225 protein-coding genes, 2 tRNA genes, 1 other RNA gene, 5 pseudogenes, 9 riboswitches and 1 other annotated feature (2 of these 243 running past the window's edge) are annotated in these 230,686 nt (G+C 39.9%); of the genes and pseudogenes, 36 read left to right on the top strand and 197 right to left on the bottom strand.

Annotation, left to right across the window (positions count from 1 at the left end; all coding sequences use genetic code 11):
• From LJD61_RS01710 to LJD61_RS01770, 13 genes and pseudogenes are all read right to left on the bottom strand, one after another.
• Positions 1-329: the 5' end (the start) of a polysaccharide deacetylase family protein gene (locus tag LJD61_RS01710; RefSeq protein ID WP_255225759.1), read on the bottom strand. Its footprint begins 694 nt before the window's first position; 329 of the gene's 1,023 nt are visible here — the first part of the coding sequence; it begins with the start codon at positions 327-329; its stop codon lies beyond the left edge, outside the window.
• An 8-nt stretch (positions 330-337) separates the two neighbouring features.
• Entirely contained in the window at positions 338-1,504 is a 1,167-nt protein-coding gene (locus LJD61_RS01715; protein WP_255225760.1) for a glycosyltransferase family 4 protein, read from the bottom strand.
• Between the two features lie 26 nt (positions 1,505-1,530).
• Positions 1,531-2,838: a nucleotide sugar dehydrogenase gene (locus LJD61_RS01720; protein ID WP_255225761.1), complete on the bottom strand. Its 1,308-nt coding sequence runs from the start codon at positions 2,836-2,838 to the stop codon at positions 1,531-1,533.
• A 192-nt stretch (positions 2,839-3,030) separates the two neighbouring features.
• The gene (locus LJD61_RS01725; RefSeq protein ID WP_255225762.1) at positions 3,031-4,869 is read right to left on the bottom strand and encodes an extracellular solute-binding protein; all 1,839 of its coding nucleotides are present in this window, start codon (positions 4,867-4,869) and stop codon (positions 3,031-3,033) included.
• A gap of 2 nt (positions 4,870-4,871) precedes the next feature.
• Positions 4,872-5,762 carry an ABC transporter permease gene (locus LJD61_RS01730; protein WP_333783039.1) on the bottom strand — a complete coding sequence of 297 codons (891 nt, stop codon included), beginning with the start codon at positions 5,760-5,762 and terminating at the stop codon, positions 4,872-4,874.
• Positions 5,763-5,774: 12 nt separating this feature from the next.
• Positions 5,775-6,857 carry an ABC transporter ATP-binding protein gene (locus tag LJD61_RS01735; RefSeq protein WP_255225763.1) on the bottom strand — a complete coding sequence of 361 codons (1,083 nt, stop codon included), beginning with the start codon at positions 6,855-6,857 and terminating at the stop codon, positions 5,775-5,777.
• A gap of 212 nt (positions 6,858-7,069) precedes the next feature.
• The gene (locus tag LJD61_RS20440; protein ID WP_255226024.1) at positions 7,070-7,195 is read right to left on the bottom strand and encodes a hypothetical protein; all 126 of its coding nucleotides are present in this window, start codon (positions 7,193-7,195) and stop codon (positions 7,070-7,072) included.
• Positions 7,196-7,220: 25 nt separating this feature from the next.
• Positions 7,221-7,286 (bottom strand): annotated as a pseudogene (locus LJD61_RS20645) (hypothetical protein); the annotation flags it as partial.
• A 16-nt stretch (positions 7,287-7,302) separates the two neighbouring features.
• Positions 7,303-9,072, bottom strand: a complete 1,770-nt coding sequence (gene feoB, locus LJD61_RS01750; RefSeq protein WP_255225764.1) for a ferrous iron transport protein B — start codon at positions 9,070-9,072, stop codon at positions 7,303-7,305.
• A 1-nt stretch (position 9,073) separates the two neighbouring features.
• The gene (locus tag LJD61_RS01755) at positions 9,074-9,298 is read right to left on the bottom strand and encodes a FeoA family protein (RefSeq protein WP_255225765.1); all 225 of its coding nucleotides are present in this window, start codon (positions 9,296-9,298) and stop codon (positions 9,074-9,076) included.
• 179 nt (positions 9,299-9,477) lie between these two features.
• The gene (locus LJD61_RS01760; protein ID WP_255225766.1) at positions 9,478-10,443 is read right to left on the bottom strand and encodes an AEC family transporter; all 966 of its coding nucleotides are present in this window, start codon (positions 10,441-10,443) and stop codon (positions 9,478-9,480) included.
• A 46-nt stretch (positions 10,444-10,489) separates the two neighbouring features.
• The gene (locus LJD61_RS01765; protein ID WP_255225767.1) at positions 10,490-10,903 is read right to left on the bottom strand and encodes a bacteriohemerythrin; all 414 of its coding nucleotides are present in this window, start codon (positions 10,901-10,903) and stop codon (positions 10,490-10,492) included.
• A gap of 172 nt (positions 10,904-11,075) precedes the next feature.
• Positions 11,076-12,017, bottom strand: coding sequence for a phosphoglycerate dehydrogenase (locus LJD61_RS01770; protein WP_255225768.1), 942 nt, complete (start codon positions 12,015-12,017; stop codon positions 11,076-11,078).
• Positions 12,018-12,281: 264 nt separating this feature from the next.
• On the opposite strand from LJD61_RS01770, the gene LJD61_RS01775 reads away from it, so the two are divergent.
• Positions 12,282-12,632 carry a hypothetical protein gene (locus tag LJD61_RS01775; RefSeq protein WP_333783040.1) on the top strand — a complete coding sequence of 117 codons (351 nt, stop codon included), beginning with the start codon at positions 12,282-12,284 and terminating at the stop codon, positions 12,630-12,632.
• Positions 12,633-12,830: 198 nt separating this feature from the next.
• On the opposite strand, the gene LJD61_RS01780 is transcribed toward LJD61_RS01775, so the two are convergent.
• Positions 12,831-14,141, bottom strand: coding sequence for a C69 family dipeptidase (locus LJD61_RS01780; RefSeq protein WP_255225769.1), 1,311 nt, complete (start codon positions 14,139-14,141; stop codon positions 12,831-12,833).
• 106 nt (positions 14,142-14,247) lie between these two features.
• A complete protein-coding gene (locus LJD61_RS01785) occupies positions 14,248-15,123 on the bottom strand; it encodes a cation diffusion facilitator family transporter (RefSeq protein ID WP_255225770.1) in 876 nt (291 codons plus the stop codon).
• A 116-nt stretch (positions 15,124-15,239) separates the two neighbouring features.
• Positions 15,240-15,335, bottom strand: a riboswitch (NiCo riboswitch).
• 229 nt (positions 15,336-15,564) lie between these two features.
• Between LJD61_RS01785 and LJD61_RS01790 the strand changes: the two genes are divergently transcribed.
• Complete coding sequence (locus tag LJD61_RS01790) at positions 15,565-16,050, top strand: cupin domain-containing protein (RefSeq protein ID WP_255226012.1); 486 nt, start codon at positions 15,565-15,567, stop codon at positions 16,048-16,050.
• Between the two features lie 113 nt (positions 16,051-16,163).
• Here the strand turns inward: LJD61_RS01790 and LJD61_RS01795 are convergent, their stop codons facing one another.
• The 11 genes and pseudogenes from LJD61_RS01795 to LJD61_RS01845 all read right to left on the bottom strand — a co-directional run bounded on the left by LJD61_RS01795 (position 16,164) and on the right by LJD61_RS01845 (position 28,099).
• Positions 16,164-17,771, bottom strand: a complete 1,608-nt coding sequence (locus LJD61_RS01795; protein WP_255225771.1) for a DUF4153 domain-containing protein — start codon at positions 17,769-17,771, stop codon at positions 16,164-16,166.
• Between the two features lie 20 nt (positions 17,772-17,791).
• The gene (locus tag LJD61_RS01800) at positions 17,792-18,001 is read right to left on the bottom strand and encodes a helix-turn-helix domain-containing protein (RefSeq protein WP_255225772.1); all 210 of its coding nucleotides are present in this window, start codon (positions 17,999-18,001) and stop codon (positions 17,792-17,794) included.
• Between the two features lie 16 nt (positions 18,002-18,017).
• Positions 18,018-18,467, bottom strand: coding sequence for a DUF2975 domain-containing protein (locus LJD61_RS01805; protein ID WP_255225773.1), 450 nt, complete (start codon positions 18,465-18,467; stop codon positions 18,018-18,020).
• Between the two features lie 303 nt (positions 18,468-18,770).
• Positions 18,771-20,189, bottom strand: coding sequence for a [FeFe] hydrogenase H-cluster radical SAM maturase HydG (gene hydG, locus LJD61_RS01810; RefSeq protein ID WP_255225774.1), 1,419 nt, complete (start codon positions 20,187-20,189; stop codon positions 18,771-18,773).
• Between the two features lie 58 nt (positions 20,190-20,247).
• The gene (hydE, locus tag LJD61_RS01815; RefSeq protein ID WP_255225775.1) at positions 20,248-21,291 is read right to left on the bottom strand and encodes a [FeFe] hydrogenase H-cluster radical SAM maturase HydE; all 1,044 of its coding nucleotides are present in this window, start codon (positions 21,289-21,291) and stop codon (positions 20,248-20,250) included.
• Positions 21,284-21,562 (bottom strand): TM1266 family iron-only hydrogenase system putative regulator, encoded by a 279-nt coding sequence (locus tag LJD61_RS01820; protein ID WP_255225776.1) that lies wholly within the window; start codon positions 21,560-21,562, stop codon positions 21,284-21,286. Before LJD61_RS01820 ends, hydE begins: the two co-directional genes overlap by 8 nt.
• Positions 21,563-22,015: 453 nt before the next feature.
• Complete coding sequence (helD, locus tag LJD61_RS01825; protein WP_255225777.1) at positions 22,016-24,247, bottom strand: RNA polymerase recycling motor HelD; 2,232 nt, start codon at positions 24,245-24,247, stop codon at positions 22,016-22,018.
• Between the two features lie 298 nt (positions 24,248-24,545).
• A pseudogene (locus tag LJD61_RS01830) lies at positions 24,546-25,560 on the bottom strand (transposase).
• A 137-nt stretch (positions 25,561-25,697) separates the two neighbouring features.
• The gene (locus LJD61_RS01835; RefSeq protein ID WP_255225778.1) at positions 25,698-26,432 is read right to left on the bottom strand and encodes an ABC transporter permease; all 735 of its coding nucleotides are present in this window, start codon (positions 26,430-26,432) and stop codon (positions 25,698-25,700) included.
• A 3-nt stretch (positions 26,433-26,435) separates the two neighbouring features.
• Positions 26,436-27,188, bottom strand: a complete 753-nt coding sequence (locus LJD61_RS01840) for an ABC transporter permease (RefSeq protein WP_255225779.1) — start codon at positions 27,186-27,188, stop codon at positions 26,436-26,438.
• Positions 27,185-28,099, bottom strand: coding sequence for an ABC transporter ATP-binding protein (locus LJD61_RS01845; RefSeq protein ID WP_255225780.1), 915 nt, complete (start codon positions 28,097-28,099; stop codon positions 27,185-27,187). The genes LJD61_RS01840 and LJD61_RS01845 overlap by 4 nt, the downstream gene beginning before the upstream one ends.
• 146 nt (positions 28,100-28,245) lie before the next feature.
• Between LJD61_RS01845 and LJD61_RS01850 the strand changes: the two genes are divergently transcribed.
• Together LJD61_RS01850 and LJD61_RS01855 are read left to right on the top strand one after the other, a co-directional pair.
• On the top strand, positions 28,246-28,965 hold the full coding sequence (locus tag LJD61_RS01850) for a response regulator transcription factor (protein ID WP_255225781.1): 720 nt from the start codon (positions 28,246-28,248) through the stop codon (positions 28,963-28,965).
• Positions 28,962-30,332, top strand: coding sequence for a sensor histidine kinase (locus LJD61_RS01855; RefSeq protein ID WP_255225782.1), 1,371 nt, complete (start codon positions 28,962-28,964; stop codon positions 30,330-30,332). The genes LJD61_RS01850 and LJD61_RS01855 overlap by 4 nt, the downstream gene beginning before the upstream one ends.
• Before the next feature lie 36 nt (positions 30,333-30,368).
• Here the strand turns inward: LJD61_RS01855 and LJD61_RS01860 are convergent, their stop codons facing one another.
• From LJD61_RS01860 to LJD61_RS01920, 14 genes and pseudogenes are all read right to left on the bottom strand, one after another.
• Positions 30,369-30,587 carry a hypothetical protein gene (locus tag LJD61_RS01860; protein ID WP_255225783.1) on the bottom strand — a complete coding sequence of 73 codons (219 nt, stop codon included), beginning with the start codon at positions 30,585-30,587 and terminating at the stop codon, positions 30,369-30,371.
• Positions 30,584-31,690, bottom strand: a complete 1,107-nt coding sequence (locus LJD61_RS01865; protein ID WP_255225784.1) for a GerAB/ArcD/ProY family transporter — start codon at positions 31,688-31,690, stop codon at positions 30,584-30,586. The genes LJD61_RS01860 and LJD61_RS01865 overlap by 4 nt, the downstream gene beginning before the upstream one ends.
• A 14-nt stretch (positions 31,691-31,704) precedes the next feature.
• Entirely contained in the window at positions 31,705-32,877 is a 1,173-nt protein-coding gene (locus LJD61_RS01870) for a Ger(x)C family spore germination protein (RefSeq protein WP_255225785.1), read from the bottom strand.
• Positions 32,878-32,915: 38 nt separating this feature from the next.
• Complete coding sequence (locus LJD61_RS01875) at positions 32,916-34,514, bottom strand: spore germination protein (RefSeq protein ID WP_255225786.1); 1,599 nt, start codon at positions 34,512-34,514, stop codon at positions 32,916-32,918.
• A gap of 42 nt (positions 34,515-34,556) precedes the next feature.
• The gene (locus LJD61_RS01880; RefSeq protein ID WP_255225787.1) at positions 34,557-34,910 is read right to left on the bottom strand and encodes an FMN-binding protein; all 354 of its coding nucleotides are present in this window, start codon (positions 34,908-34,910) and stop codon (positions 34,557-34,559) included.
• A gap of 607 nt (positions 34,911-35,517) precedes the next feature.
• On the bottom strand, positions 35,518-37,224 hold the full coding sequence (locus LJD61_RS01885) for a hypothetical protein (protein WP_255225788.1): 1,707 nt from the start codon (positions 37,222-37,224) through the stop codon (positions 35,518-35,520).
• 358 nt (positions 37,225-37,582) lie between these two features.
• Positions 37,583-37,987 carry a hypothetical protein gene (locus LJD61_RS01890; protein WP_255225789.1) on the bottom strand — a complete coding sequence of 135 codons (405 nt, stop codon included), beginning with the start codon at positions 37,985-37,987 and terminating at the stop codon, positions 37,583-37,585.
• A 75-nt stretch (positions 37,988-38,062) separates the two neighbouring features.
• Positions 38,063-38,335, bottom strand: a pseudogene (locus tag LJD61_RS20855) (YfjL-like protein); the annotation flags it as partial.
• A gap of 138 nt (positions 38,336-38,473) precedes the next feature.
• Positions 38,474-38,944 carry a UPF0158 family protein gene (locus LJD61_RS01895; protein ID WP_255225790.1) on the bottom strand — a complete coding sequence of 157 codons (471 nt, stop codon included), beginning with the start codon at positions 38,942-38,944 and terminating at the stop codon, positions 38,474-38,476.
• Between the two features lie 385 nt (positions 38,945-39,329).
• Positions 39,330-39,881 carry a hypothetical protein gene (locus LJD61_RS01900; RefSeq protein ID WP_255225791.1) on the bottom strand — a complete coding sequence of 184 codons (552 nt, stop codon included), beginning with the start codon at positions 39,879-39,881 and terminating at the stop codon, positions 39,330-39,332.
• A gap of 5 nt (positions 39,882-39,886) precedes the next feature.
• The gene (locus LJD61_RS01905) at positions 39,887-40,396 is read right to left on the bottom strand and encodes a YkgJ family cysteine cluster protein (protein WP_255225792.1); all 510 of its coding nucleotides are present in this window, start codon (positions 40,394-40,396) and stop codon (positions 39,887-39,889) included.
• A gap of 163 nt (positions 40,397-40,559) precedes the next feature.
• Positions 40,560-40,715, bottom strand: a pseudogene (locus LJD61_RS01910) (KilA-N domain-containing protein); the annotation flags it as partial.
• A gap of 211 nt (positions 40,716-40,926) precedes the next feature.
• The gene (locus LJD61_RS01915) at positions 40,927-41,286 is read right to left on the bottom strand and encodes a plasmid pRiA4b ORF-3 family protein (protein ID WP_255225794.1); all 360 of its coding nucleotides are present in this window, start codon (positions 41,284-41,286) and stop codon (positions 40,927-40,929) included.
• Between the two features lie 296 nt (positions 41,287-41,582).
• On the bottom strand, positions 41,583-42,011 hold the full coding sequence (locus LJD61_RS01920; protein ID WP_255225795.1) for a hypothetical protein: 429 nt from the start codon (positions 42,009-42,011) through the stop codon (positions 41,583-41,585).
• 155 nt (positions 42,012-42,166) lie between these two features.
• On the opposite strand from LJD61_RS01920, the gene LJD61_RS01925 reads away from it, so the two are divergent.
• A complete protein-coding gene (locus tag LJD61_RS01925) occupies positions 42,167-42,463 on the top strand; it encodes a hypothetical protein (protein WP_333783042.1) in 297 nt (98 codons plus the stop codon).
• A gap of 61 nt (positions 42,464-42,524) precedes the next feature.
• On the top strand, positions 42,525-43,475 hold the full coding sequence (locus tag LJD61_RS01930) for a hypothetical protein (protein WP_255225796.1): 951 nt from the start codon (positions 42,525-42,527) through the stop codon (positions 43,473-43,475).
• A gap of 236 nt (positions 43,476-43,711) precedes the next feature.
• Here the strand turns inward: LJD61_RS01930 and LJD61_RS01935 are convergent, their stop codons facing one another.
• The 4 genes from LJD61_RS01935 to LJD61_RS01950 all read right to left on the bottom strand — a co-directional run bounded on the left by LJD61_RS01935 (position 43,712) and on the right by LJD61_RS01950 (position 46,813).
• Positions 43,712-44,350: an AbiU2 domain-containing protein gene (locus LJD61_RS01935; protein ID WP_255225797.1), complete on the bottom strand. Its 639-nt coding sequence runs from the start codon at positions 44,348-44,350 to the stop codon at positions 43,712-43,714.
• A 58-nt stretch (positions 44,351-44,408) separates the two neighbouring features.
• Complete coding sequence (locus LJD61_RS01940) at positions 44,409-45,221, bottom strand: KilA-N domain-containing protein (protein ID WP_255225798.1); 813 nt, start codon at positions 45,219-45,221, stop codon at positions 44,409-44,411.
• Positions 45,222-45,424: 203 nt separating this feature from the next.
• The gene (locus tag LJD61_RS01945) at positions 45,425-45,751 is read right to left on the bottom strand and encodes a hypothetical protein (RefSeq protein ID WP_255225799.1); all 327 of its coding nucleotides are present in this window, start codon (positions 45,749-45,751) and stop codon (positions 45,425-45,427) included.
• A 489-nt stretch (positions 45,752-46,240) separates the two neighbouring features.
• Entirely contained in the window at positions 46,241-46,813 is a 573-nt protein-coding gene (locus tag LJD61_RS01950) for a hypothetical protein (protein WP_255225800.1), read from the bottom strand.
• 165 nt (positions 46,814-46,978) lie between these two features.
• On the opposite strand from LJD61_RS01950, the gene LJD61_RS01955 reads away from it, so the two are divergent.
• Positions 46,979-47,419 carry a hypothetical protein gene (locus LJD61_RS01955; RefSeq protein ID WP_255225801.1) on the top strand — a complete coding sequence of 147 codons (441 nt, stop codon included), beginning with the start codon at positions 46,979-46,981 and terminating at the stop codon, positions 47,417-47,419.
• Positions 47,420-47,581: 162 nt separating this feature from the next.
• Here LJD61_RS01955 and tnpA read toward each other — a convergent pair.
• From tnpA to LJD61_RS01975, 4 genes and pseudogenes are all read right to left on the bottom strand, one after another.
• A pseudogene (gene tnpA, locus LJD61_RS01960) lies at positions 47,582-48,028 on the bottom strand (IS200/IS605 family transposase); the annotation flags it as partial.
• Positions 48,029-48,288: 260 nt separating this feature from the next.
• Positions 48,289-48,585, bottom strand: coding sequence for a hypothetical protein (locus tag LJD61_RS01965; protein WP_255225802.1), 297 nt, complete (start codon positions 48,583-48,585; stop codon positions 48,289-48,291).
• Complete coding sequence (locus LJD61_RS01970) at positions 48,582-48,704, bottom strand: hypothetical protein (protein WP_255225803.1); 123 nt, start codon at positions 48,702-48,704, stop codon at positions 48,582-48,584. Before LJD61_RS01970 ends, LJD61_RS01965 begins: the two co-directional genes overlap by 4 nt.
• Positions 48,705-48,843: 139 nt before the next feature.
• Positions 48,844-49,026, bottom strand: a complete 183-nt coding sequence (locus LJD61_RS01975; protein WP_255225804.1) for a hypothetical protein — start codon at positions 49,024-49,026, stop codon at positions 48,844-48,846.
• 255 nt (positions 49,027-49,281) lie between these two features.
• Between LJD61_RS01975 and LJD61_RS01980 the strand changes: the two genes are divergently transcribed.
• Positions 49,282-49,758 carry a hypothetical protein gene (locus LJD61_RS01980; protein ID WP_255225805.1) on the top strand — a complete coding sequence of 159 codons (477 nt, stop codon included), beginning with the start codon at positions 49,282-49,284 and terminating at the stop codon, positions 49,756-49,758.
• Complete coding sequence (locus LJD61_RS01985; protein ID WP_255225806.1) at positions 49,719-49,964, top strand: hypothetical protein; 246 nt, start codon at positions 49,719-49,721, stop codon at positions 49,962-49,964. The genes LJD61_RS01980 and LJD61_RS01985 overlap by 40 nt, the downstream gene beginning before the upstream one ends.
• Positions 49,965-50,017: 53 nt before the next feature.
• Here the strand turns inward: LJD61_RS01985 and LJD61_RS01990 are convergent, their stop codons facing one another.
• Both LJD61_RS01990 and LJD61_RS01995 read right to left on the bottom strand, forming a co-directional pair.
• Positions 50,018-50,719, bottom strand: coding sequence for a pentapeptide repeat-containing protein (locus LJD61_RS01990; RefSeq protein ID WP_255225807.1), 702 nt, complete (start codon positions 50,717-50,719; stop codon positions 50,018-50,020).
• A gap of 49 nt (positions 50,720-50,768) precedes the next feature.
• A complete protein-coding gene (locus tag LJD61_RS01995) occupies positions 50,769-50,987 on the bottom strand; it encodes a hypothetical protein (protein ID WP_255225808.1) in 219 nt (72 codons plus the stop codon).
• 198 nt (positions 50,988-51,185) lie between these two features.
• On the opposite strand from LJD61_RS01995, the gene LJD61_RS02000 reads away from it, so the two are divergent.
• From LJD61_RS02000 to LJD61_RS02015, 5 genes are all read left to right on the top strand, one after another.
• Positions 51,186-51,323, top strand: coding sequence for a hypothetical protein (locus LJD61_RS02000; RefSeq protein ID WP_255225809.1), 138 nt, complete (start codon positions 51,186-51,188; stop codon positions 51,321-51,323).
• 161 nt (positions 51,324-51,484) lie between these two features.
• Positions 51,485-51,775: an RNA polymerase sigma factor gene (locus LJD61_RS02005; protein WP_255225810.1), complete on the top strand. Its 291-nt coding sequence runs from the start codon at positions 51,485-51,487 to the stop codon at positions 51,773-51,775.
• A 24-nt stretch (positions 51,776-51,799) separates the two neighbouring features.
• On the top strand, positions 51,800-51,943 hold the full coding sequence (locus LJD61_RS20650) for a sigma factor-like helix-turn-helix DNA-binding protein (RefSeq protein ID WP_408614586.1): 144 nt from the start codon (positions 51,800-51,802) through the stop codon (positions 51,941-51,943).
• An 8-nt stretch (positions 51,944-51,951) separates the two neighbouring features.
• Entirely contained in the window at positions 51,952-52,725 is a 774-nt protein-coding gene (locus tag LJD61_RS02010; protein WP_255225811.1) for a hypothetical protein, read from the top strand.
• Between the two features lie 799 nt (positions 52,726-53,524).
• Complete coding sequence (locus LJD61_RS02015) at positions 53,525-53,932, top strand: hypothetical protein (protein ID WP_255225812.1); 408 nt, start codon at positions 53,525-53,527, stop codon at positions 53,930-53,932.
• 316 nt (positions 53,933-54,248) lie between these two features.
• On the opposite strand, the gene ssrA is transcribed toward LJD61_RS02015, so the two are convergent.
• The 58 genes from ssrA to LJD61_RS02305 all read right to left on the bottom strand — a co-directional run bounded on the left by ssrA (position 54,249) and on the right by LJD61_RS02305 (position 120,455).
• Positions 54,249-54,575, bottom strand: a transfer-messenger RNA (tmRNA) gene (ssrA, locus tag LJD61_RS02020).
• 13 nt (positions 54,576-54,588) lie between these two features.
• On the bottom strand, positions 54,589-55,053 hold the full coding sequence (smpB, locus tag LJD61_RS02025) for an SsrA-binding protein SmpB (RefSeq protein ID WP_255225813.1): 465 nt from the start codon (positions 55,051-55,053) through the stop codon (positions 54,589-54,591).
• A 107-nt stretch (positions 55,054-55,160) separates the two neighbouring features.
• Positions 55,161-57,278 carry a ribonuclease R gene (gene rnr, locus LJD61_RS02030; RefSeq protein WP_255225814.1) on the bottom strand — a complete coding sequence of 706 codons (2,118 nt, stop codon included), beginning with the start codon at positions 57,276-57,278 and terminating at the stop codon, positions 55,161-55,163.
• A 131-nt stretch (positions 57,279-57,409) separates the two neighbouring features.
• On the bottom strand, positions 57,410-58,915 hold the full coding sequence (locus LJD61_RS02035) for a methyl-accepting chemotaxis protein (RefSeq protein ID WP_255225815.1): 1,506 nt from the start codon (positions 58,913-58,915) through the stop codon (positions 57,410-57,412).
• Between the two features lie 168 nt (positions 58,916-59,083).
• Complete coding sequence (locus tag LJD61_RS02040; RefSeq protein ID WP_255225816.1) at positions 59,084-59,359, bottom strand: DUF1294 domain-containing protein; 276 nt, start codon at positions 59,357-59,359, stop codon at positions 59,084-59,086.
• A gap of 64 nt (positions 59,360-59,423) precedes the next feature.
• The gene (locus tag LJD61_RS02045) at positions 59,424-61,388 is read right to left on the bottom strand and encodes a sodium-translocating pyrophosphatase (RefSeq protein ID WP_255225817.1); all 1,965 of its coding nucleotides are present in this window, start codon (positions 61,386-61,388) and stop codon (positions 59,424-59,426) included.
• A gap of 130 nt (positions 61,389-61,518) precedes the next feature.
• On the bottom strand, positions 61,519-61,749 hold the full coding sequence (gene secG / locus LJD61_RS02050; RefSeq protein ID WP_255225818.1) for a preprotein translocase subunit SecG: 231 nt from the start codon (positions 61,747-61,749) through the stop codon (positions 61,519-61,521).
• A 121-nt stretch (positions 61,750-61,870) separates the two neighbouring features.
• Complete coding sequence (eno, locus tag LJD61_RS02055) at positions 61,871-63,154, bottom strand: phosphopyruvate hydratase (protein ID WP_255225819.1); 1,284 nt, start codon at positions 63,152-63,154, stop codon at positions 61,871-61,873.
• A 224-nt stretch (positions 63,155-63,378) separates the two neighbouring features.
• Positions 63,379-64,140 carry a triose-phosphate isomerase gene (tpiA, locus tag LJD61_RS02060; RefSeq protein ID WP_255226013.1) on the bottom strand — a complete coding sequence of 254 codons (762 nt, stop codon included), beginning with the start codon at positions 64,138-64,140 and terminating at the stop codon, positions 63,379-63,381.
• Between the two features lie 176 nt (positions 64,141-64,316).
• Entirely contained in the window at positions 64,317-65,555 is a 1,239-nt protein-coding gene (locus tag LJD61_RS02065; protein ID WP_255225820.1) for an amidohydrolase family protein, read from the bottom strand.
• Between the two features lie 225 nt (positions 65,556-65,780).
• The gene (locus tag LJD61_RS02070; protein WP_255225821.1) at positions 65,781-66,968 is read right to left on the bottom strand and encodes a phosphoglycerate kinase; all 1,188 of its coding nucleotides are present in this window, start codon (positions 66,966-66,968) and stop codon (positions 65,781-65,783) included.
• Between the two features lie 45 nt (positions 66,969-67,013).
• Entirely contained in the window at positions 67,014-68,027 is a 1,014-nt protein-coding gene (gap, locus tag LJD61_RS02075) for a type I glyceraldehyde-3-phosphate dehydrogenase (RefSeq protein WP_255225822.1), read from the bottom strand.
• 3 nt (positions 68,028-68,030) lie between these two features.
• On the bottom strand, positions 68,031-69,059 hold the full coding sequence (locus LJD61_RS02080; RefSeq protein ID WP_255225823.1) for a sugar-binding transcriptional regulator: 1,029 nt from the start codon (positions 69,057-69,059) through the stop codon (positions 68,031-68,033).
• A 132-nt stretch (positions 69,060-69,191) separates the two neighbouring features.
• Positions 69,192-70,595, bottom strand: a complete 1,404-nt coding sequence (gene rpoN / locus LJD61_RS02085; RefSeq protein WP_255225824.1) for an RNA polymerase factor sigma-54 — start codon at positions 70,593-70,595, stop codon at positions 69,192-69,194.
• A 165-nt stretch (positions 70,596-70,760) separates the two neighbouring features.
• Complete coding sequence (locus tag LJD61_RS02090) at positions 70,761-71,609, bottom strand: GHMP family kinase ATP-binding protein (protein ID WP_255225825.1); 849 nt, start codon at positions 71,607-71,609, stop codon at positions 70,761-70,763.
• 41 nt (positions 71,610-71,650) lie between these two features.
• Positions 71,651-72,532, bottom strand: a complete 882-nt coding sequence (locus LJD61_RS02095) for an ABC transporter permease (RefSeq protein WP_255225826.1) — start codon at positions 72,530-72,532, stop codon at positions 71,651-71,653.
• 1 nt (position 72,533) lies between these two features.
• Entirely contained in the window at positions 72,534-73,646 is a 1,113-nt protein-coding gene (locus tag LJD61_RS02100; RefSeq protein WP_255225827.1) for an ABC transporter permease, read from the bottom strand.
• A 12-nt stretch (positions 73,647-73,658) separates the two neighbouring features.
• Positions 73,659-75,179: an ABC transporter ATP-binding protein gene (locus LJD61_RS02105; protein WP_255225828.1), complete on the bottom strand. Its 1,521-nt coding sequence runs from the start codon at positions 75,177-75,179 to the stop codon at positions 73,659-73,661.
• A 155-nt stretch (positions 75,180-75,334) separates the two neighbouring features.
• Entirely contained in the window at positions 75,335-76,387 is a 1,053-nt protein-coding gene (locus tag LJD61_RS02110; protein ID WP_255225829.1) for a BMP family lipoprotein, read from the bottom strand.
• Positions 76,388-76,505: 118 nt separating this feature from the next.
• On the bottom strand, positions 76,506-77,315 hold the full coding sequence (locus LJD61_RS02115; protein ID WP_255226014.1) for a ZIP family metal transporter: 810 nt from the start codon (positions 77,313-77,315) through the stop codon (positions 76,506-76,508).
• A 97-nt stretch (positions 77,316-77,412) separates the two neighbouring features.
• Complete coding sequence (gene cobK / locus LJD61_RS02120; RefSeq protein ID WP_255225830.1) at positions 77,413-78,141, bottom strand: precorrin-6A reductase; 729 nt, start codon at positions 78,139-78,141, stop codon at positions 77,413-77,415.
• Positions 78,141-78,860 carry a precorrin-3B C(17)-methyltransferase gene (gene cobJ, locus LJD61_RS02125; protein ID WP_255225831.1) on the bottom strand — a complete coding sequence of 240 codons (720 nt, stop codon included), beginning with the start codon at positions 78,858-78,860 and terminating at the stop codon, positions 78,141-78,143. Before cobJ ends, cobK begins: the two co-directional genes overlap by 1 nt.
• Positions 78,853-79,878: a cobalt-precorrin 5A hydrolase gene (gene cbiG, locus LJD61_RS02130; RefSeq protein ID WP_255225832.1), complete on the bottom strand. Its 1,026-nt coding sequence runs from the start codon at positions 79,876-79,878 to the stop codon at positions 78,853-78,855. The genes cobJ and cbiG overlap by 8 nt, the downstream gene beginning before the upstream one ends.
• Complete coding sequence (gene cobM, locus LJD61_RS02135; RefSeq protein WP_255225833.1) at positions 79,875-80,630, bottom strand: precorrin-4 C(11)-methyltransferase; 756 nt, start codon at positions 80,628-80,630, stop codon at positions 79,875-79,877. Before cobM ends, cbiG begins: the two co-directional genes overlap by 4 nt.
• Positions 80,623-81,288, bottom strand: coding sequence for a precorrin-2 C(20)-methyltransferase (locus LJD61_RS02140; RefSeq protein ID WP_255225834.1), 666 nt, complete (start codon positions 81,286-81,288; stop codon positions 80,623-80,625). Before LJD61_RS02140 ends, cobM begins: the two co-directional genes overlap by 8 nt.
• Complete coding sequence (cbiT, locus tag LJD61_RS02145) at positions 81,285-81,833, bottom strand: precorrin-6Y C5,15-methyltransferase (decarboxylating) subunit CbiT (RefSeq protein WP_255225835.1); 549 nt, start codon at positions 81,831-81,833, stop codon at positions 81,285-81,287. The genes LJD61_RS02140 and cbiT overlap by 4 nt, the downstream gene beginning before the upstream one ends.
• Positions 81,820-82,422, bottom strand: a complete 603-nt coding sequence (gene cbiE / locus LJD61_RS02150; protein WP_255226015.1) for a precorrin-6y C5,15-methyltransferase (decarboxylating) subunit CbiE — start codon at positions 82,420-82,422, stop codon at positions 81,820-81,822. Before cbiE ends, cbiT begins: the two co-directional genes overlap by 14 nt.
• Positions 82,410-83,486, bottom strand: coding sequence for a cobalt-precorrin-5B (C(1))-methyltransferase CbiD (gene cbiD, locus LJD61_RS02155; protein WP_408614596.1), 1,077 nt, complete (start codon positions 83,484-83,486; stop codon positions 82,410-82,412). The genes cbiE and cbiD overlap by 13 nt, the downstream gene beginning before the upstream one ends.
• Positions 83,483-84,103 carry a precorrin-8X methylmutase gene (locus tag LJD61_RS02160; RefSeq protein ID WP_408614598.1) on the bottom strand — a complete coding sequence of 207 codons (621 nt, stop codon included), beginning with the start codon at positions 84,101-84,103 and terminating at the stop codon, positions 83,483-83,485. Before LJD61_RS02160 ends, cbiD begins: the two co-directional genes overlap by 4 nt.
• A 330-nt stretch (positions 84,104-84,433) precedes the next feature.
• A complete protein-coding gene (locus tag LJD61_RS02165; protein ID WP_255225837.1) occupies positions 84,434-85,747 on the bottom strand; it encodes a cobyrinate a,c-diamide synthase in 1,314 nt (437 codons plus the stop codon).
• A 6-nt stretch (positions 85,748-85,753) separates the two neighbouring features.
• Positions 85,754-86,533: an ABC transporter ATP-binding protein gene (locus tag LJD61_RS02170; RefSeq protein WP_255225838.1), complete on the bottom strand. Its 780-nt coding sequence runs from the start codon at positions 86,531-86,533 to the stop codon at positions 85,754-85,756.
• Entirely contained in the window at positions 86,534-87,532 is a 999-nt protein-coding gene (locus LJD61_RS02175) for a FecCD family ABC transporter permease (RefSeq protein WP_255225839.1), read from the bottom strand. It lies immediately after the preceding gene.
• Positions 87,533-87,575: 43 nt separating this feature from the next.
• Complete coding sequence (locus tag LJD61_RS02180) at positions 87,576-88,586, bottom strand: ABC transporter substrate-binding protein (RefSeq protein ID WP_255225840.1); 1,011 nt, start codon at positions 88,584-88,586, stop codon at positions 87,576-87,578.
• Positions 88,587-88,601: 15 nt separating this feature from the next.
• A complete protein-coding gene (locus LJD61_RS02185; RefSeq protein ID WP_255225841.1) occupies positions 88,602-89,387 on the bottom strand; it encodes a sirohydrochlorin cobaltochelatase in 786 nt (261 codons plus the stop codon).
• A 124-nt stretch (positions 89,388-89,511) separates the two neighbouring features.
• Positions 89,512-89,688, bottom strand: a riboswitch (cobalamin riboswitch).
• 56 nt (positions 89,689-89,744) lie between these two features.
• Positions 89,745-91,565, bottom strand: a complete 1,821-nt coding sequence (gene recQ, locus LJD61_RS02190; protein ID WP_255225842.1) for a DNA helicase RecQ — start codon at positions 91,563-91,565, stop codon at positions 89,745-89,747.
• A gap of 68 nt (positions 91,566-91,633) precedes the next feature.
• A complete protein-coding gene (locus LJD61_RS02195; RefSeq protein ID WP_255225843.1) occupies positions 91,634-93,544 on the bottom strand; it encodes a magnesium chelatase subunit D family protein in 1,911 nt (636 codons plus the stop codon).
• A gap of 21 nt (positions 93,545-93,565) precedes the next feature.
• Positions 93,566-94,606 carry an ATP-binding protein gene (locus tag LJD61_RS02200; protein WP_255225844.1) on the bottom strand — a complete coding sequence of 347 codons (1,041 nt, stop codon included), beginning with the start codon at positions 94,604-94,606 and terminating at the stop codon, positions 93,566-93,568.
• A gap of 168 nt (positions 94,607-94,774) precedes the next feature.
• Positions 94,775-95,293, bottom strand: coding sequence for a hypothetical protein (locus tag LJD61_RS02205; RefSeq protein WP_255225845.1), 519 nt, complete (start codon positions 95,291-95,293; stop codon positions 94,775-94,777).
• A gap of 55 nt (positions 95,294-95,348) precedes the next feature.
• The gene (locus tag LJD61_RS02210) at positions 95,349-96,176 is read right to left on the bottom strand and encodes an ABC transporter ATP-binding protein (RefSeq protein ID WP_408614675.1); all 828 of its coding nucleotides are present in this window, start codon (positions 96,174-96,176) and stop codon (positions 95,349-95,351) included.
• Positions 96,177-96,184: 8 nt separating this feature from the next.
• On the bottom strand, positions 96,185-97,180 hold the full coding sequence (locus LJD61_RS02215; RefSeq protein ID WP_255225847.1) for a FecCD family ABC transporter permease: 996 nt from the start codon (positions 97,178-97,180) through the stop codon (positions 96,185-96,187).
• Positions 97,170-98,216, bottom strand: coding sequence for an ABC transporter substrate-binding protein (locus tag LJD61_RS02220; RefSeq protein WP_333783044.1), 1,047 nt, complete (start codon positions 98,214-98,216; stop codon positions 97,170-97,172). Before LJD61_RS02220 ends, LJD61_RS02215 begins: the two co-directional genes overlap by 11 nt.
• 276 nt (positions 98,217-98,492) lie before the next feature.
• A complete protein-coding gene (gene bchH, locus LJD61_RS02225) occupies positions 98,493-102,227 on the bottom strand; it encodes a magnesium chelatase subunit H (RefSeq protein WP_255225849.1) in 3,735 nt (1,244 codons plus the stop codon).
• Between the two features lie 245 nt (positions 102,228-102,472).
• Positions 102,473-102,663, bottom strand: a riboswitch (cobalamin riboswitch).
• 13 nt (positions 102,664-102,676) lie between these two features.
• The gene (gene cobO / locus LJD61_RS02230; RefSeq protein ID WP_255225850.1) at positions 102,677-103,192 is read right to left on the bottom strand and encodes a cob(I)yrinic acid a,c-diamide adenosyltransferase; all 516 of its coding nucleotides are present in this window, start codon (positions 103,190-103,192) and stop codon (positions 102,677-102,679) included.
• Between the two features lie 131 nt (positions 103,193-103,323).
• A riboswitch (cobalamin riboswitch) is annotated at positions 103,324-103,500 on the bottom strand.
• A gap of 121 nt (positions 103,501-103,621) precedes the next feature.
• The gene (gene grdD, locus LJD61_RS02235) at positions 103,622-104,800 is read right to left on the bottom strand and encodes a glycine/sarcosine/betaine reductase complex component C subunit alpha (protein WP_255225851.1); all 1,179 of its coding nucleotides are present in this window, start codon (positions 104,798-104,800) and stop codon (positions 103,622-103,624) included.
• An 11-nt stretch (positions 104,801-104,811) separates the two neighbouring features.
• Positions 104,812-106,350 carry a glycine/sarcosine/betaine reductase complex component C subunit beta gene (grdC, locus tag LJD61_RS02240; RefSeq protein WP_255225852.1) on the bottom strand — a complete coding sequence of 513 codons (1,539 nt, stop codon included), beginning with the start codon at positions 106,348-106,350 and terminating at the stop codon, positions 104,812-104,814.
• A 187-nt stretch (positions 106,351-106,537) separates the two neighbouring features.
• Positions 106,538-107,842, bottom strand: a complete 1,305-nt coding sequence (grdB, locus tag LJD61_RS02245; protein WP_303740624.1) for a glycine reductase complex selenoprotein B — start codon at positions 107,840-107,842, stop codon at positions 106,538-106,540.
• A 51-nt stretch (positions 107,843-107,893) separates the two neighbouring features.
• Positions 107,894-108,355, bottom strand: a complete 462-nt coding sequence (grdA, locus tag LJD61_RS02250; RefSeq protein WP_255225853.1) for a glycine/sarcosine/betaine reductase complex selenoprotein A — start codon at positions 108,353-108,355, stop codon at positions 107,894-107,896.
• 47 nt (positions 108,356-108,402) lie between these two features.
• Positions 108,403-109,689 carry a glycine/sarcosine/betaine reductase component B subunit gene (locus tag LJD61_RS02255; protein WP_255225854.1) on the bottom strand — a complete coding sequence of 429 codons (1,287 nt, stop codon included), beginning with the start codon at positions 109,687-109,689 and terminating at the stop codon, positions 108,403-108,405.
• A gap of 53 nt (positions 109,690-109,742) precedes the next feature.
• Positions 109,743-110,063, bottom strand: a complete 321-nt coding sequence (gene trxA, locus LJD61_RS02260) for a thioredoxin TrxA (protein WP_255225855.1) — start codon at positions 110,061-110,063, stop codon at positions 109,743-109,745.
• Between the two features lie 41 nt (positions 110,064-110,104).
• The gene (trxB, locus tag LJD61_RS02265; protein WP_255225856.1) at positions 110,105-111,034 is read right to left on the bottom strand and encodes a thioredoxin-disulfide reductase; all 930 of its coding nucleotides are present in this window, start codon (positions 111,032-111,034) and stop codon (positions 110,105-110,107) included.
• Between the two features lie 78 nt (positions 111,035-111,112).
• Positions 111,113-111,514: a GrdX family protein gene (locus tag LJD61_RS02270; protein WP_255225857.1), complete on the bottom strand. Its 402-nt coding sequence runs from the start codon at positions 111,512-111,514 to the stop codon at positions 111,113-111,115.
• A gap of 130 nt (positions 111,515-111,644) precedes the next feature.
• Positions 111,645-111,722: riboswitch (glycine riboswitch) on the bottom strand.
• Positions 111,723-111,824, bottom strand: a riboswitch (glycine riboswitch).
• A gap of 122 nt (positions 111,825-111,946) precedes the next feature.
• Positions 111,947-112,786 (bottom strand): DegV family protein, encoded by an 840-nt coding sequence (locus LJD61_RS02275; RefSeq protein WP_255225858.1) that lies wholly within the window; start codon positions 112,784-112,786, stop codon positions 111,947-111,949.
• A 14-nt stretch (positions 112,787-112,800) separates the two neighbouring features.
• Positions 112,801-113,640, bottom strand: a complete 840-nt coding sequence (locus tag LJD61_RS02280) for a DegV family protein (RefSeq protein ID WP_255225859.1) — start codon at positions 113,638-113,640, stop codon at positions 112,801-112,803.
• A 24-nt stretch (positions 113,641-113,664) separates the two neighbouring features.
• On the bottom strand, positions 113,665-114,129 hold the full coding sequence (gene trmL / locus LJD61_RS02285; RefSeq protein WP_255225860.1) for a tRNA (uridine(34)/cytosine(34)/5-carboxymethylaminomethyluridine(34)-2'-O)-methyltransferase TrmL: 465 nt from the start codon (positions 114,127-114,129) through the stop codon (positions 113,665-113,667).
• A 129-nt stretch (positions 114,130-114,258) separates the two neighbouring features.
• On the bottom strand, positions 114,259-117,576 hold the full coding sequence (locus LJD61_RS02290) for a 5'-nucleotidase C-terminal domain-containing protein (protein WP_255225861.1): 3,318 nt from the start codon (positions 117,574-117,576) through the stop codon (positions 114,259-114,261).
• Positions 117,577-117,699: 123 nt separating this feature from the next.
• A complete protein-coding gene (locus tag LJD61_RS02295) occupies positions 117,700-118,836 on the bottom strand; it encodes a DUF362 domain-containing protein (protein ID WP_255226018.1) in 1,137 nt (378 codons plus the stop codon).
• 24 nt (positions 118,837-118,860) lie between these two features.
• On the bottom strand, positions 118,861-119,697 hold the full coding sequence (locus tag LJD61_RS02300) for a Cof-type HAD-IIB family hydrolase (protein ID WP_255225862.1): 837 nt from the start codon (positions 119,695-119,697) through the stop codon (positions 118,861-118,863).
• Between the two features lie 98 nt (positions 119,698-119,795).
• Positions 119,796-120,455 (bottom strand): HAD family hydrolase, encoded by a 660-nt coding sequence (locus tag LJD61_RS02305; RefSeq protein WP_255225863.1) that lies wholly within the window; start codon positions 120,453-120,455, stop codon positions 119,796-119,798.
• A gap of 307 nt (positions 120,456-120,762) precedes the next feature.
• On the opposite strand from LJD61_RS02305, the gene LJD61_RS02310 reads away from it, so the two are divergent.
• The 5 genes from LJD61_RS02310 to LJD61_RS02330 all read left to right on the top strand — a co-directional run bounded on the left by LJD61_RS02310 (position 120,763) and on the right by LJD61_RS02330 (position 125,410).
• Positions 120,763-120,966: a helix-turn-helix transcriptional regulator gene (locus tag LJD61_RS02310; RefSeq protein WP_255225864.1), complete on the top strand. Its 204-nt coding sequence runs from the start codon at positions 120,763-120,765 to the stop codon at positions 120,964-120,966.
• On the top strand, positions 120,963-121,391 hold the full coding sequence (locus LJD61_RS02315) for a hypothetical protein (RefSeq protein ID WP_255225865.1): 429 nt from the start codon (positions 120,963-120,965) through the stop codon (positions 121,389-121,391). Before LJD61_RS02310 ends, LJD61_RS02315 begins: the two co-directional genes overlap by 4 nt.
• Positions 121,392-121,403: 12 nt before the next feature.
• A complete protein-coding gene (locus tag LJD61_RS02320; protein ID WP_255225866.1) occupies positions 121,404-122,132 on the top strand; it encodes a hybrid sensor histidine kinase/response regulator in 729 nt (242 codons plus the stop codon).
• A gap of 108 nt (positions 122,133-122,240) precedes the next feature.
• A complete protein-coding gene (locus tag LJD61_RS02325; protein ID WP_255225867.1) occupies positions 122,241-122,918 on the top strand; it encodes an ABC transporter ATP-binding protein in 678 nt (225 codons plus the stop codon).
• Positions 122,915-125,410, top strand: a complete 2,496-nt coding sequence (locus LJD61_RS02330; protein ID WP_255225868.1) for an FtsX-like permease family protein — start codon at positions 122,915-122,917, stop codon at positions 125,408-125,410. The genes LJD61_RS02325 and LJD61_RS02330 overlap by 4 nt, the downstream gene beginning before the upstream one ends.
• 179 nt (positions 125,411-125,589) lie before the next feature.
• On the opposite strand, the gene LJD61_RS02335 is transcribed toward LJD61_RS02330, so the two are convergent.
• From LJD61_RS02335 to LJD61_RS02365, 7 genes are all read right to left on the bottom strand, one after another.
• Positions 125,590-125,666, bottom strand: a tRNA-Leu gene (locus LJD61_RS02335).
• Positions 125,667-125,713: 47 nt separating this feature from the next.
• Positions 125,714-127,948: a transglutaminase family protein gene (locus tag LJD61_RS02340; protein ID WP_255225869.1), complete on the bottom strand. Its 2,235-nt coding sequence runs from the start codon at positions 127,946-127,948 to the stop codon at positions 125,714-125,716.
• Positions 127,941-129,128, bottom strand: a complete 1,188-nt coding sequence (locus LJD61_RS02345; protein ID WP_255225870.1) for a DUF58 domain-containing protein — start codon at positions 129,126-129,128, stop codon at positions 127,941-127,943. Before LJD61_RS02345 ends, LJD61_RS02340 begins: the two co-directional genes overlap by 8 nt.
• Entirely contained in the window at positions 129,121-130,056 is a 936-nt protein-coding gene (locus LJD61_RS02350; RefSeq protein WP_255226019.1) for an AAA family ATPase, read from the bottom strand. Before LJD61_RS02350 ends, LJD61_RS02345 begins: the two co-directional genes overlap by 8 nt.
• Positions 130,057-130,146: 90 nt before the next feature.
• Positions 130,147-130,821 carry a DUF2225 domain-containing protein gene (locus tag LJD61_RS02355; RefSeq protein ID WP_255225871.1) on the bottom strand — a complete coding sequence of 225 codons (675 nt, stop codon included), beginning with the start codon at positions 130,819-130,821 and terminating at the stop codon, positions 130,147-130,149.
• Positions 130,822-130,848: 27 nt separating this feature from the next.
• Entirely contained in the window at positions 130,849-132,231 is a 1,383-nt protein-coding gene (locus tag LJD61_RS02360; protein WP_255225872.1) for a VanW family protein, read from the bottom strand.
• 67 nt (positions 132,232-132,298) lie between these two features.
• Positions 132,299-134,038 carry a cell division FtsA domain-containing protein gene (locus tag LJD61_RS02365; protein ID WP_255225873.1) on the bottom strand — a complete coding sequence of 580 codons (1,740 nt, stop codon included), beginning with the start codon at positions 134,036-134,038 and terminating at the stop codon, positions 132,299-132,301.
• A 220-nt stretch (positions 134,039-134,258) separates the two neighbouring features.
• Here LJD61_RS02365 and LJD61_RS02370 point away from each other — a divergent pair, with 220 nt between their 5' ends.
• Positions 134,259-134,432, top strand: a complete 174-nt coding sequence (locus LJD61_RS02370) for a hypothetical protein (RefSeq protein ID WP_255225874.1) — start codon at positions 134,259-134,261, stop codon at positions 134,430-134,432.
• 28 nt (positions 134,433-134,460) lie between these two features.
• Here LJD61_RS02370 and LJD61_RS02375 read toward each other — a convergent pair whose 3' ends face one another.
• From LJD61_RS02375 to LJD61_RS02475, 21 genes are all read right to left on the bottom strand, one after another.
• A complete protein-coding gene (locus LJD61_RS02375; protein WP_255226020.1) occupies positions 134,461-135,387 on the bottom strand; it encodes a GNAT family N-acetyltransferase in 927 nt (308 codons plus the stop codon).
• 69 nt (positions 135,388-135,456) lie between these two features.
• Positions 135,457-136,644: a glycine C-acetyltransferase gene (locus LJD61_RS02380; RefSeq protein WP_255225875.1), complete on the bottom strand. Its 1,188-nt coding sequence runs from the start codon at positions 136,642-136,644 to the stop codon at positions 135,457-135,459.
• Positions 136,645-136,777: 133 nt separating this feature from the next.
• Complete coding sequence (locus LJD61_RS02385) at positions 136,778-137,530, bottom strand: fumarylacetoacetate hydrolase family protein (RefSeq protein WP_255225876.1); 753 nt, start codon at positions 137,528-137,530, stop codon at positions 136,778-136,780.
• A gap of 12 nt (positions 137,531-137,542) precedes the next feature.
• Complete coding sequence (locus LJD61_RS02390) at positions 137,543-138,313, bottom strand: phosphorylase family protein (RefSeq protein ID WP_255225877.1); 771 nt, start codon at positions 138,311-138,313, stop codon at positions 137,543-137,545.
• Positions 138,314-138,584: 271 nt separating this feature from the next.
• Positions 138,585-139,823 (bottom strand): MFS transporter, encoded by a 1,239-nt coding sequence (locus LJD61_RS02395; RefSeq protein WP_255225878.1) that lies wholly within the window; start codon positions 139,821-139,823, stop codon positions 138,585-138,587.
• 21 nt (positions 139,824-139,844) lie between these two features.
• The gene (locus LJD61_RS02400; protein ID WP_255225879.1) at positions 139,845-140,378 is read right to left on the bottom strand and encodes a helix-turn-helix domain-containing protein; all 534 of its coding nucleotides are present in this window, start codon (positions 140,376-140,378) and stop codon (positions 139,845-139,847) included.
• A 128-nt stretch (positions 140,379-140,506) separates the two neighbouring features.
• The gene (locus tag LJD61_RS02405) at positions 140,507-140,794 is read right to left on the bottom strand and encodes a TlpA family protein disulfide reductase (protein ID WP_255225880.1); all 288 of its coding nucleotides are present in this window, start codon (positions 140,792-140,794) and stop codon (positions 140,507-140,509) included.
• Positions 140,795-140,821: 27 nt separating this feature from the next.
• Complete coding sequence (locus LJD61_RS02410; protein ID WP_255225881.1) at positions 140,822-141,139, bottom strand: LptM family lipoprotein; 318 nt, start codon at positions 141,137-141,139, stop codon at positions 140,822-140,824.
• Positions 141,093-141,980 (bottom strand): 4Fe-4S binding protein, encoded by an 888-nt coding sequence (locus LJD61_RS02415; RefSeq protein WP_255225882.1) that lies wholly within the window; start codon positions 141,978-141,980, stop codon positions 141,093-141,095. The genes LJD61_RS02410 and LJD61_RS02415 overlap by 47 nt, the downstream gene beginning before the upstream one ends.
• A complete protein-coding gene (locus LJD61_RS02420) occupies positions 141,973-142,107 on the bottom strand; it encodes a CD1871A family CXXC motif-containing protein (protein WP_333783045.1) in 135 nt (44 codons plus the stop codon). The genes LJD61_RS02415 and LJD61_RS02420 overlap by 8 nt, the downstream gene beginning before the upstream one ends.
• 375 nt (positions 142,108-142,482) lie before the next feature.
• Positions 142,483-143,121: an energy-coupled thiamine transporter ThiT gene (thiT, locus tag LJD61_RS02425; RefSeq protein WP_255225883.1), complete on the bottom strand. Its 639-nt coding sequence runs from the start codon at positions 143,119-143,121 to the stop codon at positions 142,483-142,485.
• A gap of 83 nt (positions 143,122-143,204) precedes the next feature.
• Positions 143,205-143,305, bottom strand: a riboswitch (TPP riboswitch).
• 45 nt (positions 143,306-143,350) lie between these two features.
• The gene (locus LJD61_RS02430; RefSeq protein ID WP_255225884.1) at positions 143,351-144,370 is read right to left on the bottom strand and encodes an ABC transporter permease; all 1,020 of its coding nucleotides are present in this window, start codon (positions 144,368-144,370) and stop codon (positions 143,351-143,353) included.
• Positions 144,361-145,656: an efflux RND transporter periplasmic adaptor subunit gene (locus tag LJD61_RS02435; RefSeq protein ID WP_255225885.1), complete on the bottom strand. Its 1,296-nt coding sequence runs from the start codon at positions 145,654-145,656 to the stop codon at positions 144,361-144,363. The genes LJD61_RS02430 and LJD61_RS02435 overlap by 10 nt, the downstream gene beginning before the upstream one ends.
• Positions 145,646-146,470: a carbohydrate ABC transporter permease gene (locus LJD61_RS02440; RefSeq protein ID WP_255225886.1), complete on the bottom strand. Its 825-nt coding sequence runs from the start codon at positions 146,468-146,470 to the stop codon at positions 145,646-145,648. Before LJD61_RS02440 ends, LJD61_RS02435 begins: the two co-directional genes overlap by 11 nt.
• A gap of 1 nt (position 146,471) precedes the next feature.
• Positions 146,472-147,269 (bottom strand): carbohydrate ABC transporter permease, encoded by a 798-nt coding sequence (locus tag LJD61_RS02445; protein ID WP_255225887.1) that lies wholly within the window; start codon positions 147,267-147,269, stop codon positions 146,472-146,474.
• 21 nt (positions 147,270-147,290) lie between these two features.
• Positions 147,291-148,664 carry a sensor histidine kinase gene (locus LJD61_RS02450; protein WP_255225888.1) on the bottom strand — a complete coding sequence of 458 codons (1,374 nt, stop codon included), beginning with the start codon at positions 148,662-148,664 and terminating at the stop codon, positions 147,291-147,293.
• A complete protein-coding gene (locus LJD61_RS02455) occupies positions 148,664-149,344 on the bottom strand; it encodes a response regulator transcription factor (protein ID WP_255225889.1) in 681 nt (226 codons plus the stop codon). The genes LJD61_RS02450 and LJD61_RS02455 overlap by 1 nt, the downstream gene beginning before the upstream one ends.
• Before the next feature lie 72 nt (positions 149,345-149,416).
• Complete coding sequence (locus LJD61_RS02460) at positions 149,417-150,814, bottom strand: extracellular solute-binding protein (protein ID WP_255225890.1); 1,398 nt, start codon at positions 150,812-150,814, stop codon at positions 149,417-149,419.
• 86 nt (positions 150,815-150,900) lie between these two features.
• Positions 150,901-152,019 carry an ABC transporter ATP-binding protein gene (locus tag LJD61_RS02465; protein ID WP_255225891.1) on the bottom strand — a complete coding sequence of 373 codons (1,119 nt, stop codon included), beginning with the start codon at positions 152,017-152,019 and terminating at the stop codon, positions 150,901-150,903.
• Positions 152,020-152,262: 243 nt separating this feature from the next.
• Positions 152,263-153,957, bottom strand: a complete 1,695-nt coding sequence (locus tag LJD61_RS02470; protein ID WP_255225892.1) for an ABC transporter ATP-binding protein — start codon at positions 153,955-153,957, stop codon at positions 152,263-152,265.
• 328 nt (positions 153,958-154,285) lie between these two features.
• A complete protein-coding gene (locus LJD61_RS02475; RefSeq protein WP_255225893.1) occupies positions 154,286-154,408 on the bottom strand; it encodes a hypothetical protein in 123 nt (40 codons plus the stop codon).
• Positions 154,409-154,610: 202 nt separating this feature from the next.
• Between LJD61_RS02475 and LJD61_RS02480 the strand changes: the two genes are divergently transcribed.
• Positions 154,611-155,909: a helix-turn-helix transcriptional regulator gene (locus tag LJD61_RS02480; protein ID WP_255225894.1), complete on the top strand. Its 1,299-nt coding sequence runs from the start codon at positions 154,611-154,613 to the stop codon at positions 155,907-155,909.
• Between the two features lie 82 nt (positions 155,910-155,991).
• Here the strand turns inward: LJD61_RS02480 and LJD61_RS02485 are convergent, their stop codons facing one another.
• The 4 genes from LJD61_RS02485 to LJD61_RS02500 all read right to left on the bottom strand — a co-directional run bounded on the left by LJD61_RS02485 (position 155,992) and on the right by LJD61_RS02500 (position 162,427).
• Complete coding sequence (locus LJD61_RS02485) at positions 155,992-159,225, bottom strand: NAD(P)-binding protein (RefSeq protein WP_255225895.1); 3,234 nt, start codon at positions 159,223-159,225, stop codon at positions 155,992-155,994.
• 26 nt (positions 159,226-159,251) lie between these two features.
• The gene (gene nuoF / locus LJD61_RS02490; RefSeq protein WP_255225896.1) at positions 159,252-161,045 is read right to left on the bottom strand and encodes an NADH-quinone oxidoreductase subunit NuoF; all 1,794 of its coding nucleotides are present in this window, start codon (positions 161,043-161,045) and stop codon (positions 159,252-159,254) included.
• Between the two features lie 36 nt (positions 161,046-161,081).
• Positions 161,082-161,570, bottom strand: a complete 489-nt coding sequence (gene nuoE / locus LJD61_RS02495; protein WP_255225897.1) for an NADH-quinone oxidoreductase subunit NuoE — start codon at positions 161,568-161,570, stop codon at positions 161,082-161,084.
• A 200-nt stretch (positions 161,571-161,770) separates the two neighbouring features.
• Positions 161,771-162,427 (bottom strand): hypothetical protein, encoded by a 657-nt coding sequence (locus LJD61_RS02500; RefSeq protein ID WP_255225898.1) that lies wholly within the window; start codon positions 162,425-162,427, stop codon positions 161,771-161,773.
• A 535-nt stretch (positions 162,428-162,962) separates the two neighbouring features.
• Between LJD61_RS02500 and LJD61_RS02505 the strand changes: the two genes are divergently transcribed.
• The gene (locus LJD61_RS02505; RefSeq protein WP_255225899.1) at positions 162,963-164,108 is read left to right on the top strand and encodes a THUMP domain-containing class I SAM-dependent RNA methyltransferase; all 1,146 of its coding nucleotides are present in this window, start codon (positions 162,963-162,965) and stop codon (positions 164,106-164,108) included.
• A gap of 256 nt (positions 164,109-164,364) precedes the next feature.
• Here LJD61_RS02505 and LJD61_RS02510 read toward each other — a convergent pair whose 3' ends face one another.
• Positions 164,365-164,598, bottom strand: a complete 234-nt coding sequence (locus tag LJD61_RS02510; RefSeq protein WP_255225900.1) for a DUF3006 domain-containing protein — start codon at positions 164,596-164,598, stop codon at positions 164,365-164,367.
• A 24-nt stretch (positions 164,599-164,622) separates the two neighbouring features.
• Complete coding sequence (locus tag LJD61_RS02515) at positions 164,623-165,492, bottom strand: ComEC/Rec2 family competence protein (protein ID WP_255225901.1); 870 nt, start codon at positions 165,490-165,492, stop codon at positions 164,623-164,625.
• 262 nt (positions 165,493-165,754) lie between these two features.
• On the opposite strand from LJD61_RS02515, the gene LJD61_RS02520 reads away from it, so the two are divergent.
• Positions 165,755-165,830: transfer RNA gene (locus LJD61_RS02520), tRNA-Thr, on the top strand.
• A 142-nt stretch (positions 165,831-165,972) separates the two neighbouring features.
• Here LJD61_RS02520 and gltA read toward each other — a convergent pair.
• The 5 genes from gltA to LJD61_RS02545 all read right to left on the bottom strand — a co-directional run bounded on the left by gltA (position 165,973) and on the right by LJD61_RS02545 (position 173,183).
• Positions 165,973-167,352 carry an NADPH-dependent glutamate synthase gene (gene gltA, locus LJD61_RS02525; RefSeq protein ID WP_255225902.1) on the bottom strand — a complete coding sequence of 460 codons (1,380 nt, stop codon included), beginning with the start codon at positions 167,350-167,352 and terminating at the stop codon, positions 165,973-165,975.
• Positions 167,352-168,221, bottom strand: coding sequence for a sulfide/dihydroorotate dehydrogenase-like FAD/NAD-binding protein (locus LJD61_RS02530; protein WP_255225903.1), 870 nt, complete (start codon positions 168,219-168,221; stop codon positions 167,352-167,354). Before LJD61_RS02530 ends, gltA begins: the two co-directional genes overlap by 1 nt.
• 84 nt (positions 168,222-168,305) lie before the next feature.
• Positions 168,306-168,384, bottom strand: a riboswitch (glycine riboswitch).
• Positions 168,385-168,485, bottom strand: a riboswitch (glycine riboswitch).
• A gap of 227 nt (positions 168,486-168,712) precedes the next feature.
• A complete protein-coding gene (gene metG, locus LJD61_RS02535; protein WP_255225904.1) occupies positions 168,713-170,332 on the bottom strand; it encodes a methionine--tRNA ligase in 1,620 nt (539 codons plus the stop codon).
• A gap of 81 nt (positions 170,333-170,413) precedes the next feature.
• Positions 170,414-170,677 (bottom strand) — a binding site (T-box leader).
• 73 nt (positions 170,678-170,750) lie between these two features.
• Positions 170,751-172,079 (bottom strand): serpin family protein, encoded by a 1,329-nt coding sequence (locus tag LJD61_RS02540; RefSeq protein WP_255225905.1) that lies wholly within the window; start codon positions 172,077-172,079, stop codon positions 170,751-170,753.
• A 138-nt stretch (positions 172,080-172,217) separates the two neighbouring features.
• On the bottom strand, positions 172,218-173,183 hold the full coding sequence (locus LJD61_RS02545) for a copper amine oxidase N-terminal domain-containing protein (RefSeq protein WP_255225906.1): 966 nt from the start codon (positions 173,181-173,183) through the stop codon (positions 172,218-172,220).
• Positions 173,184-173,461: 278 nt separating this feature from the next.
• Here LJD61_RS02545 and LJD61_RS02550 point away from each other — a divergent pair, with 278 nt between their 5' ends.
• Positions 173,462-174,772, top strand: a complete 1,311-nt coding sequence (locus tag LJD61_RS02550; protein ID WP_255225907.1) for a putative DNA modification/repair radical SAM protein — start codon at positions 173,462-173,464, stop codon at positions 174,770-174,772.
• Positions 174,772-175,509, top strand: a complete 738-nt coding sequence (locus tag LJD61_RS02555) for a TIGR03915 family putative DNA repair protein (protein ID WP_255225908.1) — start codon at positions 174,772-174,774, stop codon at positions 175,507-175,509. Before LJD61_RS02550 ends, LJD61_RS02555 begins: the two co-directional genes overlap by 1 nt.
• Positions 175,510-175,519: 10 nt before the next feature.
• Here LJD61_RS02555 and LJD61_RS02560 read toward each other — a convergent pair whose 3' ends face one another.
• The 8 genes from LJD61_RS02560 to LJD61_RS02595 form a co-directional block, all read right to left on the bottom strand.
• Positions 175,520-175,882, bottom strand: coding sequence for a YccF domain-containing protein (locus LJD61_RS02560; RefSeq protein ID WP_255225909.1), 363 nt, complete (start codon positions 175,880-175,882; stop codon positions 175,520-175,522).
• A gap of 100 nt (positions 175,883-175,982) precedes the next feature.
• The gene (locus LJD61_RS02565) at positions 175,983-176,513 is read right to left on the bottom strand and encodes a GNAT family N-acetyltransferase (RefSeq protein ID WP_255225910.1); all 531 of its coding nucleotides are present in this window, start codon (positions 176,511-176,513) and stop codon (positions 175,983-175,985) included.
• Positions 176,514-176,561: 48 nt separating this feature from the next.
• Positions 176,562-177,290 (bottom strand): DUF4367 domain-containing protein, encoded by a 729-nt coding sequence (locus LJD61_RS02570; RefSeq protein WP_255225911.1) that lies wholly within the window; start codon positions 177,288-177,290, stop codon positions 176,562-176,564.
• The gene (locus LJD61_RS02575; protein WP_255225912.1) at positions 177,268-177,837 is read right to left on the bottom strand and encodes an RNA polymerase sigma factor; all 570 of its coding nucleotides are present in this window, start codon (positions 177,835-177,837) and stop codon (positions 177,268-177,270) included. Before LJD61_RS02575 ends, LJD61_RS02570 begins: the two co-directional genes overlap by 23 nt.
• A 280-nt stretch (positions 177,838-178,117) precedes the next feature.
• On the bottom strand, positions 178,118-178,828 hold the full coding sequence (locus LJD61_RS02580; protein WP_255225913.1) for a hypothetical protein: 711 nt from the start codon (positions 178,826-178,828) through the stop codon (positions 178,118-178,120).
• Between the two features lie 132 nt (positions 178,829-178,960).
• Entirely contained in the window at positions 178,961-179,554 is a 594-nt protein-coding gene (locus LJD61_RS02585; protein WP_255225914.1) for a hypothetical protein, read from the bottom strand.
• A 550-nt stretch (positions 179,555-180,104) separates the two neighbouring features.
• Entirely contained in the window at positions 180,105-180,230 is a 126-nt protein-coding gene (locus LJD61_RS02590) for a hypothetical protein (protein WP_255225915.1), read from the bottom strand.
• A gap of 62 nt (positions 180,231-180,292) precedes the next feature.
• Complete coding sequence (locus LJD61_RS02595; protein ID WP_255225916.1) at positions 180,293-180,550, bottom strand: hypothetical protein; 258 nt, start codon at positions 180,548-180,550, stop codon at positions 180,293-180,295.
• A 185-nt stretch (positions 180,551-180,735) separates the two neighbouring features.
• Between LJD61_RS02595 and LJD61_RS02600 the strand changes: the two genes are divergently transcribed.
• The 3 genes from LJD61_RS02600 to LJD61_RS02610 all read left to right on the top strand — a co-directional run bounded on the left by LJD61_RS02600 (position 180,736) and on the right by LJD61_RS02610 (position 182,484).
• On the top strand, positions 180,736-181,497 hold the full coding sequence (locus tag LJD61_RS02600; protein WP_255225917.1) for a threonine/serine exporter family protein: 762 nt from the start codon (positions 180,736-180,738) through the stop codon (positions 181,495-181,497).
• Positions 181,498-181,501: 4 nt separating this feature from the next.
• Positions 181,502-181,936 (top strand): threonine/serine exporter family protein, encoded by a 435-nt coding sequence (locus LJD61_RS02605; protein ID WP_255225918.1) that lies wholly within the window; start codon positions 181,502-181,504, stop codon positions 181,934-181,936.
• A 77-nt stretch (positions 181,937-182,013) separates the two neighbouring features.
• Positions 182,014-182,484: a GNAT family N-acetyltransferase gene (locus LJD61_RS02610; RefSeq protein WP_255225919.1), complete on the top strand. Its 471-nt coding sequence runs from the start codon at positions 182,014-182,016 to the stop codon at positions 182,482-182,484.
• Here LJD61_RS02610 and LJD61_RS02615 read toward each other — a convergent pair.
• The 3 genes from LJD61_RS02615 to LJD61_RS02625 form a co-directional block, all read right to left on the bottom strand.
• Entirely contained in the window at positions 182,479-183,348 is an 870-nt protein-coding gene (locus tag LJD61_RS02615; protein WP_255225920.1) for a radical SAM protein, read from the bottom strand. The two genes, LJD61_RS02610 and LJD61_RS02615, sit on opposite strands and share 6 nt — an antisense overlap.
• A 247-nt stretch (positions 183,349-183,595) precedes the next feature.
• The gene (locus LJD61_RS02620; RefSeq protein ID WP_255225921.1) at positions 183,596-184,225 is read right to left on the bottom strand and encodes a glycerol-3-phosphate acyltransferase; all 630 of its coding nucleotides are present in this window, start codon (positions 184,223-184,225) and stop codon (positions 183,596-183,598) included.
• A gap of 186 nt (positions 184,226-184,411) precedes the next feature.
• Positions 184,412-185,008: a PsbP-related protein gene (locus tag LJD61_RS02625; protein WP_255225922.1), complete on the bottom strand. Its 597-nt coding sequence runs from the start codon at positions 185,006-185,008 to the stop codon at positions 184,412-184,414.
• Between the two features lie 102 nt (positions 185,009-185,110).
• Between LJD61_RS02625 and ltaE the strand changes: the two genes are divergently transcribed.
• The gene (ltaE, locus tag LJD61_RS02630; protein ID WP_255225923.1) at positions 185,111-186,136 is read left to right on the top strand and encodes a low-specificity L-threonine aldolase; all 1,026 of its coding nucleotides are present in this window, start codon (positions 185,111-185,113) and stop codon (positions 186,134-186,136) included.
• Positions 186,137-186,280: 144 nt separating this feature from the next.
• The gene (locus LJD61_RS02635; RefSeq protein ID WP_255225924.1) at positions 186,281-188,086 is read left to right on the top strand and encodes a heme NO-binding domain-containing protein; all 1,806 of its coding nucleotides are present in this window, start codon (positions 186,281-186,283) and stop codon (positions 188,084-188,086) included.
• A 6-nt stretch (positions 188,087-188,092) separates the two neighbouring features.
• On the opposite strand, the gene LJD61_RS02640 is transcribed toward LJD61_RS02635, so the two are convergent.
• Genes LJD61_RS02640 through LJD61_RS02650 form a run of 3 tightly spaced genes read right to left on the bottom strand, consistent with a single transcriptional unit; the run spans position 188,093 to position 191,307 of the window.
• Positions 188,093-189,100: a FecCD family ABC transporter permease gene (locus LJD61_RS02640; RefSeq protein ID WP_255225925.1), complete on the bottom strand. Its 1,008-nt coding sequence runs from the start codon at positions 189,098-189,100 to the stop codon at positions 188,093-188,095.
• A complete protein-coding gene (locus LJD61_RS02645) occupies positions 189,093-190,358 on the bottom strand; it encodes a heme ABC transporter ATP-binding protein (RefSeq protein WP_255225926.1) in 1,266 nt (421 codons plus the stop codon). Before LJD61_RS02645 ends, LJD61_RS02640 begins: the two co-directional genes overlap by 8 nt.
• 19 nt (positions 190,359-190,377) lie before the next feature.
• Positions 190,378-191,307 carry an ABC transporter substrate-binding protein gene (locus LJD61_RS02650; RefSeq protein ID WP_255225928.1) on the bottom strand — a complete coding sequence of 310 codons (930 nt, stop codon included), beginning with the start codon at positions 191,305-191,307 and terminating at the stop codon, positions 190,378-190,380.
• A gap of 180 nt (positions 191,308-191,487) precedes the next feature.
• On the opposite strand from LJD61_RS02650, the gene LJD61_RS02655 reads away from it, so the two are divergent.
• Complete coding sequence (locus tag LJD61_RS02655; RefSeq protein ID WP_255225929.1) at positions 191,488-192,525, top strand: HD-GYP domain-containing protein; 1,038 nt, start codon at positions 191,488-191,490, stop codon at positions 192,523-192,525.
• An 81-nt stretch (positions 192,526-192,606) separates the two neighbouring features.
• Positions 192,607-193,536, top strand: a complete 930-nt coding sequence (gene fba, locus LJD61_RS02660) for a class II fructose-1,6-bisphosphate aldolase (RefSeq protein WP_255225930.1) — start codon at positions 192,607-192,609, stop codon at positions 193,534-193,536.
• 424 nt (positions 193,537-193,960) lie between these two features.
• Here the strand turns inward: fba and LJD61_RS02665 are convergent, their stop codons facing one another.
• From LJD61_RS02665 to LJD61_RS02685, 5 genes are all read right to left on the bottom strand, one after another.
• Positions 193,961-194,683, bottom strand: coding sequence for an HAD family hydrolase (locus tag LJD61_RS02665; RefSeq protein WP_255225931.1), 723 nt, complete (start codon positions 194,681-194,683; stop codon positions 193,961-193,963).
• Complete coding sequence (locus LJD61_RS02670; RefSeq protein ID WP_255225932.1) at positions 194,680-195,192, bottom strand: hypothetical protein; 513 nt, start codon at positions 195,190-195,192, stop codon at positions 194,680-194,682. The genes LJD61_RS02665 and LJD61_RS02670 overlap by 4 nt, the downstream gene beginning before the upstream one ends.
• Positions 195,193-195,207: 15 nt before the next feature.
• Positions 195,208-195,843, bottom strand: coding sequence for a J domain-containing protein (locus LJD61_RS02675; protein ID WP_255225933.1), 636 nt, complete (start codon positions 195,841-195,843; stop codon positions 195,208-195,210).
• Positions 195,827-196,711 carry a DUF5685 family protein gene (locus LJD61_RS02680; RefSeq protein WP_255225934.1) on the bottom strand — a complete coding sequence of 295 codons (885 nt, stop codon included), beginning with the start codon at positions 196,709-196,711 and terminating at the stop codon, positions 195,827-195,829. The genes LJD61_RS02675 and LJD61_RS02680 overlap by 17 nt, the downstream gene beginning before the upstream one ends.
• Positions 196,712-196,863: 152 nt before the next feature.
• Positions 196,864-197,271, bottom strand: a complete 408-nt coding sequence (locus LJD61_RS02685; RefSeq protein WP_255225935.1) for an ATP-binding protein — start codon at positions 197,269-197,271, stop codon at positions 196,864-196,866.
• Between the two features lie 287 nt (positions 197,272-197,558).
• Between LJD61_RS02685 and nhaC the strand changes: the two genes are divergently transcribed.
• Together nhaC and LJD61_RS02695 are read left to right on the top strand one after the other, a co-directional pair.
• Positions 197,559-198,998, top strand: coding sequence for a Na+/H+ antiporter NhaC (gene nhaC, locus LJD61_RS02690; RefSeq protein ID WP_255225936.1), 1,440 nt, complete (start codon positions 197,559-197,561; stop codon positions 198,996-198,998).
• Between the two features lie 130 nt (positions 198,999-199,128).
• Positions 199,129-199,623, top strand: coding sequence for a putative ABC transporter permease (locus tag LJD61_RS02695; RefSeq protein ID WP_255225937.1), 495 nt, complete (start codon positions 199,129-199,131; stop codon positions 199,621-199,623).
• Positions 199,624-199,845: 222 nt separating this feature from the next.
• Here LJD61_RS02695 and yhbY read toward each other — a convergent pair whose 3' ends face one another.
• The 15 genes from yhbY to LJD61_RS02770 all read right to left on the bottom strand — a co-directional run bounded on the left by yhbY (position 199,846) and on the right by LJD61_RS02770 (position 213,685).
• Positions 199,846-200,139 carry a ribosome assembly RNA-binding protein YhbY gene (gene yhbY / locus LJD61_RS02700; RefSeq protein WP_255225938.1) on the bottom strand — a complete coding sequence of 98 codons (294 nt, stop codon included), beginning with the start codon at positions 200,137-200,139 and terminating at the stop codon, positions 199,846-199,848.
• 272 nt (positions 200,140-200,411) lie between these two features.
• Positions 200,412-201,689: a GTPase ObgE gene (gene obgE / locus LJD61_RS02705; RefSeq protein ID WP_255226022.1), complete on the bottom strand. Its 1,278-nt coding sequence runs from the start codon at positions 201,687-201,689 to the stop codon at positions 200,412-200,414.
• Positions 201,690-201,827: 138 nt separating this feature from the next.
• Positions 201,828-202,109: a 50S ribosomal protein L27 gene (rpmA, locus tag LJD61_RS02710; RefSeq protein ID WP_255225939.1), complete on the bottom strand. Its 282-nt coding sequence runs from the start codon at positions 202,107-202,109 to the stop codon at positions 201,828-201,830.
• A 3-nt stretch (positions 202,110-202,112) separates the two neighbouring features.
• The gene (locus LJD61_RS02715) at positions 202,113-202,448 is read right to left on the bottom strand and encodes a ribosomal-processing cysteine protease Prp (RefSeq protein ID WP_255225940.1); all 336 of its coding nucleotides are present in this window, start codon (positions 202,446-202,448) and stop codon (positions 202,113-202,115) included.
• Positions 202,449-202,454: 6 nt separating this feature from the next.
• Positions 202,455-202,766 (bottom strand): 50S ribosomal protein L21, encoded by a 312-nt coding sequence (gene rplU / locus LJD61_RS02720; RefSeq protein ID WP_255225941.1) that lies wholly within the window; start codon positions 202,764-202,766, stop codon positions 202,455-202,457.
• Between the two features lie 130 nt (positions 202,767-202,896).
• On the bottom strand, positions 202,897-204,381 hold the full coding sequence (locus LJD61_RS02725) for an Rne/Rng family ribonuclease (protein ID WP_255225942.1): 1,485 nt from the start codon (positions 204,379-204,381) through the stop codon (positions 202,897-202,899).
• A 32-nt stretch (positions 204,382-204,413) separates the two neighbouring features.
• Positions 204,414-205,115 (bottom strand): TIGR03936 family radical SAM-associated protein, encoded by a 702-nt coding sequence (locus LJD61_RS02730; protein WP_255225943.1) that lies wholly within the window; start codon positions 205,113-205,115, stop codon positions 204,414-204,416.
• Complete coding sequence (locus LJD61_RS02735) at positions 205,112-206,965, bottom strand: TIGR03960 family B12-binding radical SAM protein (RefSeq protein ID WP_255225944.1); 1,854 nt, start codon at positions 206,963-206,965, stop codon at positions 205,112-205,114. Before LJD61_RS02735 ends, LJD61_RS02730 begins: the two co-directional genes overlap by 4 nt.
• A gap of 11 nt (positions 206,966-206,976) precedes the next feature.
• Entirely contained in the window at positions 206,977-207,816 is an 840-nt protein-coding gene (locus tag LJD61_RS02740; RefSeq protein WP_255225945.1) for a M50 family metallopeptidase, read from the bottom strand.
• A 27-nt stretch (positions 207,817-207,843) separates the two neighbouring features.
• On the bottom strand, positions 207,844-208,575 hold the full coding sequence (locus LJD61_RS02745) for a M23 family metallopeptidase (RefSeq protein WP_255225946.1): 732 nt from the start codon (positions 208,573-208,575) through the stop codon (positions 207,844-207,846).
• A gap of 61 nt (positions 208,576-208,636) precedes the next feature.
• Entirely contained in the window at positions 208,637-208,921 is a 285-nt protein-coding gene (minE, locus tag LJD61_RS02750; RefSeq protein WP_255225948.1) for a cell division topological specificity factor MinE, read from the bottom strand.
• A 15-nt stretch (positions 208,922-208,936) separates the two neighbouring features.
• Positions 208,937-209,737, bottom strand: coding sequence for a septum site-determining protein MinD (gene minD / locus LJD61_RS02755; RefSeq protein WP_255225949.1), 801 nt, complete (start codon positions 209,735-209,737; stop codon positions 208,937-208,939).
• A 28-nt stretch (positions 209,738-209,765) separates the two neighbouring features.
• A complete protein-coding gene (gene minC / locus LJD61_RS02760) occupies positions 209,766-210,434 on the bottom strand; it encodes a septum site-determining protein MinC (RefSeq protein ID WP_255225950.1) in 669 nt (222 codons plus the stop codon).
• A gap of 152 nt (positions 210,435-210,586) precedes the next feature.
• A complete protein-coding gene (locus LJD61_RS02765) occupies positions 210,587-212,584 on the bottom strand; it encodes a methyl-accepting chemotaxis protein (RefSeq protein ID WP_255225951.1) in 1,998 nt (665 codons plus the stop codon).
• A gap of 30 nt (positions 212,585-212,614) precedes the next feature.
• Entirely contained in the window at positions 212,615-213,685 is a 1,071-nt protein-coding gene (locus LJD61_RS02770; RefSeq protein ID WP_255225952.1) for an HD-GYP domain-containing protein, read from the bottom strand.
• 357 nt (positions 213,686-214,042) lie between these two features.
• Between LJD61_RS02770 and LJD61_RS02775 the strand changes: the two genes are divergently transcribed.
• Positions 214,043-215,725, top strand: a complete 1,683-nt coding sequence (locus tag LJD61_RS02775) for a helix-turn-helix domain-containing protein (protein WP_255225953.1) — start codon at positions 214,043-214,045, stop codon at positions 215,723-215,725.
• Positions 215,726-215,774: 49 nt separating this feature from the next.
• Here LJD61_RS02775 and mrdA read toward each other — a convergent pair whose 3' ends face one another.
• The 13 genes from mrdA to rsxC all read right to left on the bottom strand — a co-directional run bounded on the left by mrdA (position 215,775) and on the right by rsxC (position 227,546).
• Complete coding sequence (mrdA, locus tag LJD61_RS02780) at positions 215,775-218,255, bottom strand: penicillin-binding protein 2 (RefSeq protein ID WP_255225954.1); 2,481 nt, start codon at positions 218,253-218,255, stop codon at positions 215,775-215,777.
• 15 nt (positions 218,256-218,270) lie between these two features.
• On the bottom strand, positions 218,271-218,771 hold the full coding sequence (mreD, locus tag LJD61_RS02785; RefSeq protein ID WP_255225956.1) for a rod shape-determining protein MreD: 501 nt from the start codon (positions 218,769-218,771) through the stop codon (positions 218,271-218,273).
• 32 nt (positions 218,772-218,803) lie between these two features.
• Positions 218,804-219,622: a rod shape-determining protein MreC gene (gene mreC, locus LJD61_RS02790; RefSeq protein WP_255225957.1), complete on the bottom strand. Its 819-nt coding sequence runs from the start codon at positions 219,620-219,622 to the stop codon at positions 218,804-218,806.
• 18 nt (positions 219,623-219,640) lie between these two features.
• Positions 219,641-220,672 carry a rod shape-determining protein gene (locus tag LJD61_RS02795; RefSeq protein ID WP_255225958.1) on the bottom strand — a complete coding sequence of 344 codons (1,032 nt, stop codon included), beginning with the start codon at positions 220,670-220,672 and terminating at the stop codon, positions 219,641-219,643.
• 20 nt (positions 220,673-220,692) lie between these two features.
• A complete protein-coding gene (gene radC / locus LJD61_RS02800) occupies positions 220,693-221,388 on the bottom strand; it encodes a RadC family protein (RefSeq protein ID WP_255225959.1) in 696 nt (231 codons plus the stop codon).
• Positions 221,389-221,407: 19 nt separating this feature from the next.
• Positions 221,408-221,983 carry a Maf family protein gene (locus tag LJD61_RS02805; RefSeq protein WP_255225960.1) on the bottom strand — a complete coding sequence of 192 codons (576 nt, stop codon included), beginning with the start codon at positions 221,981-221,983 and terminating at the stop codon, positions 221,408-221,410.
• A gap of 10 nt (positions 221,984-221,993) precedes the next feature.
• Positions 221,994-222,245: a DUF4321 domain-containing protein gene (locus LJD61_RS02810; RefSeq protein ID WP_255225961.1), complete on the bottom strand. Its 252-nt coding sequence runs from the start codon at positions 222,243-222,245 to the stop codon at positions 221,994-221,996.
• A gap of 164 nt (positions 222,246-222,409) precedes the next feature.
• On the bottom strand, positions 222,410-223,384 hold the full coding sequence (locus LJD61_RS02815) for an RnfABCDGE type electron transport complex subunit B (protein ID WP_255225962.1): 975 nt from the start codon (positions 223,382-223,384) through the stop codon (positions 222,410-222,412).
• A 32-nt stretch (positions 223,385-223,416) separates the two neighbouring features.
• A complete protein-coding gene (gene rsxA / locus LJD61_RS02820; protein ID WP_255225963.1) occupies positions 223,417-223,989 on the bottom strand; it encodes an electron transport complex subunit RsxA in 573 nt (190 codons plus the stop codon).
• 15 nt (positions 223,990-224,004) lie between these two features.
• Positions 224,005-224,598: an electron transport complex subunit RsxE gene (gene rsxE, locus LJD61_RS02825; RefSeq protein WP_255225964.1), complete on the bottom strand. Its 594-nt coding sequence runs from the start codon at positions 224,596-224,598 to the stop codon at positions 224,005-224,007.
• A 20-nt stretch (positions 224,599-224,618) separates the two neighbouring features.
• Positions 224,619-225,203, bottom strand: a complete 585-nt coding sequence (locus LJD61_RS02830) for an RnfABCDGE type electron transport complex subunit G (protein ID WP_255225965.1) — start codon at positions 225,201-225,203, stop codon at positions 224,619-224,621.
• Positions 225,196-226,194: an RnfABCDGE type electron transport complex subunit D gene (locus tag LJD61_RS02835; RefSeq protein WP_255225966.1), complete on the bottom strand. Its 999-nt coding sequence runs from the start codon at positions 226,192-226,194 to the stop codon at positions 225,196-225,198. Before LJD61_RS02835 ends, LJD61_RS02830 begins: the two co-directional genes overlap by 8 nt.
• A gap of 14 nt (positions 226,195-226,208) precedes the next feature.
• Positions 226,209-227,546: an electron transport complex subunit RsxC gene (rsxC, locus tag LJD61_RS02840; RefSeq protein ID WP_303740626.1), complete on the bottom strand. Its 1,338-nt coding sequence runs from the start codon at positions 227,544-227,546 to the stop codon at positions 226,209-226,211.
• A gap of 347 nt (positions 227,547-227,893) precedes the next feature.
• Here rsxC and LJD61_RS02845 point away from each other — a divergent pair, with 347 nt between their 5' ends.
• Complete coding sequence (locus LJD61_RS02845) at positions 227,894-228,430, top strand: DUF3189 family protein (protein WP_255225967.1); 537 nt, start codon at positions 227,894-227,896, stop codon at positions 228,428-228,430.
• A gap of 20 nt (positions 228,431-228,450) precedes the next feature.
• On the opposite strand, the gene nuoF (LJD61_RS02850) is transcribed toward LJD61_RS02845, so the two are convergent.
• The 3 genes in view from nuoF (LJD61_RS02850) to LJD61_RS02860 are tightly spaced (at most 39 nt apart) and all read right to left on the bottom strand, a layout consistent with a single transcriptional unit that may run on beyond the window.
• Entirely contained in the window at positions 228,451-230,244 is a 1,794-nt protein-coding gene (nuoF, locus tag LJD61_RS02850) for an NADH-quinone oxidoreductase subunit NuoF (protein ID WP_255225968.1), read from the bottom strand.
• Between the two features lie 39 nt (positions 230,245-230,283).
• Positions 230,284-230,652 (bottom strand): (2Fe-2S) ferredoxin domain-containing protein, encoded by a 369-nt coding sequence (locus LJD61_RS02855; protein WP_255225969.1) that lies wholly within the window; start codon positions 230,650-230,652, stop codon positions 230,284-230,286.
• A protein-coding gene (locus LJD61_RS02860) for an ATP-binding protein (RefSeq protein WP_255225970.1) crosses the window boundary here: on the bottom strand, positions 230,649-230,686 show its final stretch. The gene runs 517 nt beyond the window's last position; the window shows 38 of its 555 coding nt (coding positions 518-555); its start codon lies off the right edge, out of view — the gene reads right to left on this strand; it ends in the stop codon at positions 230,649-230,651. The genes LJD61_RS02855 and LJD61_RS02860 overlap by 4 nt, the downstream gene beginning before the upstream one ends.

Consider the following 230,686-nt stretch of genomic DNA (forward strand, 5'->3'; position numbering starts at 1 on the left):
AGAGGATCTTTCTTATGGTTAGTACAGGGAGATTCTTCAAACCAATCTTTTGAATACCAAGGGTATGTACTTCTTGGTATATTTGAATGCTTTTGCCCGTTGATTGAATCGCACTCTTCAAGAAATAAATGCCCAACTACAGCCCATGTAGCAGATATGTTATATTCTTTAAGCAACATTAAAATCTTTTCTATACAATCTCTAGCTTGTTCATAGTATCTTTTATTCTTTTTTAGTTCATCAGGTTTATCAACTGTTCCCCAGCATAATTCAACATCTAAGCTCAATACAAAAATACCTTTTTGGAATATTGCTTCGCTAATACTCATATATCCCCCTAAATTGTTTCTTTGTTTTTATAACCCTCATATAATCTATTAATGATATTTATCTGCTTATCCACTATTTGCTTTTCATCATAATGTTTTTCTGCTTTCTTTCTCCCCTCAACTTTCATGTTATTTAGTAGATCCTTGTTTTGAATCAATATTTCTAACTTATTCTGAATGTGATATACTGACTGGAGCTTTACTAAAAAGCCCGTCTCCCCGTCCGTTATTTCTTCTCTGCAGCCTCTTATATTCGTGGCTACAACTGCACATTCCATAGACATAGCTTCTATGATAGTCCTGGGCATACCTTCACGATAAGAGGGTAAACAGAATATGTCAGTGATATAAAGGAGGTTGTTTATATCCTCTCTGAACCCTGTAAATATGATGTTTTGATTATCCTTGTATTTACTAGCTATCAGGTTTTTAGTTTTTTCATCTCTGCAGCCTTGATCAATATCCCCTACTACAAGCAGCTTAATATTTTCATTATCAATGCTGCAGAAAGCCTCAAGCAGCTCCATAATCCCCTTTTCTTTCACTAAGCGCCCTATAAAGGTGATGATGATATTTTCTTTAGTAAGATTAAATTTCTCATATAAACTTCTGATGCTTTCATGATCTATATTTTCAGGATTGAATTTACCAAACACATCTATACCATTTCCGATGCACTCAATTTTTCTTCCATCTATAAAACCATTTTTTATTGCTGTTAATCTGTCCTCTTCACTCTGAGTAAAAATATAATCAGTAAAATACTTAGCCATATATTTTTCAATATTTAAAAATAATTTGTATTTTATCGGTGCCATATTGTCATGAAAATAAAAGCCGTGAGCTGTATAAATAATAATAGGTACTTTTGCAAATTTGGCTGCTATCCTTCCAAGGACTGATGCAATAGGTGTGTGCACATGCAATATATCTGGTCTCTCACTTTTAAATAATTTATATAGCCTAAAGACAGATCTTATGCTTGAGTACAGTTTTATATTTCTTTCAATCGGTATGTTGATAACGTTGAAGCCTTTTCTTATTAATTCTTCTGTATATGGACCTTTGGAACAAGTGCAGATTAAATCAAAGCCTTGATCAACCAGCCCCTGGTTTAAAGAGCTAAGGAAAATTTTCATGGTTTGATCTATAGCGCATAATTCAATAATCTTCATAGAAACCCTCATATAAATGATTTATATTATAACCCCCAATAAATAAAGCCCATATCTTCAGCATTTTTTTTATTAAATATCCTCTTTACATCTATAATCACTGGTTTATTAATAAAAATATTTCTTAAATGTTCCAGTTTTATATTTTCGTATGCTCCATGCTTTACAGCAAATATGACAGCATCCATTAGATTTATATCCTCCAATTTCTTTAGCTGGATATTATACTCATTTAGAACTTCATACTCATTTGCTATAGGGTCTGAAACTTCCACTTCTACATCATATTCATGCAATTCTCTAATGATATCTATTACTTTAGAATTTCTTACATCCGGGCAATTTTCTTTAAATGTAATTCCCATAATAGCTACCCTAGCACCTTTTATCTGCTTATCAGCTTTAATAAGATGCTTTACTGTGTTCTCTGCAATATATTTACCCATATAGTCATTAATGCGTCTCCCTGAAAGAATGATTTGTGAGTGATATCCAATAATCTCCGCCTTATATGTCAGATAATAGGGATCTACTCCAATACAGTGTCCTCCAACTAGTCCGGGTACAAAATCTATATAATTCCATTTTGTCCTGGCTGCTCTTAATACTGATTGATTATCTATATTAAGCTTGTCAAAAATAATGGACAATTCATTCATGAAGGCGATATTAATATCTCGTTGAGCATTTTCTATCACTTTAGCCGCTTCAGCAACTTTAATGCTTTCTGCCCTGTATACTCCTGCTTCTATGACCAGTTCATAGACCTCTGCAATATCTTCTAGAGCTTCATCATCTATTCCGGAAACAATCTTTACAATATTTTCTACCCTATGAAGCTTATCTCCAGGATTTATTCTTTCGGGAGAATAGCCAACCTTGAAATCTATACCACATTTAAGTGCCGAATCCTTTTCCAGCAAAGGTATGCATAACTCTTCCGTAACTCCGGGATATACCGTAGACTCATATACAACGATGGAACCCCTGGTTAAGTTTCGACCTACCAATTTGCTTGCATCTTCAATTAGCTTAAGGTTTGGCGTCTTGTCTTTATTAATCGGTGTAGGTACGGCAATGATATGAAATTTGGATTTTTGCAGCATTCTTTCATCTGATGTAAAGTATATATTAGATTCGGTTATTGCCTGATTGCCTACTTCTCGAGTAGCATCTATCCCTTGCTTATATAACTGTATTTTATTGCGGTCAATATCAAAGCCTATTACCTCTGTTTTTTTAGCAAAGGCTACTGCCAGAGGAATACCTACATATCCCAGGCCTATCACAGATAGAGGAAAATGTCTGTTCTTGATTTGTTCATATAACTGCACTGTATCACTCCTTATTCTCTAATCAAAAAACATAAGAATTTGAATGATTCGCCCTTACTTCTCTTTATAAATGATATATATTCTTATAAAAAAAGATTATGATGTGCTTAACAAACAAATACAGACCTGACAAAAATACAATGCTGCCCTCGTATATTACGAGGGCAGCATTGTATTTTTACAGCAGGTTGACTACTGCTTGACTTCAGACCATATCTTATCAAAAATTATCACTGCATCTCCGATATCTTTCAGATATTCTCCTTTTTTAAGCTCCTCTTCAGGAGGATATACCGAGATATCTTCCATTATATCCTTATCTATATACGGATAAGCTTCAATATTCGGATTGCCATAGGGGAAGTGCAGGGATATCTCCGCACTTATCTCAGGCTCCATTATAAAATTCATAAACAGCTCTGCCGCTTTTATATTCTTTGCATCCTTAGGAATCACAAAATTATCCTGCTGGAGGAATAATCCCTCTTTAGGGATCACATATCTTACATTGGGATTCTCTCTTCGGGCAAGGCTGCCTTCGGCACCCCAGGCAAAAATCACCTTAGATTCCCCGTTTATCAAGCTGGTTTTAGGGCTGTCACTGTCATAGGCTTTTATATTCTTTTGAAGCTTCTTCAACTCTTCCTTCGCCTTTGCCAATGCGGCAGGGTTCGTCTCATTCAATGGGTATCCAAGCTTTTTAAGGGTGATGCCTATTATTGCTCTTTGATCATCCAATACTGTGAGGGAGTTTTTCAGCTCCGGCCTCCAAAGATCAGCATAGCTGGTTATCATTCCCTCAGGTATCTTGGAACTGTCATAGGCAATTATTCCTGCCAGCCACATATATGGTATACTGTACTCATTATCCCTGTCAAATGGAAGACCTAAAAACTGCGGACCAATATTTTTAAAATTGGGCAGATTATCTTTATTTACCTTAAGGATCAGGCTTTGCTTCTTCAGAATTTCAACCATAAAGTCACTGGCAACTGCAAGATCATATTTCCCTCCGCCTGCCATAAGCTTGGCAAGCATTTCTTCGTTTGAGGAGAAGGTGCTGTAGTTAACCTTGATATTGTATGTTTGCTCAAATTTATCAATTACTGATTGGGGTAAATACTCAGACCAGTTGAATATATTTATGACCTGCTGAGGCTTCTCACTATCCTTAGCAAAGGCCCATATACCGTATCCAGTGCTGCTCACCGCCAATGCTATCACGGTCAATATTACTCCTATCCTTTTCATATTCAGGTTGACATTTCTGAGGGCTAGAGACAATCCCAATATTACCAATGTCAGTACCATTATAATGGTTGAAAGAGCATTTATTTCTGGAGTTACACCAAATTTCACCATTGAAAATACCTTCAAGGGAAGGGTTACACTCCCCGGCCCTGCAACAAAGAAGCTTATTATCACATCGTCCAAAGATAACGTAAAAGCAAGGAACCCTCCGGCTATAACACCCGGCATAATAATCGGCAATGTAACATTGAAAAACACTTTCAGTGGAGTAGCTCCTAAATCCGATGCCGCTTCTTCCACAGACTTATCATAGCCCTCCAGCCTGGTTTTTACCACTGCTACTACATAGGCTATGCTGAAGGTCACATGGGCAATTATCAGAGAAACCTTGCCCAAGGGCAGCTTTACGATCGAGAAGAACGCCAAAAGTGATATACCCATGACTATCTCCGGAATGATCAACGGAATATTCAATATGGCGTCCAGAACATTCTTTCCCTTAAATTTATACTTGTATAAACCAATCGCGGTCAAAGTGCCGATTACCACGGATATCACGGTACTGATTATTGCTACAACAAAGGAATTTTTAACTGCTTCCAATATTCCTTCGTTGTGCAGCAGGCTTTCATACCATTTGAAAGTAAAACCGGTCCACACCACGTTAAGCTTTGACTCATTGAAGGAAAATGCTATAAGCACCATAATGGGAATATAAAGAAACATAAAAACTAAAAAAATATAAAGCGGTTTTATAATATTTCCTTTTTTTATTTTCATAACTATAACACCGCCTTTTTATCTATTTTTCCACCCTGCCTGATATAGAGGTCAATCATAACAATCATCACTATTATCAAGATTACGGATATAGCCGAACCAAATGGCCAATCCCTGGCCGTCAGGAATTGATTTTTGATCAAGTTGCTCATGAGGACAACCTTGCTTCCTCCCATCAGATCTGTTATAAAAAACAGTCCTAATGTAGGGACAAATACCAGAAGAGAGCCTGACAATATCCCTCCCTTTGTAAGGGGAAGCGTTACCTGCAGGAACTTGTTCAGCGGTTTGGCCCCAAGGTCGTCTGCAGCCTCAAGCAGCCTCATGTCCAGCTTCTCGATGGAAGCATACAGAGGAAGCACCATAAAGGGAAACATCATATAAAGCATGCCTATCATAACAGCCGTATTGTTATACATGAGCTGGAGAGGCTCATTTATCAAGCTGAAATATCTGAGCATTGTATTAATAATTCCCTCGGTGCGCAGCAATACAATCATCGCATAGGTCCTGACCAATGAATTTGTCCAAAAAGGCAGCATAATCAATACTAAAAGCAAAGGCTTTATCTTCTTATTGGCCTTGGCAACTATAAATGCAAACGGATAGCCGAATACCAAGCAAAGCATGGTAGTAAACAGAGCGATTGCCATAGATTTAATAAATATGCTTATATACAGAGGATTGATCAGCTTCGCATAGTTTTTCAATGTAAAGCTGTATACTATATCTCCCACTTCTCCCCTTGTACAAAAGCTTACTGCAACTATCAAAATAAGGGGCATCACAAAGAATCCAAGCATCCAGAGAGCTGCAGGCAGTATTGTGGCTGTAATGCCCAGCGTGCCCTTCAGCGAGCGCAGCAAATTCTTTAAAACAAATTTCTTTTTCATAGCCCTTCCCTCCTATGCCTTGATAACAATGGAGTGTTCAGGCTTCCATGTAACAAATATATCTTCTTTTGCACCAAAGCTGCTTCTTTGCTCAATAGGCTCATTTACGACAATCTCTTTTCCATTCCTAGTCGTTGCAATAGTCTTTATTACAAAACCTGAATATACCTTTTCTTTTATCCTGCACTGGAGCCAAACGTCTCCTTCTTCCGGGGCGGATTTTATCTTGATCCTTTCCGGTCTGACAGAAACGGTAAATTTATCTCCAAAATCGTAATTCAGATTGGGAATTCTTATTATATCCTGTTCTTGCTCAAGGTTTAGGAGCACCTCTGTCTCCTTAATTTTTACTACTTCTCCTTCAAGAATATTGGTCTCTCCTAAAAAGTCAGCTACGAACTTAGTCTTTGGCCTTTCATAGAGCTCTTCAGGTGTGCCTGCTTGCTCAATTACCCCCTTATTCATAACCACTATGCTGTCCGACATAGTCAGCGCTTCCTCCTGATCATGGGTTACAAATATAAAGGTAATGCCAAGCTTCCTTTGAAGACGCTTCAGTTCAAGCTGCATCTGCTTGCGAAGTTTTAGATCAAGTGCTCCAAGAGGTTCATCAAGAAGCAAAACCTTTGGGTTATTTATCACAGCTCTTGCAATAGCAACACGCTGCATCTGCCCGCCGCTCAATTGAGACGGCATCCTATTTTCATAACCCTCCAGTTGAACCATTTTCAACATCTCAAATACCCTATCTTTGATTTCCATCTTCGGCAGCTTTTTCATCTTTAAGCCGAATGCAATGTTGTCAAAAATATTCATGTGCGGAAATAACGCATAATTTTGAAATACAGTATTCACACATCTCTCATGAGGTGAGCTTTGCGTTACATTATCATTATCAATAATTATTTCACCGCTGGTCGGAGTTTCAAAGCCAGCGATCGATCTTAGTGTTGTGGTCTTTCCGCAACCACTAGGTCCTAATAAGGTTAAGAATTGTCCCTTTTTTATCTCAAGGTTCAGGTTCTTTAATACTGCTTCCTCTCGATCAAAACTTTTACATACATTTATCAGCTGAACAAAAACCTCTCCTGTCACACCTTAACAGCTCCTTCTTTATATACTTTTTCAAAAAAGAAAAACCCCCACCGGTTTTTAAAAACCGGTCAAGAAGTTTTATAAATTACTGTCATACTTATACACGTAATCGCTATAATTATAACTTTTAAAATATAACATAATTTTTAAGGATTCACAATATATTTTTTGAAATTTTTCTTGGTATTTTTTGATTTTTATTTGCCTCTTTTTTAGCTGTTTACATATCCTAAAATGCCTATAAAGGCTAAATGCTCCTTATAGGCATTTTCTTCATGATTTCTTTTGATTTGTCTTCTTATCTTCGTAAAGCGGGCAATGAGAAGTACAGCTTCCACAGTCGCAATCTCCCGATGTTTTTTTCTTTGCGCTTCTATAAAATATGAAGATTGCTGCTATAACTATACTTACGGCAATTGCTATTTCCAATATTAGCTCCTCTCCTTTAAATCAAAATTAAGCTTCCCAGATTATAAACAATAAACGATATAACCCAAGCAAGAATCAATTGATAGCCTACGGATAATGCCATCATGCCTCTGCCAAACTCCTTGCGCATAACAGCTATTACAGATACACAGGGTGTATATAAAAGTATAAATACCAGATAGCTATAGGCAGCAATCGGTGTAAAGTGCTGAAGCAGCATATTATGCAAGTCTGCTCCGTATACCACACTCATAGTGCTGACAACCACTTCCTTAGCCATAAGCCCGGTCAGCAAGGCTACAGCATTTTGCCATGTGCCGAAACCCATAGGTCTGAATATCGGCGCTATAACACCTCCTATATAAGCTAAAAAGCTATTCCCCATATCCGTCATGCCCGAGAAGTTAAAGTTAGATAAAAACCATATGATTACAGACATTGAAAATATTATAGTGCCAGCCTTTTTTAGAAAGCCCTTGCCCTTTTCCCATGTATTCCTCATAAGGCTTTTAAATTCAGGAAGCTTATATTCAGGAAGCTCGATGATAAAAGGCTCTTCATCCTTTTTAAATATTGTGCTCTTAAAGATGATTCCAATTAAAATTGCTATAAATATCCCTAGTAAATAAAGTGAAAAGGTTATAGCCGTCTCATTGCCCGGGAAAAAAGCACTGGCAAATAGAGCGTAAACTGGCAATCTGGCATTGCAGGACATAAGAGGTACCAATAAAGCTGTGAGTTTCCTATCCTTCTCACTTTCTAATGTCCTGGCAGACATGATGCCGGGTACGGAGCAGCCAAAGCCTATTATAAAGGGTATAAAGGCCTTTCCTGACAAACCCATCTTACGCATTATTCTGTCCATTATAAATGCTGCTCTGGCCATGTATCCGCTATCTTCAAGGAAGGAGATTCCAAGGAACAAAGTCATCACTATAGGAAGGAATACGATGACAGAGCCGACTCCCGCGATTATTCCGTCTATTATCAAAGATCTGAACCAAGAGCTGCTGTTTTGCAGCAACAGCTCCGAAAAAACTACTATCCTGCTTATGATAACGCTATCCATAGCATCGGATAAAGGCTGGCCTACCCAGGTGAATGTAAATTTAAAAATAATGAAAAGTATAAAAACAAATAAAGGATATGCTAAGTATTTGTTCAAAACAATCGAATCGATTCTTTCACTTATACCAATGCTGCCGCTTGCTTCCTCAGTAATTGTTTCAGCCAAAACCTCTTCAATATATCTATAATTTTCTTTTTCATCTTCTTCATAATGATAATCATTCTCATTAATGGGGCCAAAAAAATTACCGCCTTTAAGCAGCTTTCTAACCTCTTCTATACCTCTCCTCTTGGAAGCAGATATAGGGATTACCGTAACTCCAAGCCTTTTGGAAAGTTTCTGGTAGTCAATTTTTATTCCCTTGGCTTCCGCCACATCTATCATATTGAGAACAAGAATTATGGGCTTTCCAAATTGCTTCAATTGCAGCGTTAAGTACAAATTTCTATTTAAGGACGAAGCATCAACAATATTTATAATTACATCGACTTTACCTTTTTCTAAAAACTCCTTGGAAATTTTTTCTTCATTTGAGTAGGTATCCATGGCATATATGCCTGGTAAATCTACTATCCTAACACTGTTTCCTATATAGCCCTCCTTTTTCTCGACAGTAACTCCAGCCCAGTTCCCCACATACTGATTGGAACCGGTAAGATAATTAAATAATGTCGTTTTACCCACATTGGGGTTGCCTAACAGAGCCGCAGTTATCATTTTATGCCTCCTTTAAGTGTATATTCTTAGCATCCTTCTTCCTTATAGCAAGGTTAAAGCCGCGCAGATTGATGATGATTGGATCTCCTAAAGGCGCAACTAATTTTACCTGCACAGGCGTTCCTTCGATGCAGCCTAATGCAAGAAGCCTTTTGGCCAGTTTATCATCTCCACTTATCGAATCAATATAACCTTGTTGTCCGGGCTTTAAATCAAATAAGCACATAATTTGTCCTCCATTGATAACAATTCTCATTTATATAGTATTATAAATGAGAATGTTTGTCAATAAGATTTTTAAATAATTAAACTATGAATTTGTAAAGAAATATGGTATGCAAGCATAAAAAATAGCCCAGTCGATCGAAAATTTCGACTGGGAAAAGACAGATAAAATTTTATCCTCTATACCACAGGAAATAAAACCCTGGCCATATAGATTACAAAAGCAAGACTGACAGCGCTCAACAATGTAGAAGCCACAACGGCCTGGGATGCAAAATCCGGATGGTTATCATATTCTACTGCGATAAGGGCACTGTTTACCGAAGAAGGCACAGCCGAAGATATGACAAGAGTGTGAGCTATAATACCATCAACTCTTAGCATATAAATGAATATCACTGCCAAAACCGGGCCAACTAACAATCTGATAAAGCATGATAAATACACATCTATATTTCTAAGCTCAATAGGGGTTCGCATAAGCTGTATTCCCAAAGTAATAAGCGAAACCGGCACCAATGCATCGCCGGCATAGTTCAATGAAGACCAGACAGGAAGCCTTGTAAGGTCATAAGGCAAAGCTTTGCAGACAAAGGCCAGCAGTATTGCATAAATTATAGGCATTTTCATGGCCTTGACAAAAGAATCTTTCCACTGAGTATCAGCCTTTCCTGCATTGATAAGACCGATGGTATGAGTAGAAATATTCTGAACTACCAATACCATAATCTGAACTGTAAGGGCTATGCTCAGATAGGGCATTTCCCCGTTTACAATAAAGGGCTCGCTGCTAAACACCAGGGTTATCAGCGGTATGCCTATGTTTGCAGAATTATAAAACATTATGGAATTGGCAAAAGCATTTTTCAACCCTTCACTATATCCGCGAAGCTTCGAAAGCAAAGCTGCTATCAGCATATTAGCTCCCAGGATCATTACGGCTATCGCCATCACCTTCATCATCTCAAGAGGAACGCTTGTTTTATAAAGATTTACAAAAATAAAGCAGGGTGAAAAAATATAGAAAATTAATTTGGATAAAGTGTTTATATTCAGATCAAATTTTCTGCTTATAAGGAAACCCAATGCAATAAGTGCAAAAATAGGTATTATGTTGTTAGTCAGTATAAATAAAAACACTTTCATATCTAGTCTTTCCCTTTCTGATAAAACATGTGCAGATCTTGAATATCTAATAAAGTCCGCTTTTATTAAAGAAGTCTTTGTATTTCATATCTGTTTTTAAAATATGACCGGATATCCAGTCAGAAACAAAAGTAATAAGCTCAATAATGGAGTCCTTTCGTTCCATATCAGCATCATCTTTCTCAAATTTCTGAAGCTTTTTTATTAGAAAAAGATGCTCGATTTTGTGAGAATCCGTTTCCCGATAGCCGTACTTCTCCATAAGCTTTTCTTCATGTTGAAAATGATACAGCGTATATTCTTTTAGCTTCTGCAAAATAGCCATTACCTCATCGAAATGATCATAGTCATCATCAGTATGTACGAGATCATATATCTTTCCCGCAATTCTAAACAATTCTTTGTGCTGCTCATCGATTTCATTCACATTTACGCTATATGCATCCTTCCATCCAAACATGGCAATCCTCCTCAAATTTTTATAGAATCATTACTAACATTCTACAGCATATGCTAAAATATGACAATGATATACCCAGCCGATATCAAAATATTTATGCTCAGCTCCTACGCTTTGATTCTTTACCCCAAAACGTTATACGCATCCACGAATAGCAGCAAGACCTGGTTTATTAGTAACCTTTTTCAATATCTACTATATTCATAAGCCTTTCTCCGGATATAAACCTTTTCATATTTTCATAAATGATATTATATCTTCTTTCGCTTCTCATCTCAGAAACCCAGGAATTGTGAGGAGTTATGATCACGTTATTCATATTCCAAAGCGGGCTGTCCTCGGGCAAAGGTTCCTCCTCAAACACATCCAGTGCCGCACCTCGAATTTCACCTTTCTCCAGCGCTTCTATAAGCACCGGCTCCTTTATGATGCTCCCTCTGGCAATATTTATTAAGCAGGCGCCCTTTTTTATAAAGCCAATACTCTTTTCATCGATTAAGTGGTGCGTTTCTTTGGTATATGGCACTGAAAGCACTACTATATCAGCCTGTGACAAAGCATATTCAAGCTCCTTTATAGGATAGCATATATCAAAATTCCCGGTTTTTTTACCCGATGTATTTATTCCGATTATTTTTACTTCAAAGCCCCGAAGTCTTTTTGCTGCTTCGCCGGCTATACTCCCTGTACCTACAAAGCAAACGGTTTTATTATAAAGTTCTAAAACTGTAGGATCAATTTTCCACTTTTTTTCACTTTGCTTACTGTAAAAGCTACTGCTGTTCTTCAGAAGCTCAAGAGTTTTTAAAACAATCCATTCTCCGATTGGAATTGAGTAGCCTGATTTGTTATTTGTGACAATTATCCTCTTCTCTATAGCCTTATGCTTGGGCAATTGGTCTATCCCTATGCTGGAAAGCTGAATCCACTTCAATTGCTTAAGATCTGAAATATCCAATTTGTCGAATGGATTATAGCACACTAATGCATCTATATCGGAAATTTCATCTCTATATACAATCTCTTTTTCATCAGCATATATCACTTCATACCCCAGCTCGGCAATCGCCTTCATTTTTTCCTCGCCATAATTATAAGTAAATAAAACCTTCATATCCGCACCTCGTAATCTTTTTAAATGTTTTTTTGTCTTTCATGGCTCAACGCCTTTATCTGCCTCACCTTATCGCTCTTTTATATAATCATTTACCAATTATACCATATGAAGCTTAATATAGCATCAGCAGCTTATAAAGTTGAAACGGGATTCACCGGCGATTATATACGGGGCACATATTCTTCTTTCAAATGAAAATACTAAAATAAATATGATTCAACCAGCACAATAGATCGAATTAAGGAGTGAACAATTAATATTATGAGCAATAACAATAAGGATCATGAAATCTCCGATATGCCTTTATGGTTTTTAAAGACCAGACATGCGATATATTATATTCTCAGTGTCATCGAAGTTTTGCTCGCTTTCCGCTTTATCTTCAAGCTTCTTGGAGCTAATCCCCGAAATGGTTTCGTATCATTCATATACTCCATAGCAGGTATATTCATGGCGCCTTTCTCCGGCATATTCTATTCTTCTACCACCAATGGGCTTGCCGCAAAATCTGTGTTTGAACCTGCTACTTTGATTGGGATGGCAGTTTACGCTGTGCTGGCCTGGGGCCTGGTAGGCCTGATCAGGCTGAAAGCCAGTGAAAAGGGATATTGATGCTGATGAAATTGATAAGCGCATGCCTTCTAAAGCTCCATAGCTGCAGTATGATATAAGCAGCCTATATAGGACAAAAATAGCTTGTATTATGAAATAACAAGCTATTTTCCCTAAAATTATACTTTCAAGCAAGTCCGTATGTACTGTTGAACGAGACTTTACTTCATGCTTTCTTATTCTTGCCTGCATTAATAATTAGCTGCCAAGCGTATTATTCTGCCTTTTCCAATACCAGCCGTAATATAGATTACTATTGAACCTTTTGCTTTTTTTGCTGATTACAGATAAATTATCTATCAGCTCTCTATAAAACTTCTCTTCTGCTTTTTGGGCATAGCTCATAGCTTCTATTTTATCTTCTTCCGTTCTAACCTGCGCTGCCAATTTAAAAAACTCCGATTCTATCTTATCCCTCTCATCTATTAAGGATGCAAGCTCTGTCACTTCACCGCTTAATATAGATCTATGAAGCTTTTCGATTTTTTTCCAATTCTCTACAGCTTTATGCTGCTCTTCTTCTGAGAAAAACATTTCTCTGCTTTTTGTAAACCAATATGGTTTATAAAGTGAAATGCATGGCAATGATGTTCCTGTCGTCCATAATGTAATGTCACCGTCTTTTAGCTGGACTACCATGCTTCCGGTAGTTTGGCTGGAAACAATTCCACCGCCATGCATGCATACGCTCTTCATACTCCCGGCTTTAAAGTTTTTCACTTTATCATTATCACAATGGCTTCTCAAAATGCTCATCATGCAATTCACATCTATCTTTCCGGCATTATTTCTTAAGCTGCTCTCGGTATAGCTTTGTCTATAATCTCCTTTTGCTGCAAATGAATACAACTGATCTTCATAGCAAGACTTGAAACTAAAGTCCTCTTTTGATTTGCACCATCTTTTTCTTATGGCATTTTCTATCAATCCGCTGCTGCATCCGTCAAAATCATTTCTTATGGAAAGAGAATTTGAGATGGTATATATATCGTTTATGTGTTTGACAGCCCAATTCTTTGCTGCTGTTTCCAATACATACGCATCTTTGCTGTCTGCTATGATAAAAGAATTATGATAACGAAGGTTCTCCGTATACCCTGCTTTGCCGCCCTGTCCGTAACGCTCCAATAGATGAACTATATAGTGTACGGCATCGATAGCCCTTTCACATGATTCCAGCGCTAACCTCAGCATATCCATACCTAATAAAGCCTCCGGCTCCAGCTTCTCTTTTGTAAATACTGCTTCATTGCCGATAACCAGGCCTTTATCGTTAATGCCCATTTCAGCGCCCCACATCCAATGAGGCTTTATCAATATCACCTCGTTAGTAAGCTCTCTTTGCTCAACTTCCACATATGTGCATTTCACTTTCTTACCCTTCTCATTCATCCTGCCGGGTATTCTAAGCATGATCTGAGGTTCATTAGGCTCCCTGTCACTGTTCTTAGCAAATATCACTGAATTATCTTTTGTAGCATTTGATAAAGCAACAAGTGTATCGCACATAATTTACCCTCCTTCTGTATTAAAAAATTCAAAGCGCCTGAAGTTTATAATTAATTCTACCATTTCAAAGCCCATATAAAAATATGAAGCTCAGTCAAACTTAAGCTTAATTTTCCCCATTAAAAGGTTCAAGATGAGCCAGGACATGCACATTCTCGCTGATCGCCTCACGCAATTTTTCTTCAATATTATGGATCAATTTATGGGATTCTTCAACGCTCATATTTGGATCGGTCATAATGTGCATATCGATATGCAAGTCATTATCACTTCCCCGGCTGCGTATATTATAGGTATCCTTAACCTGTTCAAAGCCAAGGGCAATATTTTTGATTTTTTCTGTATCAACAGCGGCTCTATCGACCAGCACCTCGCTATTGTCCTTAAATATCTCATAAGCTGCAAAAATTATAAAGCCGGCTACAATGAGAGATGCAATAGGGTCAATGATTGACGGCAGCCCCATTTTGATGCATATCAGCGTTGCTAATACACCTATTGAGACATATATATCACTTCTTGTATGCATGGAGTCGGATATCAGAATCTGACTGCCCAGCTTTTTACCACTCTTGTATTCATATGAACATACAAAAATATTGATGCAAAGTGTTATAAGAAGTACGATCAGACTTTCCATCGTAATGTTTGGTATTACCGGGTTCATAAACCTGCTCATTGCACTTAGAATTATTTTCATGCCAATAAAGAAAAGCATTCCCGCTATAAAGAGGCCTGCAAGCGTTTCAAACTTTCTGTGCCCGTATGGATGATCCTCATCAACCGGCTTGGATGCCAGTCGTATCCCTATCAGGCCTACAACATTAGAAGAACCATCGGTCAATGAGTGAAATCCATCTGCGGTCATACTGGAACTATTTATAATTGAGCCTATTATTATCTTCAATATCGCAACCCCCAGATTTGCAAAAAGAATAATCCAAAGCACCTGCTTCACTTTTTTATAAATATCTGCTGACATGATCATCTACCCCTTTAACTGATTTTCTTTATCAAAAATACCTAAGCCTTCAGAATAACGATAAGCAATAATAGCCGGTAGAAAAAAATACCCGTGGCACCATAATTTCTTTGAATTATAGTCCCACAGGTATTCACCCCTGCTGCCGGCTTTTCTGCCAGCCCAGCCCCACACGCCTCTAAAAAGCGTATCGCCTGCTCTATTTGCAAATATTTACTTATCTGTAATTACAGTCTATGTTAAAGAGGGTTAATTTGTCAATCATAAATGCTTTTATTATGCAATTTGTTTTTGTAGGGCCTCTTTTTACAGTCAGAATTTTCATTTCTGAAAATCAAACACATCATCGCAACATAAAACATATGATAATATTATAAGCCTGTGGGAGGATTGATAGTTGTGAATAAAAAGCACCAATGTCCTTACTTAGCTAATGCTCCAATGTATAATCCGGATTTCTGGACCCAGTTTTCTGATCAGCATACTCCTTTTTATGATAAAGAAGAGCACGGTACTTTTATTGAGTTAAAGGACTATGGAGCAAAACCTTTTGTGGTTAATATTTCGGATGCCACCGAACAAAACAATACATTCCGTACCGCCCTATGGACAGGAAATCATTTGCAGCTTACCTTGATGAGCATCAAAGTTGGTGAAGAAATAGGCTTAGAGAACCATCCCAATCTTGATCAATTTTTACGTATCGAAGAAGGTCAGGGAATTGTTAAAATGGGTGATAGAAAAGATAGGTTGGATTTTCAAAGAAGAGTCTATGATGACTTTGCCATCATCATACCCGCCGGGAAATGGCACAATGTTATCAATACAGGCAATAAGCCGCTTAAGCTGTACTCTATTTATGCGCCGCCTCAGCATCCAAAGGGCACAGTTCATGAAACTAAAGCAGATGCAGAAGCTGCTGAGTAGAGCTGCAGCAAAATATCAATAAGGTTTTATAAAAATTTCTGTAAGAACAGCCTTCTATGAAAGAAAAGAATTATCATAGAAGGCTGTTTCTCATTTCACCTGATGTATTGTATCTAATTATCATTAAGCTCCGCAAACTCTCCAGCCTTTTGCCGTACAAGCAGGTCCTGCAAGCTGTCCCGTGATTTTCCCAACAGCTTTTCGCTCTCCCGTCGTTGATGATATATATAGGCTCTAAGCTCGGCCTTTAGCTTATCATCTCCTGTCTGTGCATAAATTTTTAATGCAGGATCAATCCCTGCCGGACCTGATAAATATAATATTTCTACATCAAAGCTTTCGAGTGTTCCCGAAAGAAAACGATCGGCATTGTATCGGGCAACAAAACCGTCCGGGTTAAGAAAGCATAGCGAGCAAATCATCAGGGTACCTATAAAAAGTGAAAGCCGTACAATTGAAAACTGCCATTTTTGCAATGCAATTACACCGGCAAACACAAAAGAAAGAAAGACCATAAACAAGCATGGCAGCAGCCGGCGTATGGAAAGCCCGTATGCCCCGATATACAACGCCATTTTGCTGAATGCGGTGGCGATGAGTATCATGGTCAACAAAGAGAGCAAACAATTAAATATTTTTAATGCATAGCCTCTTTGTTGAGGTTTTTTGCAAAAAATATTGGCCAATGCCAGTATGGATAGATTGATAGCTGCAATTTGACACAGCTCAAAAAATCCGCTGCGTGCATACTCCGAATAAATCTGCCATCCTTCCGGTCTCTGCCCTGCGAAAGCGGAGAAAAAGTAAGGCAGCTGGCTGCCTATGAATACTAGATACAGAGCGCATATTAAACCAAGGGCAGTATAAACAGTGGCCAATGAGAGTACCTTTGCGGATTCAATAGCATATTGAATCCTCTCCCTTTTAAATGTATTGCAGCCCCTGTTGTGTGCGCAGCCCGCCACAAGCCCGAATAGATAAGCTGCTATCGGTATTGCAAGAAAACCGTTAAATATAAAATCCATAAATTGATTTTTCATCCATCGGTAATATTCATAGATTGTATTTGCTATTTTGGAGAAACCGCCGCTGTCTGCCCTCATAAGCAATGGCAGAACCATACCTGCAACTAATAATGCAAGCAGCAGACCGAGCACAATGGACAAAATCTGCCTTCCCAGCTTGCCTTTTATATATTTGGGCGAAGAAAGGCTTTTGTACTGACAAGCAAAATTTTTAAACGGAATAACAAACAGGCCATTGATACCATCCAATAAAAGCCAATTGCCGGTATTGCATAATATCAGACGTCCTGAAGCATGGAGGACATAGTAAATGGCTGCGCAAAACAAAAATAAGCTGCGCCAGGGCTCTAAGCCATTATTTTCATAAAGGGAATAGCTCATCCCGATCAATGCAACCGCTGCAAGCCAAAAGAATCCGGAACGAGGAATGCTTACCCCCTTTCTCATAAGATACATGGTAACAGCAAGGCAATAGCCAATGGTAAAGGCTGCAACTCCCCAACCCTGCCATGAAAACAATACCCATCGGGCGAAGAAGAACCCCAGGACAAAGGCGAAGAATGCAAAAATAACATCCCTCCTGTCCGCTATAAAAGGCTCCTCAGGCTTATAACCCCGGAGCGCTCCCTCTCCATTCAACCGCTGTGCCGTATCAGCAAGTAATGCTCCGCTATCGCTTGAAAAATTTCCTTTCATATATTCCACCTCATTATTTTTTAGTCTTGCTCTTTAAACTCCAGAATGTCACCGGGTTGGCAATTGAGCGCTTTACAGATCGCCTCCAATGTGGAGAAGCGAATTGCTTTAGCTTTACCGGTTTTAAGAATGGAGAGATTCGCCTGGCTTATACCTATTTTTTCAGCCAGTTCGCCAGATGACATCTTTCGCTTTGCCATCATCACATCCAAATTCACTATAATAGGCATGCCCTTCCTGCCCCCTTTATATCGTGAGTTCCGATTCGTTTTTTAGTTCTACCGCCTGCGCAATGACATTCTTGATGACCCGCACGATGAGACCCATAAATGCAGCAGCCACAGCCACAAAAGTCCATGGGAAATAATACGGTATCGAAGCAAAGCAGATAATAGCTCCCGCAAAACAGCTCCACGAAATCCGTCTCAGATATTCCACATTGGCTGCAATGAATACCTGTTCAAGCTCAATGTGGTGGAGCAGACGGTAAAGGCAAAAAAGCAGTATCGCTGCCGGAATACTTCCAGAATAAATGGTTAATAGGAAGAAAATTTCCTTTCCCATCAGATCAGCCCGTGAAAAATCCAGAAACCTCCGTACAAGCCATGGTGCAGATAGAGCAGTGCCGATCAACATAAACGTGAAAACCAGAACGCATAATTTACTTAGACTGATTGATTTCTTGCCGTTCCACATAAAATCATCCTCCAAAACATTGTGAGAAATTCCTTTTCATTGGTTGTAGTATAGCATAGGAATTATTGATATGCAATAATATTTTATCGTTATTCGATATATTTTTAATGTTTTTTTATAATCGAAATGATCAATGATCAATTGAGGAATGATGAATTACAGAGCTAGCAGCCGCTTTGTAAAATGAAAAGCCATCTTTGTAAACCAAATGCAATTTGATTTTCAATTGAGGGGCATAGAGCTAAAAAGAGGATAAATTTGAGCCTCTCAAAATTGCTTTTGAGAGGCTCATAATCCGCCTACTTATAATCTGAAATCGCGGCTGCCATTGCTTATTTTTATGAGATTTTGCCTTACAATTTCCTTGACCTTTTCTTTTGGAATATCTTCAATTCCCTTTCTAATCAGAGCTTCGCCCAATTCCTTGGTTTCGGGCGAAGCATAATCCTCCAGATATTCCTTCAATGTCATAAGCGCGTTGGGATGGCAGCAGTTCTGTATCTGCCTGCTCTTGCAAAGGCTCATGAACCTGTCACCTGTCCTGCCTTCCCTGTAGCAGGCGGTGCAAAAGCTTGGAATGTATCCCATCTCCATCAGCCATCTGACGATTTCATCGAGGGTTCTTCGATCGCTTACATCAAATTGAGAAGAATTTTCGTCTTCAGGCTCGGGCTCGTCATATCCGCCAACGCTTGTTTTTGAACCGCCGCTGATTTGAGAAATACCCAGGTGAAGGACGCGTTCCCTGCACTCTTTGCTTTCCCTTGTCGATACGATCATCCCTGTGTATGGTACTGAGATACGGATACATGCTACGATTTTGGCAAATATATCGTCGCTTATTCCATTGCTGAAGGTCGACGGGTCTATGTCATCTGCAGGGCGTATCCTCGGTACACTGATTGTATGGGGGCCCACGCCAAATACCGCTTCAAGGTGCTCGGCATGCATCAGTAAGGCCGCGAATTCATACCTGTACAGCTCAAGCCCGAACAACACACCCAATCCCACATCATCAATACCGCCTAGCATGGCTCTGTCCATTGCTTCAGTGTGCCAGGCATAATTGTGCTTTGGTCCTGTAGGATGCAGCTGTTCATAGCTTTCCTTATGATAGGTTTCCTGGAATAGGATATACGTACCGATTCCTGCATTTTTTAATTTGGTATAGTTCTCCACAGTCGTCGCAGCAATATTGACGTTTACCCTGCGGATAGCTCCGTTTTTATGCTTTACGTTGTAAATCGTATTGATGGATTCAAGGATATACTCGATCGGATTGTTTACCGGATCTTCGCCGGTTTCCAATGCAAGCCGCTTATGTCCCATATCCTGCAGCGCTATAACCTCGCGCCTGATTTCGTCCTGTGTCATTTTCTTTCTTGTGATGTGTTCGTTTTTCTTATGATAGGGACAATATACACAGCCGTTTACACAGTAATTGGACAGGTATAGCGGCGCGAACATTACAATTCGATTTCCATAAAAATCCTTTTTGATCTGTTCGGCGAGTCTATAGATTTCATTGTTTTTTTCTTCGATTTCACAATCCAGCAAAACTGCAGCTTCCCTATGTGAAAGACCTTTGCGGAGTTTTGCCTTTTCAATGATGCTATCGATAAGTGCGGAATTGTTTTTGTTGTTTTCCGCATACTCCAGCGTATCAAGAACCTCCTGATGCGATATGAATTCTTCTGATTTGGATGATTTTGGATCGTACATGATATTACTCCCTTCTTATATGGGTCAGAAAATCTTCCCCTTCAGTAATGGAATCCTCTTAAAGAACTGATTTATGGTCTCCACGAGTTACCGATATCTGATAGCCGATGCTTTCCATGCGTTTTTGCAGGCAGTACCGGCATTCAGCTGCTTCATCCCCCATACAGATCTTGTTGTCGTAGAGCATATATTTTTTTCTTACATTAGTAGGTGACAGGTTAGGCATAACTACGTTTGCTCCCGCCAGGATGCCAAGCTCCCTCCCTTTAGGATGGATTGTTCCCAGAGCAGTTGTAGCAGGCAGCAGAACGGTTGGAAGAATTAAGCGGATCATGCCGAGTAAAAACAAGGTCAGCTCCAGCGTTCCCGCTTTCATGTCCGCAAAGGGCGTTTCATGGTGTGGTATGAACGGACCGATGCCTACCATGTGGGGGCTAAGCTCCTTTATAAATTGCAAATCCTCAACCAGGCAATCGGTGGTCTGGAACGGGGAACCGACCATGAATCCGCATCCAACCTGATAGCCTATTTGTTTCAGGTTATAAAGACACTGCTTCCTGGTTTCAAGCGACATCGTCACGGGATGAAGCTTGCCATAATGTCCGGCGTCTGCAGTCTCATGCCTGAGCAGGTAGCGGTCTGCCCCGGCGTCATAGAACGCTTTATAGGTTTCATAGCTTTTTTCCCCCATAGAAAGCGTAACCGCACAATCGGGATAATTTTTCTTTATGGTACGGATGATATCGATCATTTTCTCATCAGTATAATATCCATCCTCACCGCCCTGCAGTACAAAGGTGCGAAAACCCAGGTCATATCCGGCGGCACAGCAATCAAGTATCTGCTCCTTTGACAAGCGGTACCGCTCTGCGTTTAAGTTGCTTCTGCGTATACCGCAGTAGAGGCAGTCGTTTCTGCAGTAGTTTGTGAATTCTATCAGCCCTCGTATATACACGTCCTTCCCGTAATTATCGATCCGAACCTTCCTGGCTTTTTCGAAGAGATATTCCGAAAGCTCAGGGCTCCGGCTGTCTATAAGCATCTTGTATTCTTCCGGTGAAAGCGTGCATGTTTCATAAAGCTTGTCAATAAGCTTATTCATCGCCTGCCTCACCTTCAGCCCTTCCGGTTATCTTCGAAAATGCCGCTTTCGTGCTGACCCCTGGCAATCTGCCAAGCTTCCCTGAAAGAGCGCTGATTATATCCTGCGGAGCATCCACTGCAATGCTTATTATGCTTACGCCTTTTTCGCGATACGGCAGTCCCATTCTGCCAATAATATACTTCCCATAATCATGCAAAATGCAATTCAGTTTTTCTGCCGAATCGGTATCCTCAATAATGATCCCGATAATCGCAACCCTCGTTTCCATAAAAGACCTCCAATCAAAAAAAATACGCCCGGGAAGGCGCAATATCATCGTTAATAACTTAACAATCATGGATATAGCTGTGCCTTCCGCCTTATACTGTGTATTTGGCGTCAGTAACAATTATGCTTTACTGCTTTGCCATAAGAAACCTCTTGTGGCTTAGCAATTTTACTATATTATATTTCCATACAATTGTCAATGCTTTCCGCATCATCAGTTTTGACGGAGAACATAAGCAGAAATGAAATATGCATTTCCACCCGCTTTAAATGTCCGACATCAATACAACAACTTCTCGGGCTCTAAAATGATTGTTATATTTTATATCATACCGCTTTGTCCTGTCAGAAGCTTTGTGTTTAAGTTGCAGGTATGCTGGCAAATATATCCTTGCATTCATTATACCAATGGACGTAAGGTCAATGTCAATATGCATTTTGAGACTGATCTTGGTCACAGCTGCAATAAGGGTGTGCGCTTTCCGGAATAATATACACATAACACATGAAGAGCCCTGGTGCAGGCAGTATAAAAAAGCAGCCTTTCTTCCTCACAACAATAATTTTCATTTCCTGCATTATATATAAGCACCACATCAAATTCCAGACCTTTAGCAAGATAGGCAGGTATTATTACAGCGCCGTTCAAATATCCCTCATCATCGCTGATTATGACTTTCACTTGAACCTTATCCTTTAAGAATCTGTACACTTCATTTGCTTCCTTTTTAGTCCTTGTTATGATTCCAATAGATTTATAACCTTTCCCTTTATATATTTTTATATCCTCTAAAATTTTTTCTTTTATAGCCTCTTCCCGTGGAAAACCAAGGACTATAGGTTTATCTCCGTATCTTTCTACTGATTCATCAGTGCTTTCTTTATTTAGCAGCATTCTTGAGAATTTTGTAATCTCCATTGTGGATCTGTAGCTTTTCGTCAAGTTCATGAGGCAGGTATTATCCTGCGGGAATATATGTGATATATTCTGATAATCACCTACATTCATGAATGGGTTTATCGATTGATTGAGATCACCCAGCATGGTTATGCTGGCATGATTAAAAAGCTGGTAAAAAATTTCATATTGCAGCGGCGTATAGTCTTGAGCCTCATCAATGATAACATATTTGATCTCTGAAGTTTTCGGAAGATCTCCCAGAGCGCCCATGAGATACAGAAGGGGAGGCTGATCCTCATAATAAAGTTGCTGGGCCTTTAAATTTTCTAGGGTATAGCTTTTGATTTCATCTATTTCCTTCTCAGCGTCTGAGCTTTCGCAAAAAAGCTCAAGATTCTCAATCAGCTTTTTATAGATATCCACTAAATCAAACTTTGTTATTCTGTCGATTTCAGAGTATATATCCTTCATTTCACCCTTTACAATAACTCTGCTTTTTTTGACAATTTCTGCTTTATTTATATAAGACTCTGAATCATCAAGCTCGTCCATCACTTCCTTTATCCTTTCTTTTTCGTAAGGCTCCAATAAGAATAAGACTCTTTCTCTCAGCTTTTGAAGTCTCCTTTTCAGAGGAAGCTGAAAATAATCTTTATAGTACAGCTCGTGCAAATCCATATATGAAATTATCAACTTATCTCTGAAAGTTATATCATTAAAATTTCTGTCTACTTTTCCAACATAGCTTACATATTTCTTTAATACATCTGTAAATTCCATGGAAGACTTATATTTTATATTCCTGATCCTCTTCTGATAGGCCGGTTTATCCTTGGACGCCAAAATATATTCCATCATATCGCAATAATCTTCTTTCTTTAATTCACCGCCCAATGTATTATGCATATATTCCTTAAAGGTTGTCTGGAGCATATTATCTTCTCCCAGCAGAGGCAGCACATCAGATATATAATCATTAAAAATTTGATTGGGTGAGAATATTATTATATTCTGAGGCCCAATATTCTCACGGTGCTTATAAAGCAGATAGGCTATTCTGTGAAGAGCAATAGATGTTTTCCCGCTGCCGGCAGGTCCTTGTACAATTAAATTCTTATATTCTTCATTGCGTATTACCTTATTCTGTTCTCTTTGAATAGTCGTTATTATGGTTTTCATCTTATTATCGACACTTTTACTCAAGATTTCCTGAAGTATTTCATCATCTATCTTCAGATTGCTGTCAAACATGTATTCTATCTTACCGTTATTTATTTTGTACTGCCGCTTCAGCGTAACTTTACCACGAATAATTCCTTCAGGGCATTTATAACTGGCTTCCCCAATTTCATAATCATAAAACATACTGGAAACCGGCGCTCGCCAGTCATATACCAGAATATCATATCTGTCGTTTATCAGATTTGCTATCCCAATATAATACTTTTCAGCATTCTCATCTCCATTTTCAATAAAATCTATTCTTCCAAAGTAGGGTGATAAAATCATTTTTTTGTATTTTTCCTGAAGCTTTTTAGTAAATTCGTGACTCCTCTTTTGCATTTTCAGCACATCGATGAATGCCAAAAAGTCTACAATCTGGTCCAGTTCATTTGCAATGGAAACAGAACCCATTTCTTGCCATAGCTCCCTTTGAGTATCTATGGCTTCCTTTTTAAGCTTTTTATTGAAGTCTCGCTTTTCACTAAGCTGTTTGCGGGCTTCTTTCAGCACATTTTCCAACCACTCGTTTTCCTGTTTCCATTCAAAATCGCTAATGCTCATGACATATCCTCCTATAATATTTAGCTAAAAATTTTTTCTAACTATATTGACATTGCCTTTACGTTGTTGTATACTTAAAATAGGGGTATTGTAAATTGTGTTTCAATAATTAGAAATCAGATTTAGTTTACCACCCTTTGATTTATTATGTCAATAGTGAAGAGAGTCATAATTTTATATTTTACTTGTAACAAAGCCTGTGATGCTTCTATCACAGGCCTTTGCTATTGATAACCTTATTTAATTCTGTTAGTTCTTTTTGCTATATAATTAGTCCTGTGCAGTAAAAAGGAAAATTTTAAGCAACAAGCCCTAACTTGGTAATCATTGAGCTTAGACTTAGCCCTTTAGCTGCACAAGAATATGAAGCTTTAACAATTTCAACCATGTATTGTTGACGGAAATACCCTATTGTATCTCCTATGGTCTTTAAACCTAAGACTTTACTTTTGGATGTTCTAAAAAGTTCCAAGAATGTATAGGTCATAAACACCATGCTCCAGTACCTTTTAATAAATGTTAAGGACTGAACTTGATATTGGTCAAAGCCAAGTGAGTTCTTATGATATCTGTAACTAACCTCTATATCCCAGCGGTTTTGATAGTATTTTAAGATAACTGGGCAGGTTTCATTCTTACGTATATAGGTTGAAAACTCTTTGACACTTGGTTTAAGGCCGAAAGGATAAATTACACGATTGGATTTAATTCTTCCAATTGTATGATATCCTCTTTTGAGCGCATGAAGCATCAGCTTTCCTGAGGTATACCAAGCATCTACCAGCAAATAATTTGTTTTGGTAGCTGGAGTGAACTCGTCAACTAATTGCATGGCAAGCTCATGTTTGTTTTTAAAATGTCTTTTGGCTTTTGAGCCATAAAACTGCTTCCTGAGATAAAGCTTGAAATTAAGTGGCAGCGAATAATCAGCGTTTTCCCATCGCTGTGAGAATGATGATAAGCAAGGCCTTCAATCTTTTTTGTAGAATTATCCTTTTTACTCAAAGAGTCATCTACAATTAGGAAACCAATGTTGTATTCATCAACATTCTCGCGGACAGTATGGATATCCTTTTGTAGTCTACATACTCATTATTCCATTTGTATTCGCTCAAAAATCTTGAACCTGTGCTTCTATCTCTATTAGAAGTAAGTCTTCTGTAGATGGCAGAGATAGTTTTATTACCCTCTGCAGTGATTATGCCTGAGACCATATTTATGATATGGTTATTCAAAGCAGCAGAATAAGGCAATTGTAGCACATTTATATAGTTCCTGATGTTCTGATTTTGTTCTATTATTATCTCAGGCATAAGTTTCGACCTCCGTGATTTGTTTATTGTTTTGGACAACTCTAAACTACCACAAATGGTCAACTTATGCCTTTGTTTTACCATAGTTTTGGTAATACAATATTTGACTTTTTAATGCACAACACTAATTTATTAAATTAACCCGCAACCACACCCCGTTTTTTCAGCCATACGGCTGCAAGCATAATACAGACAGCCAGATAGAAGAGGCTGTTCAGGACAAACTGTTCCGTACTGCACTGCATGGGACCTCCAGGATGATTGGCGCGCATGCCCAGGCATAAAAGAGAATAGGGAAACCATACACCATAACCCTTGGCCATCGCCGCCAGACCTGCTACCCCGCCAATCAGCGCAATTCCAACCGGTACGGCGAAACTCCGTATCACAAACGATATGCAAAGCTGGAGAGCGCAGATTACAATCCCGCCGGCAGCGCCGCACAAAAGCCATTCGGGAAGCTCCGGCGGAATAGGAGAGATAAGCCCGCAAAGCTTACCGGAAATCACAAACAGTACGCCAATCCAAATCTGTGTCAGAAGCACCATAACGGAAGCCATAATAAGCTTCGAAAAATAGAAATACGAAACCGGTACGGGCGCCGTCATAACAACGTTCCAGTTGTGGTTCATATGTTCCAGTCGGCACATATAGGAACAGTAAACACCTATAATAGCCGGTAGAAAAAAATAACAGGTGAAGATGGTGTGCTGTGTCCACAGGCTGTACCATTCATCTTGGAGGATACCGGCATTCTGCAGATAATTAAAGGTACCCATAACGGCGGGCAAAATGGGAAGAATTAAAAAAGCAAGCCAGACCGGGCTGTGGTGAAGCTTCATTTTTTCGGCCTGAAGCGTTCTGAAAAACATATTTCACATCTCCTTTCGAATAAAAAGTGTGCGGCCAATGATATAGATTATAAAGAACATAACGGATAGGGTAATAAAACCGGTCCAGTCAACCGGCACATAGTAAAAATCCGTGATGCGTGTCGTCCTGTCCCAGTCCATGCCTACAAACATCAGCACGCCGTAATATCCCCAAAGTAGAAGCCTTTCAAGGCTTTGCGGAAAATACATAATAAAGAGTCCGGCAAAGCTCCCGATAATGCCAACTGTAAGAGGAACCATCTGGTTCTTAAACAGAAGCGACAGAACCTGCTGCAGCAAAAGAATGGTCAGATTTACGACTGTTGTAAAGAGCAGGTAATATAATAATTTATCGGACGGCGGGTTTCCATCAAATCCGGTTGCATAGCCCACAGCAACAATGACAACAAGCTGTAAAATAACCGCAGCAAGCATATACAAAGCACCGCAAAAAAATTTTGCGGCAAACAAACGCTGGGCGGGCATCACGGTATTTATAATCTTAAACATCTGCCCCTTATGCTCAATATCGCAGAGACGCGATGCCACCACTGCCGCAATGATCGGCATCATAATGGAATTAAGCAGTGGAAACTGGTATAGAAAATACATCCAACCCTGGGAAAGGTCATGCGCGTCCATTCTTTGAACACCCCATAAAGACCACAGTATCTGCACGAAAACCAGGGCGGCAACAATTGCCCATACCCTTCTGCGGCGGATTTTCCGGAATTCCATAGCAATCGCCTTTATCATAAGCTCACCCCCGTTCCGGTCAGCTCAAGGAAGATATCCTCAAGGCTCTTGTGCCGTTCCTCTATGCGCACCACACCTATGTTTCTTTCAAAAAGCCGGTAAATATAGCCGGCAAGCTCGTTATCGGGAAGCCTATGCAGCAAAAGGTAATCCTCCTGTACCCGGCAGGAAATGCCCTGCCCGCCGAGTATTCTGGCCGCCGCCTCGTTATTCAGAGTCCGGACAGCAATGCTGTGCCTGCTCCTTTCATGAAGCGTTGGCAAAGTATCTTGAAAAACAAGCCCGCCGTTGCTGATGATTCCGACATTGTCGGCTATCTGGTCAATCTCGCTTAACAGATGGCTTGACACCATCACCGTTATACCGAATTGTTTCGGCAGTGAGCAAATCAGCTCGCGCATCTCCTGGATACCCGCCGGATCAAGGCCGTTTGTCGGCTCGTCGAGAATTAAAAGCTTCGGATTGCCCAGCAGCGCACAGGCCAGCCCAAGGCGCTGCTTCATGCCCATCGAATACTGCCCTACCTTTTTCTCCTTCTGATTTTCAAGCCGGACAATTTGAAGTACCCTGTCAATATCCTTTTCCGACACACCTTTGAGCGCACAGAGAATCTGCAGATTTTCCACACCAGTCAGGTGGCCGTAATAGCTGGGCGATTCAATCAGGGATCCGACATTCTTCAGGATAGCGAGCCTGTTTTTGCTGTTAACCGGCTTGCCGAACACGGTGATGGTTCCGGCTGTGGGCCTTGCAAGGCTCAATATCATTTTCATTGTGGTAGTCTTGCCCGCGCCGTTGGGCCCGAGAAAGCCGTAGACAACACCTTCCGGCACCTTAAGATCCAGATCCTTCACTCGTAAAACCTTCCCGTACTGCTTGCATAGACCGGTTGTTGTGATAATATCAGACATTCTGATGCCCCCCTTTATGTTAGACTGGAAATATCATAACAGAGCCTCCTTACATGAGCCTGTACTTAACCTTACATTTACCTTAAACTTGAGGGAAAGCATTCAACTTGTCCCATATTTGCGCTATAATGATCGTGGTGATAACAATGAACGATATTTTTGACTGCAAACTGCTGATGGTGGATGACGAGCCGGAGCTGCGCAGGATGGTAAGTGAAATACTGAGGCGGGAAGGCTTTATGAAAGTTATTTCCGCCGCAGGCTGCAAAGAGGCACGGCAGCTCTTTGCGTCGGAGAAGCCGGATGGCGTGATTCTGGATGTCTCCCTGCCGGACGGGGACGGTTTTTCACTGATGCGCGAATTCCGCACCATGTCAGCTGTTCCGGTATTGTTTCTTTCCGCACGCGACGAGGATGAAAACCGCCTGCTCGGCCTGGGACTTGGCGCGGACGATTATATTACAAAACCGTTTTTACCCCGCGAACTGACTCTGAGACTCCGCGCGGTACTGAGCCGCGCCTATTTCCCGGTCATTCTCAGGCGAACGGAAAAGCCGGTCTTCCACCTAGGTGAAACGGAAATAGATTTAAACAGCGGAATGGTATCAGCAAAAGCTGGCCTGTTTACACTTACCGCGAAGGAATTTACTTTGCTTGAGAAGCTATATGAGAACCGGGGAAAAATTGTAACCGGTGACAGCTTATGCCGCGCAGCGTGGGGAGATGACCTCTATGGTTATGAAAATACATTGATGGTGCATATCCGCCGCCTGCGGGAGAAAATCGAACCTGAGCCCTCGGCTCCGCATTATCTAATCACTGTGCGCGGCCTCGGCTATAAGCTGACGGGGGTAGAAGACAAATGAAAAGCATGATGAAAATCCTGACCCGCTATGTCCTTTCCGCAACCGGGGTCACACTTATTTTGCTTGTCATCAATTTTGCTGCGCTGGCAGCATGGACGGTTCAGGCGGGTAAAATAGCACAGAAGGACTACAGCGTTTCACAGCTTGCTGATAGCCTGACCAAGTCTGACAGCGTTTACACACTTTCCGAATCCCTAAAAAATAAGATTAAAAAGCAAAATCAATGGGCGATGCTGCTAAGCGATGACGGCAATGTGAGCTGGAGCGAGAATCTGCCAAGCGATGTACCGCTGAAGTACTCTGTTTCGGATGTGGCCGGTTTTACCCGCTGGTATCTGAATGGCTATCCGGTCTATGTATGGCGGCATCCGGACGGTCTTTTTGTACTTGGCAACAAAAAGGGCAGTGTATGGAAGCATGATATTGAAATGCCGCAAAAGGTAATGGATAATACACTCGTGTGGGTTCCCGCCGTTCTGATATTAAACGGCGCTGCAGCAATACTGCTTGCGCTGCTTTTCGGCATGCGATTGTTTCGCTCTTTGAAGCCTCTGGCAAGGGGTATTGAGGACATGGCCGAAAAGCGTACTGTGGAACTCTCCACCAATGGCCTTCTTGGAGACCTTGCAGCCGGGATCAATAAAACTTCCGCTCAGCTGGCAAAACAGGAAGCCGCTCTGAATAAGCGGGACAACGCACGCACAACATGGATTGCCGGTGTGTCCCACGATATCCGTACCCCGCTTTCTCTAATTATGGGTTATGCAAGCCAGCTTGAGAACGACCCCGAGCTGCCACAGTCCAAACGGGAGCAGGCCGGTATCATCCGCAGGCAGAGCCAACGTATCAAAACGCTGATAAACGACTTAAACCTGGCTTCCAAACTTGAATACGACATGCAGCCGCTCCGGCAGGATTCCGTTGCACTGGCTCCGCTTTTGCGCATCATCGCAGCCGATTTTTTAAACAGCGGACTTTCCGGCAGTTATTCCATCAATGTGGCGATGGACGAAAGTGTTCAAAATGTTTTAGTCACTGGCGATGAGGAACTACTAAGGCGGGCAGTCTCAAATTTGATTACCAACAGCATTCGGCACAACCCAAAGGGCTGCGATATTAAAGTCACTCCGGAAAAAGGCTTCGGCAATTGTTCTCTTTCCGTTTCCGACAACGGCGTTGGTTTCACGCATGAGATGCTTAACAATCTGAATTATCCGAAAAGCTCTGTTGAGCTGAAAAACCACGGTCTCGGCCTTACCATAGTCCGGCAGATCATCAAGGCACACGGGGGAACCACAGAATTTCGCAATCTGCCGGAAGGCGGCTGCACAATTGTGCTTTGCCTGCCTGTAAGCAATAAAGATTAATTACATCATAAGCGAGGCTTTTGGCAATTGCCGGCACTATTTATAACTCAAATGCAATATATCCCTGAGTAAATAGGCTAAACCTCTGGATATAGTCGGAAGCTTGACACCCAGCGTTTGGAGCAGGCTCAATATAAAGCCGGACAATAGCAAAACTGAAAAAGCCGCAAGCTCACGCCAGTATTTTTGCCTGATAAGATTGGGGACATCAAACAATATTGCTCCTATAAAAGCCGCTATCAGCAGAAATATCATCTCATATCTTCTCCTTGCTTTTGGGGTAGTTTACGCATTTTAGCTATAATTAATGAAAGCACCGGAATTATAAGTTGAAAAGGAATTGCATATATAATCCAGATATTTGGTGCGATATCGACCTGGTCTATTGCCGAGCTGAAAAATTGCATTGCAACACTGATTGCAAGGATCCCAACAGGAACCACAATCGGGACATACGATTTTAAACCCAGTGTTTGAGCGATACCCAGGACAATTGAATAATAGTAAACTGAGACTTTCATAAAAACCGTAAGCAGCACTCCAATTGCAATAACTATATCCAGCCTGGTTAAAACATTTGCTATATCTATCTGGCGGACTGCTCCAAAAGGAGGAGAGGTTGCTATATATGCCAGCGGCCCAAGCACGGTTATGTCACGGATTACGGTTATTAATAACTGGGTTGAGCCGAGAGTTAATCCTAATAATACAGATCTCTTTACCTGCTTTATATTGTTTGTATATGGAATTATCATCAGAAATACCACAACCTCGCAAAGCGGAATAGCCGCTATAACATGGGTACCCTGTAATAAATCCATAAAGGGGGTTTCAAAAACAGGCAGCAGATTTGCAAATTTCATATCTTTAATCAGCAAGACAGTTACGGCTACAACTAATGCTGCCGTAATAATAACAAATAAAAAACTGCACCTGGCAATCACTTCTATGCCGTTCCGAACTGCCCAGGCACATACAAAAACAAACATTATAAGAATCGGAACCATAGGAGTTTCAGGCATTAAATAATTAAGCCAGAAATTTCCGAAAAAGTACAGGTTTTGGACCATTATAAAGAAAAAGAATAAAATATAAGCCGCAGAAAACACCTTGCCCAAATATGGGCCATAAATGCAATCAAATATCTCCAATAAATTTTTATCAGAGAATTTTTGCGCCAGTGCGATATAAAACAATATAATAATAAAACCTATGATATAGCCGGTTATTATGCAAATCCATGTATCCCGTTTGCTAATATTATATATAAAAGCTATCGCCAAATTAGCGCCCTGTATAAAACACAATACTGTCAACATTAATTGCGAACTTGATATTATGCCTTTTTCTATCTTCATAAGCAAAACAGCTCCTATTCAGGTACAGCTGGCCTGTTTATTCTGCCGGTGAGATTCAGGTTTGATTGCACATTCACTTCCACTTCTAAATCAGGAAAGAGTTCATCCCATCTGCTTTCCATGTTTTTCCATTGGTTGGGGTATTTTTGGTGAATTGACTCACCAAATCCAAAAATATCTGTATTCAGCTCTTTAGCCTTTTTTAATGCTGACATCACTTCATTCTTTATAGCAGCATCTTGTTCCTTATTCAGCAATTCAAACATCGGTGGCGTCGCCAAATTGGTTTTACAGGATTGTTCGCCTAAGTTGCCTTCTTCCTTAATATCCACTTTAATTTTTATTTTGTTTCCCTCAATTTGAGGAGTGATTTTACTGCTTGCACGTATTATTTCAAGGCTCACTTTACCATCCCCATTTGGGCAATCAACCACAATTATACCGCTCTTTATCTTATTTATTACCCATAAAAGCCCGCGTGTTTCTGTTTTGTCCAGCTCACCTGCCAGCTTATCAGTTTTGAATACAGCTGTGCCGGATACACTGATTGCTTTTTTCCCCCGGTCATCTACGATTTCCGCAAACGGAGCTATGGGAGCAGTTGTTTTGCTTATCATCCTGGTAGCAAAATCTTTAAACTTCACAACAGCTGTTTGTGACGTCGCAGCCTGGGCCTCAAGCAATTTAGAAATATTATTAGCCGGAATCCTTTCCAATTCTGACTTGATATCTAATATTTCATCTGGTTTGTTCTTTGAAACTAAAATGTAAAAACCGATACGTACCTCCGGGTCGCGTATAAAAAAGTCAATGTATTTTTGCACACCTTCTTCTGCTATGCTTCGGCTGATTATCACAATATAATTATGAGGAAAGAATAGCTTACGGCTGGATTCGTGGGTAGCTCCTCTTAGTGTGTCAAATACAGTAATTCCGGAATTTTTAATATTCCAGTACGCTTTTTCATCACTTTCGCTCTGGCCCGCGTTTTTTGCGGTCTTAATTTTCCCGGGCTTGGCAATTTGAGTTGTAATCTGCACTTCATCTTTATTATTCTCTTTATCAATACCTATACCCATAACAATTCCCAGTTCATCCAGCTCCCGACGGTTCCAGCAGCCCGTCAAGCTTAAAACCAGTATAAAACATATGAGTTTTTTTAATAATGCATACACATGTTTACCCATATGATTCCTCCATCAAGTCAGCACATCCGAACTTAACTCTATTTTTTCCCTTCATCTTCAATGTCCGGGTACAGCCTGAACTCCAGCCGCTCAGGGTCCTGCCAGTTTATGGACCTGGGCTTGGTAAATTTTCCCCATATCGGCGCTCTTATTAAAGTATCTTTTAAGTCCCGCACAACGAGGGGAGCAATAGGCGCTAAATATGGTACTCCAAAAGACCTCAAAGATGCCAGATGGACATAAACTCCCAATAAGCCGATACCGATCCCGAACCCTCCCATGGCACCTGCAAGTATAAGAAGAATAAAACGCAGTATAACACCGGAATCTGTCTGGGCCGGTATGACAAAGCTTGACACTGCGGTTATTGCTACCACAATAACCATAGGCGCCCCAATAATGCCTGCCGATACTGCCGATTCTCCGATCACCAGGGCGCCTACAATGCTTATTGCCTGGCCTACCGGGCGCGGGAGCCTAACACCGGCTTCTCTTAGTATTTCAAATGTCACAATCATTATACCCGCTTCTATAACTGCCGGAAACGGCACACCCTCATGAGCCGCTGCCATGGTTAAGAGCAAAGGAGTCGGAATCAGCTCCTGATGGAAAGTTGTCAAAGCAACATATATTGCCGGAGCTAATATACTTATTAAATAGGATAAAAACCTGAGCATCCTGATAAGGCTTGCTAAATAGGGCCGTGAATAGTAATCCTCCGCACTTTGGAAATTTTCTATAAAAACCATTGGAACAGTAAGCACAAACGGAGTACCATCAACCATTATAGCTGCCCTTCCTTCCAAAATTTTTGCTGCGACAATATCGGGCTTTTCACTGTTGGCAATAGTAGGGAAAATTGAAAAAGGGGCATCTTCGATAAACTGTTCAATATACCCTGATTCCAAAATCGAGTCCGTATTAATCCTTTTTAAACGGCGTATGATTTCTTCTATAAGGCGGGCATTAGCCGTACCTTTTAAATATGCTATGCACACGTTAGTTTTTGTGTTTTTTCCGATTACTATGGTTTTTAGAGCCAGGTTAGGATTTTTAATTTTACGGCGCAATAATGCTGTGTTGGTACGCAGGGTCTCAGAAAAGCCTTCACGAGGGCCACGGACAACGGCTTCTGTTTTGGGTTCCTCTACACCCCGGGACTTCCAGCCACTTGAATTAACTATCAGTACCTCCCTTGAACCGTCTACAATAAGAATCGTATAACCCGATAAGCAGCTTTCAACAGCTTTATCAACAATAGAAACCCGTTCGACATCCCCGGCGGCAACCATGCATTTTCGTATGGAGTCAATATTATCAATATCCGGTATCTCTTCAGAGCCGGCAAAACGGCTGCCATACATTAACGGCATTATTATGTTTTCATTAATTATAGTCTTATTTGTCAAGCCTTCTATGAAGACAACAGCGCCATTCTTTTTCATACTGTTTCCAAAGGCAAATTCACGTATAACAATATCATCGCTTTGCCCTAAAATATTCTTCAGAATATCAATGTTTTCCTTGAGGTTTAAAGAAAAAACTGCCTTAGCATCTTCCTCATCATTGCTGTCATCATATAAGCTATTACTCATTATGTTCCAAAACCGGAACTTTTTTTGTATGAATTTAAGCATAATTATCTCCTGCTTATAAATCATTTCCCATATATTTTTACCTTAATTAAAGATATTATGTATATTGATATCCCTTATATAGCAACGTGTTTCTCCATGAAAAAGGGGGACAGTTCTTACCGATATGTGGGAACCTTTTTTATGGCCATCAAAGAGCCATCTGTTCGTAGGCTTTATTACTTTGGGCGAGCCGAACCGCTCTCCTTCAATGGTGCCCTCTTTCCATTTACCATAGACTTCCCCATAATACGTTCCTGGAGTCATGTTTTGCTCAACGCTGGCAATTTTATCTGTGAGCTTTTTACCGCTTTCCGCCAGTGCTTTTTTTGCTGCCTCTATTATAGCTTTACTTGTATGGGTAGCACCAGACACCACATCCACATCTGCCGAGTTCACTCATCAATTCATTAAATAGATCCGACCGCTGCCTATTTATTGGGGGGGAGGAATCTGTATCTATTTATATCATAAGATTGCCGATTTGTATATATTTACCTGGATTTCTTTAGGTTTTTCGATTATTTATAAAGAAAACAATGGGGACGAAAAGATTTAATTCCCATAGACGTTTCAATCGACCGCAGTTGAGTACAAAAAGAATTATGCGACATTGGCCTTGTGAAAATTATTCTTCTCAAGTGTTTTTTTATTGCCAATCTCGCATAATTCCCTACTCGTTCCGCTAAAATGTGCACACCCCAATAAAAAATGCACCCTTCTGCACACCCCGGTACATTTTTAACACATAATGGTTATTATGCTACTAAAATTTAGCATACTCAACCTTTGAATTTTACCTCAAAAAACAACGCAAGCCCTTGAAATCAAGAACTTTGCATTGTATTAAAATTTGAATTCTTATTTGGAAAGTTAGGTAAAAAAAGATGCCATCAGAGCACCCCCATACTGTCTTACTGATTTTTCAATTCTAAATGCTTTCGCATATTCCATAAGACGCGACAACCACCGCGGATCTACTTGATATAATTAAAAGTGCATCCTTTCATTTCTCATTTAGCATTTCAAATTCTGCTCTAAATGCGCTTTTCCGGGAATACATTTTTTTATAATATTCTATTGCAGTCATTCTTCCATACGGCTTCCCATTTGACTCCAATGCTTCACCTAATGCTGCTATCAGTACAGCCGCCTTATAATAGCTTTTCCGATGACCTCCTCCTACAACGGCCTCTGTCCTTTTATCTACTTCTTTTTCCAGCCATTTAGCATACTTCTCATACTGTTCATTCGTTAAAATTACTTTTTCCTTCCAACTAAAAAAACTGTCCGTAAAGCTCTTAATATCGTCTTCTTTGAATCCCAACCTGTATTCTATCCCATCTATCAACCGCTGTCCGGCTTTTGTAAGCCTCCTATTTTGATTCAACAGCAAAATAAAAAGCGGAATAGCAATCCCTTTAAACTGGCTGCTCCAGCCCAATTCAGTTTTATCCTTTTTACAATCTTCAAAAATGTAATCAAACTCACCACTAAAAAATCGGATGACTTTTTTATGTTCCTTTGAGAGATAATTCACCAGTAGCTGTTTATTATTATTCCCTTCCCACACAGAATTTTCCGGTAGTGCATTTGCATGCTTTGCCGCTCTGTCTGTTATGTCTTTATAATCCGGAAGCTCAAATAACCGTAAATAGTGGTTTAGCGTTGATTCGGAATAAAAAGCTGCCTCATAGCATTCTTTAATTATATTAGCATGTCCCAACTGTTTAGCAGCCTTCGCTGTTAAATCCGCAATTTTCCCCCGGATAACCAGCTTTTCAGGCAATATTCCAATAGATTCCAGCCCTAGCTTTTCACATTCAATCTCATTTTTTTCATTCAGCAGCTGCTGACAAGCATATTCATATAAAACCGGATGCTTTGCCGATACTTCTCTGGCTGTTTCAGATAAACGGCCTACACCCCCTTGATATATACATGCATCCGACAGCAAGTCTCCCGCCATGTCTCCTTTTGTATCTTTCAGGAAAGAAATCCACTCCTCCATAAATACATCTATCCCTTTAAGCTCTTCCGGGCCTACTGTAAACATCTCTTCTACTTTTATGCCCTTACACATGCCCCATGAAAAATACCGGTATAGTTCGACTGCCCTTTCCTCACCTTCAGCAACCTGATATTTTGCATATATCAGATTCAAGGCAATCTGCTTTAAATCCAGACTCACCAGCTTTTCTTCTACAAGCCCCTCCAGTTCCAGTTCACTCCACTCTCCTGCATCGCTGTCCAATACCGGGAACGGCATGCTGCAGAGCCAATCATATAATTCCGAGGACTGCTGGTAGTCCTTTTGAAACAACAAATCTTCAGCTGCCTGAAATGCTCTTGAAAGCTCTTTTCCTATTCCAAAAACATCAGAATACTCATACGAATAATCACTATCCCAATAGCTTTCTCCATATTCTTCATAACCGCTGCACTCAAAATAAATTTCCTGTTCTTCTATTTTTCTGCACCAGTCCTCTATCTCCTTTTTTGCAAAAGCAACTGGACAATAAGTTTGCTTTTCCTGTAAGGAGTTTAAAAATGCAATTCTTTCATTCTCTTTTGTAGTCCTGGCCATATTATGTATCCATTGGTTTTTTTCCGTTTGAGACATAATTGCTAGTTTCTCATCGACCGCTTTCAAAAATTCATTATAATTCACTGCTTTTCTAATCACTCCTTCTTTTTCTTTTCCTGAATCCATATTCTTTTTTTAATCTTTCGAGCATTTCAAACACAACCGGGCAAATGCTTGCTGAAGTAAGAATGCTTAATAAGCTAAACAATCTTTCAGGCCTGTTTGTAAACGGATAATCCCTGCAGCTTTTAGGTCTGCAAGCTTCAATTTCACATCCTCCATCTTCTTTAAGAAAACAGCAAGGCTTCACATTGCGCTAATAACCGCCTCACATAGGAAAAAGAGAACGGTAGAAAATTTATTCAAGCCCACTCCAACTCTTCAGAATTTGGTCTTCTCACATAAGGACTTAAATCACTCATCCGTGCATTGAAAAGACTCAAACGAGTCGAGTTTTTCAACACGCTGAGGCAGCAGACTGCAATTACTGTTTATCATTTTTATTTGTAACCAATTGATGTTTTCTTATAACAGATATAAGGCTTTCTTGATTATCGGTTATATTCTTTGCGGGAAAATTCTCTAAATATAGATTGTTACCGCTGCCTGGCTTACTCTCCTCCGGCACAGGTTCCTCCAGCCGAAGAGTGTATTGGTCTATTGTAATATCCTTACTCAGCATAAGCCGATGGAGTTCTAGGAGTAATGCAGCCATCTGCTCTTCATTCCGGACGTCACTTAAAATATTCACAGTCAAAGACAACTGAAGCGGTATATTGTTCAGGTTTAATGGCACATCCGGAGTAAGCTGTTGAGTATCGCCAATTAAATCGCCGATGATTAATGTCGTTTCATCAGAATATTCTTTTTCAATGATATCTGTCACCATATCGTTAAAATCTTTACTTAGCCGTCGATAGGTTGTAAAGTGATTCGCAACTTCATATTCATAGTCATCGCTGACTCTACCGTGGCTATACCAGATATAAAATTTTGTATCCTCGCTTTTTTTTGATTGTGCATGACAACCATATGCACTGTTTTTAAAATTGTATTTAACTTTTGATAACTCTAAATTTAGCGTAGGGTAGGTAACGGCAGCATAATCTCGTATTTTGTGGGATGCGATAAATGCGGAAACAGGGTTCCCAGTAAATGAATTAACAAAATAGAATACAAATCCTAGAAAGAACAGTATAACTATTGTGACAATTATATGTCTAATATTTATCTTAATATTCCCGCCTCCTACATCCGCTCGGAAAACCTACAACACAAATACTTACAAAGCCCAAGTAATGATACCATAACGGACTGATTCAAAAACAATAATCGAATCGTAATTATTATGTGCTGCATATACACTGCTGCACTTTTACTTAATGTAATCGATATTATTATGCTGACACCAGTCAATTGCTATTTCCTTAAGTGCTTTTTCATAAAAACTATACCAGTCTTGCTCTATCCCATACCTATATAATGTATCTTTAAATCGTCTGAATGCTCCCCTGCCTCTGATTGCTGTGAATAAAGCATCAGAAATCCTGTCATTCTCAATAGAACTGCAGAATCTCTCCATAATGGAGTATTCATTAATCTCCCATTTGTCCGGAAGTTCAACATACTTGTTCCAATTTAGGATAATATCTAAGGCATCTCTTATTGCCTCCCTCTGCCAATCAGGGTATTGTAAAAAGTCATCAGCCTCTTCCGACTCTTCCGCAATTGATAAATTCTCAGTGCTGGCAGTAACAATCTCACAAGTTTCCTTATTCAAATACATTTTGTATTCATCGAACTGCATCTGCATTTCATCAACCAAATCTTTTATCTTGATCGGCATACATTAATCTCCCATCTCTGTAAATGATTCAATTTTTCATATAATTCAAAAGTGTTTGTTTTCTAAATTATACCATAATATTAAAGTCTTATTCATAATATATCGGATAAATATTAAAGCACCGCATTCATTTTGAATACAGTGCTCTTCTATGTAAATCAATATTATCTTTGGCGGAGATAAGCGGGATCGAACCGCTGACCTCTTGAATGCCATTCAAGCGCTCTCCCAGCTGCGCAACTTATGCATCCTCAAAGTAAGTCCTGATAGTTTTGAGCACTTAAGAGAATACGCATAATGACAACCTTTTCCAGTTCATTGAATAAAAAAAGTAACGTACTGATCAACTATCAACTTACGATATCTCTTGTTTTTGTTTATTAGGTTATTCTTTTACAAGACACTTTCTTAAATACTCAATAAAATTTTTAAATGCTTCATCCATGACATAAGAGTTTTCTACTTCATATACACTATCTAAAATATCTGATACATGGTCTTTTATACTCGAAAAATCATTAACATTGAAACCTAATATGCTTTTTTGTATTTCTTCATTACTATTTAAGACTATTGAAAGTACTTCTAAACATTCATCAGTGGTTCTGCCGATTAATTTTCGAAAATCATCACTTGCTTTTCTAGTAGTTTCATAGCATTTTGTCAGTAATTTGTCAGGTTCATTTATATCCATTGTGAAGCTTAACCATGTTGATGTATCATAATACTCAATGCTTTCATCAAGTCTCTCCAGTAAATTTTCCAATATCCCATCATATTCAAGATAGTCTAGTAACGCACATACTTTTATTTTCAACAATGAATTAAGATCCTCTTTACTATTAATGTCATATGGTTTTGTCCTATGGTTTAAGCCAGAATGTTTGTTGAGTAACTCAATTTTCTTTACAATTTCTCGATCAAATAGATTTTTCAAATAGATCACCTTCTTTTTCTTTTCCTGAATCCATATTCTTTTTTTAATCTTTCGAGCATTTCAAACACAACCGGGCAAATGCTTGCTGAAGTAAGAATGCTTAATAAGCTAAACAATCTTTCAGGCCTGTTTGTAAACGGATAATCCCTGCAGCTTTTAGGTCTGCAAGCTTCAATTTCACATCCTCCATCTTCTTTAAGAAAACAGCAAGGCTTTACATTAAGTAAATACTCGCCTAAGTCTTCTTTAATATACTTATCTCTGAACTCTTTTTCCGTCATCTTAAGAAAAGCTGAGACCGCCCTTAATTCGTGCTCTTCGAAGCTTGCGGAATATTCTTTGCAGCAATTCCTGCACTTATTACAATCGTAATCTGAAAATAATTCATTATGTAATTCTAAAAACTGCTTGTCCAATTTATCCTCATCTGCATAATTTTTTAAGTATGCACGAAAAGCATAATTTTCTTCTTCAACTCTACTAAATGCCTCATATACTTTTGCTGGTTCAATCACTATAGCCGCCTCCTAGTATAATAATGTGAAAAATTTTTATAACCTATTTCTACTTTTTATATTTCTATGGCCACCTTTACTTAGATTTTAGGAAAAAAATATGCAAAGATTAATCATCCTTTTGACTATCCTCAAGTTGCAACATATTATTTGTTCCTTTGGCTTGAACATATAAACCGATAGCGTTTGTTTTTTCAATCCATTGCTTTGCACTCAATACAAAAGTCGGCAATCCAGCCTGCATTTTAAAGTGATCGAATTCGGCCACTTTAAAACTGGGATTATACATCTTCTCCCAAGTTCCTAAAAATTCTAGTGTTGTTTGTTCATATCTCTACCCACCTAATACATTTTTCTATTTCATTTATCACTCTTTGAGCTTTGGGCACCCTCATTTTTTATTTCATCTTATCATATTTTACCAAATTTTGAAAGTATTCTGTTAGTTACTCACATTGTCATGGATAGATAATTAAAAAATTATAGCATACCTCATCGGTGTATTCAAATGAACCGCAAGCAATGCATCATTATTGATCCTTGATTTCAGCCAACTCTACTTCAAACCTATATTCATCACCATAATCATATATATACATGAATTTCTGCTTCAATCGAAGACTAAGCCCGCTGGTCCTCGCTTTAGCTGCTGATTTCCCTTCCCCTTGAGGATGTGAATATTCAGTTTTTGCATCCCACGGTTTATTACTCATAAAGAATGAATAAAGATGTCCCCAATCCAGCTTAAAAGAATCGAATATTAATTCATGCAGATCATCCAAGGTCTGACTACCTCTTATTCCGAACTGCTTCTTTGCTTTTTTGAAGTTAAGCGGTTTTACAGTAAATACAAAAACTTTACTGTAAAACTCATTCTTTGTTGTTTTCAAGCTTTTCTCTTCATGTCCTAAAGTCTTTATTCTTTTGTCACCCCGCCTTTCATCCAAGGCGTTCCATAAGCATAGGAGCCAAAAAGATATATCTCATCAGCTTCAACCGCATCTAGAATCGTTTGCTTAATATTTTCCAACTCAGTATACAAATATTTATAGAACAAAATAATTTGCAAATAAATAGAAAAATCTTAGCTATCACTTTGTCGACTAATTGCCAGACAGTGAATAACTATCAAGGTTAAGGAGTCCCACGAAGCACTACACAGCAAATTAACATAAATATAAGGGATTTAATACATTATTTCTGTCTTAATAGGAATCCCATAGTTTTTAAACAATTCTATTAATTTCTCAGCTTCTGTCTTGAATCCCATGGATGTATTGCACGAGATTCCATTTTTATTAGTGTAGCTGTAGCTAAGGTATCTAAACCCACCTTTAGGTCCAATAACCTTAACAACATCCTTAGCAGTTTTTAATTCTTCCTTGACTTCTTCTTGGTGTTGATCAACTCTTTTTAGGTATGCATCATCAACAATTTCCAATGACGACCATAATATATCCAAAGTAGCAATCCCAGGAAAGGTAACACCTACAAATCTGTCTGATCCTCTACTCCATATACCATACCTGCCAATTGTATAACCTTCAATACCTGGAAGTAATCCATCGGCATATCGAGTCAAATCAGATTTTAATTTAACACGTATGTTATCCACTATATTTTCTCCTTGAGTAGTAATATTCGACATATCTTGCCATTAAATATATTATACCCCAAAAATATTTGTAGTAAAATGTAAATTGTATAAAGAACATTAATAGATTGATTTTATTGGAACTTTCAAGTATAATGAAGACAATGTGGAAATTTATGTATTTAAACATCGTTTTACAGGCAAAAGGGAATGCTATGGAATATATGACCGTTATGCAAGCAGCAAAAAATGGGGTATATCAACGAGAAGGGTTCATATGCTTTGTGCCGAAGGTCGGATTGATGGTGTATTCCGCCTGGGCAATTCCCAAAGATCCAGAGAAAGCAAAGGATGCACGTATCAAGAGCGGAAAATATATAAGAAATCGGATACGAAGTAAACAACGAGTTGGCTTCTATTCGGATCAGGACGGGTTTGACAAGAAAAAAGACAGGCTGATTGAGGATACATAAAATTACCTGACACAGTCCGTACAGAAAGAATACGTATTTACCATAGGCGGAGGGTTGTGTGATGACGTTAAATGAATTTATAAGATGGCAAAATAAAATAGCGAAGCAACACACAAGACTTTACTCATCGTCTGGGGCAGTGGCTATGGCAATGAATCCAAGTTTAATTGAATTTGTAGAACAAACCAATGAGATGATGAAAGTCATTTCTCCTCCCGTGCTTGATATGGCTAATAGAGTTGCGGAGATAAACAGAATACCATCTCCTGCTCTCTTTAATATGTCACAGCGGGCAAGTGAAATCGCGAATATTATATCGCCTGTTATTTATGAGGCGGCCCAACAATCAAAGATACTAGCAGACGCACTATCACCTGCTTTGATAAACGCAGCACAATTCGCCCAAAAAGTAAAAATTGAATTAAATCCTTTAATCCAGCAAATGGAACAGGCACGTATTAGATGGTCTGATATCGGTTCATTTTCAACAACACTAACGGGTATTATTGAAAGCAATCCGTATATTGAAGATTTAGAAGATGATATAGATAAATTTTCTTTACAAGAAAAAGAAGAGATAGAGTCAGCAGTTATTGAAATAATATCTGAGCCATTTAATTGGCAACAGAGCATAGTAAGCTGTTTTGAAAGCTTCAAGTCACGAAATCCTTTGTTGTCAAAACTCTTTATTTGGGTGCTGAGCACAATAATAGCAATCATTGTTGGAGCGGCATCTGACATTCTGGCAAATGTTATCAAGGATGCAAATCTAAAAGAAGCACCTACACCAACCGCTCCAATAATAACAAATCTAGTAATAAATCAATCTGTTTACATCACCAATAAAGCACCTTATTACTTCGAAGTTGAGTTTATTGACGAACAATCCGGCGAAACAATTAAAGGCTGGATCAGTAAACGTTCATTGAAACCATACAATACGGATGACGAGCAACCCAAAATCACCGAAAATGAACTACCCATATCTGAGGAGAAACCCATCAATGACTAACCTATGACTTGAACTCACTTGGGTCGGAAAGTACGATCCGGAAAACAAAATTAGTTCGAAGTCTCGGATATTAATAGAGAATTCCGAATGCAGCAATGCTGTGGACGCTCGAGGGAAGTTATCGTTTAGAGAGTGGAGGATAAAAAAGTCAAGAAATAGCTGCGGTCTGCTATATAGGTTTAAATATTTAATGGCGCACTTGCAATTTTTATCCCAGTAAGTTTTTTCGTGAAATTTTACTTTTCATCGATTAATCTTCCATATGTTTCAATATACATTTGTCTGTGCTGCCCTAATATTTCAGCTAATAAATCAAGTTCTTTTTCACAGCGTGTTTTAGCTAAATTCACAATAGCAATTCCATTTATTAATATGTATAAATGTTCTGTAGTGTATCTTGCAAATTCTAGGAGTTGCTCAAATTCTTGCACACTGATTTGATATTCTCTTCGCAAAGCATTTTCAGCATTTAAAAAATCTTTATCAATATGTGCATAAAACTTATCCCGCCATATCTTTAGATTATCTCTCAATTTTGTAATTTTCTCACCTTTTAATTCTTCTTCTTGTTTTTTAGCAAATTCCTTAATCTCTGTAAGTTTTTCTGAATCAATAAAATATTTATCCGAATCAATGCTGCGCAAAATAGAGCTAATATTTGCACCGGAACTGTTAGTATCATATATTTTTGATAAAGCAATAATAGCTGCATCAACTAATACTTTCGTAACGGCAATTGAAAGATCTGAATAATGACTTAAATACTCTAAATGCGAGGCTTCTTCAATTTTATGCCAAATTGCCAAATATATCTCTATCCAAAGGCAATTCTCTATAAGACAAGTTAATTTTTCATTACACCGCTCATTTGCCATAGACTTTCCTCCCTTGTACGTTTTCATTATGCATATTTATGCTCCGATATATTAAAAATTATTTTTCAGCATTGGCTTTTTCCTCCAAAGAGATAATGCGGTGATCTTTTGTTAAAAGTTCCATCTGGCTTATTGCAATTGAATTGAGCTTTTCCAGACGTTGTGCTTGCGTCAAACCTTCACTGATAAACAGTGCATTAAGATTTTCTAAGTTTGCAAGGCATACCAATTGTGAAACATTAGCATAATCACGAATATTTCCTTTTAGCTCCGGATTACTATCACGCCACTGCTTTGCTGTCATTCCAAATAGTGCAACATTCAACACATCCGCCTCATTTGCATATACCTGTGTTATTTGATATTTGCTTAGTGCAGGCGGGATAAGATTTTCTTTAATGGCATCTGTATGTATTCTGTAATTAATTTTTGTCAAATTACGTTTAATATCCCATCCAAGTTGCTTTTGTTCCTCATCTTTAAGCCGCTGAAATTCTTTTATCAGATAAATTTTGAACTCAGGACTTATCCACATACCAAATTCAAAGGCTATATCTTTATGGGCATAAGTACCTCCATATCTTCCAGCAGTTGCCTTTAATCCAATTGCATTCGTTTTTTGCACCCATTCTTTAACGCTAATCTTATAACTATTCAATCCGGCCTGGCTTTTAATTGTGGCGAATTCGCCACAATTAAAATTAGGATTATAGATTTGCTCCCAAATGCCTAAAAATTCAACTGTATTCCTATTGCGGAGCCAGTCAGAAATAAAAAAATCACCGTCTTTGGCTTTTAACATATCCGTAATGGAAATATAATCATTATCATTGATAGTAGTAACGGATATCTCTGTACCAATGACATTCATCTTTTTTGTCGCACATTATACCTCCTCAGATCACCGAACTTATGTTCTATTATACTCTTTTGGGATATTATATGCAATCTTATTGAGTTAGAAAAAGTAACATTTGGTATCAATTTGAAAATGAAAAAAGTTGATCACTCTGTAAACCGCAATAATCAACTTCTTTTGACATAATTTTTGTCAAGTTAAGGGTAATGTTCTTATCATCCTATATTCTTATCGAGGTAGTGCTTCCTTCCGATTCTTTTAAAATCCAAGAATTCAGTAACGATAGTGTAATTATGGAGATTGAAGGTCAGATTGATGAGGTCTTTCATTGTGCGGATATTATCTCTGACAATAGCTCCCTGAAACTTGGCAAGTTCATAGCTGTCGAAGCTGTCCAACCGTCTTGCCAAATAGTTCATCTCATCCGCATCGATACGTTGGTTTTCAAGTACACAAAGAACAGGAACCCTGCCGCTTATCTTTACCACGTGACAGCTTGCAATGTTGCTATCGCTAATACCTATTTCATTGAGCTTTGTCATCATAGCTTCCTCATCCATTGGAAAAGTGAGGCTGATGAGATGGCTGTACGGATATTCACCATTTTGGATGATGGCAATAATTATGGGTATCAGTCCTTTCTTTTTTATTTCGGAAATAAAAAAAGCGGGTACATTCTCTTTTGATGAAAATGTACCCGCAATTTGTATAAAATTATGAAGTTCTATAGAATAACATTAAGGAACCGGAAGGATTCTGCTTGAAATTGGATGTTCGGACCAATTACATTCGCAGATGGCAAAAAAGTTGTAATCATGTTAATCATAAGATTTATCTTTTCCTGGCACCTGATCCGGATAAAAGAGTAACATAATTATTTATTCAACCTATATTACTGTCATCCTTCCGTTTAAATTGTATTTATACGACTTGATGTAGTAGAAAAATGGGATCTATGGAACATTGGCATAAAAAATAGGACCACTGTTTTGTAAACCTATTCGCCATTATTAAATAATACTTTGCTTGAATTATTCACCTATCTTTGCAATCTCTCTTTTATCTATCCTTTTTCTTAAAAACTTGAAATATCGTTCTTTTATTACGCCTGTTTGTCTTAATTCGGCAATAACAGCGCCCCAAATGCCAGCAAGCAGGTAAGGTAATATCAAAAGTTTTATCAAATATTCTAATAGACCATTAGATGACACTCCTGCCTCTTGGGCTTCTTTTATCATATCCATATCAAATACCAGCATTGAATATGTCATATCAAAGCTTGTAATAAAGGTAACAGCCAATACAGATAGAATAATAGCATTAAGAATTGTTATTGCTGCTTTTACCTTCGCTAAATCGAAAATATAAGCAGCAAACATCCAAATTAGTACAAAGAATGATATAAACACTACACCGAATGGGATTCCAGTTGAAGCCGGTTTCCAAAGCATTAGTATTAACGAGGTAAGTATTGCAGCAACAATGAAAGGGACTAAAATAAGCCATAAAATAATTCTTAATACCGTTGTAGCCTTTTTCATTGAAAACCAAATAATAAATCCATACATTATAATTCCCAAAACATAGATTAATGCTATTTCCACTTAATAAGTTCCCCCTATCGTCTTTAGCTTACTGCTTTAGCAACTTACACTTACGATATAATTATACATTTTTTCACAAGACCTTCAAACAGCTTCCAAATTTATTAGAAAAGTGACAGATCTTATACAACATGGTAAAATGGAAAATAAGGGGGAATCAGAAATATGCGAAAATACATACTTATAGGTTTATTGGCCTTATCATCAATTTGGTTCTTAATATCAATAATTGCACCTAATACAAGGACCGAAAGACTTTTAGGCCATGTCGATGCAATAGCAGATTTTGACGCAAACATCAGTCACCTTGAATTCACTTCATATAATGATAAGAAGATAGATTTTCTTGTAGCCAAAAACAAACTGAATGTTTCCCAAGGTGACTATGCTTATATCTATTATAAGAGCAAGAACGATAAAAATGACGTTAAAAAAGTCAAAAAAGTCGATGATGCTATATACTTTGTAGAATTGATTCAGCAACCTGATTTGGAAATACGCAATAGGATTCAAAACTGGTTATACAATGTTGAATCCAGCTTACTTAATAGAATCGGTTCTATTATTTTGATAGTCGCTTTTGCATATTATCTAAAAAACCTTTAATACTGGTCTTAAAATCAATAACTACCCGTAAAACGGGTAGTTTGCTCTGAGGCTATAAGCCTCTGTTACCGGCCAGCGCCTAAAGACGCTGGCTTTCACTTTGTTCAAGCTACTACGCCATTGCCACTTTTGCCGCCCCTAAAGGGACGAACGTACTACTTGCTACCCCTTGAAGGGGTCTTCGTATTCTTTTATACTTAATTTGTCTACCATTATGTCATGTTTCTCCTGCTCTTGCATGTATTTCCTTATTGTTGCTTCATTTAGTCCTACTATACTCACATAATAGCCTTCTGCCCAGAAGTGTCTATTCCCATACTTATATTTTAAGTTTGCATGTTTATCAAATATCATTAGAGCACTCTTTCCTTTTAGATACCCCATAAAGCTCGATACACTTATTTTCGGTGGTATGCTCACTAACATGTGTATATGATCTGGCATAAGGTGTCCTTCTATAATTTCTACTCCCTTATAATTGCATAGTTGCTTTAAAATATCTCGTATACTTTCTTTGTATTGATTATATATTATTTTTCGTCTATACTTGGGAGTGAATACAATATGATATTTACACATCCATTTAGTATGGGCTAAACTATTTTCTTTGTTTGCGCAAAAATCACTTTTCCTTTCGTTATCTCATAGTAGCTTGAACAACTCTATTATAACGGAAAGGTGATTTTTTTGTATAACTTCTGTCGCACACCCGCATAGCGGGTGGTTTATTGTTTCGCAAGCTCAACAGACTAAAGTCCATAACAAAGCCTGTGATGCTTCTATCACAGGCCTTTGCTATTGATAACCTTATTTAATTCTGTTAGTTCTTTTTGCTATATAAGAAATCTATTCAACTTGTCTAATTTGGCTTAAGCGTTTGGTTTCTTCAGAAACTGCACCGCTAACGCTATACCACACTGCAAACCAATTTCCAAATAGACATCTTCAACCGTACTGGCATATCTATATACCTCGGCTGTTACTTTTTCATATTCATTCATATCAGGAAATTTTGCCTGTATCATTGCGATAGCAGTTTTACTTGATTCTTCAATCCTCTGCTTATAGGACTTATCGCTGATTTCAGCACATTCAACTCCATACAACAAAAATTCTCGGATCTGCTGGATATTCGCCCTATCAAAGATTTCGGAGATATAGCTCATGCCAGCACCCCCAAATTCTTGAGTGGCCAAACACAATCTTTTAAGCCCTGATGATAAATGACCTCCGTTTCATGCTCGGCAGCTAAACCAAGATCAAATAAAATTTTCTCGTTACTCATAAACGCCTTCCTTTCAACAATCGTACAACCCTTGAAAGAAAGTGCAGCGCATGATATAATATTTACGCTGTAACTGTCTTTTAGGTGGTTGCCGTATTGGAAGTGGTGGTGTTCTTTAGTGGGAATGCACCACTTCCTCTCATTTGTTACGGAGCTTTTCATCCATCAAATCAATACCCTGTCGTATTACTTCTGAACGAGTAGAGTTTAGTTTTTTCACGCTGTTATCTAATTTTCCTAACGTGATTTTATCTACTCTTACTCGCAGCATAGTATCTTTTGGGTTCTCCGGATTTGGCCCCGGCTTTTTCTTTGCTACCAAGCAATCACCTCCAATTTGTAGCAACAATTTAATCATAACCTTGTTGCTACAAATTGTCAAGAAATATTCAAAGAACTTTGCTTAAGAATGATATACTTGGCTAAATACATATTAACCTATAGAACATAATTATATATTGCATAAGGATCATATGGACATATAATACATAATGGTATATAGTATAAGTAAATAGCATATCCTTATATTAAGGAGCGTGAATGTAAGGGTATGTGTAATTATGAGAGGGTGAAATATATGGATGCAATATTTAAAGAAAAATCTATCAGCTCTACTAAACAGGAATTTCCCAGCGTTTTTAGACAAGCATTAAAAGGCTTTGAAATTATTACAGGCAATCAAAAAAGCAATAATGAGGAAACAGTCTCAATAATATCAACCAAGCTGTTCGAGGATATTATTGATAATGCATATAAATTTAATCCTGTTATTGAAGCTGATGAAGAAGGATTAGGATATACGGTTGCGCTAGATGAAGTTTTGGTTTTCGGAGATGGAGACACTTTAGAAGAAGCCTTCTATGATTTAGCCGATAACCTAATAGAATATGCCATGTTATACCTTGAAAAAATAGATTTCTATAGGCAGATAGAAAACAGAAAAAGTCATTATCCTTATCTTAGGAAAATAGCAAAATGTACCAATAGGGATGAAGTATTGGAGGTTATACTGGAATGCCGTACAGATTTGCAACAGGCGATATTAAAAAAATAGCCAGCAGGTTAGGACTTCAAAAGGTAAGAGATAAGGTATGGAGTGGCACAGATATTAAAGGTCAATTCCTCCAGACCTACATACATGATCATGGAGATGGTGTTCAGATTAAAACTGGAACAGCAAAAAGGCAAGCTGAACAAATGGGATTTAGTGACTTAGAAGATATGTATGATTTTCTTAAAAATAATAGGCGTAAAAGATAAATAATTATAAAAAAGTCGCATATATGGAATGATACGGCTGTATCTTTTTGCTCTTAATAACTCTTTGCTTCTTCTCTCGTCATCCAAAAATGAATACCCCTAGTAGAATCCATCCACCGGTCTTCATCGAAATCTTTTACTTCTACCCACTCACCCACACGGTAAACAAAATTCTCATCTACCAAAGACCAGGCTTCCATGTAATTTTCCTTATAGTCGAAACTTTTGATGGTCAGAACCTTTGCCTTATTGCAGCGGCAAGAAGGCAACGTAGCCGAAGTTCGCTTTGCATCTGCCGGTATTAGAAGTTGTACCAAACGGTCATTAAGGCACTTCTTATATCCAATGAAAGCTCCCTTCTCAGGACAACGTAGACGAAACCATTTTGTATTCTCATCAGATATAATACCATCCAGTTTAGCATACTCCAATACCGCGGAATACAAATTTGCACCTTCAATATTGCAGCCTGTCATATCTGCATAACGAAGAGCCGCACATTCTAAATTTGCCTGTCGAAGATTCGTCTTACGCAAAGTACATTCATCAAACAACGCGTTAAAAACACTGCTGCGCTCTAAATTTGCCCCATCAAATCTGATTCGATGAAATGCACTCAAAGAGAAATCAATGTTAGATAAATCCCAGTTTGTAAAATCCATATCAAAAAGTTCTATCTCTTTTAGAACCAGTCTTTCTTTTGGTTTTCTATTCTTTAATATCTCTTTAAATTCCTCTTGCGATAATCTACGCATGTCAATCGCCTCCCTTTAAAGAGCTTTTATAATCTATAAATATTGGAATTTATCTTCCGATTCTCATTTTATTCTTTATCCATTCGATTAAAAGAGCAACAAAAAAGCAAACAACATAAGAAATGATGAAATACAGCAGCGTCTGTTCTAATATGGGCGGATATGTATTGTTATAAAGCTCGGAAAATAGAATTCGAGGTAAAACAACACCGCCAATTGTTGTACCTATACTTACTCCTATTGCAGATTTCAGAGCTCTTTTAACCATAATACCACACCTCATTAAATTCCTGTTTATCGGCTGCTTCTCGTCATATAACTAACAAGAAGTCCAATTTATATTATACTATAAAAAACAGGCTGCATTCAGTCTGTTTTTATGTAAATCTATATTGTTTTTTGGAGTAAAAGCTATCACTTGATAAAACTTCGTCCACCGCTGACCCTGGGTGGACGAAAAGCCGTTTTGTGTACACCTATTGTACCCGACCGGTGCGGCCAACTGCCCGGGCCGGAAATCGTTAAGTTTCCATTTGAACCGGTACAGACTACGATTGATGACTTTGTTGAGATAACAGACGAGGATTTTGATATTCCATTTTGAAAAATGGCATTTATATAAAACTACATATTTAGGCAAAATAACGAAAAAATTACGCGTGGCGACTTCAAAAACGGACTAGCCATTGTTATACAAAAAATTATTTTGAAATCGCCAACGATCCGAGGTCGTCGATTGTATTATGAGTGAAGGGAGGCAAACGAATGGCAAAATCATTGTTGCGTACGAACAATGAGGTTGCGGAGATTTATCGCAGACACGTAAACACAGTGTATTGGGTGTGCTTCACCTACATGAAAAATCCCGCCGATACGGAAGACGCGGTTTCGGAAACATTTCTCAATCTTATGAAATCGGGATCGGCTTTTGAAAGCGAAGAACACGAAAAGTCGTGGCTCATTAGGACAGCTACGAATGTGTGCAAGAACCTCCTGAAGCACTGGTGGCGCAAAAACGAAAATCTTGAAGACCACTCTGAAACACTCAAAGCATAACAATCCGTCGAAACAGACTCCATCATGGAAGCCATTTGCGGCTTGCCTGACAAGTACAAAACGGTGATTTACCTTTTCTATTTCGAAGGATACTCTTGCGTAGAGATTTCGAAGATGGTTGGAAAACCTTCACGAAGCAAGAAAAATCCTCAAAGAAAGGTTAGGTGATGATTTCAATGAAGAATAAGCATGTCATAGAATCGTTCCACAAGATCGCTCCGAGCGAAGCGGCGAAGGAACGTATTCTGAACAAGACTTTCGAGCGTTATCTTTCTGAGGAATCATCCTCGAAAAAGGTGTTCGATATGAAAAAAACATTTAGCTGGAAACGGCTCGCGCCCGTCGCCGCCTGTTTGGTGGTTGCCGTAGCTATATCTATTCCGTTCCTCAACAATACTGGTAGCGGTGACTTCATGCTTTCCAACTCCGACAAAGGCATTAAGGTTAGCTATACAGATAAATTGCCCGAAGGCGAACCCCTCAATGGAGAACTCGTAGAGCTTACCGAAGAACAGTTATACGCGAATACACAATTTGGTCATCCAGTCGCGGCGTTTGCCGGAACGGTCAAAGACTATAAGTTTGTTGACGTTGACTTCGGCGGCTGGCAATATGACAGCACATGGACGATTTACAATATAGAGGTGGAAAAAACGCTTCGAGGCGACGCTAAGCCCGGTGATATTGTCACCGTTCTTATCACTGCTCCGGCATATTCTGTTGACAGTATATGGGGAGGTTTCAGATTGGATATAGGCGATAAAGGGATGTTCATGCCAATGAATAACGATGTGAATTCGACTTACAGTGCAAACGGCAAAACGCTGTGCCTCCTGGACTTGGCGCAATACGCAATCCAGGACAGTCGCTATATGCAGCTCGCCCAAGACCAAGCGGTGCTTGACAATATCATTCAGGAAGTCGAAGCGAAAATCGCTCAGTACAATTAACATCCATAGTTGCTAAATCGTAATTTACGCTGTCTGCCTGTTTCTTGCTGTCGAACGTGACCTCAGAAAGGAAATTGCAGAAATAGGTATCCCAAGTGACGTTACTATCATCTATTTAGCCCCCTAATATAATTGGAGAAAGCTTAATGGTATAGGCATGGTAATTCGCAGGTGCGAGAGAGATGGAATCAAAACGGAAGAAAGGGCGTATCATATACAGCATCAGATTATATAAAGGGTGTTAGACTACACTGGGGTATTGAAAGTATGCATCGGAGCTTAGATGTAACTTTCAGAGAAGATGAAAATAGAACAAGAAAAGGCTGTGCGCTACAAAACCCTGCATTACTGAAGAAGCTTGCATTAAATATGGTAGGATAAATATTCTAATAGAAGTCTGCGTTGTAAAAGACTTACATGCTCACTGAATACAGACTACATTGATTATGTACTATCAATAAATCTTAAGTAACTATAAACAGATATTACATGATACTGAGTGTCGCCTTATGCAGGAATACCTGGCTGAATTAATATAAATCCATGGGAGAGAAAGGGGATCGTGTAAGCGATTATTCCGACATATTAAAGCATTTAAGGGATTTTAGCCCTGAATGAACTGAACAATCAAAATTATTATCATGTAGTGGATTTCTTTAAAAGTCCTTTTGTAAGTGTTTTGGAAAGGTATGGGTTCATGCTTTTACCGTGACCGCGTCATAAGCTTTTCTTTCAATTCAATTATATATATGTTAAAATAAAGTAGAACATATGTTTGTATAAAAGGAGAGATAAATCAATGGAAGTTCAAGAAAGAGCTTATATAGCTGGTATAATTGATGGTGAGGGAAGTATTATGCTTACAAGGTTTCATAGGAATCAGCATCCTGCTCCATGTGTTACCATATCATCTAATTCTTATGAACTTCTTTTATGGATCAAGCAAAAAACAGGCTTAGGTAGGATTATAACTAAAAAGAATTATAATCCAGATGCACATAAAGACTCCTTTACCTACATTACTAGATATAATGAAGCTATTTCGCTTTTAGAATTAATTAAACCATATTTAATAATAGAACAAAAAAGAATTCGAGCCCATCTTATACTAAATGAATATAAGAAACTTACTCCTAGAAACGGTAGATATTCAAAAGAGCAATTAAAAGCAAAAGAAGATTTATATGAGAAATTCATATCGGTATAAAAAAAAGACTGCATGCAGTCTTTTTTTATGTAAATCTTTATTGTTTTTTGGTGGAGGCGAGGGGACGCCTTATCCATTGTCTCCAATGGTGCTGACTATATCTTGAACTTCTTACGAAGTCCTCCGGCGTATTATAAAAGCTATATTATAACTCAAAGCTTTTATCCTAGTACATCCTCCGTTAGGATGCCTATAAGTCGATACAGGGCTGTTGGATTGCTCCACATACCCCTCGGTATTGCCATCGTCTTTACGTTACGGTTTCACCGATAAAGCCGGATTATCACTTGCAGTTCACACTGCAAGGCGACTCATATGAATCGAACCCCTGTCCGAAAGTCCTCAAACTGAAACTTCTCCGAGCGCAGCCAGTGATTTGACATTCCCTCTACTGTACGCCCGCTGACAGGCTTACAGCTTCAGTAGCTTCATAATTCGTCAGCTGCCTCAAAGCTTTGGCAGTGACGTACCCCGCTAAATGACGCCCAATCCTATAGTGCGGGAACTACAGGTTGAACGAGCAGCACTAGGCTGCTAATGCAAAATTATCTTCTGCGTTTATATTTAAGTTTTCCAGCTTTTAACGTGGTTGCCGGAATCACGGCTCGCTATCTCAGCCCTCGATACCCCCGTCGAAGCCATTACGCCCCCATTAATCAATATTCCTTGCCTCTGAATTCCCTTTCCACTTCCCTTTTGGCATCCCTTTCCGCTATCGCCTGGCGCTTATCATGAAGCTGCTTGCCTTTTGCTACTGCCAGCTCTAACTTAACAAGGCTTCCTTTCAGGTAAATGCTCAGAGGTACAAGGGTATATCCTTTTTGCTGAATATAACCTATTAGTTTGTTGATCTCATATCTGTTGAGCAATAGCCTTCTGGTTCTCATCGGGTCCTTGTTAAAGATATTTCCTTTTTCATATGGGCTTACATGCATATTATAGACAAATGCTTCGCCTTTTTCAATGGCTGCATAGCTGTCCTTCAAATTCACCTTGCCAAGTCTTATTGACTTAACCTCGGTTCCAAAAAGCTCCAGGCCCGCTTCATAGGTTTCTTCTATAAAGTAGTCATGTCTCGCTTTTTTGTTTTGTGCTAAAACCTTCACATTGTCTTTTCCCATATTATTACCACCCGAATCAAACTGTAAATCTATTATATAGACCACAGCTTTAATTGTCAACTAATTAAGTTTAGCACAAAATCAATGTTATGACAATGTAATATTCTTCAACATTCTGCCAGCACGAAGTCCACCTTGTGACTTGCCATATCTACAGAAAGCACTCTTATCCTTACCATATCGCCTATCCTGTAAATTTTACGCTTTCTTTCTCCGATCATAACATGGCTTGTTTCATCAAAAATATAATAGTCATCCTCCATATTGCTCACATGCACCAAACCCTCTATGGTATTCTCTAATTCCACATACATTCCAAAGGAAGTCACGCTGGATATTATTCCTTCATATTCTTCACCGATTCTATCCTTCATATATTCAGCCTTCTTCAGATCCTCCACTTCTCTTTCGGCTTCTTCTGCGGCTCTTTCTCTGATAGAAGATTGCTCAGCGATACCGGGTATCATTTCTTTCAATTCTCTTATCCTGCCCGGTGTAAGCTTACGATGTATATCCTCTTTTATTATTCTGTGGATCATAAGGTCCGGGTATCTCCTTATAGGTGAAGTAAAGTGGCAGTAATATTTTGACGCCAGGCCAAAGTGGCCCAGACTGCCGCCGTCATATCTTGCCTTTCTTAAGGATCTGAGCAGCAGCGTATTGATGAGTCTCTCCTCTTTCTTGCCTGCCACCTTATCTAAAACCTGCTGAAGCGCCTTCGGATGTATTTCATCTGCTCCTTTGATGCTATACCCAAAATTATGGATTAACACATTCAATACCATTATCTTTTCCGGGTCCGGATCTTCGTGGACCCTGTAAACAAAGGGCATCTCCTTCCAATACATATGCTCCGCAATGGTTTCGTTGCATACTATCATAAATTCTTCAATTATCCTTTCAGATACTCCTCTTTCATAGGGCCTTATATCCACAGGCTTTCCCTTGTCATCAAGTATTATTTTAGATTCTTCAAAATCAAAGTCTATGCTGCCTCTTATCCTTCTTTTCTTCCGCAGTATGTTCATGAGCTGTTCCATATTTTTGAATGTATCAATAAACTCCTTATATCTTGCCTTTAGCTCTTCATCTTCATCCTCGAGAATCTTATTGACATTCTTATAGGTCATTCTTTCTGAGGTTCTGATAATGCTTTCATATATATCATATTTGACTACATTCCCCTTGTTATCTATTTCCATGTCACAGCTCAAAGTCAGCCTGTCAACTTTGGGATTCAAGCTGCATATTCCGTTTGAAAGCTTTTTCGGAAGCATAGGTATGACTCTATCTACCAGATAAACGCTGGTGCCGCGTTTTAAAGCTTCATTGTCTAATGGGCTGCCTTCGAATACATATTGACTGACATCTGCTATATGGACTCCTAAGAAATAGTTTCCATTAGGCAGCACTTCCAGCGATACTGCATCATCCAGATCCTTGGCATCTTCTCCATCAATGGTTGCAATCTTTCTATTCCTCAGGTCTTTCCTGCTGCTTAAAGCTTCGCTCCTTACCTCCTCAGGGATTCGGCTGGCTTGGACCTCTACATCTGCCGGGAATTCTTCAGGCAAATTATGACCGCGAATAATGGATAATATGTCCGTGCCTGCATCGTCTCTATGCCCCAATATCTCAATTATCTTTCCTTCAGGATTTCTTCTGCCCTCCGGCCAGCGAGTTATTTGAACTACGACCTTATAACCGTCCTTGGCTCCTTCGAAGTCTTCCCTTGATATGAATATATCCTGGTATATCCTTGCATCATCAGGCACCACAAAGCCGAATCTCTTGTTGCTCTCAAAAGTCCCGACTATTTGCTCATTTGCTCTTTTTAATATTCGGATTATCTCGCCTTCGCTTTTCATGGTTCCAATGCTTCCCTTGGTTATCCTTGCTATCACCCTATCATTATGCATTGCTCCGTTAAGGTTTTCCACAGGGATATAAAGGTCTCTTATATCAGGATTATCGGGTATTAAAAATCCAAAGCCTTTCTGGCTGCCTTGGAGCCTTCCCACAATAAGATTCATCCTCTCGGGCAAACCATATCTTTTTTTTCTTGTTTTAATGATATACCCATCAGACTCCATATATTTTAAAGTCTCTTCCAGCTCACTCATGGCTTCCTCATCAACTTTCAAAGCCCCTGCCAATTCAGAGATAAGCATGGGATTATAGGCTTCCTCTCTCATATATTCCAGTATCCTATCTAAAAGCTCCATAATTCTCCTCCTATTATTATTGAAATTATATATACGAATAATATTCCCACAATCAATTCTTAAAAAACATTTTCAAAATTCCGTCATACGTAAAAATGCAATATACATATAGTATACTGCATTTTCTCCATTTATTTATTCAATCTTATTATATCATCTACGCTGAGTCCAGCTTGGATAATTCCTTTTTTATCTTTACGCGCTATACCAACGTATTTGAAATATTTGCTATCTATATTTCTAATCTTAAAGTTTTGTACCACTTCCAAAGATGGGTCCTTAAGTATCTTTCTGAATTCACCGGCTTGCGTAGTAACATCATCGGAGAATCTAAAGCCGATATTGCTGTTTTGATTGCAATATCTTACCACCCCATCTTCATCTGTCACTGCCAAAGCAGTTATTCCTGTTTTTTGAGCATATTCGCTGAGAATATTATTATTAGTCTCTGATTCTTTTAGCTTATCAGCCAATTCATGACAGCAGGCTATAAGCTTCTTTCCCAATATGTTTTCAAATTTGTTCATAAATATCCTGGAGTTATTTGCAACCACTCTTAAATCATTGCAAATGGTCATATTGTTATGCTCCAGCTCATTCTGCTCATTGATATCGTTTTCTATGGAGCTTACGGATTCAATAAATTCCCCGAAGAATTCGGATAGGCTCTCATTAGCAGAAGCAATCTGCTGGGTAGCAGAGGCCTGTTCATTGATTTTTCCGGAAAAATCAATGAATACCGACATTATATGGGATATAAAACTATCTATTTCATTCATATAATTTTTAATGTAGCTTGCAGAGTTCTTGCTCTGGGAACTCATTTCTGATAGTTTATCTATGCTTCCCATTGTAGTGTTTGCCTTGGCTTTGATTTCATCCATCTGCTCTTTTATATTCTTAGCAGAATTGGAGCTTTCTTCTGCAAGCCTTCTTACCTCATTTGCCACAACGGCAAAGCCTCTTCCGTTTTCCCCTGCCCTTGCTGCCTCAATAGATGCATTTAAAGCCAGCAAATTAATGCTTCCTGACAGGTCTTCAACAAAATGAGCCATTGCCTGGGCCTTATCCGTGACCCTTGCCAATTCCTCCACTTCTCCTATAAGGCTGCTCATAGCTCCGCTCATAACTTCCAATATTTTTAATGATTCCTCTGTATTGGTCTTGCCATCGATGACGGATTTCTCCATATTTTTTAGGTCTGCAAGAGTGCTTTCAGAGGCAGATGCCATGTCCGATTCGCTGGCAGATATCTGCTGAGATGCGCCGGCAGCTTCCAGAAGCTTTTCATATACACTTTTAGCTTTTGCATTTAAATCTACTATTCTTTGTCTGATCGATGTCATCCTTTCCTCTGACCTGCTGCAGGAGGTCGAAATTCTGGATACATCATTGTCTATATAAAGCAATGCCTTTAAGATATTGCTTATCCAATCCAAAAGCATGGATGTGATATTATTATATACTTCTTGTATTCTGCCTTTATTTTTTATCTTATATGAGTAGTTGCCATCCAATATTTCCTGCAAGGCATTGGTACATTCATCAGTATTCTTGGATTTTCTTCCAAATTTGTAGATGGCTAATAAAAGAATTGCTATAGCTTCTAGAATAATTACAATAATATATAAGTTCAAAACGACACCTCCAAAAGTAAATAAATAGACAACCTTATTAGAGGTTCTACATAATTTTACTAATTCCTCCATAAATACTATACAAAAATGTATTTATTTCCATAGCTCTAAATATTATAATTTACTAGATATTGTGTCCTAGTTTTTATGGCACCGTTCTCTGTGGCTTTAGGAGGCCTTAGTATATAGATATATATAAACAGCAAAGTTTAAAATCAACAAAATAGGTATGCCAATTTGAAACTTACGTTTCTTAGTCTTATGATGAAAGGTTTTCATTCCTAACAGCATACCCAAAGCGCCGCCTAAAAAAGCTATGGTTAATAAACTTTTTTCGCTTATTCGCCATCGATCCCGCCTGGACTTGCTTTTATCAAATCCCATGATAGTATAGCCTATTATATTAATTATTAGAAAGTATATGAGAAGAACTTTAATAACCATAATTTACCTCATAATAATATTATTAAAGGAGATGCCGGGCGGCATCTCCTTTCTACTTGTTTAATTATAGGAATAATGGTGCAAACACCAAAGCAACTATTGTCATAAGCTTTATCAATATATTCATTGATGGACCTGAAGTATCCTTGAATGGATCTCCAACTGTATCGCCGACTACCGCTGCCTTGTGAGCCTGGCTGCCTTTGCCGCCGTGTTCACCGGATTCTATATATTTCTTTGCATTATCCCAAGCTCCTCCGGCATTTGACATCATGATAGCCAAAAGTACCCCTGTAACCAAAGCTCCGGCTAGAAGTCCTCCTAAAGCGCCTTTGCCCAAGATAACACCTGTAGCAATAGGAGCAGCAACAGCTAAAAGACCAGGAATCAGCATTTCTTTCAAAGCTGCTGATGTTGATATATCAACACATTTAGCATATTCAGGCTTGCCTGTTCCTTCCATGATTCCCGGTATGGTTCTGAACTGTCTTCTAACCTCTTCTATCATTGAATAAGCGGCTTTACCGACAGCTTCCATTGTTAAAGCACCAAATAGGAAAGGAAGCATACCGCCAATGAATAAACCTACCATAACATACGGATCAATAATATCTATTTTTTCTAATTGAACTGCCTGTGAATAGGATGCAAACAGGGCCAATGCTGTCAATGCGGCAGAGCCTATTGCAAAGCCTTTTCCAATAGCAGCTGTTGTATTGCCGACTGAATCAAGCTTATCAGTTATAGCTCTTACTGATTTCGGCAGTTCCGCCATCTCTGCTATACCACCTGCATTATCAGCTATAGGACCATATGCATCAACTGCCACTGTCATGCCTGTAGTTGAAAGCATGCCTACTGCTGCAAGAGCAATACCATATAGATTATCAAACCTGTATGCAACTATAACTGCAGCGGCGATGAAAAGTATTGGAGCAACTGTTGACATCATACCGACGCCAAGTCCGCTGATTATTGTTGTTGCAGGCCCTGTCTCTGATTGCTGTGCTATTCTCTTAACAAATTTGTAATCTCCGGATGTATAAACTTCTGTTAAGAATCCGATGATTGCACCGGCTACCACACCGGAAGCTACTGCTGCAAAAGCACCTAAGCTTCCAAACATGGATTTGCTCAAGAAAAATGCTGCAATCAATACAATTACTGAACTTGCATAAGTACCATTCTTTAACGCGCTCTGAGGGTTAGCGTTTTCGCCTGTTCTTACGAACATGCTTCCAATAATGGAAGCTATGATGCCTACTGCTGAAAGCAGCATGGGATATAAAACACCTTCTGCTTTTCCTGCGTAGAAGACTGCTCCCAGTGTGATAGCCGATATGATTGAACCAACATAGGATTCAAAAAGGTCAGCACCCATACCTGCAACGTCACCAACGTTGTCACCAACGTTATCCGCTATAACAGCAGGGTTTCTCGGGTCATCTTCCGGTATTCCTGCTTCTACCTTACCAACTAAGTCTGCTCCCACATCTGCTGCCTTTGTATATATGCCTCCGCCTACACGGGCAAACAAAGCGATAGAGCTTGCACCAAGTCCAAAGCCTGTTACTATGTTGACGTCTCTGAATATCATGTATAATGCGCCAACTCCAAGTATACCTAAACCTACAACGCACATTCCCATTACGGCGCCGCCCTTGAAAGCTATTCCTAAAGCTTCATTTTGACCATGCTGGGCAGCATTTGCCGTTCTGGCGTTAGCTTGAGTTGCCACCTGCATTCCGAAATAACCGGCCAAAATTGAGAAAAGTGCACCTACCACAAAGCAGATTGCTGTAAGCCAGCTTTTTAATAATATACCGATTATTGCTGCCAAAACTACTATAAATATTGCGAGAACCTTGTATTCCCTAAAAAGGAATGCCATAGCACCCTCATGGATGTAACCCATGATCTCTTTCATTCTGTCATTGCCCGGATCTTTTTTCATTATTCCAGCGGCTAAAATCCAAGCAAAGACTAATGCCAGTACTCCTGATATAGGAGCCAATAACATTAAATCCATTTTCCCTTAACCTCCTCTTATCTGTCTGTACTAAAACTTTTTCCTCAATGAATGAGTAAAATTTGCTCTATACATAAATTGACCTGACTATCAGCCAGGCAAATTATCAGTATATCCTAATTTTGCTACATTATTTAACGATAACTAAAACCACTGATAAAACCATAAACAATACAGCGGAAACAGTAGTGACTTTAGCAAATAAAGCTTCATATCCCTTGCTTTTTTGTTTTCCAAAAAGCTGCTCTGCACCACCGGCTATAGATCCTGATAATCCAGCACTCTTACCTGGTTGGAGCAATACGCTGATTATGAGCGTTAAACAAACCAAAAACTGTATGATTACTAAGAATGTTCTCATCGTTGCACCTCCAATCATATGGGTTTAACAAAGACAATTTTAACATAAAGGATTGTAAAATACAATAACAGGGGGGATAATTCTACCCCCTATTATTAATATTTTTTGGACAAATTATTCATTAACGATTAAAGAATGCATCTTTTCCTGCATATTTTGCCATAGTGTCCAATCCTTCTTCAATTCTAAGCAGCTGATTATATTTTGCAACCCTATCGGTCCTGGAAGGTGCTCCTGTTTTTATTTGGCCTGCATTCACAGCTACAACCAGGTCTGCTATGGTAACATCCTCCGTCTCGCCGGATCTATGAGATACGACAGCGGAATACCCTGCCCTGTTTGCCATTTGGATTGCATCCAATGTCTCTGTCAATGTACCGATCTGATTAAGCTTGATAAGTATTGAATTTGCCACTCCTATTTTTATACCCTTGGCGAGCCTTTTAGTATTGGTTACAAATAAGTCATCTCCTACTATTTGAATTTTGCTTCCAAGTTTGTCAGTCATGAGCTTCCAGCCATCCCAATCCTCTTCGGATAACCCGTCTTCGATGGATATGATCGGATATCTGCTAACCAGGTCTTCATAGTATTCTACCATCTCCGCTGAGCTTTTTATGACACCTTCTCCTTCGAGATGGTAATTACCGTCTTCTTTATACATTTCCGTTGCTGCAGAATCCAATGCAATGTATACATCTTCTCCGGGATTATACCCTGATTTATTGATGGCTTCAACAATGACCTGCAAAGCTTCTTCATTTGAAGTCAGGTTTGGCGCAAAGCCTCCTTCATCACCTACAGATGTGTTATAGCCCTTTGCTTTAAGAACTGCTCTAAGATTGTGGAATATTTCTGCGCACATCCTCAGCGCCGCCCTGAAGCTCTTTGCACCTACAGGCATTATCATAAACTCCTGGATGTCTACATTGTTGTCTGCATGCTTGCCGCCGTTTAGTATGTTCATCATAGGCACCGGCAGCGTTTTTGCATTCGTTCCCCCTATATATTGATATAGCGGCATTCCTGCTTCTTCAGCCGCAGCATGGGCAATCGCCAGAGAGACGCCGAGGATAGCATTGGCCCCCAGCTTTCCCTTGTTGGGAGTCCCATCAAGCTCTATCAGAAAATTGTCCAGATCCACCTGATTCAGAGCTTCCATTCCCATTATTTCCGGAGCAATGATATCATTGACATTGCTTACGGCATTTAAAACTCCCTTGCCTAAATATCTGCTCTTGTCTCCATCTCTTAGCTCCACCGCTTCAAAAGCGCCCGTAGACGCACCGGAAGGAACAGCAGCTCGGCCAAAGGCTCCGCTTTCTAATTCTACCTCAACCTCTATAGTAGGATTTCCTCTTGAATCCAATATTTCTCTTGCATATATGTCAATAATAGCTGACAAATGAAACACCCTCTCTTTTTAATACTATCTTTACAATTCTGTTTTGTTGACTGATAACGATTGCAGAGCTTCGAAGCTAAGAGTTTGTAAGCTTGCATAGGGTTGCGTCAAAACTCGCTTTGGCTCAAACAGTTGACGCAACTTTTCCTATACTTCGCTAACAAACTCTAAGCCCCTTCACAATGCACTCTTTTATCAGTCAGCAGAACAGATTAAAATATAGTTTATTCAGTAATATCATAATTTGCGATTTCCGAGAATTCGACCGCTTTTAAGCTTGCTCCGCCTACCAAAGCCCCGTCTATTTCTTCCATATCCATGAGCTCTTTTATATTGGCCGGTTTTACGCTGCCTCCATAGAGTATCCTTGTTTTATCGCCCGCTTCTTTGCCGAACTTTTCAGCCAGAAGCTTCCTTATGTAACCTATAACTTCATTGGCGTCTTCTTTGGTCGCAGTCTTGCCGGTACCAATAGCCCAGACGGGCTCATAAGCTATTACAAGTTTTCCCATTTTTTCTTTTTCTAAACCTGCCAAGCTTCCATATACCTGATTCTTGATGATTTCAAATGTTACGTTGCTCTCTCTTTCCTCCAGAGTCTCGCCAACGCATACAATCGGATTCATATCATGCTTTAAAGTCGCCTTCACCTTTTTATTGATTAAGTCATCCTTTTCTCCGAAAATATGTCTTCTTTCAGAATGCCCCAATATAACATAAGTCACTCCGACCTCTTTTAAAAATAAAGGCGATACCTCTCCTGTAAAAGCACCATTGTCCTCATAATGCATGTTTTGTGCACCTAAAGCAACATCATGATCTTTTAATAGCTCAGCTGTTCTTGAAAGGCAAACAAAGCTAGGACATATAACCACTTCCCTATCTCTTTTTTCGATCAGGCCAAGCAGATGCGCAACTAACTTTTCTGCTTCTTCCATTGTATTATTCATCTTCCAATTACCTGCTATTATAGGCTTTCTTCTTATCACAATACAATCACTCCATATATTTTTTTGGTTATAACCAATCCTCCTTAGCACAATCTTATTATAATAAATTTAAAGCATCCCATCAACAATATAATAAAAAAGCAAAATAAAATTCCTTCGCTCGTGTATTTTAAGGTAACATGAACGAAGGAATATATGATATTTATCTTATTCTATATCAAAGTTTGTTTTTTTTCAAACTTTGCGATCACTTTTCCTTTTTTAATTATATATGGCCTTGAAGCTCTGAGTCTCAATGCTTCTTGCACATTACTAGCATCTATGATATTTAAATCGGCAACATTTCCTACTTCTATTCCGTATTTTTCATCCGGCGCAAAAATTTTGGCCGAGTTTTTGGTCAACATATCAAATACTATTCTTGCAGTTTTGGGAGTATTATATTGAGCAGTATAAGCACATATCAAGCCGTAATCTAAGGGATCACCGGTTCCGTATAAATGGAAGCCGTCACAGATTGTATCCTGGGCTGTTGCTACATTAATGCCCATTTCAACCATCTCTCTGATTCTCGTTACGCCTCTTGTTCTTGGCTCATTGTCAACACCCATAATAGCTAATGTTTGTGTATTGGTGCATACGTTAAACTCAGCAATTTTTAAAATTTCCATAACTTTAGCAGCATGAGATTGGTTTTGATATGCTATGGAAGTGCAATGACCTCCGGTGACTTTTCCTTGCATACCTTCTTCCATGGATTTTACTGCCGTGTATTCCATTGACCTGTCAAACATATCCTTTGATTGATCCATATGCATATCAATAAGAGCATTATACTTCTTGGCTATTTCAAATACCAAGTCTACATGCTTCTTGGCATATGAATCCAACCATTCTGCAGCAGGCATGCCTCCGACAACATCAGCACCGTTTTCCATTGCCTCCCACATAAGCCTTTCTGTTCCTGCATTATTGAATATGCCCTCCTGGGGAAAAGCAGCTATTTGTATATCACAAATATCCTTGCATTCCTCTTTGGCTGCCACAACACCCTTTAATCCCACAAGGTTTGCCATATTATCGATGTCTACATTTGTCCTTATCTTTGTGCAGCCATATGCAACACATTCTTTTATAGCTCTCACAGCCCTATTTTTGACATCCTCTACTACATACTTTCTTTTTCTGTCATGCATGATTTTTATTGATTCCTCTAAGGTTTCTTCTACGCTTTCTCTTCCCGAAACAGACGTATATACCTTGTCAAGATGCATGTGAGTATTGATAAATGTAGGAGCTGCCAGCATACCCTTGGCATCGATCACCTGACAGTTGGAATGTTTACTTTCGTCAATTTTATCGGATATCTCTTCATATCTTCCTTCATCGTTTATGAGTATATCCATACTCCCATCTTTGTCCAGTATTCTTGCATTTTTAATTAAAATCATATCTACGCCTCCTTGTTTAATAAATTTCAGCCGAAATTGCAACTCATTGTATCAATATTCTACAATTTACTACAATAACCTTTGTGCAATGACTACAAATTATACTTCATTTTCCTTATCTAAATTATAATTTATTATGAATAATTATTCGAAAATATCGAAATTTGAAAAAATGAGAAAAGCCTAATAACTCATTAACGAGTATATTAGACTTCTCTAAGTTACTTATTTATCATTTATTACATCTATGCCCGGTAAAACCTTACCTTCGAGAAATTCTAAGGATGCACCGCCGCCGGTAGAAATATGGGTCATCTTATCTGCAAAACCCAGCTGCTCTACGGCAGCAGCCGAGTCCCCACCGCCAATTATAGTCGCGCCTTTGACCTTTGACATAGCTTCTGCAACTGCATAGGTGCCTTTTGCAAAAACCGGCATTTCAAATACACCCATAGGTCCATTCCATACAACTGTCTTTGCATTTCCTATTGTTTCACTGAACATTTTCCTGGTATTTTCCCCTATATCCAAGCCCATATAATCCTTGGGAATTGAAGAAGCCTCTACAGTTTTGCATTCTGCGTCTGCTTTGAACTCAGAAGCAGCTACAATATCTATGGGGAGCAAAAGCTTAATGCCTTTATCTTTTGCTTTCTTTAATAATTCTCCTGCCAATTCTACCTTATCTTCTTCAATTAAGGATTTGCCGACTTCAAAGCCCTTTGCCTTCAAAAATGTGAAAGCCATTCCCCCTCCGATAAGCAAAGCATCAACCTTATAGATCAGGTTTTCTATTACTCCAATCTTATCCGATACCTTGGCACCGCCAAGTATGGCAATAAAAGGCCTCTCAGGGTTTGACAGGGCCTTGCCCATACATTCCAGCTCTTTTTTGATCAGGAATCCTACAGCAGAAGGCAGATAGTCTGCAATGCCGGCTGTAGAAGCATGTGCTCTATGAGCAGTGCCAAAAGCATCATTTACATACACTTCTCCCAGCAAAGAAAGTTTTTTGGCAAACTCAGCATCATTCTTCTCTTCCTCGGCATGAAACCTTACATTTTCCAGGAGCATTACCTCTCCGCCTTTTAGCGCCGATGATTTTCCTATTGCGTCTTCTCCTATAACATCTTCGGCAAATATAACCTGTTGCCCTAACAGAACTGTCAATCTCTCTGCCACCGGTTTCAATGAAAACTCAGGATTAAACTTTCCTTTAGGCCTTCCTAAATGAGACATAAGTATAACCTTGGCGCCCTTATTCTTTAAGTAGTTAATAGTAGGCAGGGCTTCTCTGATCCTTCTATCATCAGTTATATTGCCTTCCTTATCCATAGGCACATTAAAATCTGCTCTTACCAATATTTTTTTGCCCTTGACATCCAGGTCTTCAACGGTTTTTTTATTAAGCATTTACAAACCTCCATTATATTATGGCTTTTATTGGAAAACGGTTTTTTAAACTTGCTTATCTGCAATATATTTTACCAGGTCCACCAATCTGTTGGAGTAGCCCCATTCATTATCATACCATGCTACAACCTTTATCATATCATCATCTAAAACCATGGTAGACAGCGAGTCAATTATTGCTGAATGGGAATTACCCTTGAAATCGATAGAAACAAGAGGCTTCGTGCAAAACTCGATGATGCCCTTCATGCTGCTTTCGGAAGCATGCCTAAGAGCCTCATTTACCGCATCAATGTCAGCCTCTTTTTCCAATGCTGCAACAAAATCTACAACTGAAACCGTAGGCGTTGGAACTCGCATAGCCAGTCCCGTAAGCCTGCCTTTCATATCCGGTATTGCAAGAGCCACTGCCTTTGCGGCTCCTGTGGTGGTAGGTATTATTGACAAAGCTGCTGCCCTGGATCTCCTCAAATCCTTATGAGGCAAATCTAAAATTCTCTGATCATTGGTATAGGAGTGTACCGTGGTCATAAATCCTTTTTTAACGCCAAAGGTCTCATGAAGGACCTTAACGACCGGAGCCAGACAATTTGTGGTGCATGACGCATTGGAAATAACATGGTGTTTCTCAGGTATATACTTATCTTCATTGACACCCATGACTATAGTAATATCTTCATCTTTTGCCGGCGAAGATATTACTACCTTCTTGGCTCCCCCACGCATATGTGCTGAAACATCCTTCTTGCTTATAAATCTTCCTGTGGACTCTATAACAATATCTACGCCGTATTCGCCCCATTTTATATTTTCCGGGTTTGCTTCGGCGCTTATTCTTATTTTCTTGCCGTTAACGATGATACCATCCTCATATGCATCGACATCCTCAGCATATACTCCATATGTACTGTCGTATTTTAATAAATGGGCAAGGGTTCCCGGATCAGACAAGTCATTTATCAGGACAATTTCAATATCCTCACCAAATTTCTCCCGAGCAATTTTGAAAACAGGTCTGCCAATTCTTCCGAAACCGTTAATACCAACTTTTACAGCCATTATTTATTCTCCTCTCATTATATCATATATTTCTTCTGCAGCTTTTTCATCAATTACTAATATATTTTTATTTTTACCCCGGTTGACGCAAACAATTGCTTTAGCTTTTGTTATGCCTCCGGCTATAGAAATCACAGTGTTTATATTTCCGCAATCTTCTATTCTTATACCGATGCTGCCTTTTTTAAGTATTACCTCTCCATCCTCACCGAAATAATATCCAAAGGCCTCTGCAATAGCTCCCTTTCCTTCCAAATATTTTTTTGTATCCTCATCAAGCTTTCTTCTTTCGGCGATCTGCTCTATTGTGCTTAATCCAAACAGAAATATGTCGGCCTGGCCAATAAGGTCAACTACCTTTGAAATATGCGAATCGGCCAGCATTGTATGCAGCATTTCATCATTGATGCTTTCTGGAAGGTATAAAGGATAATAATCTCCGTCTATCTTATGAGCGAGCCTCTCAGCAACAGCATTGGACTGGGTTTCCAAATTGCCGCTATGGCCGCCTGTGGCAGGAATGACTATCGTTTTTTTATTCCCAACGGCTCTTGCATTTTCTGCCATAGCCATAGTAGAGTATCCTCCGGATACCGCTATTACAGAATTATCCTTTATGCACTCCTTCATATAATCAAAAGCTCTTCTTCCCATCTCATTCAGTACCTCAGGCCTTTTTTCGCAATTTCCCGGAACGATAAGCACTTCTTTAACTCCAAGCATAGTCTTTAAATTTTTAGATAGCATGCTCAATCCTTTAACCTCACCTATATATGCGGAAAGCTTGCTTATTATTTCTTCACCCTCTTCGGTGATGTGCATGCCGGCAGATTGTATCTCTATGAGATTTTGATTCTTTAAAACATCTAACTCACTTCTTACCCATCTTTCTGTCTGCCCCATGAAGCTTGATATATTGCGCCTGCCTATGGGCTGATTGTATTTAATAGTCAAAAGGATGGAATACCTTTTTTCAATCATATCTGAAATTTCCGGGGCAATTTTTTTTTGAAGTTCAATAAAATTTTTCATCAGATCCCTCCTAGGGACACTTTTCGTCCCTCTTATTGTTTTTTGTCCCTATATGTCTATTATATTCCTCCCTTTACATATTTTCAATAATTTTCGGTGATTTCCTCCAATAAAAAAAAGGCATTGCTGCCTTTAGTATCTTTTTCTCCTCGATGATGAGGGTATCCCGATTTCATCTCTATATTTTGCAACGGTGCGCCTGGAAATTTTTATGCCTTTTTCCGCCAGAAGATCAGCTATGGCTTGATCGCTTATAGGCTTTGAAGTATCCTCCTTGTCGATTATTGATCTCATCATCTTTTTTATGCTTTCTGAGGATATATCTTCCCCTTCTTCATTGCCAACGCCGCTTTTGAAAAAGTATTTTATTTCAAATATTCCTCTTGGCGTTTGAGCGTATTTGCCGCTTATAGCTCTGCTGACAGTAGACTCATGAACCTGAACTTCATCAGCAATGTTCTTCAGAGTCATAGTTTTTAGATAGCTGTCGCCCTTTTCAAAAAAATCTCTTTGATAATCAATAATAGCTTTGACTACTCTATATAATGTATTCTTTCTCTGTTCCAGGCTCTTTATAAGCCATAATGCGGAGGAAAGCTTGTCATTAATAAAAGACAGGGCTTCCGAGGACTTGTCCTCTGTATTTATAATGCTCTTATAGTATTGATTAACCATAAGCCTTGAACTGTAATTGTCATTTATGGTAATTATATATTCATTCTCAATCTTTTCAACAAAGACATCAGGGATAACATATCTGCACTCGGTTCCGCAAAAAAACGATCTTCCCGGTTTGGGCTCCAGGCTTTTTATTATATCACTGTAATCTTGTACTTCTGCTACAGTTATAGACAGCTTTTTAGCAATATTTTGCAGCCTGTTGCCTGCAATATCATCCAGATGGTCTTTAATTATGATTTCTAGATTTTCATCTGCGATACCCAATGCATGTATTTGTATCAATAGGCAATCCATCAGATTAAGTGCCCCCACACCAATCGGTTCAAAGGTCTGAATGATCCTCAATACTTTTTCTACTCTTTCTTTAGATGCAGAAAGCACAGAAGATATCTGGTCTATTGTGGTACATAAATATCCATTGTCGTCCAGGCTCTCTATGATATATTCTCCGATAATTCTGTCACATTTGCCCAATTTCAAGGTATTAAGCTGAAAAAGCAAATGATCCTTCAAGGTATCCGAATAACATATCAAGTTGTCGTAATTCATCTCTTGAGAGTCATCTATTCCGGTATTTTCCAAGCAATAGCTCTTACCCTGATATTGAAAATATTCTTTCCAATCAATTTCTTCGATGGTACTCTTTTCTTCTTTTCTATCCTTATCAGGGTTTTCAGCTTTTTCTTCTTGATTATCTTCTATAACATCAAGAACGGGATTAGTTTCAAGCTCTTGCTTCACAAGCTCCTCTAATTCTATCGTAGGAAGCTGCAATATCTTGAGAGCGAGTCTTAATTCCGGCGTCATTATCAGTTTTTGCTGTTGCTCAAGTATCAGATCATATCCCATTCTCATAGTTTTCACCTCTCACAAATGAAAGTCTACAAAATAATTATACCATATATTTATGCTTAATCATAATATAAATATAGCAAAAACCTTGCCAAAATTTAAATCGAGCAGGACATGGATAATCATTTAGCCAGGTCCTGCTCGACTCTGCAAGAAAACTACTCAAATTTATTCAGGGTTCCTGAACTCTTCTTCTGTGATGGTTCTCAGCTTATAAGCCTTATATCCTTTAAAATGCGGAGCATTAACAAATGCCCTTTCCATAAGCTTTATGTCGTCATATATTATGGCAAGCGCGTCTCCGCTATGTGCTCCCATTATGCCGAGTCCGCCGGTCACATCCTTAAGCCTCAGTGCCTCACTCAGCAAATCATACCTTAATCTATGCTGATTTCTAATAATGCTCTCAGTAGATGCCTTTGCAATATGATCTAAGCTCCGTTTTTTAACTCCATGCCTCGTGAGCTCAGCAAGATCATCAATTTGGCTCAGAGGCTGGATGCTCTTTTTGTTGAATTCTATCGTGTCTACAGTTCTATTACCTTCAAAAACCAGAAGGTAAAATTCCATATAGCTGCCTATTTGCTCTTTATATGCTCCTGTTTTATAATCAAAAAAAGTCATGTTTTTAAATATTATACTATCTGTGGGCTCCACTTTTATGCACTCTGCAGCAAGCTCATCTTCATCATGCTTTCTATGGAATAGCTGTATAAGGCAATTATATATTCCGCACAGATCTGCAGTACTGCTGGCAAAGCCCTTGCCTTTAGGTATATCCGAGCATATTTCTATATCCAGCGTTTCAATGCAATCTGTATATCCCCAATTTTTAAGTACATTGGCCAGAAATTGAGACGATTTAGGATAAAAGGTTTTTTTAAAGGGATTTTTGCATTCATATATTCTGACATTCGTAAATAGATTTACCGGGCATGATAAAAGCGTATCTATACCTTTAACTCTGCCTTGAATTACTTCTCCTATGCTTCCCGGATAACAAGCTCTTGCTTCCATGCTCAGTCTCCTCTTGAAATATAAAAAGGATATTGCAAGACCTATTTCTCTCCTTTTTCATATGGAATTCCATCTGCTGCAGGGCCAATTGATTTGCCTACTACGCCTGATACTGCCAGCATCGTCAGCAAGTATGGCAGTGCAAATAGAAATTCTTTCGGTACATTTAGGCCAAAGGACATGGAAATAGTTTGAATTGCATCAGCCAGGCCAAAGAATAAGCATGCTAATGCAGCACCTATGGGATGCCATTTTCCGAATATCATGGCCGCCAGGGCGATAAACCCTTTTCCCGCTACCATTCCTTCCTTAAAAAGGCTTATTGAGCCTATGGACAGTGATGCTCCTCCTATTCCGGCCAATATTCCGCTTATTATTACGCATATATATCTCATAATATATACATTCACGCCTAATGTATCCGCCGCCCTGGGATGCTCTCCCACTGCCCTGATCCTGAGGCCGAAAGGCGTTTTGTACAGTACGTAATATGAAATTGCTACTAATATTAAAGCAAGATAGGTGAACATGTTAAAGGGACCCCAAGGCGTAAAGTAGCTTACGCTGTCTGTCTGTCCAGGTTTACCCCATATCTCTATCAAAAGAAAAGTCGTCAAGCTTCCTGCCAATATATTAATCGCAGTGCCTACCACAACTTGGTTCGCCTTAAAATGAATGCTTAGGAAAGCCAAAAGCCATCCAAACAAGCCGCCTATTATCATAGCTCCAAGTAATCCTAGCAACGGAGAGCCCGTTTTATAAGATACCAATACCGCACTGAAGGCTCCTACTGTCATCATACCGTCCAGCCCAATGTTTATAACTCCGGATCTTTCGGAGAAGGTTCCTCCTAATGCAGGAAATATAAGTGGAGTAGCGGATCTTATGGTGCTCGCGAATAAAATGCTGATTATATTTAACATGCTACTTCACCTCGCCTTTCGCTAAATGGGCTTTTATTTCCTTATTTTCTTTATATCTTTTTACCATAACCCTGACGAAATTGGATGCCACAAATAGGATTATGATGCCTTGAATTATTCCTACCACTTCTTTAGGTATGCCTTCTACTTGCATCATGGGACCACCCCTTTGCAATATCCCGAAAAGAAAAGCAGACAAAACTACCCCGATGGGGTGATTATTGCCAACCAGAGCAACTGGTATGCCATCAAGGCCATATCCGGTAAATCCAAAAAGATTATTTACCCTATACTGTACTCCGGCTGTCTGAATACCTCCCGCCAACCCGGAGAATAGTCCGGATATTACCATGGCTAATACAATATTTCTGTTTACATTGATTCCACCGTATTCGGACGCGCTGGGATTAAATCCTACGGCTCTGATTTCATAGCCTCTTATGGTTTTGTTAAGTAAATAATAAGCTGCCAAAGCAACTAGCACAGCTATAATAATGCCTATATGAAGTCTTGAATATTTGAACTGCACAAAGCTTTCCGAAAATCTCCATAGCTTTGCTGTTGGTGCTATCTCATAGGAAAAAGCCTTGTCCGGCTCGTTTAAAACCGTCATAATCAAATAATTGCTCAAATTCATCGCAATATAATTCATCATAATACTATTGATAACTTCGTGAGATCCTACTTTAGCCTTGAGCCATCCGACTATACCGGCCCATATTCCGCCAGCAATTGCACCTGTCAATAAGGTAACTGCCACGTGTAAAACCGGAGGCAAGCCTGCCAAAGCCCAACCTGCCCATAAGGAAGCAACTCCGCCCATTATAAACTGGCCTTCTGCTCCTATATTAAACAGCCCGCACCTGAAAGCGAATGCTATAGAAAGGCCTGTCAATATCAGGGTAGTAGTAGTGACCAGTGTTTCTCCAATTTTATTCCAATCTCCTAATGCCCCTAAAAATAAAGCCTTATATGCCGTTATGGGACTTCTGCCGAAGGCATATACTAAAATGGCTCCTGCAATAAATGAAATCACTATTGCGATAAGGGGGTATAATATTTCTTTAAAGGTATTCTTCAGACTGTCTTTTAACTCATCTATCCAATTCTCCATTTTATCCACCCCCTAATGCATTTCTGACCGTCTTCCGCCGGCCATCATTATTCCAAGCTCAAGCTCTGTTGCATCTTTAGCATCTACTACTCCGACTATCTTTCCATCATACATAACTGCTATTCTATCAGATAATGCCATTATCTCATCCAGCTCCAGGGATACCAAAAGCACCGCTTTGCCTCTGTTTCTTTGCTCTATAAGCCTATGGTGAACAAACTCTATAGCTCCTACATCCAGGCCTCTGGTAGGCTGAGATGCAATAAGCAATTGCGGGTCCCTGTCCAATTCCCTGGCAATGATCAATTTCTGCTGGTTTCCTCCTGAAAGAGACTTAGCATGAACTCTTTCGTTAGGCGTCCTTACATCAAATTCTTTTATAAGCTTCCTTGAATATCCTCTAATCTTTCTATAATCCAGTCCTAAGCCCTTTTTAAAGGACTTGCTTCTATGAGAACCAAGAATTGTATTTTCAGATAAAGGGAAGTCTAGAATCAAGCCTCTTTTATGCCTGTCTTCAGGAATATATCCTACACCACTCTCTATTACGTTTTTAGGGCTCAGGTTTGTGATGCTCTTTCCTTTCACGAGCACCTCCCCTGCTGCAGCCTTGCGCAAGCCTGTTATTATTTGGACAAGCTCATTCTGCCCGTTGCCGTCTACTCCTGCAATACCGAAGATCTCACCGCTTCTTACTTCAAAGTCCACGCCTTTTACGGCTTCCAAGCCTCTATTGTCCAGAGTTTTTACGCCTTTAACCTCCAATATAGGCTCGCCTAACTTTACCTCTTCCTTTTCGACTGTAAGGCTTACTTTTCTTCCCACCATTTTTTCCGCAAGTTCTTCGATGTTTGTCTTAGAAGTTTCAAGGGTATCAATGACCTTGCCTCTTCTTATTATTGTAACCTTGTCGCTCATGGACATTACTTCCTTAAGCTTATGGGTTATAAGGATTATTGACTTGCCCTGGTTTACAAGGCTTTTTAAAATCACTCCCAATTCCTCGATTTCCTGGGGAGTCAATACTGCAGTGGGTTCATCCAGAATAAGGATTTCAGCACCTCTATATAGAGTCTTCAATATTTCAACTCTTTGCTGCATTCCCACTGATATATCCTGAATCTTTGCCCTTGGATCTACCTTCAGTTCATATTTCTTCGATAATTCCTCTACATCGGAGATCGCCTTATCCGTATCCAGAGCCAAGCCTTTTTTAGGCTCTGAACCCAAAACAATATTTTCTGTCACGCTAAATGGAGGTACCAACATAAAGTGTTGATGCACCATACCTATTCCAAGAGAAATGGCTATATTGGGGTTGCTTATTTTTACCCCTTTGCCCTTAACAAATATTTCTCCCTCATCCGGAGTATATAGGCCATATAATATGTTCATCAAAGTTGACTTGCCTGCACCATTTTCCCCCAATAAAACATGTATTTCTCCCTGATCTACCGTCAAATTAATATTATTATTTGCCCTGACGCCGGGAAAGGACTTGCCGATACCCTTCATCTCAATAACAGCTGACAATTATCTTCCCACCTTCCTAGCACAAACTTTTTATACAAGCATACATAACCATTATACAATTTAGCAGAGCAATTTTAAATACAAAATGTACCTTTTCATAATAAAAGCTAGAGGCTTGCGCATCTAGCTTTTATTATGTTAATCAAGAACTTTTATTACTTAATTTCAACAGGCTTGAAGGTTTCCAACTCTTCTCTTGTTGCCGGTACTGCTATTGTTCCGTCGTTTATTGCAGCCTTGTACTTTTCAACTTGCGCTGCTAGTTCTGCAGAAACGTTCTTTCCGCCGTCACTATATCCGACACCTTCTTCTTTAAGACCTAACTCAGTAACTCCACCTTTGAATGTGTTGTCAGCATAAGCTTTAACTATTGTATATGTACCTACGTCAACTCTTTTGATCATGCTGCATAGAACCTTATTATTATTTGATACTGCTGATTGGTCTTGGTCAACACCTATTGCCCAGAAGCCTTTCTCGTCAGCTGCTTGTATAACGCCTATTCCACATCCGCCTGATGCATGGAATATAACGTCTGCTTTTTGCTGATGCTGTGTCAATGCAACTTCTTTGCCCTTATCAGGGTTATCAAAAGCTCCCGTATAGTTTACGATAACCTTTGCGTTTGGATTAGCTGATTTTACACCGGCTATGAAGCCTGCTTCAAACCTTCTGATAACAGGGAAATCCATACCGCCTACAAAGCCGATAACATTGGTTTTTGTAGTAAGGCCGGCTATAACACCGACCAAGAAGGAACCCTCATGCTCTTTGAAGTTAACTTGCATTACGTTCTCTTTTTCTAATGGAGTTGTGATATCAATAGCTCCAAATTTCTTGTCAGCATATTGATCTGCCGAAGTCTTCATAGCATCCTCAAACAAGAAGCCTACAGCCATGGTTAAATCTACAGACTGAGCCATGCTGCCTAGGTTTGGAGTATAGTCATCCTGTTTTGTAGATTGAAGAAGCTTAGGTTCGACTCCTAATTCTTGGCCTGCCTTTTCGATTCCTGCCCAGGCAGAGTCGTTAAAGGACTTGTCGCCGATACCGCCAACGTCTGTAACCATACCAAAGGAGTACTTTGGTTTTTCCGGTTCTGCAGGAGCCTGGCCTTGTTCAGGCTGTGGTGCTGGTTTTGCACATCCGGTAAATAATGCGAAAACCATAACTAAGGCTAATAGTAAACTGATTGTTCTTTTTGTCACTTGCATCTTCCCCCTTATTTTTATATAAAATATGCAAAGCTAACTTACATATTCTACACCATTTTATAAATTCCTGCCTTATAATGCTAATTATTATATTTAGAATTTTCAGTTTCCTCTAGCCTAATGCAACATCCAATATCATCATCGCAGTAAAGCCTAGAATTGCTCCTATGGTAGCAAAATCCGTGTGGCCTGCCTGCTGGGACTCGGGGATTACCTCCTCCACTACTACGAAAATCATAGCTCCTGCAGCGAAAGACAATGCATAGGGCAATATGGACAATGCAAATCCTACGATAGCTGCGCCTAAAACCCCTGCAAAAGGCTCGACTAAACCTGACAATTGGCCGTAAAAGAAGCTCTTGCCCTTGCTCATGCCTTCACGTCTTAAGGGCATGGATACTGCTATGCCTTCGGGAAAGTTCTGGAGGCCAATACCCAATGCCAATGCAACAGCACCAGCTATATTTGCACTTTCAGCTCCAGCAGCTGCAGCACCGAATGCAACTCCTACAGCTAAGCCTTCGGGTATATTATGGAGGGTTATGGCAAGCACTAAGAGCACGCTCCTTTGCCATGAGGTTTTAACTCCCTCAACATGCTCCTCTCCGAAGTTTACGTGAAGATGAGGTATTATCTTATCTATAAGCCATAAAAACATAGCCCCCGCCAAGAATCCAATGGTTGGAGGCAGAAAAGCAGGCAATGCCTTTCCTTCAGACATCTCTATAGCCGGAGCCAATAATGACCAAAAACTTGCCGCTATCATAACGCCCCCGGCAAAAGCCAGAATGCCGTCAAGCATTTTACGGCTTAACTCCTTTCCTATAAATACAAAGGCCGCACCTAAAGCAGTTATACCATAAGTGAATAATGTAGCCAAAAGAGCTTGCATAACGGGGTTCAAGCTTTTAATGTAATCCATCATATAAATCATCACTCCCTTATCCTATCAGTATAAATACAAAAATACCGTATAAGCCTTAGCCCCGCTAATAAAGTTTATAAGAAACTCTTAACGTTTATACCATTCTGATGATATTTTCTATTTCATCGATATCATATATCCCTTCTTCGTCTCTCCGCCCAATTATAATGGGGATTATGCCCAATTCCCCGCAGGCCTGTATCTTTTCTATGGTTCCGCCTTCTCTTCCGCTGTCTTTCATTACCACATAATCAACATCGTACTCTGCAAACATAGCTTTATTAAATTTCTTGGAGAAAGGTCCCAATACGGCAACTATATCCTTCATCCTGATCTCATGCTTTCTGCACTCCTCTATGCTTTCCGGCGCAGGAAGTATTCTATATATAAAGCGATTTTTATTGCGTACTTTTTCAAAATCCCCTATATTTTTAGAGCCTGTAGTAAAAAATACTGTTCCCTTTATTCCTTTTAAAAAATCTAAGCATTCTTCATAACCTCTAAGGTATGTTCCCATACCTTCAAACTCCACCTTGCTCCTTACGTACCTTACATATTTGATGCTCCTGCTCTGTGCTGCTCTTTTTGCATTTTCTGTAACCTCTGCAGCATAGGGATGAGAAAGATCCACAATCAATGAAATATGATTTTCATCTATAAAGTCTGTCATAGAAACATAATCCATTCTGCCTACCACAAGATTTGGACAAGGTATGAATTCCTTTTCACTATCAGTTGCACTGGTGACGATATAGTTATCCATATCTTTTATTCTATCAATTATTTCCCTGGTCTCTGCGGTTCCGCCAATAATCCAGATCATCAGAGCTTGTACCCCCTGGGTGTGATCATGAAGCCATCCTTGGTATAAGTCTTGCTGTTTCCTACTATTATAATAGATAGCATATCTATGGCATCATAGTCAATATTATCTAATGTTGTTATCCGTTTTTCCGTGTTATCCCTCCCGGAATTTTTTACTATTCCTACAGGAGTAGAAGGACTTTTATATCTTAGCATCACTTCTACCGCCCTCTCGAGATGAGACTTCCGCCCCTTGCTCTTTGGATTGTATATGGATATAACAAAATTCCCTAAGGAAGCTGTTTCGAGCCTTTTCTCTATCACTTCCCAGGGGGTCAAAAGATCGCTCAGACTGATGCTGGCATGATCATGCATTATAGGAGAGCCTAATTCAGAGGCTGCAGAAAAGGCCGCCGTTACGCCGGGCACTATTTCCACGTCTATTTCCTCTCTCAGCTCCAATACAGGCCCTGCCATTCCATAAAGGCCTGCATCACCTGTGCTTATTATGGCCGTATCTTTGCCCTCTCTCACTTTTTCCACAGCTATTTTGCATCTTTGTATTTCCCCGGTCATTCCCGTAGAAAAGAGCTCCTTTCCATCTGCCAGTTCTCCCAAATACTTGATATAAGGGGTGTATCCCACCAGGACATCGCATTTTTTTATCACTTCCACAGCCCTTAGGGTCATATTATCTCGGCCTCCAGGGCCTATTCCCACTACATATAATTTAGCCATCATAAACCTCCACAGCTATTGATATGGTTATCCCATCATGTTTTACCTTATGAGTCCGCATGTCCCCTCCTAAAAGATAAGCGCAGGGCTCAGACACGGAGTAAACCCCCACTGCTTCTTTAACAAAATCACTTTTCTCAAACCTGTCTTCAACCTTCCTTATTTCTTCCGCTGTAAATATCTTTAACGGGCAGTTAAAATAATTGGCTGCCTTTATTATTCCGGCTTCATCTTTTTTTGCTTCTATAGTTCCTATAGCTTTGATGCTCTTTTCTGAAAGATTGTTTTCTTCCAGATCAGCCTTTATGGCTTCTATTATTTTGTATCCTTCCGCATCCTTCCTGCATCCTATGCCTATATTAATGTTTTTAGGCCTCAAAACAACCCCGGGAATATCTATGCTGACTATCTCCCTGGATGTAACAGCGATAATCCCTTGAATATCTTCACTATCCTCCAGGCTTTTCAATGCAGCAATATTCTTATAGTCAATAATGGCCTCCATTTCCGAATAAAATCCTATCCTTTTCCCATTCACCATCATGGCCATTATTGTTTTTACATCCTCCATACATTCTATTTCATATCCGTTGCCGGCGGCAAAATTGTCTATAGCCTCTATTCCCCTTCCGTCGGATGCTGTAGTGATTATTGGCATGGCTCCTATAATTGCTGCTGTCCATTTTGCAAGCTCGTTGGCTCCGCCGATATGGCCCGATAAAAGGCTTATGGAGAACTTGCCCAGATCATCTATCACTATGACGGCAGGATCAGTTTTCTTGTCCTTTATATAAGACTTCATCATCCTCACAGCTATTCCGGCAGCAGAAATAAAGATTATACCGTCATATTCCTCAACTATATAGCTCAAATTGCCTTTTATGCCGCCTGTTATTTTAGAGTTTTCAAAATGATGAACTATACAGCTCTTGTCTTTATTGGGCTCATATCTATATTTTACTAGTTTATCCCCTAATTTTTTACCGTCATCTGTAAAGGAAAGGCAGGCTATTTTCATCTGTTACCGCTCCTATATTCATGAGAGAATTGGGGATCGTATAGCTTTGATCTCTCATAATCTCCATCTATGAAATCTCCCACGAGGATCTGGGCCATTTTAGTTATTCCTTCCTTTTCCACCTTATGTCTTATATCCTTCAGAGTACCCATTATGATTTTTTCATCTTCCCAGGTGGCCTTATACACCACAGCTACCGGCACATCTTCCCGCCCATATCCCCTCTTTAATTTTTCAACAACCCGGTCTATTTCTTTTATAGAAAGGAATAAAGCCATAGAAGCCCTATGGGCTGCCAGCTTTTCTAAATCTTCTTCTTCCGGCACACCGGTTCTGCCTTCTATTCTTGTCAGTATAACGGTTTGGCTCACCTCAGGCAAGGTAAATTCCCTATTTATTGCGCTGCAGGCTGCCGTAAAGGAGCTTACTCCCGAAATCGCCTGAAAATCTATTCCTTTTCGTTCCAATAAATCCATCTGTTCCCTGATAGCTCCATATATAGTAGGATCTCCCGTATGGAGCCTTACCACCTGCAAGCCCTTCCTATAGGCATCCTCCATCTTTTCTATTACTTCCTCCAAAGTCATCTTTGCGCTGTTATAAAATTGACAGCCTTCCTTGCAGAATTCAAGATGCCTTTCCGACACCAAACTGCCTGCATATATCACCATATCAGCCTTTTCCAACAGTCTTCTGCCTTTTATGGTTATCAAGTCTACATCTCCGGGTCCTGCTCCGACAAAGCTAATCATTCTTATACCTCCTTCCCATTATGAAAGACATATAATCGTGCTCCTTCAATATTTCCTCTTTATCTGTCAATACTTTTTCATCTTCCAGTGTGCACCGCTTTATATAACTGTATGTAAAGCCTTTGTCATCAAAAATATCTATCATTTTCTTTTTGTCTTTAAAAACTTTTAAAGCGCATACACAGTCTATGCTCTTTAATAATTCTGCCTCAGGCTCTTCATCGCAAAGCAAAAATTTTTCTCCTTTTACTGCAATGGGAGTCCTTGAAATTCCTGCTCCTGCTACAAAAGAAGGTATACCCGGCACTATCTCCACTTCCACATCGCTGTCCTCCAACTCCTTCATTATGAATATAAAGGTGCTGTATATCATAGGATCTCCTATTGTCAAAAATACGCCATGTTCCCCATGAGGAATTTCATTCTTAATGATTTCCGAAGCTGTCTTATAATCTGCCTTGTCTACCTCCCCCATATGGAAATCTATCAGCACTACCCGCTTATTTATTATATAATCCTTTGCAGTATCCAGGGCCATATTCTTGCCTCTGTTATTTGGAGCAAATATTACCTCTGCATCCCTGATGACTCTGACTGCCTTAAGGGTCAGCAGCTCTTTGTCCCCCGGTCCTGTGCCCACTCCGTAAAGCTTCTTCATGCTTTCACTCCCTTTACAATAAATATGGGGTTATTGCCCCTAAATAATCCCATTTCATCAATGACTGAGGCTTGTATAAGCTGGACTTCTATATTCTCATAATCATAAAGCTTCAAAAGCTCTAAGAATTTATTCAGATTGTTTAGAGTGATGAAATTTGCACACAGAATCCCTTTGTTCCTCAGATTGCTTTGCAAATAATCAAAAATCTCCTTGAGGCGGCCGCCGCTTCCCCCAATGAAGCATTTGTCAAGCTTTATAGATGGTAAGTCTTCCGGCGCCTGCCCCTCAATTACCGTTATATTTGCCCGGAACTTATCCTTATTTTTATTGATAAGCTCCGCTCCCTCTCTTTCCTTCTCCACAGCCCATACCCTGGCCCCCTGGAGAGCCGCTTCTACAGACACGGATCCCGTTCCTGCGCCTATATCCAATAGATTATCTCCCTCTTCTATAGATAGATAAGCCATATTCAGCACTCTTATATTGAACTTTGTCATAGGTATGCTGCCTCTGATGAATTCCTCATCCTTAATCCATTTCATCTTCCACCACCACCACCGCAAGAGGAGAAATATCCTCAAAGTTTTCGCCGATTTCTGCCTCAATGATCCTTTCATCATCATAGGATAGATTGTATCCCGCATATATCCGGCCCTTTGCGCCTAAGGCTTTAAGCCTTTGCGATATCTGGGAGGGGGTATTCTTATCATCTGTAAGTATTATTGAAAGCCTATTGTTTTTTGCTCTCTCCATGTCTTCCTCTCTTCCATGGAGCGACAGAAATTGTGCTCCCTGCCAGCTCTTTTTCAGCTTCGTCATCATATATTGAAAGGATGATATGCCCGGCAATATTCTTTCTATAGCTATGCTTTTAGCCTTCAAAAAATCCGTTATTCCATAAAAGCAAGGATCTCCTGATGCCAATAGCAGAGCATCCTTATGCCTGCCTATATAATCGATTACTTCATCTACTCTTTTTACCTTGATAAATTCCTTTTCCAGGCTCTTGAGAGATTCTCCGGCTCTTCCAAAGGCTATTATATGTTCTGCTTCTTCAATAGCTTTCTTTACTTCCATAGTCAGATAATCCGGATTCCCGGGCCCTATCCCTGCAATAATTACCCCATAAATACACCCCTCTCCATGGAGAAAATGATCACCTCTACAGGATAGCTCTCATCCTTAAGATATTTTCTTATCCTGTCCTTACAGCCTCTGGCCATATCCCCTGCAATTTTCCCATAGCCTGCTTCTATGCAGCAGCCTAGGGCCTCTTCCGCCGTTATGCAGATGTTTATCCTATCCAATAGCTCTATGGAAGCCCCTCTTAGGGCTAAATAATAAACAAATGCCTCCATCCTTCCGTCACAGATCTTGCTGTGGGTATTGAATACGCCGATGGAAAGCTTGGAAAGTTTTCCTATATGCCCTATAATGGTCATTGACTTGAAGCCCTTATTATAAATATATAGTATTGTGTCGCCTATATAATTGGACATTTTGACACTTGGCCCTTTCATATTGAGCGAATCTGCTATTTTTTCGCCGTAATTTCCCGGCACCAGTATTATATTGTCCTTACCGTATTTTTCTTCTATCATATCAACTTCAAGATATATGGTTTTTATCAGGGCATCCTCTGACATGGGATATACTATGCCCTTCGTACCGATTATCGATATGCCGCCCTCTATGCCTATATTTTTATTATAGGTTTTGCAGCTTATTTCCTCCCCTTTGGGCGCATATATGGTTATATCATAGCCGCTTTTTGAAACTTCGCTCACCTCTTTGTCTATCATCTGCCTTGGAACAGGATTGATAGCGGCTTCACCCACATTGCCGAACAAGCCCTTCCTCATGATCCGTCCTATACCCTGTCCCCCATCTATGACATTCAAGCCGTCTCCTCTCTTTTTAACCAAAGCGTGTATTTCCATTCCATCCGTTGAATCCGGATCGTCTCCTCCATCCTTTGTGATGGAGCAGGACGCCCACCCCTCACGAATTTCCTGGTTATTAACCTTTAGCCTTAAGGGAATCCCGGCCGGAGTATCTATCTGGATATATTCTACTGCTTCATTTCTCTCCAGCATAAGAGCCGCTGCCTTGGCTGCTCCTGCGGCACAGCTGCCTGTGGTATATCCGCATCTCAGCTCTTTTCCTTCCTTTATTATGTATATATCCTCCATCATCGCCCCACCGCCATATAAAGCAGTGCATTGACTATAGAGGCTGCTACATTGCTTCCGCCTTTTGTGCCAACGGTTGATATGGAAGGCAGATCAGATGCCCTCAAATATTCCTTGGATTCGGCGGCGCCGACAAAGCCCACCGGCACTCCAACGATAAATTGGGGCTCCACCTTTCCTTCTTGTGCCAGCTCCAGCAATCTGAAAAGAGCCGTAGGCGCGTTTCCTATGACGAACATATCTATTCCTTCCGAAGCAGCCCTTTCCACTGCACAGGCCGACCTGGTAGTATTCATCCTTTTGGCCTCCTCTGCCACCTCTTCATCATCTATGAAGCACTTGACCTCACAGCACGCTTTGGCCAGGGCTTTCTTGTTTATTCCCATATGAGCCATTTTGGTATCGGTAAAAAGGATTCCTCCCCTTTTTATGCTTCTTAAGGCCTGATTTACAAAATCCTTTTGAAAAACCGCTATCTTTCTGTAATCGAAATCTCCCGTCGTATGGATCATCCTCTTTACCACTATGCTCTCCTCTTTGGAAAAAGAGGTATCACACATGACTTCCTCGATTATATCCATGCTTTTATTCTCAATTCCCATCGGGTCTTTCATATACAATCTGATCACCCCCTGTATATTTTTTGTTGCTATTCACAGTCGATTTTTCTGTAATAATTCATTTTAGTAGTTTGGTTGTTCTAACTGATAACGATTGCGAAAGTTCCGAGACTAAGACTTTGTAAGCTTGCATAGGGTTGCGTCAAAACTAACAAACTCTAAGTCCCTTCACATTGAACGAGACTTCATTCAGTGGGGTTTCAACTCCACTGAATGTTAGTCGAGTCCATACTGGACTTAGCCGCCCTTAGGCACACGCCGCCTATAGCGGTGTGGGTCTTAGGGCGAGTTAGTTCAGTGCTGCACTCTTTTATCAGTTAGGACAACACATCATTCTGAATATTCTTTTTCTATAGTATCCAGCAGATGATTAAAGGCTTTCATATTACCTAAAAAATTTATATGCGGATATGCCGCCAATGCATTTTTGTATTTGTATCCGCATTTCCATTCTCCCCTGCCCATAGGCTTCTTTATATTGAAAATCTCTTTTTCATTGATCTCTGCAATGGATTTATGAAATTCCTGGCCTTTTATAAGGTCTCCCTTTCTGCCCAGGCTGCAATCCTCTCCAAGTTCAATGTTCACATATCCAAATCGCTGAAGCCTGTCAGTCATGGCAGACTTGCCTTTAAAGACCCCGCACATTGGGCTTTGCTCTATGCTCCCGGCAAGATACATCAATCCTCCCGCTTCTGCATATATAAAGCCTCCGCCTTCTGCCTTATCCTTTACAGCTTTTCTCATTTCATAATTTGCAGAAAGCTCCTCCTTATAAATTTCCGGATAGCCTCCTCCCAAATATAGCAGATCGCATTGGGGGAGCTTCCTATCCTCAATGGGAGAAAAATATTCCACCCGACAGGTGTTTTCAAAAAGATTCAGGTTTTCCCCGTAATAAAAGGAAAAGGCTTTGTCGTAAGCAATGGCCACTCTGATATCTCTTCTGCCCGGATAAATGTATTCAGGCAGCTCTACTCTGCGGCAGAGCCTTATTATTTCTTCCAGGTTTATATTCTTTTCTATATTCTCTGCAGCTTTTTCTATTATTTTATTTGCATCACTTGTCTCAATGCTTTGAATCAAGCCTAAATGCCTGCTCTCTATTTCTAAAGCCTTATCCTCTTCCACATAGCCCAGCACCTTGACATCTATATATTCCTCTATTTTTTCTTTCAAAAGAGCATACATAGCCCTGCTCACCTTGTTCAATATGACTCCTCTGATCCTGGAGCCCGAGAAGTCAACCATTCCCTTTATCTTAGGTATGGCGGAAAACATTTCGCCCTTGGGTGTATACACCAAGATTGCATTTATATCCAACAGCTTTGATATATCATAGCCGGAGTTTTCAAAGCCGCTGCCCATACCGTCAAAATATCCCATGGCGCCTTCTGCTATGGATATATCCCCCTTATTCATAGCTATAGCCTTTTTCACTCCATTGGTTCCCAGCAAATGCATATCCAGATTCCCTGCCCTCTTGCCGGAAGCCTCGGCTATATACCTGGTATCTATAAAGTCCGGTCCTGTTTTAAAACCCGAGACATTGCACTGCCGCTTTTTTAATGCCCTTATTATGCCCAGGGTTATCAATGTTTTCCCCATACCACTGGAGGGAGCGGTTATCATGATCATCTCCATAAATTTTTACACCCTCTTTTCCGGAATAAAATATAGGCATTGATTTATGTCATCCTCATATATATGAGCCTGTATTTTAAAAACCCCTTTGATCAGATCGCTTCTCAATATTTTATCGGGCGATCCCCATTCACATATTCTTCCTCTATCCAGCACATGTATATTATCTGAGTATCTGGCAGCTTGATTCAGATCATGGAGCACCATTATTACCGTCAACCCCAATGATGCATTGAGCTCTTTAATAAGCTCCAGCACTTCCAATTGATAAGATATATCCAGAAATGTAGTGGGCTCGTCAAGAATAAGTATTTTTGTCTTTTGGGCCAAAGTCATTGCCATCCAAGCTCTCTGCCTTTCCCCTCCCGACAATGTAACCACATAACGATATCTCAAATCCAGCAACCCGGTTTTGAACATAGCCCACTCAATTATTTCCTTATCTTCTTTCCTCAATTTCTGCCTAAATCCCAGATGAGGGTATCTTCCGTGAGACACCAGTTCTTCTACTGTGATATCCGAGGATAGATGCCGTATTTGGGGCAATACCGCCAGCTTCTCGGCTATTTTCTTTGTTCCTATATCTTTTAAGTCCTCTCCGTCCAGATATACCGAACCTTTCCAGGGATTTAGACATCTTGACAAAACTTTTATTAAAGTTGATTTCCCAGAGCCGTTAGGTCCGATGATCGTCGTTATTTCACCATCGTTGATTTTAAGCGCTACAGAATTCAGTATTTCTTTCTGTCCATATTTTACATGAATATCCAGTGCCTCTAACCCCATTTATCTCACAGCCTCCTTTTTTCTCAGCAAATACAGGAAAAAGGGCGCTCCAAGTGCAGACATTATTATGCCCACAGGTATCTCCGCAGGCGCAAACAGCACTCTTGAAAGGGTATCGCAAAGCATTACTATGGAGCCGCCCAGAAAAAATGCTGCGGGAAATAAATATTTATAATCGGAACCTATAAATAATCTGGCCATATGAGGTACGATTAGCCCGACAAACCCCAGCATGCCTACTACGCTCACGGCACTGCCTGCCAATAGGGAGGAAAGTATTATAAAGGCAAATCTTGTTTTTTCCACATTAAGACCCAAGCCGGTAGCTACTTCATCCCCCAGCATCAGTATATTCAGCCTTTGGGGCATAAATTGCACCAGAGCCGTTCCTGCCAGGGCATAGGGTATGATCGTTCTTACCTGTATCCAGGTAGTTGCAGACAAGCCTCCAACCATAAAGCCTATTACGCCTGCTACCCTATCGGGAAAAAAGGTGATGAGCCCGTTTATTCCTGCATTTAAAAGAGAAGATACAGCAACTCCTGCCAATATCAATCTGGTAGGATGAACTCCCTCCTTCCAAGACAATCCATATATGAATAACGTGGCCATAAGGGCACCTGTAAAAGCTCCTAAGGGCACCAGATAATAATATTTGGGAAACAATATCAATATTATTAAAGCCATAAGTCCTCCCCCTGAGGACACCCCAATAATATTGGGGCCTGCCATGGGGTTTCTCATTATACCTTGAAGTATAGAGCCCGACAGGGATAAGCAAACCCCTACCAAAGCAGCAACTATAGTCCTCGGCAACCTCACATTCCATATGACCTGATAATGCATTGAATCCTTCTGGAAGAAAATCGACTTTACAATTTCCGCCGGAGAAATTTTTACTGCACCATTCCCAATGCTGATAAAAAAACTTACAATAAACAAAAGCACAAACCCCAGCAATATTAAAGCCTTGCTGGCTCTCTCTTTTCTACCGCCCATCAATTATTTTCTCCTTACCTCATGCTTAACTTCAGAATACTTTCTACTCGAACACTTCCGGATATATCACCCTGGCAAGGCCTTCATAGGCTTCTGCATATCTATGATTAGCTTTATACATGTAAAGCTCCTTGGGCAGGAAAATATACCTTCCTTCTTTTACGGCTTTTAAGGATGCCCAGGCCGGGTTTGATTCTACATCTTTTTTCAGCTTTTCAAAGACCTTGCTTTGATCCGTACCCGTTACCTGTACAAATATAAAATCAGGGTCCCTCTCCAATATGGTTTCCATGCTGAAAACCTTAGCGTCCGTGGTGAGCTCCGAGCCGTCGGATATGTTTTCCATATTCAAGTCCTTAAGCATCTGTCCTACATAGGTAGAAGAGTCCCGCACCGTTATGCTCTTTGCACTGGCCATCATAAGCAATGCTTTGTAAGCTTTATCCTTCGGCACTTTATTGATAATGCTCTCTACATCATTTTTTACTTTCAATCCATATTCATTGTATAGATCCTCTCTATCGGTTAATGCGGTAAAAAGCCTTACTATCTTGAAGTAGTCTTCTTTCACAAAGAAGTCTATGGCCAATATCCCGATATTGTTTTGTTCCAGTGCCGGAACCAATTCCATATTGATTTTTGAATTTGCATTCAATATTACCAGATCCGGCTCCAATGCAATAATCTTCTCCAGGCTTGGTGCTCCGAGGGTCCCTACTATTTCTGCATTCTTTGCCCCTTCAACGGGTTTTTCCGATGCATCTTCTATCTTTCCTATGACCTTGCCTCCAGCCTTATCCCATATTTCCAAATAAGAGGTGAACAAGCAAACCACCCTTTGAGGATGTTTCTTTAGGGTCACCTCCTTATCTCTTCCATCAATAAAGGTAACGCTATCCTCATCAATCTTTACTCCGTATTCTTCCTTAAGGCTTTCTCCTGCTCTTTCATTTTCGCCAGGATTTGTAGGATTTTCCTGATTGACGCCGCACCCGCTGAGCAAGCTTAATACTAATACGGCGATTATTACTGCCATTACTCTTTTTTGTTTCACGGCTCTTCCTCCCAACTAGCTATTTATTGCAGCCTCTAAATGCTCTAAAAATAAATTTCTGACTGCGCTGATTTCTCCAAGGCCGAAAAGTCCTATTTCCGCTTCTATGCCATTGGCCAGAAGCTTATTCCTCCAGGAAGCCTCATCCTCCGATGCCATATCGTTTATGGCATGGTCTCCCGCTACCAGCATAAAGGGCCTTAGGATAACCTTTTTTATGTTCTTATCCTTTAATTGAGCTATGATATCCTCTATAGTTCTCGCTCCCTCTACCGTCCCTATAAAAACCTCCCCGTATCCCTTATCTGCAAACATCCTCTCAAGCTTGCCATAGGCTTCATCGGAGCTATGCTCCGTACCGTGTCCCATAAATACAACAGGCTCTTCCCCCAATATTTTCTCAGCCACTAAGCCTTCTATAACCTTGCGGAAATCATGGTCCTCATAAAGCAAGGGCTTTCCAACAGATATTATGAAATCCTCATTTTCCTTTTTAAAATCTTCAACCTGTTTTATTATCTTTTCATATTCATAGCCGGGAATTATATGAAGGGATTGTATGAACACTTCTTTTATGCCCATTTCCTTCATCCTGTTTAATGCTCCTATAGGATTATAGACATCCAAGCCGTCTCTATCTTTTAATATGCTTCTCACTATTTCAGAGGTAAATGCCCTTAGCACCAGATAATCCTCATATTTTTCTTCAATCATCTTTTCAATGCTTTCTATGCACAGCTTTCGCGTAACTTCATAAGTAGTGCCAAAGCTTGCAATTATAATGCCCTTTTTATTTTTCATAAGCTCACCCCTTATCTGCTTTAAAATTGAAAATCCCCGACCTTCAAGGATCGGGGATTTTTTCAAGCATCATATATACCAAACAGACATAAAAATAAAAGCTCTTCCTTCCCTCCGAAGGTCACTTGGTCTAAACGATCAGGCAGGTCTCCTGGCTTTCGCATCCTTCTACTCTCAACACCTTCCCGGATAAATCCAGTGGTATCGGTTGATTTCGTACGCGATAACAGTAGCGGGGGCTGCAACGGCTTTGCACCGTTTTCCCTATTAATCTAAAAGAACCTGATGTCCATTATTTAATTTTCAATTTTATTTTATCATAGGAAGGTTTATTCTTCAATTTATATTTTACTAAGCTTAGCTGTTAATCTCTTCTAAAAATTCCTTCCCGTATCTCTCAAGCTTGACCTGCCCGACACCGTTTACTTGTAAAAATTCGTCACTGTTTTTGGGCATTTTGATACACATATCTCTAAGAGCAGTATCTGCAAAAACTATATATGCCGGTACTTGCTGCTCTTGAGCAATTTTGCTTCGGAGCAATCGTAATCTCTCAAACAGTTCTTCATTTATGCTTGTATTTAATTGTTCTGTCTTAGTTTTGGCTTTGGTAGGTTTGCCCTCATCTTTATAATGTTTTTGCACCTTCATGCTAATTCTGCAATCACTAAAAAGGACTTCTCCTGCCTTCTGTGTAAGCTGAACTACAGGATATTCACTGTTCGTTATCTCCAAATATCCCTGCAATACAAGAAAATTTATAACATCCCTGATCCTGCTCTCGGAAACATAAGACATCACCCCATAGGTTGATATCTTATGAAGGCTGTTATTTATAATTCTTTGGTTTTTGCTGCCTCTCAATATATCCACAATCATTCTTATACCAAAACGCTGTCCAACTCTTTTTATACAAGACATTATCTTTTGAGCCTCAATAGTAACGTCTTCCTCTTCAAAATTTGTGTTGCAATTTGAACAATTTCCACAATAATTTGATGCTTCTTCTCCAAAATAGTTCAGTATATACTCCCTCAGGCAATCATTAGTATGACAATAAAATGTCATTATTTTTAACAATTCCCGGTCTTTTTCTTTTATAGCTTCAATTGTCTCTTTATCCAAGTCCTCATTGCCATTAGAATTATCTATCAGTAATTGGTTTATGACTACGTCTTGTCCACCATAAAACAGCAAGCATTCCGCAGGGCTTCCATCCCTCCCTGCTCTGCCGGCTTCTTGATAGTAGCTTTCAATATTTTTGGGCATATTGTAGTGAATTATATAAGAAATATTAGATTTATCAATCCCCATGCCAAAAGCATTTGTAGCCACCATTATATTGGATTTGTCATATATAAATGAATCCTGATTCTCTCTCCTATCCTTTTCCGATAGGCCGGCATGATATGGTACTGCAGCAAAACCTGATTTGATGAGATTTCTACATACCTCATCAACAGTTTTTCTGGTTGAGCAATACACAATACCACTTTTGATTTTATTTCTTTCAATATATTCTTTTAATGCGACAAATTTATTCTTAGGCTTTTGCACAGAAAAAAATAAATTTTCCCTATCAAAGCCTGTTGTTAATACGTATGGTTCTTTTAGATTAAGCTTGTCTATAATATCTTCTCTGACCTGTGGAGTAGCAGTCGCAGTAAATGCTGCTAGAACCGGTCTGTCTGCAAGCCTGTCGATAAATTGAGGTATTATAAGATAGCTTGGTCTAAAATCCTGACCCCATTGTGAAACACAGTGGGCCTCATCAATGGTAACCAATGAAATCTTTGCATTTTGTGCAAAATCAACAAATTCTTCTGTAGTCAGCCTTTCCGGTGCCACATAAATTATCTTATACTTATCATCTTTTGCATTTTGCAGAGCTTTAATATATTGACTATGATTTAGAGAACTGTTTATGTATGCAGCACTTATGCCGGCCTGAGTAAGAGAACCGACCTGGTCCTTCATCAGCGAAATCAAAGGAGAAACGACAAGAGTTATCCCATCAAACATAAGAGCAGGCAATTGAAAGCATAGGGATTTACCTGCTCCTGTGGGCATTATTCCCAGAGTATCTCTACCGCTTAGTATATTATCAACAAGCTCTTCCTGCCCTACTCTAAAAGAAGTGAATCCAAAATAATCTTTTAAAACGCTTAACTTTTTCATATATACTCCTATATCTTTTTTCAATAGTCATATTTATAATATCAGATTTAATAATATTCTTCACTTCTTTATATCTGAAAATAGGAGGTACACTGGCGCACGGCTTCTGCCAATTGTTCACCTTCTAAATCTTCAAGCTTGTAGTATCTTGCCCCCAGTGCCTTTGCAATATCTTTTGCAATACCTAATTTTATAAAATCTTGCTCCGTATCTACTACAATAGACTGTATTCCTGCCATTTGAATCCTCTTTGAAATTTCCAGCGCCTCTTCCAAAGGATCTTCCCCATTGATCGAAGCATTAGTCCGGCCGTCGGATACCAGCACAATCACAGGGAGCATATCCGGTTGTTTCCTTCGAGCTGTTTTTATAGTTTGAAAGCCCTTCAAAAGACCTGCGGAAAGAGGTGTCTTGCCTCCGGTAGGCAGAGTCTTTAAGCATTTCTCCGCCATATTTACGCTGCGGGTTATATTTAACAGCACCTCCGCTTCCTCTTTTCGAAATGCTATCAATGCTACCCTGTCCCTTTTTTGGTAGGCATCCGTCAGCAATGATACTATTGCACCTTTTACAGCAGACATTCTTTTTTTGGCTCCCATGGAACCGCTGGCGTCAACTATAAAGATGATTGTACTTCCGGTACGCTTTTCCCTGACCTTTTCCCGAAAATCCCTGCTCTCTATTGCAACTGCAAGTCCATTTTTATCCCGTACTCTCTGGTATGGAGCCGCTGCTCTCAATGTAGCATCAAAGGCTATATCCTGCAATTTATCCTTAGGTATTTTATACCTTATATATTGCCCCTTCTTAGAATCGGCTTTGGTTCTTATTCTTTTGCCCTCTCCCTTGCGTTTTCTGCGATCCATAGCTCTTATATCGATATTTCTCACAATGAAGGTTCTTCCTATATCATCCAGCTGATCGACGCTCATATCATCATCTTCCTGATCTTGGTTATCATCCATGGGCTCTTGGGGCTCCTGCTGTTCCGCTTTCGTTGGCTCAGGCTCTTCCTGTTGATCAGGCTTCTGATTCTCGGGTTGCTCTGCCTGCTCAGCTTGCTGCTCATTGTCATCTTGCTCCTCTTCCATCTGAGGCGGCTCCGATGGCGGCTCCTGTTCCATGGGTTTTTCCCTCTTTCTGTGAGGCAATGCGTATTCTGCTGCTTCTTTTATATTCTCTATAGATATATTGCTCCTTCTTTCATATGCTGCCATTGCCTTTGCCGTTTCAGCAATAACCAGCTCCGCTCTATGCCCTGCACAATTTGCCTCTTTGGCTATTTCTGCCGCCAGCTTCATTGCATTATCCGACACCTGAACTTTGCTTAGATAGTTTTTGGCATCTTCTATTTGCTGTGCCAGGACATCCGATTCCCATCTCCACTTTTCTATAAAATCCAATGGAGATCTTTCGTACTCCAGCCTTCTTTTAATAATTTCCTTTCTTTCGAGAATATCCGTGCAGCCGCCAACCTCTATATACAAGCCAAATCTATCTAAAAATTGAGATCTTAAATACCCTTCTTCAGGATTCATAGTGCCTATCAATACAAACCGGGAAGGATGGGCAAAGGATATGCCCTCTCTCTCAATCTTGTTTACGCCTGAGGAAGCTACTTCCAAAAGACAGTTTACCAAGTGTTCGCTCAGTAAATTTACTTCGTCAACATAGAGTATGTTTTCATGGGCTTCCTTCAATATTCCCGGTTCAAAATTTCTTTTACCCTCCGCAAGTGTCTTTTCAATATCAACGGTGCCTACCAGCCTATTTTCTGTTATATTCAAAGGAAGCTCTATTACTTTCATCCCTTCTGACAAAGCTGCCATGCCTCTTACCAAAGTTGACTTTGCAGTTCCCTTTTCACCGCTTAACAACACTCCTCCTATTTGGGGATTGATCAGATTCAGAAGCAATGCTCTCTTTACTTTTTCCTGTCCTATAATTGCCGCAAAAGGAAATACATAATTATCTATCACTTGCAAGGCTCCCCCTCCCCATTAGGCCTGACCCGCCTGTTCAATGACTTCCTTAACCCTTGACATATTGAACAGGCCTTCTTCAAAGGGTGTTTTTCTCATTCTGTGAGGCAAAACAAGCTCTGCGGCCTCCGATATATCGCTGTTTGTGACTGTCCTTTTGCCGTTAAATGCCGCGATGGTCATTGCCGTCTTTATCATAGCTATATCCGCCCTATGCCCGTCTACTTCCATTTCAATGCTTATTCTTGCAGCAGTTTCCAATATGCTTTCATCATAGCTGACCTCATCTAAAAGCTCCTGGGCTTTTTGTATTCTATATCTCAAATCCTTCTGTTCGGCCTCAAATTTTTGTGCAAAAGCTTCGCTGTCCTTTTCATATTCCAATCTGTTCTTTATCACTTCCATTCTTTTCTGTGCATCTCTTTCACCTACCACATCTACTACCATGCAAAATCTATCCAAAAGCTGAGGCCTTAAGTCCCCCTCCTCCGGATTCATGGTACCTACCAGTATAAACCTTGCAGGATGGGAGAAGGATACACCTTCTCTTTCTATGGTGTTTATACCCATAGCCGCAGAATCCAGCAGGACATCTACTATATGATCCTCAAGAAGATTTACTTCATCTACATAGAGAATATTTCTGTTTGCCTGGGCGAGTATACCCGGTTCAAACCTTTTCTCACCTTTTTTTATTGCATATTCTATGTCCAAGGTTCCTACCACCCTATCCTCCGTAGCACTGACAGGCAAGTCCACAACCTTCATTTTTCCTTTCACTTGTGCTAATCCTTGATCTTTATAGACTTTTTCCAGGCATTTGCTGCACATACTGCTTTTATCCCCCGGATCACAGCCAAAAACACAGCCCTCCACTTGAGCCCTCTGGGGCAGCAGCTCTGCTAAAGCCCTTACGGCAGTGGATTTGGCCGTACCCTTCTCCCCCCTTATCAGAACTCCTCCGAGAAGTGGATTTATAACATTTAAAATAAGAGCCTTTTTCATTCTTTCCTGCCCTACTATGGCTGTAAAAGGATATACTGCTTTTGCGTTTTTCATCTGATGACACTCCTTCAAATTACTATTTACTCTACATTTTTACAATATCTAGATCCTGCAATAAATAAAACCACAAAATATAACAACAGCACTGCCATATGCAGGAGCATATTCATTCTCTTCGCTCATCTTCAACTGACTAAAGTCCATAAACTAAATGGTTTTGCCTTATTTCCGTTCAACAGCGTCCTTGATCGTCATGCCGTATTGCGCCTTATAATAATCTTCAAGCAATTTGATTTCTTCGGCAATCTTTGTTCCTGCTTTGCTCAGCCTTCCTGAGTCCTTCATGGTTTGAGTGATATCTTTATGGTCCTGATCTTCTGCCTTAAGAACTTCATTTTTGTTTAAATCATAATAGTAGTAGTAAGCTGATCCCATTGCGGCTACATAGTAGTATTTTTCTAAAGTATCCTTTGAATAGTCAAAGCTATAATAGTCTACGGTTTCTCTTCCTTCGGTATCAGTTTTTATAAACTTAACGAAACCGTCTTCTCCTTTTTTGATAGTGATCTTAAGTCCGCTGTTTTCAAAAGGGCTATTTTTTGTATCCGTATAGATGGTCAGCCCATCCTTTTCTTCTGCTGTTATTCCTTCCGGCAAAGCTTGGGATGCCTCTTTTGCGCAGCCTGCAAACATACCTAAAGACATGATCAATACAAGTAATAGTGCTAATACTTTTTTCATTTTTTTCTCTCCTCTTTTTTAATATATAGATGTCATATAAAGCTTTGATATACCTTTAAAGCTTCTCCTCTATGCCGCTTCCAGAGCAAGGCACGACCATTTTCTTCGCATAGAATATAGGCTTATTTGTTTCCACATCTCTGCTTATTTGCGCCTCTACCCTGAAAGCACACCTTAAAACATCGCTTTTCAATATCGTCCATGGATCGCCCTTTTTAAATATTTTATGGTCTTTGATCACGATGAGCTCATCAGAGTATCTTGCTGCGTGGTTTATGTCATGGAGCACCATCACTATGGTTATCCCTTCTTCCCTGTTGAGCTTTGCCACCAGCTCCATTATTTCAAGCTGATGACAAATATCCAGAAATGTAGTAGGTTCGTCCAATAGAAGTATCTCCGGCTTTTGTGCTATGGCCATGGCTATCCATGCTCTTTGGCGTTCTCCTCCAGACAGAGTATTTATCTTCCTGTTCTCGAAGGCGGCAAGGCCTGTTTTTTCCAAAGCCCAATCTACAATCTCAGCATCCTCTTTCTCAAAACCCTTCCACCACCGTTTATATGCAAATCGTCCATACTGTACGAGCTGTCTTACTGTAGCATCGCTCATAGTGCTGTTGCTTTGATACAAAACTGCCATTTTTCTGGCCACATTTTTTGTCCCCGTTTTAAAAATATTTTTTCCGGACAAGAGTATATCTCCATTTTGAGGCTTTATATTTCTGCTCATAGCGCGTATAAGAGTGGTTTTCCCGCAGCCGTTGGGCCCTATGATCGAATATATCTTGCCCCTCTCTATATCCAGATCTATATCATCTATGATCTTGTTATCCTTATAGCTTATGCTCAGATTTTTTATTTCCAATATATTATCGCTTCCCATTTTCATCCCTACCTTCTCAGCAAATATAAAAAGAAGGGCGCTCCAAGCACCGCCATGACAATGCCTACCGGAATTTCAACGGGGCTTAGCACCGTTCTGGCAAAGGTGTCGCTGAGCATTACAAGCACTGAACCTAATAATGCAGAAGCAGGGAACATATATCTGTAGTCATTGCCTAAGATCAATCTGATGCTGTGAGGTACGATAAGGCCCACAAAGCCTAAAAGTCCTACCACACTTACCGCGCTGGCTGCCAGGAGGGCTGCTAACGCAGTAAATCCCAGTCTTGTAGCCTCTACATTCAACCCCAGGCCTCTTGCCACATCGTCTCCCAGTATCAAAATATTTAGCTTTTCGGCAAATATAATGACAAGAAGGAGCCCTGCAATGGTATAGGGCAATATGTTTTGTACCTCCGGCCAGCTTCTGGCAGAAAGACTGCCATTCATAAAGGCCAATGCTCCATGAACCCGGTCGCTGTAAAAAACCAATGTGGCTGAAATCCCTGCTCCGAACAAGGCCGATACGGCAACTCCTGCCAGTATGATGCGTATAGGCTGTATTCCGCCCTTCCAGGCCAAAATATATATTATAAAAGCCGCCAGCATCGCCCCAAAGAAAGCCCCTATAGTGACAAACTGCTGATACTGGGGAAACGCCACCAGTATAGCTATACCGAAAAGTCCGGCGCCGCTGCTGATCCCTATGATGCCGGGGTCGGCCAGGGGATTACCCATAACACCTTGAAGTATGGCTCCGGCCAAAGCCAGATTTATGCCTACCAAGGCTGCCAAAATCATCCTGGGCAGGCGTATATTCCAGATAACCATCCTTTCAGTGCTGCCGTCATCATTCATAATGACCTCAAATATACGCCTCACACTGACCTCAACGGTCCCCTTTGCATTTCCGGAAATAAAACAGATGATTGCCAGGATTGCCAGCGCTGCTATAAAGGCGATCTTAAAGCTTTTGCTGTCTCTGACCAAACCTTTACTTTTCATACCAACCCTTGACCTCGCCATACACCTCCGGATATATGCTCCTTGCCACATATTCTATAGCTTCTCCGTAGTATGGCCCTGAATTGAACAGGAAGTATTCTTGAGGAAGATAGATCACACGTCCCTCAGATATAGCCTTTACCCCCCTCCAGGCAGGGCTGGCTGCAAATTGCTCCTCCATCGTCTTTTTGGCAGTCTCATTGCTGGATATCATGCTGGTGACCAAAACATAATCAGGATTCTTCTCAACTATATACTCTATATCCAGAGGAGTCGTCTCTGATCCTATGGTGTCCGGAGGCAAGTCGGAAGCTATATTCTTGAGGCCTAAAATATTTGAGACATCTCCGGCTATACTGTTGTCAAGCTTTACCGCCAATGCCTTTGAAGTCACATAAAGTATGACTACCGAAGTTTTCTTTTCCGGCAGCTTTGAGACCAGCTCTTGTTTCTTGTTTTCGATTTCGCTTATTCTTTTTTCTGCTGCTTCTCCTGAATCCAGCATTTTCCCAAAAGCCCTATAGGCTGCCATCACATCATCATAGCTCTTGATTCTGGCAACTACCACTTTAAAACCCATATCTCTGAGCTTTTTCGCCTGTTCCCCCTGTGTGCCCTCCTGAGCAATTATCAAATCAGGCTTATGCTCAATGACCTTTTCCATATCTACAGAATAAGTTGCCCCGACGGAAGGAATGCTCATTATTTCATCCTTATGCTCAGCTACCAGCTTTATATTCTTTGAGATATTAGATGTGCATATGGATTTGCCGCCAAGATCATACCATATATTAAGCGATGTGCCTGACAATATTGCCGCATTCTCAGGCTTTTTGTCCAGCACTGTTTCATAACCGGTAAAATCCTTTATGGTTAATGGATAACCCTCTCCGATTGCTTCTATGCTCAAATTTTTGTCCCCATCGCCGGCAGCAGCCTTTGTATCCGTATGACCTCCTGTTTTAATGCTGCACGCTCCTATACTCACTGCCAGTATAAGTATGAGCAGCAAGAATATAATTTTTCTCAGTTTCACTTTTATCATCCTTTCTTTATATAACTATATTTACACTGCAATAGCTCATTTGCATAAGTTTGTGAATGTATCTGCTTTGCTGACTGATAAACGATTGCAGAGCTCCGGGACTAAGACTTTGTAAGCTTGCATAGGGTTGCGTGAAAACTCGCTTTGGCTCAAACAGTTGACGTAACTTTTCCTATACTTCACTAACAAACTCTAAGCCCCTTCACTATGCACTCTTTTATCAGTCAGCAAAACTAAGATGATTTAAATTTATTGCAGTTAAATTAACTATAATTTCTCTTCAATATTGCCCTCCAATTTGAGGTACTCTTCTCTTAGCTCCAGCAATTCTTCTTGTGTAGCCTTCCAATAGCCTCTTTGATTATATTCCATCAAGCTTTCCAATATTTTGTGATAAGCCCAGGGATTATTTTCTATCATGCGATTGCGCAATTCTTCATCGGATACATAGGTGGAATGCATCTTGCTGAACACCCAATTTTCCACCTTATTGGTCGTTGCAGCCAGACCCAATATATTTTCAAATCTGTCGCTTATTTTTTGGACACCATGATACTTGTGCTCCAGCATGCCGTCAATCCATTTTGGATTTAATAATCTGGTCCTCACGCCCATTTCAATGGACTTTTCCACCCTGTCCGTCTCTATCCTCCGGCCTGTGGTATCGGTTATATATATGGCGGCTTTTTTGCCCTTTACCATCTCCACAGACTTGGAAAGCCCTCCAAAATATTCATAATAGTGATCCAGATCCGTAACCTCGTACTCATGATTGCTCCTTATCTGAGAAACTATATCCACTGCCATAAGGTTCATGCCGAACAATTCTTCCGATTCCCTGCCTCTGAAATTTTCACTATATACGTGCTTAAGGCTTTTAATATATGCTTCTCCTATTTGTTCTTCTCTCTCCCAGTTCTTGGTCTCTATAAGCTTGCTTATGCCTGTTCCGTATTCACCCTCCCCGGGCCCGAATATCCTCGCCCTTGACAATTCCTCAGCTTCAATCTTGTCATAGCCTTTCTTCAGCAGTTCCTCATATATCCTATTGCTGTTCTTAATAAAGTAATTTGACTCCTCCCCTTCATGGAGAAGGCTTATCTCCTTAAGGATTTTATTCAATTCTTCAATAATATTGGGAAACATGTCCCTGAAGAAACCGCAAATATTTATTACAACATCTATTCTCGGCCTATTTAATTCTTCTGGAGGAATTATCTCATAAGCAGGCTCCCATGCATTTTTCATCTTTTTTAATCTGACTCCCAAATATCCTAAAATCTGCCCTACCGTCTCCCCCTGAGTCCTGGAAGTCTCAAGGCCCCAAAGTATTACTGCCGTACTTTGGGGGTATTCTCCCTGATCCTCTTTATATTTCTTCAAAGTATTTTCAGCTATTTCGAAGCCTCTTTTCCAGGCAGCCCTCGTCGGAATAAATCTGGGGTCAAACTGAAACAGATTATATCCGGAGGGCAAAACCTCCGGGTTCCTTATGGTATCTCCTGCCAGCTTTGCTTGCAGATATTTTCCGTTTAGAACTTCCAAAAGCCCCTTCATCTCATTATTAGATCCTGTTTTTTCCATCATGGACAAAATATATTTTATGGTGCTTTTAGAGTCCTCCGGAGAATGAGCCCCTTTCTCTAGGCCTTTGCTCAAATACTCTTCAACGGCTTTTTTTGCCTTGGCATCAAAGATTTTTAGGGCCGATACATCGTTGTTTTTCAAAACTTCATCATAGTCCATGCCTTCCTCTTCCGCCATTATACGCCTCAAGGATTTGCATTCTCCCCTGTCATACCCGGCGACTGCCATGGCATAGTCTTTTGCCTCTTCTTCATCATAAGCTTCTCCGAAAATATGTAGGCCTCTTGGTATTAGGGATTGTCCTATCCTGTAAAGCTCCTTTTCCAGAGCATCGAGATCCCCGTTCATATTGTTCTTCTCTGCTTTTTCTTTTATATTTGCTAAAATAGCATCGCACCGGGCAGGAGAAGCCCTTTGAGCTTCTCTGTATTCATCCGTCAATGCCTGGATTTCTGCCAATTCCCCATATAATTCCCCTTCAACAAATACGGGAGGCTGGTATCCTACCAAAACGGCATGGGATCTTCGCTTGGCTATCATGGCTTCTGCAGGGTTACCGCAATAGTACAGATATATATGGGGCATATTCCCTACCAATCTATCGGGAAAACATTCTCCCGACATTCCGCATTCTTTTCCCTTCAAAAATTCCAGAGTGCCATGGGTGCCTACGTGAATGATGGCATCAGCCTTGAATTCCTCCTGAAGCCATTTATAATAGGCCAGATACTGGTGATGGGGAAGCAATTTTTTATCATGATAAGCCTTATCCGGATTTTCATGTATTCCTCTGGTAGGCTGCAATCCAATAAAAATATTGCCCTTTATAATGCCCGGTATCATAAAGCCCTCCCTGTTTGTCATGATCTCTCCCGGCACTGCTCCCCACTGCTCTATCATTTCATTCCTTTCCCGCATTTTCCCAAAATCCTTTTCATAGGCTGGGGTTGGATATGTTATCACATGCTTTTCTGATTCCTCATTGGCCCAAACACCGCTGTTCACTATCCCTCCCGCAGTAAAATGCTCCATAAGCTCTCCCGATTCATAGCTTCCTATATCATAGTCTGCCTCTTTCAAATTCCTTAGAATATTATCAACAGACTTAAAGGTGTCCAAAAATGCACCGCCAAATATATTGGCTTCTCCGGGAGGATAGTTATAGCATACTATGGCAAGCCTTTTATGCTCATTTTCCTTTTTTTGAAGCTTGATCCAATTCTGAAGCCGTGATGTGAGCTTGTTCAACCTTTCATCAATGATTCTCAGCTTGTTAAGCTCTACATCCAATTCCTCGCTGCGGCCGCAGTTCGCCAATGCTCCCACCGGATAGGTCTCAATACATCCGTCTAATTCCGGCAGCATGACAGATATCAGAAATTCTGAAGGGTTTAATCCGCTGGGGGAACTGAGCCATTCCTCTTCCTTTTTCTTGGTCATGAGAAAGGGATGAAATACAGGAGCACCTATGTCTCTTAAAAGCTCAACCGCAGCTTCCGCATCGCCTCCCATAGGCCCGGCGCCCAATCTGAAAGACATAAGGTTTATTATAATGTCCGGCTTTCTTTCTGCTGCTTCCTTCAATATTCTTTCCAGCTTTTTTATGTCAGTTATATTAGTCTTATTAAAAGCTATGGGCAGAACATTAGAAAAGCTCCCTAGTTTATTCACTATATCCCCGACGCATTCCCTGATCCTGTTAGGGTAATTGTGACCGTAGAACAACACTGCTATAAGAGGTTTTTCTTCTGCTATGGAATAGCTTTTTCTATAATCATTAAAATCATCAAAGTATCTTTCCCCTACCGGATCATAAATCCCAAAATCCTCCCATTCCCTGGCGGCATCAGGTTTTGGAAGCCCCTTAACATTGCCGTAATCCCGAAGTATTAAAAGCATCATATTTTTTACTTCTTCTAACCCTGCATTCCTCCAGTACCTGCCTATTTGAATGAAATTTTTGATATCCCTGAGCTTTCCTATGGGCAGCATCTTTCCTGCTATCTCCGCCGCATCCATCATCTTTTGAACTGCTTCCATAGAGGCTGCTTTTTTCTTCGAAGGATCCTTTTGTGCCATGCCTCCTTTAGAAAAATCATCCCAATTCAAGCTTCCTAACCGCAAATATTCCTTGCCTCCGCTGCCTATAGGCAAGATGCAGCCTTTACAACGTTCTAAAGAATCCAGAGTCCTCTCTATCACTAAAGAAGCTGCTCCCATCAAATCTATGATGACAAAGTCAGAGCTTTCAATATCTTTTTCCATTTGCTCCAATTTTTCATTATCCATAGATAGATAAGCGAAATATACTTTTAAATCCAATATTTGCCCATATTCTTCCTTGAAGCTGCCGTAAAAGCTTGCCAGGTCCTCAATCATAGCATTGGACACGGCTATAACAGTTATTTTGTACATCCTATCACCGCCTTTTCATTAAACGAGACTTGATTATTATGAAAGTCCAGCTCCATTGTCATCCTGAAGGCTTTGTCTGAAGGATCTTATTATTTAAGATTCTTCAGTCGCTTTGCTCCTTCAGAATGACAGGAAATGCTTTCTCATAGGCAATAAAAAAAGCCTTTCTGCTCTAACATGATACAAAAAGGCTTATAAATGCAGCATATGCACTTCTAATGACCTCTCCCGTACCTCGCAGGATCCGCATTATTGCATGGCAAGCAGGTCTTCTGACTCAGGATTCATTTATGCTTCCTGCCTTCCCGGAAATACCCAGTGGCCTATAAGCTAAGAAAGCACATCCTCCATCACAGCGGCGGGACCGTACAGGATTTTAACCTGTTTCCCTTTTAAGCCGGCTTTTATACCGGACACTCGCAATGCTGATATTAAATTTTCCTATTGTGTCAGGACTCAATGCCCTTCCTGGCTTGTATTCCCTTCCTGTAGTAATGCTTTATCTCCTTCATTTCGGTTACCAGATCAGCCATATCGATTAGCTCTTGAGGCGCGTATCTTCCCGTTATTATTACCTCAATGTTTTCTGCTCTTTCTTCCAGTATCCTTATTACCTCTTCTGTTGAAAAAAGCTTATAATATATTGCCACATTCAGTTCATCCAAAACCACTATGTCGTAACTCTTGTTCTTCAATACATCGCCGACAGTTTTAAGACCTTTCCCAGCTGCCAATATATCCTCTTTTGCAGGATCGTTAAATATAAAACAATTACGCCCGAATTGATGGATTTCAAAGTTCGGCAAATAATTTGCAGCCTTTAATTCACTATATTCCATGCCTTTGATAAACTGTCCAAAATATACTTTTTTACCTGCGCATACAGCTCTTAGGGATAATCCTAATGCGGCAGTAGTTTTACCCTTCCCATTGCCTGTATATATTTGGATTTGCCCCTTATCCATGTTACCGCCTCCTTTATTCCGCCCTAATGAACGACAAAATCCCCATATCCGCGGATGGATATGGGGACTCAAATATTAACAATATACTATGCAAATACAAGACAGGACTCTCCCCTTCCCTCCGAAGGTCACTCGGTCTAAACGATCAGGCAGGTCTCCTGGCTTTCGCATCCTTCTACTCTCAACACCTTCCCGGATAAATCCAGTGGCATCGGTTGATTTCGTACACGATTACAGTAGCGGGGGCTGCAGCGGTTTTGCACCGTTTTCCCTATTAATCTTAAAGAACCTGATGTTCATTATTCAATTTTCATTTCAATACTAGCACATGTAAAGCAAAACTGCAATATGGAAATCTTATAGCAGTTAAGCATTTTAAAAGCAAACTAAAAGGCTGTGCTTCAGTGAAACTAAAGACACAGCCCCTTTTTAGCAGTTGCAGTCCAGTGGTTTTTGAGTGATCAATTTATTTGCAAACAAAACCTCTACTGCCTTTTCATAATCTTCATTGGCAGTCAGTATTATAGGACCTGTACATCCCATACCGCTTTCTGAGTAAATGCCTTCTTTGGCCAATTCGGCTACGGCATTTTCCAGTTCAAGTATATCTACTCCTGCAATGGATTTTGTAACTACCTTTTTATCAGGCATCTTGATTTCCGCAGGTGCAGCCTTTTTAGCTTCTGCCGTCAGTCCTTTGAGTATTTCATCAAGACCTGCCTTCCTGGCTTTGTCGAATTCTTCTTTTGCCACCTGGGTCAGCTTACCCTTGGCGCATGAGGCCGCATATCTGAGCGCTTCACTTACTACGGGAGCACCTGAAGCCCTGGATAGTATGCAGATTATTTTATCGTAGCCATAACCTACGCCAGGACCATATCCGTAGCCTAAGGATTCATAGCTGCCTCCTGTGGTGAAGGCTGAAAATATTTTCATCATTATATTCCCTGTCAATGTATCCAGTACCATTACATCAGACGCTGCCGCCAAAAGATCGTTTCCTCTCATAATGCAGCCGCCGTCGGATCTTACGGATTCGGAAAAGTTGATGTCATAGCCTTTTTCTTTAAGCTCCTTTAATGCTCTTTCTACCTGTCTTGCTCCGTCAACATTGAGTATACCCACAGTAGGATTTGCAATGCCCAGGGCCTTTGCCGTTATTATTCCGTAGAGAGCATTTTTCACCATGCCTTCAACTCTATGAGTGGATGAAGTACCTGTAGTGGTTGCCAGGATCAGCTCCTTGCCGAAGCCGGGAGTTATAACTCTCCCAACGGTAGAGACTCCTATAGGGAAGCTGTAGTGCATCGTGACAGCCGAGTCCAGTTCGCCATTATCCAGCATCTCATCCATTTTCTTATACATCTCATCTTCTGATGCTACTTCAACTACTCTAAGGGAAGTATCAACCTTGGGCCCAATGAGTACAATTTCGAAATCATTATACTTTTTGGCTGCCAGCTCTGCACCCCTTACCAATTCCTCGGTGCCGTGCTCGCTGCCCATGGTGGTGAGCCCTACTTTAACCTTGCTGCCGAAATTTCCAGTCATTATAGCATCGGCAACCTCGTTAAATACCTCCCCTATCATGGTTTTTATATTATCCATATCATTCACCCCTACTTTCCGTTAAGTAAGAATGCTGCAAATTCTTTCATTGTTTCTGCTACCATTCCCTTGATCTCTTCTTTAGACACTGCTCCTATTTCTTCAACTTTTCCAGGGTTCTTTTCCATAACTATAGATACGCCGTCAAACAGGTTGGTCATTCTTCCTAGGAAAAGGCTTCCCTTTCCAACTATCATAGCCCTGTCTATTTTGCCATCCATGATCATTTTCCTTCCGGCACCCACAAAAGGAACTCCGGAGGGTATATGACCTTGTGTCGGTGCAAAGCCCGGCATTCCATGTTCTTTTATAAAAGTAGGCATATAGGCTCTGTCTATATCACCGCGCTTTGCTCCCAAAGCAGCGATCATCTTGTAGTTCGCCAATGGTACGTCTCCGGCGCCGGCAGGCTCAGTGATTTCAGGAGTCTGCATTTCTACAGAATATTTGTTGATATCGGTTATCTTGAGGCCGTTTTTATCCAAGGGCTTGGTGATGAGGGATTCCATAACTGCCTGAGGTGATGAGCCTGTTCCTACAGTATGTCTTCCTACGATATCAGTTCTCAGCACAGGGCTTACGCCATCATCCTCAGTAACCAATATGGCAAAGGTCCCTAAGCAATCCTCCAGTATGGGCAAATCTTTGTTCACATGGTCTCTTCCATTCATGCCAAGCTTTGCGGTAGCTCCTCCGGCAACTATTGCGACACTCTTGTATACTCCGGACTTTACCAATGCAGCAGCATTTATCAATGAATGGGTAGGTGCTGCACAGAAGCCTCTTGTATCCGAACCTGTAGCAGATACCAATCCGGCAACCTCAGCTATGGCCTTTGCGAAGTTTCCTCCGCCTCTCTGATTCATATCGCCGCATGCTTCTTCAGAGCATTCGATAACATATTCAATGGAGTCTGCAGGAATATTATTTCTATAAACGAGATTCTTTAAGGCTATAACTGCTGAGGCCTTAACCACTATGTTTTCAGCCATGATATGTGCAGTAAGGTTCTTATCTGTAGCGTGGGCGGCTTTAACGCAGCCTACAACCTTGCCGTTGAAATGAAGGGGTTCTGCGCCTTCTGAAAGCTTCTTCTCTATGTCTGCGGCATCAAAACCTTCTTTGATCTTTGCAATTTCAGCTTCGGTGAAATAAGGCTTTTTAGAAAGCTTTGCCTTTGTAGAATCGGAAAAGCCTTTTTCAAGCATGACCAGATCAAAAGCATCGCATAGCTTCATCACTATATATAATTCGTCTTGGGGAACCATTTCGCCCATTTTGCCTTCTTCTTTTCCATCTTCTACAAGGTTTTTATACCATGGTCTGGGAATATTATTCAAGTCATCAGGTAAGATATTTCCTATATAAGCTTGATTGGGAGCATATTTGACCGCTTCCTCATAGCTTCTCAGGTGACTTGGAACTTTCTTTAAAAATTCAGAATTTGGATTGGCATCATGCTCGGAAGAACAAGTAGTTCCATAGTGCATAACCATGTCGGGCGTATGAACGAGCACATATGCCGCTCCTTTTACTACAGGCGTTGTCATTTAATTACACCTCCGAATATCTTTCTTAACACTTAACTAACCCGCCCTAAGTTCCCCGCCTCTGTAGGCGGCGGGCACCAAAGGGCGGTTAAGTCCAGTATGGACTCGACTAACATTCAGCGGGGATTAAATCCCCTGCCGAATGAAGTCTCGTTCTAAAAAGGGTGGTATCACACCACCCTTTAAATTATTTATCAAATACTGTCTGACCGTGAACTTCTGTTTCGAGTGCTTTTAATGCTTTAAGCACGATTTCTCTTCTTATGGCTTTCTCATCAGCTTTGCTGAGAGCAGGATTTCCGAGCGGATGCGGAATTGCTATGGCCGGAACTATCCTGTTTGCTCCAACTGTCAATGAAATCGGAACAACCGTGCAGATGTGAACCACGGGTATCCCTGCTCTTTCGATTTCTTTTACCATCGTTGCGCCGCAACGAGTGCAGGTTCCTCAGGTAGAAGTGAGTATAACTGCCTGAACTCCATCCTTCACCAATTCTTGAGAAAAGGTAGAAGCAAACTTTTTGGCATTAGCAACTGAAGTTCCATTTCCTACCGTAGTGTAGAAATATCTATGAAGCTTGCCTATTACTCCTTCTTTTTCAAGGTCTCTTAACACATCGACAGGAAGAACTCTGTCTGAATCTTGATTTGCATAAACAGGGTCATATCCGCCGTGAGCTGTTTCGTATGTTTCTTCTGTAAGATCCATAACGCCTTCTATATCATACTTGCCATACTTGGAAGCTGAAGAAGCTTCTATTCTGTCCGGATTTCCCTTAGGAACTATACCGCCGGAAGTAACCAAAGCGATCCTTGCATTTTTCAGATCCAATACCGGAGGATTTGGTGCGACCCTATCAAAATCAGGCATTGCATACTCTGTGGAAAAAGCCTCGCCCTTTAGTTTGGCAACAAGCATATTAACAGCTCTCTTAGAGCCTCTTTCATCTTTGAATATGTTCTTACGAACTCCTCTTGGGATGTAGCCCTCTTCTGCCGGTGCTCCCAATGTCTCACCCTTTGCCAGCTTCAAACCGAGCTTCGCAATGGTCGGAATCGCCTGTCTCATGCCTGTAGCAGCATTGGCAGTCTCAACTATATGGAAGTCTTTTTTGAACATGTCTACTCCGGGGTTCTCCGGATACATGCCTGATACAACAGGGATGTTTAAGCTCTCCTTAACAGCCTTGCATATGGAACCGCACGCAACTCCATATCTGCCTGCATTGAAGGCAGGTCCGGCTATGAATAAATCCGGTTCATAGGCTTTAACCATCTGAAGGATTTCGGCTGTAGCCTCTTCCAGGTTTTCGTTAAAATATGAGTCACCACAAATGACTGTAGCTACTATTTGAGCATCGTTTCCCAAGGCAGCCTTTAGAGCCATTCCTGGCCCTATCACACCTTCTCTTACTTCCGGCTTCACATCGGCTTTTTCTTCGCCGCCAATACCGCCGTAGAACTGATTTATATAATGAACTACTTTAATCATATTAATAACTTCCCTCCTCTCTTTTATTTGTTCTTTCGAACATGAGGAATATTATTTAAATTGAGAATACTGATCCCTGATGGATTTGACTTCGGCACCAATGGCATCAACATCAAGAACCATTTCCATCATGCCGCACTGCTCATCGAACACACCGGCGTCAACTTCTTCTTTAAGTTCAAATATATGATAAACTGCGAGTCCCAACGAGACTCCTGCTAAAGGACCTGCGTAAGTAGGGTCTCCTGCTGTAACTGTTTCAGCTGCTAATCCTGCTGTTTCAGCTTCGGATGCGCCTAATACCACTACAACATTTTCCTTTCCATATTTCTCGGAAAGCTCCAATACCCTCTTTTGATTTTCCAGATCCATCGCTCCTGCAGCCGTTCAGACAAAGCATTCGGTTGATGCAAACACTACCTCAGCGCCTGCTGTCTTAACGCACTCTTCTATGGCAGGAGCAGGAATGCCGTCTCTATCGCCTATGATGATTACCTTCTTGTCCTGTAACATGCGATTCATCCTTTCTATATTGATTTTCTACTTCTATTATCTGAATTCTAATATTGTGTTGCTGATAGCTTATTGAAGCCTATTTCGCTGGTTGCTCCGGTTATTACCTGAAGCTCAGCAACTATGCTTCCGTCAGGTCTCAAGCTGCCTGCAAAGCCTCCTGCTATTATGTCGGCAGGTTTCAAATCCCCAATTACCTTCTTCATTGCCGGAAGTTCGATCACTTCGTTGGCGTTTCCTGCTGTTACAACTGCATCAGCTGATTTGTCAGCATCTGCTAGAGATTGGGATGCGCCGTCTCTTCCTGCATATTCGTCAGTAACAAGGACTGTTTTAATGCCTTTTGCCGAGATCTTCTTGCAATTCATCATAAGGTCGGTATCGGGGTTTCCAAAGCCTTCCTCAGATACTATGACTGCATCAAGTCCGAGATATTCTGCCAATTTAGCGGACCAATTTGAAGATCTTTCCTTATCAGCCAATGTAACATTTTCATTTGTTATGATGACGCCGACAAAGTTATAATCCTTGCCGTGTCTTTCATACAAATCTTCAATTATTGGGTTGTTCAGATGATTATAGGTTGGGTTCTTGTCGCATGCAGAAACGCAGTTTCCGCTGAGTATTGCTCCATCCATAACCTCTGTAGGATATATGAGTGTAGGAACTATTCTCTTGGCATCCACGCCGTATACATAAGTGTCATGAAGAAGCCCCTGAGTTTGAAGCATATAGACATATGCTACCTTTGGAAGATCAGGATATTTCTTAATACCTTCCAATAGCGGTAAAGTTTCATAAGTCCTAACTTCATCAGGCTTTACATTTCTTCCTGCTTCTCCTATATAAGCCGCAGCTTTCAAGCCTACCATCCTGACTGCTTGCTCATGCTCATGCTGAGGTAGATGATCAACAGGTGTGCAAACCAATACTAAATTATTGGTCTTAGAAAACGGAGTGTAATCTGCACCGGGTCCAGTCATATCGATTATACCTTCCTGGAATCCCACGATTTTTCCTGCAGTAACGACTGCAGCACCTTTTAATACATGAGTCTTGCCTGAGCCTACTACATCAACCTTGCTGATAAACCCTGGGAATATTCCGCCAGGTCCTTCAACTTTTACTCTTGGTTCAATGACGTCCTTTACCGGCATTATTCTGGTCTCTTCACCGGGTTTTGCAATATCTACCTCTATGCTGACCAATCTATTGTCACCGCCGACTGCCTCCAAAAGCTCCTTCTTGTTTACATACAATACGCCATTTTCAACTTTTGTGGCTTCGCCAAACTGTAAATCCTTTATGAATATATTGCCTAACTCTAGACGCATGAGATTCACCTCCCTTTTATTTGGAGGGGGGCCGAAAGCCCCCCATGGAAACCTTATATGTTCTCTTTTATCAGGTTTTCTATGGTATCAGGTGTGCAATTATCTGCACCGCTGATTTCCTTTACCTTCTCGCCGTTTTTATAAACTATGAAGGTAGGTAGGCCCATAACCTTTTGGCCTATAGCTAATCTTCTGTTTTCAGTAGTATTAAGTTTGCAGAACTTCATTTTATCCTTATATTGCTCTGCCAATCTCTCTACGTCCGGCATCAAAGCCTTGCAGGGTTCGCATTTTGTACCCCAGAAATCTACTATTACTGGTCCTGATGCTTGTAATACCTCTTGGTCAAAATTTTCTTTGTTCAGCTCTAACATTGTTTCACCTCCTTTAAAAAATTACGAAATTAAAATGATGATCAATGCCCAAAGGTTTTAGCTATATATTTTTCAGCGGTTATAGCTGCCACAGCTCCATCCGCTGCTGCAGTTATAACCTGCCTTAATGGTGTAACCCTGACATCGCCTGCTGCAAATATACCTTCTGCTGAAGTCTTCATCTCCGCATCCGCAATTATATAACCCTTTTCATCCATATCCACTATGCCCTTTGCAAATTCGGATACAGGCTTTGTGCCTACGAATACGAATACTCCATCGGTTCTATAGTTTGTTATCTCGCCGGTTTTTACATTTTTCAGCTTAACGCCTTCCACTATTCCATCACCGTATATTTCTTCAACAACACTATCCCATATTATTTGTATTTTTTCATTGTCCAATGCTTTTTCTACGATAGATTTTGCTGCTCTGAATTCATTTCTTCTATGAACTATTGAGACCTTATCAGCAAATTTAGTAAGATACAGTGCTTCTTCAACCGCTGCATCTCCTCCGCCTACAACTACTACTTCCAATTCTGCGAAGAAATCAGCATCACATGTTGCGCAGTAGGATACGCCTTTACCTCTGAAATCGTCTTCACCCGGTGCTCCTAAATTGACATGCTGAGCTCCGCTTGCTATGATTATTGATTTCGCTTTAATTTCTCCTTCTTTCAGCTTCAGGACTTTGACTTTATCGCTTAAATCAAACCCTACCACTTCATCCTTTATAAATTCAGTCCCAAAGGCTTCTGCCTGACTCTTCATCCTTGCTGTAAGGCTGGGTCCTGTAGGATGCTCAATAGAACCAGGATAGTTTTCCAGTTCTTCGGTTGTTGCAGCCTGTCCTCCCCATTTGCCTTTTTCAATTATTACAGCACTCATTCTGCCTCTGGAAGCATATAATCCTGCGGCAAGTCCGCCAGGTCCTCCCCCTATTATGGCAACATCGTAAATTTTATCCATTATTCTACCCCTTTCATCACTTTCATATGTATATCATTGGATTAGTTTATTATATCTATTCATCTGGTTCATCTGGTTTTAATAATTTATACCCAAGCTTGATAATGCACTTTCTAAAAGCTTCATATCCAGGAACTTAAAGTCTTCAAGGACTTTATTGCTCCAATCCGGCGTAGGCCTGTCATTAAGCAGCTTCTTACAGCTTTCTATGGCAGATTCAATAATTGAAAGCGATTGAAAATCCAAAGCTTCTTTTTTATCTTCCAATATTATGCTTCTATATGGTGTTTCATTTGGTTTAACGCTTCCCATAAGGGGATGTGAGATCAGGACACTGCCTGTGTGTATTCTGTCCCTTACCTGATACAAAACATCAATATAGCTGCCGTCAACATAAGAAACCTTCAATGTGTCGTTAAATTTATCACAAATTAAGACATTATTAGTTAAAATAAAGATATTCCGGGTCAGGCTTATCACCTCTCAATCGATATTTTTAGCTATATATCATCTTCTATTCTTTTTTGTCAGCGGGTAATTTATCAAAGATGCAGTTTATGAATCGCAATTGATGTTCTCATGCTAACAAAAAGAGATAGAAGCAGTTGCCTCTATCTCTGTCATTAACCTGAGAGATTCTTCTATGAAATAGAATTGCTCCTTCGGTGCATAATGCTTTCCAGAGTTATGTCCGATTGCGGTCCTTTTGCCTGAGAGTTTCATTAACGGGCATTTCCGTACTTACTCCTTCGGCTCCTATTTTATAATAGGCATCTCCCGCGAATCTTCATCCACACTATATGAAATTATACCATAAATCGTACATTTTCTTTATAGATATTCCCTATACTTATACTATATACAATTTGTCTAATCTATTCAAGCTTTATTTTTTTGTTTTCAAAAAAAGTTTTAAATATAATGGATAACCACAGTTCCCGGACCGCAATATACGCCTATAACACAGCCTATTTCAAACTCTTCCATTTCAAATTTGCCATAAGTTTCCTCGATGGCAGCTTCAAAGTCTCTTAAGTGCTCCAGGTTATCTGCATGGCCGAGCTTGACCTTCTGACCTTTTAAGTCGGCACCTTGCTCCTGCATTATTTCCACAATCCGCTTCAGCGCTTTCTTCATCCCTCTGGCCTTGTCAATTGCCACTATTTTTCCATCCTCAACAGTCAATATGGGCTTCAGATTTAATAAAGTTCCTATGGTCGCCTTGGTGGCAGAGAGCCTTCCGCCTTTTTTCAGATACTCAAGGGTATCGACCACAAATAATGTCTTCACATTATCTATCAGATAGTTTATTCTATCGATTATTTCCTCTTTTGTCCTGCCCTCCCCCGCCATCTCTGCAGCTTCAATCACCATTTGGCCGAAGCCATATGTATAGTTTCTTGTATCTATAACAGTTATCTTGTCCTCGCCGATCATTTCCCCGGCAATTACTGCAGAATTGTAAGTGCCGCTGGCATCTGAAGACAGATGTACGGATATTATATGGTCATAATCCTTTAGAAACAATTCATATTTTTCTTTAAAGCTGTTCGGGTTCACCTGTGATGTTGTTGGCAATTTTTCTGAATTTCTCATCCTCTCGAAAAAAGCGTTTGGAGCTATATCTACCCAATCCCTATATTCATCTCTATCGAAAAAAATGGTAAGGGGCAAAACCTCAATATCATATTTCTCCGCCATACCTTTTGGTAAATCGGATGTACTGTCGGTAATTATTTTAATCCTGCTCATACTCCACCTCTCCTCTATAATTCAAAATGTAGTGCCACACAACCGGGGCCGGCATGAGTTCCTACTACCGATCCCACCTCTCCTCTTATTATTTCTTTGGGCTTAAAGGACATATTTATTATTTCTTCAATATAATCAGCTTGTTCAGGGCATAAGGTATGATTTATGCCTATCACCTTCCCGTCTAATGTCCAACCGTTAGTTTTTATATTATCCATCATTATGGAAATGGCCTTTTTTATTCCTCTGGTTTTTTCCATCATCTCTAGTTTTCCATCGGCCATAGTTATTATAGGCTTAATATTCAAAATCGAACCAAGCACCGAAGCAGAAAGAGATATGCGGCCTCCTTTGTACAGGTACTTCAAGCTTCCTACAATAAAAAACTGTTTCGTCCTATCTTTGGCTTCTTCAATATCATCAACTATATCCTCTGCAGATTTGCCTTCATGTGCCAGTCGCGCTGCCTTGATGACCAGCAATCCTGCCCCCAAGGTCACCGCTCTTGAATCTATGACGAATATATTATGGCTTTCCAAATTATTTCTGGCAATAACCGCAGAGTTATATGTACCGCTCAATTCAGAAGAACCCAGAATTGCGACAACAGCATTACCCTTTCCCAATTCCTCCTTAAATACAGCTTCAAATTGCGGAGGATTTATCTGGGATGTTTTAGGCAGTTCCCCGGAAGACTCCAGTCTTTTAAAGAATTCATCTGCTGTAATATCTATACCATCCCTGAAGGATTCTTCCCCAAAATTTACTGTCAATGGCAATACTCTGATATTATATTCATCTGCAAATTTCTGAGGTACATCGCACATAGTATCTGTTAAAATAGTGACTGCCATGAATAACTCCTCCTACACTTTATGTTATATCATATTTGGAAATCCTATTTGCCTTAATGCTTCATAAGCTACTATAGCAACAGAATTCGAAAGGTTTAAGGATCTTGCTTCATCGATCATAGGAACCCTTATGCATTTATCCGGATTTTTTAAAAGCAAATCCTTGGGCAATCCTGCGGTTTCTTTGCCAAACAATATAAAGCAATCCTTTTCATATTTTAGATCAGTATATTTGTTTTTAGCTTTAGTAGTGGAAAGGAAAAACTTTCCTTCTCTATACGTATCGAAAAAAGCGTCTAAGTTATCATGGTATTTAATCTCAACCAAACTCCAATAGTCTAACCCGGCTCGTTTTAAATATTTATCTTCAACAGAAAAACCCAAAGGCTTTACCAGATGAAGCCTGCAGCCTGTTGCTGCACAGGTTCTTGCAATATTGCCGGTGTTTTGAGGTATTTCAGGCTCCACAAGCACTATATTTATCGACAAGCATAACATCTCCCTTGTAAGTCTATATATATAATACAAAATCGCCAGGCTTTCTACAAGAGAAAAAAAGGAAGGCGCTTATGCACCTCCCTTTATGCTTATTATGCAGCTTGCAATCCTATTATTCTCTTATGCTGCCAAATCAAAATCAAAAGGTATGATCATGCTGGCTTTCCCTGCTACATCTATTAGCCTGTCATCTTCTACAGGATTGATGACCTTCAATTCCTTTATCTCATCTACGACAACATCTCTTATCGGGATGTTTGTGTCAAAAGTATTCTTGCCTTCCATAAACATTACGTATTCATCTCCGCCAGTTGCCTGGAAGTCATTGGTTACAACCTTATAAACCTTATCATCCACAAGCGGGGTCCCATCCAGCAATGTAATTTCAACTATTCTCTCTCCCCTTGCCTTGGTCGAGTCATATTTAACCTTTAGCCCGGAGAATTGGCCTGATCTGAATGTCTTTTCATTGTTTAATATTATACCATGCTCTATAGCTTCTTTAACCTGCTTCCCTGTCAAATCAAAGGTAAACAGTGTATTATCAAAGGGCAGGAGCTCATACATAAGACCCATGGTAATATCTCCTTCAGGAATATCTCTTCTCAGTCCGCCGCCATTTTGAATCGCTATATCAGCCTTGGCAGCCTTTCTCATTACATCCGTTACAAAGTTTCCTACAGGAGATACCTGAGTTGCTGCAGTATCATGATTCAAAGTGGAAGATGCTTTTCCCAGAAGTACATTCTTGATCGGCGACAGCTCATTTCCGATGAATCTTAGATAGCCTTTCATTTGTTCATCCTCTGGGGCTTTGATTACATTGGCATCGACGAAGAATTCGCTCCTGGTGACCTTCTTGTCGGCATCCAGATATAGATCGATATGGGCAACGGATCTGCCATTATAATATGCCTGTACTACAGGTATACCGTTGATCTCGCCTTGGATCGTCTGATGAGAGTGACCCGTTATTATGGCGTCCACTCCATTGACTGCTTTTGCAAAATCAGCCGCTTCACCGGTGATTTCCTTTGTCTTGCTATCCTGCATTGCACCCAAGTGACTGAGCACTACAATGATGTCTGCACCGGCTTTTTTGACTTCCGGCACCAAAGCATTGACTGTTTCGGCGGGATCTTTAAAGATATATGGCTCTACCATTTCAGCCTTTGTCTTTGTCATTGTTTCAGGGGTTGCTATTCCGATTATGCCTACCTTTATACCGTTTCTCTCTACTATTGTGTATGGCTCTACAAAATCAGCAGCCTCTCCTGTTTTCTTATCAATTATATTTGCTGCAAGGAACGGGAACTTAGTCAATGATTTCCACTTGTTTATTGCTCCCATACCCCAATCAAACTCATGATTACCCATGGACATCGCATCAAAGCCTATATAGTTCATGATAGCCTGAACCGGCACTCCGTACATGAGATTGGAGTCTGCTGTTCCCTGATACATGTCTCCTGCGCTTAGAATTATTGTTCCCTCGGGATTGTCTGCTTTCTGTGCCTTTAAATAGCCTGCCAATCTTGCTGCTCCGGGGTTCTTTCCGCTTTCAACGATATTGCCGTGGAAGTCATTTACAGACAATAGTGAAATAACCTTAGTATTTGGAACCTTGCCCAGCTTTGTCAGATCATCAATATTGACGGACTTCACATTGAGGGTTCTTCCGTCAAAGGATACAGGTATCTGGATTTCGCCGGATTTTATTTGGTCATAGTACTCTTTGTACTTTTCCGTATCAAATTTGGTGCCTATTATCTTCCAATTATTATCTACAGTTGGAGTGACAGTGCCCTTTTTAACCTCTTGCACATACTTTAAAACAAGCGCTCTCATGGATTCCTGATTTCCCTCTTGCTCTTTTGTAGGATAGTATTTATCCGCGTCTGTTGCCAATTTAAGGCTCTTCAGGGTTCCGAAACGATAGTCATTCAAAGCTAATTTATATATGCTCTCATCATTTATAGGCTGGCCTTTATATGTAAGGTTGACTATACGGCTGCCTACAGGCTTTGATATGTCGATATCATAGTTGACCCCTGAGAACATATCATAGTTATAAGCTCTTATATCAGGATTAAAGCTTATTGTCAGATCTCCGTCCTTGTATTGGTTATAATAGCCTGCCGACCATTCCATGTATTCTTTTAAGTTCTTGCCGCTAATATTTAATCCCACTAATGTATTGTTGTCATACTTATATATTTTAGCTGCATCCTGCAATCTGAAGGGACCGGCTTTAACATTTGCATCCATGTCAAACAATGCAGCTGCAGAAATATCGGCCTTGGCATAATACATCTGAATTTCATTTATCAAATCTGTGATGGCATTATCTTCAAGCTGCGCTCTTGGAGCTGTTGTAATTTGGTCAGCACCTGTAAAATAATCTACACCCTTTACAAAATCAGCTGTGACTTTGCCAACCTCTTTTGCTGCTTCTTTTTTGGATGTCTCATCTACATAGCTGAACTTTTCCAGCATGCCCTTGTCAGCTTCCACATCTGCAGTCACATCTATATTTTTTGTCGTGACTTCTTTTACAATCCACTTGCCATCTTCTTTGGCCACATTTACATCAACTTTAGCCAAAGCTGCACCATTGCTTCCCGGTTCTATCAGCTTTACTCCGGATTTTGATTCAATATTATCAAATTTAGCATGGGCATGTCCGCAGAATATTGCGTCGAACTCCGGTACTGCCTCTGCAACCGGCAATGCGCCATCAGTCGCTCCTTTTTCAGGTGTGGAGCCTAAATGGAAGGTCCCGATCAAAACATCATATTTACCGTCTAATTCTTTTACTACTTTCTGAGCTTCTTCCACCGGATCAGTAAAGGTCATACCCTTAAAGCGATCCGGATTAGCGGACTCCCAGGTAGGGACATGAGGTGCGGTCATACCTACAACAGCAATCCTCACGCCGTCTTTTTCAAATAATTTATATGGTTCAAAAACACGAGTGCCGTCTTCCTTATAGATATTAGCAACCAGTACGCTTCCTTTGAAGGCTTCAGTGTTTTTATTTAAGAAGTCTAGATTGAAGTTGAATTCATGATTGCCGATAGTCCAAGCATCATAACCCATGTAATTTAATGCTTCGACCATAGGATGTACAGGTTGACTGTTGAATAGATCAGCTAAGTTGCCTTGAACAGCATCGCCGCAGTCAACTAAAAGAGTATTCGGATTTGCAGCCTTTTCTTGCTTTATCAAGGTGTAAATCTTGGCAAAGCCTGATTTAGCATCTTCTTTTCCGGCTGCATATTCCCACGGATAGATTCTTCCATGCAGATCGCTCGTTCCCAATATAGTAATTGTTTTAGCATCATTACCTTCTGCCGAAACAGCGCTCATTGGCAACATCATTGAAAGAACCATGAGGAATACAAGTAAAAAACTTATCCTTTTTAGTCCCTTTCTCATTTTCATACCTCCATCTAATTTTTTATGTATATAGTCAATTATAGAAATATATACATATCTATGTTAATTTTACCATACTCTTCCCCAAGTCTCAAACATGTTAATAAACAAAAAAAGACAGGCTTATCTGAATAACCTGTCATATATCCAATGCTTTTTTATATTTATCGCTTTTTTGGGGCAAAGCTCATGGCAGCAAAAGCATCTTATACATTTATCTAAATCTGCCACAGGTTTGCCGCTGTCCATATTGATGACCTTTGGCGGACAGCTTTCCTTGCAGATACCGCACGAAATGCAGATATCCGGATCAAACACCGGTTTGGGCCTTAAATTATTCAATGCCCATTTCTCAACAAAGCCCGGTATCCTTCCTCCGACAAAGTTTATATCCAGGGATTTCGGCTTTTTAAAAGGCTTGATATCTATCTCCAAAGGCTTCAGGCAAGTGTACTCTATATCATTATCATCACAGGAAAACAAGCCGCGATTTTTTGCTTCCGCAACCGTCGGCACCGTCTCGGGGTTTATGCTAATAATTCTCAGGGCACTAAAATCCAAAGCATAGGGACTCTCGGAAGCCATTATCACCCCTACATGCCTTTTGTCTCCGGCAGAAGGCCCGTCGCCCTCCATGCCGTCAATCCCGTCTATAACGGAAAACAACGGCTTTGCATATTCACATATATCTACAAGATGGGCTGCAAAATTTCCCACGTCATTCATTTTGAAATGGTAATCCGCTTTTATGATGCCGGGTATTATTCCAAAAAGATTTTTAACAGCTCCCGTATAGGTCATCATGGCGTGAGTCTTAAGCTTAGCGGCAGATACAATAAAATCCGCATCCTCAGCGACCTTGATCACCTGCATGTTTTTCAACATTCTCCCATATTCATTATGTACTTCCATTACGGATACATCATAATTCAGGCTGCAATTGGTCCTCTGGGCAACCTCAGCCATACCTGTAGCTTTATATATGCCTCTAAGCATCCATTCCGTATACGGCCCTCCGGGACTATCACCCAAAGTCACATTGCAGCCCAATCTCTGAAGATACCGTACAATGGCCTCCGCCACTGCAGGATGAGTAGTCACCGCATCATCGGGGTTGTTCTTCTTAAGCAAATTGACCTTCACCAATGCATTGCTTCCCGGTTTGATCTTATCCTTTAACCCTTCCAATGCATCAAGGGATCGGGCTACTGCCTTATCTACCTGATCATATTTATAGTCGCTGCATTTTACTATGCTCACTCGATCCAATTCATTATGCACCCCTTATAATACAAGCTTCTCTATCGCCTGTGCAACTCCATCTTCGTCATAACGGGCGGTTATATAGTCCGCCTTTTCCTTCAAAGCATCCACTGCATTGCCCATGGCTATGCCCATCCCGGCATATTCTATCATGCTTATATCATTTTCATTATCACCCATGGCTATTATTTCTTCTCTTTTTATGCCATATATCTCTCCTAAAATCCTTATGGCATTGCCTTTGTTTATGCCCTTATTCATAACCTCCAGATTATCCCTCAAGGATTGACTGACAGATACCTTCCCGGTGCTCAATATTCCTTGCCTTATCCCGGCAAGCCTTTCCTCATCGTCATCCACTACTACAGCCTTCAATATCTTGCCCTTTTCCTCCTCTACCGTCTTTTCCAGAGATTCTACTACCCTCACATTTATGCGGTCTTCTTCCCTCAAGCTTTGATTCCATTCAGTATATTTTTGTGAAATATTCACTACCTTCTCAGTATATACCGTATCCTGGGAGTAAAGGTGGCAATATAGGCCTTTGCTCTTGCACAGCTTTATCATCTCCAGGGCGACTTCATCTAATAGAATGCTTTGAAACATTATATTGTTGGTATAGTCTTCTCTTATTATTGCGCCGTTACTGGCGATTATCGGGGTGTTTATGCCAAGAAGCCTTGTATAAAACCTGGCTGAGGAATATATTCTTCCTGTGGCTACGACAAGATGAACTCCTCTTTTTGCCGCTTCAGCCAGAGCTTCTTTATTTCTTGGAGAAACCTCTTTCTGTTTGTTCAAAAGAGTATAATCCATATCCATTACTATCATTTTGTATCTGTTTTGTTCCGATGTCATTGCAATTCTCCTTCTCATCTCAGAAATAGTCATAATTTTATTCTATTATTACTTTGTTGATATTACAAGGAATATACTATGTGAGCTCATACCCGGACTTATGTTGAAAATATAAATCTTTCCAAAGAGTCCACGGTAGGGAAATAGTGGTCAGAATTTGCTTTCATGTAATCTTTTATTTCCGGAATCACATGAGACCATCCTGCTCCTGCGAATTCAATATTGCAGCTCCTTGCCATATCCAAGCCGGGCTTTGAATCGTCTACCACCAATATATCGCGATTTTCCAGGCTGAATCTCCTCATGATTTCCAGGATTGGATATGGGTTAGGCTTCCTCTGCTGTTCTTCCAGCTCCCAACCGAATATCAAATCCGGAGACAAGCCGCAGTTTAACATGTAATCCCTTATGATCTGCTCGCTTTCCGAATGGGAAACAACGCATATTATTCCTCCCGACTCTTTATATTTTTTTACCAAATCGGCAAAGCCGGGATAAAAGCCCGGCACCTTTGATTTTGTGTGCCTCTTCCAGATATCATATTGATATTGCTGCTCTTCCTCGCTGAATTTCAATATATCTTTGCATAGCCCGTAAAACCCCGGATTAAAGCAATAGTGAACAAACTCCTCAAGCTTTAAAGGCTTCATATCGGGTCTTAATATTCTTAAGGCTTCCACAAAGGACGGATAGTGAATATCCGGCGTGCTTTTGACTGCGGTATCATCATGATCCAAAATCAAACAACGGTATTTCAAATTAGCTCCTCCTGAATTATACAATTACAATACCATTTTACAACACATTTCATGCTCTTACAAATTCCATACACCAATCATGCTTTTCGTAAAAGCCAACCAGAAGCATTTGCCGAGGATATACCGAATACCGATTCCTCGGAGCTGTCGGAACTCAGTATTACTGCTGTCAAGTATTTAGGCATTATTTTCGTCTTTTATGACCTGCTTTTTTATTCAAACTTTATGGAAAGTAAACTTGACATAGAGAATTATTAATATTATACTAAAAATGTAAAGCAAACTTTCCGTTTCAAGGAGGCAGGTCATGAAAAATAGATTAGAAGAATTACGAAAACAAAATGGTATCAAACAAGAGGATTTGGCATCGGCGTTGGAAGTATCAAGGCAAACAATAGGCTCATTGGAAAACGGCAGGTACAATCCATCAATAATACTGGCTTTCAAAATCGCTCGGTTTTTCGGGCTGACCATTGAAGACATTTTTATTTATGAGGAGGAAGAAAAGTGAAAAAAGATATGTTATACAGTGGTTTAGGTTTTATTGCACTTGGTATAGTTTTTTTAATTCTTTATATCATAACGGACGGTGAAGGTATCACATCAAATTTTGCTGGCTTTGCAGGCGGTTTTGCAGGGCCGGGTGTGCTTATGGTTTACAAATACTTTCATTGGTCAAAGCCGGAAAACAAAGCCGCCTATGAGGAAAGATTAAGAAATGAAAAAATAAACGCAAAAGATGAAAGGAAAGTTATGCTTAGGAGAATATCAGGACACGTTATGTATACGATTACGATAATTATGTTGGCATTATCGGTCTTTGTACTTTCTTTATTCGGCGTTGACAAGTGGGTCCTATTGTTGATTGCAGTCCTTTTAATACTTGAAATCGCCGGAGGACAGATTGTATATCGGCATTATGATAAAAAATTATAGGAAGATAAAATCATGCAGCACATACGCAAGGAGGTGCTTGATATAAAAAAGATATTGATTATTGAAGATGACCTATCCTTAAGCAATGGGATAGTGCTTGCCTTAAAAAACAGCGAATTTGCCTTTGTCCAGGTACAGGATCTGCACTCCGCGCAGTCGGAGGCTGAAAACACAGTATTCGATTTGATTATTCTGGACATCAATCTGCCGGACGGAAATGCGCTGGATTTTCTGATCGGGGCCCTTGTGAAGGCTTCCCGGCTGGAAAGCGGGATCATCACGGTAAATCCGCAAAAAGGTAACCTGCAAACCCTGCTTGATGCTGTCACCGCTCAAATCAGGGCAAAAGCGGAGTCAAAAGAGATCGCCGTTGAAATGGAAGCGGTGGAGGGCATGGCCTATTTCGATCCCAAATGGACAGCCGAGGCAGTGTATAACGTCATTGACAATGCGGTGAAATACGCCCCCCGCCAAAGCGTAATTAAAATACATGCTATACCCTATGACTTGTTTTTCCGAATTGACATCACTGACGGAGGCATTGGCATCGCAGAGGAGGAGCAAAGCAAGATATTCACTCGTTTTTATCGTTCTCCGGCGGTCAGCAGTCAAGAGGGCGTGGGGATCGGCCTGTTTCTGGCAAGGGAAATTCTCTCAAACGGAGGCGGATATATCAAAGTTTCCTCAAAACCGAAGCAAGGCTCCACCTTTTCTATTTACCTTCCGACTGAAAGAAGATGATTCTTTCAAAGCTGTTAGATTCCGGAAAGATTGTGGAAAGATTGTTTTGTTATCCTGTCTGTATCATGGGAAACCGTGATACAAACTTTTCTTTTGGAGGAAACCATAATGACTATATTAAAAACAACGGAACTTAAAAAATATTACGGCAGTGGCGAAACGGCTGTCCATGCGCTGGATAGCGTGAATCTATCGGTGGAGAGCGGAGAATTTGTCGCTGTGGTCGGCACCTCCGGCAGTGGGAAATCCACTCTGCTCCATATGCTCGGCGGTCTCGACCGTCCCACCGGCGGTGCTGTTTTCGTGGATGGCAAAGAGATCTTTTCGCTGAAAGATGAAGAACTGACTATTTTCCGGCGCCGCAAGATCGGCTTTATATTCCAAAGCTATAATCTTGTGCCGGTGCTGAATGTATATGAGAATGTCGTCCTGCCCATCCAGCTCGATGGTAACGAGCCGGACGAAGGTTATGTGGCGCAGATTGTTCAGACACTGGGGCTGGAAAGCAAGCTGCAGAATCTGCCGAATCAGCTCTCCGGCGGTCAGCAGCAGCGGGTTGCCATCGCCAGGGCGCTGGCTTCCAAGCCGGCTATCGTCCTTGCCGACGAGCCCACCGGGAACCTGGACAGCAGAACCAGTCAGGACGTATTGGGGCTTTTGAAGGTGACTGGAGAAAAATTCAAGCAAACGATTGTCATGATCACTCATAACGAGGAGCTGGCCCAACTTGCCAATCGCATCGTCCGTATCGAGGACGGAAAAATCGTAGGCGGTGAGCAGGCATGATCAGAGTAAAAAATAAAAAAGCGATTCGCAGGCTGGCCGACAGCAGCTTTCGTGCCGCCAAAGCCCGCAATATCATCGCCGTTATTGCAATTGCTCTGACCGCGCTTTTATTCACCAGCCTTTTCACCATGGGTTTCGGTGCGGTGGAAAGCATGCAGCGTGCCGCCATGATCATGTCAGGCGGTGACGGGCATGTTTCTATCAAATATGTCACCGACGAAGAGTATAACGCCGTGAGCAGACATCCGCTGATCAAGGAAATAGCCTATTGCCGGATACTCAGCGACGATGTGGACAATGAAGCACTCATCAAGCGGCATACGGAATTTTGGTATTACGACGACATTGGGCTGAAATTTACATTTGCCGAGCCCACGGTTGGGCACAAGCCCCAGGCGGAAAACGAAGTGATTGCCGATACAAAAACGTTGGAATTGCTGGGCGTTCCGCTGGAAGTAGGTGCACCGCTCACCTTGGAACTCAACGTTCACGGAGAAAAGATAAGGCGTGATTTCGTGCTGGCCGGCTGGTGGGAAAGCGATCCGGGCTTCAATGTCGGGCAGATCTTTTCCTCCCGCGCTTATGTAGACGCCCACCTTGACGAGCTGCAAAACACCTACTATGAGGATTCTTCCCTCGCCGGCGCTATCAATGGATATATCAAGTTTGCAAACAGCTTGAACATTGAGCAGAATCTCGAAACTGTTTTGACGGAAAGCGGATTCTCCATGGATGGAAGTGCGCCCAATTACATGGCGACGGGCATCAATTGGGCATATATGTCCACAGGCATTAAGCTGGACTCGAGAACGGCAATTGCGCTTGCATGCTCCCTTTTGCTTTTTGTGTTCACAGGCTATTTAATCATCTATAATATCTTTCAGATATCAGTTTTACGGGATATACGTTTTTATGGTCTTTTGAAAACCATCGGCACCACAGGCCGGCAGCTTCGCACCATAATCCGGCGCCAGGCGCTTATGCTTTCGCTGATCGGTATCCCCCTCGGGCTTTTGGCTGGTTTCTTTGTTGGCAGGGCGTTGGTGCCGGCTCTGTTGGCACAATCCAGTTATGCAGGCAGCGCGGTATCTGTCTCGCCCAATCCGCTGATCTTTGCCGGAGCGGCCCTCTTTGCCTTTATTACTGTGCTCATCAGCACCTATAAGCCAGGGAAAATGGCGTCGAAGGTCTCCCCGGTTGAAGCGGTAAAATACACCGACAGCAATCTCGGTATCGGTAAAAAGCTGAAAAAACCCAAAGACGGCGGCAAGCCAGGGAAAATGGCGCTGGCCAATCTCGGCCGCAACAAAAAGCGCACCGTGCTGGTGATTCTAAGCCTCACCCTGAGTATTGTGCTGACCAACACGGTATTTACTCTCTCGCAGAGTGTGGATATAAACAAGGCGCTGGAGAAATTCAGCGATTCGGATTTTCTCATCGGCAACGCCGATCTTTTCAATTTCAAATACACCGGTGAGGACAGTGCGCTCAGTGAGAGCTTCATCGCCGCCGTCAGCGGGCAGGACGGCTTTGAAGAGGGAGGCCGCCTATACGGCTCCTGGGGCAGCTATACCAGCGAAACCTCCGGGCAGACGATGAATCAGGGCCCGGATGGTTCGTTCTCCACGGCCATATATGGCCTTGACGAATTTCCGTTTTCCCGCCTGCGGCTTGTAGACGGTGAGCTGGATACCGAAAATCTCGCCTCAGGGGATTATATCCTAGAGGGCGTACTTACGGATGATCATGAAAACGTAGACATAGGCGGCTTTAACCACAAGGTCGGCGATGTGATCACGCTCACCAGCGGCGATCATGTACGGGAAATGACCGTGCTGGGCCATGTGATTGCAAACGCGAGCACCAATACGGACGGAGGCTGGATGGGCTCCATCTTTTTCCTGCCAGGAGAGGTTTATAAGGACCTCACAGGCAATACCTGGGTCATGAGCTACGCCTTCAACGTGGCAGACGACAGGGAAACCGATATGGAGCGCTTTTTGAAACAATATACTGACAGTGTCGAACCCACCATGAACTACGAATCCAAGTTCACCGCCCTGGCGGGCCTTGAGGGCATGCAGAATACGGCCATTCTGGTCGGCGGTGCGTTGGCGCTGATTATCGGGCTGATCGGTGTGCTGAATTTTATCAACGCCGTTTTAACCAGCATCCTGACCCGCCGCAGGGAATTCGCCATGCTGCAAAGTGTCGGCATGACCCGCAGGCAGCTTGTGACAATGCTCTGCTGGGAAGGTAGCTGTTATGCGGCTATGACAGCGGCAAGCTCCATAGTGCTGAGTCTCGCTTGCTCTTTGCTCATTGTGCGCCCGATGTGCGGGCAGATCTGGTTTATGAGCTTCAACTTTGTTTTCTGGCCGCTTGCGATTCTTTTGCCGCTGTTGTTTGTCCTGGGCGTTTTAGTCCCTTATATCATGTACCATGCAACGGATAAACAGAGAATTGTAGAACGTCTGAGAATTGATGGATAATAAAAAAAGACGCACAGTATATGAATACTGCTGCGTCTTTTCAATATCCCAATCGATTTTACACGAAATCTTTGTTGGGAATACATTAGGGCGCATTTCCTTTTCCGCCCGTTCAACTCCCGAGCTATTCATTCGCCTATACAAAAAAAATCACTCCTGTGAGTGATTCGCTTTCATTATGGTGCGCGAGGCGGGAGTTGAACCCGCAAAACTACGAACCTGAATCGTATACGTATGCCAATTCCGTCACTCGCGCTAACGAAAATATTATATCACAGCAAATGCTAAAGCACAAATATTTTTTTATGGCTTGCCAAAATAAAAATTCCAAATATACTCCATGATGCTCATTTTTGCTTTAATATTCTTCCTCAGACGTTCTGCAAAACGCTTCAGTTCATTTGCTTCTTCATATTCTATAGTTTTCTCTCCGTATATTATGCCCTCAATAGTTGATATAATATATTCACAGCTATTCTTATCCAGATCAAAATAAGCAGATGCGCTGTTTATGAACTCTCTAAAAGTCTCGCTGTCACGTTTCTTCCTATTGGCTCGTTCCAGCATCCAGATCACTTGTTTTATATAGCCTTCGGCAAATTTTTTTGAATCTTTTAATTTTATAAATTTAAGCATATTGATTCTGATGATGCCGTAAAAAGTTCTTAATAAAACAAAAGCCAAAATTATACGAATAAATATTATTATGAACGTGCTCTTTTCATTACTCTTGATTTTTGAATCTTCACCGACATATATGTCTTCCTCCAGCAGTTCCTTTTCTCTGCCGGGCTTATTTACAGCATCTTGGGAAAAGGACGTGAGATCGTTTATATTGCTTTGAAAGGCGTCATCTGTTCCATCCTCTTCTAGTAGTTCCTCCGGCTTAACCTCCTCATAGGCAGGCGTTGGCTCAAAGGTTATCCAGCCATATTCCCCTAAATTAGCCTCTACCCAAGCATGGGCCTCGCTATCGAGCACATCATATGTTTTTGTGCCTTGTCCTTCAGGCTTTACCAGGAAACCCTCCACATATCTTGAAGGAATTCCAGCCAATCTGAGCATAACAGCCATTGAAGTGGCAAAGTAGGTGCAATATCCTTCTTTTTTCTCAAATAAAAAATAGTCAATAAAATCATTATCTTCAGGCACTTTTCCAGGTTTTAAAGTATAGGTATGATTTTTTCTCAGATAATCTGCAATCGCCTTTGCTTTATCATAATTAGTGTTCTTATCCCAGGTCAGTTCTTCCACCAGTTTTTTTACCCTGCTTGGGATACCCTGGGGCAGCTTTAGATACTGTTTCATCATTCCTTCATCTTCGTATGACGATTGGGATCTGAGCATTTTTTCCGACAAAAGCGGTATTTTACTCTTTATTTCATAGCTTGTGCCGCTGGAAATCAGTTCTCCTCCATAAAGCTCAAAATCTTGATTGACAAAAACCTTATCTCCATCATACCTGATCCCGGCAGGATACAGAGCACTAAAGAAGGTTGATGAAATCAGCCTTTCAGGCTTTATTTCTATTTTTACTTCCCTGTATTTTAATTTTGAAGGCAAGTCATCAGACTTATCGCTATCATATAGCTGAGATGCTTTTCTGGATTTGTTCCAGTTAAAGCCTGTATATTTATCATAAACACTGCCGCGAAGATATAAATTGCTTTTCAGATCGCTTTTTAAAGACAGCATGCACCTTCCGCTAAAGCTAATGGGGCCTCCTAACTTTTTCCCGTTATACACAGCATTGGATAGGTTGAATCTGAAACTGTAGCCATAGCTTTCTTCAGAGCTGTTTTTCCATTGCTCAACGAAAGGAAAATTCTGCATCATAAAATTATTGATGGTCGTTACCCTCAGAGGCCTGATATTTAAGGGCAGCATGAGCATGAAAAATATAGAAAACCCTATGAGCAGCAATGCACTTACTATCCAGCTGCTATAGAAGCTCAGAGATATGGGAACTCCTCTGCTGCTCCATTCCCCTCTCTTTTTCTCCCATAAGCTGTAGGAAAGCAATATAAGAGATGAAAAAAAGTAAATCATAAGATACAACTTGGCCTTTTCCACATATGTAAACCAGAAGAAGGAAAAAACAATAATACCGATAGCAGTGACTACCAGCTTATTTATTTTCGAAAAAACAAGTACCGACATCAGCCCGGCTGAAAAAACCAGTATGGTTATCAGCAGTTGAATGCTGTATTCCTCTAAATATGCAGCATATCCGGCGATGTAAGCAGGAAGCCACTGCAAGAAAAGAAGAGCCTCTCTCAGTATCTTGTCAAAGAGCTGGCCGTGATAATATTTCATATATACTGCTGCAGCTGCAGAAGCAAGAATGCTCCATCCGAAAATCTGAGGGAAACTGTATAGCAATGACGTTGCAACCACAAGGATGAGATCGTAAAGAAGCAAATCAATAAAGCCTATATCCATAGAGAAATAATCTCTTATGCCCATGGAGAGTGCAAGAATCATTATGAACAGTAAAAAAATCTTAAAAAAGCGGTCTATAAAAGCATGCCTACGCATATCTATCCCTCACAATTTTATCAGATTCTCCATGGATTTGAATGCCTATATAGCTTATTCCATTGGGCATTATCTTATCTGCCTCTTGTGTTTTTGTGCTCTCATCATTGATCTCAAACAAAATAAATTGGAATCCCTTATGCTTAAGCTGAATCGCCATTTCAATCAGATCGCTGTCAACGCTTGGTGTGATCACGATTATAGTAACTCCGTTATTCAATTTTTGTGCTTCTTTGTATATGAGTTGAACTATGCCCACCGTACCTTCAGCTTTAAGATTTGCCAGGGCATCCAAATAGGTTTCAAAAATCCCCGCTTCCCTATCCGACAGATTTATATATTCTTTACCCATGGCATAAAGATTAACGCCGATTCCTTTTGACATAGCAAAATTTATAAGGGAAGCGGCCCATTCGGCTGCTTTTTCCTCTATGTCATCACTATGGTCTCCAGAATAATTATCTCTGCACAAGTCTAAGAATAGATGCATATGGGTAGAAGCATTCATATCAAGATTCTTTAGATATAGCTCTCCTTTATGTGCGGATACCTTCCAGTGAATTTTTTTTAAGCTGTCACCATATTGATACTTTCTTATGTCCTTAACACTGGTAAAATCCTCAAAGGCGCTATTCTTCTTTGATATGGTTCCAAAAAGCTGATTGGCGGGTATGTCTATATTTTCAATGGGGTGGACTCTTGGATATACGGTCAAAGATATATCATTTGAGAATTGCTTTTTCCACGTAAATATTGAGAAGGGATCGCTATAGGTCACATCGACCAGGCCCAAATCATATACGCCCTTGTGCCGGCATGTAAAGCCTCTGACCAGCCTGGTTTTGCCTCCCGGCGCCAATGACCTTACATTGCATCGCTCCGGCTCTCCCGTCAGCTTTTCGGGCAAGCTCGTATCAATTTTCATATAAGGTATGGGAAACATTGAAGAATTATAGATTTCTACACTGTAGTCCATATCAACTCCTGCAGTAACTTTTACATCCGTCTTCCAGATAAGGCATTCCATACATCTGTATATTTTTTTACCTGAATAGTAGGATAGGATAATAAGAAATAAAACGAAGAAAAATATGCCGTAGAAAAAAGTTCCTCCGATCAAAAGGGCAGAAATGAACAAAACGCCCAGTATTATGAATGCTCCTATATTTACCTTATCCATTGCTTCTCACCACTGGCACTCTTATGGAATCCAATATGGACGAGACTACATCGCTGACTGTCTTTCCCTTCATCCTGGCTTCAGGCTTTAATATGATCCTATGATTCAGCACAGCTTGAGCCAATTCTTTTACATCATCGGGAAGCACATAGTCTCTGTTTCTTATAAAAGCAAGGCCTCGGGATGCATTGAATAAAGCTAGGCTGCCCCTTGGGCTGCAGCCCAGATATATATCGGGATGCTTTCTTGTTGCTTGAACTACTGAAATGATATAATCCTCCAGGGAATCCTCTACATGTATATCTTTTATAGCTTCCCTCAACTTGATCACTTCTTGGGCTGTAATTACCGTATCAATTTTCTCCGAAGGCTTTTCCTGAAATTTAAGTATGCTTTTTTCCTCTTCAAAATCCGGATAACCGATTTTTATACGCATGGCAAAGCGGTCCAGTTGAGCCTCCGGCAGGGGAAAGGTCCCTTCATATTCGATGGGGTTTTGAGTTGCCAGTACGACAAAGGGCTGAGGAAGCTTATACGTCATTCCGTCAACTGTTATCTGGCCTTCCTGCATTGCTTCCAATAAGCTTGACTGAGTCTTTGGGGAGCTGCGGTTTATTTCGTCAGCCAAAATAACATTTGCCACAATAGGGCCTTCTTTGAACTCAAAATTACCGGTTTTAGAATTATATACGGATATTCCGGTTATATCTGAGGGCAGCAAATCAGGAGTGAACTGTATCCTTTTGAAGCTGCATCCTAAAGACTTTGCTATGGCTTGTACCAAAGTCGTCTTCCCCACCCCGGGTACATCCTCAATCAATACATGTCCGCTGCTTAGTATAGCCACTACAATCTTTTCGATGGTGCCCCGCTTCCCGACAAAGGCCATACCTACATTATCAACTATTTTTAAGGCAGTGCTGTTCATATCTCTCAATGTATTCACCCCCATTATTTGTTATCCTTAATTTTAATTAGAATTTTCCAAATATTCAATGAAATTTCTGTGAAATCAATATTAAATTTTCTTCAATAAATCTCTGACCAAATGCCATTGTTCTCTGGCTAATTTCTCTATTCTAATATTAAAGTCACGTTCAGGATGGCTTACGACCTTGCTAAACCACTCTATTGCCTTATCATACATTTCCAGCCTCCTGGACAATTCCCCTATTAAATATATGACTGTAAGCTCGTCCATGTTATTTATAGGGAATTTCTCTTTTTCATAAGCCTCTGTATAAGAATCCAGAGCTATTTTCAGAAAGATTCTTTCGTTCGGATCATTTATGTATCTATACATCCAGGCGGTTTTTAAGGCTAATCCGCCTATATAGCTTTTTCTTCCGTCTATCAGATTTGCAGTATATAACGCTATCTTATAACTGTCCAGTGCGTCTGTATGGCTTCTAATTCCGCAAAAATTTCTGCCTATGCTCCTTCCTAAAAATGCATCTATCAAAATTTTTATATCTTTGCTTCCTAAATCATTAAAAGAATTTTCCGAAGAAGCATAACCGCAATTAGGACAAACAAATATATCATAATAAATAGGATTATGGTCTTTATAGTGCACACAAAAATCTTCATCTTTGTGTTCCATTTTTAAGACACTGGTTCTTACCTTAGTACTGGAAAAAGGTAGTGAACATACTGGGCATTCGACTTCTTTTGTGTAATAAATATTTTTCATCTTCTATACTCCAATGCAATTATATTATCAGTTTATACCGATTTCATCTTGTGTTCTGATCTCTTCAATAATTTCAACAGGCTTGGTCCCGACACGAGTCACACCGTCAGATACTCTGTAGGTATCTGTAAACAGAGGCTCTACCAAAATCTCTTTGCCGTTTTCCACAAGTACCCTGTAGCTCCTGACCACATAGCCGGGTTTTGCTTTCTTTTCAACAACTTTTTTACCGACAGGCAATGAGTTATCCTCTATTATTTTTATTTTTGGTTCAATCTTTTTTAATACTTCAGTTTTTATCTTTATTTGTTTCCCCTGATTCTCGTTTTTCCCATATACGCTGAATTTGACCTGATTGCCTTTTACTTCACCATATATATATATAGGGTATTTAGAGTTATTCATAAATTTCAAATCGATATAGTCTCCGGATATGGTTGCATCTCTTCCCATGCTGACATAATCGGAAGGCAGAGAATGATTCTTCCTCTCGACTATTTTTAGGTTAGACAGCAGCGCAGCATTATACAAGGTTGAGGATACCTGACATATGCCTCCTCCTATACCGTCTACATATTCATTGTTAATAATAACCTTAGCGGTTCTGTATCCATACTTTGCAAGCCTGGGGCCTATGGTTTTGTTTAGTGAAAAAGTTTCTCCGGGATGGACTAATACATCCGTAACGCTTTTTGTTGCTATCTTGATATTGCTGGATCTTGATTGATTGCCTGCATTGAAGCTCGTAGCATATTCTCCTAATTTATCGGTAATATTGGCCAGTTCAGAGCTTTTTATGTCTGCATCGATAACCTCCACCGGCAGTTCTATCGCTGCAATGCTTCTCTCAACGACACCGGCCTCTATCATTTTCACTGCTTTTTCTTGGTTTAGTTTAGCGCCCGGCTTTTCCTCCGTTATCTGAAATTTACCTGAAATTAACCTGATAGTCGCATCTTTTGCCTCCTTATCTATTTCTTTTGAGATATCCTTGATGAGCTTTGCTATGCTATCTCTATTATAGCTGAATCCTATCCCTATTTCCTTCTTGTTCAGCCTTACATATATGGAATCTACATATCTTCTGAAAATATTGCCTTCCCTTGCTATTTTGTATGCCTCTTCAACAGCCTTTCCATAATCATAGCTGTAGCTTATATCTTTGTAATTCATCTGCCATAACCCTTCTCCATGTTTTAAAGGTATATAGGTCTCATTAAGGTTATTATCAAAGGCATTGCTAAGCTGAAGCATGGCCTCTCCCCTGGTCATCCTTCCCACATCAAATCCATCTATAGACACATTTGGAGCAATTTTATCTCCTGATAGAAATAGAACCGCAGAGCCAAATATCAGAATAATTGCCATCAAAATCAATAGTACAGCAATTGTTTTAAAACTTATGTTCAACTCACAGCACCCCTTATTAACAGTTTCTGCACTATATATATTCTATTTTAGTTCAAAAAATTATTCTTTATTTGACTTTCATTTCTATTCTATCCCCATCTTTAATCTTATCATCCAGAAAAGCATTTTTATCATTTATAAAAATGTGAAAAGAATCTTTAGGGATCCTTAGCTCTTCAAGTATCTCCCTAACTGTTTCCGTGTATTTGAATCTGACAACATCCCCATCCTTCATTTCATGGCTGTCATCAATGATTTCTCCGTTCACCATTGCTCTGACTTTTAGCTCATACTCCTGACCATTGATGCTTACAGCCTTCCGGGGAGTATTTTTTATGATTTCCTTCATTTGTATTCTGGCAGCCTTTCCTCCTACAGCTCCCTGCACCTTTATTATATCTCCATTAAATACTTCGGCATTTATATTGCTCGGCATATCATTAACAAATATTGCAGAAGGCTCCCCCAACTGACCTTTCAGCACTACTTTTTCCCCGTTTAATTCATAGTGCAGATCTTTGCCTCTCGGCCCGATGAGAAGTCTCGGATTGAACCCGATGAATATGAGGACATCAGCTACAGTAATTCCATTTGTATTAAGGAGCTTTACAGGCTTATCATTGACTACAACATGAATAAAATCACTTTTTTTAACGCTGCGGGCGGATACTCCTATGCCTATGGGAGTAATAAACTCCGGACCTGAAATCCTTCTGCCGTCAAAAATTACATCTTTTATTATATCTGTTTTTCTTACTCCGACTCTGTCCTTAGGCAATTCTAGATTCAAAGCTATATAATCTGCCAGCAAAGGAATGCAGCTGCCTCCCCCTATAAGAAAAACAGCGCTGGGGGATTTGCCGTTATATTCCATTATTTTTTGACTTATTTCCAGAGCTAGATCTTTTACGGCTGTTTCCGCGATTTTCATCACTTCGTCCGCACTCACTTGATGCTTGACACCCATAATATCTTTAAATTTAATCGCAGACTTTTTGGATAGGCTCAATTTTACTTTTTCTGAAGTATCAAAATCTAACAGATAAGCTTCTGCAATTTTCTCAGTGATTTCATCGCCTGCAGTAGGAACCATGGCAAAAGCAAATATGGTTCCGTTTTTGGTGAGGGCAATATCCGATGTACCTGCGCCTACATCTACCAAAGCTATATTTAAAAGCTTAAAATTATCCTGTATGGCAACATTCATTGCAGCAATAGGCTCCAAAGTCATATTATGTATAGATAAGCCTGACAGTCTGATCACCGTTTGAAGGCTGTCTATTACAGTCCTTGGCAAAAAAGTAGCAATCACTTCAACGCCTATGCTGCTGCCGCGATGGCCATCAAGCTTTCCTATTATTGTGCCATTCAAAAAATAATTTGTGACTGCGTAGCCGACGCAATAATACTCTGAATTCTCACCGGCGTTCATGCTCATCATTTCTTTTTGTGCTTTTTGAATGGCTTCTATTTCAAGGCTGGCTATAATATCCTTATCAATATATGTAAGGGGATCCATGTCCCTGGAAACTTCTATCTTGCACGTTTTGAGACTTCTTCCTGCTGCAGCAATGGATACCTTGTCCAATTTAATATTTAGTCTCTTTTCAAGCTTTTCTTTCACATTTGTTACCGTTTCTTTTACCAGGTTAATATCATGTATCTGGCCATCATACATCGCTCTTTTTTTATGCTCTTCAACTTCGAAGTCTATTATTTCGAAGACTTCCCCGCGAAAAGCTCCAACTATGCCCACTACGGTTCTGGTGCCAATATCCAGAGAAAAATAAAATTCTTCCTTGCCCATACTATCACCCTAATCCATATCAAAATTTATTTTTTAACAAAAAGATGTAGTTTAACTATAATTCTATAAAAAAAGCTATAATCCTCCTATTTCCGACTAATACTCGATCAGTATCTTGCTGAGCAAAAAAATTCTACAATTTTCATGTTTTATTTGTATAAAAAAAACGCAAGCTAAATATTGAACACATCAGATTTAAATCTGAAAGGAAGTGACTTATATGTTGCAAAGAAGGCGCACTATGATGAGAATGGGAACCATGGGTGCTATAGGCGGATTAATACTTTTGCCTGTTTTTAGCGGCAAAGTAAGAAAAAAGATAAGTAGAACCGGCAGAAATGCTTTCTTCAGAATTAATGACATGATACAAGATATGATGGACATGAGACGATAAAAATTCAGGCCCTGTCAGGGCCTGATCTTTATCTTATCCATTTCTGCTGCTCGCTTACAAATTCACTTTTCAATGCCCCCATTATGATCTCGTCATAAAAGCTTCCGTCAATAAAAGCAGATTTTCTGGTTCTCCCCTCATATCTGAAGCCGCATTTTAAATAGCATTTGGAAGCTCTTTCATTATACTCATAGAGCTTTAAAGAGACTCTGAAAATATCCATCTCATAAAAGGCAAAGCTAAGCAAGGTTTTTATGGCATCCTCTCCATAGCCTTTGCTCCAGTAATCTCTATCGCCGATCCTTATTCCAAGCTTGCAGCTTTGATCCAGTTCACTGAAATCATAAAGCTGGATTGTGCCGATGGGCTTACCTCCATCTATCGCCTCTATAATAAGGTTCATAGGATCATATCCAAAGCCTTTGGACAAGTTCAGCCTCAGTTGATTGGTGCTGAGCTTTCCCTCAGTCCAGCCGGCAAGCTTATTGAGCTCTATGTCATTATACCAACTATGAAGATAAAATAGATCTTTTTCGCTGCCTTGCCGCAAAATTACTTTTTTGCCTTTTAAATAATCCCCTTTGTTATGATGTTTATTTATATAGACTGAGGATAATAGGCTTGGAATAAATTTGAACAATTTATATGGCTTTGATAAATATAAATCTTTGTTATCCAATACATCGTCAAAAACATTTTTTTGGACCTTAAAGCCTATGTTTACTTTTTCGTCCAATCCATCTTTTATTATATTTCCCTCGTTGCTCGCATATATGGTATATTGGCCCAATACAACATCTTCATCCATAAGTGATAACCCGAAGTTGCCTGAGCCGTAAAACAGCACATTTGCAACCAAAAGCTTTAAAATCGGATAACGCTTAAAAAAGACCTTGTACAACTGAGAAATATCATCGGCAAAAATTTTTACATTGCCTGACAGCAAGGCGCTCATCACATACCCGCTCCCCTAAATACAATAAATACAGCATCATTATATCATATATTTAACTTTTTTTACATTCTATTTGATCAATTTAAGCTCTTTCCCAACCTTTTCAAAAGCCCTTATAGTTTCATCCAAATCCGCTTTGGTATGAGCTGCCGTAACTATTGTCCTCACTCTGGCTCCGCCTCTCGGAACCGTAGGGAATACAATGCTCTGGGCAAATACGCCTTCTTCAAAGAGCTTTTTGCTCAACTCTATAGCAAGCTTATCATCTCCGGCAATCACAGGAGTTATTGGGGTTTCGCTATTTCCTGTATTAAAGCCCAAATCCTTTAAGCCTTTCTTCAGATACCTTGCATTTTCCCACAATCTATCTGTAAGCTCTGTACTCTCAGATAATATATTTATGGCTTCAAGGCAAGCAGCAGCCACAGACGGTGGAGCAGCCGTGCTGAACAGGAAAGGTCTTCCTCTATGATTCAACCATTCTATCAAATTTTTTCTGCCCGCAACATATCCGCCTACAACACCGATGGCCTTTGATAAGGTACCTATCTGTATGTCAACCCTTCCATGAAGACCAAAATGGTCAGCTGATCCTCTGCCGCTTTTGCCCAATACTCCGCTGGCATGAGCATCATCTACATATGTAAGGCAACCGTACTTTTCTGCCAGGTCTACAATTTCGGGCAGCTTTGCAACATCTCCGTCCATGCTGAATACGCCGTCTGTTATGATCAGCTTTGTATTGTAGTTATCCTTAACCTCGTTTATGACTCTCTCCAGATCCTCCATGTCGCTGTGCTTATACCTCACTACATCAGCACGGCTCAATCTGCATCCGTCTATAATGCTGGCATGGTTAAGCTCATCGCTTATTATTATATCTCCCTTATCAACTACCGCAGGGATTACTCCTGCATTGGCAGTGAATCCGGATTGGAAAACCAGTACAGCCTCAACATGCTTAAATTCAGCCAGCTTTGCCTCCAGCTCTTCATGTATACTCATGTTGCCTATTATTGTTCTCACTGCTCCGGCTCCAACTCCCCATTTTTCCAGGGCTTCCATAGCAGCCTTTTTTAATCTGGGGTGATTGGCAAGGCCTAAATAATTGTTTGAAGAAAGATTGATCACTTCTTTGCCGTTTATTACACTTCTTGCTCCCGAAGGACCTTCCAAAACAGCGAGCTTTCTGTATACGCCTTGTTCTTTTAATTCATTCAGCCTTTGTGTTATAAAATCCAAGTCATGAATACTCATTTTTCTACCTCCTTAACCATATGTTATCAGCAATAAAAATCAAGCTTGAATATGCCTCCATTATATCATTTACAAAAATTTAAAAAAATATAGTTTGAAAGAATTTTATACTTTTTTATAAGTTTGTACGTTACTAGCGTACATAATTCTTTAATATTCCCACATCCTGGATCTTTACTTGCACTATATCTCCTGCATTTAGAGGACCTATGCCGGAAGGAGTTCCTGTAGCGATCACATCTCCGGGATTGAGAAGCATTACATTGCTGATAAAGCTCACCATTTCACCCACGCTGAATATAAAATCAGAGGTATTGGATTTCTGTTTTGTTTCCCCGTTCAATATGAGCTCCAGGGATAAGTTGTCATAATCCAAATCTGTAGCAATGCAAGGCCCAAAGGGAGCAAAAGTATCGAAGGATTTAGCTCTGGTCCACTGGCCGTCCCTCTGCTGCAAATCTCTGGCAGTCACATCATTGAGGCAGGTCGCACCCAATATGTAGTCGACCGCTTCCTCAGGCTTGATGTTTTTTGCCTGGCGTCCCATCACTAAAGCTAATTCAGCTTCATAATCAACTCTTTGAGACATTTCAGGCCTTATTATCTCTCCCCTATGCGCCAATATCGATGTAGACGGTTTTATAAATATAACAGGCTCCTTGGGTAAATCAAGCTTCATCTCCTGCGCATGGGATTTGTAGTTAAGTCCTACGCAGACTATTTTTGAAGGCATGCAAGGGGTAAGAAAATCGATCTCCGTAATATCATAGAAGCTGTCAGTAATTTCATAATCTTCGAATATATCGCCTTGAATTACTTTAACCTTCTCGCCTTCCAGTAAGCCGTAGCTTATAAAATCATCTTTTTTAAATCTTATAAATTTCAAATTTACTCCTCCTTATATGCTTGCTGCTTCTAATAAGATTTCGGGAAGCGCATATGCAGTATTTTTATAGCATTTCTCATCCTCTTCTTCTGTTCCTTCAAAAAGGCTCCTGCGCTTCAGAGGAAGATCGCTTATCGTAATAAGAGCCGCTGCGTTGCGTTTTATAGCTTTAGCCGCAGTAAAAACTGAGGATACCTCCATCTCAACTGCATCACAGCCTTTTTGAATCATATAGCCAAAGCTTTTTTTGTTCTCTCCCAATATGGAATCAGTGGTGAATATTTTCCCCTGATGCACAGCGACTCCCAAAGAGTGTGCAATCGGCACCGATTGCTGAAATAACACCTGGGCTAGCCCTTCACTGCCTGATATTATCTGGCCGAAGCGGTCCTTTTCAATATCCTGGGAATGATATCTTGAAAAGCCTTCTCCTATAACAGCGCTGCTGCATATCAGAATATCTCCGAAATTCAGCTTATTGTTTATAGCACCTGCAGAGCCTGAGAAAAATATGTTCTCACAGCCGGAATAGCCTAAGGCTATCACGCAATCACCGGTCATTGGAGCGCCAATGCCGCTTTGAATCACAGTGACGGGCTTTCCGTGATAAGACAGGGTTACGCCTTTATACCAGCCCTTAAATTCTTTTATTATGGTATCCGCTTTTCCCATAAAACCTGATAAAGGCCATACAGGGCTTATTATAACATTCCTAGATATATCGCCTATAGAACATCCAAAATGTTTTTCTATCATTATCTCATTTTTTACATCTTCATACATAAACACCCCTCCATAAATGATTATAACAAAGACTTCTATTTAAAACATTATTAAAATTAATGTAATTTTTGTTGAAATCCATTAGGTCAAGTTAACGCTAAGGTATATTTACACTTTCCTATGGATTATAACAAAAAAAGAGACGCAATTGCATCTCACGATAACTAAAATCCATTATAAATATAATTAAATATAAACGGGGATGAAAAAATATATCTTAAGATACTATAATTAAGCTAAAAAGCATAAATTCATCTTCTATGTGCCTGCATTAATGCTGTCTAAATTGTTTTATAAATATAGGAGGTATTGAAATAAGAATTATTAATACTCCTACGAACTTAAAGGTTGTAAGTATATTGATACCGGAAGCCAATATACCTGATACTGCATAACCTAGCGGAAGCCCTAATAAACACAAAGTAGAAGTAGTAGCCATCACTCTACCCATTTTATCCACTGGAGTGGATTCCTGCATCAAAGTCATCGAGCCTGCACTTATTATAGGAATAAACACACCTGTGACCCCTGCTGCAGCGCAAGCTAACCCTATATAGCTTATAAAGCCGAAGGACATCATACCTATACCTAACCCCAAAAAACCTGCTATTATCAAAGTACTCCTCTTAAATCTATCGCCTATTTGCCCTATAACCAGGGAGCCTGCAATCATTCCTACAGTAAATGACATAAGTACTAAGCTCATGCCTTTTTCTCCCGCCGTTAATATTTTATCTGAGTACTCAGGCAAAAGTACATTAAAAGGAGCCAATACCAGATTGACCAAGCAGGCCATTGTTAAAGATACCAACAATATTATATTACTCTTTATAACGGTTACCCCTTCAACAAATTCGAAGTAGAATTGCTTCATGTTCAAAGGTTCATTTTTATTGCTTATGATATCTATCTTTGCAATAATTGCAGTAAATGATGACAAGAAGAAGGTGGCGGAATCTATCAATATCGCCGCTCCGATGCCTATATAGCCCATGACCACAGCGGCAACTGCCGTACCGGCGATTTCAGCCGCTGAAGAAGATGCCTGGCGCAGTGAATTAGCAGGAAGATAGTGTTTTTTATCCACTAAGACCTGCATGACTGATGCTCTCGCAGGGCTTGCGAAAACCTCACAAAAGGAATTTATAAAGGTAAGCACATATAAATGCCAAAGACTAATCATACCGGAGATATAAAGAAATGCCATAAGTGCTGTAGTAATACCTCTAAGTAAATCGGTGATAATCATTACCTTCTTCTTATCCATCCTGTCGACCAGTACCCCGGCCGGCATGCCGAATAAAACTGCAGGTGCTGCATTAACTGCCATAACTGTGCCCATCATTAATGTAGAACCAGTCATCTTATATACCATCCATAGAAAAGCTATGCTGTCTATAGCATCACCAAATCTGGAAATAGTATTTCCGGCCCAGATCTTTAAAAAATCCTTATATTGAAGCAGCGCTCTATAACCCCTTTTTTCTGTCTCAACACCACTTAATTCCATAATACATAACCTCCACAATTACTAATTATGCTTTTTAAACACCCCTATTATATGAGTATAAGCTTTTGTATCTTCCCGCTTATCGCTTTTCTCCATCAATTGTTTTAACTTTTCACCTAAATCTTCAAACTCTTCATCAGTCAAGTGAATAATTCCGTAATTGAAGATTTCCTTATCGCCATCCTTCTTTTTACTCATATAATTTCTATAATCCTCTGATGCATTTTTTAACATAGTATCTCTTAGACTTCCAATATGTTCTTTCCACACCTCCTCCTTCGTAATTATCTTTTCTACCCTGAAGCTTTCTGCAGTAGGATAATAATATTTTTCAACGATGCCTGCCTTCTCTTTCTTATCCACAATCTCTAATACACCGATCCGCTCCAATTCCTTTACATGATAATGCACCTTTGACGGGATTTCTCCAAGCATATCTGCGAGCTGCTTGACCGTCATAGGAGCTTCATCCAATGCAAAAAGGATCTTCATTCTGAAAGGGTCGGTAAAAACCTTTATTTCCTCCAAATCGGAAAGTATTTTTTCTTTTTTCATAAAAGCCTCCAAAAATGTTTAATGATATATTAATATTTATCATTAAAATTTATTTTATTGTAAAATTTAATTATATTATATATTTTCATATGATTTTGTCAAGAGAAAATTTAAAAGACTTGTAAATATTACAAGTCTTTTAATGCATCTTCTATAAGTTTTGAGAATTCATCCGTTGACCGGGCTCCTGCTATCATTTCGCCAATCATCTCCCCCTTGCTGTTTACAATCAATGTAGTGGGGACATACATTATCTGATCCAGAAAGCCGTCTATAAGGCTGTCTGTTGTGATGATGTTCGTATATTTGCCGCCTTTTTGATCTAATATCTTTTTTCCGGCTTCAAGTTCATTGTCTGCGAGTATAGCTAGGATCTTGACATCTTTGTCCGAGTATTTATCTTCTATTTCCTGCAACGCAGGAATTTCTGTTATGCAAGAGGGTCAGGTAGTAGTCCAGATATTCACAACTGTAAGCTTATTATCTGCAAAGAATTTATTTGTGACCTCATTGCCTTCAAAGTCCTCAGAAGTAAAGTCAGGAATCCTGAATGCTCCTTCCTGTTCTTTAGGGCTTTCAGCCGGGGCTTCCTCCTCTTTTGTGCCGGCATTTGCTTGCTGATCCGGATTTGGAGCCTCTTCTTCAGGTTTTGCAGGCTCCTGGGTTTCCTGCTTCGGCTCTTCCACCGGTGCTTTATTACCGCAAGCCGAGATGCTAACGGCGATTATCAGCACCGCAGCTAATATCCAAAGTCTTCTCACGTTCTCTCCTCCTCTTATCTAAGTTAAATCCTGATTTTATGGCTTTCGTTGGGCATTTTCCAATACATTTTCCGCATCTTACACATTCCGGGCTGTTGGCATTTTCATAAATTTTAATATCTACAGGACAATTTTTATTGCATATATCACATTTTATACATTTGCTTGCATCAACATTCATCTTATAAAAGCTTACACTGTTAAACAATGAATATATGGCTCCCAATGGACATACCACCCTGCAAAAAGGCCTTGATATCAATATGGATAAAATGATGGTAACCCCGAGAAGAGCAAGCTTCCAATAATACATAATGCCTATGGCTCCTCGCAAAGCCACATTTTTTATAGTCAAAGGTATGCCCGCCTCCAATGTTCCTGCCGGACAAACATATTTGCAAAAATAGGGAAGTCCAATGCCTACTTCATTAGTAAAAAGTGCCGGCAACAGCAAAACGAATACTATTAGGAAAAAATACTTTAAGGAATTCAGCAGTTTAGGCAGCTTTAGCTTCTTAGCAGGTATTTTGTACAGAAGCTCCTGAAAAAATCCAAAGGGACACAGCCAGCCGCAGACAAACCTTCCGCCTATCGTACCGATAAGCATGAGAAAGCCTATGACATACAGGGATACCTGGTGCTTGAGCCCGGCAGCCACAGACTGGAGCGAACCTATGGGGCAAGAGGTATATGCTCCGGGGCAAGAGTAGCAATTCAGCCCGGGGAAACAGACTGACTTCAGCTTTCCCCTATATATTGTTCCTTTTGCATAGCCCTCAAAATAGCCATTTCCTAAAATGGCGGAAGCTATCTGTACGACCCTTCTTTTAACGTTAGCCAATTCCTATGCACTCCAAACAGATATTTATAGCTTTTTTGAGCACTTCAGCCGCTTCTCCCCTATAAATACCTGCGGCAATTAAAGCAAAGGACGCCAGCAATAATAAATATTTTGATTTATCTTTCACAGTACTAAGCCCCCAAACTGATATACATTTCGTACATTATTTCATGCACCGCATGTCATTGCTATGAAAGCCCAGCTTTGTTGTCATCCTGAGGGCTCTGCCCGAAGGATCTAATTTAAGATTCTTCAGTCGCTTTGCTCCTTCAGAATGACAGGAAATGTTTTCGTTTATCGTAGTGTGGGTACCACATATTAATTCTGAACGCCAGCGAAGAATCTTAGGTATTTCTCATAGGTCCAAGATCCTTCGGGTAAAACCCTCAGGATGACAATAAAAACCTCTCGAATGATATACTTACTTATATGTTTCCATTATATCAAACTTATTCGGAATACCAAAGAATTTTAGGGATAAAAAAAGAGAGCCCGAGGCTCTCTAGGATAGTGCATTTTTCTTGAGTTTTTCTATAGCGGCTTTGAATTGCGGTATCAATGCTATTGCGAGGCAGATTGCTGTCTCTGTCCCCATCAGCGGAAAGTTTACGGTAAATGAATACCATATGGGATTCATGCCTTCCGGTGCAAAGGAACCGAAAAAGACAAATCCCGAGATGAAATGAGCCATAAATCTGCTAAAGCCTCCGATGATCACGCTTGCAGGGAGCCATCTCCTGTTCAGCCCTGCCAATCCCATTACGCCAAAGGCTATTGGATAATCCAAAAGCACCTGAGTCCAGTGCATTATATAAGGGCCTTGAATAAACTGCAAAAAGCCATAAGCTATACCGGCAATCAAACCTGCCCTGGGTCCAAAAATGAAAGCGAATATAAATATGGGCAGCATACTGCCCGGAGTGATTGACCCGCCCTGTGGCCAGTGATACAGCTTTATATAGGATAATACAAAGGACATAGCTATACAAAGGCCGCCATATACAAGAATTTTAGTATTGGTTTTTTTATTCTTTGATGAGTATGCCAAAAATAGTGAAAGCCCTACAAGAACCAGGAGTATAAGTATTGTGACTCCTTTAAGCTCTTTAAGCCCACTAAATATTTGAGTAAAATAATTCATAAAAATAACCTCCTTTTGATATGTCCTCGGAGGAGACGGTCAAAAATAAATAGCCGCAACAAGCGTTGCGGCTGCGTAAATCTACTTAACCGAAACCGCTTCCCTTCGTTAGGATTAACTACACAGGTTCTAAGGGTCAGTGGCATGAACCACGCTCTCAGCATAAGCTCCCCTAGCGGACATTATCATATTAAATTCAAATACAATATACTACTTATCGGCATGGGTGTCAAGGCTTCTGCATTTCCAGCAGCAAGAATCCTAATATAAAAATTAAATCCATCATGCATGCTTCAAAAAGAATACCGCTTACACCATTTTCAATATGCAGCACAAATTTATCATAATAGAACATCATCACTCTGATATAGCTGGAAGGCGAAAATAAATTTTCCGGCATCATAGCCGGCGGTACATATAAATCAGTGACTAATGCGTATATTCCAAGGCCAATAGCCAATATAAGCGGCAGCAATCCTATAATACGCAGCATATCTCTAACATGAGACATCAAAAAATCACGAAGCTCTGCTGTGTTCTTATTCTCCATGTATACATCCAAAAGATTTTTGATCAGCTTGACAAAATGCCTGAAAAATCTTATGCCAAAACAAGTTAAAACAAATATCCCTATAAGTATCAGCATATTCATATATTTATAGATGATTTCCTTGACGATAACAACATCATATATATCTAAGCCCAGAGCATTAAGCTGCCCTCGGATTTTATCAATCTCAAGATAAAATTGAGCATCATCATTGAGATTATACTTCATGACCTTTTTACCCCAGTTCAACTCCTCCAGGCCTGCGTCATAAGATATATAAATCTCATCGCTGTTTTTAATCACTCCCTTTATTTCATAGGATTTATCGTAAATGTCTATATATTTGCCTATTACATCTCCATTTTTGAAATATTTATCTGCTGCCCTGTCCCCTATAGCGGCTTCCCTTCTGCTGATATCGGATATAAAACCACCCTTATCCATTGATATTGCTTCAGTAAGAAAATCCAGACCTGTAGTCATAATAAGCTTATTGCCCTGATAAGGCATTATAAAATCAGCAACTGCAATGCCGCCCTTATTATAACTCCTTATTTTCTCAAAATTATCCTGCATAAGCATACCATTATAGTAGAATTCCACTATATTACGATTATATTGGTTTAGTAAATAAGCATAAGAAAAAAGAGCTAACAGAGCCATCATCGCTAAGATTACAGAAGCTTTCTTCATTGCCATAAGAACACCTTGGTTCCATCGCTTATTTTATATGATAAATTGGTTATGACCCTGGGATAATCAAAACCACCAAGTCCCGATACAATTGCTTTTGTATCTCCGACTGCCAATATTTTAACCTTTACTGCTTTTGATAAATTCTCCTTGCCCAGTATGCCATCCCTTTCTTCCAGTATATATACGGTTCCCGTTTGCCCCTCGATAAATCTTTCATCCGGAATAATAGCGGATTTTGGTATCGTGAGTCCTTTATCCGAATACATGGACTTTATCTTGCCCTTCATCTTTTGTCCTATTTTCAGCCCCTGATCCGTATCTCCTTCAAAAATTCCTCTCAGGCTTAGCATTTCTTGATTTACTATTTGGCTGATATCAGTGATCCTCAAGTTATATGCAGAACTGCTGTAATCGGATGTTAATTCAATTATCCCCGCAGTTTTGACGATGTCATAATCCTGCTCATTAACCTGTGCTGTGAATATTAAGCTCTTTTCATTATCAAGCTGTGCTATCTCGGCTATTATAGTGTCTTCCGGCAGTATTGCATCGGATAAATTGGTAAAGAGCATGATACCATTTACATCCGAATAACATATCCCTTCCTTATCCGCCTTAGAATAAAAAGCTTTCTTTTTCTCAATGGCGGCAATATTCCTCTCCAATTCTTCTATTCTAATCCTTGAATTGATAATATTATTTTCATTATCCTTCCTCTTCTCTCCTAACTCCAGCCTGGCCTTTTCTATGCCCAATCGTTGTTCCTTAATTCTATTTTTGATGCCATCCAATTCGACGGCCGCTATGGCGCCTGCTTCATAAAGCTTTTCCCTCTTTGCAAAATCATCTTCGCTTTCTTGCAGCCCTGCCTCCATAGCTGAAATATCCAGTTCTTCAAGCTTAAAGCTTTTCTGTTCGAGGCTTTGAAGTCTTAATTCTTCCCTTTTGAGCTCTAATTTAAGGCTGTCGGTATCGGGATCTGAATTTTTTATGCCGAAGCGTGTATTGATCTTAAATAGGGGATACCCGGCAAGTATTACGTCTCCGGGCTTTACATAATACTCTTCTACAATAATATTTCCTCCCAATCTTATCTTTACGCTGTCTCGAGCTTCCACTGTACCTTCTATATCAAGGTTTCTCTCGACAGGTGCGGCAACAGCCGCCGCAACTTTGACTTTAGGCAGGAATAAATTGATGATGGATTTCGAGAAAAAGCCCATAATAAATACCAGAGCAAAGAAACCGATAATAATTTTTTTTGCCAATTTCACAGCTTTATTTTTCATTCTTCAGACCTCCTATGGAAAGGCCCTGCCGCAGATATTTTTCTCCTTTAATCAAAATCAACAGTGCAGGGACAATATAAAGGACCGCCCCCGCATAGAATACACTATAATCATTGTAATAAATCGTCTCTAAAAACACTGATAGAGGTAACTTTTCGGGTGAACTCAGGAAGATGACTGCCTGCTCAAGCATATTCCAGCTATCTATGAATACCAATACGGCCAAGGCAAAAATTGCCGGCTTGATCATGGGGAAAACTATTTTGAATAAAATTCTTCCATATCCTGCGCCATCCATCCTGGCCGCTTCTATTATTTCGTCAGGTATTCCTCTTATAAACTGCCTCAAGAGATATACCTCAAAGGAAGAAAAAATGCCCGGCAGCAAAATTGCAAGATGGGTATCCAAAATAGTGATATGAAGAAGCCTTTCCGATGCATCAAATATGAGATAATTAGGAACCAGCGTAACCTGAAATGGCAAAAGCAAAGCCAAAACGTATATGACAAAGAGTACCCGGCTTCCTCTGAATTTCATCTTTGCAAGAGCAAAAGCCGCAAAAACGCCTACTCCAATCTGCCCGGCTATGATTATGCTTGTCAGCTTCAGTGAGTTTAAAAAAAATTTAAAATACTCACCCTTGTAAAGGGCAAGGGTATAATACTGCTGAAGATTAAACTGCTCCGGTATAAGCTCTATAGCGGTGGTATTTATCTGAGCCTGACTCATGAAGGAATTTAAAAAAGCGTGAGCAATAGGGAAAATATACAGCAAGGACGCTATTATCAATAACAAAAGCAAGACTCTCCTCATATTATCTTTCTCCTACTTTTTTCCCATATTTTCTATCCTTATAGAACAGCAAAAGAGCAAAAGTAAAAATGATTGCAGCAAAAATATATGCCGCCGCCGTAAGCTTTTCATATTCCAGAGACTTGAATTTGTTGTTCATATAGTGCTGCAGCATATAGATCTGAGGGTTGGGATATTTGCCCTGCAGTATATATACATCTCTGAAAACCTTGAAAGAATTTATGACAGATACGATGCCTACGAACACGGCGGAAGGGGTGCACAAAGGCATAAGTATATGTCTAAGCCTTTGGAAATAGCTGGCTCCGTCAATTTGCGACGCTTCGATGAGGGACGGATCAATCTGCAGAAGCCCTGCCAGATAGATGATCAGATTGTAGCCCGTGTTTTTCCATATAAATATCATGATGACTACCAGCATGGCATAATCCGAATCCATCAAATTTCCTGCCCCGGTCCCCACGAGCTTGCGAAAAAAGCCTGATACTGAAGTCGAGGGCACAGCGATAGGAAGCAAAATAAAGAGGTATACAAACTTAGGAGGCTTAAGCTCATAAATAGCCAGCGCCAATATGAAGGATACAAGCATGATGAGGGGAATGGCAATGCCCATAAAGGTCACAGTATTCTTTATGGCTAATCTGAAGGTATCGCTTTTCACTACCTCTATGTAGTTTTGTAATCCCACAAAGGTATTGTCAAAGCCGCTCCTGCTCAGGGAATATTTTATCCCCCACAGAAAAGGGAGCACATAAAGCAGAAAAAAACCCAGTATGCTAAGAAACACCATAAATATCATGCGATCACCCTATTCATCTGATTAATCCTCAATTATAACAGTAAACTCAGTACCGCCCTCTATATCACTTTTAACAAGAATATCCCAGCCATGCCTTTCCGCAATTTTCTTCACTATGAACAAGCCGAAACCGCTTCCCTCTACCCCTCTGCCTCTGGATTTATCCACCCGGTATAAAAAATCAAATATATAAGGCAGATCCTTATCAGGAATTCCTATTCCGTCATCCTTGATTGCAAGGAACTTTTTGCTATTTATTGAGCCTGCAGAAATTTCTATCTTTCCGCCTTCCCTGCCATATTTAATGCTGTTGTCAATAAGGTTTGTCAACAGTTCTCTCAGCATGGAAACATCAGCGGAAATCAAAAGCCTCTTATCGCAGTTATTTTTTAGCATCATCTGCCTCTGCACAAGGCGCGGACCGAATAATCGGCTGAGAAACCGGACTTCGTCATATATGCAAACATTTTCCTTGAGAATCTCCGACTGGTCAAGCCTGGTTGATGTCAGGAGAGATTTCACCAAGATCGAAAGCCTGTCTATCTCGCAGTTGATATCATTCAGATATTCTTTATATACATAAATATCATCGTCACCGTCTATGAGGGACTCCACAAGGGTTTTGATAGCGGCCAGAGGAGTATTCAATTCGTGAGATACATCGCTCAAGAAGCGCTTTCTGCTTATATCTGTTTTGTATATCTCCTGGCTCATGCGATTGAAGGTATCTGCCAGCTTTCCTATTTCATCAGTCCTTTTAATCTCAACCTGCATATCCAACTTTCCATCTCGGATGGCCTCGGAGGCAGAAGTCAAAACCTCAATGGGCTTTGAAATCCTGCATCCCAGCCGCCATGCCAATATTACAGCAAGCATACAGGCTAAAAAGGATATTAATATGACTTGTATCTTCAAATCGTATATATCCTTAATTATAGAATCAAGATATGTTGAGATAAGTATCAATCCCATCAAACCTCTGCTGTCCTTAATAGGTACCGCAACCAGCATTATATGATGCTTATCCTGCTTGGCATAACCTGTCTGACTGACTTTATCCTTTATCGCTCTATCAATCACGCTGTTTTTCAACGTTTTGCCGAAATACTCAGCATATTTATCAGCTAAAACACGGCCTTTATTATCCATAACTATAACACGGCCTTCAACATTTTTAGTGTAATCCTGCAAAACTCTGTTGAGTGTTCCCGTATCCTTAATATGTTCACCAGCTATACCGGCAATAAAATATCCGTATTCAATCTGCCTGCTCAAATTTTTACTTAGCTGCCTATCCTGATAGCTGAAAATCAATACTATATCAATTATTAATATGGTGATCACAATAATTGCCCCGTAAGCGAAGGCCATTCGTGTACTGATTTTTTTTAACATTATAGAATATCCTTTCTGAAGAAATATCCTACACCCCATTTGGTTCTTATCAACTCAGGCTTGGAGGGATCATCCTCAATCTTTTCACGCAGATTACTTATATGTACATCCACAGTCCGCGTATCGCAAGCATACTCATTCCATATGGTTTCAAACAGAATTTCCCTGGTAAAAACCCTGCCGGGGTTTCTTAAAAACATGTGCAGTAAATCGAATTCCTTAGCCGTAAGGCTTATCTCCTCATCCCCCTTGGATAGCGTTCTGTTTGAAATATTAAGTCTTAGTCCGGATGTTTCAATAGTTTCATCTTCATTTTTCATGTTTTTATACCTTCTGTATACTGCATTGATGCGAGCAATCAGTTCTCTTTTATGAAAAGGCTTAGTAACATAATCATCTGCGCCAAGCTCAAGCCCTAAAATCTTGTCCACATAATCATCTTTAGCTGTCAGCATGATTATTGGTATATCCCTATGCTGCCTTATCATTTTGCATAATGTTATGCCATCGATTTCCGGCAGCATAATATCAAGCAGAATAAGCTCCACTGCTTCACGACTTATAACTTCAAGAGCTTCTTTCCCATCATACGCTGCAAATACCTTGAAACCATTCTGCTCCAGACTGTGCCTAAGCCCCTTTACAATCAATCTCTCATCATCGACAACAAGTATATTCATGCTTTATCTCTCCTTTTAAACAAGGATTTATATGCATGTATTCAACAAATTCTTTTGTTTTCCTTTAGATCTCTACTCACTTACTCTAAGATTTAACTCATCCTCAACTTTTTGGAGTTCTTGGCTTAACTCCTCTTCTGAATAAGTTTTATCCGAGAACACGGGTTTAAAAGTATTGTAAAGTGCGAGCCCATATAGCTTATTCTTTTCATTCCTGTTGAAATCTGCATCCAAAATGAGCTCTCCGCTTTTCAACTGATTAAGTGCATAGTCCATCACTTCCAGTGCTTTTTCATTAAGCCCTTTTTCCGTTGGATAGTTCTTAATATCCTTTTCAATCTCTTTATTCACCGGATAAAAATTATATCTTTCATATACTTCATTCAACATATCCATTTGGGTTTCATTGCTAAGAATACCATTTATAAATTCATATGCCAGTTCAAGGTTCTTTCCGTTTTTATTTATTGCAAAGCCATAAGATTTAAGCACAGCTTTTTTATCCGCCTGCTCCGGAAGAACAGTGAGGCCTTTTGACATAGCATTATGAATCTCTGATGCTCTCAGTAAATTAGTTAGATCACCAAAATGTACATCTTTCAAACGATCACGCCTATATTCCTCAGACCATATAATTTTTAAAACATTTTGGTATTCTTCTGATTGAGGTTCACGGAACATGTTGTAGTAATTTTCATAAGTATAGCCCTGATTTAGTTTATAGCTGCCTGAAAATATCTCATTTCGCATGTTTTTTATAGCTTCCTTCATTTCAGGCGTATTCATGAGCACTTTATTGCTTTCACTGTCATAATAGTTCAAATCCCTGAAGTACATTTCCGTAAGCTCATCATATTCATCAAATATAAAGAATCTTGGTGACTTATCCAGCCATTTATCCCAGATCTGCCGAAAATCCTTTTTAGTCCAATCCAGAGGTATTTGTTTTATCGCCAATTCATCCAGTTTTTCATTATTTAATGCAATGGAATCATAATGAATACCAACAGGTATATAGTACATATCATCTTTCAGCAAAGAATCATACATTTTATCCATATTAGGAATCCTTCCTTTTGCATTGACCAAAGCACCTTGCTTAGTAAGCTGGTCAAGCAGAAAAAAGGTTCTGTCATAGAATATAAGCTCAGGTCCATCCTTTGCATACAGTTTAGAAGCAAAAGCCTTTTTAATATCCTCAATATTATTTGCTCCGGCAGGTGCTACAAATCTCACCTTTACTCCAAACTGCTCCTCAAACTGCTTAATATAACGCCTGTTAAATTCAGAATCCTTTATTGTTGAATTTTTATCCCTTGGACGGTAAAGTATAGTTAATTCCTGTTTATTCTCCTTAGGTTCCGGAGATACAACTTCCCCGGATGCACCTGCCATTTTATTTGCCGGGCTGCATGCAGCAGTCAAAGCAGCAAAAGCTGCTGCAATAAATAAAGCAACTATTTTTTTCAATATCTCTCCCCCATTCTCATTATTCTATCTTTATTTTAAATAGTAAAAGTAAGAAAGGCTTCTTCATAAGGAAGTGTAAGCATGCTCTATAATTTTATAATTGCTTCTCCGGTTTCTTCATCAAAAAAATGGATGTCTGAAGGATTCACAGCAATATTCACTTGATCCTCTAGCTCAATTTCTGCAATTTTACTTATCTTTGCTATCATTTTTATTCCACACTTTTTCAGATGTAAATAAACATCTGCACCGGTATTCTCAATTACTTCCACTTCTCCACTTATATAAGTCATCTTTTTATCCGGAGAGCTTTTCACAACAGCATTTAAGTGTTCAGGCCTTATTCCCGCGTAAATATTTTTATCGTTATAGCCTTTATCCAATAGTATTTCTGCCATGTCAGCTTCAATCGCCAATTCTGTTCCATCAATTAGTCGCACAACTGCTATATTATTTTGTTGGTGTACTGTTCCTTCCAATATATTCATTTGAGGGCTGCCTATAAAACCTGCAACAAAAAGGTTGGCAGGGTGATTATATATATTTTCAGGCGTATCTATTTGCTGAACTTCACCATCCTTCATTACTACTATTCTGTCGCCCATAGTCATGGCTTCAATTTGATCATGAGTAACATATATCATGGTGCTTTTAAGCGTCTTGTGCAACTTTGTGATTTCTATCCTCATCTGGCCTCTAAGCTGAACATCCAGATTAGCCAGAGGCTCGTCCATAAGAAATATCTTAGGCTCTCTTACGATTGCCCGGCCTAACGCCACTCTTTGCTTTTCACCTCCCGATAGTGCCGCAGGCCTCCTATCCATTAAATGTTCAATCCCTAGAATTTTGGCAGCCTCTTCTATTTTTCTATTTATATCTTTCTTTTTCAAATTTTTCAGCTTAAGTGCAAAGCCCATGTTATCATACACCGTCATGTGAGGATATAGAGCATAATTTTGGAATACCATCGCTATATCCCTGTCTTTGGCCGACAATTGATTAACCCTTCTGCCATCAATATATATTTCTCCATCGGTTAGATCCTCCAGCCCTGCTATCATTCTGAGCAAAGTTGTCTTGCCACAGCCTGAAGGCCCTACCAGCACAACAAATTCCTCATCTTCTATATCTATAGAAAAATCCTTAACTGCTGAAGTATTTGAAGAATATTTTTTATTGACATGCCGCAAGGATAGATCAGCCACTTTCTCACCCTCTTTTTATTTTCCTGCCTTTATTCTAAATAATAAAAGTAAAAAAACAATGAACATTTGTAAAGAAAGTTTAAAGTATTCGACCAAAAAGAAAGCCTCATAGAATTAAAGGGGGTTGTTGCGTAATGAATAAGTTCATTGTGCAACATCCCCTTTTAGTTCCTGATACAATTTTAAATTTATACTGATGTTCGCTTTATTAATAATCCCATGGTTCGAAATAAGCAAAGTTATTTAATTGCCGTTCTTAGCGACATTATATAGATTGTAAAAGAAAGCTCTTCTTTCCATAAGCTCATCGAAGGTGCCTTGTTCTATCAAGGCTCCGTCTTTTAAAACAAATATGCTGTCATACTTTTTCAATATCTCTTCATTCAGTTTATGTGTGACCACAAGGCATGTGAGCTCAGGTATATTTAATATGGAATTTTCTATGTTGTATGAGGTTTCATTGTCCAGAGATGATGTGGCTTCATCAATGACAAGTATAGGTGTATTCTTTATTATGGCTCTTGCAATGGCTATTCTCTGCTTTTCTCCGCCGGACAAATTGCGGCCGTTTTCTCCTACAGGGCTATTGATTCCATCGCTCAAGCTTTTGATAAGCTCTCTCAGCCCTGACAGATCTATTGCATTTTCTATGGCTTCATCGCTGTAATCTTCAAATAATGTGAGGTTGTCTCTTATACTGCTGTCAAACATATATATGTTTTGATGTATTATGCTCACTAATCTATATAAGTCTTCCGCTTTTATGCTTTTATTGTCTATCCCATCAATAAATATATTTCCTGAATGGTTTTCATAATATCTGAGAAGCAATTTCAATATAGTGGATTTCCCGCCTCCGCTGTTCCCCACTATTGCATACTTCCTGCCTTTTTTAATGATAAAATTCACATTCTTTAACACGGCCTTTTCGCCGTCATAGGAAAAAGAAATATTATAAAAGCGCAGCCTGTCATCAAAGACCTTTTTGCTGATTCCTTCATCGCTCTCATCATGCTTGAGCAAAATATCATTTATTTTATCTTCAATAAGCTTTACGGATTTTAATCTGTTAAGCCTGGAAGATAAGCTTACAAGAGGATTTACTATATTGTTCATCAATTGTGTTATGGCAAGCATCAGGCCAATGGTCATCTTGCCTGTTATTACAAAATATGCGTTTATGCTCATGGTTCCCAGAAAAATCATGAATCCAAATGCTGTGGCTAAGGAATCTATTGCTCCTGCAAATACATTATACCTGTATTTTGACAGTTCAGCTCCCTCATTTGATATCCTATAATCCTCCAAAACTCTTTTCTCAATATTAAAGCCTTTTATTACCTCAAACCCGGAAAAAATATCCTTTATCTTCACTGTAAATAGCCCTATAGCCTCAGAATAAGCATTTCTATATCTGCTCAATGTCTTCCCGGAAATGACAGGTATGCCTATTGGAATCAATGCCGCTGCAAAAACAAATATCGCCGCATATATATTCAACCTTATCATGGCTATTGTAGCAATAATGAAAGCAACCAGATTAGAGAATAGATCGAATAAATTATTATAATAGTCCTGTTCCAATATATTTATATCATTTGTCAGCAAAGATATGTTTTTTGCACTGTTTTCTTCATTGAATTCATTAATATTCCGATAAATTATCTTGCTAAAGATCTGATTCTTTAAATCTGTAAGGGATCTTCTCAGCAAACAAGCCTTTAATACCTTAGCTACCATCCAAACGATAATAGATATAAATATGTACATCAAAAAAACTATGACTGCATACTTGAGATCCTTAATGCTTCCGGATGAGCTAGCATCAACAAGTAATTTCAGCACCAAAGCCATAGCAACATTAAGTGCCGAATCTAATATCGCAAATATTATATTCAGCGCAAACAACAGCTTGTGCCTAAGCAAATATTTATACATACTAGCCCCCCCTGATCAATTTTATATAAAATGATCGATTAAATTTTTAACACTGAACTAATCCGCCCTTTTATAAATTATAAAAGTCATAGAACAGTAACTGCTAAACTTAGCAGTTACTGTTCTATTTATTGCTCCTTAAACGCCGTTGAATCAGAAGCATTAGTAAGAATGTATCCAGCCGGTATATTTCTAAAGCGATACTGGGACGTCGAAGTAGAAAACGCCGCTGCTCTTGCAGCTATAGCTGTCGATAATGAAGGATTCCGAGAAATCATATATGCTTTGAAGGTGGTAGTAATGTCAGCTTTATAACATTTTGAGGCGATTAAAACATTGACTCTTCTGTACCTATACTTAGCATCTTATTGTTTTCCTCTTCCGCAAAGCAATAAACAGGTGTAAGGCCAATAATGCTTAATATTACCAAAACTAATATTAGCTTTTTCATCTTCCTCTTCCTCCATCTCCTATTTTCTCTTATAAAGTAACACTATATGACATTAATGTAAACCGTGATATAATATTAACAGAAATGATTTACAGTTAACCAAACACGTTACATTAAGAATCCAATATCTATTACAACATTTCTATTCTGAACAAAAATTTTTCCTATATTTGTTGAAATTATTAACAAAGAGGTGTGGCTTATGATCAACTCCGTAGGCAGTAAAATCAAGAACTTGCGCATAAAAAAGAAGATGACGCAAGCACAACTATGCGGAAGTATCATTAACAGATGCGTATTAAGCTTGATAGAGAATAATAAGATGCAGCCATCTATCTCCCAACTAAATCATTTTTGCAAAGTACTGGATGTTCCCGTCACTTATTTTACAAGTAATATAGACTATAGTCAAACCATCAGCAGCATTGGAACAGATGATGGTTCTGACCTAAATAGGGCTTTTGCTGCCGGAGAATATGAATATATAGCAAAGCTGTATGAGCATGATTCTGTAAAATTCAATACAATAGAAGACATAAATAAATACTATTATTTGGGAATGTCATACTATAATATAAAAACATATAAGGAATCCGCCTTGACTTTAAGAAAATATATCAACAGCTTTTCAAAGAAGCCCGAATCTTATCGGAAATCTAACTTTATAGAATATGCTACAGCACTCAATACTCTTTCCAAAATATATATGCAAAGAAGCAATTATAAAAAAGCTGAGGAATATCTTAATATTGCTTTTAACTTCTTGATACGACTCCATGAATTAAATTCTCTAATATATTGTATTGTGATAAACAATCTCTCTCTTATTTACAACTATACAGCCCAATATAAAAAAACCTATACCCTTATAAATGACTTTTTTAATACTCATGATAATTTAACTTACAGGGTAGTTGCTCCTCAATTGCATATAGCAATGAATATCGCCTGCTATAATCTAGGCAAATATAGTGAAGCCATCGAACATATACAAAAAAGTATTCTTCTGCTTAATTATGAAAACGATGCCCCTGAAATAGGCCGTTGCTATATCAACTATATCAATGTTCTAAGATATTGTTGCAGATTTTCTGAAGCCTTTGAGATAGTTGAAAAGTGCAAAAAAGATTTTTATGATAATAAAGTTTTATATAGAAAATTCTCCATGCAGGAATTGATATTATACTTTAATATCAAAGACTATCCAAAAGCCGAGGAATTATTAGGCAATATAAATGTTAACAGCCTGCAGGAGATGGGGAAAAACAACTATCGCTTTATAGCAGGCCATATATCCTTTATACATAATGAGTATGAAAAAGCTTTAAAAAATTTTAATAATTGTGAAAAATACTTTCTAAAAAATATGTACCACTATGATTTGGCTTTGATTTATGATGACTTGTTCGCAATAACAGGGGACAAGCTGTATCTGGAGAAAAAGAAAGCATCACTTTTACATGATGCCGTCAGGCGCAATGTACTCATTGATGTTTTGTAATATATTGTCATCCTAAAGGCATTGCCCTCAGGATGACATATAAAAAAATGTGCTGTTATCAGTGTAATTCGTATAATTGATCCTATAAAGATTTGATCACATCAATGTTTGACTTCCCAGTCTTGGGCTCCATAGCTTTGTTGAGCTTCTGAACTCTTCCCTCGCTGTTGGTATAGGTTCCTTCATTCTCTGCAAAGCTTGTTATCGGGAGAACTGCATCTGCCAACTTAGCTGTTTCTGTAAGCAGCATATCAAATACTGCAACAAAGGCTGCTTCTTTCAGTGCCTTCTCTGCCCCAGGGTTTCCTGTGCCTATCGGGTCTTCTCCATATATCAATACTGCATTGTCTCTCAAGCTCATTTCCGCTGCTTTGAAGGCCTTTACTCCTTCATTTACCAAGCCTAGGCTGTTCGGCTTATTCTGCATAAGCAGTATGCTCTCCTCATTCTTATCCAAGGCTTTCGCCAATCCTGCCGCTGCCTTCGCTTCAGCATAGCCTGCAGCTCCGCCTATCATTATAAGAGGGGATACTGCCTTCTTAAGCTTTGCTGCCAATGCAGCAACCGGTCCGTCGGCTGCCTCACCCTTAACTGCTTTGGCTAATGCTTCAGCAAAATCTTTAACCTTATTATCATCAACTCTAACAACCATTCCTGCATATCTGTCCAGCTTTGATACAGCCTCACTTACCATTATAAGCTCAGCACCCTTTTCTGCTGCAGCTTTCACCATAAGCGCTGCTACAGGGTTTTCTTCCTTGATATCAAAGCCTAAGCATAAGATAGTATCAGCTTTATTGATATCTTCGTAAGAAGCTTTTTTATAATCCTTGCCGAAAGAATCCTGCAAGCCATAGGCTGCATCGCTTAAATCAAAGCTGTATATATTTCCTGATACAAGCTTATTCATTTCAGCCGCTTCTTCATTGGTGGCTTTTTGTGATACAAAGCCCATTGCTCTATGAGATTTCATTTTTTCACTTATGAGCTTATGAGCTTCTTCCCAGCTGCTCTCCGCCAGTTTGCCTTCTTTTCTTATCATTGGCTTTACTATTCTCTCAGGAAAATTGATGAAGCTGTTTTGGAATCTGCCTTTTTCGCATAAATTTCCACTATTTACACCCAATCCTGCTTCTGATGTAGCTCGGATAAACCTGTCCCCTGATACATGAAGCTTCAATGTGCATCCTGTTCCGCAGTTATTGCATATAGTATCTACGATTTGCTCTGCAAATGGTCCTTGCTTAGGCAGCTGAACCTTCTCTGTCAAAGCTCCTACCGGGCAGGTAGAAACACATTGGCCGCAGGATTCGCAGCGGCTGTCCTCTCCGAAAGGTTTTCCGAAGGACGGCTCTATGGTAGTATTGTATCCTCTGGAGATGAAGCCCAGCGCGCCTGCGCCCTGCACCTCAAGGCATATCCTTACACATCTTCCGCACATGATGCATTTATTCTTGTCTCTGCTGATGAAAGGATGACTTTCATCAATAGGATGCTTTGTGATGGCGCCTGCCAGCCTATCTTGTTTGGCCCCATAAGTTGTTGCAAACTCTCTCAGCTTGCACTCATGGACGTCCTTGCATCCGCAGGACAAGCATCTTTGGGCTTCAGCCTTTGCCTGTTCTTCAGTAAAGCCTAATTCGACCTCCTTGAAATTATACTTTCTCTCCTCCTTGCTGAGCATAGGCATTCTGTTTTTGTCTATTTTTTCGTATTGTTCAAATTCTTTCTTATCAATATCTTTAAGCTTCTGTCCCTTGACATGGTTATACATCTGGGGAAGCTTCTCAATCTTTTCCCCTCTTAAATATTTATCCATGGAGTAAGCTGCAATTCTCCCTGCCGCGATTGCCTTGATGGCTGTTTGAGGGCCTGTAACTCCATCTCCCCCCGCAAATACTCCTTCTATATTGGTGGTCATGAGATCCAGGTTGACCACTATCTTGTTATTTTTAGCTTCCAGATTAAAGCCATCGTTTATAAAGCTCAGGTCCTGGGTCTGGCCGATTGCTCCTATAACATAATCTGCAGGCATCTTGAATTCTGAGCCTGGTATTTCTATAGGCCTCCTTCTGCCTGATGCGTCAGGTTCTCCAAGCTCCATCCTGATGAATTCAATATAGATGGGCTTTCCTGCATCGCTTATTATCTGCTTTGGAGCTATAAGGAATTCAAATTCTACCCCTTCATATTCGGCTTCTTCTATCTCCATCTCATGAGCAGGCATTTCTTTCTTTGTCCTTCTATAGGCTATGGTAACTTTTTTGGCTCCCAGCCTCAGAGCTGTCCTGGAAGCATCTATTGCAGTATTTCCTCCGCCTATTACTATTACATGCTTGCCGGATAGATCAATATTATGACCTAATCCTACTCTGCCCAAAAAGTCCACACCGGCGTATACTCCCATTGGGCATGCTTCGCCTTCGCACCCTATGGGCTGCCCTACCTGTGAGCCGATGCCCAAAAATATGGCTTCATAGCCGTCTTTTTTAAGGCTTTCATAGGTTACATCCATACCAAAGGTCTTTTCATATTGAATCTCTACACCAAGCTCTTTTATAGTGTCGATTTCCTTGTCCAATGCTGCCTTGGGCATTCTATATTCGGGTATTCCATATCTCAGCATTCCGCCGCCTCTGGGCCATCTCTCGAATATGGTGACTTTATGTCCTTCCCTTGCAAGATAGAAAGCACAGGACAAACCTGCAGGGCCTGCTCCTATTACTGCGGCTTTCTTGCCTGTTGCAGCTTTTTTATTGGGGACATAATGATCATCACTGTTCAAATCATAATCAGAAGCAAATCTTTTCAGATAATCAATGCCTACTCTCTCATCTACAAGATTTCTTCTGCACTCATCTTCGCAGGGCCTGGTACAAACTCTGCCGCAAACCACCGGAAGAGGATTCCTTTCTTTTATAAGCTTTACAGCTTCCTGGTATTGTCCATTGGCAATATGAGCTATATAACCCTGGACATCGATTCCTGCCGGGCATGTCATGCTGCAGGGAGCCGTACAATCTCCGTAGTGCTGGGATAAAAGAAGCTCCAGGCACATCCTTCTTGCATCATTGACAGCATCGGTTTCAGTTCTTACTGTCATCCCATCGGTAACTCGAGTTGCACAGGCCAACATATTGCCTCTGGCGCCTTCCACCTCTACCCTGCAAAGCAGGCAGGAGCCGAAGGGCTTCAGTCTGTCATCATGGCACAAAGTCGGTATGAGCATATTATTTTCTCTTGCCACATCCAATATAGTCTGGCCAGGATTGGCAGTAACTTCTTTTCCGTTTATGGTTAAATTCAATTTTCCCATAGTTCTCTACCTCATCCCTTTACAAATTATTCTACGACAATAGCAGCAAACTTGCAGGTATCCTTGCACAACCCGCATTTTTTGCATATGCTGCTATCGATCTTATGTGCTTTTTTCACTTCTCCGGATATGGCCTTTACCGGACATGCCCTGCTGCAAAGTGTGCAGCCTCTGCACTTATCTTCGATTATTTTATATTCTATCAAGCTCTTGCACTGCTTGGCAGGACATTTCTTATCCCTGATATGAGCTTCATACTCATTTCTAAAATATTTTATTGTGGTCAAAACAGGATTAGGAGCAGTCTGACCCAAGCCGCAGAGAGAATTTTTCTTGATATTTATAGCCAACTCTTCTAAAAGCCCAATATCGCCTTCTCTTCCTTCTCCCTTTGTTATCCTTGTTAAAATTTCATTCATTCTTTTTATTCCAATCCTGCAGAAGGTACATTTGCCGCAAGACTCATGAACGGTAAAGTCCAGGAAGAATTTTGCAATATCAACCATACAATTATCTTCATCCATAACAATCATACCGCCGGAACCCATTATAGCCCCTGTTTTAGTAACGGAATCATAATCTATAATAGTATCTATCAGTTCTGCAGGTATGCAGCCGCCGGAAGGCCCTCCCATCTGCACGGCCTTAAAAGCTTTGCCGTTTGGGCAGCCGCCTCCTATATTGTATATGATTTCCCTCATTGTAGTACCCATAGGAACTTCCACCAGCCCGGTGTGATTTATTTTTCCCCCTAATGCGAAGACCTTGGTTCCCTTTGATTTCTCAGTCCCCATAGAAGCAAACCACTCAGGGCCGTTGTTTATTATAGAGCATATATTCGCATAAGTTTCAACGTTATTGAGGAGAGTAGGCTTTCCGAATAAGCCTTTTACTGCCGGGAAGGGCGGCCTGATCCTTGGCATACCTCTTTGCCCTTCTATAGAAGCTATTAAAGCAGTCTCTTCCCCGCACACGAAAGCACCCGCTCCGAGACGTATTGCAATATCAAAGCCAAAGCCTGTCCCTAAAATATTTTTACCCAGCAATCCATATTCCCTGGCCTGATTGATTGCTATTGTGAGACGCTTAACAGCCAGTGGATATTCGGCTCTTACATATATATAACCTTGGCTTCCTCCTATTGCATAGCCGGCTATGGCCATAGCTTCCAATACCGAATGAGGGTCACCTTCCAGAATACTTCTATCCATAAAGGCCCCCGGATCACCTTCGTCAGCATTGCAGCATACATATTTCATATCGCCTTGTGCTTTAGCGGTAAACTCCCACTTATTGCCGGTTGGGAATCCGCCGCCGCCTCTTCCTCTAAGGCCCGATTTTTTTATTGATTCAATAACTTCTTCGGGCTTCAGCTCTGTCAAACATTTTATCAAAGCTTTATATCCATCAAAAGCTATATATTCATCTATGTTTTCAGGATTTATAATTCCGCAATTTCTTAGCGCAACCCTTTGCTGATTTTTATAAAAATTTACTTCGTTTATGGATTTTATCCTGCTTTCTGCAACAGTCTCAGCATAGAGAAGCCTCTTTACAACTCTGCCTTTGATGAGATGCTCTTTTACGATTTCTTCTACATCTTCCGGTTTGATCATGCTGTAGAAAGAAGCTTCAGGATATATGATGACTATCGGTCCAAGAGCACATAAGCCAAAGCATCCGGTTCTCTCAACAATTACCTCCTGATCAAGACCATGGATTTTGATTTGCTCTTCAAAGTTTTTTGCTATCTGTTCCGAATTAGAAGATGAACAGCCGGTTCCCCTGCAAATCATGACATGGGAACGATACATTTTCATTCCATATTACCTCCTCATTGTTTGCTGACCTTAATTCTATCGGTACTTCTCTAAAATCGCCGGGATATCTTTGGGTATTAATTTGCCATAGACATCATTTCCTATCATCATCACAGGGGCAAGGCCGCAGCAGCCTAAACAGGCCACTGTTTCAAGAGTAAATCTATTGTCCTTGGTGGTTTCGCCGATCTCAATATTTAACTCTTCTTTTAAGGCTTCTGCTATCTTTTCCGATCCCTTTACATGGCAGGCAGTCCCAAAGCATAGCTTTATTATATTCTCGCCTGTAGGCGATAACCTGAATTGAGAATAAAATGTAATCACACCCATTACCTGTGTCGGGTGTAAGCCTGTCCTATCGCAAAGGGCCTCAAGGATATCCTGCGGTAAATAGCCATAAGCTTCTTGTATGTCTTGCAAAATAGGAATTAGTTCTGACTCTTTTCCTTCATACTTATCCAATATTTTGTCAAAATTATTAAAATATTGTCCAGGTTTGCCGCAGCAACATTTTTTGTTTCCCATAAAAAATGCACCCCCCAATTCTATAATACAGGTTATGTTTATTTTATATTTCAAAAATTTTAAATATTCATTTATTATAGAATATTAAGCAGCTTATGTCAATTTGCCGCTTAATAATGAAAGAGCAAATATTTAAGGCATCAAAACTTAAGTTTTGATGCCTTAAATATTACATATATTCATATAAAATTCATATTACTTCATTGCTCATCGACCAATTTATAGCTTTTCAAAAGTGAAGATACGGTAAATCCGTCATTTGTCTTATACTCGGATTTCACCAGGCCAACTCCCTTTTTTATATAATAATTTCTGTAAGCTGTTTTGTCCTTATATACCTCTTTTATGACTATACAGTCCTGAAAAGTGCCTGCTGGTACAGTTACAGAAGCATTAATATCTATGATCTCATAAGAATTTTCCGAGCTTACCCACTTATTTCCTACCTCAATGGGCAGCTTTATTATCGTTTCATCAAAATTTTCTTCCATATCAAGCACATTTTTCTCATCATAGACTTCGCCTTCTATATAGGTATGAACTAAAGCGTCATCTTTTACGGCATAAATATTTGCAGACCGGGTTCCGCCGTTATCTATCATCACTTGAAATTTATTGTCCTTTGAATAAGTTACCTTTTGAGTATAGGATGCATATTCATTCCCTTCTCCATCATATATCCATTCATTGCCCACCTTTAGCGGGTAATACAGACTTATATCATCCTTCGTCACCGGCACTTGCGCCTCCGGGGTCTCTGGGGTCCCCGGGGTCTTCACTGCAGGCGTGCAGGAGGATAGAACTGACGCTATAATAAATACTGCTGCAAGACTCAACGCAGCTTTATTTTTTTGCATAAATAATCACTCCAACCTTTATGTTTTTATTTGCTATTCTCTTGCTTATTATATATAACGCAATAAATGCATTTGTAGTTTTAAAACGGCGTATGCCGTCATTCTGAGCGTATGCGAAGAATCTTAGCCAGATTCTTCACTCCACTTTGTTTCGTTCAGAATGACAGTTTTGTAAAATATTTAATGCGTTATATATATTATTTTCAAATTATATTTATATATTTGACGTTTTTGGTCATAATTAGTTGCAGATATACGAAAATATATTATATATGATGACTTGCGATAAACTTTTTTGATATAATATTAATAAGCACAGACAAGGAGGTATGAATGTGAATAAGACTATTAACAATTATATCATATGGATAATAGTTCTATTCTTGGAATGGTTCATATTGAGAGTCGCAAACAGTGCTAACCTATGGATTTTCATTGCTATTCCAATCATTGCCGCATTTATTTACACGGAATACAACAATCAACCCCCAAAAAATAGAAGAAACTTAAGATGAAGTTAGCAAGGAGAGATCAAATGTCACATATCCAACTGTGTGCACCCTGCGGTTTTGCTCTGGAAGCTATATTATCCAGAGAAATTAAAGAGTTAGGCTTTGAAGTAAACAAAGTTGAGGACGGCAGGGTTTATTTTTTGTCTGATGAATCAGGCATAGCAAAAGCAAATATTTGGCTGCGAACCGGCGAGAGAGTGCTGGTGAAGATGGGAGAATTTAATGCCACCTCCTTTGAAGAGCTCTTTGAGCAAACCAAGAGCTTGCCATGGCATGAATGGATACCAAAGGAAGGCTCTTTCCCCGCTGCAAAGGCCTCCTCAGTGAGATCCAAGCTGTTCAGCACTTCAGATATTCAAGCTATAGTAAAAAAGGCTGTGGTGGAAAGCCTGAAGAAAAAATATGATGTGAATTGGTTCAGCGAAAGCGGTGCTTCTTATCCCATACATATCTTTGTATTTAAGGACCGGGTTACTCTATACCTGGATAGCACCGGACCTGCCCTGCACAAAAGGGGTTATAGAGAAATAGGCAGTGCAGCTCCGATAAGGGAAACATTAGCAGCAGCATTGGTATCGCTGACTCCATGGAAGGAGGGCCGCTTATTGGCCGATCCTTTTTGCGGCTCCGGAACCATAGCGATCGAGGCAGCTCTTAAGGGCCTGAATATTGCACCAGGCTTAAAAAGAAGCTTTGTCTCTGAAAAATGGTCGAGAATCCCCCAGAAATTGTGGAGCAGAGCGCGCCTTGAAGCCGAGGCTCATATAAGGGCAAGCGAGGATATCTATATTCAAGGCTATGATATAGATGAAAAGGTCATAAAGATAGCAAGAGATAACGCAAAAAAAGCCGGCGTGGAGAAATATATACATTTCCAGCAAAGAGATGTCAGAGAGTTTTCAAGCAAGGACAAGTATGGCTTTATCGTTACCAACCCTCCCTATGGAGAGAGGCTGGATGATATTAAAACAGTAGAAAGATTATATGCCGATATGGGCAAGGTCTTTTCCTCTTTAGACAGCTGGTCTTTTTATATCTTGACAGCTTATGAGGGTTTTGAACGGTATTTTGGAAGAAAAGCGGACAAAAAAAGGAAGCTTTACAATGGGATGATGAAAACTGATTTTTATCAATTTTTTGGTCCAAAGCCTCCGAAAATTGGAAACTGAAACCACTGAAAGACACCAAATTTTTCACGAAAAAGCACGGAAAACTATACATAAGCACCAAATATTCTATACAGTTGTCATTGCTATGAAAGTCCAGCGACCTTGTCATCCTGAGGGCTATGCCCGAAGGATCTAATTTGAGATTCTTCAGTCACAGGCTCCTTCAGAATGACCGAGACTGCTTTCGTTTATCGTTGTGCGGATACCGCGTAGTAATTCTGAACGAAACAAAGTGGGGGAGATTCTTTGTGAAGTTTCAGTGACTTTCCGTGGTTTCCGTTACCCAGAGATCATCCATCAATCTCTGGATATGTTCTTTTCTCTTAATGGTTTCATCTATATCCAGGCAAATTTTGTCCTCATGGATGACCAGGACATCCCCTTCTTTTGCTTCAGCAGGTATCCTGGCTCTCTCTATATTGACCACTTCTTTGTTTTCATCCTCGCAAACAGCATAGTCTCCTTCAAATCTATCGATAATATATCTCACGCTATCCACCTCTCATCTTTTGCCTTAGCGTATGGATTTGGCATTTTCACTAAAAGTTATTGATTCTCCGTCGGAGCTTGCTATTATAGTTCCGCTTTCGTCCGTCCTATAAACAATTATATTCTTTTTCTTTAATCTATCCAATATCTCTTTATGGGGATGTCCATATTGATTATCTTTGCCCGCGCTTATAATCGCATATCGGGGGTTTACCATATCCAAAAATTCCTTGGTTGTTGAAGTGGTACTGCCGTGGTGTCCAACCTTCAGAACCTCTGCAGATAAATCAAAGCCTTTTCCCATCACCTCTTTTTCAGATATGCTCTCGGCATCACCCGTAAACAGGAATGAGTTTTTCCCATTGGTAAGCTTGATCACTATGGAATAATTATTTGTTGATTCATAACTCTCGCCATTGGGTGCAAGTATTGTAAAAACAGCTCTTCCCAAATCAATATTTGTGCCGGGAATAGGGGTGTTGATCTTTAGCCCCTTTTTTGATATTGCTTTTAATACATCTTCAAAGGTCTTAGTGGTGCTCATGGCCTTGGGCATATAAACTGCACCGATGTCAAAGCTTTCAATCACTGCATCAAGCCCGCCTATATGATCCTCATGAGGATGAGTGCCTATTACATAATCCAATCTTTCTATATTCTGTGATTTTATATAATCTACTACTGCTTCAGCATCAGCGTTATTTCCTCCATCGATAAGCATAGTCGCTTCATCGCTCTGAACCAATATGCTGTCGGCCTGCCCGACATCTATAAAATGGACCTTCATCCCATCAGCGGCAGCAACATTGCCATCCTCTACGGGACCTCCGCTCATGATAGCTACTGCAGCATATATTATCAAAGCTGCCAGAAAAAATGGTAATTTCTTTTTCATGATTAACCCCCTAAAAGTTACATATATTCTAAGATATACATTATTTCACTTTAAATATACTCAAACAATAATATAAAATTCATATATTTCTCAATTATAGCATAGAAAGCTTATAGCATCGACATTCCAGACTATTTTGAATTTTTTTGAGTAGATGCTTGTGAGCGGCTTTATGATGATTATATCAGGGAGAAAATGAACGGTATAGATAAAAAAGCAATTGAAAGAAATAAGGAAAGCTGTTAAAATAGATAAGGATGATGCTACTGTGGCTCAGTCGGTAGAGCAGCTGATTCGTAATCAGCAGGCCGGGGGTTCGAGTCCCCCCAGTAGCTCCATATGAATACAAATCACTCATATGAGTGATTTTTTTATTTTATCCCTTGTCACTATAGACTAAACGGACTGAGTTCACAAAATGAAGAAAGCAGACTGAACTCAGCCTGCTCATAATAATATAAATATCATTATTTTTTTAAACTATCCGTTAATATACTTATCTATGGCAGCTGCAGCTTCTTTCCCTGCTCCCATTGCCAGAATAACAGTAGCAGCACCGGTCACCGCATCCCCGCCGGCAAAAACACCTTCCTTTGAAGTTTGACCCTGTTCATCTGCTACCAGGCATTTTTTCTTATCAACCTCCAGACCTTCTGTGGTGGAAGGAATCAGTGGATTAGGTGATGTACCAAGAGCCATTATTACAGTATCAACATCAAATTCAAATTCTGACCCTTTAACAGGTATCGGTCTTCTTCTTCCCGATTTATCAGGTTCACCAAGTTCCATTCTTACACATTTGATACCTTTTACCCAGCCCTTTTCATCACCAATTATTTCTGTTGGGTTGGTAAGAAGTTCAAAATTTATTCCTTCTTCCTTTGCATGGTGCACTTCCTCTACCCTTGCCGGAAGCTCTTCCTCTGATCTTCTGTATACTATCCATACTTCTGCGCCAAGCCTCTTAGCCGTTCTGGCAGCATCCATAGCAACATTTCCTCCGCCTACTACCGCGACCTTGCTGCCAACCTTAATCGGTGTATCATATCCGTCTTCATAGGCTTTCATCAGATTATTTCTGGTAAGAAATTCATTCGCAGAAAATACGCCGTTATAGTTTTCTCCTGGTATTCCCATAAATTTAGGGAGACCTGCACCTGACCCTACAAACACTGCATCATATTTTCCTTTATCGAATAAATCATCTATTGTAACAGTTCTTCCCACGATGACATTTGTTTTTATCTTTACTCCAAGCTTCTTTAAGTTTCTTATTTCATGTTTTACAACAGTATCCTTAGGAAGCCTAAACTCCGGGATTCCATAGACTAAGACTCCGCCTGGCTTGTGGAGTGCCTCATAAATAGTCACATCATAACCTTCTTTGGCCAAATCCCCGGCGCATGTTATTCCAGCCGGTCCCGAACCTATGACTGCTACTTTGTGTCCATTGCTCTCTTTAGCTTCCGCTACTTCAACATCATGGTCTCTTCCCCAATCTGCAGCAAATCTTTCAAGCTTTCCTATAGCTACAGCATCCCCCTTATTTCCGAGAACGCATTTGGATTCACATTGCACCTCTTGTGGGCAAACTCTGCCGCAAACTGCAGGAAGTGCAGTATATTTAGCAAGAATTTTTGCAGCTTTGCCAAAATTTCCTTCGGCAATTTCATGAATAAATTCCGGTATATTAATTGATACTGGACATTTTGTTACACATTGAGGATTTTTGCATTGAAGGCATCTTTTGGCCTCTGCTACAGCTTCCTCTTCCGTATATCCAAGGCAAACCTCTTCAAAGTTGTGGCTTCTAACTTCAGGTGATTGCTCTGAAATTTGAACTCTCTCAAATCTGTTCATTAGTTAGCGCCTCCTTTATGACATGTGCATACATGTTCTCCATTTTTCTCTGCTTCTTCATTTTTATACTGAGCTTGTCTTCTGAGTGCTTCATCAAAATCCACAAGATGACCGTCAAATTCAGGCCCATCCACACAAGCAAACTTTGTTTCATCCCCAACGGTTATCCTGCATGCTCCGCACATACCGGTACCATCTACCATGATCGGATTCATGCTTACGATGGTTTTGATTCCAAGCTTTTTAGTCATGATGCATACAAATTTCATCATTATCATTGGACCTATGCATACGATAAGGTCATATTTTTTACCTTGATTTACTACGAGATCCTCAATCAAGCTGGGTATCATACCCTTAAAGCCGTAGCTGCCGTCATCTGTTGCTATATAGAGATTTCCTGCTACTTTTCTCATCTTATCTTCAAGAATTATCAAATCTTTAGTTTTAGCGCCTATAATTACGTCAACATCTATTCCTTTTTCATGGAACCATCTGGCTTGCGGATAAACCGGAGCAGTACCAACTCCTCCTGCTACAAACAGAACTTTTTTCTTTTTTAGCTCATTGATATCTTCATTTACATATTCCGAAGGCTGCCCCAAAGGTCCTACAAAATCATGAAAGTACTCCCCTTCATTGAATTGAGCCATTTTTTTTGTAGAACAGCCTATGGATTGAGCAACAATAGTGACTGTTCCTTTTTCCTTGTCATAATCGCATATGGTCAAAGGAACTCTTTCTCCCTTCTCGTCAGCTATGACGATTACGAATTGACCCGGTTGAGCTGACTGTGCCACCAGGGGAGCTAAAACATCCATTGAGAAGATGTTTGTTGATAGATTTTCCTTCTTTACAATTTTATACAATGGTAGCCCTCCTTACATATTTTAAAAAACATTTTGAATCATTGGAATTTTCATGCAATAAAAAAAGATAGAAGCTTCTTCGCCTCTATCTCTGTCATTAAACCTGAGAGATTCTTCTATATCAATAGAATTGCCCCTTCGGTGCATACGCTTTCCAGAGTTATGTCCGACTGCGGTCCTTTGGCCTGAGAGTTTCATTTAACGGGCTTTTCTGTACTTTCTCCTTCGGCTCCCATTATAATGGGTATCTCCCACAAGTCATCATCCATTCCATATCAAATTGTATTAAAATTAATATTCCCTTTCTATATCTCTGCAGTATTGGATTAATGCTATATATCCAAGCTTTATTTTATTGCTGCATAATCAAATCCAGAAGCATATTACAATCAAAATCTTTTATTGCATGTTTATTTTATCACAATCTTTTTGCTTATTCAATGTATTTTTATCCCATATTGCAACTTATCCTGCAATTTTTATTTTTGATTTTAATTGTTCATTTTTTCTATTTCCTCTTCTATTTGATTCTTGTCAATGCGCTCAAAAAGAATATTTACTTCTCCTAAATTCAAGCCGGATAAAACTTCAGTATATTCCCAGCCTAAATCTCCTATCTGAAGCATGGAGTTGATCTTAGATGATGAAACCGGCAAAAACGGCTCCAGCAGTATTGATAGGTTGGCAATAATCTGAACGCATGTGAAAAGCGTTTCCTTGCATCTCTCTTTATTTTCTTTCACCGTAATCCAAGGCTGTTCTTCATCAAAATATTTATTTGCAGAACGTATGAATGAAAATATTGTTTCAATGGCATCTTTAAAATGGCCTTGCTCAATAAAATCTGCCGAAATCGCATATAATCCTTTTATCGCTTCTCTTATTTCAGGATTGCATTGACCCTCCGGCACTTTACCATCAAAAAATTTTTGTATAAAAACAAGGCTTCTATTAACAAAATTGCCATATGCACCGAGCAGCTCTCCATTATGGCTATTAATAAATTCTCTCCATGAAAAGTCGGCATCTCTCGTCTCAGGGCCATTTGCTATAAAGAAATAGCGAATGGTGTCCGAGTCGTAATGCTTAATCAGATACGGTATCCATATAGCCCAATTTTGGCTCGTGGATATTTTTTTACCCTCAAGAGTTACATATTCGCTTGATATTATCCTATCCGGCAGGTGAAAGCCTCCATGAGCCTTGAGCAATGCAGGAAGGATAACAGTATGAAAAGGAATATTATCTTTGCCATGTACATAATAATGCAAAGATTTTTCAGACCATATGGATTTCCAGTCCACACCCCGAGCCTTTGCCCATTTCTTGCTTGCCGAAAGATATCCTAATACTGCTTCAACCCATACATATATCTTTTTATTTTCGAATCCTTCTACAGGCACAGGTATTCCCCATTCAAGATCCCTGGTCACAGCCCTGTCTCTAAGACCTTCATCGACATATCTTTTTGACAGACCCGTTGCATTGGCTCTCCAACCGCAAGAATTGGTGATATAGTCATTAATGAACTGCTCCAGCTTTGATAATGCCAAGAAGAAGTGCTCCGATGATTTGAAAACAGGAGTTTCACCGCAGATTCCACAGCTTCTTTCGTCTAAATTCGCTGGCTCTAAAAGAGCCCCGCAATTGTCACATTGGTCACCCTTGGCACTGCTTCCACAGTTGGGGCATTTGCCTATAACAAATCTATCCGGGAGAAATTGGCTGCACTTTTCACAAAAGGCTTGCTCTATGGTTTTACTATAAATATATCCGCTGTCCAAAAGATCAGTAAAGAACTCCTGAACAAAACCAATATGATAGGGATTATTGGTTTGGGTGTACAAATCATAAGAAAAGCCTAGTTTTTCAAAGCAATCCTTGAACTCATCATGATAATGGTTAGCTATTTGCTCAGGAGGTATACCCTCCTTATTTGCCCTGATCTGAATAGGTGTACCGTGGCAATCGCTTCCTGACACATAACACACGTTATATTTTTTCAGTCTGAAATACCTCGCCAAAACATCACCTGGCAGCAAAGCTGCAATATGACCAATATGAAGTGATCCATTTGCATAAGGCCAGGCTCCTCCAATAAATATGTCCATTAAAAACACCTCCTGATTTTTTAAGTCGTCTGATCATGTATATAAGAACAAATAAATAAAGCCCTCACCCCCAGGTATTATCCTGGGGACGAGAGCACTATACTCCGTGGTACCACCCCGGTTCGCTGATGACTTACGGCATCAGCCTCAACAAGTACGTCAGAATAATAAATTCTGATTATACTCCGGCACTGTAACGGGTGCAGCCGTCGCAGCCTAAATCCATAAGAAAATCGGTGCGAATGCTCCGAGACCATGTTCACCTGTCTATTCTTTACTCCTTTTCACCAGCCGGAGCTCTCTGCTAAAGTCATCGACGGCTACTCTTCTCTTCATCGCATATATAATATTAACATATTTGTAATATTCTAATACAAACAACTCTATGAGTCAATGGGTCAAGCAAAATTTTTCTGCTTCATGCTGCTGGATTGTTTATAACCCCGATAAACAAAGGGCATGCATCTGCTCCTGTTATTGCAAATATAAAAGGCCTGTCAAGGATCATCTCGGCTGTGCCGTCCGGCCTTGCTGCTCCCACATAATCAATCTTAGTAAATGCAGTGGCTTCGCAGCCTTTTTCATCAATAGAGATTGCGGCTGATTGTTTTATCTCCGAAACAAATATAGGCTTTGTTTCAGATAATGGTGTAAAATCTGCTGTTCCGGCTTCAAAAACACTTTTAATGCCTAAGCTTTCTACAGATTTTCGCAAGTCAAGCTCTGCTTTATAATTGAACTTCGGAATTTTGAATATAACTTTCCCAAATTGACACTTCTCTGAAAATAAGGAGTTGACAGCCTCAGACAGTATCGCAGGATCTGAAACCATATCCATGGATGATATTCCTTCATCAGGCAGAATAAACACCATGCTGCCGCCATTTTTAAAAGAAAGGCCGGATGCAATATAACCGTCTGCTCCCACAAATCTGTGGCTGCCACGAGTCATATTCATGAAATCACAGCTTATAGTGTTCCCGTCTTCAAGATGAAAAGTGTCTTTTGCGGTTTTATCGGCATTGAAACTGTCCACCCATTCATCATAAAAATATACGGTATTGAGAAGGGTCATCACCTGTTCAGAATCTATTGGAAAATCATCGGGATCAGTGCCAAGCTTTCCTCCTGTATGCTCGGATACCCATTCACTGATTTTTCTTGATGTATATTTATCATCAAAATCTACGCTGAAAGAATGAGCATAATAATCTGCAGCCATTTTATCTAAGAAGCTTTTATTGAATTCAATATCTTTATTGAGCCATAATGAGTTTGCAAGATTCAGCCTTCCAATCTCATTATAAAAATACAATTTGCGAAATAGCTTTCCGGTCTGCTCCCTTATCATATCCATATCATTCATGCTTATTGCTTTTAGAATTTCTTCCTGTGTGCTTCCCTGGGCGCTTTCCGCCATCATTGCAAGAGCCATATACAAGCTCATAGGAGAATATAAAGCGTTTGTCTTTGAATCTTCTTCTTTCAAAATCATTGAAGCAGAATTAAAAGAAAATTTCTTAAGGTTGTCAATAAATTCTTCATCAATTTCTTCTCGTCGTTTAAGTCTTTCTTCAAAGTCATTAAAGCCTATTTTGCCAGGGTATTTGGGCTTCGCAATTATATGATCCGAATTAACGTTACCGGCAAACAGGTAAGAGCATAATATAGCAGCGATTACAGCAAAAGCAGCTCCATACCAAATTAAATTATGCGCCTTTCTTCCAGCCCTTTGAGCATTCGACATTTGCCAACCTCCTTTTGATCAATACTTAACCAGTTTGATCTATATAACTTCATTATATCAATATTCACTTACTATTGACGGCAAATAAAGGAAATAGTTCCAATAATAAAACGACTCCTTGTGGAGCCGCTTTATTATCTATTCCATTTTTTCTCCATTGTCTATTACAATTTGCCCTTCAAACACATATGCATTGTTCATGCGCATAACTTCTTTGAAGAAGCTTAGAGGGACAAAGGTCTTTTCTCCAAGAACTTCCGGAGCGGTTCCCAATTGAATGGGGGCGGTTTTCATATAGATATAATTATCTTGGCCTATTTTTAGTGAAATGCCTTTGCCGACCATAATGCTTTTCAATCCGCCATCCCAGGCAACTTCAAAGCCCAATGCTTCAGCTGCCGCACGGAGCGGGACCATGATAGTTCCCTGTTCATTAGTGTAAGCCCGCGGACCATCTATTTTCTTGTTATCAACAATAATATCCATATCCGCCGCATCATCTAATACGATCACCTTTATCGGGTTTGTTTGTGCCGGCATGCTTCTTGTAGACGGACCATACAAAACAACAAGCTTTCTGTTTGCCAGATCACCTTTAAAGCTTTTTCCTGTTTGTGAAATAATTTCTGTAGCATCCGAAATATTTAATTTTAATGTATTATCAGCACTGACCAAATCTTTGCCAAACATATCAACCTTAACATTTTCAGCTTGGCTTTGAACGGCAACAACTTTAGCATTATATTGGGCCGGATAGATCATGAGCATTGGCGCATTTGCTTCATAGAACCCTGTGATCACTGCACCTGTCACAATTTCAGCATTGTTTACAATATATGTGTCATCAGATACTATTATATTCGCTTCCAACCCTTCTTCATTTATAACATAGATCATCTTGGAACCTTTGATCCCTTCACGATCGGTTATTTTCTTGACCACTCCGGTAAAAGAATTGAAATAGGATTGAGGCAGAATTTCCTTGATCTGCTCTGCATCACTGATGATCCTTAAATCTTCCGGGTCAGCTGCAAAGGCTGTAATTGTTGAAAGCGATAGAATAGATACGGATAAAAATCCTGCAAATACTTTTTTAAATTTCATGATGTCTTTTCTCCTTTTTTAAATATGTTTTACACTACTTAGACAACATAAACAAAAAAAAGTTCCATACATATCCGAAGAAAGACTCTGCATCTATAATTATTATTGTACATGAAAAGAGGTGCAAAACTAATTGTCACATTTGATATCATGAGTCGGACAATAAGTTTTTCTTTTAACTTTCTGCAAAAAAATTTCAACTTATGCGAACATATGTTTGCATAAGTTGAGAAACTTTGGTAAGATTATAGTAAAAGCTGACTATAGAGGTGTATTTTATGAACCTTATAGAGAAAATTAAAATATTATCCGATTCTGCAAAATATGATGTATCCTGTTCCTCCAGCGGCAGCGACAGGAAAAACAAAAAAGGCGGAATAGGAAATGCTGCTCCTGCTGGCATATGCCACAGCTGGACTCCTGACGGCAGGTGCATTTCATTATTAAAAGTGTTGTTTACAAACTCCTGTATATATGACTGCAAATACTGCATCAATCGTTCTTCAAACGATGTACCCAGGGCTTCTTTTACTCCTGATGAGCTGGCAAGCCTCACCATCAACTTTTACAGAAGAAATTACATAGAAGGGCTTTTCCTCAGCTCTGCGATATGTCAAAGCCCGGACTATACCATGGAACAGCTTTTGAAATCCGTCAAGAGGCTGAGGGAAGAAGAGAATTTTAACGGATATATTCATATAAAGGCTATACCGGGAGCGAGCAATGCACTCATAGAAGAAACAGGAAAATATGTTGACAGGATGAGCGTTAATATTGAGCTTCCCTCAAATGAAAGCCTTAAGCTATTAGCCCCCCAGAAGACCAAAGAGTCCATAATAAAACCTATGGGATTCATTAAATCCGGGATAATTCAGAATCAGGAAGAAAAGCAAAGGTTTAAAAGCGCCCCTAAATTCGTGCCGGGAGGCCAATCCACCCAATTGATCATTGGAGCCACAAAGGACAATGATTTAAAGATTTTGAAGCTTTCGGAATCTCTCTATCATAGCTATGAGCTCAAAAGAGTATATTACTCTGCTTATATACCTGTTTCCAAGCACCCCAGCCTTCCTGCGATAAGCATGCCTCCGCTCCTGCGGGAGCACAGACTGTATCAGGCAGACTGGCTTCTGAGATTCTATGGTTTTAACTCTGGCGAGCTTTTAAATGAAAGGAATCCCAACTTTGACGAGCTGCTGGACCCAAAAAGTGACTGGGCGCTACGAAATCTGGATAAATTTCCTGTAGAAGTCAATAAAGCGGATTATTTTATGCTGCTCAGGGTTCCCGGAATAGGAGTGAAATCTGCTCAGCGCATCCTTCAGGCAAGAAGGGTTTCTGTCCTCGGCTTTGATGATCTTAAAAAGCTGGGTATAGTTTTAAAGAGAGCAAAATATTTTATAACCTGTAAGGGCAAGTATTTTCCTCAAAGAAGCATTCCGACTAATTCGGTATCAATAAGGAGAAATATACTGTCGGAAGACAATATCAAGATTCATGAGAATGTGGAGCAGCTGTCCTTCTTTACCCTTTTCCCGGGGATTATGGCTGCTAAAGAAAATATATCAAGGATTACAGGTGAATTATGATGCTCTATTATATATATGACGGCACCTTTGATGGGCTTTTGACAGCTATATACGATGCATATTATGAAAAGGATTTCCCTGAGCAGATTGTCCCTTTAAATAGCTTTACAGATAATTTCCTGATAAGGAGACATCATATACAGACTGACATGGAAAAATCCAGAAAAGTCCACGATGCAATAGTAAAAAAGATATCCAAAAATGCATTGGGCAACATAATGTATGCTTATTTATCAGAGCATGAAAATGCGGGTATTTACATACTGGAGTATCTGAGATTTGGATTTAAGGTGGGGAAGATCGTGGATTCCTACCTGTCCGATGACCGGGTATGCAATATAAACAAGCTGGTTACAAAAATAAACAGGGAAAAGCATCTGCTGTTGGGAATTATAAGGTTCAGGCTGCTGCAGGACAATATTTATTATGCTCCGATAGAGACACAATACAACACTGCGTGCCTCTTAGGAAAGCATTTTGCAGAGAGAATGGCCGACCAGATCTTCGTCATTCATGATGTGAAGAGGAACTATGGAGTATTCTATGATAAGACCAAATGGTTTATGAGCGATATAGAAATAAATGGAGGGATAGAATTTCACGAGAAGGAGCTGTTTTATCAGGAGCTTTGGAAGCAGTACTTTGAAAGTATAACTATAAAGGATAGAATAAATCCAAAGCTCCAGGCCAATTTTATGCCTAAGAAATACTGGAAGTATCTTATTGAGATGAAATAAAGCTTTTTCGCTAATGTATATGTGCACCAAATGGCATAAGGCCAAGTTTTGCAAGCTTCAAATGCTGAAGCCCAAAAGGTATCCCTACAATTGTTATGCAAAAAATCCCGGCAATGATGAGATGAGCTATGGCAAACTCCCAGCCGAAAACAAGAAGCCAGATGATGTTAAAGATCAATCCCCCTGCTCCAAAATTGCCAAGCTCTATTTCTTTTCCGAAAGGCCACAATACAAATGCTGAAATCTTAAAACACTGAATCCCAAATGGTATGCCGATAATTGTAATGCACAAAATCAAGCCTGCTAGAAACCATGCAATAGCTCCAATTATTCCACCAAATAACAGCCAAATAATATTGCCTAGAAAGCTCATTTTTCTCCCCCATTCATACTCTGATATGTAAAAGTTTAATATATTCTATTTATATATACGTCAATAGGAGAATAATGTTTAGCAAGATCCTTAATAACTTCTATATATTTTCAGGCTTTCGCTTCATATCATAATAGGCACAGGTCATGCCGAATATTTCAATATCCTTTATATATTTCAGCCCGATTTTTTCTATAACTTTTTTTGAAGCGGTGTTATCAGTCTTGGCAAAGGCGACTATCCTATCCAGCCCTACTACATCAAAACCAAAGTCCAAAGCTGCTCCGGCTGCTTCAGTGGCATAACCCAATCCCCAATATTCTTTACCGAGAGCATAGAGCACTTCTACTTCATCATTTTGCTTCACAAAATTAAGTCCGCAATGCCCAATTATTTTACCGCTTTCTTTTTCGATTACGGCCCATATGCCGTAGCCTTTTTCTTCCCAATGCTTTGACATACCAGCCATAGACTTTTCAACTTCTTCTTTTGTATAGCCTCTCCCCCTCGGGAGCCATTGGCCCACTTCATCCTGACCCATAATCTTTGAATACTCGTCTATGTCCCCAGTTTTGAAATGGCGCAGATAAAGCCTTTCAGTCTCCAATTGATTATTTTTATTATTTAACATAAAAACCCACCCTTTCTGGATTGTCATAATGAACATTACTTCTTCCGTTTATTTTTCCTTCTCAATGCTTTCCGCCATCTTAATAAGTTCATCCTTATTGATATTTGAAAACAAATTAAAGGAGGTTGTCTCATTTTTCCAAATGATAAATGTGTTATCATTTTCTGATTTAGCTTCAAACAAATATGCCTTTGTTTCGCCAATTGATATTTCAGTATAGTTTTTGTTTTCACTGTCGATTGCTGCAACGCCGTTGCTTGAAAGTAATTTCTGATCAAAATAAATTTTTATTTTTTTATTATTAATATATTTGATAGTTATCGTAGAACCTGATTTAACAACATCATATTGATAAAAACCTTCAGGAATATATTTAGGCTTGTAAAATCCACTCATATCTATTTCAGATTTATTTATCTGTTTTTCCTTTTCATCATACTTAATAGTCACATATCTGTCCTTCCAATCCAGGATAGCATTAAATATGGTGACTCGTGCTGCTTTGACACATAATAAACCTGCGCTCACTAATATAAAAACAATTCCAATGCCGGCAGCAATCTTCTTTGCCATTTGCGAATACATCCGGATATTGATTTTACGCCTGTGCTGTCTCAAAAGCCTTTGCATTTTAGCCTCAAATTCAGGCGTAGGTTTATATTCTCCTTCCAGTTGCTCCTCGGAGGGCATCTCTCTCATTTCCCGCTCAAAGTCCTCATTGACAGCAAGCTCAAGCATAGCGTCGAAAACTTTTTTATGCAAAATTCTCTTTTCCATTACATATACCCTCCTTTTGCAACTCTTTCATAAGAGCCCGGCGCGCCCTATGCAAGCGTGCTCTCACATTTCCATCTGATATTCCTAGTGCTTGAGCAATCTCATTATTCGAATAATTATATATCAGGCTTAATCTTAAAATATCGGTATAATTTTTATTGAGCCTTGATATGCACAAAAGCAGCAAGCTATAGCTCTCTTCAGAAATTATATAGTCAATAGGAGAGTTATCGTTATCCTCCAAAGTGTTTTCTAAATCATCAAAAGGTATCAATTCTTTATTTTTAATATGTTTTAACATATCAAGAGAAATATTTCTTACTATAATAACGACCAAACCTCGTGTTTTGTTACAGTTAATATCGGATATTAAGTGAAGATTATCAATAATTCTGATAAAGGCCTGTGAAACAGCATCTTCAGCAAGGCAAACATCGTGTAAAATGCTTCGCGCCGTATAGAGCATGGTATTCTTATATGCCAAATATATTTTTTCTGCCTTGTTCTTATCATTCTCATTATTAATAACCCCTAAGAAAGTGAGCATAATCTGACTCCTTTCCTTTTTTATTCTTAATCCCCATATTCATCCATTTATTCAGTTTAGCCTCATTTCTTTAATCATATAGATATTTACAGGCATATTTATATGATCCTTAATATAAGCTTTTCCTCTTATTATTATATCTTACACAAGATACCAATTTCAACTAAGCCATTGCTTCATTTTTTAAAGTACATAAAATACCTCCTCAACTTCGCTCCATCTATATAGCGAAACTAAGGAGGCATTGCCGTTTAGTTCTTTAAACATAAATTTCTTGTTCTTAATTGTTTGGGCCATAATCAACTATCATCCATTTTCCATCAACTTTATCGACAACCATAGCATTATCCTGCAATAAGCCCTCAGGGTTCGGCCCATTTACTTTCTTTGTATCGTAAAAGAAGTGCACTAAATAGTGAAATCCGTCTTGTCTGCCCAATACGGAAGCTTCCGGGCTTACCGGTTCTATTTGGTAGCAGAACTCATAATTATCAGATTCATAGAACTGGAAAAGAAGCTGTTGGGGAATCCATCCTCTTTTCTCCCTTTTTTTGTCACTTACATAAGACAATGCCTCCTTGTCTTTGATTTCTCCTGTTAGCTTATATTCATTTGAAGCCCTTATCACTCTTATTAAAATTTCTCTCTGCTCAGCTTTAACCTTATTGATTTTCTTCTGATCCATTTTATAGCTGGAATTATTAATGTCATTTTCTACCCATACAGGCAAAGCAGATGATACTTCAGTTAAGAATAGTTTTTTATTTGGGTATAAACCGCTTTGATATTCATCTAAAGATTCTGCAATTTTCTTTTGTTCTTCATCATATGAATATTTTGGATAATACTTCTGCTCAGATATAGTTTTTTGCATCGTTTCCATATCCTTACTCTGGATATTCAATTTGCTTAGCAAATATACATTTAACCCAATAGATATAACAAGAATTGCAATTGAAAATAAGATCATTGATTTAGACTTACTGCTCATTGAACGATCCCCCTTTCCCCTTTTTCGTACAACAAGCCATTATAAGAAGGACGCTGTATCATCCCTCTTATAATGGCAAATCTATCCTGTGCTGATTATTTTTAATATTTCTTTAATTTTGAGCTTATATTTTTAATCTTCCATTTTTTCTTCAATATAGATAAAATCAAAATCTCGCGACAATTCCTTTCCTTCCTTATCCAGCAGACGGCAGTTTTTTAAAGAGCTTACATTTACTTTAAATATGAAATACTCTTCTCTTGATATATCTTGTATATATTTGCTACCATCATCCTTTGTTATTTCTATAGAATCGATATTTCTATTATAGTTTTTTCCAGTCAAGATCAAATATTTATCTTTAAGGCCTTCTATAACATAGGCGTATACAAATTGCCTTTTATGAGCTATAGTTTGAACTGCATACTTATTGGTCAAGCCTTTATAAAAGTTTGCAAAGCCTACTATTTCACTTCCGTTTGCTGAAGGAAATGAATAAACAATAATTTTTCTAAAGTCAAAATCTAATTGTCTTCTTCTTATTATATCGTGTTTATCATAGCTCATACCTTCGGTTGCAGATACATTTTGAGCTATTATTTCTACAAGCTGTTCCTCTTGTATTTGAAAAATAGAAATGTGTAAAATTATTGCCAAAACAAGTATAATTACTATCGCTGCACTTTTATATACTTCTATTGAAAATTTACTTATGGCATTTTTCATATAATTTTCCTCCAAATACTTGCATTATGCCATATAAGGAACTGCTTGGCAGCCTTTGCATGAAAATCAGCCACTGGTTTAATAACTTCCATAGCTTACAGGTGAAACTCCCACAACCCCAAACATATCTAAGTATAAGGTTTTGCCAAAGGTTTCAGTTTTCCAGTCCTTTGGAATATATCCTTCATAATATGTTTTCCCTTTATATTTGACAGTATCATCATCAATAAATGCCTTTCTCCCGGTTACTTCTCTATAATGATTTGTATTAATTGTATCTGTACACATAAATGAATAATTGTCAATTTTTGCTGATACAGTTGTAGTTAAAAAATCTTTTATTTTGCCAGAAACAATGGATATTCCATAAGCAACACATATAGCTTTTAATGATGCTATATTATACTAAGCTAAGAAATATCAATACCTTCATAGAGTTTAAGTAATATATACAGCTACTACTCAGCAGATTATAATTCTGATTGCTATCAAAATGGATAAAAAGGCTCTCTTTTTTGCAATAAATTATTTAACTCAATTTTTTACCAAGCTATTCACAATAGACTTCGTCATAAACACTTACGCTTTCAGAGCTTGTGCCTTTGTATACCTTGGCATTGATAGTCAAACGGTAAGTATAACCGTCTTTAACATAGTAGCTTTTGTTAAAATACATTTCGTCTCCGGTTGCCTCCAAGCCGCTCCAGGTCTTAATGGTTGTCAGACTTCCATTTGTATTTATGCGCTGTAGTATATAGCTTTAGCAGTTATTTTTGTCGTACCAGGCTTACCCTCAACACGGGCTGTGCAATTTGCCTTTAGCCCCGTAAATGCTAATTCTACTATGACACAATCTGTATTTACCCATTCCAAAACAGGATTTGCGTCTGCAGATGCTCTAAATAATTGGCCTCCATCTGACCACAATACATTAACACTTGTGCCTATAAGCATCAATATTGCCATAATCAAAGCTGCCGCTTTCTTTGCTTTCAATAGACATCCCTTCTTTCGTTTATTTTTTTGAGGATTTTTTACCCTCTACTAAATAAACGATTGACTATACCATTTTGTTACAGTGCTAAAAATCCGCCCTATACGGATTGTCATTAATGCATATCTGCATTATACTATATATTGTTTTCTAAAATATAACGTAATTTGGTAAAGTGGTGATAAATGTGGAAGTAAAAGAAGCTTTAGATGTAGCTCTGCTCAGCGGCGAAATTCTTCTTACCAGCGGTTCAGAGATATATAGGGTGGAGGATACCATAGACAGGATATGCAATGCCTACGGCATAAAGTCCGAGTGCTTTGTGACCCCTACCGGTATCTTCATATCAGGTTGGTCAAAGGATAATCCAAAGGAATCGGTATCACTGGTAAAAAGGATTAAATCCAGGACTATTAATCTGCATAGCATAGAGATAATAAATACTTTTTCAAGAAGCCTTCAGACCAAAAAGGTTCCTTATGATGAAGCAATGAAATTATTAAGAGGTATGGAGAATGCTCCTTATTTCCCTTTTTATAGAAGGCTTATAGCATCAGGAGTGACGTCCCTTGCCTATGCCATGCTTTTTGGAGGTACTGCCGTTAACGGAATAGTTGCTGGTATCATAAGCATGCTCATATATGCATCGAGAGATAAGATGAGCAGGGTCAGCCTGTCTCCGTTTTTTCTGGACTTTGTATGGAGCTTTATAGCCGGCCTTATGGCAATCTTCGCGAACAGATTTATAATACCGATAGATATAAATTCGGTAATAGTCGGCTCTATTATAATTTTATTCCCCGGGCTTGCCATCACCAACGGGATCAGGGATGCACTATATGGGGATATTTTATCAAGCCAGGCAAGGCTTACGGAGGCTTTGTTTACCGTTACGGCTATTGGAGTAGGAGTCGGCATAGTTTTATTACTTATGAAGTATTGGATGTGATTTTATGAAGGAGATTATTCTTGCTTTTCTAGGCAGTTATTGCCCTGCGATTTTATTTAACATTGAAAGGAAGAATCTGTTCTGGGCCGGCATCTGTGGTGCCATGGGCTGGATAACCTATGACGGCATATATATTCTGTCCGGCAATAAGATTTTCGCTTCGTTTATTGCTTCGATAGTTATCAGTCTTACCAGCGAAATCATGGCTAAAGTATTTAGAACTCCGTCAACTGTATTCAATGTTCCGAGCCTGCTTCCCATTGTTCCGGGTATACCGGCCTATTATACGGTGCTCAATATTATCGAAAATAATATACAAGAAGCTCTGTACAAGGGTCTTGAAGCCATCGGCATCGCCGGCGCAATAGCTTTTGGGATTTTATTGGTCTCAACGGTTTTCAAATACATAAACTCGAAAAAAAATCAGGCATGCCTTTGATAAGCGTAGGCAGCCATTGCTTTTGCTTTCTGACAATGTTAATTTTAATATAGTATCTCTCCAAGGGGGTTTATATTATGAAAATAAGACCTATGGAATCGGGAGACATCGGCGCAGTCAGGGAATTGATAGATATATGCAAGCCGCTGGATTTGCACACGCCATTTACATATTGGATATTGTCGGAGTATTTTAATAACACATGCATGGTGCTAGAGGATGAAGGAACAATAGTCGGGTATGCCGGAGGCATCAAAAGCTCTTCTATGGAAGGAATATTTTATCTATGGCAGATAGGGCTGCTTTCCGGTTATAGGGGCAAGGGTTATTTCAGCTTGCTTTTAGATAGGATTATTGAAGAAATAAAAAAGTCGGGCTGCCATTCTTTGGAGTTTTCCGTGCTCTCCGATAATTATCAGAGCATCAGCGCTTTCTCCGGTTATGCAAAAAACAAAGGCTTGCCCATGAAAAAGAGAGGCAGCCTTCGTTTTTATGATAAACTGGCGGGTGAAGAATGCAAGGAGGATATATATAGGATTGCTCTATAAGCCTCTCAGATATTCCTCCTTGAAGTCAATTTCGCCCTCAATGGCTTCTTGAAGCTGGTTTATCAGCAATTCCCTATCTCTATTCAGAGTCCCTTTCAGCGATAAGTAGTTGGAGGCATGATTGCTTCTGAATACACAGCCTTCGCAGTCAAGGTTTCTTAAAAGCTCCAATGTTTCTACGGCTATCTCCCGAGGGGTTAAAAGCTTGAAGGAGCCTTCTTCTACCTCTTCATACAGCTTAGTCCCGAGTTCCACCATAAGGGTCAGCAGGCCCAGGAAATCAGGCTTCATCTTGTTTATCGCCTTAGCCGATTCGAGGGCATGCTCCTTCCAAAGCTGCTTTCCGCCCAAGCCTGATATCAGAGTGACAGAAAGAAGTATCCCTGCTCCTTTGACCTTTTGCCCTGCCTCCACTATTTCCTGAGAGTCTGCGCCTTTGTTTATGTTCTTTAATATTTCGTCGCTTCCGGACTCCAGCCCCAAATATGCGATGCCAAGTCCCGCTTCTCTGAGCAGTTTTAAATCCTCATGGGATTTCAGCATTATGCTCCTTGGAGATGCATAGATTCCTACTCGCCCGCACTCAGGTATAGTATTTCTTATATGTTCCAATATCTTTAAGAGTTCTGCCGTCTTGATCATCAATGCATCGCCGTCAGCCAGGAAAATCCTCTTTATGCTTTTATACAACATCCTTGCTTCACTGATGTCTTGAATTATATCTTCTATGCTTCTTATTCTAAACTTTTTATCCTTATACATGCTGCAAAAGCTGCATTTATTATGAGAACAGCCGATAGTCGCCTGGACTATAAGGCTCCATGCTTCGCTTGGCGGCCTGTATATGCTTCCTTCGTATCTCAAAGTCTCCACTTCCTTTCTGAAATTATATATAACGCATTAAATAGCTGTTATCCTGGCTGATAAAAGAGTGCATTGTGAAGGAGCTTAGAGTTTGTTAGCGAAGTATAGGACAAGTTGCGTCAACTGTTTGAGCCGAAGCGAGTTTTGACGCAACCCTATGCAAGCTTACAAACTCTTAGCCCCGGAGCTCTGCAATCGTTATCAGCCAGGATAACATTATCGCTGTAAAATCTTTTTCACGTTATATCTAGTTTTGCTTCTTTTTAATGGTCTGCCTGAGGCCCTTTTCTTCTTTTCTTATAATCCTTTTAATATTCGGCAGATGATTATAAATAGCAAGCGCTGCAATTATCATTGAAACGGTTATCGCTCCAAGCCCCAGCTTCAAATATGCGGTGGCAGCAACAACGATCAGGACAAGGACTATAGTGCCTAAAGCTATATAGTCGGTGATCAATGTCACTATTATAATAGTCAGTATCCCTAATACTGCAAGAGGAATATTGACTGCCATGAGCATGCCTATAAGGGATGCAGTGCCTTTTCCTCCTCTAAAATTCATGAAAAATGGGTGGTTATGTCCCAATATTACAAAAAGGCCGTTTAGATATAGGTAAAAGTTAAACAGGCTTGGATCCGCGACATCTTTATATAAGGCTTTTATAAGCATAACAGAAACTACGGCCTTTGAAATATCCAACAAAGCAACTAACACCCCATATTTCCACCCCAGAGAAATAACCGTATTTGAGGCACCTGCATTGCCGTGACCCAGATTTCTTATGTCTACATTCCTAAGAAGCTTGCCCAGTATATAGGAGAACTGCAAGCATCCAAATACATATCCGATTAAAGCGACAATAAAATAATCCTTCATAGCATTTCTCCCTATTAATATTTTCTTAATTATATCTGTTGTACTAGCTGATAGCAAGTATAAAGCTTCGAGGCTAAGACTTTGTAAGCTTGTATAGTAGTTTTATCCTATATTTCCATGAAAATAAAAGGGTATTCTCATAGAAAAGCGATGCAAAAAATTATCCCCGGTATTCCCGGGGAATCATCATTTTATCCTGAATGATTGAATTATTCTGTTGAACATCAGGGGGTAATATTTTCTCCAGTCCTTTTCATCCGTATAAAAGCTTGCTCTATATATCTTCCCTTTTCCGTCTTCTAAAAATGCTTCATAAGATCTATAATAGCCTCCTGTGTCCTTCGGCCTTTCATATTGCAGCAGATAGCCTTTGTTTCTGTTTACCATTATTTCTTTCAGATTGTAAGATTTGAAGTCTGTAGAATCTACTGCCGCATTTTTCGCCTCCTCCAGAAATTGTGACAGAGGCTTATCTATTTTCCATACTTGAATAAAGCCATGTATCTTTTTATTGGGAGTGATATAGTTCAAATCATAGATTATCTCGCCGCCCATAAATTTTTGCTCCCATGCAGACCAGGATGCAGGTATAGAAAATTTAAAGCTTCCATCCAAAACCTCATAATCCTTATATCCTTGCCTTTCCATCTTCTGCAGTTCTATATTAGCCTTAAATACCGCTGCGGTATCCGATATTCTTCCGTAAAAGGTCAACATCAGCATGACCAATAAAACCATAGCAGCTACATAAGAAGCATAATGCCTTTTTAATATTTTTTTCAAGATTTTCCCCCCTTTTCCCTTTGAATCCTCTACTTAATAAATATGACATATATAAAATGATAATGTATAATATATCTATAATTTACATGGAGGTGTTTTTTATTGAGGTATATAGATTTGAGAAGCGATACTGTAACCATGCCTACAGCCGAAATGAGAAAGGCCATGTTTGAAGCCGAGGTAGGCGATGATGTATATGGGGATGATCCTACCATCAATAGATTAGAGAAACTGGCCGCCGACATAGTCGGCAAAGAGGCTGCTATGTTTGTTGCCAGCGGCACCATGGGCAATCAGCTCGGCGTTATGACTCACACTTTACGGGGTGATGAGATCATACTTGGTGAAAACGCTCATATAGCCGTTCATGAGGTAGGGGCCGCAGCAGTGCTGTCAGGTGTTCAGCTCAGGACTATCAAAAGCGGTGATGATATCCTTTATCCCGAATTAGTCGAAAAAGCTATAAGATCTGATGATATACATGAGCCCAGAACAGGGCTTATATGCTTGGAAAATGCACTGGCTAACGGAACTGTGGTTCCCCTTGAGGTGATGAAAAAAGTATATGAATTGGCCGTTGAGCGCGGCATTCCCGTGCATCTTGACGGAGCCAGATTGTTCAATGCGGCTGCAGCTTTAGGCGTGACCGCCGCTGATATAGTACAATACACAGATTCAGTCCAGTTTTGCCTTTCCAAGGGCTTGTGCGCCCCAGTAGGTTCCATTTTGGCCGGTACCAGCGCTTTTATTAATAGGGCAAGGAAGAACAGGAAGCTCCTCGGCGGCGGCATGAGGCAGGCAGGTTTTCTGGCAGCGGCAGGTATAATAGCACTTCAGGACATGATAAAGCGGCTGGAGAAAGATCACGAAAATGCCAGGTACCTGGGAAAGAGGCTTCTTGAAATTCCGGGCATCGAGCTTAACCCGGATAAAATTCAAATCAATATGGTATTCTTCAAGCTGAATCGCCCTGATTTTGACCCGAATCTTCTTGTTTCAAAGTTCTTTGAAAAAGGCATAAAGATAAACGGTGAAGAGGGCGGGCTTTTTAGATTTGTGACGAACAACGATGTAAATAAGCAGGATATAGACTTCGTAATCGATACTATGAAAGAAATATTATTATAAAAGAGGCTTCTCTTGAAATGTATTTAACGGAAAGTTAACACTGAGTAAATCTATATTTTACTATGCATTTCAGAATAAATATTGTATATATTTAGCTTATGATGTATAATTTGTCATACGAAGCTGAAAATTGGGGGTTTTTGTATGAAAGGTACAGTGGTTTCAACCTGGATAAACAGCTTAAGAAATCTATACGGTGATGAGATTGTAAACTCTTGCTTGAGAATAATAGGGTGGCAGGAGGACAGAGTCATATCTCCTCTGGAAGAAATTGACGATAAAGAGCCTGCAAAGCTGATAGAAGAAATAGGGAAAAAAGTGGGCAAATCAACCGAGGAAATATGGCGCAAGGTTGGCAGAAGCAATATTGAATCCTTTTTCAAATGGTTCCCGTCATATTTTGAACGCCGAAACGTAAAGGCATTCTTGCTCATGATGGATGATGTGCATGCTCAATTGACAAGGATGATCAAGGGAGCAAATCCTCCCAGACTGATTGCAACGGATCTGAGCGAAAAAGAAATTGAAATGAAATATATATCGAAGCGCGGATTGTTTGATTATTTTCTTGGATTATTGGAGGGCTGCGGCGACTTTTTCAAGGAAAAGATTCAGGTCCAGGAGCTGGAAAGGGGCAAGGAAAACAACCTGCATATGCTCAGGGTAAAGATAACTGTAGAGAAAGGCTTGCATAGCGAGAAAACCTTCAATCTGTCCAGGATTTTATCCTTGGGCTTTCTAAAAAAAGTAGATATTAAAATTTCATTCTTGAGCGCTTTAGCCTTGCTGCCTATAAGCTATCTGCTGACAAAAAACTGGCTGGCTTCGGGTATCATCTCCATATCCTTGTTTGCGGTCAGTGAGGTAATAGCTTTAATAGCTCTGGCACCTCTGAGGCTCTTTAACGAGGAAATAGGAAAATTAAATAATCTTGATTTTTCTTCATATACAAGGGTAAAAACCGGTGATGAGCTGGAGTCCTATTTCCAACAGCTCAATGGCATAAAGCAGTTGTTCCAAAAAGATTTCCTCTTCTTAAAGGGAGGAAATGATGACATGTATAATTACACAAAGACATTTTCAGATATAGCAAGAAATATGAAAAATGTATCGGACGGCATATCCGGCATTGTGCAGGATGTCGCTGAGGGGGCAGTCCATCAGGCTGAGGAAACCGAAAAATCCGTATACATAATCAGTACAAATATGGATACATTGAACAAGATTGCTCAAGAGGAGCTCAAAAGCAAAGACAGGCTTGAGGAAGCCGTTAAAAGCATTAAGACCTCCTCGGAAGAGACTCAAAGAGTAGCAAAGATGATATTATCCATCAGAGATGCTTTTGCCCATGTGAATTCTCAAGGGGTTGAGCTTTCCAAAAGAGCCAACGATATTATGAATATCGTAACAACCGTCGAGAATATTGCAGACCAGACCAATTTGCTTTCATTAAATGCTGCGATAGAATCAGCAAGAGCCGGAGAGCTGGGCAGAGGATTTGCAGTGGTCGCGGGAGAGATACGAGGCTTGGCCGAGGATTCCAAATCGGCGGTAAAAACAATCAACGAAAACCTGAAAATGTTTACGGGAGAGGTAAGCAGCCTTGTAGGCAGTATAAATGCCCGGTTCAATCAGCTTGAGGAAAGCAATACAACCTTGGAAAAGGTTGCAAAGGACAATACGGTATCCACAGAGCATATAGGTTCTGTTTCCTCAGATATAGTAAGGCTTGTGGAAGAGATGTCCGCACAGACAAAGCAGCTTTCCGATGTATTTGAAAATGTGCATTCCCTTGCGGCAATAGCCGAAGAGAATTCTGCCGCATCTGAAGAGATGAGTGCCAGCGTAATCGAATATTCCAACAAAATAAAAGAGCTTACCATGTATATCGAAGAATTGGAAAAGTTATCCGGAAACTTCAAAACAGAATTGGGTAAATATAAACTATAAAGGGTGCTATGCAGCACCCTTTGATTTTTGTCTTTTTAATAAGAATATGAAAAAAGGTCCCCCCATTATGGAGGTCATAACGCCTACCGGAATTTCCGAAGGCTGAATAAGGACTCTTCCCAGAGCATCTGACAGCATCAATATGGCAGCTCCCATTATGGCGCTGTAAGGTATGAGCTTCCTATTGTCAGAGCCCCAGATAAGTCTTACGATATGAGGTGCCACCAGACCCAGAAAGCCTATGGTCCCGCCTGTGGACACCACTGCTCCGACTATAAGAGAACATATGACAAGCAGTATATATTTAAGCTTTTCAACATCTACGCCCATATAGTGAGCTGATTCCTCACCCAAAGACATGATATTCAACTCTCTGGAAAAAAAGCATAATGCTAATATTCCCGGCAGTATGAAAGAACTGGAGAATATAAGCTTTTGCCATGTGGCAGAAGATAAGCTTCCCATAGTCCAAAATACTATTTGCTCCAGTTTATTTCTATTAAGCATCATCAAGAAGGATATAATGGATGAGAGAAAATAGCTGACAGCCACTCCTGATAAAAGCAGTGAGTTTATTGAGACTCTATTCTTAGTTTTGGAGATATGGTATACGAAAAAAAGGGTGGAAACCGCCCCCAGGAAGGCAAAAGCTCCAGTCGTCCCATAGCCGAATATGCCAATGCCTGTTACTATGGAAAGCACTGCTCCCAGAGCAGCTCCTGATGACATTCCCAAGGTATAAGAATCCACCAGCGGATTCTTAAATACACCCTGCATAACCCCTCCTACAGCAGATAAGCCTGCGCCTAAAACTGCAGAGATAATTACACGCGGCATCCTTATATCTATCAGAATGGCTCTATTGTCTGTATCTTTTCCCATAAACACTATTTCGATTATCTCCCTTAAGGGTATTTCGACAGCGCCTATTCCTACCCCGATGAAAAAGCAGATGATAAAAAAAGCCAACAAGATGCTCAGGGACAATATATTTTTTAATGTTTCTTTACTCATTTCCTTCATCTGCCTTTAACAATGCTTCTATCAATTCATATTCTTCCAGTTGTATAACATTGAGCTGCTTTTTTAATCCTTTATAAAGGCTTCGCGCTTCGCCTCCGGTATAGTCTCTTTTTTCAAAGTCACGGTCTCCCAAAATATATATCTTCTTATCCTTCAGCTGTTTTTCTGTAAGGAGTTCAAGGTTTCTTATATTAGCCTTGCTGAAATATATTGGCATGAGAACAATACAGTATGCCGCAAGAGCAAGCTCAAGATTTTTTTCATATGCTTTTTGAGTAATATTTAAAAAAGGAGTTTCTTCGGCTACATCCAGTTCATACTCTTTGGAAGCAGCCCAATCAGAATCTCCTATGTTCAATACCCCTGTGGAAACGGTAAAACCATTATCTGCTAATTCTTTAATCAACTTTGATCCGCTTCCCCCGCCGCATATTATGTGAATTTTTGTATCTCGCTTCTTTTTAGGTATCGTTGATATCGGATATATATAAGTTTTTCCGGTGACGGGATTCTTGCTGACGGTTACATCCGTATTAAAGACATGGGCTATATTTTCAGCGGTCAGAACCTTCTCTGGCTCTCCTTCGCAAAAAATCTCCCCTGCTTTGAGCATAACAATATGATCGCTGTACGCAGAAGCCATATTCAGATCATGCAACACAGCTATAGAAGCCAGGCCCTCTTCCATGCTCATTCTCTTTATCAAATCCAATATTTCCACTTGATGCTGCAGATCCAGATGAGAAATGGGCTCATCCAGCAAGAGCACCCTCGGCTGCTGGGCCAATGCCTGGGCCAGTATGACCCTTTGCTTTTCACCGCCGCTCAGTTCATTGTAGAGCCTATCGGAAAACTCCAGGATATTCGTATATCTCATGGCTTTTTCTACAATCTTTATGTCCTCTGGGGTTTCTCCCTTCAGCCTTTTTATGTATGGGTGCCTGCCCATAAGCACTATATCCTTGACCTTGAAGTCGAACTCCAAAAGTATATTTTGCGGCACCATGGAAAGCCTTTTGCTGATTTCTCTTTGTGAAAGCTCCTTCAGATTTTCTTCTCCGATCAGGACTGCTCCTCTTTGAGGCTTCAGGAATCCGGAAAGCGTCTTTAATAAAGTGCTCTTGCCTGAGCCATTAGGTCCTATTATGCTAATAAAGCTGCCCTCTTTGATCTTCAAATTGATATTTTTCAATACTTCTTTATTCCCATAGCAAAAACCCAGGTGTTCAGCACTTATCTCATAATCCATCTCCATACCTTCCTATTGCCTAAAATGCGTCGCTATGAAGCACCTTTGCCATTTCACAAATGGCATCCACTATTCTTGGCCCTGGCCTTGCTACTATATTGTCATCTGACATTATATGTATATTCCCTTTTTTTACACATTCCAGCTTCTGAAAGAAGTCATCCTTCTCAAAGTCTTCCTTTCTCATGCCCTCATCGGTTGCATGATAAGAAGCTATGAGGATATCGGGATTTTGTTTTATAAGCTCTTCCGGGCTATATTTTGACCAGCCTTGTGTCTCTTCTGCTATATTCCGGCCTCCGGCAATTTGTATTATTTCATTGATAAAAGTCCCCTGTCCTACGGTGAATATTGGATCTTTCCAAACCAGATAGAATACCTTGGGCCGGTCTTTACCGCCGACCTTGGACTTTATATTATCGATGCTTTTATGCATATTGTTAATTATCTCTTCTGCGTTTGCTTCTGCTCCTACCAATTTGCCTATCATAGCTATGGAATCAAATATTGAGTCAATATCCGAAGCCTCAGTGGAGATCACAGGTATATCAAGGCCTTCAAGGGCTTCTATTATATCCTCCTGAATGTACCCTCCTGCTAAAACCACATCCGGATTGACCTTTTTTATCATTTCAATATTGGGATTTTCAAAATCTCCGATCACCTCAACGCTTTTGGCTTCCTCAGGATAGTCGCAAAAGCTTGTAACGCCTACCAACTTTTTTCCTGCACCTAAGGCAAAGACTATTTCAGTATTGGTAGGAGAAAGAGATACTATCTTCTCAGGTTTTTTTTCTAATACAACACTCCTGCCCTTAATATCAGTTATTTCTACTTTCTTAGCCGCATCTTCTGCTCCCTTATTTGCTTCCCTTTGGCAAGATGCCAGCAAGGGCAGCAACAATAATACAAATAAAATTAAAATCATTCTCTTAAGCTTCAACTTCATAACACTCCCACCTACATATTTGCAGTATAATTCTAGCACATGCAATATGGATTTACAACATTTTGAGTCTATCGGGAAATATGAAACATTTGTAAATATAAGTCGAATCTGTTATAATATTCTTAACATTTTTCAAATCTTAAATTAAACCACTAATAAATAATATCAAGAGGTGAGCATATGCAGTCTATAATGAACATTAACATTGAAGCATGTGTACCGGGGATGAAAGTATCTGAAGAAATATTGAACAGCTTTGGGGCTACTCTTATACAAAAAGACAGCGTACTGGATAACTACACAATAAATAAGCTGATGGAGCTGGGCATTGAAAGTCTTAAGGTTTATGAGGGGCTTGAGCCCGAGCCCAGCAATAGTAATAAGGTAGCTGCAATCTATTCGGAAAAAGTGGATGAATTTAAGAACATCATAAAGGACATAGGAAATGGCAAAACTTTGGATACATTAAGGGTTCAAGCGATCGTCAGAGATATTAACAACAACTTTACCTCAGTAAATGACATTGTAGCGAATCTTAACAGTATCAGATCCATTGATGAATACACATATTCCCACAGCATCAATGTGTCTCTTTTATGTTCACTAATAGGCAGCTGGCTGAACCTAAACGAGGTCCAGAGAAAATGTCTTTCTTATTGCGGTCTGCTCCACGACATAGGCAAATCTAAAATATCTCATGAGATTTTAGAGAAGCCGGGTCCTTTATCGCCCAAGGAATTCGAGGAAATTAAAAAACATTCGATTTTAGGCTACAAAATACTTGAAGGAAATGTAGCCATAAGCAAAGACATCATGTTAAGCGTGTTAATGCATCATGAAAGGGAAGACGGCTCCGGCTACCCATTCGGGATAAAAGGAAACCAGATCAGCCTATATGCAAAGATAACCGCCATAGCTGATGTATTTGATGCCATGACATCAGATAAAGTCTATAAAAAGCGCCAAACTCCCTTTGATGTATTTGCCATGTTTGAAAGCGAGTATTTAACAAAATGCGACACTAATATTTTACTTACATTCCTCAAAAGGATAGCTGACTATTATATAGGAAGCAGAGTTAGGCTTAACAATGACGAATATGGTGAGATAGTGTTCATCAATCAGAAGGCCATATCAAAACCTATAATTAGACTGGAGGACTTAAGCATAATAGATATGAGCAAAGAAAAAGGTTTGTTTATTGCAGAAATATTTTAGCATATTGCGTAAGCTGCGCCGCTAAAAAGTGGAATATCTGATATAATAGAATTGATAAAGTTTTTATAGGAGGTAAGATAAATGCCTTTAGTAACATCAAAGGAAATGTTCAAAAAAGCATATGATGGACTATATGCTGTTGGAGCATTTAATGTAAATAACATGGAGATTATCCAGGGAATAGTGGATGCAGCAAAGGATGAGCAGGCTCCTTTAATTCTTCAGGTATCTGCCGGAGCCAGAAAATACGCAAAGCACGTCTATCTTATGAAGTTGGTGGAGGCTGCAGTGGAAGACAGCGGTCTTTCTATCTGTCTTCATCTTGACCATGGCGAGGATTTCGAGATATGCAAATCCTGTATCGACGGGGGCTTTACATCTGTTATGATAGATGGTTCAAAACATCCCTTCGAGGAAAATATCGCCATTACAAGAAAGGTTGTAGAGTATGCCCATGATAGGGGTGTTGTGGTGGAAGCAGAGCTGGGAAGGCTTGCAGGCATTGAAGATGCTGTAAGTGTGAGCAGCAGGGATGCAACCTTTACCGATCCGGATCAGGCAGTAGAATTTGTCCAGAGAACAGGCGTAGATTCGCTGGCAATAGCCATAGGAACAAGCCATGGCGCTTACAAATTCAAAGGGGAGCCTATGTTGGATTTTGAAAGATTGGAGAAAATAAGCAAGCTTCTTCCTGATTTTCCTCTTGTCCTCCATGGCGCATCCACAGTGCTGCCTGAGTTCGTAGATCTATGCAATACATATGGAGGCCATGTTCCCGGAGCAAAAGGAGTGCCTGAGGACATGCTGCTGAAAGCAGGCAAAATGGGAGTGTGCAAGATCAATATCGACACAGATTTAAGGCTTGCAATGACAGCTTCTATCAGAAAGCATCTGGCTGAGAACCCGGGTGATTTTGATCCGAGGCAGTATCTGAAACCTGCCAGAGAAGCTATCAAGAATATGGTTAAGCATAAAATGAAGAATGTATTGAATTGCAGCGGAAAAGCATGATTAAGGGTTCAGGATTCAGAGCTCAGAACTCAGGAATACTAGGGTATTCCTTTGAGGTCAGCTACTAGCCTCTAGCTACTAGCCTCTGGCTTTGGGTATTCCTTACGAGTCATGGGGACGGGGAACGGAAACCACTGAAGGACACTGAATTTTTCACGAAAAAACACGGCAGAGCCCAAAGAATAAGCATATGTGTTTACCTGCACATATGCTTATTCTTTAGTTACTGTAGCTTTCTCCTATAAAGTAGAACTTAAGATATAAATAAGATAGCGTAAATAATAGCGCTGCAGTATGTACATATCATATATGCACGCTACAGTGTCTATAAAACTAATATTCCTCCGTGAAAATCCGTGAGGCGTCCATGCCTTTCCGTGTTCTCCGTTCCCTGCGGCTCCAGAGGCATGCTCAAAGCCAGAAGCTAGCGGCTAGAGGCTAGAGGCAAAGTATTAACATATTTTAAAAATTCTGAGCTGTCCGAGCTATAATCGGGAGCATAAGGGCTGTCTCTTTTGATCACACAGTCGGTGACTAAATAAGTGCTTATGCCTGCTTTTTTCGCCACCATGTCCTCCAGCATATCATTCCCAACCATCAAGCATTCTTCCGGCTTTTTGCCTTTTATTTTTAAAATATCTTCGTAGAATTTAGGATTAGGCTTGCAGAAGCGGCATATTTCGAAATTGGTCACATAGCTGAAATCATCCAGAAGAAAGCCGGCCCATTGTATCCTCTTATCTATGGCTACTTTGGGAAAAAGAGGATTGGTAGCAACGATCACATCGTAGCCTTTGCTCTTCAACCGGTTGACCGCATTTATCATATTATCTATTCTGTAGGTAACATCTTTGACAAGATCAAATTCACTATCATAAAAGCTATCAAAGCCGTTTAGAAAGAAATCCCTATGCTCCTCCTCTATAAGCGCATTAAACCTTTCAAAAAAAATTTCCTGATTAAATCTGACGCCGTCAGAATTTTTTACCATGTGGATTATCGATTCCCATATATTTTTATACAGCTCCTTAGGGCTGCAGAATTCTCCAAACTTAACCCCAAGCAATGAAAAATACTTATTTTCAAACTCATTATTATCCATTCCCAATAAAGTACCGTCTAAATCAAACAAAACAGTGTTTATCATCTCACATCTTTCCTCCAGTAAACTCTAATTTTATCCCAATAGTAAAAAATCACCCGGGTAAAAACATAATCATAGACCAGGAACGCAAATTGCAGGCCAAGCACCAGCCAGACGATCGGGAAAGCTATGGTTATATTTATCAAAAATACTCTGGTCCATATAAAATAAACCGCTAAAGACGCTATATTGAAGAATAACAGCTTCAATGTCAATTCGATTAATATATTCCTTGTCTTTTCTATATAGTATTTTATTAAAGGATATATACCAAAAATAAAGATGTAAGGCACTGCATTTACCAGATTTCCTAAGACCAGAAAAGACAACATTGACGTAGCAAAGTACAAAAGCCAAGCCTGCCGGGCCCCCATTTCAACCAATATAAATCCGGGTATTATGCCGGTCAAAAAATACATTGTAAGCTTTGCGGAAGGCAAATAAACAGCTAAATATAAAAATATTATGCTTATAGCGGTTAAAATACCTCCAAGGGCAACCTTTCTTCCCAATTTAACACCGCCTCATTATATGCAGTTTATCAGATCTCCACCCATGCATTCACAACAACAATCGGAGCATATAAGGCATTGGCACATGCTGCACAGATCCGGCCCGGCGGAGCTATAACGCCGGTTGTATCCATAGCTTTGATACTGATTATTGGCATATGCTATTCTGTTTAAAGCGTCTCTGTACTCCATATTTGAAGGGTCCATGTTCACTGCTGTATTTATACTGTTCACGGCTTCATTATACCAGCCTTTTCTCATAAAGATGAGTCCTCTTAAATAATGCCATTGAGCATCCCTCATGCTTATTCTATTGAGCAGATTTTCAGCTGCCTGGATATTCCCGTTCATTATATTCATTCTTACCTGCGAATATAAGTTGGTATCGCTGCCATATCCGGAGCTATTGCTTTCCCTGTAGCCGTAAGCATTGCCTTGAGACCTGTTATTTGACCCGCTTCTTTCATGTTCTTTGAGCAGGCTATCATAGGCCTGATTTATTTCTTTTAGTTTTTCTTCTGCCAATTCGGAAAGAGGATTATTTCTGTATTGGTCCGGGTGATATTTCTTCACCAGCTCCTTATATGCCTTTTTTATTTCATCTATTGAAGCGCCTTCCCTTACATTAAGTACCTCATAGGGGTTTCTCATCCTTCTTGCAGCTCCTTCCTTCCAATATGCTTTTTGTTTTTTTATCCATGCCTAAATATATTACGTTTTCAATTATGCTCCTATTGTTCATATCAAGCAGCTCAAAAGCAGAGGCTGCTTGTGTCAAAGTATGGATGAGGTTGAACTTGATATCTTCCTTTATTTTATCCTTGAATGCTCCAATATCACCGTTTTTGTATTCATACTGAAGCAAGAGGGGATTATAATTATTTTTTTTAACATCCTTTTCAATATCATCATAGGCATCAATTATATATATCCATCTGCCCAGATTATAGCCCAGCCACTCAACAGCTTTCTTGTCTTTTTCATTATCTCCCTTATACCCTATGCCTACAATACCCTTGATCAATTCCCCAAAGGGGTCTGCTGCCCTATCCATTGAGCTGCAGTTTTGTTTTTCCAGAGCATACAGCTTTTCCAGGGATTGCTTTATATGTGCTTCTGCTTCCTTATTGCTGCTTGAAGCCGCTCTATAGCCGGAGCCGATCAGCAGCTGCGCTGCTTTAGCGAGGATGTTCTTCTCATCCTCCCAATCATCCTGAAGCTTATAATAAGTGAGGATTATATTGATATCACTTGAGAAATCTACACTGGGGCTTTTCTTAACAATCCACTTTTTCTTCAGCGGATTTGCTGCGCAAGCTTCATACGCCAACCCAACATTCTCTTTATTTATAGAAGATAGAAATAAGCCTAAAAATACGGAATCATAATTCAGCCCAAGCCGGCATAGAGGTCCGAAGCTTTTTCCCATGGACTTGCATACCCCGCAATAATAAGCCCTGAATAATTCGTATTCTTTTATTTTCATCTCACCCTTGTCGGGCGTTACATATCCAAACATAATATCTCCTGATTTTGACTGCTTTTTTCATTATATCACAGCTTAGCGCAATTTTCAGCTAAAAAAAACAACACAGGCCAATGACTGTGCTTCTTGCAGCACAGCCTCCAGCCTGTTTTTTTCAAAATAATCTCAAATCTTGTCTGATCTTCCTAAATGTAAGCTTTTAAAAACTCTGGCACATTGTCTGGATTCCTGCTCAAGCTCACAACAAAATTTACTTCATATTCCTTGTTAAGCCTTTCCATGTTATCAATAAAACCCTTTAAGCATGATTCTTCTGAATTGGAAATAACCTTGAGCCCATCTATAAAAATATGCTCAATATCAAAGTTTTGGGAGATAACTCCGCACAAAAAACCATAAAAAGTCTTCAAATTATCAATCTGAAAATCCCCAGCATTGATGAATCGAAGACTTCTATCCAAATCGTACATATGATTATTGTCTCTGTCGATGTACACAACATGACCTTTAGAAGCTTTTGATGCTTCATTTGCCATGCCAATCATCACCTTAGTCTTTCCGGTGCCCTTTTCACCTACAATAAACTTAACCATTTTAATTACCCCCTAACATTATTTTTTTTAGAGATTAATTAGAGAATACTATATTCGGAAGATTATTTCAATTGTTTATTTCGATAAAAGCTAAATATTTGTAAATATCATGCTCATTTACTTATTTATAATGCAAGTCTTAGTGTGTCGGACATCGCTTACCAGCATGCCGTAGTGAATTTTATTGATTCCAAGATTGCCCAATTTTCAGACAAATATAACTATTTACATTATTCTCAATATTTGAGATAATAAACACATAATATACTTAGAAAGGAGTAATGATAATGTCCAGCAAAGCAAGACAGAAAAAAGAAGCCACTGTGCTTGAAGCCTTAGTTCCCGTGGTCTTGACAGTTGGTATCCTAATGTATACTATACTGGTTCTAGGGGGAGACGTGCACATTCCTTTAGTCTTGGGTTCAATCATAACCGCTTTGATAGCAGTTTACAGATTGGGCTTCACTTGGGGGGAAATCGAAGAAGGTTTTATCGCTACAATAAGTGGTACAATGCAAGCTATAATAATTCTCGCAATTATAGGTATGATCATAGGCACATGGATTCTTGGAGGTGTAGTGCCCACACTAATTTTCTATGGACTAAAGGTATTATCCCCTGCATTTTTTCTTATAGCTTCCATGATATTATGCAGCATAGTATCCCTAGCAACGGGTAGTTCATGGACCACAGCCGGAACAGTTGGTATTGCCCTTATGGGCGTTGCAGTAGGTCTCGGAGTTCCAGGCCCCATGGCAGCAGGTGCTATTATTTCCGGAGCGTATTTCGGTGATAAATTATCACCCCTTTCCGATACCACAAACCTTGCACCAGCTATGGCTGGCTCAAACCTCTTTGACCATATTAAACACATGTTTTTTACTACTGGAACAAGCTATGTCATAGCTCTAATAGCCTTTGGGATAATGGGTGCCCAATTTGCCGGCAAAGAACTTGATACAGCAGCAATCAATGAACTCATAAGCACTATGAGTGCAAACTTCACAATCAGTCCTATACTTCTATTAGTGCCAATAATAGTTATAACTTTGGTTGCCATGAAAACCCCCGCTATACCAGGGCTTATGATAGGTACCATCCTCGGCGGTGCTGCCGCTATGATATTCCAAGGCGCCAGCTTAGGTGCAGTATTGGATGCAATGCAAAACGGAGTAGTATCCGAAACGGGAAATGCACTGCTGGATGAGCTACTCACTAGCGGCGGTTTACAAAGCATGATGAAGACAATTTCTCTTATCATGTGTGCATTGACTTTCGGCGGAATGCTAGAAAAGTCAGGAATGCTGGAAACATTAGCAAAGAAGATACTCGGATTTGCAAAAAGCACAGGCTCCCTTGTTACTGTTACAATACTCTCCTGTATATTTGTAAATGCTTTAGCCGGAGACCAGTATCTGGCAATAGTTCTTCCCGGTAAAATGTACAGGGATGAATTCCATAAGAGAGGCTTGGCTCCAAGAAACCTTTCCAGATGTCTTGAAGACGCCGGTACAATGACATCATCATTGATTCCATGGAATACCTGCGGTGCTGCTATGTCAGGCTATCTTGGCATTCCTACAGTTGATTATGTTCCATATGCTGTGCTTAACCTTGTAAGTCCAATAGTATCAATTGTATTCGGTTATGCCGGCATCACAATGATGAAGCTTGAGGACGATCCGTCAGCACCGGAATATAAGGGTAAAGCAACAGTAAGTGCATAAATAGAAATATAGATAAAAATAATCCCGTTGTTTATTTCAACGGGATTATTTTTAACTGCGGTACCGAAAACTGGTGATTTTAGAAAACTTATATAAGGATATTTAATGTTACCCTGCAGATACTATTTTTATGAAAGAGAAATTTTTAAGATTTATCGCCTATGGTCTGATAGGCTGGTGCCTGGAGATTTTATGGACCGGATTTGGTTCACTGCTTCACGGCAATTTCATGCTATATAGTTTCACCTATATGTGGATGTTTTTCATCTACGGAATGGGATTATTTCTGGAACCAGTTCATGACAAGATCAGGAATTGGAATACTTATCTGAGGGGAGGCATATGGGTCCTAATCATATTTGCCATAGAATATCTGTGCGGCTGGGCTCTAGACGGCGCACTGGGCCATTGTCCGTGGGATTACGGCAATGGAATATTATCCGTGAAGGGCTACATAAGGCTGGACTTCACAGTGGCTTGGTTTTTTACAGGCTTGCTCTATGAGAGAGTGCACGACTTCCTCATAGCATTTGAGAAGCTTCCAAAGTCTGTATTGCTGGAGTACAGCCCGGACCAAACCGCAGAATGTCCCAATAAAAAAATTAGGCCTTTTAAAAAAGCCTAATTTTTTTATTTTTACCCTTATTCTATATCAAATCTCCCACACATTTATAATGTTAATCTGTTGTGCCAGTTGATAACAAGTTAAATTAACGACATTCTAAACCATCATATAAATCATTGTATATTAAATATTGATAAAATTATTGGCAATATCATTGCAATAATGATCAATATACTGAGTACCACTGCAATCTTCCTCTTCATGCTATCACCCCGACATTTCCTATTTGGGCAGCTGGATCTTGGAATTTTCTTTTGATTCCCTGTAGAGCACAAATTTATTCCCTATGACCTGCACTACATCTGCTTCAATAGCCCCGGCCAATTCATGGCCTGCTTCTCTTGCATCAAGTTCACAGTTGTCAAGTACTTTGACTTTTATAAGTTCTCTTGCCTCCAGGCAAGCACTGATATCCTTTTCCATTGATGAAGTAATACCTGATTTTCCTATCTGAAAAACATCTTCCAAGCCATTTGCCAGGCTTCTTAAATAAGCTCTTTGTCTGCTATTTAACATATTCCCTCCTGTTTTATCTCACATATTTTAAAAGCAGACTTTCGTCTGCTATGCTGCGCCATACTATACTTCTGCTTCTTTTTTGGTTTTTCTTCGATGAGTTTCGTAATCCGGATCTCCTTTTTTCCATCCGCTTCTGTTCTTTTCTAAATTTTGTACATAGTTTTCATTGATAAGTATTTGATTTTTTGCTATGCAAAAATACGTTGGGGTATTCTGTTTACAATTTTCACATTGTATGCAGTCCATGATAATAAATTGACCTCCGCTTGCTAATCATAATATTCAAATTCAATATTACCCATTTTTACAGTGTCGCCATCATTTATACCCATACTTTTCAACTCATCGACAATACCCCTCTTTCTAATAACACGCTGAAAGTATTTCACGGAATCACTATCATCCATGTTCACTGATGCTAAAAGCCTTTCTGCCAAAGGTCCTTCGATGACATATATTTCATTTTCCATTTTTATCGTGAATTCTTTAGCATCCGTATATTTATGATACAACAAATCCTTGTCTACTTCAACAATTTCTTCTTCATCTTCCATTGTTTCCAGTATATTATATACTCTATCCAGCATAGGCCTTATGCCCATCTTTGTTGCTCCGGAAACAGGGAAAATATCATAGCCTTCACCGGATAAAAAGAGCTTAACTCTTTCAAAATTCTTGTCCGAACCTGGTATATCCATCTTATTGCATGCGATCACTTGAGGTTTCGAAGCAAGCCTTGGGCTGTACAGTTTTAATTCATTGTTTATCTTTCTGAAATCTTCTATAGGATCTCTTCCTTCGATTCCGGAAGCATCAAGCACGTGTATTATGACCTTGGTCCTTTCAATATGCCGTAAAAAATCATGGCCGAGGCCTACCCCTTCATGTGCTCCTTCAATCAATCCGGGTATATCCGCCATCACAAAGCTTCTGCTCGGGTCCAGCTCCACCACTCCCAGATTTGGGGATAAGGTTGTAAAATGATAATTCGCAATTTTGGGCCTTGCGGCACTGACTACAGACAGAAGCGTAGATTTGCCTACGTTAGGGAAGCCTACTAAGCCTACGTCAGCTATCAGCTTCAATTCAAGCTCGACCCATATCTCTTCGCCTTTCTCTCCGGGCTGAGCAAATCTCGGGGCCTGCCTTGTGGAGGTGGCAAATTGGGCATTACCTTTTCCGCCCCTTCCTCCTTTAGCCGCCAAAAGCTCCTGTCCCTCATGCCTCAGATCTCCAAGAGCTCTTTTGCTTTGTTCATCATATATTATTGTGCCCACAGGTACTTTTATATATAAATTTTCTCCGCTTTTACCGTAACAGTTATTTGCTCCGCCGGTCTGCCCATTCGCTGCCGCATGCTTTCTTTTGTAGCGGAAATCCATCAAGGTCCTCATGCTGCTGTCCGCAACAAATATTATGCTGCCGCCGCTGCCGCCGTCTCCGCCGTCCGGTCCGCCATTCGGTATATATTTTTCCCTCCTGAAGGATATCTTGCCGTCTCCGCCGTCTCCTGCTTTCAGATATATCTTTGCTTTATCTATGAACATGCTTCTCACCTCATAATCATTCGTAATCGAATCCCTGGCTTCTCCTTCCATATTATAATTCATATGAACAGGTTTTATCCTATAAGAATATGTAATAAAAAAGGCACAGCTTAGCTGCACCTATGAGTATCTGATGAATTAAGCAACAGGATAAACACTTACCTGCTTTTTATCCTTGCCTTTTCTCTCAAATTTTACGACACCTTCCACCATAGCAAACAATGTATCATCTTTACCTATACCAACATTATTTCCCGGGTGAATCTTGGTGCCTCTCTGTCTTACTATAATGCAGCCTGCATTAACCGGCTGGCCATCAGCCCTCTTCACTCCTAATCTTTGGGCCTGGCTGTCACGTCCGTTTCTTGAACTTCCTACTCCCTTTTTGTGAGCAAATAATTGAAGATTTATGTTAAACATAAATTACACCTCCTTCTTTACAATCAACCTTATATAAGGCGAGTAATTCTCCTCGATGTTTTTTAGACCCATAACCATGGTATCTATTATAGCACAGGCCTTAAGTTTTTTATCCGACTCATCGATGTCAGGTATGGAAAAACTTAAGAAGCCTTCCTTGATACAGTATTTTAAATCCAATTCAGCAACCTCGACAAGGCCTAACAGAGCGGTTTGGGTCAGAACTGAGACTGCACTGCAGACAATGTCACTGCCATGTGCGCTAAAATCAGCATGCCCTGTAACCTTTAACTCTTTCACCCTGTCTTCTGCCGTCATAAGAATATTTACCGTAATCATATAGCATTAAGCATTTATTTTTTCAATCTTGACTTGGGTAAATGGCTGTCTGTGTCCCTGCTTCTTTCTGTAATCCTTCTTTGATTTGTACTTGAAAACTATTACCTTCTTGGACTTGCCGTTTTTAAGTACAGTTCCTTCAACGCTTGCTCCGTTTACTACCGGAGCACCGGCTTTGATTTCACCATCTCCTCCAACCAAGAGAACTTCATCGAAAGATACTTTTTCTCCATCGTCATAGGGAAGCTTTTCTACCCAGATTACGTCACCTTCGCTGACTCTGTATTGTTTTCCACCAGTCTTTATTATTGCATACATTAGGCAATGCACCTCCTTCAAAATAAGTCTCGCCGGATGCAAGGTAATCTTTTAGACCCGACCCGAGCGGATATGCCTACACCGTAATATTTTATCATAGGGATTTTTCTTTGTCAAACATAGCTGTATCTCATTTTATAATTTTAAATTCATTTTCCGGTATGGAAGAATCTGGTATAATTCTGATGCTTTTATCATGCTTCCTGCATAAGGCTTCTATCTCTTCACTATACGCATTGTTAAACTCTTCCGCCAGTTCCGGAGCTGCAAGTATCTCTACTTTTCTATAGCTTTTGTTGAACAAGATCCTGCTTATCTCAGTCTCAATTTTTTTGAATATGGTCTGCTTAGACAATACCTTCCCGGTGCCCAGGCAATGAGGGCATGCCGATTGCATAATATTTGTTTTTGGCTGCACAACCTTCTTCCTCGTCATTTCTACCAGCCCCAGATTAGTAATGCCCAAAACATTGCTTCTGCTCTTGTCTTTTTTCAGTGCGTTTCTCAAAACCTCCAGCACCATATCCTCATGATTGCTATCGTTCATATCTATAAAATCTATTATTATTATACCGCCTATATCCCGGAGCCTCAGCTGCTTTGCAATCTCCTTGGCAGCTTCGATATTTGTTTTGAGGACAGTATCTGTGAGATCCTTGCTTCCGACATACTTGCCTGTATTGACATCAATAACCGTTAAAGCTTCAGTTTGATCTATTACAATATAACCGCCGCATTTTAACCATACCTTCTTTGAAATCAGCTTTTCAAGCTTCTCTTCTATATCGTAATAGTCGAATATCTCATAATACCTGCTGAAATATTCAATTCTCGGCTTGAGAGCAGGTGATGTCATCGATATTATTTCCAATGCTTTTTCATAATACTCTTTATTATTGATTATGAGTTTATCTATATCCTTCGTAAACATATCCCTGACAATTCTAAAAAACAGGCTCATGTCTTTATGAATGATCTTAGGCGCCGAGGTCTTCATGGTTTTTTGCTTGATATCTTCCCAAAGCCTGGTGAGAAATTCCATATCTGATTCTAAATCCGACAGCCGGCAGCCTTCTCCTGCAGTCCGCACTATAACGCCCATTCCTTCAGGTTTAGCCCGGGCGGCTAATTCCTTCAGTCTGCTTCGCTCTGATTCATTCTCTATCCGCCTGGATATCCCTATATAATCCACGGTGGGCATGAGAACCCCAAACCTTCCGGGCAATGTTATATGTGTCGTAGCCCTTGCTCCCTTGCTGTCAATGGGATCTTTAGCTATTTGCACAAGAAGTTCCTGCCCTGGCTTTAGATAGTCCCCTATTTCATACTCTTTAATTTTATCTTGCTCAGCCAGCGCTTCTCCGTCAATATTAAATAAATTGGGCAGCACATCCTTTACGTATAAAAAGGCGTTCTTGCCGGTGCCTATATCGACAAAAGCAGCACCCATTCCGGGAAGAACATTTTCCACCAAGCCTTTGTATATGTTGCCTACTATGCTTTGACCCTCCTGGCCTTCCATATATATCTCAGCCAGCTCATGGTCTTCCAGCAGAGCAGCTCTTGTCTGTCCGAAACTTATATCCACTATTATTTCTTTTATATTAATCGCCACCTATCCTCGGAGAATGAGTTGTCATTTATACTCTATGCATTATCTATCAGCAGCAGCGGAATAAGCTCACCTTCCATATCGCTGTATAAATCTATCCTTTCGATTTTTTCATCTTCAAAGATATCGCCTATTTGTTTTTTTAATGCCTGCAGCACCAGCTCAGGCTTCAGATTTGCTTTGCTGCCGCTTGCCAGAACACAGTCCAGCACCACCTCATCACCTTCTTGAGATAAAACCTTTATCTCTCTTATCATAGGCTTTATGTCGATTTCAATTGTCTTAAAGTCTTTCTTGGGTTGTTGCTTTACCGCTAAAATGTTATCTTGCGCCAGAAAGCTCCTCAAGCAGTCTTCAATATCAATAGCTTTTTCGAAACGCAGGTATATATTATATCTTGCATGACTGACTAAAGCCATGCCGCTCCTGGGCTTTTCCTTCAAAACCACAGCATTTTCAACTCTCAGCCCCATAGGAAGAACAGCATTTAGGCGCATAATTACATCTTCCGCAGGTATTTGTTGATTAACTCCGATATCAAGATATTCTCCCATGCTGGCCAATCCTACCCCCAGCGCAGAAGCAAAGGACATCTCGGGATGAGGATTGAAGCCCCCGGAATAGGCCATAGGTATATGCGCTCGCCTCAATGCTCTCTGGAAGGTTCTCAAAAGATCCAAATGTGATATATATTTAGTCTCCCGTCCCTTAATAAATTTTAGTCTCATATTTATCATTTGCATACTCCGCCTTCCTCAAGCAAATTGATGCCGCATCCTGTGCATACTGTCCTGCAGTCCCTTGTTGTTTCCCCCTTTAGAGCTTTCTTGTATTCACTTTTCAAATACTTTTTGGTCACTCCCACATCCATATGGCTCCAAGGCAGAACTTCCTCCAACTCTCTTTTTCTCAGGGCATAAAACTCCGGTTCGATGCCGCAATCTTTGAAAGCTTGCAGCCATGCTTCGTATTTGAAATACTCATCCCAGCCGTCAAATTTGCAGCCCAGCTCCCATGCCCTTATCAGAACCTTTGAAAGCCTTCTGTCTCCCCTGGCAAAAACCGCTTCCAGAAGGCTTAAATTGGGATCATGCCAGTTATAAGTAAATCCCTTCTTTCTCAGCATCTTCTGCAGGTGCTTCTGCTTCTCTCTCATCGCTTCAATGGTATCCTGGGGCTCCCATTGGAAGGGAGTAAAAGGCTTAGGTACAAAACAGGATGTGCTTATCGTTACATTGATGCCTCTGCCCCTTTGATCTTTTGGTACTTGATAGTATCTCTCCATGACTTTATAGCCTAACTCCGCTATGCCTTCAACATCCTCCATGGTCTCCGTAGGCAATCCGATCATAAAATAGAGCTTGACATTGCTATAGCCCAGATCAAAGGCTGCTCCGACAGAGTTTATCAAGTCTTCTTCGGTAACATTTTTATTTATCACATCCCTCAGCCTCTGACTGCCTGCTTCAGGTGCAAAGGTCAATCCGGTCTTTCTCACCTTTTGGACCTCCTGCAAAAGCTTCAAGGAAATCGAATCAATCCTTAAAGAAGGCAAAGACAGGCCGATCCTATCTTTTTCATACCTGGACAAAAGCTTTTCCGCCAGCTCACTGAGCTTAGAATAGTCGCCGGTTGAAAGGGATGATAATGATATTTCTTCATAGCCCGAGCTCTCAACAAGCCTTTCTGCTATGGAAAGAAGTTCTTCCACAGTCCTTTCACGCACGGGCCTGTATACCATGCCGGCCTGACAAAATCTGCAGCCTCTGGTGCAGCCTCTGAAAATCTCCAGCATTATTCTGTCATGTACAATATCTATAAATGGAACTATGATTTTATCGGGAAAATACGCTTTGTTCAGATCCTTTATTACCCTTTTCTTGACCCTTTCCGGGACCCCTTCTTTGTTCGGCATGATTGATTTTATTGTATTATCCTCATTATAGCTTACATCATAGAAAGAGGGCACGTATACTCCCCTTACCTTTGACACCAGCTCCAGGAATTCTTCTCTCTTCATTCCTTTGGCTTTCCATTGTCTATAGGCTTCCATAACCTCGAGCATCTGCTCTTCCCCTTCTCCCAGCATAAAAAAATCGATGAAATCGCTTAAGGGTTCGGGATTATAAGCACAGGGGCCTCCGGCCACCACAAAGGGGTCTCCTTCTCTCCTCTGCGAGGCCAGCTTGGGTATGCCTGCCAGGTCAAGCATATTGATTATATTGGTATAGCTCATTTCATACTGAAGGGTAAAGCCTACGAAGTCAAAGTCCTGTATATAATCTCTGCTTTCCAATGCAAAGAGCTTTATATCTTCTTTTCTCATCAAGCTTTCCATGTCAGGCCAGGGAGCGAATACCCTTTCACAATATATATCCTTTTGATCGTTCAAAAGATGATATAATATCTTCATTCCAAGATGTGACATGCCCACCTCATAAGAATCAGGAAAGCAAAAGGCAAATCTTATGTCTATGCCTTTCAAAGCCTTATGAACGCTGTTCCATTCAGTGCCTATATATCTTCCCGGCTTTTCTACCTTTGGGAGCAATTTATCATATATGTAATCCTTTATGTTTAAGTCCAATATTAATCCTCCTATTTTTCTTTAGTAACTATATCCTTTATTTTAGCATAATATCCATATTTCATAAAGCCGTCCATTATATCCGCTTCACAAAGCTCCTTTTTAAAATTTCCCTTTTCATCATATACCATAATCTTGCATACATTGCCGGGGCTTAGCTGATCAACTACGCTGTTTATATAAGTTTCTCCCGAGACATTCAGCTGCCTTGCAGGAAAGTTATGGAGCATCCTTTTCTTCTTATTATTTCTATTTAATAAATATATATAAGAGCAGTTTTTTTCTTCTTTTAAAGCTCCGGCAAATATAAATATGGCGGCGGCCGCATATGCTATAGTCCTCCTTCCTTTAATCAATAAGCTAATATTGTATGACGCCAATATTATAGCCAGCATTTTACCAGATCTGGTCATATATCTTGTAGCCTTTTTGTAGCTGTTTCCTGATAAAAGCAAATTTCTCACTATGCTTCCTCCATCCAGAGGCAGGGCAGGTATAAGATTAAACAGAAAAAGAATCGCATTGTACTTAATAATGATGCTGCTTAAAAAAAATTCTTCTCCAAAAAAATAAAAAGCCGCAGCCACAAGCATGCTGACAAAAGGTCCGGCTAATGCAACGATGAGTTCTATGCGGCCTCCGTATTTAGCAATATTCTCAGTAAAGGCAATGCCGCCGAAAGGAAATAATTGTATCTCCAGTACTTTAATCTTGAAGCATCTTGCCACGATGCTATGTCCTAATTCATGCAGTAAAACACTCATGAAGATAACTAAGGCATTCTGCCATAATCCCATATATATGCTTATAAATAAAAAAAGGATAAAAGATATGTTTATTTTTATCCTCACAACTTAAACCTCCATGCTATCCATACATCAGGTGCTAAGCTTATCCAAAGGATTCACAGGCGTATCATTCTCCCAAATCTCAAAATGCAGGTGGCTGCCTGAAGATAAACCTGTATCGCCAACTTCAGCAATAATATCGCCTTGCTTGACCTTCTGGTTTCGCTGAGCAATTATTTTTGAACAATGAGCATATAGGGTTTTATATTTTCCGTTTGATATCCATATATACTTTCCCAGAGTACTGTCCTCGCCTACTTCAGAAACTGTTCCCTCCATTGATGCCTTTATCTTATCTCCGTACTCTCCTGCAATATCTATCCCATTATGAGCTTTAACGGTATTAAATACCGGATGCACTCTTTGCCCAAATTCAGAGGTTATCTCTCCTTCTATAGGCATAATAAACACCTTGTTGCTGCTCACAGGGAGCAGCGGTGCCGCTTCATCCATATTATCCTTGTCTTCCATAAGGTTTGTGCCTTTGATAACTTGCATTACACCTTGCAAATCCACTTTCCAGTTTATAACCTTTTTGATCCCAAGGGTAAATTCCTTAGCAATACTGATATTTATACTGTTGATCAGCAAAACAAAAGCCAATATTATCAGGGAGATAAATATTTGCAAAAGCAGCTTGTCTAAGAAGCTCTTGTCCCTTCCAGGTCTAGGCCTGAACATATCTCCCATTTTTCTGTATTCATTGATATATCGGGGTTTAGGTAAGCTCTCGGTATTAAAATTGAAGCTGTTGTTATCCATATTATCCTCCTCCATTGTATTTTCTCTAATATATATGGGTCAAGGAGGATAAATATGCCTGCTACCTTATATTTTCCTTCATCTTCTTTATAGGTATATTGGCAACCAATGCAGGTACTGTTGAATTATCACTGTCCCGCTTTGTCCGGGTCAGCTTGAATTCCAAACCTGTCTCCTCGATTTCAATATAATCGGTGATCACATTCATTATTTCACCTTTTATCATTTCCAGAAATTGAGGAGACACATTTGCTCTATCATGTATCAGAAGGAGTTGAAGCCTCTCTTTAGCAATATCTTTGCTGTTATTTCCCTCTCCCTTATTGAAAAGTTTGAACAAATCCATTTTCCCTCCCCCCTTCTATTTTCTTCGAAAGCCAAAAGCCTTCGCTAATCTTGCCATAAAGCCCTCTTCTGAATCAAGGCTCATAAATGGTACATTTTCTCCGAGTACTCTTTTTACTATATTCTTATAGGCTTGTCCTGCCAAAGATTTGCTGTCACTTATTGCCGGTTCTCCGCGGTTGGTCGATACCACTATATATTCATCATCCGGAATGACCCCTAAAAGATCAATGGCCAGTATATCTACCATATCATCAATATTCATCATATCTCCGCGCCTTACCATATCGATCTTTACCCTGTTTATGATGAGCTGAGGATTCTTTAATCCATTAGCCTCCAAAAGTCCTATGATCCTGTCTGCATCCCTGACTGCGGAGACTTCCGGAGTTGTGACCACAACTGACCTATTGGCCCCTACGATAGCATTCTTAAAGCCTTGCTCTATCCCAGCCGGACAATCTACCATAACATAGTCGTATTCTTCGGCCAAATCCTTGGTAAGCTTCAACATTTGCTCGGGGGTCACAGCATTTTTGTCCTTTGTTTGTGCAGCAGGCATGAGATAAAGATTTGGATATCTTTTATCTTTTATCAGAGCTTGTTTCATTCTGCAGATGCCATCTATTACATCTACAAGATCATACACTATCCTGTTTTCCAAGCCCATGACTACATCCAGGTTCCTCAAGCCAATATCTGCATCTAAAAGTACCACGCTCTTGCCTTCCAAGGCCAAACCGGTCCCAATATTGGCAGTTGTTGTCGTCTTGCCCACGCCGCCCTTGCCTGAAGTTATTACTATTACTTCACCCATGTTATTACCTCCATTGCAAATTAATAAATTATCGTTTTCCTAAATATGGCTCTACTATGATCATACCTCTCTTAACAAATGCCATTTCAGGCACCTTTGACTTATACTGTTTCCCATCCGGCGGTCTGGTAACTATATCTCCTATTCTTAATTGCATAGGCTCCAGCCTGAATGCTGCAATATATGCACTATAATCTCCCTGAGTACCGGCGTGACCTGTACCTCTCATCTTTCCCATAACAGTAATACTTCCTGCTGCCTCCAGATAGGCCCCAGGATTTACATCGCCCAATACTACTATATTGCCCTCAGATCTTATCATCTGACCTGATCTTATAGTCCCTCTGATAAAAACGGCTTTCTCCTCATCGCCCTGCCCCTGCTTGATAACAGGCTCCAGTTTTGCTTGGTTTTTTTCCTCTTCCTTACTGGCAGCAATATTGCTGCATAGAGCTTCATAATCCCCTAGAAACTGCATTCCATATTGATTCTGCAAAATATCTACCAGCTCGTTATACTCTTTAAGCGATAAGCTCTTGCCCTTAAAATTCACTATTTTTGCTCCCTCAAAGAAGCTTTTGGATGGCTTTATTTTTATCTCCAATTGCTGAATGATATCTGCGAAATTCATTTCTTCCTTTAATACTATGTATAATCCTTCTTTTGTACCTTTGAATACTATGGCGTTGTCCTTCATCCGCATTCCTCCTGAGTTAACTATCCTATAACTATCTTATATATTTTCTGCAAAAGTATTGTAATTCCTTCTTTTTTTATGAGATATTTCCTCATTATGACAAGATTGCGTCTCAATAGAAAAGCCGGCGCATCGCGCGCCGGCATTATGTATTATATCTTAAACCTGCCTATTTCCTCATGCATCTTGGTAATCAAATTAAGGGTTTCATCCATTTCCTCCCTCACAGTATTCACGTCTTTTACTATGACTATGGTTCTTTGAGCTATATCTTCCGTGCCTTTGGCGCCTTCATTGACAGTTACGGAAACTTCATCTATGGCCTTCGCAATATTATTCATAGAAGCTGTAAGCTCCTGTGCCGTTGCGCTGAAATCTGTAACCATATCATCTGTAAAGGATGCGTCTAAGCTATACTGGTCTCCTAATTTTACATTATCTTCATAGTCTTTTATTACCTTATTATCTATGAAATCCAAAAGCACCCTTGCGCTATCCCTGAGATTGCCCACTGATGAAATAACAGTTTCTGCGACCCTCTGAATTTCGGAAACGGTATTTTTAGAATCTTCCGCAAGCTTCCTTATCTCGTCGGCCACCACTGCAAAGCCTCTTCCTACTTCTCCCGCCCTTGCCGCTTCTATGGCAGCATTTAATGCGAGCAGATTGGTCTGGGATGTGATCTGCAGTATGGCATCGGAAAGAACATTTATCTCTTCTACTGAATTTGCTTCCTTAATGGCTTCCTTTAATTTTTCCCTCGATTCATCATACATATCGGTTGCGCTTTTCTTTGAATCCAAGGCTTTCAGCTTGACTTCTTCAGCCCTTTGACTGATTTCTTTGACTGAAACAGAGCCTTCCTGGGATTTCTCCGCCATAGATTCTACCGCTTTTAGAATTTCCTCTACAGAAGCATTCATCTCTTCGGCGGCGGCTGCATTCTCTTCTATCCCCGCAGAAAGTTCCTGTACGGTGGACGAAGTCTCATCAGATTTCTGATTCAAATTATTCAAAGATTTACCTACTACCTCGGTTATTTCTTTTAATTTATCAAAGCCTTGGATTATGCTTCCAAAAGCTGTTCTCAGAGAACTGCCCAGCATGTCCGCAGACCTGGTCAGAACACCTAACTCGTCTTTTCTTTTTTTCATCTTCTCATCCACAGCCACTGCAAAATTCCCGGATGCAAATGTCTCCAGATACTTTGTGGTTTCCTTTATCGGCTTTGCGATAAATCCGACAAATACATATGTTACCACTAATCCTATCAAAAGTATACCTGCCGATACTATCAGAATAGTTTTCTTTAAAGTGTTCAGCCCGGCCAGCACCTCATATTCCGGTGCAGTAACGGCAATAGACCATCCGGTATTCTCCACCGGCCCATAACCCATTATTTCTTTTACACCGTTATATATATAAGATCCTACGCCTTTCTTGCCTTGTATCATCTCTTTTTCAAGCTCGGCAAGCTCAGTCAGGCTTTGATCTTCCTTGGCATCTTCTATAGTATTACCCATATTTATAACCCATTTCTCTTCCTTATGTGCTATAGTCGTGCCTGCTTTGTTTATCATATATGCATAGCCTTCTTCTCCGAAGGTTATATCCTTTATCACATTTTGAAGTTCATTGCCCTCTCTCAATACGGTGAGAACCGATGTCACCTTGCCGTCATATTTTATGGGCACTGAATACACAATGATAACGGAGCTGTCAGTTTTGCTTATTATAGGATCTGATACGGCATTTTCCCCTGCCATGGCTTTCTTAAAGTATTCCCTGTCGGATACATCCGAAACTGTGCCGTCGGTGCTCCGATCGGTGCCGTCAGCCGAAACAATATCTACCGCTACATCCCCGTTCCTCTGCATTTCATCCATCAGTATCGGGAGCTTGTCCTCCCATGTGTAGTCCGGATTCTTTATTATCTCCATATTTGCCAGGGTTTCCATCCTTTTGTGCTGGATTTGTATGCGGCTGTCAACTATTTTACTCGCCTGCTCTACAGTACGTATCATAGATTGGGAAACTTCATCGGTAAGCGCTTTAGATGCATTAAGGTATGACAATATCCCCAAAGTAGAACAGATCACCACTATCAGAATCAAGAGGAAAAATGCCATCCTCGCTTTTATACTTTTCAATTATATCCCTCCATCGTATTCTATACATTCCTACATATTATCAGAGCTGTACTGGTCTTTAATCATCAAAAACTTATCCTGTACTTTCAAAAATACTTTTATAATTTCCGGATCGAAATGCTGCCCTGTTTCCGACTTTATAATTTCGACAGCACTATCATGAGGTAAAGCTTCTTTATAACATCGTTTTGATACCAATGCATCATAAACATCTGCTACGGCAAATATGCGTGCCGAAATTGGTATTTGATTGCCTGTAAGGCCTTTAGGATAGCCCCTCCCGTCAAACCATTCATGATGATACATGGCTATCTCTAAAGCCGTTATATAATATTTGCTTTTGTTTTGTTTCCTTATGGCTTGAGAGATCAGTTCTCCCCCTATGACCGTATGTTTTTTGACTTCTTCAAATTCTTCCTTGGAAAGCTTGCCTTTTTTCTGCAGTATGTTCTCACTAATACCAATCTTGCCGATATCATGCAATGGTCCTGCTTTATAAATACACTTTGTAAACTGCTCTCCTTTATTTAATTCTTTTGCAAGCAATGCCGCATACTCTCTCGTCCTGATGAGATGCTTGCTTGTTTCAGAATCATGATATTCGGCCATTTTTGCCAAAGCAACGAGATCCGTATCCTTAACCTCTAAAAATGCTTTTAAAAAAATATTGAAGACTTCATTTATGGTTTTATTCATAATTCTTTGATACTCAGCTATCCTGTCTAAAGCGTCACATGTACACTTACTATCGTCGAAAATATTGGAGCAGCTTGCTTCAAAGGCTCTAAAAACTTGCTCCATTGCCTCCCAGCTTATATATTTCGCAGCCATATTTTCAGCCAGCATTTTATTAGCTTTATGGAATCCATCTGATTCACCTGAATCAAAATATGATATATAATTATTCAAAATCTTGGCGACACCATCTAAAGCTTCAGCATAATCTTGATATAAATTATTGATATTATACGAAGCATAAAAGTCAACCCAACCGGAAATAATTCTGCTGCTGTTTTCCTTTAGTACATATGCCAATTCTTTAAGCAGGATTAAAGAGTCTTCCGTCATAGCCTTTCCGCAGCCTTCCATGATTGAGCTCAATATCTGTTACCTCCTCCGCATATGTACTTACTTGATATGACCAAAACCTAAAGTCATCATTGTCGCCTCCTTTGCATGTGTATTTACTGCATAGAAAAAAAGTGTTTTGTTGGATATTAAATACTTGATTGCATAATTTGTCTAATTATATGTTATTTTATATTATTTTATGTTATTTTGATGAATATTTGGAAATAAGTCATTGTTCTGTCAATGACTTATTCAATGGGCCCTAGGGCAATATAGCCATATTAAGTATTTTTGAAATATAATTTGCTGTATAATATTAATGATATTGTTGTTGAAAAAAGTTACGCACTTATATTGTGTTAAATGCCGCAATCTAGGAGGAATGATATGAGTCTAGAGGTTGAATTCGGAAAATGCCTAAAGGTCTTGCTGAATGCTGCCAATATAAGCGGCAGCAAGCTTGCAAAAGCAATAAATGTGGATCCGTCATTGATCAGCAGATGGGTCAATTGTAAAAAGGTACCATCAAATGGATCTCCTTATATAAAAATGATCTCGGATTATATCAGTAAAAGTATTGTAAATTCATATCAACTCAACAGGATCAACGACATACTAGATAGCTTAACTGCAGAATCAGTTAAGTTCGACGGCGATTTGGCTTGCAGTATAAAATCCTTATTGCTGGAAGCGCAAGGTTATTCATTAAATAAAGATATGCTGAAGAAGCTTAACAGAAGCAATGCTGCTGCAGGAAAAACACGGCTAAATAATAATTCCTATGATAGTTCAGTCCACTGCAGTGTAAACAAAAAAATCAGCGATGTCTTGTTCGAAGCATCCAAGCTCATCCCATTATCTTCAGAGGATTATGTCATGGCTGGCTGTGAAAATGTACTGGACTGCACAAACAAGCTTCTCAACCAAGCTTTGATGTCTGCACCTTCAAAACAACCCATTATGATCACTATAAATAGTAAATTCAGTCTGCTCGCTCTTTTTGAGGAATATCACAAGGAATATAGAAAAAAAATCATTAAGCTGCTGAAAAACGGATGGACTGTTATTTCCACGATAAAATTCGATGACGCTATGGAAAGATCACACAGGTTTCTTGAAGATACAGTGCTTTTTTTAAAATCCGGGAATTATTTGCCGTACCTCTCAAATAACATTGATCACCCATCGGCACTGAGTGATATGATCATAGTCCCTGATATAGGGGCATTAGTATTTTTGTGCACTAAATCCGTACATCAGCTCGATTTTACCTTTTTCTTTAAAAATAGCTATGCAATAGATGCCTTCATCGGCAAGTTTCATCAAGCAATCAGATATTCGTATCCGGTATTGAATGAGTACAAAGCAAGAAATTGGTCGGAATTAGTGAAATCAATGACAATATTTGAGGAGTCTCCGGGAAACCGATACACTTTCAGGGATGGGATAAGTGCTTTTCTGATATCGGAAAATATATATGAACAGTCCCTTAAATCCAGCGAATCAAAGGAATATGAAATAAGAAACATGTTGAGCTGTCATAAAAAGCAAATGTACGCACTTGATTTAAATCAAAATTTCTATAAATATAAAGATATATTTATTAGAGATTCTATAGAGAAAGCTATATTGAACAAAAAAAAACAAAGCTGCGAACTATCGCAGCCATTCGATAATACTGATGAAGCTCTATTAATATTAGAACATTTAAATACCCTTATAAATATCTATAAAAACTCCGATAATTATGAAATAGCATTAGTAGATGAAAGATCGCTCAAAACATATAAAAGCATTTTCACTGCAGGCATGAATTTTTATTTAAAGCGGAATCATTCAATAATTCATATTTTAAATAGAAAAAGCAAAGCCATGTCATCTGAAGATGACACTTTTAAATTTGTATGCTTATCAGAACCTACAATTACATATGCTTTAGAAAAAGCCTATCTGGATATATGGGATCGCATTGCGCCCATCAATAAGGATAGGAGGGAGGTATTAGCCTGGCTAAATCATTTAAAAGAGCTGATACACATAGCATATAATATAAAAAACAATATAAAATAACCTGGGGATTCAGGTTATTTTATATTGTTATGCTTTAACTCAAGTCATATTAGGGCTGCAGCTCATTGTACGGAACAATATGGTCCTCGGCATCTTCGGAGGCCAGATACTCTTCGATTATTGCCCGGGCAATCGGTGCGGAGCCGCTTCCAAAGCCGCCTTGGAATACAACTGCCACAACGGCTATTTCCGGTTTATCATAAGGAGCAAATCCGACAAACCATGAATGGTCATTATATTGTGCATAAAGCTTCGGATTGTTTTTCGGGTCCGGTCTGTATTTCCCTGCTTCTGCCGTTCCCGTCTTGCCTGCAATAGTAACCTTGCTGCCTGCAAAGGTACTTCTGGCTGTTCCGCCGTATTCGTTTGTTACTGCAAACATACCTTTTCTTATGGCCTCCATATCCGAAGGAGAAACATCCAGAGTTTCAACCACCTCAGGCTTCTTTTCCATCTTTATGCTTCCATCATGGGCAATTATTTTACTTACAATATAGGGCTTGTATCTGGTGCCGCCGTTGGCTACTGTTGCAACATAGGCTGCCAGCTGTATGGGGGTGACATTATTCAACCCCTGTCCTATAGCCGCATTCAGCACATCCCCCGGACGATATTTGCTCTCTGTTATATACCAAATAATTTTATCGATCGCTTTGTCTTCTGTTACCCCGAGCTCTCTAATCCTTTTTTTCATATCCCTATAAAATTGGTAACTCGTTTGTCCTTCCGAAGGCTTCTCATAAATCATGGCTTTTATTTTCTTTTTGGCCTCAGCATCTTGAAGCTTCACTGTATAGGTAAGATAACTTTCTATATATCCTTCGTAAATGCTTTGCTTATGTGCAGGACCTTCTATCATTCCTTTAGATTCAAAGGGCAATTCAATTCCTGTATACTGACCAAAGCCGTATTTCTCCGCATACTTTTCAAACAGTTCTCCTCCAAGCCTCCTTCCGGTTTCAAAAAAGAAGTAGTTGCAGGATTGTTTGATCGCACTTATGACATTCGTTGCGCCATGCACTGTTCCGTGAGAGTCTGAAGGGGAAATACCAGGTATAACAGTATATCTGCCTCTGCATACAATGGATTCCTTGGTATTGATCTTATTCTCAGTAAGCCCTGCCGTTGCGGTAAGCATTTTAAAGGTGGAACCCGGAGGCAAAGGATAGGATATGGCATTGTTTATCAGTGGTTTTGGCGCATATCTGTCGTCTGTTAAAGGCTGCAGAGATTTCCAGTCCTTATTGCTTATTCCGGAAGCGAATAAATTAGGATCAAATTTGGGCTCGCTGGCCATGGCCAGAATCTCTCCCGTATTGACATCCATGGCTACCACTGCGCCTGAAAAGGTCTGAGGATAGGGTTTTTTGCTTCTTGATTCCTCAATAGTCTTCCTGAGAGATTCCTCAGCAACCTTCTGCAGTCTGGAGCCTAAGGTGAGAACTACCGTATCACCCGGAACAGGTTCAATCTCATCAATGGTATCTATCAGAGTTCCTCTCGCATCTACTTCGATTTGCTTTGAACCATCCTTGCCTTTTAAATACTCCTCCATGCTGTACTCAATACCCGACTTGCCTATCATATCTTGAGGCGTGTAACCCTTCTGAGTCAGTTCTTCCAGATCTGAACTTATCTTGCCCAGATACCCGAGTATATGTGAAGCAAAATCTCCTTCAGGATATTTTCGCAGAGGCTTATCCATTATTTGAACCCCCGGCAGGAAAATCTTATTCTCTTCAATCATTGCTCTGGTCTCATCATTTATATTGGCTGCAATTTCGATAGGCTCATAAGCAGGATATTTATTCTGCTTAAGCAGATATTTTACCGCCATGATTTTTCTTGCTTCTTCTTCCGAATACTTGGTCATATCAATTTTATATTTAGCAGCAAGCTGATTGAATACATCCAAGGCTGTATCACTTTCCATAAACCCATTATTCTTTTTCCATTTATTTTCATCTTTTTTAAAGCTGTATTGATACTCATCCACTTTAAATGGCAGCTCAACTTCATATTCGTCTCTCAATATTGAATAGGCTTCGATATCTATTGTATCCTGTGAAATGTTGTAGTCTTCCCGCAGCTTTTTAAAAGCTTCTAAAGGAGAAGCACTCCCCTGAATGTTATATTTCTCCTTCCATTGCTCCTCTTCATCTTGAAATGTAAATCTAATGGGGTTCATTAGTATAGGAATTTCATCTTTATATTTGTCACCATTTTGCTCCAAAATATTTATTACTGTCAGCGCGATATCATTTATTGTTTCGTCCGGTGTAGCAGCTTTTAAAATGCTGACGGAATAGCTCTGCTTGTTGCCCGCTAATATTTTTCCGTACCTGTCGACTATGTTGCCCCTGGGAGCAGTGATATTTATGTTTCTTGTCCTTACTGTTTCAGATCTCTTCTTATAGTAGTCGCCCTTTACTATTTGAAGTTCTGCCAGCTTAAAAAGCATGACAAGAAAAATCAGCATTGTGAAGAGCTTTATTATATTCAACCTATTGCTAAAATACTTTTTTAACATTATATACCACCTGAATTAGTATATTTTATTATTCATGAAGCTTTTTTCATCCAGCTTATACAATAATCTGTAGGCTATAGGGCCTAATATTGCATTGTATATGCTTTGAGGGATCATTATGTTAATAAGAGCATAGATATACGAAATATCATTCTTGCTGAAGTAAGTTATCAAAAAAAACAAATGCTGATATATAAAAACAGCTCCAATGTTAAAAATGATGGAAGGAACGAAGCTGTCCTTGAATACATTTTCATTGGACTGTCCTATCAGATAACCTGTAAGCATATAGGAAAGGCCGTTTACCCCCATGGCGCTTCCAAAAAATAAATCCTGCAGCAAACCTGAGGCAAGTCCGATAAAGCTTCCGGCTGTACTTCCCCGCATTATTGCATAAGAAGTGATCAAAATGATTGTAAAATCAGGCTTGACTCCAAAAATTCTCGTATATTGAAAAAGAGTGGATTCTAATATAAAATTCAATAATATCAATAGACTTATTATTAAAGTTCTCACAATTATTCTCCTATATAACCCAATATCAGCAGCTAATCTAAAGCATTGACATTTTTAATTACAAATACTTCCTCAAGCCTTTTAAAGTCAACGGATGTCTTTATTTTAACAAGCTTCTGCAATTTTCTTTCCTGCTTTTCAACGCTTTCAACTTTGCCAATGTATAAGCCTTTATGAAAGGTGCTGAAATCAGAGGTGATGATGTCATCGCCTTTAATGATATCAGATTCAAGGGGCATCACCGCAATAAGTTCGGAGTTTACGTTTCCGGATACTATGCCTGTATCCCTGGTTCGGTTTACGATGATGCTGATAGAGCTCCGCTCGTCAATAATAGCCATTACCTTGGAGTAATTAGGGCTTACTTCGATGACCCTGCCTACCAGGCCTTGTCCTGTGATTACTGAGTCATTTACCTCTATGCCGCTCTTGGTTCCCTTATCTATAGTAAATATATCAAACCAATTGCCCGGATCTTTTCCCGTGATACCGGCACCTATATATTTATACTGGGGATTTGATTCCTTAAATTCTAGCAACTCGCTCAGCCTTTTATTTTCCAGAGCCATCTGATACAACCTTCTGTTTTCTTCCCTGAGCTTTGTATTTTCTTCTTTTAAAGCCTCATTTTCCTTTTTCATATTCTTCAATTCAAATAAGGTACTAAAGGTGTTTTTAAAAAACTCGCCTGTTTTAAAGAACACCTTCTGTACCGGATTAATCGCACTGCCTATTATCGATTCAAAGGCTGTGGGTCTTGTCCTACCTTTGGCAGTAAAAGCTACTGTAATTATCAAAGCAAAAGAAATAATTACAGTAACAATTGCCAATTTATTTTTAAAAAACCTCATGCGGTTCACGCTCCAAAGCTATCTCCTATATTTTCCATTGTAAGGTGAATTATTGATCTGTTCATATTGCTCCAATGCCTTTCCAGCTCCCATGACCACGCAATCCAAAGGAGTATCGGCGATTTGAACAGGCATGCCTGTTTCTTTTCTTATCAAGGCATCTATCCCCTTCAAATTGGCCCCTCCTCCGGAAACCATTATGCCTCTGTCCATGATATCCGATGCCAATTCAGGCGGAGTCTTTTCAAGAGTTGATTTTACTCCTTCTATGATGGCTCCGACAGGCTCTCTCAAAGCTTCCAATATTTCTGTGGAAGTCACCTGGATTGTCTTGGGAAGACCTGACACCAGATCTCTTCCCCTTATCTGCATAGATTCTTCTGTCTCCATGGGATAAGCAGACCCTATGCTTATTTTTACCTCTTCCGCTGTTCTTAATCCGATAGCAAGGTTATAGTTTCTCTTGACATAGCTGACTATCGCCTCGTCAAATTTATCTCCTGCCGATCTGATAGATTTGCTTGTAACTATGCCGCCCAAAGATATTATAGCTATCTCTGTGGTCCCTCCGCCTATATTTACAATCATGCTTCCCGTCGGCTCACCAACCGGCAGACCCGCACCTATAGCTGCCGCCATAGGCTCCTCTATGATCTTTGCTAACTTGGCTCCTGCCTGGAGTGCAGCTTCTATTACAGCACGCTCTTCTACTTCAGTTGTGCCTGAAGGTACGCTTACCAATACTCTTGGCTTCCCTATGGCAATATTTTTTGATACTTGTCTTATAAAATATTTTAACATACTCTGAGTAATATGAAAATCAGCAATTACACCATCCTTCATAGGTCTTATTGCCACAATATGCCCCGGTGTTCTGCCAATCATTTGCTTGGCTTCCTCTCCCACTGCTTTTACTGAATCATTTTCTGTATTTATGGCTACTACCGAGGGTTCTCTAATAACTATGCCCTTACCCTTCAAGTATACCAATGTGTTGGCCGTACCTAAATCTATTGCTATATCCTTTGAGAAAGCGTTAAATAAACTCATTTACTATTTTTCCTCCTTGGTCAGAAAAGATTTTTTTCTTTTAGACTTACATAAATTCCATTTCCTATTATTATATGATCGTAAAGCTCTATGCCCAGTATTCTACCTGCCTCAGATATCCTTTTCGTGAGATCTATATCATCCCTGCTGGGGCTTGGATCACCGCTGGGATGGTTATGAGCCATCACTATTGCGGCACTGGATTTTTTTACAGCAGGCGCAAATATTTCCCGCGGGTGGGCTAAGGAAGAATTCAAGCTGCCTATGGATATCTCTTCTATGCTGATGACCTTGCATTTAATATTCAATAATATTACTTTCATATATTCTTTATTGAGATATCGCATTTCTTCCATCAATATATCGGCAGCATCTTTGGGGCATCTTATGTAAGCATCATCCTCCGCCCCATACTGGGATATTCTCTTGCCCAGCTCTGCAACAGCCATAAGCTGGGTTGCTTTGGCTAATCCGACACCCTCAATCTGGCTCAGTTCCTCTACGGTGGCATTGGCAAGAAACTTTAAGCCGTTATGCTCCGACAGAATTTTGTATGCAATGGATAAGGCACTTTGATTTTTTATTCCAGTCCTTAGTATTATTGCCAATAATTCTGCATTTGATAACGCCTTAGGGCCTTTTTTAAACATTTTTTCCCTTGGTCTTTCGCTTTCGGGCAATTCAGCGATAGTGATATTCTTTACGGTATCCTTCACAAAATCCACCCCCTATTTTTTAACAGTTGAGCAGCTTATAGCCCAATTTTTCAAGTATGACAGACAGCTTGTATACCGGAAGCCCGACAACATTAAAATAGCAACCTTCTATTCCTTGCACCAATAATGAGCCCAATCCTTGAATTGCATATGCTCCGGCTTTATCCGCAGGCTCTCCTGACCTGACATAGGCATCTATCTCTCCCTCTGAAATATCTTTAAATCTGACTATCGTCTCCTCATAATCAGTAATTATTTTCATTTCGGGTGTTTGAATAACAGATATGCCGGTAATAACACTGTGCGTTGATCCGCTGAGCTTTTTAAGCATGCCGGCTGCATCAGCCTTGCTTTTGGGCTTGCCCATTACCTCATCCTTATATACTATGGTGTCTGCTCCTATTACCAAAGCCTTTTCCTTTATAGATTCAGCAACGCTTTTTGCTTTATTCTCTGCAAATAGCATCACAAGCTCATAAGGATCATTATTTTCCGATTTTTCTTCATAACTTGAGGGTATGACATCATATTGAAGTCCCAATTGTGACAATATTTCTTTTCTTCTGGGAGAATTTGAAGCAAGTATGATCCGCATATGCTTTCACCTACATTTTTCTGAATACTAATATAGCTATTATTATTCCCAGTATTGAAAACATATTGATATTAAAGGTAAGACCGAAGGTTAGTTTAATGACTCTGAGGTCATACGTATGAGGGCTCACTCCCAGGTTATATCCGTATTTTAGAATGGGAATATAGTTTCCTAGCATTTCTCCTATAAATCCTCCGACTACAATACCGCATATAAGTATGAGCAGCAGTATCCAGCCGTTTCTTTCAGTGTTTCTCATCATAAAAGCACCCCCAACTAAATCTAATATAGTTATACGCCATTATTCAATCAATTCGGTCAAAATCCTCCATTTAAGTTTATCATTTATGATTCATAACTTCAATGAAATAATACATATTGCATAATGATGGAAAGAGCGGATACAACCGTATCCGCTCTCTAATCTCATATCATATCAATACATTTTTTAGGGCATTTTTCTGCACATTGTCCGCAACCGGTACACTTATCTTCCAATACCTTATGCTTTTGCTTAAGCTCGCCCTCAATAGCCTCGAATTTACAATTTTTTGCACATATGGTGCAGCCTATGCACTGTTCTTCGTTTATAAAGGCTTTTTTTCTATTGCCGAAATCCGCATATATGGTTTTTGTAGGACATACCTCCGCACATACCATGCAATTGGTGCATTTGCTATAATCTATCTTAGCCAGATTATTGTCAAAGGTCATAGCCTCAAATTGGCAGGCTTTAACACATTTCTGACATCCTATGCAGCCCACCTTGCAAACCTCGACTACTGCCTTTCCCTTATCTGTATTTTTGCATAAAACCCTTACCTGCCTTGAAGCAGGTACCAGCTCTATTATATGCTTAGGACATGCTTCAATGCATTTTTTACATGCGGTACATTTCGTATCATCGACCACTGCCACGCCATTCACAACATGTATAGCATCAAAAGGGCATATCCTTTCACAAGTTCCAAGACCTGTGCAGCAAAAGCGGCAGCTTTTGCTTCCTCCCGCCAGCATCTCTGCTGCTTTACAGTCTTGTATACCCTGGTATTCATATTTTTCTTTTGCATTATCACAATCGCCGCCGCAAATCACTCTTGCTACCATTCTCTCAGTATCTTCCGCTTTAACTCCCATTATTTCAGCCACTTTTTTAGCCAGTTCAGGTCCTCCTACAGGGCAAGCATTGACAGGAGCCTCTCCCCTGACAATCGCTTCTGCGAGAGCATCGCAACCAGCAAATCCGCAGCCGCCGCAGTTTGCACCGGGCAAAACAAATCTGACTTCCCCAATCTTAGGATCTGCCTCTACAGCAAATTTTTTTGAGGCGTAGGCCAGAACTATACCAAAAAACACTGCAAGTCCGCCAAGAGTAATTACCGGCCATAATAAATCATTCATCAAGGCAATCACCTCTTTCTAAAGTATACTCTTTACAGCAAGCCGCTGAAGCCAAAAAAGGCTATTGACAGCAAGCTGGCAGTAATAAGAGCTATAGGGAAGCCATCCAGACCCTTCGGATATGGAGCTGTGTCAAGCCTCTCTCTTACACCTGCAAATAATACAATCGCAAGAGTAAAGCCTAGAGCTCCTCCCACACCGTTTATCAGAGTTTCAATCAAATTGTAGCCGCTCTCAATATTCAATATGGCAACGCCCAATACGGCACAGTTGGTGGTTATCAATGGAAGATATACACCAAGAGCCTGATACAACGTAGGACTTGTCTTTTTTATTACCATTTCAACAAATTGTACAAGGCCTGCTATCACAAGTATAAAAGCCGCTGTCTGCAAATATGTGATGTGCAAAGGCTCCAAAATAGAGTATTGAACTATCCAGGTCATAACTGATGCCAGTGCCATAACAAATGTTACTGCCAAACCCATTCCAAGAGCCGTTTCAACTTTTTTAGAAACTCCAAGGAAGGGGCATATGCCTAAGAACCTGGAGAGAACAAAATTATTGACAAATATTGCACTTAGTAGTATTATCACAAGTTTCATATCGTCGTCCCCTCCCTACGCTTTTTTCGCCGTAAGCTTATTTACTAATGCTATGCTCAAACCGAACACTAAAAAGCCTCCAGGCGGTAAAATCAAAATCAATGCAGGTTCAAAGGCTGCTCCGAACAGAGGCATTCCTAAGAATGTGCCTGCACCCAATATTTCTCGTATGGAACTCATAAAGGTAAGAGCCAAAGTGAATCCAATACCCATTCCAAGTCCGTCCATTATCGAGTTCAGCGGCGGATTTTTCGATGCAAAGGATTCTGCCCTTGCTAGAATTATACAGTTTACAACGATTAAAGGAATAAATATTCCTAATGCGCTGTCCAATGCAGGAGAAAAAGCCTTTATAAGCATTTCCACTGCTCCAACGAAAGTAGCAATAACTACTACATAAATAGGTATTCTAACCTCACTTGGCACAATCTTATTTATTAAAGATATTATCAGATTGGAACCGATCAAAACTGCGGTAGCAGCGATTCCCATGCCTATACCGTTAAATACCGCCGTAGTGACGGCCATGGTAGGGCAGGTCCCCAGAACCAGCCTGAAAGTAGGATTTTCTTTAATTATACCGTTTGTAAAATCTTTCCACAGTTTCATTGCTTTCACCTCCAAAATACTTATTTGCCGGATAATTCCTTCGCCAGGCTGAGTGCTTGATTAACACCTTTTGTTACTGCACTCGATGTTATGGTAGCACCGGCAATAGCAACTATTTCATTATCTTTTGGAGTACCATTTTTTATTACCTTAATGCCATCATTCCAATTTTTCATTTTGAACTGATCTTGAAATTTAGGTGCGGTTGCGTTTTTGCCAAGACCAGGCGTTTCGCTGTTATTTCCAATCTTTATGCCGGAAACCTTTCCTTCGATCTCAACACCGACCATAACTTCTATCTCTCCGCCATATCCTTTAGGCGAGGTTTTTATGGCATAGCCTACGACGTTGCCGCTGGCTTTTGCCTCATAAACTTCTCTTATGCTGTCATATTCTGCTTTTGATAGAATATCAGCAATCTCATCCTCTTCGATTTTTTCAAAGTCCTCAGCTTGAGAAAGCACGCTTCTTCTGGCTTCATCATTTGCTTTAACAGCCTGCTCAGCGATTTTATCAACGGTAATATAATTCGTGGCGCCCAATACTGCAGCTGCAATCACACATACAATAAGAAGCACCCCTGTAAGCCTGATATAATCACGCACTTTTCTTCACCTCCCCAAATTTCTTGGGCATGGTAAATCTATCTATCAAAGGAGTTGCAACGTTCATCAAAAGTATAGAATATGAAACTCCTTCCGGATAGGCACCAAAAAATCTTATCAATACAGTTAAAACACCCGCACCTATTCCCATAGCTATCTGACCTTTTGCAGTCATAGGACTTGAGGCATAGTCAGTTGCCATAAAAAATGCACCTAGAAACAAGCCTCCTGCAAATACATGATATATAGGATAGTATGGGTTAAACCCTCCAAGTATAAATGACAGTACAGCTACCGTCCCAATATAAACCCCTGGTATTCTGATGCTGATAACTCCTCTGTATACGAGATACAATCCGCCTATCAAAAGAGCTAATGCAGAAGTCTCGCCTATACATCCGCCTACATTACCGATGAATAAATTCCAGATTGAAGGCAATGCTTGTCCGGCCACCTCTCCTGCTGCTGCAACAGGTGCGCCGTTTACGAAGCTCATGCCTCCCTTTATTAAGGCCAAAGGAGTAGCAGTGCTGACAGCATCAGCTCCCGGTGCTAAAAACGCCGATGAGGTCATTCTCACAGGCCAGGAAGCCAGTAATAATGCTCTGGCCGCCAAAGCAGGGTTCATAAAATTGTGGCCTAATCCTCCAAAGCAGTGTTTTACTACTGCTATGGCAAATATTGAACCTATGGCAACCAGCCACCAGGGTGCTGTAGACGGCACATTAAAAGCCAATAGCAAGCCCGTTACAACTGCACTTAAATCATTAACAGTAACGGGTCTTTTCAATACTTTCTGCATCACAACTTCTGTTCCTACCGCAAATACAACTGCAATCAAAGCTACAATCAGTGCTCTAATACCAAAGTAAAATACTCCTGCAAACAGCGCAGGCATCAAAGCTATTATTACATCCAACATTATTCTTTGAGTAGTCTCTCCCGATCTTATATGAGGAGAAGAAGTCACTCTAAACATAGCACTATCCAACATAATACCTCCCATCACTTGGACTGCGCTTTTTTGCGCTTAGCCAAAATCTCTCTTTTAGCAACCCTGATAGAATCCACCAAAGGTCTCTTGGCAGGGCACACAAAAGAGCAAGAGCCGCATTCTATGCAGTCCATAGCATTTACTTCCTCGGCTTGATCAAATTTATCCTGAAGAGAGTAATTGCTTATATGCAAAGGCATAAGGTCGATAGGACATACCGTCACACATTTTCCGCATCTGATGCAATTTGAAGGCTCAGGCAGCTTTGCATCCTCTTCTGCCAAAACCAATATGCCTGAGGTTCCTTTAATGACCGGTATATCTATAGAAAACTGAGCAATACCCATCATGGGGCCGCCTGCAATCACTTTCCCTACGCTGCCGGAAAATCCGCCGCATTCATCAATAACTTCTCTGAAGGATGTCCCAACTTTGACCAGTAAATTTTTCGGAGTTTTCACCCCTTTACCCGTCACGGTTACAATCCTCTGAATCAAAGGCATCCCTGTTCTGACAGCATCAGCTATGGCAGCGGCAGTTCCTACATTGTTTACTACAACACCTACATCTGCAGGCAGTCCGCCGCTCGGCACTTCTCTTCCTGTGCAGGCATATATCAACTGTTTCTCCGCTCCTTGAGGATACTTGGTCTTGAGGGCTACAACTTCAATACCTTTTTCATCCTTTGCAGCATTATATATTGCTTCCAGCGCATCAGGCTTATTTGTTTCAATGCCTATGAAACCTTTATTGACATTTAAAGCCTTCATCAAAGCCTTTAAACCGAACACAACTGCTTCCGGGTTTTCCAGCATCAGCCTATGATCGGATGTCAAATAGGGTTCGCATTCTGCACCGTTTAATATTATCGTATCAACTGTTTTTCCCGGGGGCAAAGCCAGCTTTACATGAGTAGGAAAGGTTGCTCCACCCATGCCTACTATTCCGGCATCCTTGATAATTTCCTTAAGCTGCTCTGATGATAAATTTTCAATATCTCCTTTAGGTGTAACAGTCTCCGATAATGTTTCCTGCATATCATTTTGAATTACGACACAGGTTGTTTTAGTTCCGCCTGAATAAAGTCTGGGTTCTATTGAAATCACTTTTCCAGATACACTTGAGTGTATCGGAGATGACACAAAACCTTTAGCTTCGCCAATTTTCTGCCCAACCTTTACTTCATCACCAACCTTGACAGTTGGCTCGCAAGGTGCACCTATATGCTGCTGCATTGGTATTACAACAACCTCCGGTGATTTAGCCTTTATAACGGCCAGTTTTTCTGTTGCTTCCTTGCTGTGTGGCGGATGAGTTCCTCCCTTAAAGGAAAGCGTTCTTATATTCATTTTACTCACCCCTTATATTATAAAAGAATTACAAAATTAATGCTGTAATTTTAGAACAAACCCACAAATTGTTTCTATTCGACACCCCTATTCAAAATCCTTTTCAGCCTATGAAAAACAAAAAGTTTATTATTTAACAAACGTTAGCTTTGTCAATAAATCCTTTAGAGTTTGTTTTTTATACTTACTAAATTATAATGCTTTACAAACATAAATTCAATCACTGTAAAAATATGCATGTGGTTTCATCACAATCTAAAACAAAAGCATTATATAGAATAATAATCACCTCTGCTACTAATGCTAATCATTATTAACAGTATTCTAAGGAGAGTGACTCAAATTATATGGTAATAATCTACAATTGCTATGGTGGTACACATTCTTCAATTTTAAGCTCTGCAGTTCATATGAAATTCCTGCCTTCTGATAGAATACCTTCTGATGAAGAAATTTTGAATCTTAAATATTTTAACAAATTAACGTATAAGGATATGGGCAGGCTGATATTCCATGGTAAAGACGAGTATGGAAACAGTGTCTATACTATAGGAAGGGGCACCTCAAAAGCATTGGTGCCCGCTATGAGAAGCTTGCTGTTGAATTTATACAATGAATGCGGAATAAACGAAAGCTTTTTCTTTATAAATTCCTCTCCAACAGTGCCTTTGCCTATGACCTTCGGAGGTTTTTTTTCCAGAGGCCTTGGCATAAATATAATAGGAGTTCCTCTATTGCTCCTCGGAACAAAAAAAGCTTGGCCTGAAATATTGAAGCTTGTTGATAGAACAAAAAAAATATGCTGCGAAACGCCAGAATCACCTATAATCATTGATATAGACGCAAAAGGCCGGCTGAGCCGAATTAGCCCTGCCGACCTATGAACATAATATTTTTTATTCTATTATCCTCTGGAAATAGCCTTGAATGGGCATTTCTCCATACAAGCGCCGCATTTAATGCACTTTTCCTGATCAATAACATATGGAGTCTTCGGCTTACCTGATATTGCTGATACAGGACATTGTTTTGCACAAATTCCGCAGGCTTTACATTTTTCTTCGGAGATCCTGTATTGCAGCAATGCCTGGCATACACCTGCAGGACATCTCTTTTCTCTTATATGGGCTTCATATTCATCTCTGAAGTATCTCAATGTAGATAACACGGGGTTAGGGGCAGTTTGTCCCAATGCACAAAGAGCTGAGTTCTTAATATTTTTTGCAAGGGTTTCCAGTTTTGCAATGTCGCCTTCTTCTCCTTTGCCCTTTGTGATCCTATCCAGTATTTCATACATTCTCTTAGTGCCTTCTCTGCAAGGTGTACATTTTCCGCAGGATTCATCTACGGTAAATTCCAGGAAGAACTTAGCTATGTCAACCATACAGTTATCTTCGTCCATAACGATGAGTCCGCCGGATCCCATCATAGAACCAAGAGCAGTCAGATTATCATAATCTATGGGCACATCAAGCTTCTCTCCAGGTATACAGCCGCCTGACGGTCCGCCTGTCTGAGCTGCTTTAAAGGCTTTGCCGTTGGGGCAACCTCCGCCTATCTCGTATATTATTTCTCTCATGGTTGTACCCATGGGAACTTCCACCAGTCCGGTGTGATTAATCTTACCGCCAAGTGCAAACACTTTAGTGCCCTTTGATTTTTCTGTTCCCATAGAGGCAAACCACTCGGGTCCGTTATTAATGATCTGGCAAATATTGGCGTAAGTTTCAACGTTATTCAACAAGGTGGGCTTTCCAAATAAACCTTTAACTGCCGGGAAAGGAGGCCTCGGCCTAGGCATTCCTCTTTGGCCTTCTATGGAAGCCAGCAAGGCTGTTTCTTCGCCGCACACGAAAGCTCCTGCTCCAAGTCTCAATTCTATATCAAAGCTAAAGTCTGTTCCCAATATGTTCTTTCCAAGCAATCCATAAGCTCTTGCCTGATTGATGGCTATTCCAAGACGTTTAACCGCGATTGGATATTCGGCTCTGACATATATATAGCCCTGACTGCCCCCGACAGCATAGCCTGCTATTGTCATAGCCTCCAATACGGAATGGGGGTCTCCTTCCAGAACGCTTCTGTCCATGAATGCTCCCGGGTCGCCTTCGTCAGCATTGCAGCATACATATTTTATATCGCCTTGTGCTTTTGCAGTGAACTCCCATTTCATTCCTGTTGAGAAGCCGGCGCCGCCTCTGCCTCTGAGGCCTGATCTCTTTACTATATCAATAACTTCTTCAGGCTTTAGCTCAGTCAAGCACCTTGATAGAGCCTTATATCCGTCAAAAGCTATATATTCATCTATGTTTTCAGGGTTTATAACACCGCAATTTCTTAGTGCAACCCTGTGCTGTTTCTTATAGAAGTTTACTTCATTTATTGATTTTATTCTGTCTTCCGCAACAGTCTCAGCATAAAGAAGCCTCTTAACAACTCTGCCCTTTACAAGATGCTCCTTTACGATTTCTTCTATGTCTTCCGGCTTAACAAGGCTGTAGAAAGAAGCTTCAGGATATATGATGACTATCGGTCCAAGAGCGCATAAGCCAAAGCAGCCGGTTCTCTCAACAATTACCTCTTCATCAAGACCATGCATTTTGATCTGCTCTTCAAAATTTTTTGCTATCTGCTCCGAATTAGAAGATGAACAGCCGGTTCCTCTGCAAATCATGACATGGGAGCGATACATTTTCATTCCATATTACCTCCTCATTGTTTGCTAACCTTAAATCTATTAGTTTTCTTCTGCTCCTACAGTGTATTCTTGAACAATCTTGCCTTTCATAACATGTTCATTCACTACCCTGATAGCTTTCGAAGGATTCATTTTTACATAAGTTACTTTTTCTTCTCCCGGCTTATATACTTCTACAATAGGCTCGAGCCTGCACATACCTATGCATCCGGTTTGTGCAACGACAACATCTGCCAGTTCATTTTTCTTTATCTCATCCATAATTGCCACAAGAACCGGTCTGGCTCCCGCAGCAATGCCGCATGTAGCCATGCCTACAACTACTCTGGTTCCTGGTTGATCTTTTCTTAAATTGATTGTATCATAGGTTCTTTTTCTGATTTCCTCTAAATCTTTAATTGATTTCATATTCTTGCACCTCCATTTAAACTATTGAAACCTT

It is taken from the genome of Lutispora saccharofermentans (assembly GCF_024363565.1).
In the GTDB taxonomy this organism is placed as follows: Bacteria; Bacillota; Clostridia; order Lutisporales; family Lutisporaceae; genus Lutispora; species Lutispora saccharofermentans.

Bases quoted from the DNA above. Each gene is read 5' to 3' on its own strand.
- LJD61_RS01875 (WP_255225786.1), bottom strand. From the start codon at position 34,514: ATGCTTAAATTCATACAAAAAAAGTTCCGGTTTTGGAACATAATGAGT.
- LJD61_RS02665 (WP_255225931.1), bottom strand. From the start codon at position 194,683: ATGATAAACACTGTTTTGTTTGATTTAGACGGTACTTTATTGGGAATG.
- minD (WP_255225949.1), bottom strand. From the start codon at position 209,737: ATGGGTGAAGTAATAGTAATAACTTCAGGCAAGGGCGGCGTGGGCAAG.
- LJD61_RS20650 (WP_408614586.1), top strand. From the start codon at position 51,800: ATGGAAGCCATTTGCGGCTTGCCTGACAAGTACAAAACGGTGATTTAC.
- LJD61_RS02350 (WP_255226019.1), bottom strand. From the start codon at position 130,056: ATGAACAGCACTGCCTTAAAAATAGTTGATAATGTAGGTATGGCCTTT.
- LJD61_RS02515 (WP_255225901.1), bottom strand. From the start codon at position 165,492: ATGAAAAAGAAATTACCATTTTTTCTGGCAGCTTTGATAATATATGCT.
- LJD61_RS02645 (WP_255225926.1), bottom strand. From the start codon at position 190,358: ATGGATTATGAGATAAGTGCTGAACACCTGGGTTTTTGCTATGGGAAT.
- LJD61_RS02775 (WP_255225953.1), top strand. From the start codon at position 214,043: ATGAGTCTAGAGGTTGAATTCGGAAAATGCCTAAAGGTCTTGCTGAAT.
- rplU (WP_255225941.1), bottom strand. From the start codon at position 202,766: ATGTATGCAATAATAAAGACTGGTGGAAAACAATACAGAGTCAGCGAA.
- LJD61_RS02675 (WP_255225933.1), bottom strand. From the start codon at position 195,843: ATGAGAAACCCCTATGAGGTACTTAATGTAAGGGAAGGCGCTTCAATA.
- LJD61_RS02580 (WP_255225913.1), bottom strand. From the start codon at position 178,828: ATGAGCAGTAAGTCTAAATCAATGATCTTATTTTCAATTGCAATTCTT.
- LJD61_RS02695 (WP_255225937.1), top strand. From the start codon at position 199,129: ATGAAAGAGAAATTTTTAAGATTTATCGCCTATGGTCTGATAGGCTGG.
- LJD61_RS02330 (WP_255225868.1), top strand. From the start codon at position 122,915: ATGATCAGAGTAAAAAATAAAAAAGCGATTCGCAGGCTGGCCGACAGC.
- trxB (WP_255225856.1), bottom strand. From the start codon at position 111,034: ATGGATAAAATTTACGATGTTGCCATAATAGGGGGAGGACCTGGCGGA.
- LJD61_RS02440 (WP_255225886.1), bottom strand. From the start codon at position 146,470: ATGAGGAGAGTCTTGCTTTTGTTATTGATAATAGCGTCCTTGCTGTAT.
- LJD61_RS02280 (WP_255225859.1), bottom strand. From the start codon at position 113,640: ATGGCAGTCACTATTTTAACAGATACTATGTGCGATGTACCTCAGAAA.
- LJD61_RS01860 (WP_255225783.1), bottom strand. From the start codon at position 30,587: ATGATATTTCTGCTGATAGCGGCTTTTATAGGAGCAATATTGTTTGAT.
- LJD61_RS01870 (WP_255225785.1), bottom strand. From the start codon at position 32,877: ATGGGTAAACATGTGTATGCATTATTAAAAAAACTCATATGTTTTATA.
- LJD61_RS02455 (WP_255225889.1), bottom strand. From the start codon at position 149,344: ATGAATATACTTGTTGTCGATGATGAGAGATTGATTGTAAAGGGGCTT.
- LJD61_RS01780 (WP_255225769.1), bottom strand. From the start codon at position 14,141: ATGTGCGATACACTTGTTGCTTTATCAAATGCTACAAAAGATAATTCA.
- LJD61_RS01955 (WP_255225801.1), top strand. From the start codon at position 46,979: ATGCGAAAATACATACTTATAGGTTTATTGGCCTTATCATCAATTTGG.
- LJD61_RS02505 (WP_255225899.1), top strand. From the start codon at position 162,963: ATGTCACATATCCAACTGTGTGCACCCTGCGGTTTTGCTCTGGAAGCT.
- LJD61_RS01800 (WP_255225772.1), bottom strand. From the start codon at position 18,001: ATGCCTATTATAGTGAATTTGGATGTGATGATGGCAAAGCGAAAGATG.
- helD (WP_255225777.1), bottom strand. From the start codon at position 24,247: ATGAGCATTAGCGATTTTGAATGGAAACAGGAAAACGAGTGGTTGGAA.
- LJD61_RS02080 (WP_255225823.1), bottom strand. From the start codon at position 69,059: ATGAAAAATTTTATTGAACTTCAAAAAAAAATTGCCCCGGAAATTTCA.
- trxA (WP_255225855.1), bottom strand. From the start codon at position 110,063: ATGTTAGAGCTGAACAAAGAAAATTTTGACCAAGAGGTATTACAAGCA.
- LJD61_RS02715 (WP_255225940.1), bottom strand. From the start codon at position 202,448: ATGATTACGGTAAATATTCTTATGACGGCAGAAGACAGGGTGAAAGAG.
- LJD61_RS02395 (WP_255225878.1), bottom strand. From the start codon at position 139,823: ATGGAATTAAGTGGTGTTGAGACAGAAAAAAGGGGTTATAGAGCGCTG.
- LJD61_RS02400 (WP_255225879.1), bottom strand. From the start codon at position 140,378: ATGAAAAAAGAAAAAATACTTTCCGATTTGGAGGAAATAAAGGTTTTT.
- LJD61_RS01775 (WP_333783040.1), top strand. From the start codon at position 12,282: ATGAGCAATAACAATAAGGATCATGAAATCTCCGATATGCCTTTATGG.
- LJD61_RS01990 (WP_255225807.1), bottom strand. From the start codon at position 50,719: ATGCGTAGATTATCGCAAGAGGAATTTAAAGAGATATTAAAGAATAGA.
- LJD61_RS02065 (WP_255225820.1), bottom strand. From the start codon at position 65,555: ATGATTTTAATTAAAAATGCAAGAATACTGGACAAAGATGGGAGTATG.
- LJD61_RS02635 (WP_255225924.1), top strand. From the start codon at position 186,281: ATGAAAGGTACAGTGGTTTCAACCTGGATAAACAGCTTAAGAAATCTA.
- secG (WP_255225818.1), bottom strand. From the start codon at position 61,749: ATGAGAACATTCTTAGTAATCATACAGTTTTTGGTTTGTTTAACGCTC.
- LJD61_RS02545 (WP_255225906.1), bottom strand. From the start codon at position 173,183: ATGAAATTTAAAAAAGTATTTGCAGGATTTTTATCCGTATCTATTCTA.
- LJD61_RS01965 (WP_255225802.1), bottom strand. From the start codon at position 48,585: ATGAGCTATATCTCCGAAATCTTTGATAGGGCGAATATCCAGCAGATC.
- LJD61_RS02005 (WP_255225810.1), top strand. From the start codon at position 51,485: ATGGCAAAATCATTGTTGCGTACGAACAATGAGGTTGCGGAGATTTAT.
- LJD61_RS02650 (WP_255225928.1), bottom strand. From the start codon at position 191,307: ATGAAGTTGAAGCTTAAGAGAATGATTTTAATTTTATTTGTATTATTG.
- cobM (WP_255225833.1), bottom strand. From the start codon at position 80,630: ATGATTAGCTTTGTCGGAGCAGGACCCGGAGATGTAGACTTGATAACC.
- LJD61_RS01850 (WP_255225781.1), top strand. From the start codon at position 28,246: ATGAACGATATTTTTGACTGCAAACTGCTGATGGTGGATGACGAGCCG.
- LJD61_RS02730 (WP_255225943.1), bottom strand. From the start codon at position 205,115: ATGATAAATATGAGACTAAAATTTATTAAGGGACGGGAGACTAAATAT.
- LJD61_RS02390 (WP_255225877.1), bottom strand. From the start codon at position 138,313: ATGTATGAAGATGTAAAAAATGAGATAATGATAGAAAAACATTTTGGA.
- rsxE (WP_255225964.1), bottom strand. From the start codon at position 224,598: ATGAAACTGTGGAAAGATTTTACAAACGGTATAATTAAAGAAAATCCT.
- fba (WP_255225930.1), top strand. From the start codon at position 192,607: ATGCCTTTAGTAACATCAAAGGAAATGTTCAAAAAAGCATATGATGGA.
- LJD61_RS02815 (WP_255225962.1), bottom strand. From the start codon at position 223,384: ATGAATGATTTATTATGGCCGGTAATTACTCTTGGCGGACTTGCAGTG.
- LJD61_RS02045 (WP_255225817.1), bottom strand. From the start codon at position 61,388: ATGGATTTAATGTTATTGGCTCCTATATCAGGAGTACTGGCATTAGTC.
- rsxA (WP_255225963.1), bottom strand. From the start codon at position 223,989: ATGAAACTTGTGATAATACTACTAAGTGCAATATTTGTCAATAATTTT.
- LJD61_RS01855 (WP_255225782.1), top strand. From the start codon at position 28,962: ATGAAAAGCATGATGAAAATCCTGACCCGCTATGTCCTTTCCGCAACC.
- LJD61_RS01930 (WP_255225796.1), top strand. From the start codon at position 42,525: ATGACGTTAAATGAATTTATAAGATGGCAAAATAAAATAGCGAAGCAA.
- LJD61_RS01770 (WP_255225768.1), bottom strand. From the start codon at position 12,017: ATGAAGGTTTTATTTACTTATAATTATGGCGAGGAAAAAATGAAGGCG.
- LJD61_RS02215 (WP_255225847.1), bottom strand. From the start codon at position 97,180: ATGAAAAGTAAAGGTTTGGTCAGAGACAGCAAAAGCTTTAAGATCGCC.
- LJD61_RS02300 (WP_255225862.1), bottom strand. From the start codon at position 119,697: ATGACATCGGAACAAAACAGATACAAAATGATAGTAATGGATATGGAT.
- obgE (WP_255226022.1), bottom strand. From the start codon at position 201,689: ATGTTCATAGATAAAGCAAAGATATATCTGAAAGCAGGAGACGGCGGA.
- rpoN (WP_255225824.1), bottom strand. From the start codon at position 70,595: ATGAGAATGGGATATGATCTGATACTTGAGCAACAGCAAAAACTGATA.
- recQ (WP_255225842.1), bottom strand. From the start codon at position 91,565: ATGAAAAAGTTAAGCGTTTTAAAAGATTATTTTGGATTCACTTCTTTT.
- rpmA (WP_255225939.1), bottom strand. From the start codon at position 202,109: ATGTTTAACATAAATCTTCAATTATTTGCTCACAAAAAGGGAGTAGGA.
- LJD61_RS02175 (WP_255225839.1), bottom strand. From the start codon at position 87,532: ATGGGCGGTAGAAAAGAGAGAGCCAGCAAGGCTTTAATATTGCTGGGG.
- LJD61_RS02475 (WP_255225893.1), bottom strand. From the start codon at position 154,408: ATGAAAAAGCTAATATTAGTTTTGGTAATATTAAGCATTATTGGCCTT.
- rsxC (WP_303740626.1), bottom strand. From the start codon at position 227,546: ATGAATATAAGAACGCTTTCCTTTAAGGGAGGAACTCATCCGCCACAC.
- grdD (WP_255225851.1), bottom strand. From the start codon at position 104,800: ATGGATAATATAAAAACCATGATAGGGGAGGTATTTAACGAGGTTGCC.
- LJD61_RS02340 (WP_255225869.1), bottom strand. From the start codon at position 127,948: ATGCGTAGGCATGCTTTTATAGACCGCTTTTTTAAGATTTTTTTACTG.
- mrdA (WP_255225954.1), bottom strand. From the start codon at position 218,255: ATGTTAAAAAAGTATTTTAGCAATAGGTTGAATATAATAAAGCTCTTC.
- cbiG (WP_255225832.1), bottom strand. From the start codon at position 79,878: ATGAAAATAGCCTGCCTTTCCTTTACAGATGACGGTAAAAAATTAGGG.
- LJD61_RS02445 (WP_255225887.1), bottom strand. From the start codon at position 147,269: ATGATATTTATGGTGTTTCTTAGCATACTGGGTTTTTTTCTGCTTTAT.
- LJD61_RS02100 (WP_255225827.1), bottom strand. From the start codon at position 73,646: ATGGAGAATTGGATAGATGAGTTAAAAGACAGTCTGAAGAATACCTTT.
- LJD61_RS02855 (WP_255225969.1), bottom strand. From the start codon at position 230,652: ATGAAATCAATTAAAGATTTAGAGGAAATCAGAAAAAGAACCTATGAT.
- LJD61_RS02570 (WP_255225911.1), bottom strand. From the start codon at position 177,290: ATGGAAAAGAGAATTTTGCATAAAAAAGTTTTCGACGCTATGCTTGAG.
- LJD61_RS02365 (WP_255225873.1), bottom strand. From the start codon at position 134,038: ATGGGCAAGGAAGAATTTTATTTTTCTCTGGATATTGGCACCAGAACC.
- LJD61_RS02795 (WP_255225958.1), bottom strand. From the start codon at position 220,672: ATGAGTTTATTTAACGCTTTCTCAAAGGATATAGCAATAGATTTAGGT.
- LJD61_RS02095 (WP_255225826.1), bottom strand. From the start codon at position 72,532: ATGTTAAATATAATCAGCATTTTATTCGCGAGCACCATAAGATCCGCT.
- LJD61_RS02550 (WP_255225907.1), top strand. From the start codon at position 173,462: ATGAACCTTATAGAGAAAATTAAAATATTATCCGATTCTGCAAAATAT.
- LJD61_RS02320 (WP_255225866.1), top strand. From the start codon at position 121,404: ATGCAGCACATACGCAAGGAGGTGCTTGATATAAAAAAGATATTGATT.
- LJD61_RS02010 (WP_255225811.1), top strand. From the start codon at position 51,952: ATGAAGAATAAGCATGTCATAGAATCGTTCCACAAGATCGCTCCGAGC.
- LJD61_RS01760 (WP_255225766.1), bottom strand. From the start codon at position 10,443: ATGAAAGTGTTTTTATTTATACTGACTAACAACATAATACCTATTTTT.
- nuoF (WP_255225896.1), bottom strand. From the start codon at position 161,045: ATGAAAATGTATCGTTCCCATGTCATGATTTGCAGGGGAACCGGCTGT.
- LJD61_RS02140 (WP_255225834.1), bottom strand. From the start codon at position 81,288: ATGAAGAAGCTTTACGGAGTGGGCACAGGACCGGGGGACAAAGAGCTG.
- LJD61_RS02430 (WP_255225884.1), bottom strand. From the start codon at position 144,370: ATGGCAATGAAGAAAGCTTCTGTAATCTTAGCGATGATGGCTCTGTTA.
- LJD61_RS02090 (WP_255225825.1), bottom strand. From the start codon at position 71,609: ATGGAAGCAAGAGCTTGTTATCCGGGAAGCATAGGAGAAGTAATTCAA.
- bchH (WP_255225849.1), bottom strand. From the start codon at position 102,227: ATGTACAAAATAACTGTTATAGCCGTGTCCAATGCTATGATTGAGGAC.
- gltA (WP_255225902.1), bottom strand. From the start codon at position 167,352: ATGAACAGATTTGAGAGAGTTCAAATTTCAGAGCAATCACCTGAAGTT.
- hydE (WP_255225775.1), bottom strand. From the start codon at position 21,291: ATGAATAAGCTTATTGACAAGCTTTATGAAACATGCACGCTTTCACCG.
- LJD61_RS01845 (WP_255225780.1), bottom strand. From the start codon at position 28,099: ATGTCTGATATTATCACAACAACCGGTCTATGCAAGCAGTACGGGAAG.
- cobK (WP_255225830.1), bottom strand. From the start codon at position 78,141: ATGATCTGGATTATTGGCGGAACCGCAGAGACCAGGGAAATAATTGAT.
- LJD61_RS02345 (WP_255225870.1), bottom strand. From the start codon at position 129,128: ATGGATAAGGTAAATATAGGAGCATTCATAATACTGGGCGTTTTGTTC.
- LJD61_RS02185 (WP_255225841.1), bottom strand. From the start codon at position 89,387: ATGAAAAATAAAAAGGGCATTATAATTGCAAGCTTTGGCACTACTTAT.
- LJD61_RS01730 (WP_333783039.1), bottom strand. From the start codon at position 5,762: ATGAAAAAGAAATTTGTTTTAAAGAATTTGCTGCGCTCGCTGAAGGGC.
- LJD61_RS01890 (WP_255225789.1), bottom strand. From the start codon at position 37,987: ATGGTGACAGATATCATTGAAAAAGAATATTCTGATGAAACGACATTA.
- LJD61_RS02375 (WP_255226020.1), bottom strand. From the start codon at position 135,387: ATGAGCGCCTTGCTGTCAGGCAATGTAAAAATTTTTGCCGATGATATT.
- LJD61_RS01795 (WP_255225771.1), bottom strand. From the start codon at position 17,771: ATGAAAGGAAATTTTTCAAGCGATAGCGGAGCATTACTTGCTGATACG.
- LJD61_RS02610 (WP_255225919.1), top strand. From the start codon at position 182,014: ATGAAAATAAGACCTATGGAATCGGGAGACATCGGCGCAGTCAGGGAA.
- LJD61_RS01755 (WP_255225765.1), bottom strand. From the start codon at position 9,298: ATGTGCTTATTTGATTTAAAGCCCGGACAACAAGGTTATATTGATTCG.
- LJD61_RS02590 (WP_255225915.1), bottom strand. From the start codon at position 180,230: ATGTATTTTAACAAAAGCTACTATGTTAAAGACGGTTATACTTACCGT.
- LJD61_RS02805 (WP_255225960.1), bottom strand. From the start codon at position 221,983: ATGCGGATCATACTTGCTTCAAATTCTCCCAGAAGAAAAGAAATATTG.
- LJD61_RS02210 (WP_408614675.1), bottom strand. From the start codon at position 96,176: ATGGGAAGCGATAATATATTGGAAATAAAAAATCTGAGCATAAGCTAT.
- LJD61_RS02290 (WP_255225861.1), bottom strand. From the start codon at position 117,576: ATGAGAAAGGGACTAAAAAGGATAAGTTTTTTACTTGTATTCCTCATG.
- smpB (WP_255225813.1), bottom strand. From the start codon at position 55,053: ATGGGAAAAGACAATGTGAAGGTTTTAGCACAAAACAAAAAAGCGAGA.
- LJD61_RS02620 (WP_255225921.1), bottom strand. From the start codon at position 184,225: ATGAAGGATTATTTTATTGTCGCTTTAATCGGATATGTATTTGGATGC.
- LJD61_RS02585 (WP_255225914.1), bottom strand. From the start codon at position 179,554: ATGAAAAATGCCATAAGTAAATTTTCAATAGAAGTATATAAAAGTGCA.
- LJD61_RS02355 (WP_255225871.1), bottom strand. From the start codon at position 130,821: ATGAAAAATATTTATTACACAAAAGAAGTCGAATGCCCAGTATGTTCA.
- LJD61_RS02575 (WP_255225912.1), bottom strand. From the start codon at position 177,837: ATGCTCACTTTCTTAGGGGTTATTAATAATGAGAATGATAAGAACAAG.
- LJD61_RS02500 (WP_255225898.1), bottom strand. From the start codon at position 162,427: ATGCAAAAAAATAAAGCTGCGTTGAGTCTTGCAGCAGTATTTATTATA.
- LJD61_RS01995 (WP_255225808.1), bottom strand. From the start codon at position 50,987: ATGGTTAAAAGAGCTCTGAAATCTGCAATAGGAGTAAGTATAGGTACA.
- LJD61_RS02745 (WP_255225946.1), bottom strand. From the start codon at position 208,575: ATGGATAACAACAGCTTCAATTTTAATACCGAGAGCTTACCTAAACCC.
- LJD61_RS02070 (WP_255225821.1), bottom strand. From the start codon at position 66,968: ATGCTTAATAAAAAAACCGTTGAAGACCTGGATGTCAAGGGCAAAAAA.
- LJD61_RS01790 (WP_255226012.1), top strand. From the start codon at position 15,565: ATGTATAATCCGGATTTCTGGACCCAGTTTTCTGATCAGCATACTCCT.
- LJD61_RS02655 (WP_255225929.1), top strand. From the start codon at position 191,488: ATGCAGTCTATAATGAACATTAACATTGAAGCATGTGTACCGGGGATG.
- LJD61_RS02370 (WP_255225874.1), top strand. From the start codon at position 134,259: ATGTTGCAAAGAAGGCGCACTATGATGAGAATGGGAACCATGGGTGCT.
- nuoF (WP_255225968.1), bottom strand. From the start codon at position 230,244: ATGAAAATGTATCGCTCCCATGTCATGATTTGCAGAGGAACCGGCTGT.
- feoB (WP_255225764.1), bottom strand. From the start codon at position 9,072: ATGATAACTGCGGCTCTGTTAGGCAACCCCAATGTGGGTAAAACGACA.
- LJD61_RS02680 (WP_255225934.1), bottom strand. From the start codon at position 196,711: ATGTTTGGATATGTAACGCCCGACAAGGGTGAGATGAAAATAAAAGAA.
- nuoE (WP_255225897.1), bottom strand. From the start codon at position 161,570: ATGGGAAACAAAAAATGTTGCTGCGGCAAACCTGGACAATATTTTAAT.
- LJD61_RS01925 (WP_333783042.1), top strand. From the start codon at position 42,167: ATGTATTTAAACATCGTTTTACAGGCAAAAGGGAATGCTATGGAATAT.
- hydG (WP_255225774.1), bottom strand. From the start codon at position 20,189: ATGTACGATCCAAAATCATCCAAATCAGAAGAATTCATATCGCATCAG.
- LJD61_RS01725 (WP_255225762.1), bottom strand. From the start codon at position 4,869: ATGAAAATAAAAAAAGGAAATATTATAAAACCGCTTTATATTTTTTTA.
- LJD61_RS02470 (WP_255225892.1), bottom strand. From the start codon at position 153,957: ATGTATAAATATTTGCTTAGGCACAAGCTGTTGTTTGCGCTGAATATA.
- LJD61_RS02435 (WP_255225885.1), bottom strand. From the start codon at position 145,656: ATGAAAAATAAAGCTGTGAAATTGGCAAAAAAAATTATTATCGGTTTC.
- LJD61_RS02605 (WP_255225918.1), top strand. From the start codon at position 181,502: ATGAAGGAGATTATTCTTGCTTTTCTAGGCAGTTATTGCCCTGCGATT.
- LJD61_RS02845 (WP_255225967.1), top strand. From the start codon at position 227,894: ATGGTAATAATCTACAATTGCTATGGTGGTACACATTCTTCAATTTTA.
- metG (WP_255225904.1), bottom strand. From the start codon at position 170,332: ATGGACATATTTATTGGAGGAGCCTGGCCTTATGCAAATGGATCACTT.
- grdC (WP_255225852.1), bottom strand. From the start codon at position 106,350: ATGACAACGCCTGTAGTAAAAGGAGCGGCATATGTGCTCGTTCATACG.
- LJD61_RS01935 (WP_255225797.1), bottom strand. From the start codon at position 44,350: ATGGCAAATGAGCGGTGTAATGAAAAATTAACTTGTCTTATAGAGAAT.
- LJD61_RS02015 (WP_255225812.1), top strand. From the start codon at position 53,525: ATGGAAGTTCAAGAAAGAGCTTATATAGCTGGTATAATTGATGGTGAG.
- LJD61_RS02640 (WP_255225925.1), bottom strand. From the start codon at position 189,100: ATGAGTAAAGAAACATTAAAAAATATATTGTCCCTGAGCATCTTGTTG.
- gap (WP_255225822.1), bottom strand. From the start codon at position 68,027: ATGGCTGTAAAAGTTGGTATTAACGGTTTCGGAAGAATTGGCAGACCT.
- LJD61_RS01945 (WP_255225799.1), bottom strand. From the start codon at position 45,751: ATGACAAAGCTCAATGAAATAGGTATTAGCGATAGCAACATTGCAAGC.
- cobJ (WP_255225831.1), bottom strand. From the start codon at position 78,860: ATGGCTAAATTATATGTAGTGGGAATAGGCCCTGGAGGCCGAGATAAT.
- LJD61_RS02685 (WP_255225935.1), bottom strand. From the start codon at position 197,271: ATGGTTAAGTTTATTGTAGGTGAAAAGGGCACCGGAAAGACTAAGGTG.
- LJD61_RS01835 (WP_255225778.1), bottom strand. From the start codon at position 26,432: ATGTTTTTCAGAACGCTTCAGGCCGAAAAAATGAAGCTTCACCACAGC.
- LJD61_RS02200 (WP_255225844.1), bottom strand. From the start codon at position 94,606: ATGAAAAACGCAAAAGCAGTATATCCTTTTACAGCCATAGTAGGGCAG.
- LJD61_RS02565 (WP_255225910.1), bottom strand. From the start codon at position 176,513: ATGTTAAATAATAAAAATAATCAATTGGAGACTGAAAGGCTTTATCTG.
- LJD61_RS01820 (WP_255225776.1), bottom strand. From the start codon at position 21,562: ATGGAAACGAGGGTTGCGATTATCGGGATCATTATTGAGGATACCGAT.
- LJD61_RS01970 (WP_255225803.1), bottom strand. From the start codon at position 48,704: ATGAGTAACGAGAAAATTTTATTTGATCTTGGTTTAGCTGCCGAGCAT.
- thiT (WP_255225883.1), bottom strand. From the start codon at position 143,121: ATGAATTATTTTACTCAAATATTTAGTGGGCTTAAAGAGCTTAAAGGA.
- LJD61_RS01805 (WP_255225773.1), bottom strand. From the start codon at position 18,467: ATGTGGAACGGCAAGAAATCAATCAGTCTAAGTAAATTATGCGTTCTG.
- LJD61_RS02255 (WP_255225854.1), bottom strand. From the start codon at position 109,689: ATGCGTCTAGAGTTAGGCAATATATTCATAAAGGATTTACAGTTTGGC.
- LJD61_RS01840 (WP_255225779.1), bottom strand. From the start codon at position 27,188: ATGATAAAGGCGATTGCTATGGAATTCCGGAAAATCCGCCGCAGAAGG.
- LJD61_RS02040 (WP_255225816.1), bottom strand. From the start codon at position 59,359: ATGGTTATTAAAGTTCTTCTCATATACTTTCTAATAATTAATATAATA.
- cbiT (WP_255225835.1), bottom strand. From the start codon at position 81,833: ATGAAATGGATTAAGGATGAGGAATTCATCAGAGGCAGCATACCTATG.
- LJD61_RS01715 (WP_255225760.1), bottom strand. From the start codon at position 1,504: ATGAAGATTATTGAATTATGCGCTATAGATCAAACCATGAAAATTTTC.
- LJD61_RS01980 (WP_255225805.1), top strand. From the start codon at position 49,282: ATGGATGCAATATTTAAAGAAAAATCTATCAGCTCTACTAAACAGGAA.
- LJD61_RS02810 (WP_255225961.1), bottom strand. From the start codon at position 222,245: ATGATGAGAAACACTGAAAGAAACGGCTGGATACTGCTGCTCATACTT.
- LJD61_RS01785 (WP_255225770.1), bottom strand. From the start codon at position 15,123: ATGTCAGCAGATATTTATAAAAAAGTGAAGCAGGTGCTTTGGATTATT.
- LJD61_RS02275 (WP_255225858.1), bottom strand. From the start codon at position 112,786: ATGAGCAGGATTAAAATAATTACCGACAGTACATCCGATTTACCAAAA.
- LJD61_RS01885 (WP_255225788.1), bottom strand. From the start codon at position 37,224: ATGGATTCAGGAAAAGAAAAAGAAGGAGTGATTAGAAAAGCAGTGAAT.
- LJD61_RS01940 (WP_255225798.1), bottom strand. From the start codon at position 45,221: ATGAATGTCATTGGTACAGAGATATCCGTTACTACTATCAATGATAAT.
- LJD61_RS02555 (WP_255225908.1), top strand. From the start codon at position 174,772: ATGCTCTATTATATATATGACGGCACCTTTGATGGGCTTTTGACAGCT.
- LJD61_RS02380 (WP_255225875.1), bottom strand. From the start codon at position 136,644: ATGAGTATTCATGACTTGGATTTTATAACACAAAGGCTGAATGAATTA.
- rnr (WP_255225814.1), bottom strand. From the start codon at position 57,278: ATGGAGCTTTTAGATAGGATACTGGAATATATGAGAGAGGAAGCCTAT.
- LJD61_RS02485 (WP_255225895.1), bottom strand. From the start codon at position 159,225: ATGGGAAAATTGAATTTAACCATAAACGGAAAAGAAGTTACTGCCAAT.
- LJD61_RS02325 (WP_255225867.1), top strand. From the start codon at position 122,241: ATGACTATATTAAAAACAACGGAACTTAAAAAATATTACGGCAGTGGC.
- LJD61_RS02480 (WP_255225894.1), top strand. From the start codon at position 154,611: ATGATCAACTCCGTAGGCAGTAAAATCAAGAACTTGCGCATAAAAAAG.
- LJD61_RS01895 (WP_255225790.1), bottom strand. From the start codon at position 38,944: ATGCCGATCAAGATAAAAGATTTGGTTGATGAAATGCAGATGCAGTTC.
- LJD61_RS02165 (WP_255225837.1), bottom strand. From the start codon at position 85,747: ATGGAGATGATCATGATAACCGCTCCCTCCAGTGGTATGGGGAAAACA.
- LJD61_RS02170 (WP_255225838.1), bottom strand. From the start codon at position 86,533: ATGGGGTTAGAGGCACTGGATATTCATGTAAAATATGGACAGAAAGAA.
- LJD61_RS02205 (WP_255225845.1), bottom strand. From the start codon at position 95,293: ATGAAAAAAGTATTAGCACTATTACTTGTATTGATCATGTCTTTAGGT.
- cbiD (WP_408614596.1), bottom strand. From the start codon at position 83,486: ATGATGGAGGATATATACATAATAAAGGAAGGAAAAGAGCTGAGATGC.
- LJD61_RS02450 (WP_255225888.1), bottom strand. From the start codon at position 148,664: ATGTTAAAAAAAATCAGTACACGAATGGCCTTCGCTTACGGGGCAATT.
- cobO (WP_255225850.1), bottom strand. From the start codon at position 103,192: ATGGATAAGGGGCAAATCCAAATATATACAGGCAATGGGAAGGGTAAA.
- LJD61_RS02540 (WP_255225905.1), bottom strand. From the start codon at position 172,079: ATGTCGAATGCTCAAAGGGCTGGAAGAAAGGCGCATAATTTAATTTGG.
- LJD61_RS02115 (WP_255226014.1), bottom strand. From the start codon at position 77,315: ATGGATTACATTAAAAGCTTGAACCCCGTTATGCAAGCTCTTTTGGCT.
- mreC (WP_255225957.1), bottom strand. From the start codon at position 219,622: ATGAGGTTTTTTAAAAATAAATTGGCAATTGTTACTGTAATTATTTCT.
- LJD61_RS02560 (WP_255225909.1), bottom strand. From the start codon at position 175,882: ATGAGCTTTCTAGGCAATATTATTTGGCTGTTATTTGGTGGAATAATT.
- yhbY (WP_255225938.1), bottom strand. From the start codon at position 200,139: ATGTTAAATAGCAGACAAAGAGCTTATTTAAGAAGCCTGGCAAATGGC.
- minE (WP_255225948.1), bottom strand. From the start codon at position 208,921: ATGGATTTGTTCAAACTTTTCAATAAGGGAGAGGGAAATAACAGCAAA.
- LJD61_RS01865 (WP_255225784.1), bottom strand. From the start codon at position 31,690: ATGAAGATAGAAAAAGGCATAATATCAAGTTCGCAATTAATGTTGACA.
- minC (WP_255225950.1), bottom strand. From the start codon at position 210,434: ATGAAGGACAACGCCATAGTATTCAAAGGTACAAAAGAAGGATTATAC.
- LJD61_RS02310 (WP_255225864.1), top strand. From the start codon at position 120,763: ATGAAAAATAGATTAGAAGAATTACGAAAACAAAATGGTATCAAACAA.
- LJD61_RS01765 (WP_255225767.1), bottom strand. From the start codon at position 10,903: ATGTTTGGATGGAAGGATGCATATAGCGTAAATGTGAATGAAATCGAT.
- LJD61_RS01985 (WP_255225806.1), top strand. From the start codon at position 49,719: ATGCCGTACAGATTTGCAACAGGCGATATTAAAAAAATAGCCAGCAGG.
- nhaC (WP_255225936.1), top strand. From the start codon at position 197,559: ATGTCCAGCAAAGCAAGACAGAAAAAAGAAGCCACTGTGCTTGAAGCC.